The sequence below is a fragment of the Streptomyces sp. NPDC090045 genome (assembly GCF_044747975.1).
Classification (GTDB): domain Bacteria; phylum Actinomycetota; class Actinomycetes; order Streptomycetales; family Streptomycetaceae; genus Streptomyces.
Genome location: NZ_JBIVFA010000004.1, coordinates 166,810 through 389,674, shown reverse-complemented (window position 1 = coordinate 389,674; position 222,865 = coordinate 166,810). Strand labels below are relative to the sequence as shown.

Annotated in this window: 200 protein-coding genes and 5 pseudogenes (1 of these 205 cut by a window edge); 84 read left to right on the top strand and 121 right to left on the bottom strand. The window is 72.9% G+C overall.

Annotation, left to right across the window (positions count from 1 at the left end; translation table 11 throughout):
• Positions 1–899, bottom strand: partial view of a hypothetical protein gene (locus ACIPYQ_RS14030; RefSeq protein WP_401250193.1) — the 5' portion only. The gene continues 262 nt to the left of window position 1, outside the view; the window shows 899 of its 1,161 coding nt (coding positions 1–899); the start codon lies at positions 897–899; its stop codon lies off the left edge, out of view.
• Between the two features lie 275 nt (positions 900–1,174).
• Between ACIPYQ_RS14030 and ligA the strand changes: the two genes are divergently transcribed.
• Positions 1,175–3,253, top strand: coding sequence for an NAD-dependent DNA ligase LigA (ligA, locus tag ACIPYQ_RS14025; protein WP_401250190.1), 2,079 nt, complete (start codon positions 1,175–1,177; stop codon positions 3,251–3,253).
• Positions 3,254–3,306: 53 nt separating this feature from the next.
• On the opposite strand, the gene ACIPYQ_RS14020 is transcribed toward ligA, so the two are convergent.
• A complete protein-coding gene (locus ACIPYQ_RS14020) occupies positions 3,307–3,789 on the bottom strand; it encodes a hypothetical protein (protein ID WP_361769054.1) in 483 nt (160 codons plus the stop codon).
• A gap of 198 nt (positions 3,790–3,987) precedes the next feature.
• Here ACIPYQ_RS14020 and ACIPYQ_RS14015 point away from each other — a divergent pair, with 198 nt between their 5' ends.
• The 3 genes from ACIPYQ_RS14015 to ACIPYQ_RS14005 all read left to right on the top strand — a co-directional run bounded on the left by ACIPYQ_RS14015 (position 3,988) and on the right by ACIPYQ_RS14005 (position 6,309).
• Complete coding sequence (locus ACIPYQ_RS14015; protein WP_401250187.1) at positions 3,988–5,199, top strand: sensor histidine kinase; 1,212 nt, start codon at positions 3,988–3,990, stop codon at positions 5,197–5,199.
• Complete coding sequence (locus ACIPYQ_RS14010; protein WP_401250185.1) at positions 5,196–5,861, top strand: response regulator; 666 nt, start codon at positions 5,196–5,198, stop codon at positions 5,859–5,861. The genes ACIPYQ_RS14015 and ACIPYQ_RS14010 overlap by 4 nt, the downstream gene beginning before the upstream one ends.
• Positions 5,862–6,018: 157 nt before the next feature.
• Positions 6,019–6,309 (top strand): SHOCT domain-containing protein, encoded by a 291-nt coding sequence (locus ACIPYQ_RS14005; RefSeq protein ID WP_401250183.1) that lies wholly within the window; start codon positions 6,019–6,021, stop codon positions 6,307–6,309.
• Between the two features lie 78 nt (positions 6,310–6,387).
• Here ACIPYQ_RS14005 and ACIPYQ_RS14000 read toward each other — a convergent pair whose 3' ends face one another.
• The gene (locus tag ACIPYQ_RS14000) at positions 6,388–7,143 is read right to left on the bottom strand and encodes a hypothetical protein (RefSeq protein WP_401250180.1); all 756 of its coding nucleotides are present in this window, start codon (positions 7,141–7,143) and stop codon (positions 6,388–6,390) included.
• 82 nt (positions 7,144–7,225) lie between these two features.
• Positions 7,226–8,284 carry a helix-turn-helix domain-containing protein gene (locus ACIPYQ_RS13995; protein ID WP_401250178.1) on the bottom strand — a complete coding sequence of 353 codons (1,059 nt, stop codon included), beginning with the start codon at positions 8,282–8,284 and terminating at the stop codon, positions 7,226–7,228.
• Between the two features lie 48 nt (positions 8,285–8,332).
• Between ACIPYQ_RS13995 and ACIPYQ_RS13990 the strand changes: the two genes are divergently transcribed.
• Positions 8,333–9,250: an aldo/keto reductase gene (locus tag ACIPYQ_RS13990; RefSeq protein ID WP_401250176.1), complete on the top strand. Its 918-nt coding sequence runs from the start codon at positions 8,333–8,335 to the stop codon at positions 9,248–9,250.
• Positions 9,251–9,780: 530 nt separating this feature from the next.
• Here the strand turns inward: ACIPYQ_RS13990 and ACIPYQ_RS13985 are convergent.
• Together ACIPYQ_RS13985 and ACIPYQ_RS13980 are read right to left on the bottom strand one after the other, a co-directional pair.
• A complete protein-coding gene (locus tag ACIPYQ_RS13985; RefSeq protein WP_401250173.1) occupies positions 9,781–10,029 on the bottom strand; it encodes a hypothetical protein in 249 nt (82 codons plus the stop codon).
• A 44-nt stretch (positions 10,030–10,073) separates the two neighbouring features.
• Positions 10,074–10,580 (bottom strand): hypothetical protein, encoded by a 507-nt coding sequence (locus ACIPYQ_RS13980; RefSeq protein WP_361769677.1) that lies wholly within the window; start codon positions 10,578–10,580, stop codon positions 10,074–10,076.
• Between the two features lie 231 nt (positions 10,581–10,811).
• Here ACIPYQ_RS13980 and ACIPYQ_RS13975 point away from each other — a divergent pair, with 231 nt between their 5' ends.
• Both ACIPYQ_RS13975 and ACIPYQ_RS13970 read left to right on the top strand, forming a co-directional pair.
• Positions 10,812–11,636, top strand: coding sequence for a trypsin-like peptidase domain-containing protein (locus ACIPYQ_RS13975; RefSeq protein ID WP_401250171.1), 825 nt, complete (start codon positions 10,812–10,814; stop codon positions 11,634–11,636).
• Positions 11,637–11,716: 80 nt separating this feature from the next.
• A complete protein-coding gene (locus tag ACIPYQ_RS13970) occupies positions 11,717–12,091 on the top strand; it encodes a hypothetical protein (RefSeq protein ID WP_030723419.1) in 375 nt (124 codons plus the stop codon).
• Between the two features lie 16 nt (positions 12,092–12,107).
• Here ACIPYQ_RS13970 and ACIPYQ_RS13965 read toward each other — a convergent pair whose 3' ends face one another.
• The 10 genes from ACIPYQ_RS13965 to ACIPYQ_RS13920 form a co-directional block, all read right to left on the bottom strand.
• Entirely contained in the window at positions 12,108–12,494 is a 387-nt protein-coding gene (locus ACIPYQ_RS13965; RefSeq protein ID WP_030723417.1) for a hypothetical protein, read from the bottom strand.
• A gap of 314 nt (positions 12,495–12,808) precedes the next feature.
• Positions 12,809–13,726: a MurR/RpiR family transcriptional regulator gene (locus ACIPYQ_RS13960; RefSeq protein WP_351302892.1), complete on the bottom strand. Its 918-nt coding sequence runs from the start codon at positions 13,724–13,726 to the stop codon at positions 12,809–12,811.
• Between the two features lie 64 nt (positions 13,727–13,790).
• Positions 13,791–14,423: an NADPH-dependent FMN reductase gene (locus tag ACIPYQ_RS13955; protein WP_401250848.1), complete on the bottom strand. Its 633-nt coding sequence runs from the start codon at positions 14,421–14,423 to the stop codon at positions 13,791–13,793.
• A 186-nt stretch (positions 14,424–14,609) separates the two neighbouring features.
• Positions 14,610–14,951 (bottom strand): TcmI family type II polyketide cyclase, encoded by a 342-nt coding sequence (locus ACIPYQ_RS13950; protein WP_319732405.1) that lies wholly within the window; start codon positions 14,949–14,951, stop codon positions 14,610–14,612.
• 20 nt (positions 14,952–14,971) lie between these two features.
• Positions 14,972–15,451: an SRPBCC family protein gene (locus tag ACIPYQ_RS13945; protein WP_361769669.1), complete on the bottom strand. Its 480-nt coding sequence runs from the start codon at positions 15,449–15,451 to the stop codon at positions 14,972–14,974.
• Between the two features lies 1 nt (position 15,452).
• The gene (locus ACIPYQ_RS13940; protein ID WP_361769667.1) at positions 15,453–15,707 is read right to left on the bottom strand and encodes an acyl carrier protein; all 255 of its coding nucleotides are present in this window, start codon (positions 15,705–15,707) and stop codon (positions 15,453–15,455) included.
• Positions 15,708–15,732: 25 nt separating this feature from the next.
• Positions 15,733–16,971, bottom strand: a complete 1,239-nt coding sequence (locus ACIPYQ_RS13935) for a beta-ketoacyl synthase N-terminal-like domain-containing protein (protein WP_401250166.1) — start codon at positions 16,969–16,971, stop codon at positions 15,733–15,735.
• Positions 16,968–18,239, bottom strand: coding sequence for a beta-ketoacyl-[acyl-carrier-protein] synthase family protein (locus ACIPYQ_RS13930; RefSeq protein ID WP_401250163.1), 1,272 nt, complete (start codon positions 18,237–18,239; stop codon positions 16,968–16,970). Before ACIPYQ_RS13930 ends, ACIPYQ_RS13935 begins: the two co-directional genes overlap by 4 nt.
• Positions 18,236–18,679, bottom strand: coding sequence for a cupin domain-containing protein (locus tag ACIPYQ_RS13925; protein ID WP_327412173.1), 444 nt, complete (start codon positions 18,677–18,679; stop codon positions 18,236–18,238). The genes ACIPYQ_RS13930 and ACIPYQ_RS13925 overlap by 4 nt, the downstream gene beginning before the upstream one ends.
• A gap of 112 nt (positions 18,680–18,791) precedes the next feature.
• Entirely contained in the window at positions 18,792–19,889 is a 1,098-nt protein-coding gene (locus tag ACIPYQ_RS13920) for a SchA/CurD-like domain-containing protein (protein ID WP_361769661.1), read from the bottom strand.
• 274 nt (positions 19,890–20,163) lie between these two features.
• Here ACIPYQ_RS13920 and ACIPYQ_RS13915 point away from each other — a divergent pair, with 274 nt between their 5' ends.
• A complete protein-coding gene (locus ACIPYQ_RS13915; RefSeq protein ID WP_401250159.1) occupies positions 20,164–21,801 on the top strand; it encodes an FAD-dependent oxidoreductase in 1,638 nt (545 codons plus the stop codon).
• A 50-nt stretch (positions 21,802–21,851) separates the two neighbouring features.
• Here ACIPYQ_RS13915 and ACIPYQ_RS13910 read toward each other — a convergent pair whose 3' ends face one another.
• Positions 21,852–22,106 (bottom strand): acyl-CoA carboxylase subunit epsilon, encoded by a 255-nt coding sequence (locus tag ACIPYQ_RS13910; protein WP_401250156.1) that lies wholly within the window; start codon positions 22,104–22,106, stop codon positions 21,852–21,854.
• A gap of 272 nt (positions 22,107–22,378) precedes the next feature.
• On the opposite strand from ACIPYQ_RS13910, the gene ACIPYQ_RS13905 reads away from it, so the two are divergent.
• The 3 genes from ACIPYQ_RS13905 to ACIPYQ_RS13895 all read left to right on the top strand — a co-directional run bounded on the left by ACIPYQ_RS13905 (position 22,379) and on the right by ACIPYQ_RS13895 (position 25,727).
• The gene (locus ACIPYQ_RS13905; RefSeq protein WP_361769655.1) at positions 22,379–22,597 is read left to right on the top strand and encodes a hypothetical protein; all 219 of its coding nucleotides are present in this window, start codon (positions 22,379–22,381) and stop codon (positions 22,595–22,597) included.
• 305 nt (positions 22,598–22,902) lie between these two features.
• Complete coding sequence (locus ACIPYQ_RS13900; protein ID WP_401250153.1) at positions 22,903–24,348, top strand: glycoside hydrolase family 16 protein; 1,446 nt, start codon at positions 22,903–22,905, stop codon at positions 24,346–24,348.
• Positions 24,349–24,683: 335 nt separating this feature from the next.
• On the top strand, positions 24,684–25,727 hold the full coding sequence (locus tag ACIPYQ_RS13895; RefSeq protein WP_401250150.1) for a LacI family DNA-binding transcriptional regulator: 1,044 nt from the start codon (positions 24,684–24,686) through the stop codon (positions 25,725–25,727).
• A 136-nt stretch (positions 25,728–25,863) separates the two neighbouring features.
• Here the strand turns inward: ACIPYQ_RS13895 and ACIPYQ_RS13890 are convergent, their stop codons facing one another.
• Positions 25,864–26,517, bottom strand: a complete 654-nt coding sequence (locus ACIPYQ_RS13890) for a DUF4360 domain-containing protein (RefSeq protein ID WP_401250147.1) — start codon at positions 26,515–26,517, stop codon at positions 25,864–25,866.
• Positions 26,518–26,732: 215 nt separating this feature from the next.
• Here ACIPYQ_RS13890 and ACIPYQ_RS13885 point away from each other — a divergent pair, with 215 nt between their 5' ends.
• Complete coding sequence (locus ACIPYQ_RS13885; RefSeq protein ID WP_401250144.1) at positions 26,733–28,544, top strand: galactose oxidase-like domain-containing protein; 1,812 nt, start codon at positions 26,733–26,735, stop codon at positions 28,542–28,544.
• 10 nt (positions 28,545–28,554) lie between these two features.
• On the opposite strand, the gene ACIPYQ_RS13880 is transcribed toward ACIPYQ_RS13885, so the two are convergent.
• On the bottom strand, positions 28,555–29,046 hold the full coding sequence (locus tag ACIPYQ_RS13880; protein WP_401250845.1) for a MarR family winged helix-turn-helix transcriptional regulator: 492 nt from the start codon (positions 29,044–29,046) through the stop codon (positions 28,555–28,557).
• 69 nt (positions 29,047–29,115) lie between these two features.
• On the opposite strand from ACIPYQ_RS13880, the gene ACIPYQ_RS13875 reads away from it, so the two are divergent.
• A complete protein-coding gene (locus tag ACIPYQ_RS13875; protein WP_401250141.1) occupies positions 29,116–30,027 on the top strand; it encodes an EamA family transporter in 912 nt (303 codons plus the stop codon).
• On the opposite strand, the gene ACIPYQ_RS13870 is transcribed toward ACIPYQ_RS13875, so the two are convergent.
• Genes ACIPYQ_RS13870 through ACIPYQ_RS13860 form a run of 3 tightly spaced genes read right to left on the bottom strand, consistent with a single transcriptional unit; the run spans position 30,017 to position 31,457 of the window.
• Positions 30,017–30,643, bottom strand: coding sequence for a HutD family protein (locus tag ACIPYQ_RS13870; RefSeq protein ID WP_401250138.1), 627 nt, complete (start codon positions 30,641–30,643; stop codon positions 30,017–30,019). The genes ACIPYQ_RS13875 and ACIPYQ_RS13870 overlap by 11 nt on opposite strands.
• The gene (locus ACIPYQ_RS13865) at positions 30,640–31,011 is read right to left on the bottom strand and encodes a DUF4180 domain-containing protein (protein ID WP_401250135.1); all 372 of its coding nucleotides are present in this window, start codon (positions 31,009–31,011) and stop codon (positions 30,640–30,642) included. The genes ACIPYQ_RS13870 and ACIPYQ_RS13865 overlap by 4 nt, the downstream gene beginning before the upstream one ends.
• Positions 31,012–31,022: 11 nt before the next feature.
• A complete protein-coding gene (locus ACIPYQ_RS13860; protein WP_361764983.1) occupies positions 31,023–31,457 on the bottom strand; it encodes a MarR family transcriptional regulator in 435 nt (144 codons plus the stop codon).
• A gap of 152 nt (positions 31,458–31,609) precedes the next feature.
• Here ACIPYQ_RS13860 and ACIPYQ_RS13855 point away from each other — a divergent pair, with 152 nt between their 5' ends.
• A complete protein-coding gene (locus ACIPYQ_RS13855; protein WP_401250131.1) occupies positions 31,610–33,124 on the top strand; it encodes an MFS transporter in 1,515 nt (504 codons plus the stop codon).
• A gap of 82 nt (positions 33,125–33,206) precedes the next feature.
• Positions 33,207–33,725, top strand: coding sequence for a DinB family protein (locus ACIPYQ_RS13850; protein WP_401250128.1), 519 nt, complete (start codon positions 33,207–33,209; stop codon positions 33,723–33,725).
• A 95-nt stretch (positions 33,726–33,820) separates the two neighbouring features.
• Here the strand turns inward: ACIPYQ_RS13850 and ACIPYQ_RS13845 are convergent, their stop codons facing one another.
• Complete coding sequence (locus ACIPYQ_RS13845; protein ID WP_401250125.1) at positions 33,821–35,182, bottom strand: FAD-dependent oxidoreductase; 1,362 nt, start codon at positions 35,180–35,182, stop codon at positions 33,821–33,823.
• 206 nt (positions 35,183–35,388) lie between these two features.
• On the opposite strand from ACIPYQ_RS13845, the gene ACIPYQ_RS13840 reads away from it, so the two are divergent.
• The 3 genes from ACIPYQ_RS13840 to ACIPYQ_RS13830 all read left to right on the top strand — a co-directional run bounded on the left by ACIPYQ_RS13840 (position 35,389) and on the right by ACIPYQ_RS13830 (position 37,229).
• On the top strand, positions 35,389–35,580 hold the full coding sequence (locus tag ACIPYQ_RS13840; protein ID WP_327412189.1) for a DUF5302 domain-containing protein: 192 nt from the start codon (positions 35,389–35,391) through the stop codon (positions 35,578–35,580).
• Between the two features lie 175 nt (positions 35,581–35,755).
• Positions 35,756–36,169 carry a rodlin gene (locus tag ACIPYQ_RS13835; protein ID WP_401250122.1) on the top strand — a complete coding sequence of 138 codons (414 nt, stop codon included), beginning with the start codon at positions 35,756–35,758 and terminating at the stop codon, positions 36,167–36,169.
• Between the two features lie 145 nt (positions 36,170–36,314).
• Positions 36,315–37,229 (top strand): glycoside hydrolase family 19 protein, encoded by a 915-nt coding sequence (locus ACIPYQ_RS13830; protein ID WP_401250119.1) that lies wholly within the window; start codon positions 36,315–36,317, stop codon positions 37,227–37,229.
• A gap of 12 nt (positions 37,230–37,241) precedes the next feature.
• On the opposite strand, the gene ACIPYQ_RS13825 is transcribed toward ACIPYQ_RS13830, so the two are convergent.
• The 3 genes from ACIPYQ_RS13825 to ACIPYQ_RS13815 form a co-directional block, all read right to left on the bottom strand.
• Positions 37,242–40,010 carry an AAA family ATPase gene (locus ACIPYQ_RS13825; RefSeq protein ID WP_401250117.1) on the bottom strand — a complete coding sequence of 923 codons (2,769 nt, stop codon included), beginning with the start codon at positions 40,008–40,010 and terminating at the stop codon, positions 37,242–37,244.
• A gap of 233 nt (positions 40,011–40,243) precedes the next feature.
• Complete coding sequence (locus ACIPYQ_RS13820; protein WP_401250115.1) at positions 40,244–42,052, bottom strand: S8 family peptidase; 1,809 nt, start codon at positions 42,050–42,052, stop codon at positions 40,244–40,246.
• A gap of 363 nt (positions 42,053–42,415) precedes the next feature.
• Positions 42,416–43,165, bottom strand: coding sequence for a DUF1838 family protein (locus ACIPYQ_RS13815; RefSeq protein ID WP_401250112.1), 750 nt, complete (start codon positions 43,163–43,165; stop codon positions 42,416–42,418).
• A gap of 180 nt (positions 43,166–43,345) precedes the next feature.
• Here ACIPYQ_RS13815 and ACIPYQ_RS13810 point away from each other — a divergent pair, with 180 nt between their 5' ends.
• From ACIPYQ_RS13810 to ACIPYQ_RS13800, 3 genes are all read left to right on the top strand, one after another.
• A complete protein-coding gene (locus ACIPYQ_RS13810; protein WP_401250109.1) occupies positions 43,346–44,344 on the top strand; it encodes a DUF1996 domain-containing protein in 999 nt (332 codons plus the stop codon).
• Positions 44,345–44,427: 83 nt separating this feature from the next.
• Complete coding sequence (locus tag ACIPYQ_RS13805; protein ID WP_361764954.1) at positions 44,428–45,039, top strand: sigma-70 family RNA polymerase sigma factor; 612 nt, start codon at positions 44,428–44,430, stop codon at positions 45,037–45,039.
• Complete coding sequence (locus tag ACIPYQ_RS13800) at positions 45,036–45,767, top strand: zf-HC2 domain-containing protein (protein ID WP_361764951.1); 732 nt, start codon at positions 45,036–45,038, stop codon at positions 45,765–45,767. Before ACIPYQ_RS13805 ends, ACIPYQ_RS13800 begins: the two co-directional genes overlap by 4 nt.
• Before the next feature lie 395 nt (positions 45,768–46,162).
• On the opposite strand, the gene ACIPYQ_RS13795 is transcribed toward ACIPYQ_RS13800, so the two are convergent.
• Both ACIPYQ_RS13795 and ACIPYQ_RS13790 read right to left on the bottom strand, forming a co-directional pair.
• Positions 46,163–46,894, bottom strand: coding sequence for a hypothetical protein (locus ACIPYQ_RS13795; RefSeq protein WP_361764948.1), 732 nt, complete (start codon positions 46,892–46,894; stop codon positions 46,163–46,165).
• 9 nt (positions 46,895–46,903) lie between these two features.
• The gene (locus ACIPYQ_RS13790) at positions 46,904–48,331 is read right to left on the bottom strand and encodes a hypothetical protein (RefSeq protein WP_401250105.1); all 1,428 of its coding nucleotides are present in this window, start codon (positions 48,329–48,331) and stop codon (positions 46,904–46,906) included.
• Between the two features lie 150 nt (positions 48,332–48,481).
• Between ACIPYQ_RS13790 and ACIPYQ_RS13785 the strand changes: the two genes are divergently transcribed.
• From ACIPYQ_RS13785 to ACIPYQ_RS13765, 5 genes are all read left to right on the top strand, one after another.
• Entirely contained in the window at positions 48,482–49,444 is a 963-nt protein-coding gene (locus tag ACIPYQ_RS13785; RefSeq protein ID WP_401250102.1) for a RimK family alpha-L-glutamate ligase, read from the top strand.
• Complete coding sequence (locus ACIPYQ_RS13780) at positions 49,441–50,256, top strand: RimK family alpha-L-glutamate ligase (protein WP_401250100.1); 816 nt, start codon at positions 49,441–49,443, stop codon at positions 50,254–50,256. The genes ACIPYQ_RS13785 and ACIPYQ_RS13780 overlap by 4 nt, the downstream gene beginning before the upstream one ends.
• Before the next feature lie 109 nt (positions 50,257–50,365).
• Positions 50,366–51,220 carry a DMT family transporter gene (locus ACIPYQ_RS13775; protein WP_401250097.1) on the top strand — a complete coding sequence of 285 codons (855 nt, stop codon included), beginning with the start codon at positions 50,366–50,368 and terminating at the stop codon, positions 51,218–51,220.
• Between the two features lie 42 nt (positions 51,221–51,262).
• Positions 51,263–52,318, top strand: coding sequence for a zinc-dependent alcohol dehydrogenase family protein (locus tag ACIPYQ_RS13770; RefSeq protein ID WP_401250094.1), 1,056 nt, complete (start codon positions 51,263–51,265; stop codon positions 52,316–52,318).
• Positions 52,319–52,348: 30 nt separating this feature from the next.
• Positions 52,349–52,798: a hypothetical protein gene (locus tag ACIPYQ_RS13765; RefSeq protein WP_401250091.1), complete on the top strand. Its 450-nt coding sequence runs from the start codon at positions 52,349–52,351 to the stop codon at positions 52,796–52,798.
• A 9-nt stretch (positions 52,799–52,807) separates the two neighbouring features.
• Here the strand turns inward: ACIPYQ_RS13765 and ACIPYQ_RS13760 are convergent, their stop codons facing one another.
• The 8 genes and pseudogenes from ACIPYQ_RS13760 to ACIPYQ_RS13725 form a co-directional block, all read right to left on the bottom strand.
• The gene (locus ACIPYQ_RS13760; protein ID WP_401250842.1) at positions 52,808–53,533 is read right to left on the bottom strand and encodes an Asp/Glu racemase; all 726 of its coding nucleotides are present in this window, start codon (positions 53,531–53,533) and stop codon (positions 52,808–52,810) included.
• Between the two features lie 64 nt (positions 53,534–53,597).
• The gene (locus ACIPYQ_RS13755; protein WP_401250088.1) at positions 53,598–54,527 is read right to left on the bottom strand and encodes a fumarylacetoacetate hydrolase family protein; all 930 of its coding nucleotides are present in this window, start codon (positions 54,525–54,527) and stop codon (positions 53,598–53,600) included.
• Positions 54,528–54,545: 18 nt separating this feature from the next.
• On the bottom strand, positions 54,546–55,664 hold the full coding sequence (locus ACIPYQ_RS13750; protein ID WP_401250086.1) for a cupin domain-containing protein: 1,119 nt from the start codon (positions 55,662–55,664) through the stop codon (positions 54,546–54,548).
• A complete protein-coding gene (locus tag ACIPYQ_RS13745; RefSeq protein ID WP_401250083.1) occupies positions 55,661–56,680 on the bottom strand; it encodes a carbon-nitrogen hydrolase family protein in 1,020 nt (339 codons plus the stop codon). The genes ACIPYQ_RS13750 and ACIPYQ_RS13745 overlap by 4 nt, the downstream gene beginning before the upstream one ends.
• A gap of 12 nt (positions 56,681–56,692) precedes the next feature.
• Positions 56,693–59,005 (bottom strand): FAD-dependent monooxygenase, encoded by a 2,313-nt coding sequence (locus tag ACIPYQ_RS13740; RefSeq protein WP_401250080.1) that lies wholly within the window; start codon positions 59,003–59,005, stop codon positions 56,693–56,695.
• Positions 58,987–59,364: pseudogene (locus ACIPYQ_RS13735) on the bottom strand (acyl-CoA thioesterase); the annotation flags it as partial. The pseudogene ACIPYQ_RS13735 and the gene ACIPYQ_RS13740, both read right to left, overlap by 19 nt.
• 225 nt (positions 59,365–59,589) lie before the next feature.
• Positions 59,590–61,218, bottom strand: a pseudogene (locus ACIPYQ_RS13730) (AMP-binding protein); the annotation flags it as partial.
• Positions 61,219–61,355: 137 nt separating this feature from the next.
• Positions 61,356–61,796 carry an ATP-binding protein gene (locus ACIPYQ_RS13725; protein WP_401250077.1) on the bottom strand — a complete coding sequence of 147 codons (441 nt, stop codon included), beginning with the start codon at positions 61,794–61,796 and terminating at the stop codon, positions 61,356–61,358.
• A 228-nt stretch (positions 61,797–62,024) separates the two neighbouring features.
• Between ACIPYQ_RS13725 and ACIPYQ_RS13720 the strand changes: the two genes are divergently transcribed.
• A complete protein-coding gene (locus tag ACIPYQ_RS13720; protein ID WP_401250074.1) occupies positions 62,025–62,978 on the top strand; it encodes an alpha/beta hydrolase fold domain-containing protein in 954 nt (317 codons plus the stop codon).
• A 155-nt stretch (positions 62,979–63,133) separates the two neighbouring features.
• Complete coding sequence (locus ACIPYQ_RS13715; RefSeq protein WP_401250072.1) at positions 63,134–63,904, top strand: phosphatase PAP2 family protein; 771 nt, start codon at positions 63,134–63,136, stop codon at positions 63,902–63,904.
• A 108-nt stretch (positions 63,905–64,012) separates the two neighbouring features.
• Here the strand turns inward: ACIPYQ_RS13715 and ACIPYQ_RS13710 are convergent, their stop codons facing one another.
• The 5 genes and pseudogenes from ACIPYQ_RS13710 to ACIPYQ_RS13690 all read right to left on the bottom strand — a co-directional run bounded on the left by ACIPYQ_RS13710 (position 64,013) and on the right by ACIPYQ_RS13690 (position 68,414).
• Positions 64,013–64,396 carry a hypothetical protein gene (locus tag ACIPYQ_RS13710; protein ID WP_401250069.1) on the bottom strand — a complete coding sequence of 128 codons (384 nt, stop codon included), beginning with the start codon at positions 64,394–64,396 and terminating at the stop codon, positions 64,013–64,015.
• Positions 64,397–64,587: 191 nt separating this feature from the next.
• A pseudogene (locus ACIPYQ_RS13705) lies at positions 64,588–65,020 on the bottom strand (transposase family protein); the annotation flags it as partial.
• 20 nt (positions 65,021–65,040) lie between these two features.
• On the bottom strand, positions 65,041–66,051 hold the full coding sequence (locus ACIPYQ_RS13700) for a LacI family DNA-binding transcriptional regulator (protein WP_361764903.1): 1,011 nt from the start codon (positions 66,049–66,051) through the stop codon (positions 65,041–65,043).
• Positions 66,052–66,107: 56 nt separating this feature from the next.
• The gene (locus ACIPYQ_RS13695) at positions 66,108–67,673 is read right to left on the bottom strand and encodes a carboxylesterase/lipase family protein (RefSeq protein WP_401250066.1); all 1,566 of its coding nucleotides are present in this window, start codon (positions 67,671–67,673) and stop codon (positions 66,108–66,110) included.
• 114 nt (positions 67,674–67,787) lie between these two features.
• Positions 67,788–68,414, bottom strand: coding sequence for a phosphatase PAP2 family protein (locus tag ACIPYQ_RS13690; protein WP_401250063.1), 627 nt, complete (start codon positions 68,412–68,414; stop codon positions 67,788–67,790).
• A 2,538-nt stretch (positions 68,415–70,952) separates the two neighbouring features.
• On the opposite strand from ACIPYQ_RS13690, the gene ACIPYQ_RS13685 reads away from it, so the two are divergent.
• From ACIPYQ_RS13685 to ACIPYQ_RS13670, 4 genes are all read left to right on the top strand, one after another.
• Positions 70,953–72,206, top strand: coding sequence for an MFS transporter (locus tag ACIPYQ_RS13685; RefSeq protein ID WP_401250060.1), 1,254 nt, complete (start codon positions 70,953–70,955; stop codon positions 72,204–72,206).
• Positions 72,207–72,440: 234 nt separating this feature from the next.
• On the top strand, positions 72,441–73,370 hold the full coding sequence (surE, locus tag ACIPYQ_RS13680) for a 5'/3'-nucleotidase SurE (protein ID WP_401250057.1): 930 nt from the start codon (positions 72,441–72,443) through the stop codon (positions 73,368–73,370).
• Positions 73,371–73,492: 122 nt separating this feature from the next.
• A complete protein-coding gene (locus tag ACIPYQ_RS13675; RefSeq protein WP_401250055.1) occupies positions 73,493–75,112 on the top strand; it encodes a carboxylesterase/lipase family protein in 1,620 nt (539 codons plus the stop codon).
• Positions 75,113–75,160: 48 nt separating this feature from the next.
• On the top strand, positions 75,161–75,898 hold the full coding sequence (locus tag ACIPYQ_RS13670) for a class I SAM-dependent methyltransferase (protein ID WP_401250052.1): 738 nt from the start codon (positions 75,161–75,163) through the stop codon (positions 75,896–75,898).
• 31 nt (positions 75,899–75,929) lie between these two features.
• On the opposite strand, the gene ACIPYQ_RS13665 is transcribed toward ACIPYQ_RS13670, so the two are convergent.
• Positions 75,930–77,024 carry a DUF2330 domain-containing protein gene (locus tag ACIPYQ_RS13665; protein ID WP_401250050.1) on the bottom strand — a complete coding sequence of 365 codons (1,095 nt, stop codon included), beginning with the start codon at positions 77,022–77,024 and terminating at the stop codon, positions 75,930–75,932.
• An 86-nt stretch (positions 77,025–77,110) separates the two neighbouring features.
• Here ACIPYQ_RS13665 and ACIPYQ_RS13660 point away from each other — a divergent pair, with 86 nt between their 5' ends.
• Together ACIPYQ_RS13660 and ACIPYQ_RS13655 are read left to right on the top strand one after the other, a co-directional pair.
• Positions 77,111–77,623, top strand: a complete 513-nt coding sequence (locus ACIPYQ_RS13660; protein WP_361759805.1) for a hypothetical protein — start codon at positions 77,111–77,113, stop codon at positions 77,621–77,623.
• 102 nt (positions 77,624–77,725) lie between these two features.
• Positions 77,726–78,283, top strand: a complete 558-nt coding sequence (locus tag ACIPYQ_RS13655) for a DUF4232 domain-containing protein (protein ID WP_401250047.1) — start codon at positions 77,726–77,728, stop codon at positions 78,281–78,283.
• Between the two features lie 39 nt (positions 78,284–78,322).
• On the opposite strand, the gene ACIPYQ_RS13650 is transcribed toward ACIPYQ_RS13655, so the two are convergent.
• From ACIPYQ_RS13650 to ACIPYQ_RS13625, 6 genes are all read right to left on the bottom strand, one after another.
• Positions 78,323–79,195, bottom strand: coding sequence for a GNAT family N-acetyltransferase (locus ACIPYQ_RS13650; protein WP_401250044.1), 873 nt, complete (start codon positions 79,193–79,195; stop codon positions 78,323–78,325).
• 89 nt (positions 79,196–79,284) lie between these two features.
• A complete protein-coding gene (locus ACIPYQ_RS13645) occupies positions 79,285–79,944 on the bottom strand; it encodes an HAD family hydrolase (RefSeq protein ID WP_401250041.1) in 660 nt (219 codons plus the stop codon).
• Complete coding sequence (locus ACIPYQ_RS13640) at positions 79,941–81,056, bottom strand: ABC transporter ATP-binding protein (protein WP_401250038.1); 1,116 nt, start codon at positions 81,054–81,056, stop codon at positions 79,941–79,943. Before ACIPYQ_RS13640 ends, ACIPYQ_RS13645 begins: the two co-directional genes overlap by 4 nt.
• Positions 81,057–81,061: 5 nt before the next feature.
• Positions 81,062–82,066 (bottom strand): ABC transporter permease, encoded by a 1,005-nt coding sequence (locus tag ACIPYQ_RS13635; protein ID WP_401250035.1) that lies wholly within the window; start codon positions 82,064–82,066, stop codon positions 81,062–81,064.
• Positions 82,054–82,941: an ABC transporter permease gene (locus ACIPYQ_RS13630; RefSeq protein ID WP_401250032.1), complete on the bottom strand. Its 888-nt coding sequence runs from the start codon at positions 82,939–82,941 to the stop codon at positions 82,054–82,056. Before ACIPYQ_RS13630 ends, ACIPYQ_RS13635 begins: the two co-directional genes overlap by 13 nt.
• Positions 82,941–84,104, bottom strand: a complete 1,164-nt coding sequence (locus ACIPYQ_RS13625) for an extracellular solute-binding protein (protein WP_361759784.1) — start codon at positions 84,102–84,104, stop codon at positions 82,941–82,943. The genes ACIPYQ_RS13630 and ACIPYQ_RS13625 overlap by 1 nt, the downstream gene beginning before the upstream one ends.
• 220 nt (positions 84,105–84,324) lie before the next feature.
• On the opposite strand from ACIPYQ_RS13625, the gene ACIPYQ_RS13620 reads away from it, so the two are divergent.
• Both ACIPYQ_RS13620 and ACIPYQ_RS13615 read left to right on the top strand, forming a co-directional pair.
• Positions 84,325–85,071, top strand: a complete 747-nt coding sequence (locus tag ACIPYQ_RS13620; protein ID WP_401250029.1) for a GntR family transcriptional regulator — start codon at positions 84,325–84,327, stop codon at positions 85,069–85,071.
• A gap of 214 nt (positions 85,072–85,285) precedes the next feature.
• Positions 85,286–86,680, top strand: a complete 1,395-nt coding sequence (locus ACIPYQ_RS13615; RefSeq protein ID WP_401250026.1) for a hypothetical protein — start codon at positions 85,286–85,288, stop codon at positions 86,678–86,680.
• A gap of 19 nt (positions 86,681–86,699) precedes the next feature.
• Here ACIPYQ_RS13615 and ACIPYQ_RS13610 read toward each other — a convergent pair whose 3' ends face one another.
• Complete coding sequence (locus ACIPYQ_RS13610) at positions 86,700–88,148, bottom strand: DUF4157 domain-containing protein (protein ID WP_401250023.1); 1,449 nt, start codon at positions 88,146–88,148, stop codon at positions 86,700–86,702.
• Between the two features lie 409 nt (positions 88,149–88,557).
• Here ACIPYQ_RS13610 and ACIPYQ_RS13605 point away from each other — a divergent pair, with 409 nt between their 5' ends.
• Together ACIPYQ_RS13605 and ACIPYQ_RS13600 are read left to right on the top strand one after the other, a co-directional pair.
• Positions 88,558–90,555 (top strand): calcium-binding protein, encoded by a 1,998-nt coding sequence (locus ACIPYQ_RS13605; RefSeq protein ID WP_401250020.1) that lies wholly within the window; start codon positions 88,558–88,560, stop codon positions 90,553–90,555.
• 46 nt (positions 90,556–90,601) lie between these two features.
• Positions 90,602–90,706: pseudogene (locus tag ACIPYQ_RS13600) on the top strand (transcriptional regulator); the annotation flags it as partial.
• An 83-nt stretch (positions 90,707–90,789) separates the two neighbouring features.
• On the opposite strand, the gene ACIPYQ_RS13595 reads toward ACIPYQ_RS13600, so the two are convergent.
• Entirely contained in the window at positions 90,790–90,936 is a 147-nt protein-coding gene (locus ACIPYQ_RS13595; RefSeq protein WP_401250017.1) for a hypothetical protein, read from the bottom strand.
• 243 nt (positions 90,937–91,179) lie between these two features.
• Positions 91,180–91,536: a DUF4440 domain-containing protein gene (locus tag ACIPYQ_RS13590; protein ID WP_401250839.1), complete on the bottom strand. Its 357-nt coding sequence runs from the start codon at positions 91,534–91,536 to the stop codon at positions 91,180–91,182.
• Between the two features lie 147 nt (positions 91,537–91,683).
• Between ACIPYQ_RS13590 and ACIPYQ_RS13585 the strand changes: the two genes are divergently transcribed.
• Complete coding sequence (locus ACIPYQ_RS13585; RefSeq protein WP_401250014.1) at positions 91,684–93,162, top strand: condensation domain-containing protein; 1,479 nt, start codon at positions 91,684–91,686, stop codon at positions 93,160–93,162.
• A 29-nt stretch (positions 93,163–93,191) separates the two neighbouring features.
• Here ACIPYQ_RS13585 and ACIPYQ_RS13580 read toward each other — a convergent pair whose 3' ends face one another.
• The 5 genes from ACIPYQ_RS13580 to ACIPYQ_RS13560 form a co-directional block, all read right to left on the bottom strand.
• The gene (locus ACIPYQ_RS13580; protein WP_401250011.1) at positions 93,192–93,857 is read right to left on the bottom strand and encodes a hypothetical protein; all 666 of its coding nucleotides are present in this window, start codon (positions 93,855–93,857) and stop codon (positions 93,192–93,194) included.
• On the bottom strand, positions 93,854–94,606 hold the full coding sequence (locus ACIPYQ_RS13575; RefSeq protein ID WP_401250008.1) for a TetR/AcrR family transcriptional regulator: 753 nt from the start codon (positions 94,604–94,606) through the stop codon (positions 93,854–93,856). The genes ACIPYQ_RS13580 and ACIPYQ_RS13575 overlap by 4 nt, the downstream gene beginning before the upstream one ends.
• A gap of 105 nt (positions 94,607–94,711) precedes the next feature.
• Positions 94,712–95,947, bottom strand: a complete 1,236-nt coding sequence (locus tag ACIPYQ_RS13570) for an RNA polymerase sigma factor (RefSeq protein WP_401250005.1) — start codon at positions 95,945–95,947, stop codon at positions 94,712–94,714.
• Positions 95,948–95,999: 52 nt separating this feature from the next.
• A complete protein-coding gene (locus ACIPYQ_RS13565; RefSeq protein ID WP_361759760.1) occupies positions 96,000–96,359 on the bottom strand; it encodes a YciI family protein in 360 nt (119 codons plus the stop codon).
• A 125-nt stretch (positions 96,360–96,484) separates the two neighbouring features.
• The gene (locus tag ACIPYQ_RS13560) at positions 96,485–96,754 is read right to left on the bottom strand and encodes a hypothetical protein (protein WP_319725395.1); all 270 of its coding nucleotides are present in this window, start codon (positions 96,752–96,754) and stop codon (positions 96,485–96,487) included.
• Positions 96,755–96,844: 90 nt separating this feature from the next.
• Between ACIPYQ_RS13560 and ACIPYQ_RS13555 the strand changes: the two genes are divergently transcribed.
• Complete coding sequence (locus tag ACIPYQ_RS13555; RefSeq protein WP_401250001.1) at positions 96,845–97,183, top strand: thioredoxin family protein; 339 nt, start codon at positions 96,845–96,847, stop codon at positions 97,181–97,183.
• A gap of 35 nt (positions 97,184–97,218) precedes the next feature.
• Here the strand turns inward: ACIPYQ_RS13555 and ACIPYQ_RS13550 are convergent, their stop codons facing one another.
• Positions 97,219–98,178 carry a BtrH N-terminal domain-containing protein gene (locus ACIPYQ_RS13550; protein WP_401249997.1) on the bottom strand — a complete coding sequence of 320 codons (960 nt, stop codon included), beginning with the start codon at positions 98,176–98,178 and terminating at the stop codon, positions 97,219–97,221.
• 131 nt (positions 98,179–98,309) lie between these two features.
• On the opposite strand from ACIPYQ_RS13550, the gene ACIPYQ_RS13545 reads away from it, so the two are divergent.
• Positions 98,310–98,663: a DUF1304 domain-containing protein gene (locus tag ACIPYQ_RS13545; RefSeq protein ID WP_327412239.1), complete on the top strand. Its 354-nt coding sequence runs from the start codon at positions 98,310–98,312 to the stop codon at positions 98,661–98,663.
• A complete protein-coding gene (locus tag ACIPYQ_RS13540) occupies positions 98,660–99,253 on the top strand; it encodes a TetR/AcrR family transcriptional regulator (RefSeq protein ID WP_361759748.1) in 594 nt (197 codons plus the stop codon). Before ACIPYQ_RS13545 ends, ACIPYQ_RS13540 begins: the two co-directional genes overlap by 4 nt.
• 82 nt (positions 99,254–99,335) lie before the next feature.
• Here ACIPYQ_RS13540 and ACIPYQ_RS13535 read toward each other — a convergent pair whose 3' ends face one another.
• On the bottom strand, positions 99,336–99,542 hold the full coding sequence (locus ACIPYQ_RS13535; RefSeq protein ID WP_401249993.1) for a cold-shock protein: 207 nt from the start codon (positions 99,540–99,542) through the stop codon (positions 99,336–99,338).
• A 216-nt stretch (positions 99,543–99,758) separates the two neighbouring features.
• A complete protein-coding gene (locus ACIPYQ_RS13530; protein ID WP_401249990.1) occupies positions 99,759–100,127 on the bottom strand; it encodes an HGxxPAAW family protein in 369 nt (122 codons plus the stop codon).
• A gap of 92 nt (positions 100,128–100,219) precedes the next feature.
• Between ACIPYQ_RS13530 and ACIPYQ_RS13525 the strand changes: the two genes are divergently transcribed.
• Positions 100,220–100,714 (top strand): MarR family transcriptional regulator, encoded by a 495-nt coding sequence (locus ACIPYQ_RS13525; protein ID WP_361759739.1) that lies wholly within the window; start codon positions 100,220–100,222, stop codon positions 100,712–100,714.
• Between the two features lie 67 nt (positions 100,715–100,781).
• On the top strand, positions 100,782–102,269 hold the full coding sequence (locus ACIPYQ_RS13520; protein WP_401249987.1) for a DEAD/DEAH box helicase: 1,488 nt from the start codon (positions 100,782–100,784) through the stop codon (positions 102,267–102,269).
• Positions 102,270–102,293: 24 nt separating this feature from the next.
• Here ACIPYQ_RS13520 and ACIPYQ_RS13515 read toward each other — a convergent pair whose 3' ends face one another.
• The 5 genes from ACIPYQ_RS13515 to ACIPYQ_RS13495 all read right to left on the bottom strand — a co-directional run bounded on the left by ACIPYQ_RS13515 (position 102,294) and on the right by ACIPYQ_RS13495 (position 106,788).
• Entirely contained in the window at positions 102,294–102,764 is a 471-nt protein-coding gene (locus ACIPYQ_RS13515; RefSeq protein WP_401249984.1) for a hypothetical protein, read from the bottom strand.
• 121 nt (positions 102,765–102,885) lie between these two features.
• On the bottom strand, positions 102,886–103,536 hold the full coding sequence (locus ACIPYQ_RS13510) for a GNAT family N-acetyltransferase (RefSeq protein ID WP_401249981.1): 651 nt from the start codon (positions 103,534–103,536) through the stop codon (positions 102,886–102,888).
• Between the two features lie 108 nt (positions 103,537–103,644).
• Positions 103,645–104,772: a PP2C family protein-serine/threonine phosphatase gene (locus ACIPYQ_RS13505; RefSeq protein WP_401249978.1), complete on the bottom strand. Its 1,128-nt coding sequence runs from the start codon at positions 104,770–104,772 to the stop codon at positions 103,645–103,647.
• A gap of 259 nt (positions 104,773–105,031) precedes the next feature.
• Complete coding sequence (locus ACIPYQ_RS13500) at positions 105,032–105,565, bottom strand: SRPBCC family protein (RefSeq protein ID WP_401249975.1); 534 nt, start codon at positions 105,563–105,565, stop codon at positions 105,032–105,034.
• Positions 105,566–105,651: 86 nt separating this feature from the next.
• The gene (locus ACIPYQ_RS13495; protein WP_401249972.1) at positions 105,652–106,788 is read right to left on the bottom strand and encodes an NUDIX domain-containing protein; all 1,137 of its coding nucleotides are present in this window, start codon (positions 106,786–106,788) and stop codon (positions 105,652–105,654) included.
• 320 nt (positions 106,789–107,108) lie between these two features.
• Here ACIPYQ_RS13495 and ACIPYQ_RS13490 point away from each other — a divergent pair, with 320 nt between their 5' ends.
• Entirely contained in the window at positions 107,109–108,338 is a 1,230-nt protein-coding gene (locus tag ACIPYQ_RS13490) for a DUF418 domain-containing protein (RefSeq protein WP_401249969.1), read from the top strand.
• A gap of 310 nt (positions 108,339–108,648) precedes the next feature.
• On the top strand, positions 108,649–109,746 hold the full coding sequence (locus ACIPYQ_RS13485; protein ID WP_401249966.1) for an AraC family transcriptional regulator ligand-binding domain-containing protein: 1,098 nt from the start codon (positions 108,649–108,651) through the stop codon (positions 109,744–109,746).
• A gap of 13 nt (positions 109,747–109,759) precedes the next feature.
• Here the strand turns inward: ACIPYQ_RS13485 and ACIPYQ_RS13480 are convergent, their stop codons facing one another.
• The 3 genes from ACIPYQ_RS13480 to ACIPYQ_RS13470 are packed head-to-tail and all read right to left on the bottom strand — an operon-like array spanning position 109,760 to position 113,252.
• The gene (locus tag ACIPYQ_RS13480) at positions 109,760–110,113 is read right to left on the bottom strand and encodes a UBP-type zinc finger domain-containing protein (protein WP_361759715.1); all 354 of its coding nucleotides are present in this window, start codon (positions 110,111–110,113) and stop codon (positions 109,760–109,762) included.
• Positions 110,110–111,564 (bottom strand): ATP-binding protein, encoded by a 1,455-nt coding sequence (locus ACIPYQ_RS13475; RefSeq protein WP_401250835.1) that lies wholly within the window; start codon positions 111,562–111,564, stop codon positions 110,110–110,112. The genes ACIPYQ_RS13480 and ACIPYQ_RS13475 overlap by 4 nt, the downstream gene beginning before the upstream one ends.
• 11 nt (positions 111,565–111,575) lie before the next feature.
• Positions 111,576–113,252 (bottom strand): FAD-dependent oxidoreductase, encoded by a 1,677-nt coding sequence (locus tag ACIPYQ_RS13470; protein ID WP_401249964.1) that lies wholly within the window; start codon positions 113,250–113,252, stop codon positions 111,576–111,578.
• A gap of 208 nt (positions 113,253–113,460) precedes the next feature.
• On the opposite strand from ACIPYQ_RS13470, the gene ACIPYQ_RS13465 reads away from it, so the two are divergent.
• The 4 genes from ACIPYQ_RS13465 (at position 113,461) to ACIPYQ_RS13450 (ending at position 119,574) form a co-directional block, all read left to right on the top strand.
• Positions 113,461–113,961 carry a hypothetical protein gene (locus ACIPYQ_RS13465; protein ID WP_401249961.1) on the top strand — a complete coding sequence of 167 codons (501 nt, stop codon included), beginning with the start codon at positions 113,461–113,463 and terminating at the stop codon, positions 113,959–113,961.
• A gap of 124 nt (positions 113,962–114,085) precedes the next feature.
• Positions 114,086–114,745 (top strand): NAD(P)-dependent oxidoreductase, encoded by a 660-nt coding sequence (locus ACIPYQ_RS13460; protein WP_401249958.1) that lies wholly within the window; start codon positions 114,086–114,088, stop codon positions 114,743–114,745.
• Between the two features lie 102 nt (positions 114,746–114,847).
• Positions 114,848–116,668 (top strand): RNA ligase family protein, encoded by a 1,821-nt coding sequence (locus ACIPYQ_RS13455; RefSeq protein ID WP_401250833.1) that lies wholly within the window; start codon positions 114,848–114,850, stop codon positions 116,666–116,668.
• The gene (locus tag ACIPYQ_RS13450; RefSeq protein WP_401249956.1) at positions 116,668–119,574 is read left to right on the top strand and encodes a poly(A) polymerase; all 2,907 of its coding nucleotides are present in this window, start codon (positions 116,668–116,670) and stop codon (positions 119,572–119,574) included. Before ACIPYQ_RS13455 ends, ACIPYQ_RS13450 begins: the two co-directional genes overlap by 1 nt.
• 47 nt (positions 119,575–119,621) lie before the next feature.
• On the opposite strand, the gene ACIPYQ_RS13445 is transcribed toward ACIPYQ_RS13450, so the two are convergent.
• The 3 genes from ACIPYQ_RS13445 to ACIPYQ_RS13435 form a co-directional block, all read right to left on the bottom strand.
• Complete coding sequence (locus tag ACIPYQ_RS13445) at positions 119,622–120,539, bottom strand: NADP-dependent oxidoreductase (RefSeq protein WP_361759828.1); 918 nt, start codon at positions 120,537–120,539, stop codon at positions 119,622–119,624.
• A gap of 189 nt (positions 120,540–120,728) precedes the next feature.
• Positions 120,729–121,325, bottom strand: a complete 597-nt coding sequence (locus tag ACIPYQ_RS13440) for an HD domain-containing protein (protein ID WP_401249953.1) — start codon at positions 121,323–121,325, stop codon at positions 120,729–120,731.
• A gap of 27 nt (positions 121,326–121,352) precedes the next feature.
• Complete coding sequence (locus tag ACIPYQ_RS13435; protein WP_401249950.1) at positions 121,353–122,429, bottom strand: RNA ligase (ATP); 1,077 nt, start codon at positions 122,427–122,429, stop codon at positions 121,353–121,355.
• Positions 122,430–122,632: 203 nt separating this feature from the next.
• Between ACIPYQ_RS13435 and ACIPYQ_RS13430 the strand changes: the two genes are divergently transcribed.
• Positions 122,633–123,376 carry an SDR family NAD(P)-dependent oxidoreductase gene (locus tag ACIPYQ_RS13430; protein WP_401249947.1) on the top strand — a complete coding sequence of 248 codons (744 nt, stop codon included), beginning with the start codon at positions 122,633–122,635 and terminating at the stop codon, positions 123,374–123,376.
• 15 nt (positions 123,377–123,391) lie between these two features.
• Here the strand turns inward: ACIPYQ_RS13430 and ACIPYQ_RS13425 are convergent, their stop codons facing one another.
• The 3 genes from ACIPYQ_RS13425 to ACIPYQ_RS13415 form a co-directional block, all read right to left on the bottom strand.
• Positions 123,392–124,174, bottom strand: coding sequence for a peptidoglycan-binding protein (locus tag ACIPYQ_RS13425; protein WP_401249944.1), 783 nt, complete (start codon positions 124,172–124,174; stop codon positions 123,392–123,394).
• Between the two features lie 64 nt (positions 124,175–124,238).
• The gene (locus ACIPYQ_RS13420) at positions 124,239–124,364 is read right to left on the bottom strand and encodes a hypothetical protein (RefSeq protein WP_401249942.1); all 126 of its coding nucleotides are present in this window, start codon (positions 124,362–124,364) and stop codon (positions 124,239–124,241) included.
• A gap of 74 nt (positions 124,365–124,438) precedes the next feature.
• Positions 124,439–125,827, bottom strand: coding sequence for an MFS transporter (locus ACIPYQ_RS13415; protein ID WP_401249939.1), 1,389 nt, complete (start codon positions 125,825–125,827; stop codon positions 124,439–124,441).
• Between the two features lie 191 nt (positions 125,828–126,018).
• Here ACIPYQ_RS13415 and ACIPYQ_RS13410 point away from each other — a divergent pair, with 191 nt between their 5' ends.
• Positions 126,019–126,453 (top strand): hypothetical protein, encoded by a 435-nt coding sequence (locus tag ACIPYQ_RS13410; RefSeq protein WP_401249936.1) that lies wholly within the window; start codon positions 126,019–126,021, stop codon positions 126,451–126,453.
• A 65-nt stretch (positions 126,454–126,518) separates the two neighbouring features.
• Entirely contained in the window at positions 126,519–127,355 is an 837-nt protein-coding gene (locus tag ACIPYQ_RS13405; protein ID WP_362233879.1) for a MerR family transcriptional regulator, read from the top strand.
• Between the two features lie 12 nt (positions 127,356–127,367).
• On the opposite strand, the gene ACIPYQ_RS13400 is transcribed toward ACIPYQ_RS13405, so the two are convergent.
• On the bottom strand, positions 127,368–127,664 hold the full coding sequence (locus ACIPYQ_RS13400; RefSeq protein WP_401249934.1) for a hypothetical protein: 297 nt from the start codon (positions 127,662–127,664) through the stop codon (positions 127,368–127,370).
• Positions 127,665–127,780: 116 nt separating this feature from the next.
• On the opposite strand from ACIPYQ_RS13400, the gene ACIPYQ_RS13395 reads away from it, so the two are divergent.
• The 3 genes from ACIPYQ_RS13395 (at position 127,781) to ACIPYQ_RS13385 (ending at position 130,638) form a co-directional block, all read left to right on the top strand.
• Entirely contained in the window at positions 127,781–128,230 is a 450-nt protein-coding gene (locus ACIPYQ_RS13395) for a hypothetical protein (RefSeq protein WP_401249931.1), read from the top strand.
• 60 nt (positions 128,231–128,290) lie between these two features.
• Positions 128,291–129,661: a tetratricopeptide repeat protein gene (locus ACIPYQ_RS13390; RefSeq protein ID WP_401249928.1), complete on the top strand. Its 1,371-nt coding sequence runs from the start codon at positions 128,291–128,293 to the stop codon at positions 129,659–129,661.
• Between the two features lie 110 nt (positions 129,662–129,771).
• Positions 129,772–130,638 carry a GNAT family N-acetyltransferase gene (locus ACIPYQ_RS13385; protein ID WP_401249925.1) on the top strand — a complete coding sequence of 289 codons (867 nt, stop codon included), beginning with the start codon at positions 129,772–129,774 and terminating at the stop codon, positions 130,636–130,638.
• Here the strand turns inward: ACIPYQ_RS13385 and ACIPYQ_RS13380 are convergent.
• On the bottom strand, positions 130,625–131,095 hold the full coding sequence (locus ACIPYQ_RS13380) for a GNAT family N-acetyltransferase (protein WP_401249922.1): 471 nt from the start codon (positions 131,093–131,095) through the stop codon (positions 130,625–130,627). The genes ACIPYQ_RS13385 and ACIPYQ_RS13380 overlap by 14 nt on opposite strands.
• Before the next feature lie 41 nt (positions 131,096–131,136).
• Complete coding sequence (locus tag ACIPYQ_RS13375; RefSeq protein ID WP_401249919.1) at positions 131,137–132,111, bottom strand: helix-turn-helix transcriptional regulator; 975 nt, start codon at positions 132,109–132,111, stop codon at positions 131,137–131,139.
• A 125-nt stretch (positions 132,112–132,236) separates the two neighbouring features.
• Here ACIPYQ_RS13375 and ACIPYQ_RS13370 point away from each other — a divergent pair, with 125 nt between their 5' ends.
• Positions 132,237–132,647 (top strand): DUF3224 domain-containing protein, encoded by a 411-nt coding sequence (locus ACIPYQ_RS13370; RefSeq protein WP_401249916.1) that lies wholly within the window; start codon positions 132,237–132,239, stop codon positions 132,645–132,647.
• A gap of 59 nt (positions 132,648–132,706) precedes the next feature.
• Here ACIPYQ_RS13370 and ACIPYQ_RS13365 read toward each other — a convergent pair whose 3' ends face one another.
• On the bottom strand, positions 132,707–134,314 hold the full coding sequence (locus tag ACIPYQ_RS13365) for a phospholipase (protein WP_401249913.1): 1,608 nt from the start codon (positions 134,312–134,314) through the stop codon (positions 132,707–132,709).
• Between the two features lie 216 nt (positions 134,315–134,530).
• Between ACIPYQ_RS13365 and ACIPYQ_RS13360 the strand changes: the two genes are divergently transcribed.
• Both ACIPYQ_RS13360 and ACIPYQ_RS13355 read left to right on the top strand, forming a co-directional pair.
• Positions 134,531–134,962, top strand: a complete 432-nt coding sequence (locus ACIPYQ_RS13360; RefSeq protein WP_401249910.1) for an SMI1/KNR4 family protein — start codon at positions 134,531–134,533, stop codon at positions 134,960–134,962.
• A gap of 157 nt (positions 134,963–135,119) precedes the next feature.
• Positions 135,120–135,722 (top strand): TIGR03086 family metal-binding protein, encoded by a 603-nt coding sequence (locus tag ACIPYQ_RS13355; protein WP_401249907.1) that lies wholly within the window; start codon positions 135,120–135,122, stop codon positions 135,720–135,722.
• A 25-nt stretch (positions 135,723–135,747) separates the two neighbouring features.
• Here the strand turns inward: ACIPYQ_RS13355 and ACIPYQ_RS13350 are convergent, their stop codons facing one another.
• Positions 135,748–137,586 carry a winged helix DNA-binding domain-containing protein gene (locus ACIPYQ_RS13350; protein WP_401249904.1) on the bottom strand — a complete coding sequence of 613 codons (1,839 nt, stop codon included), beginning with the start codon at positions 137,584–137,586 and terminating at the stop codon, positions 135,748–135,750.
• 186 nt (positions 137,587–137,772) lie between these two features.
• On the opposite strand from ACIPYQ_RS13350, the gene ACIPYQ_RS13345 reads away from it, so the two are divergent.
• Positions 137,773–138,195: an STAS domain-containing protein gene (locus ACIPYQ_RS13345; protein ID WP_401249901.1), complete on the top strand. Its 423-nt coding sequence runs from the start codon at positions 137,773–137,775 to the stop codon at positions 138,193–138,195.
• 239 nt (positions 138,196–138,434) lie between these two features.
• Here the strand turns inward: ACIPYQ_RS13345 and ACIPYQ_RS13340 are convergent, their stop codons facing one another.
• The 3 genes from ACIPYQ_RS13340 to ACIPYQ_RS13330 all read right to left on the bottom strand — a co-directional run bounded on the left by ACIPYQ_RS13340 (position 138,435) and on the right by ACIPYQ_RS13330 (position 140,687).
• On the bottom strand, positions 138,435–138,650 hold the full coding sequence (locus ACIPYQ_RS13340; RefSeq protein WP_361759650.1) for a hypothetical protein: 216 nt from the start codon (positions 138,648–138,650) through the stop codon (positions 138,435–138,437).
• 127 nt (positions 138,651–138,777) lie between these two features.
• Positions 138,778–139,770, bottom strand: coding sequence for an alpha/beta hydrolase family protein (locus tag ACIPYQ_RS13335; protein ID WP_401249898.1), 993 nt, complete (start codon positions 139,768–139,770; stop codon positions 138,778–138,780).
• Entirely contained in the window at positions 139,767–140,687 is a 921-nt protein-coding gene (locus tag ACIPYQ_RS13330; RefSeq protein ID WP_401249895.1) for a zinc-binding dehydrogenase, read from the bottom strand. Before ACIPYQ_RS13330 ends, ACIPYQ_RS13335 begins: the two co-directional genes overlap by 4 nt.
• An 89-nt stretch (positions 140,688–140,776) precedes the next feature.
• Between ACIPYQ_RS13330 and ACIPYQ_RS13325 the strand changes: the two genes are divergently transcribed.
• Positions 140,777–141,736 carry a LysR family transcriptional regulator gene (locus ACIPYQ_RS13325; protein WP_401249892.1) on the top strand — a complete coding sequence of 320 codons (960 nt, stop codon included), beginning with the start codon at positions 140,777–140,779 and terminating at the stop codon, positions 141,734–141,736.
• A 194-nt stretch (positions 141,737–141,930) separates the two neighbouring features.
• On the opposite strand, the gene ACIPYQ_RS13320 is transcribed toward ACIPYQ_RS13325, so the two are convergent.
• The 6 genes and pseudogenes from ACIPYQ_RS13320 to ACIPYQ_RS13295 all read right to left on the bottom strand — a co-directional run bounded on the left by ACIPYQ_RS13320 (position 141,931) and on the right by ACIPYQ_RS13295 (position 149,955).
• Positions 141,931–142,917, bottom strand: a complete 987-nt coding sequence (locus ACIPYQ_RS13320) for an ABC transporter substrate-binding protein (protein WP_401249890.1) — start codon at positions 142,915–142,917, stop codon at positions 141,931–141,933.
• A gap of 1 nt (position 142,918) precedes the next feature.
• Positions 142,919–144,994 carry an ABC transporter permease subunit gene (locus ACIPYQ_RS13315; RefSeq protein WP_401249888.1) on the bottom strand — a complete coding sequence of 692 codons (2,076 nt, stop codon included), beginning with the start codon at positions 144,992–144,994 and terminating at the stop codon, positions 142,919–142,921.
• 52 nt (positions 144,995–145,046) lie between these two features.
• Positions 145,047–146,156 (bottom strand): glycine betaine/L-proline ABC transporter ATP-binding protein, encoded by a 1,110-nt coding sequence (locus tag ACIPYQ_RS13310; RefSeq protein ID WP_401249885.1) that lies wholly within the window; start codon positions 146,154–146,156, stop codon positions 145,047–145,049.
• A complete protein-coding gene (locus tag ACIPYQ_RS13305) occupies positions 146,153–147,715 on the bottom strand; it encodes a GMC family oxidoreductase (RefSeq protein WP_401249882.1) in 1,563 nt (520 codons plus the stop codon). Before ACIPYQ_RS13305 ends, ACIPYQ_RS13310 begins: the two co-directional genes overlap by 4 nt.
• A gap of 15 nt (positions 147,716–147,730) precedes the next feature.
• The gene (locus ACIPYQ_RS13300) at positions 147,731–149,215 is read right to left on the bottom strand and encodes an aldehyde dehydrogenase family protein (protein ID WP_361759626.1); all 1,485 of its coding nucleotides are present in this window, start codon (positions 149,213–149,215) and stop codon (positions 147,731–147,733) included.
• A 162-nt stretch (positions 149,216–149,377) separates the two neighbouring features.
• Positions 149,378–149,955: pseudogene (locus tag ACIPYQ_RS13295) on the bottom strand (trehalase-like domain-containing protein).
• 526 nt (positions 149,956–150,481) lie between these two features.
• On the opposite strand from ACIPYQ_RS13295, the gene ACIPYQ_RS13290 reads away from it, so the two are divergent.
• Together ACIPYQ_RS13290 and ACIPYQ_RS13285 are read left to right on the top strand one after the other, a co-directional pair.
• Positions 150,482–150,970, top strand: a complete 489-nt coding sequence (locus ACIPYQ_RS13290; RefSeq protein WP_362239909.1) for a lamin tail domain-containing protein — start codon at positions 150,482–150,484, stop codon at positions 150,968–150,970.
• A gap of 135 nt (positions 150,971–151,105) precedes the next feature.
• The gene (locus tag ACIPYQ_RS13285) at positions 151,106–151,429 is read left to right on the top strand and encodes a hypothetical protein (protein ID WP_401249878.1); all 324 of its coding nucleotides are present in this window, start codon (positions 151,106–151,108) and stop codon (positions 151,427–151,429) included.
• A 99-nt stretch (positions 151,430–151,528) separates the two neighbouring features.
• Here the strand turns inward: ACIPYQ_RS13285 and ACIPYQ_RS13280 are convergent, their stop codons facing one another.
• Entirely contained in the window at positions 151,529–154,261 is a 2,733-nt protein-coding gene (locus ACIPYQ_RS13280) for a DNRLRE domain-containing protein (RefSeq protein WP_401249875.1), read from the bottom strand.
• Between the two features lie 185 nt (positions 154,262–154,446).
• A complete protein-coding gene (locus ACIPYQ_RS13275; RefSeq protein ID WP_401249872.1) occupies positions 154,447–155,121 on the bottom strand; it encodes a helix-turn-helix domain-containing protein in 675 nt (224 codons plus the stop codon).
• Positions 155,122–155,199: 78 nt separating this feature from the next.
• Between ACIPYQ_RS13275 and ACIPYQ_RS13270 the strand changes: the two genes are divergently transcribed.
• The 5 genes from ACIPYQ_RS13270 (at position 155,200) to ACIPYQ_RS13250 (ending at position 159,561) form a co-directional block, all read left to right on the top strand.
• Positions 155,200–156,639 carry an MFS transporter gene (locus tag ACIPYQ_RS13270; RefSeq protein ID WP_401249870.1) on the top strand — a complete coding sequence of 480 codons (1,440 nt, stop codon included), beginning with the start codon at positions 155,200–155,202 and terminating at the stop codon, positions 156,637–156,639.
• 113 nt (positions 156,640–156,752) lie between these two features.
• Positions 156,753–157,055 carry a hypothetical protein gene (locus ACIPYQ_RS13265; RefSeq protein WP_361770877.1) on the top strand — a complete coding sequence of 101 codons (303 nt, stop codon included), beginning with the start codon at positions 156,753–156,755 and terminating at the stop codon, positions 157,053–157,055.
• Between the two features lie 152 nt (positions 157,056–157,207).
• Positions 157,208–157,669 (top strand): Crp/Fnr family transcriptional regulator, encoded by a 462-nt coding sequence (locus ACIPYQ_RS13260; RefSeq protein WP_401249866.1) that lies wholly within the window; start codon positions 157,208–157,210, stop codon positions 157,667–157,669.
• 108 nt (positions 157,670–157,777) lie between these two features.
• Positions 157,778–158,575 (top strand): hypothetical protein, encoded by a 798-nt coding sequence (locus tag ACIPYQ_RS13255; RefSeq protein WP_401249863.1) that lies wholly within the window; start codon positions 157,778–157,780, stop codon positions 158,573–158,575.
• 203 nt (positions 158,576–158,778) lie between these two features.
• Complete coding sequence (locus ACIPYQ_RS13250) at positions 158,779–159,561, top strand: DUF4190 domain-containing protein (protein WP_401249860.1); 783 nt, start codon at positions 158,779–158,781, stop codon at positions 159,559–159,561.
• A gap of 63 nt (positions 159,562–159,624) precedes the next feature.
• Here ACIPYQ_RS13250 and ACIPYQ_RS13245 read toward each other — a convergent pair whose 3' ends face one another.
• Positions 159,625–162,087 (bottom strand): FtsX-like permease family protein, encoded by a 2,463-nt coding sequence (locus tag ACIPYQ_RS13245; RefSeq protein WP_401249857.1) that lies wholly within the window; start codon positions 162,085–162,087, stop codon positions 159,625–159,627.
• Positions 162,081–162,818: an ABC transporter ATP-binding protein gene (locus ACIPYQ_RS13240; RefSeq protein ID WP_401249855.1), complete on the bottom strand. Its 738-nt coding sequence runs from the start codon at positions 162,816–162,818 to the stop codon at positions 162,081–162,083. The genes ACIPYQ_RS13245 and ACIPYQ_RS13240 overlap by 7 nt, the downstream gene beginning before the upstream one ends.
• 326 nt (positions 162,819–163,144) lie before the next feature.
• Here ACIPYQ_RS13240 and ACIPYQ_RS13235 point away from each other — a divergent pair, with 326 nt between their 5' ends.
• Positions 163,145–163,588: a subtilase-type protease inhibitor gene (locus ACIPYQ_RS13235; RefSeq protein ID WP_401249852.1), complete on the top strand. Its 444-nt coding sequence runs from the start codon at positions 163,145–163,147 to the stop codon at positions 163,586–163,588.
• A gap of 76 nt (positions 163,589–163,664) precedes the next feature.
• Here the strand turns inward: ACIPYQ_RS13235 and ACIPYQ_RS13230 are convergent, their stop codons facing one another.
• From ACIPYQ_RS13230 to ACIPYQ_RS13220, 3 genes are read right to left on the bottom strand one after another with little or no spacing between them, the layout of a single operon-like run.
• Entirely contained in the window at positions 163,665–164,549 is an 885-nt protein-coding gene (locus ACIPYQ_RS13230; protein WP_401249849.1) for a GNAT family N-acetyltransferase, read from the bottom strand.
• Positions 164,546–165,487 carry an ATP-grasp domain-containing protein gene (locus tag ACIPYQ_RS13225; RefSeq protein WP_401249847.1) on the bottom strand — a complete coding sequence of 314 codons (942 nt, stop codon included), beginning with the start codon at positions 165,485–165,487 and terminating at the stop codon, positions 164,546–164,548. The genes ACIPYQ_RS13230 and ACIPYQ_RS13225 overlap by 4 nt, the downstream gene beginning before the upstream one ends.
• 42 nt (positions 165,488–165,529) lie before the next feature.
• Positions 165,530–165,973, bottom strand: coding sequence for a hypothetical protein (locus ACIPYQ_RS13220; protein WP_361756433.1), 444 nt, complete (start codon positions 165,971–165,973; stop codon positions 165,530–165,532).
• Positions 165,974–166,136: 163 nt separating this feature from the next.
• Here ACIPYQ_RS13220 and ACIPYQ_RS13215 point away from each other — a divergent pair, with 163 nt between their 5' ends.
• The 3 genes from ACIPYQ_RS13215 (at position 166,137) to ACIPYQ_RS13205 (ending at position 170,712) form a co-directional block, all read left to right on the top strand.
• Positions 166,137–166,865, top strand: coding sequence for an SIR2 family NAD-dependent protein deacylase (locus ACIPYQ_RS13215; protein ID WP_401249844.1), 729 nt, complete (start codon positions 166,137–166,139; stop codon positions 166,863–166,865).
• Positions 166,866–167,102: 237 nt separating this feature from the next.
• Positions 167,103–169,952 (top strand): AAA family ATPase, encoded by a 2,850-nt coding sequence (locus ACIPYQ_RS13210; RefSeq protein ID WP_401249841.1) that lies wholly within the window; start codon positions 167,103–167,105, stop codon positions 169,950–169,952.
• A 169-nt stretch (positions 169,953–170,121) separates the two neighbouring features.
• Entirely contained in the window at positions 170,122–170,712 is a 591-nt protein-coding gene (locus ACIPYQ_RS13205; RefSeq protein ID WP_401249839.1) for an RICIN domain-containing protein, read from the top strand.
• 99 nt (positions 170,713–170,811) lie between these two features.
• Here ACIPYQ_RS13205 and ACIPYQ_RS13200 read toward each other — a convergent pair whose 3' ends face one another.
• From ACIPYQ_RS13200 to ACIPYQ_RS13160, 9 genes are all read right to left on the bottom strand, one after another.
• Positions 170,812–171,294, bottom strand: coding sequence for a VOC family protein (locus ACIPYQ_RS13200; protein ID WP_361756445.1), 483 nt, complete (start codon positions 171,292–171,294; stop codon positions 170,812–170,814).
• Between the two features lie 125 nt (positions 171,295–171,419).
• On the bottom strand, positions 171,420–174,998 hold the full coding sequence (locus ACIPYQ_RS13195; protein ID WP_401249836.1) for a CDP-glycerol glycerophosphotransferase family protein: 3,579 nt from the start codon (positions 174,996–174,998) through the stop codon (positions 171,420–171,422).
• Positions 174,999–175,167: 169 nt separating this feature from the next.
• Complete coding sequence (locus tag ACIPYQ_RS13190) at positions 175,168–175,542, bottom strand: hypothetical protein (protein WP_361756451.1); 375 nt, start codon at positions 175,540–175,542, stop codon at positions 175,168–175,170.
• Positions 175,543–175,625: 83 nt separating this feature from the next.
• On the bottom strand, positions 175,626–176,072 hold the full coding sequence (locus tag ACIPYQ_RS13185) for a roadblock/LC7 domain-containing protein (protein WP_361756454.1): 447 nt from the start codon (positions 176,070–176,072) through the stop codon (positions 175,626–175,628).
• A 71-nt stretch (positions 176,073–176,143) separates the two neighbouring features.
• Positions 176,144–176,935: a transcriptional regulator gene (locus tag ACIPYQ_RS13180; protein ID WP_361756457.1), complete on the bottom strand. Its 792-nt coding sequence runs from the start codon at positions 176,933–176,935 to the stop codon at positions 176,144–176,146.
• Positions 176,932–177,327 carry a hypothetical protein gene (locus ACIPYQ_RS13175; protein WP_401249831.1) on the bottom strand — a complete coding sequence of 132 codons (396 nt, stop codon included), beginning with the start codon at positions 177,325–177,327 and terminating at the stop codon, positions 176,932–176,934. The genes ACIPYQ_RS13180 and ACIPYQ_RS13175 overlap by 4 nt, the downstream gene beginning before the upstream one ends.
• A 160-nt stretch (positions 177,328–177,487) precedes the next feature.
• Positions 177,488–177,730 carry a helix-turn-helix domain-containing protein gene (locus ACIPYQ_RS13170; protein WP_374772450.1) on the bottom strand — a complete coding sequence of 81 codons (243 nt, stop codon included), beginning with the start codon at positions 177,728–177,730 and terminating at the stop codon, positions 177,488–177,490.
• Positions 177,731–177,852: 122 nt separating this feature from the next.
• Positions 177,853–178,473: a DUF6461 domain-containing protein gene (locus ACIPYQ_RS13165; protein ID WP_401249827.1), complete on the bottom strand. Its 621-nt coding sequence runs from the start codon at positions 178,471–178,473 to the stop codon at positions 177,853–177,855.
• A 66-nt stretch (positions 178,474–178,539) separates the two neighbouring features.
• Entirely contained in the window at positions 178,540–179,103 is a 564-nt protein-coding gene (locus ACIPYQ_RS13160; RefSeq protein WP_361756466.1) for a TetR family transcriptional regulator, read from the bottom strand.
• Between the two features lie 143 nt (positions 179,104–179,246).
• Between ACIPYQ_RS13160 and ACIPYQ_RS13155 the strand changes: the two genes are divergently transcribed.
• On the top strand, positions 179,247–180,572 hold the full coding sequence (locus ACIPYQ_RS13155) for a helix-turn-helix domain-containing protein (RefSeq protein ID WP_401249824.1): 1,326 nt from the start codon (positions 179,247–179,249) through the stop codon (positions 180,570–180,572).
• Here the strand turns inward: ACIPYQ_RS13155 and ACIPYQ_RS13150 are convergent.
• The 4 genes from ACIPYQ_RS13150 to ACIPYQ_RS13135 form a co-directional block, all read right to left on the bottom strand.
• The gene (locus ACIPYQ_RS13150) at positions 180,490–182,430 is read right to left on the bottom strand and encodes an APC family permease (RefSeq protein WP_401249821.1); all 1,941 of its coding nucleotides are present in this window, start codon (positions 182,428–182,430) and stop codon (positions 180,490–180,492) included. The genes ACIPYQ_RS13155 and ACIPYQ_RS13150 overlap by 83 nt on opposite strands.
• 51 nt (positions 182,431–182,481) lie before the next feature.
• Positions 182,482–183,894, bottom strand: coding sequence for a helix-turn-helix domain-containing protein (locus ACIPYQ_RS13145; RefSeq protein ID WP_401249818.1), 1,413 nt, complete (start codon positions 183,892–183,894; stop codon positions 182,482–182,484).
• Between the two features lie 160 nt (positions 183,895–184,054).
• Entirely contained in the window at positions 184,055–184,510 is a 456-nt protein-coding gene (locus ACIPYQ_RS13140; protein WP_361756478.1) for a (2Fe-2S)-binding protein, read from the bottom strand.
• 55 nt (positions 184,511–184,565) lie between these two features.
• Entirely contained in the window at positions 184,566–186,893 is a 2,328-nt protein-coding gene (locus ACIPYQ_RS13135; RefSeq protein ID WP_401249814.1) for a molybdopterin cofactor-binding domain-containing protein, read from the bottom strand.
• 488 nt (positions 186,894–187,381) lie between these two features.
• Here ACIPYQ_RS13135 and ACIPYQ_RS13130 point away from each other — a divergent pair, with 488 nt between their 5' ends.
• Positions 187,382–188,803 (top strand): PP2C family protein-serine/threonine phosphatase, encoded by a 1,422-nt coding sequence (locus tag ACIPYQ_RS13130; RefSeq protein WP_401249811.1) that lies wholly within the window; start codon positions 187,382–187,384, stop codon positions 188,801–188,803.
• Positions 188,804–188,905: 102 nt separating this feature from the next.
• Here ACIPYQ_RS13130 and ACIPYQ_RS13125 read toward each other — a convergent pair whose 3' ends face one another.
• Entirely contained in the window at positions 188,906–190,393 is a 1,488-nt protein-coding gene (locus ACIPYQ_RS13125; RefSeq protein ID WP_401249809.1) for a hypothetical protein, read from the bottom strand.
• 230 nt (positions 190,394–190,623) lie between these two features.
• Here ACIPYQ_RS13125 and ACIPYQ_RS13120 point away from each other — a divergent pair, with 230 nt between their 5' ends.
• The 3 genes from ACIPYQ_RS13120 (at position 190,624) to kstD (ending at position 194,243) form a co-directional block, all read left to right on the top strand.
• Entirely contained in the window at positions 190,624–191,748 is a 1,125-nt protein-coding gene (locus ACIPYQ_RS13120) for an aminoglycoside phosphotransferase family protein (RefSeq protein WP_361756490.1), read from the top strand.
• Positions 191,749–191,930: 182 nt separating this feature from the next.
• Positions 191,931–192,323 (top strand): MmcQ/YjbR family DNA-binding protein, encoded by a 393-nt coding sequence (locus ACIPYQ_RS13115; protein ID WP_401249806.1) that lies wholly within the window; start codon positions 191,931–191,933, stop codon positions 192,321–192,323.
• A gap of 126 nt (positions 192,324–192,449) precedes the next feature.
• Complete coding sequence (gene kstD, locus ACIPYQ_RS13110; protein WP_401249803.1) at positions 192,450–194,243, top strand: 3-oxosteroid 1-dehydrogenase; 1,794 nt, start codon at positions 192,450–192,452, stop codon at positions 194,241–194,243.
• Between the two features lie 35 nt (positions 194,244–194,278).
• On the opposite strand, the gene ACIPYQ_RS13105 is transcribed toward kstD, so the two are convergent.
• Both ACIPYQ_RS13105 and ACIPYQ_RS13100 read right to left on the bottom strand, forming a co-directional pair.
• Positions 194,279–194,779, bottom strand: coding sequence for a hypothetical protein (locus ACIPYQ_RS13105; RefSeq protein ID WP_361756499.1), 501 nt, complete (start codon positions 194,777–194,779; stop codon positions 194,279–194,281).
• A gap of 87 nt (positions 194,780–194,866) precedes the next feature.
• Positions 194,867–195,649, bottom strand: coding sequence for a maleylpyruvate isomerase family mycothiol-dependent enzyme (locus ACIPYQ_RS13100; RefSeq protein WP_401249800.1), 783 nt, complete (start codon positions 195,647–195,649; stop codon positions 194,867–194,869).
• 186 nt (positions 195,650–195,835) lie between these two features.
• Here ACIPYQ_RS13100 and ACIPYQ_RS13095 point away from each other — a divergent pair, with 186 nt between their 5' ends.
• The gene (locus ACIPYQ_RS13095) at positions 195,836–197,488 is read left to right on the top strand and encodes a hypothetical protein (protein WP_401249797.1); all 1,653 of its coding nucleotides are present in this window, start codon (positions 195,836–195,838) and stop codon (positions 197,486–197,488) included.
• Between the two features lie 16 nt (positions 197,489–197,504).
• Here the strand turns inward: ACIPYQ_RS13095 and ACIPYQ_RS13090 are convergent, their stop codons facing one another.
• From ACIPYQ_RS13090 to ACIPYQ_RS13060, 7 genes are all read right to left on the bottom strand, one after another.
• Positions 197,505–200,375, bottom strand: a complete 2,871-nt coding sequence (locus ACIPYQ_RS13090) for an ATP-binding protein (RefSeq protein ID WP_401249794.1) — start codon at positions 200,373–200,375, stop codon at positions 197,505–197,507.
• 114 nt (positions 200,376–200,489) lie between these two features.
• Positions 200,490–200,897 (bottom strand): ACT domain-containing protein, encoded by a 408-nt coding sequence (locus ACIPYQ_RS13085; RefSeq protein ID WP_401249792.1) that lies wholly within the window; start codon positions 200,895–200,897, stop codon positions 200,490–200,492.
• A gap of 336 nt (positions 200,898–201,233) precedes the next feature.
• Positions 201,234–201,461: a DUF397 domain-containing protein gene (locus tag ACIPYQ_RS13080; RefSeq protein WP_374778183.1), complete on the bottom strand. Its 228-nt coding sequence runs from the start codon at positions 201,459–201,461 to the stop codon at positions 201,234–201,236.
• Between the two features lie 144 nt (positions 201,462–201,605).
• Positions 201,606–202,790, bottom strand: a complete 1,185-nt coding sequence (locus tag ACIPYQ_RS13075) for a thiolase domain-containing protein (RefSeq protein ID WP_401249790.1) — start codon at positions 202,788–202,790, stop codon at positions 201,606–201,608.
• Entirely contained in the window at positions 202,787–203,845 is a 1,059-nt protein-coding gene (locus tag ACIPYQ_RS13070) for a thiolase domain-containing protein (RefSeq protein WP_401249787.1), read from the bottom strand. Before ACIPYQ_RS13070 ends, ACIPYQ_RS13075 begins: the two co-directional genes overlap by 4 nt.
• Positions 203,845–204,804, bottom strand: a complete 960-nt coding sequence (locus tag ACIPYQ_RS13065; RefSeq protein ID WP_361756520.1) for an OB-fold domain-containing protein — start codon at positions 204,802–204,804, stop codon at positions 203,845–203,847. The genes ACIPYQ_RS13070 and ACIPYQ_RS13065 overlap by 1 nt, the downstream gene beginning before the upstream one ends.
• Positions 204,805–205,073: 269 nt before the next feature.
• Entirely contained in the window at positions 205,074–205,874 is an 801-nt protein-coding gene (locus tag ACIPYQ_RS13060) for a crotonase/enoyl-CoA hydratase family protein (RefSeq protein ID WP_361756523.1), read from the bottom strand.
• A gap of 197 nt (positions 205,875–206,071) precedes the next feature.
• Here ACIPYQ_RS13060 and ACIPYQ_RS13055 point away from each other — a divergent pair, with 197 nt between their 5' ends.
• Positions 206,072–207,709, top strand: a complete 1,638-nt coding sequence (locus ACIPYQ_RS13055; protein ID WP_401249783.1) for an acyl-CoA synthetase — start codon at positions 206,072–206,074, stop codon at positions 207,707–207,709.
• 106 nt (positions 207,710–207,815) lie between these two features.
• Here the strand turns inward: ACIPYQ_RS13055 and ACIPYQ_RS13050 are convergent, their stop codons facing one another.
• Positions 207,816–209,891 carry a CHAT domain-containing protein gene (locus ACIPYQ_RS13050; protein WP_401249780.1) on the bottom strand — a complete coding sequence of 692 codons (2,076 nt, stop codon included), beginning with the start codon at positions 209,889–209,891 and terminating at the stop codon, positions 207,816–207,818.
• Between the two features lie 438 nt (positions 209,892–210,329).
• Here ACIPYQ_RS13050 and ACIPYQ_RS13045 point away from each other — a divergent pair, with 438 nt between their 5' ends.
• A complete protein-coding gene (locus tag ACIPYQ_RS13045) occupies positions 210,330–211,577 on the top strand; it encodes a hypothetical protein (protein WP_401249777.1) in 1,248 nt (415 codons plus the stop codon).
• Positions 211,574–214,072: a hypothetical protein gene (locus tag ACIPYQ_RS13040; protein ID WP_401249774.1), complete on the top strand. Its 2,499-nt coding sequence runs from the start codon at positions 211,574–211,576 to the stop codon at positions 214,070–214,072. Before ACIPYQ_RS13045 ends, ACIPYQ_RS13040 begins: the two co-directional genes overlap by 4 nt.
• Positions 214,073–214,184: 112 nt before the next feature.
• Here ACIPYQ_RS13040 and ACIPYQ_RS13035 read toward each other — a convergent pair whose 3' ends face one another.
• The gene (locus ACIPYQ_RS13035) at positions 214,185–215,036 is read right to left on the bottom strand and encodes an alpha/beta fold hydrolase (RefSeq protein WP_401249771.1); all 852 of its coding nucleotides are present in this window, start codon (positions 215,034–215,036) and stop codon (positions 214,185–214,187) included.
• A 107-nt stretch (positions 215,037–215,143) separates the two neighbouring features.
• On the opposite strand from ACIPYQ_RS13035, the gene paaK reads away from it, so the two are divergent.
• Both paaK and ACIPYQ_RS13025 read left to right on the top strand, forming a co-directional pair.
• Positions 215,144–216,472: a phenylacetate--CoA ligase PaaK gene (gene paaK / locus ACIPYQ_RS13030; protein WP_401249768.1), complete on the top strand. Its 1,329-nt coding sequence runs from the start codon at positions 215,144–215,146 to the stop codon at positions 216,470–216,472.
• A gap of 71 nt (positions 216,473–216,543) precedes the next feature.
• Positions 216,544–217,416 (top strand): YhjD/YihY/BrkB family envelope integrity protein, encoded by an 873-nt coding sequence (locus ACIPYQ_RS13025; RefSeq protein ID WP_361756538.1) that lies wholly within the window; start codon positions 216,544–216,546, stop codon positions 217,414–217,416.
• A 58-nt stretch (positions 217,417–217,474) separates the two neighbouring features.
• Here the strand turns inward: ACIPYQ_RS13025 and ACIPYQ_RS13020 are convergent, their stop codons facing one another.
• The gene (locus ACIPYQ_RS13020; RefSeq protein ID WP_401249764.1) at positions 217,475–218,980 is read right to left on the bottom strand and encodes a fatty acyl-CoA synthetase; all 1,506 of its coding nucleotides are present in this window, start codon (positions 218,978–218,980) and stop codon (positions 217,475–217,477) included.
• A 313-nt stretch (positions 218,981–219,293) separates the two neighbouring features.
• Here ACIPYQ_RS13020 and ACIPYQ_RS13015 point away from each other — a divergent pair, with 313 nt between their 5' ends.
• A complete protein-coding gene (locus ACIPYQ_RS13015) occupies positions 219,294–221,678 on the top strand; it encodes a penicillin acylase family protein (protein WP_401250828.1) in 2,385 nt (794 codons plus the stop codon).
• Between the two features lie 26 nt (positions 221,679–221,704).
• Here ACIPYQ_RS13015 and ACIPYQ_RS13010 read toward each other — a convergent pair whose 3' ends face one another.
• Positions 221,705–222,826 carry a calcium:proton antiporter gene (locus tag ACIPYQ_RS13010; protein WP_401249761.1) on the bottom strand — a complete coding sequence of 374 codons (1,122 nt, stop codon included), beginning with the start codon at positions 222,824–222,826 and terminating at the stop codon, positions 221,705–221,707.
• Positions 222,827–222,865 lie beyond the last annotated feature (39 nt).

Sequence of the window (222,865 nt, the reverse complement as noted above, 5' to 3'; positions counted from 1 at the left end):
ATGCGCGCACGGACGACGCCCACCGGGCCGGCACCACCCGCCCCGCCCAGCGGCATCAGCGCGCGGGGCGCGCCGGCGGGGACCAGGGGGCGGTAGGCGACGACGCTGCCGTCCGCCGGGTGGCGCCAGAAGTAGGTACCCCTGCCGGGGCCCGTCTCGTAGGCGCTGTACGTCCCTTCGACGACATCGGCCTCCATGCGCCCGAGCCACCTGAAGCCGCTCCCCGGACCGTCCTGGCCCCAGTACGCCGCGCCGCCGCGGAAGGGCGCGAGGAACTCGGCCCGCCCCTGGGCGGTGACGAGGGGCGCGACCGAGCCTCGCACCCATTTGCCTTGATAATCAGCCCAATCATCCCATTTACCGTCGGCATGGCGGGTCCGGCCCCGTACGCCGACCCCGAACCGGGTGGCGACGACGTGGAGCGATCCGGAGCCGTCGGGCACCACCATCGGGTCCCCCGGCGGGGGCTGGGACTCCGCCTCCCCCTCCGGCTCGGGGAAGGGATTGCCCACCGCACGCCAGTCGCTGAGCGGGCGTCCGGTCTGGTACTGGGCGGCGATGACGAACTCGCGGCCGCCCGGCGCCCCGTCCCGGTGACGGGTGCCGGCGAACCAGACGAACCCGCCGGAATCCTGGGCCAGGGTGAACCGGCCCGCCCAGCCCTCCACGGGGAAGAGGTCGGGACCCTGCCAGAGGTCCGAGCCGGGCGCCGACTCGGTCCAGCGCACCAGGCCCTCGGAACAGCTCGCGTAGGCGGTCAGCCGGCCGTCCCGCCCGAGGCGGAGCCACCCCCGGGCCGCGAGTCCGCCGTCGGCCGCCGCGGCTATCTCGGAGCCCGGAACCGCGGGCGTGGCGGAGGTGACGCCCCGGCCCGTTTCCGCACGTTCGCGTCGCGCCATGCCCTGCCCACTCCTGCCCGTTCTCGCCTGTTTTGCCCGACCTGGCCCGGCGGGCCGTGGGACAACTTACGGCAGGGCGCCGACCGATCGCCGCCAGGGGCGGACGTCCGGGACGGCCCCGGCCCGGTGCAATCTAGCCTGCCCGCGCCGTCACCACGGAGGCGGACCCATCGATTCCGCGGCCGGCGCACCGCCCCGGGACCCGATCACCCGCCGCGGGCTGCCACCGTTGCCGGCCCCAGGGCATTGTCAGACCCCCGGGAGAGGATCACCTCATGACGATCCTTCCCGCCGAAGAGGCGCTGTCCAGCATGCCCGGCCTGCCCAGCCTGTCCGGCCACGCCGACTACCGTGCCGCGCTGCAGCAGTTGCGCGAGGCGTCCCACGCCTACTACGGCGGGGAGAACACCTCGCTGGACGACGCCACTTACGACCGGCTGCGCCTTTCCGTGCTCGCCTGGGAGGCGGAGCACCCGGACGAGGTCGCCGAGGACTCCCCGACCGGCCTGGTCGGCGACGGTGCGGCCCCGGTCGGCGACATAGCGCACACCACCCGGCTGCTCAGCCTCGACAACGTCTTCGACCCGGCGGGCCTGGTCGCCTGGGAGGCCTCGCTCCAGCGCCGTCTGGGCCACGCGCCCGCGGGCGGGTTCACGGTCGAGCCGAAGATGGACGGAGCGGCCGTCGCCGCCCGCTACCGCGCCGGGCGGCTGGAGCAGATCATCACCCGCGGCAACGGCACGCACGGCGAGGACGTCAGCCACGTCATCGGCACCATCGAGGGCCTGCCCGGGCACCTGCCCGTGCCGGCCACGTTCGAGGTGCGCGGCGAGGTCCTGTTCACGCAGGCGCAGTTCGAGACCGCGAACGAGGTCCGCACCGCGCACGGCGCGCAGGTCTTCGCGAACCCGCGCAACGGCACGGCCGGCACCCTGCGCGCGAAGGACCGCCCCTACCGCCTCGCGATGACGTTCTGGGCGTACGGGGCGGTCGAACTCGACGGCGTCGGCTTCGTCCCCGCCGGGGCCACGCACGCCGAGGTCCTGGCCGCCGTCGCCGAGGCCGGTGTGCAGACCACGGCCGGCACGCCGGCCGGTCTGCACGTGGTCGCGACCCTCTCCGAGGCGCAGCAGAAGGTCGACGAGATCGCCGCGCTGCGCCCCGGCCTGCCGTTCGGCATCGACGGGGTCGTGATCAAGGCGAACGACGTGGCCGAGCAGGCAGCGGCCGGGTTGGGCAGCAGGTTCCCGTACTGGGCGATCGCCTTCAAACTCCCGGCGGTCGAGCGGCAGACGGTGCTGAAGGACGTGGTCTGGGACGTGGGCCGGACCGGCGTGCTGGCCCCGACGGCCGTCCTCGAACCGGTGGACATCGACGGGTCCACCGTCACCCGGGCCACCCTGCACAACCCCGCGGACATCCGCCGCCGCGACCTCCACATAGGCGACACCGTGACGGTCTACAAGGCGGGCGACATCATCCCGCGTGTGCAGGCCGCCGTCATTGGCCGCCGCCCGGCCGGGGCGCAGGAGGTGCCGCTGCCCACGGCCTGTCCGAACTGCGGCGGGGAGATCAACAAGGAACAGGAGCGGTGGCGCTGCGCGCAGGGCTCCGGGTGCGCGCTGCCCGCGCTGATCGAGTACGCCGCCGGACGCGACATGCTCGACATCGACGGCCTGGGCAGGACGTACGTCAACGCCCTGATCGAGTCCGGTGACGTCACCGACGTCGCCGACCTGTTCACCCTGACCGAGGAGCAGCTCACCGCCGCGTCCGGGAGCGCCAAGCGCGGCGCGAAGCTGGCCGAGCAGATCGCGGCGGCCAAGTCCCGCCCGCTCAGCCGCGTCTTCTGCGCCCTCGGCGTGCTCGGCACCGGGCGCAGCATGTCCCGCCGCATCGCCGCGCACTTCGGCACGATGGACGCCGTCCGGCAGGCCGACGCGGCCGCGATGCAGGAAGTCGAGGGCATCGGGCCGGAGAAGGCCCCGGTCGTCGTCGAGCAGGTCGCCTCGCTGGCCGCGGTCATCGACAAACTGGCCGCGGCCGGGGTCAACATGACGGAGCCGCAGCAGCCGCGGGAGGCCGTGGAGGGCCCGCTGGCGGGCAAGACCGTGGTCGTCACCGGCAAGATGAGCGGACCGCTGGAGAACATGGCGCGCTCGGAGATGAACGCACTGGTCGAGAAGGCCGGTGGCAAGGCGGGCAGCAGCGTCAACTCCAGGACCGCCTACCTGGTCTGCGCGCCGGCCGCGAGCGGCAAGCCGAGCTCCAAGGCCGTCAAGGCGGCGGAGCTGGGCGTCACGGTCCTCACCCCGGAGGAGTTCGCCGAGCTCGTCTCCGACTGCCTGGGCTGAACGGGAGGGCGGCGCCCTCCCGACCGGCGCGGCCGCTGCCGCGCCGGGGCCCGTCAGTACACGAGCTTGTAGCTCACGTCCTTGGGGACCGGGGCCGGGGCGGTGTCCGTGTAGAGCAGCCGGATCGTGGTGAAGCGCCGGAGGTCTGGACGGTCCGGCCAGGGCTCCGGGTTGCTGAGGGTCACCGTCACCGGGTAGGACCGGAAGCGGCCCGCCGCGCAGTAGGGCTTGCAGTCGTTCACCATGTCGGTGCCCGTGGCCGTCGCGGTCTGCGGCCCCCAGGTGTCCCAGCGGAGCCGTACGAGGCGGTTGTTGCCGTCGCCACAGGCCAGCAGGTACTCCTCGGGGCGCACCTGGGCCTTCGAGAAGCAGTCAACGACCACGACCGGATCCGGTGTGGGGGCCGGCAGGGCCCGGGGCTGCGCGGAGGCCGGTACGGTGCCCGCTGCGAGAGCCGCGGCCGCGCAGAGCAGGGTGGCGGTCCGCACCCTGGTCCAGGGGCCACGGACGCGCCGGCCGTCTCCTGATGCGTCCACGACGTCCTCCTCGCCCGTCGGTCCCAGCCTCGGCGCTGAGATCATGCCCAGCTTCCCCCATCCGGACGAGCCTCGCATCCGCAGGACCCGCGGGCGGAAGGGTTCCGGGGCCGTCCTACGCGTACTACCTGGGGAGTACGCGCAAGACGCTACGCCGGGGTGACGCGGGTGACGGCGGGTGCGGTCTAGCGTGGCCGTATGGACGAGCTGCGCGAGCGCCCGGGTCCCCCGTGGCGGAGGTGGGTGGAGCGGACCGGGCGGGGCCCGGCCTGGCGCTCATCGCTGCTCGTGGCCGTCTTCGCTCAGGTCGGTGCCGGGTGGGCGGCGCACGCGCAGAGCGGGCGGGTGGCGCTGGACGGCTTCGCGCGGCTCCTGCTGCTGCTCGGGCCCGCCCTCCTCGTGGCACGGCACCGCCATCCGGTGGCCGTGGTGTACGCGGTCAGCGTGGTCACCCTGGTCTATGTCGGCGCCGGGTACCCCTACGGTCCCGTCTTCCTCAGCCTGGCCGTGGCCTGCTTCGCCGCCGTCGTCGCCGGCCGTCGCCGGGCCGCCTGGGGCGCCGTCGGCCTGCTCTGGGCTGGGCACCTGCTGATCGGCCACTGGCTGTACCGGTGGCTCCCGCCCGCCGGGGACGGGCCGGCGCCCTGGTCGCAGGAGGTGGCCATCACCGCGTGGGTCCTCGCGATCCTGGCCGTGTCCGAGCTGGTCCGCCTGCGCCGGGAGCAGTGGGCCCGCGAGCGGGCCGAGCGCCGGGCGGCCGAGAGACGCCGGGTGGACGAGGAGCGGCTGCGGATCGCCCGTGAACTGCACGACGTCCTCGCCCACAGCATCTCGGTGATCAATGTCCAGGCAGGCGTCGGGCTGGCCCTGCTCGACTCCGACCCCGAGCAGGCCCGTACGGCGCTGACCACCATCAAGGCGGCCAGCAAGGAGGCCCTGGGCGAGGTCCGGCAGGTCCTCGACACCCTGCGCGCCCCTGGCGAGGCGCCGCGCACCCCCGCTCCGGGCCTCGACCGGCTCGACGAGCTCGTCGAGCAGGCTGCGGCGGCCGGGCTCACCGTGGACGTCACGGCCGAGGGAGAGGCCCGGGCGCTGGCGCCCGGCGTGGATCTGGCCGCCTTCCGCATCCTGCAGGAAGCGCTGACCAATGTCGTACGGCACTCCGGTGCGCGCACGGCGCGCATCCGCCTCGTCTGGCGGCCGCGCGCCCTGGAACTGCGCGTGGAGGACGAGGGCCCGGCCGCGGGCGGCGCCTCGGACGGCAGCGGCAACGGTCTCGTCGGGATGCGCGAGCGGGCCTCGGCCCTGGGGGGCGGCATCGAGGCCGGACCGCTTCCGGACGGCGGCTTCCGGGTGGTCGCGAGGCTCCCGCTGACGGCCTCGGCCGGCGGGGAAGGGGAGGGCGCGTGATCCGCGTGCTGCTGGCCGACGACCAGCTCCTCGTCCGGGCCGGGTTCCGGGCACTGCTCGGCGCCCAGCCCGACATCGAGGTGGTGGGCGAGGCCGCCGACGGTGCGGAGGCCGTGCGCCTGGTGCGGGAGCTGCTGCCCGACGTGGTGCTCATGGACATCCGGATGCCGGTGCTGGACGGGCTCGAAGCCACCCGCAGGATCACCGAGGACGAGGGGCCGGCCGCCGTGAAGGTGGTCATGCTCACCACCTTCGAGCTCGACGAGTACGTCTTCGAGGCGATCCGGTCCGGTGCCTCCGGCTTCCTGGTCAAGGACACCGAGCCGGAGGAACTGCTGCGCGCGGTGCGGGCGGTGGTCGCGGGCGACGCCCTGCTGTCCCCCGGGGTCACGCGCCGCCTGATCGCGGAGTTCGCGGCCCGCTCGAAACAGCCGGCCGCGGCGGCGGAGCTGGGCCGGCTCACCGAGCGGGAGCGGGAGGTGATGGCTTTGGTGGGCATGGGCCTGTCCAACGAGGAGATCGCCCGCCGGCTGGTCGTCAGCCCGCTGACCGCGAAGACCCACGTCAGCCGGACCATGGTCAAGCTCGGCGCCCGGGACCGCGCCCAGCTGGTCGTCCTGGCCTACGAGTCCGGGCTGGTCCGGCCCGGCTGGCTCGGCTGACCCGGCTGACCCGGTGCCCGCGGCTGACCCGGCGCCCGCGGCCGTACTCCCGGGGAAGTACCCCCGGTGCAGCCGGCCGTACGACGACCCGGCACCCCTCCCGGAGCCAGTCTCGGAGTGAGACGAAGAGTCCACGATTCCGAGGAGCTGAACCGAGATGAACACCTTCACCACCCTCGCGTACGACGGGCCGGGCCCGTGGGTGCTGTTCTTCCCGCTGATCTGGGCGGCGGTCGTCATCGGCGTCGTCACCGTGCTGCGCCGCACCGTGTGGCGCGGCCGCCGGGCCCCGTGGCAGAACCGGGCGGCGGCGTACGGCGAGCACTCGCCGATCGCGATCGTGGGGCGGCGCTTCGCCTCGGGCGAGATCGACGAGGACGAGTACTGGCGGCGCCTGTCCGTCCTGGACGAGCAGTTCGGCCGCACCCTCAAGGACGGCCCGGCCTGAACGCACGGGGCGGGCGGTGGCGGGATCTCCCCCCGGTGATCCCGCCACCGCCCGGAAGTGCCCGGCCGGCCCCCGGCCTCAGCGGCCGGGCGCCGGCTCGTCGGCCGCGCGGAAGGGTGCGAAGCCCCGGTTGTCCTTGCAGCCGAGGTTCTCGTAGCTGTTGACCTTGGTCACCGGGTCGGTGCCGATCAGGCGGATCTTGCAGGCCTGCTTGATGAACCGTCCCTCGACCCCGCCGGGGAAGTCGATCTCCTTGTTCCAGAGGTAGGGCGATTCGTACTGGTTGGCCCAGGCGGTGGAGTTCACGTCGATGCCGCCCGGGGCCTCGATCTCGTAGACCCATCCCGTCTTGGCCGCGCCGTAGGTGGCGAACTTCTCGGCCACCCACTTCTCGCAACTGGTGCTGAGGTGGGCGCTGGTCTGGCCGCCGCCCTTGACGATGTACTCGGCCAGCGGGGTCAGCTGGTCGCCGCGCGGGGTGAAGCCCGCCCGGAAGAGGTCCTCGACGTTCTCGCGGGTGTCTCCGCGCCAGAGGGTGTTGTCGTCGACGCGCCAGTGCCAGTTCTCGGCCTTCGCCGCGGCCTCGACGGCGTAGGCGATGAACGGGTTGGTGGTGGTGCTGAACCAGTCCCACGAGTCGAACTCGGCCACGGGCCCGCAGGGGCCGGTGTCCGGGGCGGGTGCGGGGAGGCCGGGTGCGGGGAGGCCTGGCGCGGGGAGGGCACGTGCCGGGGCTGAAGGTGCGGGGGCGGAAGGTGCGGCGGTGGCCGGGGAGATGGTGGCGGCGGAGGCGAGCGAGGCGGCGGCGAGGACCTGCAGGGCGGCCTTCAGCATGATGAGTGCCCATCAGTTGATCAACATGACGGCCCCTTTATAGCGACATGTCGCAGCACGGATCGAGGGTGGCGAAAGGTGATCACCCGGACGAGTGGGGCGGGCGGACCGGCGCGGACCGCTCCTCGGAGGATTCGGCGAGGACGGACTCGGCGACCGCGGTGCGGGCGTAGAGCACGGAGCGGCCGGCCCGGTGCGCGCTGACGAATCCCGCGGCGCGCAGCGCGGTGAGGCACTGCGAGACCCCGGCCGCCGAGAGCCCGGTGCGCCGGGCCAGTTCGGTGGTGGACGCCGGGGACTCCAGCTCGGCCAGCAGCAGGGTCCGGGAGCGGCCGAGGACGGCGGCAAGGGCCTCGGTCCGGGCGGCGGGCCTGGGTTCCCAGAGCGCACCCGTACCGCGCGCCGGGTAGGCGAGTTGCGGCGGTTCGGGCGGCGTCACGCGGGTGAACGGGACCGGCCCGGTGAAGACCGAGGGGATCAGCAGCAGGCCCGCGCCCGCCGTCCCGCGGGACAGAGGCCGGTGCCGGCGCGCCAGCCGGAGCGCGTTGTCGTCCCAGCTCACCGACGGGTGCAGATCGTTGAAGAGCCGGCCCGCGCCGTGCTCGGCGACCTGCCGGGCCCGGTGGAAGACGTCGGCGTCGAGAACGGCGCGGATCCGCGCCCAGTAGGGCGCCAGCGCCAGCTCCCAGTAGGTCTCGATCTCCTCGGCGACCCGCGCCAGGCGGGCCTCCGGTTCGGCGTACAGGCTCCGGGCCCGGGGGCCGAGACCGCCCTGCTCGCGCCGGAGGCGGTCGAGGTCCCGGCGCACCTGTGCGGTGGGCGAGGCCCGGATCCCGGCCAGTTCCTCCGCCAGGGCGGGAGCCGGCCCGGCGGGAGCCGGATTGAGGAAATCGGGAACGTACCCCGAGGGCGGGATCAGCTCGGCCAGCCAGCCCCGGTCGAGGCCGGCGGCCGCCAGCCGTGGCCGCACCTGTGCGATCCAGGGCCGGTGTACGGGGGACGCGGCGCCGGAGCGCAGCAGCCGGAAGCTCGGGCCGACCTCCCACATCGGCGAGACGGCGAACCGCATCTGCGCCAGATCGCTCACCGAGAACGTCAGCTCCGCCAGCACCGCCCTGCCCTCCCCCGAGGATTCACACATGTCCTAATCAATGGCCCGGCAGCCTATACGGCGGAGAACATCCTGGGCATGACCTCACCCTCACAGATGATGACCGCGGCCGCCGCGGCAGGTACTTGGACACTCGGCGACCTGGAGATCAACCGGATCGGGTTCGGCGCTATGCGTCTGACGCAGCGCGGCGAGGCGTTCGCGGACGACGCGGTGCCCAGCGACCGGGGCCGGGCGATCCGCGTGCTGCGCCGGGCCGTCGAGCTCGGGGTGAACCACATCGACACCGCCGCCTTCTACTTCTCCCCCCTGCGCTCCGCCAACGAACTGATCGGCCGGGCACTGGCCCCCTACCCGGAGGACCTCGTCATCACCACCAAGGTCGGGCCGGGCCGGGACCCGTCCGGCGCGTGGATCCCCCATGCCACCGCCCGGCAGCTGCGCGGCCAGGTCGAGGAGAACCTGCGCCAGCTGGGCCGCGACCACCTCGACGTGGTGAACCTGCGCGTCGTCGGGTCCGATTCCATCGCCGAGCGCTTCGGGGCGCTCGCCGAGCTGCGCGAGGCGGGGCTCGTCCGTCATCTGGGCATCTCCAATGTCACCCCCGCACACCTCGACGAGGCGCGGGCCATCGCGCCGGTCGTGTGCGTGCAGAACATGTACGGGATCGGGGTGCGGCCCGAGCACGACGCGTTCCTGCGCACCTGCGGCGAACTGGGGGTCGCCTTCGTCCCCTTCTACTCCATCGCCGGCGACGGGCGGCAGGCGGGCGCGAGCGGGGCCGAGCAGGAGGAGGTGCTCGCCGTCGCACGGGCACACGGCGCGAGCCCGGCACAGGTGCGGCTGGCGTGGACCCTGCAGCGGGGGCCGCACGTGCTGGCGATCCCCGGTACCGGCGATCCGGATCACCTGGAGGCGAACGTGGCGGCGGGCGCGGTTCGCCTGACGGCGGAGGACCTGGCCTTGCTGGACGCCCTCCACCGCAGGGGGGCGTGAGCGGCTCGGCTGCGGCTCGGCTGCGCCGCTCGGCCGGGGTGGGTTGGCCCGGGGCGGCGGGCTTCGGCGGTGCGGGTGGGGACGGGCGCGGCGGTGGCCTTGCCGGCCGGGGTGCGATGCGGAGGCCGGTGCATCGGTGCGGCCTGGGCCGGGCCGGTTGGCTGCGCCGCTCGGGCGGGGTCGGAGGGGTGGGGCCGGGTGTGTTCCGGGGCGTCTCCTCGGGCGTCGAACGTGTCGGGGGGTCGGAGGGCCGGGGCACCTTGCGTTCGACGCCCTGCGGGGAGCGCCCCTGCACACACCCGTCCCCTGCCCAACCGGCAAACTTCAGCCCCGCCGCACAATCCAGCCCCTCCGGCGTTTGAGGAGTGGGGGTCCCCCCGGACGGAGTCTGGGGGAGGGTCCGGGGCGGAGCCCCGGTCTTTGAGCCGCGCCAGCCCACCCCGCCAGAGCCGCCCTGGGGGTCGGCGGGCCGGGGCACCTTGCGTTCGGCGTCCTGTGGGGAGCGTCCCGGTGGGAGCGTCGGGGTCAGGTTATGGGAGGTCCTCGGTGGGTGGGTCGGCTTCGTACACGTGGGGGGTGTCCGCGTCCCACTCCACCAGTTCGGTGCCGCCGAGGACCACCTCGTCGGGGTCCGGCATGCCGGCCCGCCGCAGGAACTCGATGACGTCCTCGTCCGAGCGGGCCAGGCCGAGGGCCTGCTCTCCGCTCGCGGTCCGCAGGGTCACCTGCCGGCCTCCCGACGGGAAGATCCGGTGTACGACGACGGGCGCATGACGCATACCCACAGCCTCGCCCCCTCGGCTCGGCCCGGCACCCCGGGGGGTCAGGACGTACGGCCGACCGTGGCGGCACCGTCCGCCGCCGCGGGGATGCGGAACATCGAGGGATCGGGGTAGGTCGCCTTCTCCGCCTGCAGGACCTCTTCTATCTCGGCCCTGAAGACGGGCTCGAAGAAGTCGGCGTCCAGCAGCAGGCGCAGCCCCCGTACGGTCGGTTCGAGCAGCGGCCGGGCCATGCGGGCGCCGCCGCCGGAGATGCCGGTGAATCCGGTCCGGGCGGTCGCCGATCTGCCGCCCACGCGTTCCTCGAAGCCCGCGGTCGCGTAGCCGACGACCAGCGCCAGCTCGGTGAGGAACTTCCGGGTCCCGAGAGCCATCTCCTCGGCTCCCTGCAGTGTCTGGACGGAGCCGCCGGCGACCTTGAAGTCGTCGCTGTTCCGCTTGAGGCCGCGCGCCTCGTACGTGGCGCGCGCCTCCTCGAAGAGCCGTCCCGCCTCGTCGACCGCCTTCATCGCCGCCACCAGCTGGTCGATGTCGATCTCGCGCTTCACGCTGCCTCCCGATCCGGAACCCATGGTGCTCAGACCGTAGGAGGCAAAGCGTCCGCTGCGGAACACCCGTGCGGCGGTCAGATCCGGAGCCCTCCGGAGCCCCCGCGGACCCCTCCTCCGGCGGTGGCTCCAACTCGCCATGCCCTCTTGTGACTTGAGGCCAGTGTCTCAACAATGCACATGACAACCGAAGGATCTTCGGTCGCATTGTCATCAGAGGGGAACCCCCACATGAAAAAGCCTCTCGTCGGTGCCTTACTCTCGCTGCTCCTGATGGGAGCAGCGGCATCCCCGGCCGCCGCCGCACCCCCGGCGACCGCTGTCGCCGTCAACTTCGCCGGGACCGTGGCCCTCAGCAACTGTTCCGGCTCCGTCGTCCGCGCGCCCGCCTCCCAGCCGAACGACCCCGCGCTCGTCCTGTCCAACGGGCACTGCCTGGAGACCGGCTTCCCGGCCGCCGGTGAGGTCGTCAAGGACCGGCCGTCCTCGCGCTCCTTCTCGCTGCTCAACGCGTCGGGTTCGAAGGTCGCGACCCTGCGGGCCAGCAAGATCGCGTACGGGACGATGACCGACACGGACGTCTCGATCTACCAGCTCACCAAGACCTACGCCCAGATCCAGAGCCAGTACGGCATCACCGCGCTGACCCTGAACGACGTGCGCCCGGCGCAGGGCTCGGCGATCAAGGTGGTCTCCGGCTACTGGAAGCGGATCTACAGCTGCAACGTGGACGGCTTCGCCCACCTCCTCAAGGAGGGCGACTGGACCTGGAAGGACTCGGTCCGCTACACCCCGTCCTGCAACACCATCGGCGGCACCTCCGGCTCGCCGGTGATCGACACGACGACCGGCAAGGTCGTCGCCGTCAACAACACGGGCAACGAGGACGGCGGGCGCTGCACGGTGAACAACCCGTGCGAGGTCGACCAGAACGGCACCGTAACGGTCCGCCAGGGCATCAACTACGCCCAGCAGACGTACACCATCGTCCCCTGCATAGGCCCCGGCAACAAGATCGACCTGAACCGCCCGGGCTGCCTGCTGCCGAAGCCGTAGCCGCGGTTCCGGCTCCGCGTACGTCCCCGCCCGACCCGAAAAGCCCCACGGCCGGGCCCCGGGCGGGGATACTCGGACGCGTGGAACTGCACATCGATCACCGCTGGTTGCTGGAGCGGCAGGAGGCGCTGTTCAAGGACGTGGAGGTGGCCGACCACTCCGCCCTGGTCGCCGCCGTCGCCCGGCACCGGGTGAACACGCCCAGCCTGGAAGTGGACGACCCCGACGCCTACTGGCGTGCGGCCGCGCTGCTCGACGCGATCGTCCTGCTCCGGCCGCTCCCCGACTCCAACGAGTACTTCGCCTACGGGGTCGCCGTCGCGTACATCGAGGCCTCCGGTGAAGCGGTGGAGGCCTCCTACGAGCAGTGGCGCGACCTGATCACCGACATCCGCATGCTCCGCGTGAGCGTCTACGACGTGGCCGCGCGGCTCCGCTCCTGGCAGCCCGCGTAACCGCCGGCCCGGGCCCTCAGCGCCTGCGCTGGGCGGGGGTGCCGACCAGGAGCGCGTCCGAGACCAGGCGCGCGCCTCGGGCGAGCCGGCTCAGCTGCTCGAGCTCCAGGGCGTACATCCTGATCGAGTTCTCGATGACCGTCTCGGCTATGCCCATCGTCGGCAGCTCGGCCCGGCTGGTCTGCAGGGCCGCCCGCACCGCGCGCATCTCGTGCTGCAGCTGGAGCTGGACGTGCCGGGCCAGGAGCGCGTGGTGGCGGGTGAGCGTGAGGTAGCCGCCGTAGCGGGCCGGGAGGAGGTCCCTCAGCCAGCGCGTCGCCGTGCGCTCCCAGTCGTGCGTTCCGGGCGCCTTGACCTGCAGGGGCCAGTCCGGGCTGAGCGTAAACGTGGCCGTCTGGGGCATTCTCGTCACTTCCGAATGGTGTCGAAGCTCTGATCGAGACGTTCTTGGGGGCGGCCTCGGCCCAGGGGTTGACCGAGGCCGCCATGGGCGCTCTGCGGGATCCGAAAGCCTGGACTCGACGCGCGGCCGCGACGTGAGGAGGTTCGTCGTGCCGTGCGTACGTTCGAGAGGACGTGGGGTCGCCCTCCTTGGCATCTGGTGGATCCGGAGCGCCGTCGTCAGTAAACATATATACCGTCGAGTAAGCAAGAGTATGAAAAATTTCATGCACATCGAAGGCTGAATATCCCCTGGTGGAGCGGGCCGGATCCGCGCTACAGGAAGAAGCCGTGATGGTGGGCGACCTGCTCGTAGTCCTCCAGGCGCGCCTGCGTCCGCTCGGGGTCCGCGTCCGCCATGGACTGGAGCAGGGCCGCGGAGAGCATCCCGGGCGCCGCGTACGAGTCGAACACCAGCCGGGATCCGGTCCCCGCCGTCAGGGCCACGTCCGCCTCGTCCACCAGCGGCCCCAGGGTGGGGTCCGTGATCAGGACCACGCGCAGCCCCGTACTGCGGGCGGCCCGGATGGCGGCCAGGGTCTCCTTCGCGTGCCGCGGCATGGCGAAGGCGAGGACCCAGGTTCCGCCGGCCGCCCTGGACTGGAGCAGCGCGTCGAAGGCGACGCTCCCGCCCCGGGTCACGAGCCGGACGTCGGGGTGGATGCGCCGGGCCGCGTACGCGAAGTACTCCGCCAGGGAGACCGAGATGCGCAGTCCGAGGATGGTCAGGGGCACCGAGGCCGCCAGTTCCCGGCCGATGTCCAGCACCTGGTTGGTGTCGGCGAGCAGCCGGCGCACGTTCTCCAGGTTCTCGATCTCGGCGTCCACGGCCGCCTGCAGCTCGTTGCGGCGGATCTGCTCGCGGGTGTCCGGGGCCCCGGCGACCGCGCTCAGCGCGATCGGCTGGAGCACGTCGCGCAGGGCGGGGTAGCCGCTGAATCCGAGGGAGGACGCGAAGCGGGTCACGGAGGGCTGGCTGACGCCCACCCGCTCGGCGAGCTCGGTGATCGAGAGGAAGGCGGCCTCGGTGAGGTGGTCGATCAGGTACTGGGCGATGCGGCGCTGGCCCGGCGAGAGGCGCCGGCCGTCGAAAAGGGCGAGGAGCCGGTCGGCCGGGGGGCGGACCTCTTCCGACGACTGGCCGCTCGGCTTGATCGCGGCCGCCTGCGCGCGTGCCTGCTGCCCCGATGACACCGGAGGGCCTCCTTCTCATGTCACTCGCGTTCCAACATAGCTCACGCCCCGTGGTCGTTGATGATCAGTCCTCGGCCCGGGCGGTCACCGGGGCGTCCGTGCGGTCGCCGAGGAATTCGTACCAGCAGTGCCGCAGGTGCAGGTAGCGGGTGTCGGCTTCGGTGAGGGCGAGGAAGGCGCCGATCGTGGAGGTCAGCCGATCGGCGAGGCCCCGGTCGGCGAGGGCGCCGTTCTCGGAGAACGCGTGGTGGGCGTTGGCCAGGCTGAACATGTCGGGGTAGACGCGGGCTCCGAGGTGCTCCAGCGGGACCCGCAGCGCCCACAGTCCGCGGTTGCCGCCGACCATCGACGGCGAGGCCGAGAGCAGCAGGGTCTGCTTGTCCTTGAAGGGCTGGGGGCGGCGGCGCGAGACCCAGTCGACGGCGTTCTTCAGCGCGCCCGGGACGGAGGCGTTGTACTCGGGCGAGGCGATGACCAGCGCCTGCGCGGCCTCGATCCGCTCGCACAGGGCCAGGGCCCCCTTCGGCACCCCCTCGTCGGCCTCCGCGTCGCCGTCGTACAGCGGCATGGGGAAGTCGGCGAGGGTGGCGGCGTCCGCGACGGCGCCGGCCCTGGCCACCTGGGCGGCGGCCAGGGACGCGAGCCGGGCGTTGACCGAGCCGGTGCGCGAGGACCCGGACAGGACGAGCACGCGCAGGGAGGAATGGGAGAACGTGTCCTCGTGCGGGCGGGCCGGGTCCGCCGGGAAGTGGTCGGTGTCGGTCGGGTTCATTCCGTCTCCCTGCTGTGGGCTGTTTCGGACTCCGGATACGGGGATCGTCGGCGGGCCACGCGCGGCGGGACCCGCACACACCGGTGTGCGGGTCCCGTCCGGGCCGCCGGGTCACTTCGCGCCGGGGTTCTCCCAGCGGTAGAACTCGTGGGCCATCGCGTCCTTCGGACTGCGCCAGGTCTCCGGGTTGTGCGGGCTGATGTAGGCCGTCAGCCGGTCGCTGAGGTCCCGGAACTCGGGGTGGTCGGTGACCTTCGCGATCGCCGGGCCGGGCGGCCGGTCCGATTCGATCAGGTGCAGGTAGACGTCGCCGAACTGGAAGAGGCTGCGGCGCGTGACCCCTACGAGGTGCGGCAGTTCGCCCGCGTCCGAGCCCGCGAAGAGCTCGGCGATGTCGGGCGCCGACCCCGGCGCCATGCGGGCGACGATGAGCGCGCGGTGCGGCTGGTTCATCCGGGTGCCTGCCTTTCGTTTCAGAGACGGCTGACGGCCGGGGTGCGGTTCTCGCGCTCGCGCTGCTCGATCTTGTCGCGGATGAGCGCCATCTGGATCGGGGAGTTGCGGTTGATGTTGTCGGTCATCCACGCGTCGTCCACCGGCGCGTCGGGCTTCATCGCGAAGTCCTGGGTCCACTTCATCCGGGTGCCGCCGGGCACCTTGAAGTACTGCCAGTGGATGTCCATGTGGGCGAAGGGGCCCGTTTCCACGCGCCGGGCGCGGACGGTGAGGCTCTTGCGGTCGACGGTCCGCTCGGAGACCCAGCTCCAGACCTTGCCGTTCTCGTCGGGGTGCATGGTCAGGCGGAACCGGGTGGTGTCGCCCTGCTGGTCGATGATCTCCAGCGAGGCGTACTCGCTGAACAGCTGCGGCCAGTTCGGGAGGTCGTTGGTCATCTCCCACACGACGTCCACGGGCGCGTTGACGGTGATCTCGTTCTCGGTGTGTCCTGGCATGTCAGGCTCCGGTCATCAGGCTGTTGTTGACGAGGTCGAGGAATTCCCCGGGGGTCTTGCACCGCTCGGCGTCGGTGGGCAGGGCCCGCCCGCGCCGGTTCTCCAGTTCGCCGACGATCCCGAGCAGGCCCAGCGAATCGAGGCCGTACTCGTCGAAGGCGGAGTCCGGACGGCTCGCCATCTCGCGGGGATCGACGGTGATTCCGGCGGTCTTCATCAGCACCGCCAGTTCCTCCAGGGTCAGTCGGTCGGACATCTGGCTTCTCTCTTCTCCGGGGGCGCTACTTGGTCGCCGGCGAGCCCTTGCGCAGGACGAGCGCGGAGTTCGATCCCATCCGGCCGCGGCTCAGCACGAGCGCGGTGTGCAGCTCCGCGGGGCGGGCGCTGCCGGTCACCACGTCGAGGTCGTGGCACACGTCGTAGACGTTCGGGGTCGGCGGGACGACTCCGTGCTCCAGGGCCAGGACGGCGGCCGCGGTGTCGAGGGCGGGCGCCGCGCAGTACGCCCTGCCGGTACCGGACTTGGGAGCCGTGACCGGCACCTTCCGCCCGTACGCGCCGAGGGCGTCGGCGAGGGCCGCGGCCTCGGCCGCGTCCGCCTCCGGGGTTCCCAGGGCGTCGGCGAAGACCACGTCGATCTCCTCCGGCGCGCAGCCGGCCTCCCGGAGCGCGCCCCGGATGGCGTGGGCCAGTCCCTCGCCGGTCGCGTCCGGCCGCTGGGTGCCGGTGAAGGTCGCGGCGTGGCCGGCCAGGACGGCCCGGACCGTGGCGCCGCGGCGGCGGGCCTCGGCCTCGCCCTCGACGACGAACATCGCGCCGCCCTCGGCGGGGACGAATCCGCAGGCCTTGTCGGTGAACGGCCGGTAGGCGCGCTCGGGGTCGTCCCCGGTGCTGAGCCCCTCGTACTCCAGCTGGCAGACGATGGAGTACGGCGCGAGGGGCGCCTCCGTCGCCCCGGCCAGCATGGCCCGGCTGCCCTGGCGGATCGCCCGGACCGCGTGCGCGAAGGCGTCCAGTCCGCCCGCCTCGTCGCTGCAGACGACCCCGCAGGGGCCCTTCAGCCCGCGGCGGATGGAGATTTGGCCGGTGCTGGCGGCGTAGAACCAGGCGATCGACTGGTACGGGCCCACGAAGCGCGGTCCCTGTTCCCAGAGGTGCTGCAGCTCGCGCTGGCCGAACTCGCCGCCGCCGGAACCCGCGGCGGTGACGACGCCGACGGAGAAGGGATCGCCCTCGTAGTCGGCCCGGCCGAGCCGGGCGTCCTCCAGGGCGAGGTCGGCGGCGGCCAGGGCGTGGTGGGTGAACCGGTCGGTCTGGACGAGGAAGCGGTCCTCGACCATGCCGCCGGGGTCGAAGCCCCGTACCTCGCCGGCGACGCGCAGCGGCAGGTGCTCGCACCCCGCCCGGGTGACGCGGTCCAGCACGCTGACCCCGGACTGGGTCGCCTTCCAGAAGGCGTCGGCGCCCACGCCGTTGGGCGCGATGACCCCGATGCCCGTGATGACCGTACGGCTGGTCACGAGACCTCCTCCTTCGGCCGGGTCATGACGACGGCGGACTGGAAGCCGCCGAAGCCGCTGCCCACGGAGAGCACGTTGCGCAGTTTCCGGCCGCGGGCGACCTTGGGCACGTAGTCCAGGTCGCATTCGGGGTCGGGCGTCTCGTAGTTGGCGGTCGGCGGCACCACCTGGTGGACCATGGCGAGGACGCAGGCCGCGAGTTCTATGGCGCCGATGGCGCCGAGCGAGTGACCCACCATGGATTTGATGGAGGTCATCGGCGTCTTGTAGGCGTGGTCGCCCAGGACCCGCTTGACCGCCGCGGTCTCGTGGCGGTCGTTCTGCTTGGTCCCGGATCCGTGCGCGTTGACGTAGTCGATCTGGTCGGCGCCGACTCCGGCCTCGGCGAGGGCGGTTTCGATGGCCCGGGCCATCTCCAGGCCCTCGGCGGTCAGGCCGGTCATGTGGTGGGCGTTGCCGAAGGTGGCGTAGCCGCCGATCTCGCAGTAGACGGTCGCACCGCGGGCGCGGGCGTGTTCCAGCTCTTCGAGGACGAGGACGGCGCCGCCTTCGCCGAGGACGAACCCGTCCCGGTCGGCGTCGAACGGCCGCGAGGCGTGCGCCGGGTCGTCGTTGTTCGGCGAGGTGGCCTTGATGGCGTCGAAGCAGGCCACGGTGATGGGCGATATGGGTGAGTCGGAGGCGCCCGCGATGCAGACGTCCATCCGGCCCTCCGCGATGGAGTGGACGGCGTACCCGATGGCGTCGAGTCCCGAGGTGCAGCCGGTGGAGACCGTCTGGACCGGGCCCCGCGCACCGACCTCCTCCGCGACGGCGGAGGCGAGGGTGGCGGGCGTGAACGCGCGGTGCAGGTACGGGCCGGCCAGTTTGTGGTCCACGTCCCACCAGGAGCCGGACTGGCTCACGGCGACGTAGTCGTGCTCCAGCCGGGTGGTGCCTCCGACGGCCGTGCCGAGGGAGACGCCGGTCCGCCAGGCCTCGTCCGTGTCGAGGTCGAGTGCCGCGTCGCGGACGGCCTCACGGGCGGCGACCAGGGCGAACTGGATGTACCGGTCCGCCCGGGCCGCTTCGCCCTCGCCGAGGCCGTGCGCGGCGGGGTCGAAGTCGACCTCGGCGGCTATCCGGGAGCGGAAACCCTTCGGGTCGAAAAGGCTGATGCCGCGGGTCGCCGTACGGCCGTTGGAGAGCAGGTCCCAGAAGTCGCGGACGCCGATCCCGCCGGGCGCGACGACGCCGACTCCGGTGACGGCCACCCGTCGGCGGGTCACGAGACCGCTCCCGTTCGGTCCGGAGGCTGCTCCCAGGCGGTGCTCTCCGGGTGCGGGGCCTCCTCGGTGTCGACGTGGCCGAGTTCGGGACGCGGGGCGAGCGGGCCGAGGTGGAAGACCATGCGGGCCTCGGTGTCGCCGACGTTGCGGAAGCGGTGGCGCATGTTGAGGGGGACGAGCAGGCCCTGGTCGGTGCGCAGCGGGTGGGCCTCGCCGTCGAGGTCCACCTCCAGCCGGCCGGCGACCACGTACACGAACTCCTCGGAGTACGGGTGGTAGTGCTCGGCGATGGATTCCCCGGGGGCCATGATCGCCATGCCCATGAAGCCGCTGGTGGAACCCACCGACGTCGGGGTGAGCACGGCCCTCAGATCGCCACCGCGCCGGCGGTTGGGCGGCGTCTCGCTGAGGTCCACGATGCGTGGGCGCTGTCTGGTCATGGCGGGTTCCTCCTGGCGTGTGGGGAGAGCCTGGACGGGCATGGGGGTCGGGGCAGGGGGTGGAGCGAGGGGTGGAGAGGGGTGGTGCTCCGGATGGATTTCCCGGCGGGGATCAGGACTGCGCGGCTGCCCGGCGGTCGGTGATCAGGTTCATGGTGTGGTGCGCGGGGCGAACGCGCCCGCCGGGCGCGGCCGTCAGCCGGGCGAGCACCGCCGCCTTGCGCGGGCCCGAGACGCCGAAGGTGATGTCGGGCTGGGCGTCGAGCGGGCCGCGCACGTCGATGAGGCGGACGACGATGTCGTCACGCTGGAAGATGCTGCTGCTCCGTACGGGGCTCTTCGGGCGGTGCGCGGCCGCCTCGTCCTGCCGGGCGAGGAACTTGGCGAGCGCCACGCCGCAGCCGGGCTTGGCCTCGTAGAACAGCGCGTGCCGCTGCACGTCGGCGGAGTCGGACTCGGGTGCGGTGATGTGGTGGACCGCCGGGAGCGCGGCGCGCATGAAGAACATGCGCGCGGATTCCGGGTCGTTCAGGTTCCGGTCCTGTTCGAGGTAGGGGTTGATCGCCTCCTCCACCGCACGCACCTCGGGCTGCTCGGAGACGTGCCGCAGGGCCGTCACCAGGTCGCCCTGGACCTCCACCGTCCGTACGACCCGGTTGCCGTGCATGAAGAGCGAGGTGCGGCACAGGCGGGTGTGGGCGTCGACGCGGGCGGCCGGGGAGGCGTAGCTGGAGAGGATGGCCGCGACCTGCTTCTCGCTGCCCGGCTTGACGGTGAAGGTGAGGGCGTGGCGCACGATTCCGGCGCCCAGCCGGGGTGTGGCCTGCAGGCGCGCCGTGGTCGGGCGGGCGGCCTGGTCGTAGCCGCGGCCGGTCTCGCGCAGGACGGTGAACTTGAGCGGGCGCATGTTGCGCGCGCACGCGCCGAGCGGCTTCACCTGTTCGGCGTGGTGCTCGCTGTTGACCCATGCGAGGTACTGCGGGGCGCTCTCCCACTCACTGGTGATGAGCCACTGCGAGGGATCCTCGAAGGATTGGCACAGTTGATCGCTGATGTGGCCCGGGACCGACGCGATGTCGTGGCGGAGCTGTTCGTACGCCTCGAAGAACTGCTGCTGGGTCCCCTCGTGGAGATCCATCAGCAGGACGACCCGGAGCATGGAGCCGTCGAAGGCTGACTGCGACACCCGTTCGGACAGGGTGGTTGTCATCTACTCACTCCTTCATGAGGGGGTGGAGATCCATCGCGTACGGACCCCTCGTCCGTCACCGGTGGCGTCCGCCCGGGCCGGCGGCCGCCTCCATGGGAACGGCAGGCCGGCGCGTCTCAGGGGGAGCCGCTGTCGCTCATCGTCATCCGGGTGGCGACGTACCGCTACATGTCCGGATCAAGCGGGTGACAACCGGCGAATCAACTGGGCCTGATCGCGGATCGGGGGCATAAAGACTCCACTCCCCCACACAGAAAACAGGAGCCCGCAGCTGATGGAAGACAACGCCGATGTTCGCGTACCGGTTCTCGTCGTGGGCGGCTCCCTCGTGGGCCTGTCCACCTCGCTTTTCCTGAGCCGCCACGGAGTGAGGCACCTGCTCGTCGAGAAGCACTCCGGTACGTCCCCGCACCCGCGAGGCCGCGGCATCAACGCCCGGACGATGGAGCTGTTCCGCACGGCAGGGGCGGAGCGCGCGATCCGCCAGGCGGCGTCCGTACTGGAGGGCATTCAGGGCATTCTGCAGGCCCGGTCGCTGACCGACCGCAGCGACCACAACTGGCTGATCAAGTCGATCGATCCGTCGGGGGCGATCGCCCGTTTCAGCCCGACCGGCTGGTGCCTGTGCAGTCAGAACAACATCGAGCCGGTGCTGGCCGCTCAGAGCCGCGCGCAGGGCGCGGACGTGCGGTTCTCCACCGAACTGATGAGCTTCGACCAGGACGCCACCGGAGTGAGCGCCGTGGTGAAGGACCGGTTGACGGGCGAGCACAGCACGGTGCGCGCGGACTTCCTGATCGCGGCGGACGGGCCGCGCAGCCCCGTCAGGGAACAGCTGCGGATCCCCCAGACGGGTAACGGCGAGCTGTTCCACAACGTCAGCGTCACCTTCCGCTCGGAGCGGCTCGTCGAGGTGCTGGGCGACCTGCGGTTCATCGTCTGCTACCTGATGCGCCCGGGGGCGGACGGTGCGCTGCTGCCGGTGGACAACAACACGCAGTGGGTCTTCCACGCCCCGTGGCACCCGGACCAGGGCGAGACCCTGGAGGACTTCACCGACGAGCGGTGCGTGGACCAGATCCGCGACGCGATCGGCGTACCCGACCTGGACGTGGAGATCGGCGGCAAGGCGCCGTGGCACGCCGCCGAACGGGTGGCGGAGCGGTACTCGTCCGGTCGGGTGTTCCTCGCCGGGGACGCGGCCCACGAGATGTCCCCCACCGGGGCCTTCGGCTCCAACACGGGCATCCAGGACGCGCACAACCTGGCGTGGAAGATCGCCGCGGTGCTGGACGGATCGGCCGGCATCGAGCTGCTCGAGACCTACGAGGCCGAGCGGCTGCCGGTCGCCCGGGCCACCAGCGAGCGGGCTTCGGCCCGTTCGGCGGAGCACAGCCACCCGGGGTACGCGCCCCCGCCCACCATGGGCGGCGGGCCGGGCAGCGGGGTGCTGACCACGGCCATGGGCTACTCCTACGCGCAGGGCGCCCTCGTCGGCGCCGAACCGGGCCGGCCCGTCATCCCCGAGACGATGCGCATGGTCGGCGACACCGGGACCCGGGCCCCGCACATGTGGCTGACCCGGGCGGGTGAACGGATCTCCACGCTGGACCTGTACGAGCGCTCCTTCGTGCTGCTCAGCGGCGCGGGGTCACCGTGGCAGGCGGCCGCGGAACAGGTCGCGGAGCAGCTGCCGGTGCGGCTGGACGCCTACACCATCGGCTCCGGGCCGGTCGCCGACCTGGTCCAGGACGGCAGCGGATCGGACTGGAGCGAGGTCCACGCGATGAGCGTCGAGGGCGCCGTGCTCGTACGGCCGGACGGGTTCGTGGCCTGGCGCTCGGAGGGCGCGGTCGCCGATCCCCGGGCGACGCTGCACGAGGTCCTCTCGACGGTGCTGCGCCGGGCGTGACCACCTCGGCCCCCCTTCCGCCGGCCGTGCACGCGGCCGGCGGAAGGGGTTCAACGGCAGGCCCAGCAGTTCGCCCAGCAGCCGGCGTCGGGCCGGAAGGCACGGCGGCGGCCGGCTGCGGAGCCGACGCCGCCGCCCGCCGCACCGCCGGCCCGGTCCCGGCCTCCGTGCCGGGCACCGTCGCGTTCGAGGGAGTTCCGGTGCGCGTAACACGCGACGACGACCGCGAGCGCGGCCAGTTCCTCCGGGGCGGCAACGCCCCTCTCCACACGCAGCAGGCTCGCTATCGGGACATCGTTCGACATCGGCACGGCCTCTCTCACGGGGGCTGCGCGTGCGCCCGGCCGCGGCACGAGGGGCGGACCGGCTCTGCGCCGACACGGGCGGCACACGGGTGGCTCGGCGCGCTGACGGGACGTGTTCCGCGTGTGCGAACCGGCCGGTGGACTCCTGTCGATTCACCAGGACTCCTGTCGCGACCGACGCTACAAGCGCGCGGCGGACCCGGCACTCCGGGGACGCGCCCCTCGGGGCGCGGCGGCGCCGGCACGGCCGGGGCGGACCGAGGGGGCCGGCCGTGACCGCCCAGGGGCCCCTGTTGTGCCGGGGCTGCGCCGGCCGGCTGTACGCCGTCTGCATCACGGACCATTCCGGCGGGAACACGGCCGGCCAGTGGGAGGTGGACCACGAGATGCCCGTGGAATGCCCGCTGGCCGGGCTGTTGCCCCTGACCGGGACGGCGTCCGATGTCCACGACCTGCCGGGAGCCGAGGAGGTGCTCGGTCCGCCCTTCTGAGCGCGGCGGGTTGGACCGCACGGGTGATCTCCGTCCGTCGCCGGCACTTTCCTCGGCACTGCCCTGGCACTGCCCCGGCGCTGCCCCGGCGCTGCCGGCGACCCTGCGGCAGGGGTCGGCGCGGGCGTGTGTTCACTCCTTGAACTCCCTCTACCCGTAAGGGCTTTGCCGGTTCCATCTCTTGACGGCAGCGAGGGCGGGGAGCACAGTGTCCAGCGTCCGCCGTCTTGAGAGCGCTCTCAAGACGGCGGACCTCCGGCTCTTCCCCCCGCACCGCGCCTCACCGCGCTTCAGAGAGGGCACCCATGCGTGAGATATCCGGCAGGACACGACCGACGGTCCGGCGGGCCGTCCTGGCCGCGCTCGGCACGATCACCGTGGTCGCGGCAGCCGCCGCGGGCATCGCACTGCCCGCGAGCGCCGCGGCTCCCCCCACCCCGGCCGGCTGGTCCCGCGTGTTCCTGGACGACTTCGACGGAGCCGCCGGATCCGGGGTGAACACCGCCGACTGGCAGTACACCACCGGCACCAGCTACCCCGGCGGACCCGCCAACTTCGGTACCGGCGAGATCGAGACGATGACCGCCGACCCCTCCAACGTCTCCCTCGACGGCGCGGGCAACCTGCGCATCACGCCGCGGCGGGACGCGGCCGGCAACTGGACGTCCGGCCGGATCGAGACCAGGCGGTCCGACTTCGAGCCCCCGGCCGGCGGCGCGCTCCGCACCGAGGCGCGCATCCAGATGCCGAACGTCACGGGCCCGGCGGCCAAGGGCTACTGGCCGGCGTTCTGGATGCTCGGAGCCCCGTACCGCGGCAACTGGTGGAACTGGCCCGGCATCGGTGAGATCGACATCCTGGAGAACGTCCAGGGCATCAACAACGTCTGGGCCACCGTGCACTGCGGCACGAGCCCCGGCGGACCCTGCAACGAGACGTCCGGCATCGGCGGCCAGCACGTCTGCCCGGGCACGAGCTGCCAGGCCGGTTTCCACACCTACGCCGTGGAGTGGGACCGCTCGACCGCGGTCGAGGAGATGCGCTTCTACGTCGACGGCCTCAACTTCCACACCGTACGGGCGAACCAGGTGGACGCGACGACCTGGACCAACGCCACGAACCACGGCTACTTCATCATCCTGAACGTCGCCATGGGCGGCGGTTTCCCCGATGCCTTCGGCGGCGGGCCCGACGCGGGCACCCAGCCCGGCCACGCCATGGTCGTCGACTACGTGTCCGTCCTCCGCTCGACGGGCGGCACCACACCGCCCACCACACCGCCGACCACCCCGCCCACCACTCCGCCGACGACGCCTCCGACCACACCGCCGGCGGGCAACCGTGACGCGTACTCCGCGATCCAGGCCGAGTCGTACGACGGCCAGGCGGGCACGGTCAAGGAGGCCACCACGGACTCCGGCGGCGGCCAGGACCTGGCGGCGATCGGAAACGGCGACTGGGCACTCTTCAGGGGCGTCGATTTCGGCTCCACACCGGCGAAGCAGTTCTACGGACGCGTGGCGAGCGGTGCGGCCGGCGGGGTCAGCGGGCTCGTCGAGGTGCGCCTCGACGACCGGAACTCGGCGCCCGTCGGCAGCTTCTCGATCGCGGGCACCGGCGGGTGGCAGAGCTGGCGGACGGTCCCGGCGAACATCACCGCGGTCACGGGCACCCACGACGTCTACCTGACCTTCACGAGCGGCCAGCCCGCCGACTTCGTGAACGTCAACTGGTTCGACTTCGGCCACTGAGTCCTTCGGGCAGGTGAAGGGGCGGCCCCGGCGCCGGCCGGACCGGCGCCGGGAGCCGTCGCCGTTCCGGCCGACCCGGACGGCAAGGGTTCAGAGGGTCAGGGCTTGTTGGGCGCGAATCGGGAGATGCCCAGGATCGTGCGAGGACGCGGCGGCCAGCGTCGCCGCCACCCGCCTCCGAAGCGGCCCGGTGACGGCCGGCCTCCACCGGCCGTCACCGCGGTGACGGCCGGCACGGTCGCGCGCACCCTCGGCCACCCCGCCGCACCGGTTACCCTGCTGTGTCCGGCGAGGCCACCGCCCGTGGGACCCGACTACAGCATGGAGGAACACCCGTGTCGGAACCGCGTCCCGGGAACCGCCCCACCCTGGAGGCCGTCGCGGCGCTCGCCGGGGTGTCCCGGGCCACCGCCTCCCGTGTGGTCAACGGCGGCGAGGGCGTCCGCCCGCACTTGGCGGAGAAGGTGCGCGAAGCGATCCAGGACCTGGGCTACGTCCCCAACCATGCGGCCCGCACCCTGGTCACCCGGCGCACCGGAGCCGTCGCCGTGATCATCGCCGAGCCGGAGGTCCGGATATTCTCGGACCCGTTCTTCTCCCGTCAGATCCGCGGCATCAGCAAGGAGTTGACGGCGCACGACGCCCAACTCGTGCTGATGCTGGTGGAGGACCGGGGCGACTACGACCGGATCGAGCGCTACCTGGCCGGCGGCCACGTCGACGGGGCGCTCGCGTTCTCCCTGCACACCGACGATCCGCTGCCCGCCATCACCCGCCGCATCGGCATGCCCACGGTCTACGGCGGCCGCCCCGGCTGGACCGCAGGGTCCGGGGAGCAGGAGGGGGTGGCGTACGTCGACGCGGACAACCGCGGCGGCGCGCAGGACGCGGTGCGCCACCTGCTGGCGCTCGGCCGGCGGCGGATCGCGCACATCGCCGGCCCACTCGACCAGACCTCGGCGGCGGACCGCCTCAGCGGCTACCGGGACGTGCTCCCGGACGACGCCCCCGAGCTGTTCGCCGAGGGGGACTTCACCGTGGTGGGAGGGGCCCGGGCGATGGCCGAACTGCTGGACCGGGACCCGGGGATCGACGCCGTCTTCGCCGGGAGCGACCTGATGGCGACCGGCGCGCTGCAGGTGCTGCGGGAGCGCGGCCGGACGGTTCCGGGGGACGTGGCGCTGGTGGGCTTCGACGACGCCGAGCCGGTGGCGGAGAGCGCCGACCCTCCGCTGACGACCGTACGCCAGGACGTCGAGGGCATGGGGCGCATGATGGCGGGGCTGCTGATGCGCACGCTGAACGCGGGTCCGGACGAGCGGACCGCGCCCGGTCCGGTGATCACCGCGACGACCCTGGTCCGGCGCGTGTCGGCCTGACGCGGCCCACGGAAAGCGGCTTTAGGGAAGCGGCCTTCGAACATCGGCCTACGGGAAGCGGCGTACGGAAACGGCTGCCGGGGCCCGCGTGACGGCGGGCCCCGGCAGCCGGTCCGAAGGGGAGGAACGTCCCGGATCAGCGGCGCACGGGGCACTGCTTCCACGAGAAGTGGTAGATGCTGTTGATGCTGCCGTCCGTCGAGTCGAGGGCCATGAAGCTGGTCTGCGACGGGTCGGAGGTGCCCACCTCGGCGCGCAGTTCGGTGTTGATGTTGAAGTTGCGCTGCTCACCGCAGGGGGCGAAGACCAGCGCTTCGATGCCCGTGGTGTCGGTCTTCTGCCAGTTGTCCTCGTAGTAGCCGTTGATCTTGTGGGTGCGCTGGGCGGTCTGGCTCATGCCCTGGAAGTAGTAGCTGGCCTTCTGGGTGCCGATCGCTCCCGGCTGCAGGCTGCCGAAGCCCCGGTAGTCGACCTGGGCCACGGCATAGGTGTAGCCCTGGGGGACGTGCACCTGGAGGGAGAGGAGACAGTTCTTGCGGCCTTCGGTGGCGGGGGCGCCGCCGCCGGCCTGTGCCAGGTACTCGCTGTAGGTGACGGTGAAGGCCGAGTTGTCCGGCGCCACCGCGACGGCGGCGCTGCCTGGGCGGCAGCCCGATCCGTTGATGGAGGCGACGTCCACGGTCACCTTGTCGGTGGGCGCCGAGGGGGAGGCCCCGGCCGTGGGGGTGAGCGTGACGAGGGTTGCGGTCACGGCGGCTGCGGTGAATCCGGTACGGAGCGACTTGATCACACCGTCATGGATAGCCGTCGGCGGCGGCGCCGGCCGTCCGACGGGTACGCGGTCTCACCTCGATGGCCGAAACGATTCACCGCAGAAACGATCAACCAGCCGATACCGGTCCGCCGAACGGCCGCAGGCGGCGCGGTGCGCCGAGTCGCACCGGTCATCGAGTCGCGCTTGTCCTAATATCGGCGAGATCCTTCAGGCCTGCGGTGAGGAGTCCCATGTCCCGCGTACGACGGTCCGCCGCCCTGGCGGTGCTGGCGCTCGCCACCGCCCTGACCGTCGCCGCGCCGGGATCCTCGCCCGCCCTCGCCTCACCGCACCACACCGGCGGCGACGAGGCGGCCGTGCTCGGCGAGGACCACGCCCGCGCGCACGCACGACTGCGCCAGGAGGCCAAGGGCACCCAGGGTTATCCGCAGGCGAAGCGCACGGCGAGCCTGACCTCGCTGCAGGAGTCCCAGCGCAAGGCCAACGCGGGTTTCGACGCGGCGCGGTTCGGCCGCTTCACGCAGTTCTTCCCCTCGCCCGACTTCGGCGTCCACGTGGCCCAGCTGCCCACGGGCAAGGTGCTGCTCTTCTCGTTCGAGCGCGTGGAGGCCGATCCCACCAAGGAGACCGGGCCCACCAACACGGTGGGACGGACGAACGCGGGCCGGGCCTACCTCTGGGACCCCGCCAAGGGCACCGGGGCCCGGGCCTTCAAGAACGTGCCGCCGCCGGTGGTGCTGATGCCCGACGGAACCTACGCCCCGCGCCCGGCGCCCTTCTTCTGCGCGGGGCACTCCTACCTCCCCAACGGGATGGTCGGGGTCTTCGGCGGCAACGTCGGCGGCAAGGGCGGCAGCGGCGCCAAATTGTCCTTCGTCTTCGACCCGTGGACCGAGACCTGGTTCCGCAACCGCGACATGGCCGTCGGCCGCTGGTACCCCTCCGTCGTGACCGGGGCGGACGGCCGGCAGATCATCATGTCCGGCCAGTCCGAGCGCGGTACGGGCACGCCCACCCCGGTGGTGGAGCGCTTCCCCGCGCTCGGACGCCGGGTGCCCTGGCGCCCGTTCGACATCCCGGCGGGCGTCCCCGCGGAGCGGCTCCGCTCCGAGGCCCCCTTCCGCAACGACTATCCGCACCTGTTCTCGCTGCGGGACGGGAAGATCTACGGACTCGGCCGCGACGCCGATCAGCAGTGGCTCTTCGATCCGGTCAAGGACGTGCGCACCGACCTGCCCCGGCGGCCCGCCGACTTCCGGGGCTACGGCTCCGCCGTGCCGCTGCCGGCCGGCTTCCGCGGCCCGGACTCCGTCCTGGTGCTCGGCGGCGACCCGCGCGACCCGCTCACGTACCGGCTGTCCGGCGGCCGCTGGAGCATCGAGGAGCCGAGGGCCTTCGGCCGCACCCAGGACGGCACGCTGATCCTGCCGGACGGCACGCTGCTCACGGTGAACGGCGCCCTGGACACCCGGGACTACGGGAACGGGCCCTTCAACCCGAAGGCGGACCTGAAGTACCGGCAGATCGAGCTGCGCGACGCGCGCGGCCACTGGAAGCTGGGTCCGGCCCAGCGGCTGCCCCGCGGCTACCACTCCAACGCCCTGGTCCTGCCGGACGGGCAGGTGATGGTCACCGGCGACGAGCTCCAGCAGATCGCCAACGACCCCGACATCAAGGACGGGATGGACGGCAGCATCGAGCTGTACGAACCCGCCTACCTGCACCGGGGCGCGCGCCCGGCGCTCGACCGGGCACCCGCGGGCGAGCTCGGCCACGACACGGCCTTCCAGGTCACGAGCTCGACGGCGAAGGACGTCAAGCGCGCCGTGCTGCTCGCACCGACCACCGTCACCCATTCGGTGAACACCAGCCAGCGCCACCTGGACCTCCGGATCACCGGCGTGCACGGCTCGGCGATCGGGCTCCGGACGCCGCCGAGCGCGGCCGACGCCCCGCCCGGGTACTACATGCTCTTCCTGCTCGACGCGAAGGGCGTGCCCAGCACGGCGAAGTGGGTGAAGCTGGGCGTCCGCCCGCGGTAGGGCCGGGCGTTCAGGGTCCGGGCGGCGGCGGTTCGACCTTCGCCAGCCAGGTGGCGAGGAGCTGCTCCAGCTGCGCGGCCTGCGGCGGCGTCAGGCCGTCCAGCAGGCTCCGCTCGTTGCGCATGTGCTCGGCGAAGGCCCGGTCGATCAGGTCCCGTCCCGCCGGCGTGAGCGCGACCACCCGGCCGCGGCCGTCGGCGGCCGAGCGGCGGCGGGTGACCAGTCCGTCGCGTTCGAGCCGGTCGATCCGCTTGGTCATGGCGCCCGTCGTCACCATGGTGTGCGCGGCGAGCTCGCCGGGCGCCCGCTCGAACGGCTCGCCCGCGCGGCGCAGGGTGGCCAGGACGTCGAACTCCCCCTCGCCGAGTCCGTACTTGCGGTAGACGAGGGCGAGGCGGTCGGTCAGGAGCAGGCCGAGCCGGTGCAGCCGCCCGATCACGCCCTGGGGACTGACGTCGACGTCGGGGCGTTCGCGGGCCCACTCGTCCTGGATGCGGGCCACGTGGTCCTTGGGCTGGGGTTTCACGGGATCAGCATAGCGTTAGCTTCCATGGAAGGTATTATATCTTCCATGGAAGACAATCTGCGGTGGTCACTGGTCACGGCGATGGCCCCGGTGGCGTGGGGCACGACCTACTTCGTCACCCGCGAGTTCCTGCCCGCCGGCCACCCGCTCTACGGAGGCGTCATCAGGGCCCTGCCAGCCGGGCTGCTGCTGCTCGCGGCGGGCCGGCGGCTGCCGAGCGGCAGCTGGTGGTGGCGGGCGCCGCTGCTCGGCGTCCTCAACATGGGCGGCTTCTTCGCGCTGGTGTACCTGGCCGCGCAGCGGCTGCCGACCAGCGTGGCGTCGACCGTCATGGCGACGGCGCCGCTGGTGATGATGCTGTTCGCCTGGGCCCTGCTGGCGGAGCGGCCGGGCCTGCGGCACCTGGCCGGTGCGGGCGTCGGGGTCGGCGGCGTCTGCCTGATGCTGCTGACCCCGGGCGCGCCCCTCGACCTCCTCGGCGTGCTCGCCTCGGCCGCCGCCATGGGGATGGCCTCGCTCGGCTACGTACTGGCCAAGCGGTGGGGCGCCGGGGTGGACGTGCTGGCGTCGACGGCCTGGCAGCTGCTCGGCGGCGGGCTGCTCCTGCTGCCACTCGCGGTCGCCCTGGAGGGGGCGCCGCCGCGGCTCGACGGCCCCGCGCTGGCCGGCTTCGGCTACGTGACCGTGGTGGCGACCGCGGTGGCCTTCGCCGCCTGGTTCGCGGGGCTGCGGCACCTGCCCGCCGGGACCGTCGGACTGCTCGGCCTGCTCAACCCCGTGACCGGTGTCCTGCTGGGCACGGCCGTCTCCGGGGAGTCCCTCGGCCCGCTGCAGCTCTGCGGCCTGGCGCTGGCGCTGACCGGGGTGCTGCTGGGGCGCCCGACGGCGGCGCGCCCGCACCCGGGGACTCCGGGGCGGGCGCGGGCGGCGGCCTCGGGCGCGGGGACTACGCCCTGACGGTGTCCGCGGCCGGAGCGGGACCGAAGCGGACCACAGCCGCGCGGCCGGCCGTACGCAGGATCCGGTCGGGTCCGCCCGTCAGCAGGGCGGCGTCGTAGGGGGCCAGCTCCTCGGCACGGCCGGGGCCGGGGCCGGGGTCGCCGGACCGGTGGAGCACCGCCGGCCCGTCCAGGGCCACGACCAGCAGGGTCTCCCCGGGCGGCACGGTGAGCGCGAGTGCGCCCCGTACGACGGCGGTCTCCGCCCGGGTCGCGCTGCGCCGGTACATCACGTTGAAGTTGACCACCGGGCCGTCGAGGAGCCGGCAGTCCGTCGGCTCGTCCCCGGCGAAGTCCCGCGGCGCGAACCGCTCGTCCACGAGGTGGCGGACACCGGCCACCGCGAGGTCCATGCCCGCACCCTCGGCCAGGGTGAGGGTGCGGTCGACTCCGGGGAAGGAGGAGAACGGCCCGTCGGCGGCGACCTCGGCGAGGCTCACCCGCCAGTCGAAGTCCCCGGTTCCGGCACCCTCGGGGCGTGTGGCGATCTCGCGGGTGACTCCCCCGCCGTTCTTCCACGGGGTCGCGCCGCGGTCGGCCGCCCTCAGGAGGCGGAGCCCCTCGCCGCTACTCACGCGGTCGGTCGGGTCAGCCGCGCGGCCAGTTCCCCGGCGTCGGCGAGGAACCACGCCTGGCGCCCGCGGTTGCACTCGCGGACGAAGTCGCGCAGCGCCGAGCTGGACGCCGTGTGGTGGGAGATGTCGCCGAGGACGACGATCCCGACCCGGTACTGGGCGAACTTCTGGATGATCTCCCCGGCGACCCGGGTGCTCAGCCGGAAGAAGCCCTCGTCGAAGCGTTCGGCGGGGATGACGACCCACTGCGCGCCCTGGTAGGAGGCGTCGCCTATGCAGTCGAGGGCCTCGCGTTCGCCCGCGATGACCTCGCCCTCGGCCGCGCACATCAGGACCGGTACGTCATTGATCGTCTGCAGGGTGTTCATGGAGGTCGAGGTTAGCGCTCCGCCGAGGGCCGCAGGCGGCCCAGCAGGGCGTAGAGCGTCGCGCTCTCGGCCTCGTCGAGGGTGTCGAGCGCGCCGTGCATGTCTTGCATCTCCTCGCGGACCCGGCGGATGACCTCGCGGCCCGCGTCCGTGGCCACGACGTTCTTGACGCGGCGGTCGGCGGGGTCCGGCTCCCGGCGCACCAGCTCGCGGGCCTCCAGGCGGTCGACGATGCCGGTCACGTTCGAGGCGTCGCACACCAGCAGGGTGGCGAGGCCGCGCATGGGGACGGGTCCGTCGAGCTGGGCGAGGACCCGGGCCTGGGTCGAGGTGAGGCCGTAGTGGGCGGCGGCGGCCGCGAACTCGCGCCATTGGGCGGTGCCGATGGCCGCGAGCAGTTCCAGCAGCTGGAGCTTGGTGGGGGCGTGCGTGGCGGTGTCGCTCATACCTGGAGCGTACTCAGGATGTTTGACATTATCAATTGTTTACTTGACCACCTTAACTATCGAGGTCTACCGTCAGTCGAGTTACTTGAGGAAGTCAAACATCTGCGTTCCGAAGCTTTCAGCTCCGAAACACGAAGAAGGTCCCCCCAGCCATGAGCACCCCCTCCCCCGCCACCCCGGCCTCCGGGCCCCGGAACGAGACGGTCATCGTCTTCGCCCTGAGCCTCGCCGCCATGGTCGTGTCGATGATGCAGACCCTGCCGGTCCCGATCCTGGGCCTCATCCGCGACGACCTCGGCACCTCGACCGCGAACGTGAGCTGGGTGACCACCGCCACCCTGCTGTCGGCGGCCGTCTTCACCCCGCTGCTGGGCCGGTTCGGCGACCAGCACGGCAAGAAGCCCACCCTGGTGGCCGTGCTCGGCGTCATGGTCATCGGCTCCGTCATCGCGGCGCTGGCATCCTCGCTGCCCCTGCTGATCCTGGGCCGGGTGCTCCAGGGAGCCGCCACCGCGATCTTCCCGCTGGCCCTGTCGGTCCTGCGCGAAGAGGTCCGCCCGCAGAAGCTGCCGGGGGCGATGGCGCTGGTCAGCGGCACGCTCGCGTTCGGCAGCGGCCTCGCGCTCGTCGCGACCGGACTGCTCACCTCCGGGTCCGACGCGGACTACCGCAACGCCTTCTGGATGGCGACCGGCTTCGCGGTCCTCGCCCTGCTCGCGGTCGTCTTCCTGGTGCCCGCGACCCGCCACAAGACGGGCGGGCGCACCGACTTCCTCGGCGCGCTGACCCTCGGCCTCGCGCTGCTGCTGCTCCTGCTGCCGATCTCCCAGGGCCACGAGTGGGGCTGGGGCTCCGCCCGTACGCTGGGCAGCTTCGCCGGCGCCGCCGTCATGACCGCCGTCTGGGTGCTCGTCGAGCGCAAGGTCCGCGAGCCGCTCGTCGACATGAAGATGTTCGTCCACCGCCCGGTCCTCATGGCCAACCTGGCCGGCGTCCTCGTCGGCTTCGGCATGTTCGCGAACTTCCTGGGCGTCTCGTACCTCGTCCAGATGCCCGAGGCGCTCACCGGCTACGGCTTCGACGCGTCGATCCTGCGCGCTTCCGTGCAGTTCCTGCTGCCCGGCGCCATCGTCTCGCTGCTCGCCTCTCCCGTGGGCGGCCAGATCGTGCGCCACCGCGGTCCGCGCACGGCACTGGCCCTGGCCGCCGCGCTCGGCGCCGTCGGCTTCGCCTGGCTGGTCCTGGACCACCAGCACAGCATCTCGGTGATCGGCGCCGGGCTGGTCGTCGGCGCGGCCGTCAGCTTCGGCTACGCGGCCATGCCCGCCGTGATCATGTCCAGCGTCCCGCACCACCAGAGCGGCATCGCCAACGGCATCAACTCGATCTCCCGCTCCACGGGCAGCGCGATCGGCAGCGCCGTGGTGACCACGATCCTGGCCTCGAAGACCATCGAGCACCTGCCGGCCGGCGTGCCCCCGCTGCCCGCCGAGTCCGGGTTCACCCTCACCTTCGGGATCGGGGCCGTGGCCTTCGCCCTGGTCGCGGTGATCAGCTGGATCGGCCTGCGGGGCGGGCACCGCACCGTGGCGGCGTCCGCGCAGACCGGGGCGGCCGAGGAGGCCGGGGCCGCCGAGCAGCCCGAGGCCGCCGGAGCCGCCCGCTGACCGACCCGCCGCCGGCCCGGCGGTCCCCCTTGCCGCGTGTCGTTCGCGGCGGGGGGACCGCCGGGCCTTGCATGGTGGGTGCATGAAGGCTACGGACGTCATCGCCGACGGGTTCGGACGCATCCGGGAGATCGTGCACGAGGTCGTGGACGGGGTCCCGGCGGAGCTGCTCAACGCCCGTGTGGACCCGGCGGCCAACTCGATCACCTGGCTGGTCTGGCACCTGACCCGCATCCAGGACGACCACCTCGCGGACGCGGCCGACACCGGGCAGGTGTGGGACTCCGAGGGGTGGTCGGACCGGTTCGCGCTGCCGCTGCCCGCCGGGGCGACCGGGTACGGGCACACGCCGCGGGACGTCTACACCGTCCGGGTCGACTCGGGCGAGCTGCTGCTGGGGTACTTCGACGCGGTGCACGAGCGGACCGCGCGGTTCGTCCGGGGGCTCGCCGCGGCCGACCTGGACCGGGTGGTCGACGAGCGCTGGGACCCGCCGGTCACCCTCGGGGTACGCCTGGTCAGCGTACTGACGGACGACCTCCAGCACGCCGGGCAGGCGGCCTTCGTCCGGGGCGTGCTGGAGCGGGACCGGGGCGCCTGAGGGAGCCCGTCCCGTTGCCCGGACAGCTCCGCCGCCGAGCGCGCCACAGGTCGTACGGGGGCCGGGACCCCGTCCGGGTCCCGGCCCCCTTCTCGCTACGCCCCGCTCGCGTCGAGCATGTCCTCGCGCTCGACGATCTTCACGCGCTCGCGGCCCTGGGGCTCGCCGAGGGCCTTCTCGGCCGCGTCCAGCCGGTGCCAGCCCTCCCACGTCGTGTAACGGACGCTGCGCTCGACGAGGAAGGCCTCGACGGCCTCCGGCGCGGGCGCGGCCGGCGCGCTCAGGCGGCCTTCCGCGTGGTCGGCGAGCAGGTTCGCGACGGTCTCGTTCGCGTCGCCCTTGGTGTGGCCGATCAGGCCGACCGGCCCGCGCCGGATCCAGCCGGTGACGTACGTGGACTGCAGGTGGGCGCCGGCTTCGATCACACGGCCGCCCTCGTCCGGGACCGTGCCGGACTCGACGTCCCAGGGGAGCTTGGGCAGCTCGTCGGAGAGGTAGCCGACGGCCCGGTAGACGGACTGGACGTCCCAGTCGGTGAAGTTGCCCGTGCCCTTGACGTTGCCCGTGCCGTCGAGCTCGGTGCGCTCGGTGCGCAGCCCGACGACCTTGCCGTCCTCGCCGAGGATCTCGGCGGGCGACTCGAAGAAGTGCAGGAACAGCTTGTGCGGGCGCTCGCCGATGTCGCGGATCGCCCAGTTCTCCAGCGTCTTGGCGACCATGTCGGCCTGCTTGTTGGCGCGCCGGGTGGCTATGGAGCCCTCGTCGTAGTCGATGTCCTCGGGGTTGACGATGACCTCGATGTTGGGCGAGTGGTCCAGCTCACGGAGCTCCATGGGGCTGAACTTGGCCTGGGCCGGACCGCGACGCCCGAAGACGTGCACCTCGAGCGCCTTGTTGGCCTTGAGCCCGTCGTAGACGTTCGCCGGGATCTCGGTCGGCAGCAGCTCGTCGGCCGTCTTGGCGAGGATGCGCGCGACGTCGAGGGCGACGTTGCCGACGCCGAGCACGGCGACCTTCTCGGCCTCCAGCGGCCAGGTGCGCGGGACGTCCGGGTGGCCGTCGTACCAGGAGACGAAGTCGGCGGCGCCGTAGGAGCCGTCGAGCTCGACGCCCGGGATGGTCAGCGCGCGGTCGGCCGTGGCGCCGGTGGAGAAGATCACGGCGTCGTAGAAGGACTGCAGCTCGTCGAGGCTGATGTCGTTCGGGTAGTCGACGTTGCCGAAGAGACGGACCTGCGGCTTGTCGAGGACCTGGTGCAGGGCGGTGATGATGCCCTTGATGCGCGGGTGGTCGGGGGCGACGCCGTACCGGATCAGACCGAAGGGTGCCGGCATCCGCTCGAAGAGGTCGATGGACACACCGGGCTCGACGGCGGCCTCGGACTTCAGCAGCGCGTCGGCAGCATAGATTCCGGCGGGGCCGGCACCGACGATTGCTACCCGCAGAGGGCGAGGCATGGCAGGGGTTCCCTTCGAGCGACGGCAAGGTGATCAAGGAGAACCCTAAGCGAAGGTAAGCCTAACCCGGCACCCAGTATTACTTTATGCCCTCATAATCAAAACTTATGACCCCTCCAAGCTGCCCTTGGGGTCACGGCGAACTCGCTGGTCAGCGGGCACGCCACCTGACAGACTGAAACCGCTTGATCACCCCAGGAGGACTAATGGCTGACGAAACAGACACCCCGCAGGACGAATCCCCGGCCGATGAGGCCAAGCGCAAGTTCCGGGAGGCCCTGGAGCGCAACGCGGCGAACGCCCAGTCCCAGCAGGCGCACCAGAGCCGGGCGAAGGTCCAGGGTGCCAGCAGCGGCCCCGGCGGCAAGAACAAGAAGGTCCGCCGCAAGACCGGCTGACCCCTCGGACCCGAGGAGCTCAGTCTCGCCGCCGCGGCGGCGGGACCGGGCGACTCCACCCGCCATTGGGCCACCCGGGTGAGGGAGGATAACCACTGGCGCCGTCAGCAGTTGATCAGCTCGTCCCGCCGAGGGCAGCTATCTCATGCGACAGTGCGACAGAAGGATCCTCCACATGTTCAAGAAGTTCATGGCCACCGCCGCCGTCACCGCCTCCGTGCTCGGCGCCGGCGCCGCACTCGCCTCCCCGGCCATGGCCATCGGCAACGACGAGGGCGTCACCACCGTCAACGGGAACGGCGCCGCACAGATTTACGGCAACCAGGAGACCCACGGCAAGATGAGCCCGCAGCTCAGCGCGGTCCAGGGCTCCCTCAACAAGCTCTGCATCGGCCTGCCGGCCAAGGTCAACGCCCAGTCCCTGTTCGCGGTCCTCGCCAACATCGGCGTCCAGGACGTCAACGTCGCGTCGAACCCGCAGAACCAGCAGTGCACCGAGAACTCCACCCAGGCGAAGGGTGACGAGACGGCCTCGCACATCCTCAGCAACATCCCGGTCCTCTCCGGCAACCTCTCCGCCGGCAGCTGATCGACCCGGTTCCGCGCCGGTGTCACGCGTAACGCGCGACACCGGCGCGTTTCATTTGGTCTAGACCTTGACAGGTACAGACCACTCTCGCTTCAGTGGGCACTGTTGCCCCCACGGCAATTCCCCCCACTGAAGGAGCAGTTACGTGATACGTGCGTTTCGCCGCCGTGCCCTCTCCCTGGCCGCCGCCGCAGCCGTCACGGTCGGCCTCGCCATCGCCCTCCCCTCCTCCCCCGCCTCCGCGGCTGCCCCCTGCGCCGGAGCCTGGACCTCCTCCGCCGTCTACACCAACGGCATGAGCGCCTCCTACGGCGGACACAACTGGCAGGCGAAGTGGTGGACCCAGGGCGAGACGCCCGGCACCACCGGCCAGTGGGGCGTCTGGTCGGACCAGGGCGTCTGCGGCGGCGGGGGCCAGGACCCGGACCCCGGCAACCCGTCCGGATTCGTGGTCTCCGAGGCCCAGTTCAACCAGATGTTCCCGAACCGGAACCCCTTCTACACCTACAACGGCCTGGTCTCGGCGCTGTCCGCCTACCCCGGCTTCGCCAAGACCGGCGACGACACCGTGAAGCGGCGCGAGGCCGCCGCCTTCCTCGCGAACGTCTCCCACGAGACCGGTGGACTCGTGCACATAGTCGAGCAGAACACCGCGAACTACCCCCACTACTGCGACGCGAGCCAGCCGTACGGCTGTCCGGCGGGACAGGCGGCGTACTACGGCCGCGGGCCCATCCAGCTGAGCTGGAACTTCAACTACAAGGCGGCCGGGGACGCGCTGGGCATCAACCTCCTCGCCAACCCGTACCTCGTGGAGCAGGATCCGGCCGTCGCGATGAAGACGGCGCTCTGGTACTGGAACACCCAGAACGGCCCGGGCACGATGACCGCACACGCCGCGATGGTGAACGGCGCGGGCTTCGGCGAGACCATCCGCTCCATCAACGGGTCGCTGGAGTGCAACGGGGGCAACCCCGCCCAGGTCCAGAGCCGGATCTCGAAGTACCAGAGCTTCACGCAGCTGCTGGGGGTGACCCCGGGGAACAACCTGGGCTGCTGATCCGCGGCGCGGTCAGCGGGTGCGCAGGGCAGTCGCGAGCTGGGCGCGCGAGCGGACGTCGAGCTTCTGGTAGATGCGGGTCAGCCGTGCCTCCACCGTCTTGACGCTGAGGAACAGCTTGGCCGCGGCCTCCTGGTTGCTGGCGCCCTGGCTGACGAGCAGGGCGAGCCGGGTCTCGGCCTCGGTCAGCACCGCGGCCGCCGGCGCCTGCGCTCCGCCGCCCTCGCCGGGAGCCGGTTCCCTGGCGAGCTCCGTCCAGGGAGCCGCCCCGGCCAGGCCGAACACCTCGGCCGCCGCCCGCAGCGCCGCGCGGGCGGGGGCGCGCCGGCGCCGGCGGCGCTCCACCCGGGCGAGGGCGAGCAGCGTACGGCCGCGCTCCAGCGGCAGCTGCAGGGCGTCGAACCGCTGGGCCGTGGCCTCCAGCAGGCGGACGGCCGCGTCGGCCTCGCCCTGGGCGGACAGGCACAGGCCGCGGGCCCGGTCGAGGGCGGCGACGACCCCGGTGCGGCCGAGGCGCAGGGCGACCGCATGGACGCGGTCGAGGAGTTCGGCGGCCTCGCCGGGTGCGTCCGAGGCGATCAGGGCCTCGGCGAGTTCCCCGTGCCAGCGCAGGACCGAGGGGTCCACCACCTGCTGGGCGGCCTCCAGAGCGGCGACGCGGCGCAGGGTGGCGACGGCTTTCGCCGCCTCTCCGGTGGCCAGTTCGACCAGGCCGAGCGCGTGCAGGCTGCGGGAGAGGAAGACCTGGTCCTGCTCCTCCTGCGAGGCCTGGATGCCGCGCCGGGCGTAGCCGGCGGCGCGCGCGAAGCTGCCGCCGGTGGCCTCGGCCATCGCGGCGACGTACCAGGCGGGGCCGGGCGACAGGCCCGCCTCGATCGTCAGCTCCAGGGCCCGGCGGGCGTGGGCGGAGGCGGCCTCGCAGCGGCCGCTGCGCAGTTCCACCTCGGTGAGGCTGCGCAGGACCTCGAAGACGTCCTCGGCGGATCCGGTCCGCTGGACCGCCGGGAGCAGGACCATGAGCTGCCTGCGGGCATCAGTGAGGCGGTCGTCGAAGAGGGCGTGCCGGACGTCGAGGTACTGCGGTGCGTTGCGCATCCCGAGCGGCACCTCGGGCGCGGGCAGGGCGAGCGCCTCGGCGAGGATCTCCTCGGCGTCCGTGTCCCCGAGGATGCGGCCCATGCGGGCCCGTACGGTCAGGGCCATGGCCTCGGCGGTCTGGTCGCCGCCGAGTGCGGCGAGGCGGCCGGCCTCGGCCGCGGCGTCGCGGGAGCGGACCGGGTCGCCGTCGCTGAGGTTGTGCTTCCAGGCGATCCGCAGCTGGACGGCGGCCTGCAGCGAGGGGTCGCCGGCGGCCTCGTCCATGGCGTACGCGAAGGTCTCGTCCAGGGCTCCCAGGGCCTGCCCGGCGGCGTCGATCACGGCCAGCCGGGCCCGTACCCGGTCGGCGGAGGAGGCGTCGCGGGCCAGGACGGCCCGCGTGGCGCGGCGCGCGAGGTCGGCGCGGCCGGCCCAGCCGGCGTCCTCGGCGGCCGCGACGAGCCGGGCCAGTTCCTCGCCGGCCAGCCAGGACGGCGTACGTTCGGCGGCGAGCAGGCCGAGTTCGGCGGCGAGGACCCGCTGGCCGCGGCGCCTGCAGGCCGCGGCGGCCTCGGTGATCTCCGCGGCGAGCCACTGGTCGGGCGTGTCCACGGCGAGCGCGCGGTGGCGTACGGCCTGGACGGGATCGTCGACGGCGGCGGCCAGGGCCGCGTGCCCGGCGGCGCGTTCGGGCCAGCCCGCGTCGGCGGCGAGCGCGGTGGGCAGGGCGCCGGCGGTGAACTCCACGGTGCCGTCCTCCCCCACCCTGACCAGTGCGGCCCGTTCCGCCTCGGCCAGCTCGGCCTCGGCGTCGGGGCGGCCGGCCCGGCGGAGCAGGGAGGTGGTGGGGCGGGAGGCGAGGGCGGCGAGCAGCAGGGTGCGGCGGGCCTGGGCGGGGACCCCGGCGAGGAGCCGGCGGGCGACCTCGCGGGCCTGTCCGGAGACGGGCAGCGGGTCGGCGTGGTGGGCGCTGCTGTCGCGGGCCTCGGCGGCTTCGGCCAGGGAGTGGCCGAGGGCGAGGGCGAGGCGCGGGTTGCCGCCGCTGGCCTGGTGGATGCGGCCGGCGAGGCGGGCGGGGAGGCAGTGGCGGACGAGGAGTTCGGCGACCTCGTCGGCGCCGAGCGGGGGAACCCTGATCGCGGGGACGCCGGGTCCGCAGAGGGGTTCCCCGATGGGGGCTCCGCCCTGGACGCATTCGGCGACCAGGACCCGTACGCGGGGCGGGGTGAGGCGCAGCGCGAAGCGGAGGAGGTCGGTGCTCTCGGCGTCGAGCCACTGGGCGTTGTCGAGGACGAGCAGGACGGGCTGGCGGGCGGCGAGGGTGCGGAGCACTTCGACGACGGCGAGGCGCAGCGCGATGTGGTCGCGGCCCGCGCGGGGGGCGTCGGCCTCGCGGCGCAGCAGGGCGATGGCGGTGCGCTGGGGGCCGGAGAGCTGGTCGAGGGCGGCGGCGGGGACGGAGGCGAGGAGGGCGGCGGCGGACGCCTCGGGTATCCACTGGTCGGCGGCCTCGGGGGCGAGGCGGAGAACGCTCTCACGCCGCGCTTCGGCAGCGGCCGCCACGGCGCGGACGACCTCGGTCTTGCCCGCGCCCGCGGGTCCGGTGAGGAGGGCCCGGCCGTGCGTGGTCAGCGCATGGTCGACCGCCTTGATGAGTTCGCCGTGTCCGACACTCGTGTCAGCGTTCCCCGTCGCCGCCACCACGCACAGCCACCAGCCCTTCGGTCCCCAGCTCCTGTGCCCTTCCTGTGAGAGGCGAGAATACGAGGTCGGACGGCAGGTGGACCCGGATTGTGACGCAGAATTCAGTCACGTGCCGGGAAAACCCGGCGGACCTGCCGATACGCGGGGTATCGGCAGGCCCGGGGATTCACTTGGTCCGTACTATCGGCCCGTCAGGCCGAGTTGGTGCCGGACCCTGATGGAGGGGGAGCCTCTCAGAACGCGAGGTTCCAGGAGTCGATCTTGCCGGTGTCGCCGCCGGCGTTGTCGTTCACACGCAGCTTCCAGGTGCCGTTCGCGACCTCGGAGGAGGCGTTGACGGTGAAGACCTGGTTGATGTTGTCCGTGCTGCCGCCGGCCCGGTTGTGGACCGTGTAGACGCTGCCGTCGGGAGCGATCAGGTCGACCTTGAGGTCACCGATGTAGGTGTGCACGATGTTCACGCCGACCTTGAGGGCGGCCGGGGCGTTGCCGGTCTTCCCGGTGACGGTGATCGGGCTCTCCACGGTGGTGTTGTCACCGATGGCGACGTCCGTGCCGTTCTCGAAGGCCGGGGTGGGCGGGTTCGAGGTGACGGCGGCGACGGTCGCGGCGGCGTCGGCGAGACCGGTGCCGCAGCCGCCGGTGCAGGTGCCGGCCAGCGGGCGGGCGTTCGTCTTGATCGCCGACTCGATCTGCGCCGGGGTCAGCGAGGAGTTCGCCGACTTCAGCAGGGCGGCGAGACCCGCGACGTGCGGGGCGGCCATGCTGGTGCCCTGGTACGGCTTGTAGTTCTCGGCGCCGGGGGTGGTGGTGCCCGCGTTCAGCGTGGAGAGGATGCCGTTCTCGGGGGTGGTGATGGTGCCGGGCGTGTCGGTGGCGCGGCGGGTCTCACCGCCCGGGGCGGCGACGTCGATGATCGCGCCGTAGTTCGAGTAGAACGAGCGGTCGCCCGCGCGGTTGCTCGAGGCGACGTTGATCACGTTGTTGCAGCTGGCGGGCGAGAAGTTGGCCGCGTCCGCGTTGCTGTTGCCGGCCGCGACGACGACGGTCGTACCACGGGCGACGGCGGCGTTGATGGCGTTCTGGTAGCTGGTGCCGCAGGCGCCCGAGCCGCCGAGGCTCATGTTGATGACCTTGGCCGGGGTGGCGTTGGCCGGGACACCGGCCACGGAGCCGCCGGAGGCCCAGGTGATGGCGTCGACGATGTCCGAGGTGGCGCCGCCGCACTTGCCGAGCACGCGAATGGGCTGGATCTTCGCGCCGTAGGCGATGCCGGCGACGCCCTTGGAGTTGTTCGTGGCCGCGGCGATGGTGCCCGCGACGTGGGTGCCGTGCCAGGAGGAGTTGCTGGCCTTGGAGCCGAGGCCGCACTCGCCGTCGGTGGCGTTCCAGTCGCCCTGGTCGGCGGGGTTGTTGTCACGGCCGTTGCCGTCACGGGCGTCGGCGGAGCTGGAGATGAAGTCGTAGCCCGCGACGATGTTCGGGGCGACGTCCGAGTGGGCGACGTAGCCGGTGTCGATCACGGCGACGGTGACGCCGGAGCCGGTGGTCTTGTCCCAGGCGGCGGGAACGTTCATGCCGGCGGTGGGCTCGAAGAGGTCCCACTGCTTGGCGTACTCGGTGTCGTTCGGGGTGACGGCCTGGGCGTAGGCGCGGGAGTCCGGCTCGACGTAGGCGACGTCCGGGTCGGCGCGGAACTGGGCCATCACGTTGGCCGCGTCGGCCGGGGCGGTCGCACCACCCAGGTTGACGAGGGCCGCTCCGGTGCCGAGGCGCCGGTCGAACTTCGCCTTCTTGCCGGCCTTCTTGCCCTTGGCGGCGGCGTCGTCGGCGGCCGCGGTGTTCGAGCTGGCCTCGGTGGCCGAGGACTTGTAGCCGACGATGAGGTTCTGGACCGGCGCGGCGGCGGCGACCGTGGCGGCCGGCGCGGCGCCGGGGGTCTCGACGGCCGCGGCGACCGAGGCGGTGGCGGTGGCGGATCCGGCGAGCAGGGTGACGGAGATGGCCGCCACGGATATGAGCCGACGTCTGGAAGCGTGCACGTGTTCCCCTTCGCGGGCCGTTTCCGGGCAGGCCGGAGCGGCCGGTCGGTGCAGTGTGGGAGGTTCCGGCGGCCGCGGGCCGGGAGCGAGTTGGTCGGTCTCGCCCCGGCGCCGCCGCGCGCCACGCTGTCCCGGCCGCAACGGCGAGGCAGGGGCAACGGCGTCCCGGCGCTCCCCCGGACGGTGGGGCCTACACGCCATGTGGGGTTGGCGTGTGAACCACCCGGCCTGGGGAAGATCGCCGGTGGGCAGACAGTAGGCAACGCGGCGATGAACTCGATACGGGGAAAACCCTTGTCCGGCCCCTGCCGCACCCCCCGGGGGTCCCTCGGCAGGGGTGGCGGGCCGGCGGAAGGGCGGCCGTCAGCTGGGCGGGAAGAGCTTGCGGAAGTAGGTCCAGCTGGTCTCGTTCGGTTCGCTCCACTTCTCCGGGGCGTGCGCGAATTCGGGGTGGTGGTCCGCGATGTACGCCCGGGTGCGCTCGGGCACCTGCGTGTACGCGTCGAGCTTGCGGCCCCGGCAGTGGAAGGTGAGGCCGCCGGGGCGCGCGCCCTGTTCCATCCAGGGCAGCCACGGGGACATACGCGTCCAGGACATCGTCGCGGGGACGCTCACCGCGTCGGTGGCCAGCACCGTCGCGGGTGCGAAGAACTGGAAGAGCTCCAGTGCCCGGTAGGTGTCGTCGGCCGACTGCGCCGGGTACTCGTCGACCGGCAGGGGCGACGGGTAGGCGAGCGGGATCTCCAGGCTGAAGCAGACCTGATCGCCCAGTTCGGTCACGGGCACCGGGAACGGCCGCCACTTCTGGTTGGCCGGGTCGTTCCAGACGTGGACCACCGGCTTGCCCTCCCAGGTCTCCATGATCTCCCGGGTCCGGGGGTCCAGGTAGAACGCGGCCTCCCTGGAGAGCAGCTGGTAGCCGCCGATCTCCTCGTCCGGGACGATGCGGGCGACGTTGATCCCTTCGAAGCCGAAGAGGCGCCGGTAGGGCTCGCCCGGGGCCCAGGAGTGGACGTCACCGGTCCACCAGTAGGTGACCTCGCCGCCGTCCAGCGAGGCACGGGTGCGGGCGAATGCTTGCAGGAGCTCGGCGGGTGTCGCGGCTGATGTCATCCGCCCACTCTGCGCGGTCGCGGCACGGCCGGGCAAGCACGCGCACGGACAACCGGAGCCCCCTCCAAGGGGTTTGAGTGGCTGGTGGGAACGGGTGGGTCCGATGGCCGGAGACCGGGCGGGGACCGCGATGCGGATGCCAGGTTGACGGCGGTCGCGCCACCGGCGACCGTGACCGCCATGGGGAAAGAACGCCGTCTGCTCACGCTCGTCATCTGCCTGGTCCTGGGGGGTGGACTGACCGCTGCGGTGCTGGGTGCCTCGCGCGCGGCCGGTCCGCACGGAGGGACCGCGGCCGGAGGTCCGGCGCCCTCCGACTACGTGGACATACGCGACGTTCCGCGCGTCCCGACTGCCGCTCCCGCCCCGGGTGCCGACGGATCCACCGGCTCGGTGGTGGTCGACTGCGGCCGCAACGAGCAGGGCCACTACAACGAGGACAATCTGGTGGTTTCGCCGGGCCTGCGGGCCGGAGCCCACCACACGCACGCGTACGTGGGGAACCTGTCCACGAACGCGATGTCGACCGACGCCTCCCTGGACGCCGCCGCCACGAGCTGCAAGGGCGGCGACCGGTCCACGTACTACTGGCCCGTCCTGCGGCGCCTCGACCGGCCGGGTACGCGCCCCCACGAGCACTCGGCGGGGCACGGGAACACGGGCGAGATCCTGCCGGAGGTCTCGGTCCTGGTGGAGTTCCGCGGCAGCCCGGTGAGCAAGGTGGTGGCCATGCCGCGCTTCCTGCGGGGCATCACGGGCGACGCCGTCGCGTACACGGCGGGCAGCGACGCCGACGTACGGGCCCGCTGGGGGTGTTCCGGCTCCCCGGACCGGACCACCACCCGCTACCCGCGCTGCCCGGGTGACGAGCGGGTCACCCGCACCCTGGTCTTCCCCAGCTGTTGGAACGGCATCGACACGGCCGGCGCCGGACACCGCTCGCACCTGCGCTTCCCCGGCACGAACGGCGTCTGCCCGCCGGACTTCTTCCCGGTGCCCGAACTGCGCGTCTCCCTCGCCTACGAGGTCCCCGCGGGGGTGCCCGTGGCGCTCGACTCCTTCCCCGAGCAGCGGCACAGCCCGAAGACGGACCACGCGATGTTCGTCAACGCGATGACCGACCGACAGATGGCCGCGGTCGTCGGCTGCCTCAACGAGGGCCGCACCTGCCGGATCTGAGTGACGCAGGTCACGTGAACCGTGCGGGCGCCGGTGGCGTGTTCCGACCGCACCACCTAAGCGAGGAAGACGGAGAGGGTGAGATGGCCGGACCACTGTGGCCCCGCACTCGGCGGGGCTCGACCGATGAGGCACTGATCAAGTCGGTGTACGAGGAGCACGGTCACGCCCTGCTCGCGTACGCCACCCGGCTGACCGGGGACCGGGCCGCCGCCGAGGACGTCGTCCAGGAGACGCTCATCCGGGCCTGGCGGCATTCCGAAGTGCTGGTCAACGGAAAGGGTTCGGTGCGCGGCTGGCTGCTCACCGTGGCCCGCAACATCATCACCGACCGGTACCGGGCCAAGGCCGCACGGCCGCCGGAGGTCTCCGGGGCCTCGGCCACTCCCCCGGTGGAGGCGGACCACGCCGACGCGGTGGTGGACAGCATGACGGTCCTGGGGGCCCTCGACCAGCTGTCGCCGGAACACCGCGACGTCCTCAAGGAGTTGTACTACCGGCAGCTCAGCGTGGCGGAGGCGGCCGACGCCCTCGGCATCCCGGCGGGCACGGTCAAATCGCGTTCGCACTACGCGCTCAAGGCCCTGCGCGACGTCTTCAGGGACCAGCGTGCGAAGGAAAGCAGCTTCAGAGATGGCAAACGACCGGGCGGGCCGCCCCAGCGGCCGGCCGGACTGCGTGAGGTGGTGGCATGAACCGGCAGCGGCACGAGGAGGAACTGCTCGGCCCGTACGTGCTCGGCGTCCTGGACGCCGAGGAGGTCCGCCGGATCGAGGATCACATGAGCGGGTGCGTGCAGTGCCGGGAGGAGGTGGCCGCGTTGCGCGAGATGGAAGCGGCACTGGGCGAGGTGCCCGAGGAGGCGTTCCTCGACGGGCCGCCGCAGGGCGGTGACCTGCTGCTCCAGCGCACCCTGCGGCAGATGCGCGGTGAGCGGGCCGGTGCCGAGCGCCGGCGCGCGGGGCTCGCGGGACTGGCCGTGGCGGCCTCGCTGGCCGCCGTGTTCTGGGCCGGTACGGCGCTGGGCGCCGGCGATCCCGATTCCGTCGCCCTGCCCGCGCCGCCGTCCCCGACGGCTTCGGCGGACCCTTCGCCGCCGCCCGCCGGGACCAAGGTGGCCTCCGCGACCGACAAGGTCACGGGGGCGCGGATGACCGTACAGATGACGCCCGCCACCAAGTGGGTGCGGGTGCGTGCCGCGGTCACCGGAGTGCCGCCGGGCGAACGGTGCCGGCTGGTCGTGGTCTCCAAGAACGGTACGCGCACCACCGCCGGCGGCTGGGTCACGGGCAGCCAGGAGAACGGCGAGGCCAAGGGGGCGGCGCTGGACGGATCGGCGGCCGTGGACCCCGCGGACGTCAAGGCGATCCTCGTCGAGAACGAGGCGGGCAAGGCCTTCGTGTCCGTACCGGTGCCGGCCTGACCGGAACGTGACGGAGCCCGGGAGCATATCCAGCTCCCGGGCTCCTGCGTGCCACCCAATTGCGCACACCGGCACGTTTAAGAGTCGCGGATCATTCTTAGATCGACGTGTTCTGCCTTTGAACTACCGCGCCACGAGAGAGGCGCAGAGGGGACTTGAACCCCCATCCATCGATGATCGTCCACGCTCGGTCGATCCGGTGTTCGGCGGCGAATACTGAGACTGGAGCGATAATCTGAGATTGAAGGGCCGCCTCTACCAGCTTGGGCCACCCCGGCTCGTAATGCCGGGGGAGGGATTCGAACCCCCAACTGACACCCTCGTTCAGCTTCAACATCAGTTTCAGCTTGCGCTCTCGCGCACCCCCTGCAGACATACAGAGGGAGATTTCGGGGCTACCTGAACAGGTAGCCGAACACCGCGTCCCCGACCCGCTGGTCGGTGACCTCGGCGCTGTTGGCCTCCTCGCGGGCGAACTTGACGGCCTGCTGGAGCTTCTCCACGCGGTCGATCAGCTCGTTGACCCGGCGGGCGGGCAGCGCACCGGAGAACTTCACGGTCGTCCAGTACCCGACCGGAACGTCCTCGTAGTACACCTCGACCTGCGCCGGATGCTTCTCGGTGGCCTCGGCCTTCACGTGGTTGCGCGGCACCTTCTTGGTGCGGATCGTGCGCACCGGGTCCGTCTTCCAGGAGTCCGTCGACGGGTCGAGGTTCCAGGACTCGGAGGCGTCCAGCACCGGCAGCTTCCGTACGAAGGTGTGCATGTCCGTCAGCTGCTTCTCGAGGAAGAGCAGGTACGGCACGGGCACCTGCGCCAGCAGGACCGTTCCGTCCACGACGACGTCGGCGGCCGCGGAACGGTTCGCCCAGTCCTTGGTGGCCGTCACGTCGAACAGCCGCGTCAGGGTCCCCGCGGTCGCCCGCAGCACGTCCTCCGCCTTGACCTGCACCCGCGTGGACTCGGGCGGCAGCTGCTCGCCCTCCTCGTCCTTGGGCTGGTAGGTCCGGGAGATGCCGGCCAGCAGGGCGGGCTTCTGGACGTCGTGGTGAGCCTGGGTGAGCTCCTGGAGGGACTTGGACTTGACGCCCTTTTCGACTGCGATGATCTGATTCAGCTTCGGCACGTGATCAACCTAGCAGTCGATTGTCGGATCATTCACCTGGATTTCGGGCACCCCGGCCCGGTCGAGCATGCGGCGCATGTCCTCGGCGGGGAGCGCCGGGTTGCCCGCGGCGGCCCGCGCGGCCTCCGCGGCCTCCGGGTCGGGATCGGCGAGCAGTTCGCGGATCCGGGCCACGGGGAGCCGGGGGTCCCGGGCGGCGTCCGCGCGCGTCTGCGGGTCCCGGCCGAGCCGGTCCAGGAGCTCCGGCTGGAGACCGGGGTCGCGCAGGGCCAGGCGCCGGGCGCTCGGGTCCGGGGAGTCGCCGAGGCGCGCGGCGAGGCCGGCGGCGGGGAAGCCCGGCCGGACGACCAGCATGCCCACGGCGCGGTGGGTGCCGTTCAGGTAGAGGTCGAGGAGCAGCTCGGGCGGCGGCTCCGGGTGGAACTCGGCGAGCAGCAGCCGCACGGCGAAGTCCTCGTCCTGAGCGAGCCGTTCGACGGCGTCGGCCGGCAGGCCCGGGCAGACGGCGGCGCTGCGCCGCAGCCAGGTGTGCGGGGACCGGGCGCACCGCCGCAGGAACGCGGCGTCCTCACGACGTTCCCACACCCAGTCGAGGGTGGGCAGCCGGTCCTCCGCGCCCACCGTGTAGTCGATGGCGGCGCGTTCGGACTCGCTCAGTTCGGGGCGGGCGGAGACCTGGAGCCGGACCCGGGGGTCGGGGTCGACGGCCAGCCGCGCGACCAGGTCGGGCGGGAGCGAGGGGTTGGACGCGATCGCCGCGAGCCGTTCGCCCTCCGCGACCACGCGTTCGGCGAGTTCCCGGGTGAGCCGGCCGCTCGCCAGGACCTCGCCCACCTGCCACCCGTCCCCCAGCCGGCCGACGAGCCAGGTGGTCCGCTCCTCGTCCTCGTGGCAGACCCGCAGGGCGGCGGCCTGCCGCACGTCCGGGTCCTCGTCGTGGAGGAGCCGCTCACGTGTCCCGTCCGCGAGCCGGTCCCAGGCGCGGCAGGCCGCCTGCCGGTACATCGGGTCCTCGTGGTCCGCGAGTCCCGCAAGGACGTGGGCGGGCGGGCGGCCCCACGTGACCAGTTCGCTGCGCACCAGGGCCTTGGGGTGGTCGAGCAGCCGCTCGTACGCCCGGTCGGGCAGCGGGGGCACGCTCCGCCGGTAGGCCGTGGGGCCCTGCGCGAGGGTGAGGTGGAGCGCCGGGTCCGGGTCGTCGAGCAGTCGGGCACGCTGGTCGGGGTCGGCGTTGCCGTTGCCGGCGAAGGCGATCCGGACGCGGCGGTCCGGGTGGACCAGGACGGCCTCGATCACCTCCTGCGGCAGGACCCCGCGCTGCGCAACCGCTCGTCGCACCCACTCGTCTTCGTGGCCGAGCAGCCGCAGCAGCACGTCCGCCGGTGCGGCCCTGTTCCACGCCAGCGCGCCCAGCAGCCCCGTCCACTGATCGCCCATGCCCGATCCCTCCCCCGTTGATCCAAAACGGGCAGCGTAGCAAGGAAGCCCACAGCCGGACCGATCATCACAATGCGGTCCATGACATCCTGTGACGTCACAACTCGCCGGACGGAATCGGCGGACGTCCGGGGAATATGGGGAAGGTCGATGAGGCTCTGCTTCCTGGTGGAGGAGCACTACCGCCACGACGGCATGCCGAACGAGGTGATCGGGCAGCTGACCGCGTGGGGGCACCGGGTCGACGTGGTGCGGCCGGGCGGCTCGCTGCTGCGCATGTCCGAGGCCGTGGACACGGGGGCGCACGACGCCTGGGTGCTCAAGACCGTCTCCGGCGGGCCGGGGCTCACCCTGCTCGAAGGCGCCGCCGCGGCCGGGATGACCACCGTCAACGACGCCCGGTCCATCCGGGGCGTACGGGACAAGGCGCTGGCCGCCGCCATCGGGCGCGGCCGGGGGCTGCCGCTGCCGGCCACGTACGCGGTGGCCTGCCCCGAACTGCTCAGGGAGGTACCGGCGGCGGAGTACCCGCTCGTGGTCAAGCCCGCCGACGGCAGCTCCGGACGGGCCGTGCGCCTGGTGTCCTCGCCGGAGCAGCTGGAGACGGTGCTTCCGCTCCTCGCGGGCGAGGGCATGCTGATCGCCCAGCCGTACGTGCCCAACTCGGGCACCGACATCAAGGTGTACGGGGTCGGCGGCGAGCTCTTCGCGACCGAGCGCTGCTCCCCGCTGCACCCGGACCCCTCGGTGCGGGAACGCCGGGTGCCGCTGTCGGCCGAGGTGGCGGCGATCGCTGCCCGGGTGGGGGCGGTCTACGGGCTGGACCTGTACGGGGTGGACGTGCTGCTGGGCCCGGACGGGCCGGTGGTCGTCGACGTGAACGACTTCCCGAGCTTCCGTCAGGTGCCGGACGCGGCGGCGCGGGTGGCCCGGGCGGTGCTGGATCTGGCGCGGGCGGGCGGTCAGGCGCAGGCGGGCGGTCAGGCGCAGGCGGGCGGTCAGGCGCAGCCTCAGGCGGCCTCACCCCAGCCCACACCGGCGGCGCTGCCGTTCTCGACGCTGCCCCTGTCGATTCCGGTGCAGGTCCCGGCGCCGGCGGGCGAGAGCGTATGAGGATCGGCCTGATCACCCCGGAGCCCGGGCATCCGCTGCTGGCGGGGGCCGCCGCGCTGCTGGCTCCGGAGCACGTCGTCGAGTCCCTCGATCCGACCCCGCCCGGGGAGGCGGCGCCGGTGCCGGTGCCCCGGCGGCCGGCCGACGTCTACCTGCTCAAGTCGGGGACCCCGCACGCCGTGGGGCTCGCACGGGAGCTGGAGCGGCGGGGCGCGGCCGTGGTGAACTCCGCGGCGGCCACCGCACTGTGCCAGGACCGGACGGAGATGGCCGGGCTCGCCCTGCGGGCCGGGCTGCCGTTCGCCGCGACGCGTACGGTCGGCCCCCTCTCGGCATGGGCCTCCGCGGCCCCGTTCACCGCCCCGGTGGTCGTCAAGAGCCGGCACAACCGCAAGCGCGATCTCGTCGCCCGCGCCGACGACGCCGACGCCCTGCGGGAGTTGGCGCGGGCCTGGCCGCGGGAACCGGTGGTGGTGCAGGAGTACGCGCCCAACAACGGCTGGGACCACAAGCTGTGGGCCATCGGGGACCAGGTCTTCGCGGCCCGGCGCCGCTCCGAGCTCTCCCCCGGCGGGCGGGGCCCCAACGTGCCGCTGGCCCTGGACGACCTGCCGTCCGGATGGGCCGGCCTCGTGCACGAGGTGGGCGCGGTGTTCGCGCTGGACGTCTACGGCGTGGACATCATCGACACCGGCGGCGGCACACCGCTGATCGTGGACGTCAACGCCTTTCCCGGTGTCCGCGGCCAGTCCGGGGCCCCGGAGGCCCTCGCCGCCCTGGCCCTGCGCCGGGCCCCGGGCCGCCGCCCGTAGTCCTGCGGCGCCGCACGCGCGCGTCCGGACGGGCGAATGCGCACGGTGGGACGGCCGCGGCCCGGTGTCGTGGCGCGGCCCTGTGGCGGGGGCGGTGAGGATCGGGGGCATGGGCGTCGTCCTGCCGGTCCTCTTCGCGCTGTTCGCGGCGCTCAGCAACGCGCTCGCCACCGTGCTCCAGCGGCGGGCGGCGCTCACCGTGCCGCAGAGCGACGGCTTCCGCTTCGGTCTGGTCCTCGACCTGCTCCGGCGGCCGGTGTGGGTCGGCGGGATCCTGGCGGTGATCGCGGCCGGTGTCGGGCAGGCCCTCGCGCTGGCCACGGGCGCGCTGGCCCTCGTACAGCCGCTGTTCGTGCTGGAGCTGCCGCTGGCCCTGCTGATCGCCTCGCTGGTGACGCGCCAGCGGCTGCCGGGGGCGTTGTGGCTGGCCGTGGCGGGGGTGGTGGCGGGGCTCGGGATCGCTCTGGTGGCCGCCTCGCCGCAGGGCAACCGTACGGACGTGCCGGCCGAGCGGTGGGCGGTGGCCCTGACGGCCTGCGCGGTCGTCGTGGCCCTGCTGGCCGTGGCCGGGCTGCGCCGCCCGCCCGGCCGTTCACGGGCCGGGTGCCTCGGCGCGGCCACCGCCGTCTGCTACGCGCTCACCGCCGCCCTGATGAAGTCCTCGGTGCACGTCCTCGACGACGACGGCATCGGCGCGTTCCTGACCTCCTGGGAGACGTACGCCTTCGGCGCGAGCGGCATCTGCGCCCTGCTGCTTCTCGAACACGCCATGCAGGGCGGGCCGCTGGTCGCCTCGCAGCCCGCCCTCACCCTCGGCGACGCGAGCATCAGCATCGCCCTGGGGGTGGTCCTGTACGAGGAACACCTGCGGTCGGGCTGGTGGTTGCTCCCCCAGCTGCTGGGCATCGCCCTGATCTGCGCGGGGGTGCTGGCTCTCGCGAGGGCCGGGGACGGTGCGCCCTGAGGACGGGTAGCGTGCCGGGCAGTCGAGCGGAGGGCGGAAGCCATGCGAGCGGTGGTCTTCGAGCGGTACGGGGAGCCGGCCGAAGTCAGGGAGGTGCCGGATCCGCGTCCGGCGGCGGGCGGGGTGGTGGTGCGGGTGGAGGCCACCGGGCTGTGCCGCAGCGACTGGCACGGGTGGATGGGGCACGATCCGGACATCGTGCTGCCGCACGTTCCGGGGCACGAACTGGCGGGCGTGGTCGAGGCGGTGGGGGCCGGGGTGTCGAACTGGCGGGTCGGCGACCGGGTCACGGCGCCGTTCGTGTGCGCCTGCGGAACCTGCGCCGACTGCGCGGCGGGCCACCATCAGGTCTGCGCGCGGCAGACGCAGCCCGGGTTCACCCACTGGGGGTCCTTCGCCGAGTACGTGGCCCTGGACCACGCCGACGTGAACCTGGTGGCCGTGCCCCAGGAGCTCTCGTACGCCACGGCGGCCGGGCTCGGCTGCCGCTTCGCGACCGCGTTCCGGGCCGTGGTGGTGCAGGGCAGGGTCGCGGCGGGCGAGTGGGTCGCCGTGTACGGCTGCGGCGGGGTGGGCCTCTCCGCCGTGATGATCGCGGCTGCGGCCGGGGCGCGGGTGGTCGCCGTGGACACGGCGCCGGGGGCGCTGGAGCTGGCGCGGAAGTTCGGCGCCGTGCACGGTGTGGACGCCACGGCCCACCCCGACACCGCTTCCGTCGTACGGGAGTTGACGGGCGGCGGCGCTCACCTCTCGCTCGACGCCCTGGGGTCGCCCGTGACGGCGGCGGCCTCGGTGAGCGGTCTGCGCCGCCGGGGCAGGCACGTGCAGGTGGGGCTGCTTCCGGCGGCGGCCGGCGCGGCGGCCCTTCCGATGGACCTGGTGATCGGCTGGGAGCTGGAGATCCTCGGGAGCCACGGGATGGCGGCGCACGCGTACCCGCCGATGATGGAGCTGGTCCGGGGCGGGGTGCTGCGCCCGGACCTGCTGGTCACCTCCACGATCCCGCTGGACGCGGCCCCGGCCGCGCTCGCCGCGATGGGCTCGGCCACGGGAGCCGGGGTCACCGTCATCCTGCCGGGATCGGGGGCTCGGGGCTGAGCTACGATCCCCGCGCAGGACAGGTGAACGATGCGGGAGTGGTGGGTGGTGGACGTGAGCACCGGTGGCAGAGTGCCGGGGGCCGTGGCCGTGGTGCTGGTGGGCGGCCTTCTGCTGAGCGGCTGTTCGGGCGCCGCGGAGGGCGGAGCCCCGCCGGCGGCGGAGAAGCCGGCGACGCCGACCGCGAGCGCCGGCCCGGCGACGACCCCACCGGCCCCCACCGCTTCGCAGCCGGCGGCCCCGGAGCCCTCCGCCTCGGCCGCGCCCCCGGCGGCGGCCCCGAAGCCCTCGGGCAGCCGCGGCTCGCAGCCGGCGCCGAAGCGGAGCACGGCGGGCTCGTCGAAGGTCCCGCAGAACCCCTACCGGGGTCCCACCCCGCCGCCGGCGCCCTCCCACGTCCCGACGTTGGACTGGAAGCCGACCCCCTTCGACCCGAACGACCCCTCGATCCCGACGTACACCATGCCGCCGCTGCGCTAGGCCCGTCGGCTACCCCGGCAGGGGGGTCCGCGCGTATGCGCCCGACAGGAGGTGGCCCGCTCCGGGGGCCACGGCGTCGAGGTCCAGAGCCCGGAGCATCTGGTGGGCGGTGCAGACCGCCGCGGAGACGACCGGCTTGCCCAGGAGCTGTTCGGCTTCCTCGATGGCGCCCAGGGACGGCATCTGCACGCAGGCCGAGAGCACCACGGCATCGGCGTCCGAGTACTCCAGCGCCCGCGCGAGGCCCGGCAGCCGGGCCGGGTCGTGGGCGGCGACATCGAGGTTGTCCGGGATCTCGAGGGCCTCGTAGTCGAGGACTTCGATGCCCTCGTGCGTGAGGTAGTCCACGACGGTCCGCGTGAGCGGGCGCATGTAGGGGGCCAGCAGCGCGATCTTCTTGGCGCCGATGGTGTGCAGCCCGTGGACGAGGGCTCCGGCGCTGGTGACGACGGGGGCGGGTGCCCCGTTCTCGGCGGTGCGGGCGTGCAGCCGCTGTTCCGAGGTCCGGTGGTAGCCGAGGCCCATGCTCATGATGGCGACCAGGCAGGCGTAGCCGAGTACGTCGACCCGGGCGTCGGACAGTTCCAGGGCGCAGCGGTCGGAGTCCGCGTCCATGGCCCTGAGCTGTTCCGGGGTCACGTGGGTCATGCGCATCCGGCTGGAGTGGAAGGTGAAGCGCTCGTCGGGTGCGATGGCCTGGCGGGCCCGGAGGATGGCCGGGACCTCGGTTTCCATGGTGACGTTGGAGCTCGGCACGATCTGGCCGATGCGGTAGGTGCGGGGTGCCACGGGGTGCTCCTCAGCGGGCGTCGACGACGGGGTTGGTCAGGGTGCCGATCAGCTCGACGGTGGCCTCCACCGTGTCACCGGGGGCCAGGAACTCCGGCGGGACCATGCCGGCGCCGACGCCGGAGGGCGAACCCGTCGCGATGACGTCGCCGGGTTCCAGGGTCATGCCGGAGCTGATGTCGGCGATGAGGCGGGCGATGGGGAAGAGCATGTGGCGCGTGTTCGACTTCTGCTTGGTGACGCCGTTGACGCGCAGCGAGAGGTCGAGTGCCATGGGGTCGCGGATCTCGTCGCGCGTCACGATGACCGGGCCGAAGGGCGCGTAGGAGTCCTGGCCCTTGGAGAAGAACCACTGGCCGGAGCGGCGCTGGTCGCGGGCGCTGATGTCGTTGATGATGCTGAAGCCGAAGATGTGGTCGTACGCCTCCTCCTCGCTCACCCGGCGGGCGGTGCGGCCGATGACGACGGCGAGTTCGCATTCCCAGTCCAGCTGGGTGGTCAGGTCGGCGTTGTGCAGGATCGGCTGGCCCGGTCCGGTGACGGCGGTGGCGGGCTTGCCGAACAGGACCGGGCGCGGCGGCAGGTCCTTGTCGGTGTCGAGGCTGCGGCTGGACTCCTCGACGTGCTCGATGTAGTTGAGGCCGACACCGATGATCTTTCCGGGGCGCAGCGGGGCGCGCAGGGTCACGTCCTCCAGCCGGTGCACGGCGCCGGCGGGCGCTCCGGCGGGGTCGGCGGCGAGCAGCTGCCGGGCCGCTTCCTCCGCGGCCGGGCCGGCCTGGACGAAGGAGAGCAGGTCGTGCGGGAGCCGCACGCCGGCGTGGTCGGCCAGGACCGCCAGGTCGAGGACGAGGCCGTCGGCCTCGACGCCCAGGCGTTCGGTGGCTTCGGTGGTTCCGGTGGCTTCGGTGGCTTCGGTGGTGAAGGTCAGCAAGCGCATGGGGGGGCTCCTCGTGGGTCAGGCGGAGGTGACGGGCTGGTGCCCGCCGTTGTCGGCGTACGCCTCTTCCCGGTGGAAACCGAGCGAGCGCATGACGGGGAAGTCGTTGAAGGAGAAGAGGCAGGCGTCCTCGGTCTGGTCGAGGTTGTGGTGCTCGTGCCAGGCCCAGGAGGGGACGCAGAAGATGTCGCCCTGCTTCCACTCGAAGCGCCGTCCGGCGATCACGGAGAATCCGCGGCCCTTGGCGGCCGTGTAGATCACCGAGCCGGTGTGGCGGTGGGCGAGGGTGGCCTGGCCGGGGCGCAGCAGCTGCATGTGGGCGCCCATGGTGGGCATGACCGGGCCGCCCGTCACCGGGTTGGTGTACTCGGCGATGACCCCGTCGTACGGGGAGCCCTCGCTCGCCTTGGCGAGGCCGCGCAGGGCCTCGTACGTGGGCTCCCAGGGGTAGGCGAGCAGCGGGGAGTGGGGCCGGGTCCACTTCTCCACCCCGTACGGCAAGAGGTTCGCTCCGTAGGTCAGGACCGAGGAGTTGATGACCTTCCCCGGGGTCTGGTACAGGTCGGGGTGGACCTCGTAGAACCCGGCGTCCAGGGCGTTGACCAGCGGGATGTCGAGCCCGTCCTGCCAGATGACGGGGCCGTCCTCGGCGTCGTTGCCGTGCTCGTGCCAGGTGCCGTTCGGGGTGATGGCGAAGTCGCGGGGGCCGACCCTCAGCTTCTGGCCGTCGACGATCGTCCAGGCCCCGGTGCCCTCGTGGACGAAGCGCAGGGCGGCGGCCTGGTGCCGGTGGGCGGTCATGGCCTCGCCGGGACCCATGATCTGCAGGCCGGTGTAGAGGAGCCCGGCCGCGGCGCTGACGTCCTTGCGGCCCGGGTTGACGAGCATGACGACGCGGCGGCCGGCGTCGTCGCCCTTGACGAGGCCGAGGGCCTTGAGGACGTGGGGGCGCAGCTCGTCGTAGCGCCACAGCACGGGCACGGACTTAGGCTGCGGGTACCAGGGCTCGATGTCGTTGGCCACGGTCCACAGGGCGCCCGCGTCGAGCGCGCCGAGCTCCTCGTAGTACGCGGTGAGTTCGGGGGTGTCGGAGACCCGGGCGCGGCCGAGCATGGTGTCGTCCTGCTCGCTGGTCATGCGTCCTCCTCAGGAGCGGCGGTGTCGGTGAAGGGGGCCGGGGGCACGGTGAAGGTCACGGGCAGCCGGGGGCGGTTGTCGACTTCGAGGCGGAAGATGTCGAAGCGGTTGTAGTGGCCGGTGATGTCGTGCATCTGCTTGGGCTGGATGCACCGGGCGAGGTCGATCTCGCCGTAGACGATCCCCTCGTCGTCCACGAGGGGATCGGTGACCGGGCGGCCGTCGGGGCCGAAGATGCCGGACAGCGCGCTGCGGGGACGGGTGAACTGCTTGCGCAGTTCCTCGTCGTCCCCGGCGAGCAGGTCGACGATCTCCGGGGAGACGGTGGAACAGGCGACGACGGAGAAGACCTTGCCCTCGAAGCTGTGGGCGGCGGTGCGGACGGCGATCGCGTCGGCCATGTCGTAGTCGGCGGGGGCGACGGGCAGGGCGATGTAGCAGGAGGCGTGGACGAGTTCGCCCTGTGCGAGGAGGGTGAAGCGGGCCAGGGTGTTGGTGTTCTCCCCGCAGGCGAGCGCGCCGAGGGGGCCGACGGGTGTGTCGTGGACGACGAGCGAACTGCCGTCCCCGCCGGTCCAGGTGAGCTTCTCGGCCCAGGTCGGCACCAGTTTGCGGTGGACGCCGAGGAGGGCGCCGTCGGGTCCGATGGTCAGCAGGGTGTTGTAGAGGACGCCGAGGCTGTGCGGGGCGCGCTCGTTGACCCCGATGACGAGGACGATCCCGTGCCGGCGGGCCGCGGCGCGCAGGGCGTCGACGTGCGGGCCGGGAATGTCGACGGAGGCCCGCTGGAGCCGCTCGAACCAGGGGGAGCCCTGGACCGGGTTCATCGTCCAGTTCCAGTAGGGGTAGCCGGGGACGAACACCTCGGGGAAGACGACGAGTTCGGCGCCGTGGGCCGCGGCCTCGGCGATCAGGTCGACGGCCTTGGCGACGGTGGCGGCGGGGTCGAGGTAGACGGGCGCGGCCTGGACGGCCGCCGCCGTGAAACGGGGCAGGTTCTCCCTGTCCATGGGCATGGGGACCTCCGGCTATCGGGGGACGGGAGCGGGCGCCGCGGCGGCGGCGCGCGGCAGCCAGCGGCGGTGGGCGGACGCGGCGGGCTGCCGCAGGAGTTCGAGGCGGGGCGGGATCCGGTCGGTGCGCGCCGACGGGGGCCGGCCGCTGCCCGCCCGCCAGGCGCGCGCCCAGGGGGCGGCCGGGCCCTGGTAGCCCTGGGCCGCGGCGGCGTGCAGGGTCCACAGCGGGTCGTGGATCTGCGCGCGGCCCACGCCGCACAGGTCCGCCCGGCCGGCCAGGATGATCGAGTTCACGTCGTCGTAGGTGGAGATCGCGCCGACGGCGATGGTGGGGACCCCGGTGGCGTTGCGGATGAGGTCGGCGTAGGGGGTCTGGTAGCTGCGGCCGTAGCGGGGCCGCTCGTGGGAGACGACCTCGCCGGTGGAGACGTCGACCGCGTCGGCGCCCGCCCCGGCGAGCGCGCGGGCGATCGCGACGGCGTCGGCCTCGCTGGTGCCGCCCTCGGCCCAGTCGGCGGCGGAGATCCGCACGAGCAGCGCCTTGCCGGCCGGCCACACCTCCCGTACGGCGCGCAGTACTTCGAGCGGCAGCCGCAGCCGGCCGTCGAGGTCGCCGCCGTACTCGTCGGTGCGCCGGTTGGTCAGCGGGGACAGGAAGCCGGAGAGCAGGTGGCCGTGCCCGTACTGGAGTTCCAGCACGTCGAAGCCGGCCCGGTCGGCGCGCCGGGCCGCGCTCGTGAAGTCCCGTACGAGGGCGTCCATGTCGGCCCGGTCGGCCTCGCGCGGCACCGGGCTCCGCTCGTCCCAGGCCAGCGCGGAGGCGGCGATCGGCTGCCGGTCGTGCGCGGCCGCGCGGCGGCCGGCGTGCGTGAGCTGGATGCCGAGGCAGGTGTCGGACTGGCCGTGGACGAAGTCGGCGATGCGCCGCCAGGCCGCTTCCTGTTCGTCGTTCCACAGGCCGGGGCAGCCGGGGGTGGCCCGGCCGTCGGCGCTGACGGCCGTCATCCCGGCGAGGACCAGGCCGGCGCCGCCGAGGGCCTGCGTGCTGAGGTGGACGAGGTCGAAGTCGCCGGGGACGCCCTCGCGGGCGGTGTGCAGGGCGGTGGGCGGGACGACGACCCGGTTGCGCAGCAGCAGTCCGCCGAGCGGGTAGGGCCGGAACATCGGCGGGACGGTCGAGGAGTGGTTGACCGCGGTGGTGAACTTCTCGTCGCGCACCCGCAGGTTGTCGTAGGTGACGCGGCGGCTGCGGGTCAGGAGGTTGAAGGCGAACTGGTGCGGGTCCTGGCCGGTGTAGCGGTCGATGTGCTCGAACCACTCCAGGCTGGCCTGGGCCGCGCGCTGGGTGGACTCCACCACCGGCCGGCGCTCCTCCTCGTACGCGGCGAGCGCGGTCGGCACGTCCGGGTGCTCGTGCAGGCTGGCGGCGAGGACGAGGGCGTCCTCCATGGCGAGCTTGGTGCCGGAGCCGATGGAGAAGTGCGCGGTGTGGGCGGCGTCCCCGAGGAGGACGACGTTCTCGTGGCGCCAGGTGCGGTTGCGCACCGTGGTGAAGCGGAGCCACTTGGAGTTGTTGGGGAGGAGGCGGTGGCCGTCGAGGTGGTCCGCCAGGAGCTCCTCGCAGCGCCGGATGCTGTCCTCGTCGCTGGTGCCCGGCGGGTGGTCGAGGGCGGCGAACTCCTCGAAGCCGGCGCGCCGCCACGCCTCTTCCTCCATCTCCACGATGAAGGTGGAGCGGGTGGCGTCGTACGGGTACGCGTGCACCTGGAGGGTGCCGAAGTCGTGCTCGTCGACGATGAAGGTGAACGCCTCGAAGACCTTGTCCGTGCCCAGCCACATGTAGCGGCCGGTGCGTTCGTCGAGGTCGGTGCCGAAGGTGTCGGCGTAGGCGGCGCGGGTGGCCGACCGTACGCCGTCGCAGGCCACCACCAGGTCGTACGAGGCGGCGAGTTCGGCGGCGGGCGGGGCCTGGGTGCGGTAGCGGACGTCCACCTCCAGGGCGGCGCAGCGCTCCTGGAGGATCCGCAGCAGGTGCCGGCGGCCGAGGGCGGCGAAGCCGTGCCCGCCCGAGGTGAGGGTGGAGCCCCGGTAGCGGACGTCGACGTCGGCCCAGCGGGCGAACTCGGCGGTCATGGCCGCGTGGATCTCGCGGTCGGCCTGGGCGATGCCGTCGAGCGTCTCGTCGGAGAAGACGACCCCGAAGCCGAAGGTGTCGTCGGGGGCGTTGCGTTCCCAGACGGTGACCTCCCAGTGCGGGGAGAGCTGCTTGGTGAGGGCCGCGAAGTACAGTCCGCCGGGCCCTCCTCCTATGACTGCGACGCGCACGCCGTACCTCCTGGTGATTGCGCGGATTCCGCGCGGGTGAGCAGTTCGGGTTCCTGCGGCCCCGCCGTGTCCAGCCGTTCCCGTACGTCGGCGGGCCAGGGGGTCGACCCGGTGGCGTGGGCGGCCGAGTGGGCGATGACCATGCGGCCGGTGGCCGCCTCCCCGCCCTGTTCGCCGCGCACGGTGAAGGCGTAGTGCAGGGAGGCCGAGCCGACCTTGGTGACCTTCAGCTCGGTGCGCACCGCGTCCCCGAACCAGAGCCGGGCCCGGTAGTCGGCCTCGAAGTGGACCCGGGGCGTGCTGCCGAACAGGTGGGACAGGCCGAGGCGGTGGAGCAGGACGGCCTCGGCCGCCTCGACCCAGCGCACGACGGTGGAGTGGTGGTAGTGGCCGGCGGCGTCGGTGTCGGTCCATTCGACGCGCCGTTCGACGACGACGCTGGGCGGCAGGGGCGACGGCACGGACGACGGCACGGTCGGGGCAGGCGCCGTCGGGGCCGGTGCCGTCTGGGCAGGCGCTGTCAGGGTGGGTGCCGCCGGGGCCGGTGTCGTCTGGGCCGGTGCCGCCGCGTCGGCGAGGGCGCGCTCGCGCAGCGCGCCGCGCCGGAGCTTCCCGGTGCCGGTGCGCGGGAGTTCCGTGACGAATTCGACGGCGCGCGGGTACTTGTACGGGGCGATCGTCTGCTTGACGTGGGCCTGGAGCTCACGGACGGTCCCCTCGGCCGCCGGGACACCGGCGCCCAGGACGACGTAGGCCTTGACGACCATGCCGCGCCGCGTGTCCGGGGCCCCGACGACCGCGCACTCCTCGACGTAGGGGTGGGTGGCGAGGGCCTTCTCCACCTCGGGGCCCGCGATGTTGTAGCCCGAGGAGACGATCATGTCGTCGCTGCGGGCGACGTACCAGAAGTAGCCCTCCGCGTCGCGGATGTAGGTGTCGCCGGTGATGTTCCAGCCGTTCCTGACGTACGAGGCCTGGCGCGGGTCCGCGAGGTAGCGGCAGCCGGTGGGGCCGGTGACCGCCAGCAGGCCGGGCTGCCCGTCGGGGACGGGATCGCCGTGCTCGTCGACGACGGCGGCGCGGTAGCCGGGAACGGGGCGGCCGGTGGAGCCGGGCCGGATGTCCTCGTCGGCCGCGGAGATGAAGACGTGCAGCATCTCGGTGGCGCCGATGCCGTCGATGATGCGCAGCCCGGTGGCGGCGTGGAACTCGTGCCAGACCGCGGCCGGCAGCGCTTCCCCGGCGGACACGCAGCGGCGCAGCCCGGCCAGCCGGTCCACCGCCCCGGCCTCCATGATCGCGCGGTAGGCCGTGGGCGCGGTGAACAGCACGGTCACGCCGTGGGCCGCGACGAGTTCGGCCAGTTGCAGCGGGGGCGCCTGCTCGATCAGCAGGGTGGCCGCCCCGACGGAGAGGGGGAAGACCACCAGCCCGCCGAGCCCGAAGGTGAAGGCGAGCGGCGGCGTGCCGGTGAAGACGTCGTCCGGGCGGGGCCTCAGGACGTGCCGGGAGAAGGTGTCGGCGTTGGCGAGCACGTCCCGGTGGAAGTGCAGGGTCGCCTTGGGGCGGCCGGTCGTACCGGAGGTGAAGGCGATCAGCGCCACGTCGTCCGCGGCGGTGGCCACGGTGTCGAAGCGGCCGTCCTTGGCCGCGCAGCGCGCGGTCAGGTCCGTCGGTCCGGGACCGCCGTAGGTGAGGACGGGCAGGTCCGGCAGGTCCTGTGCGTCCGTCCCGCCGGGGCGGCGGGCCGGGTCGAGCTCGTCGGCGTAGCGGTGGTCGCACACGGCGAGCAGGGGCCGGCTGATGTCGGTGAGCTCGGCGAGCTCGGACGCGCGCAGCATCGGCATGGTGGTGACGGCGACCCCGCCGGCCTTCAGGACCCCGAACCACGTGGCGACGAGCCACGGGTTGTTGGGGCCGCGCAGCAGGACGCGGTTGCCGGGCACGAGGCCGAAGTCCTCGGTGAGGACCTGGGCGACCTGGTTGGCGCGGTGCTGCAGTTCGCCGTAGGTCCAGCGCTCGGTCGGGGTGAGCAGACAGGGGCGGTCGGGGCCCAGCCGCTCGACGGCGTCGTCGAGCAGGCGCCGAGCGCAGTTGAGCCGGTCCGGGTAGTCCAACTCCGGTAGTTCGAAGTGGAGTTCGGGCCAGAGAGCGAAGGGCGGCAGCCGGTCCCGACAGAAGGAATCGGCATGCGCGGAAGGGGAGAGCTCCATGGGGCGGCACCTCAATCAGGGAGCAGCGGGGAGATGGGGAGCAAGATATGTCGAATATTTGGCGTCCGTCAACATCTCGCGATATTCGAGGACTGGGGCAGCGATGCACACCCCCCGCCCCCCTCCCCCACACCCCCTCAGGCCGCGGGAATGCGCACGCGGACCGACTTCCCGAACTCGTGGGCCACGACCGAGAGTTCACCGCCCAGCTCGGCCGTCAGCAGCTGCACGATCAGCAGTCCGCGCCCGTCTTCGGACTCCGGGTCGATCTCGGCGCGCGGAGCGGGCAGCCTCGGCAGGCCGGCGCCCCGGTCGGCGACCTCCAGCCGGAGCCAGCCCCCGCCGACGGCCACGCCGACCCGCATCCGGCCGGCTCCCGCGTGCCGGACGACGTTGCCGACGAGTTCACTCACGGCCAGCAGCAGGACGTCGACCGCTCCACAGGAGACCCGCCAGCCTTCGAGCGCGTCGCGCACACGGGACCTGACCTGCGGAACGCTGGCGGCGACGGGGTCGGCGACCCAGTGGACGAAGCTCCGCTCCGCGGGAGGAGCGGAACTGCCGGTGGTGGTGAGCATGGCGCGCTCCCGGAGGGGGAAGGCGGCGCATCCGCTGGTGTGTCTCGTGCAACTGCTCCAGAAGTCGGACGGCCTCTGGGCTTGTAGTCAGCGGAAATGCGTCGCTAGAGTCGTGATTACACGTGTAACAAGCTACGCCTCCCCCGGTGACTCGCGCAAGCATTTCGGACATACGACGCGAAGCCTGCACGCCGCCCCCGCCGGGACCGCCGCATTGGAAGGGCCGCAATGACGCAATCTCCTCCCACCGAGTTCGATCTCGCCGACATGACCTGGCCACCCCCGCCGTACCAGTCGCCCGTGCAGCCCGTGACGGGCGCGGACGGCGTGCGCCGCTTCGACGGGGTCACGTACGCGACCACCCCCGGCTACCGGCCCCGCCTGCTCGACGTCCAGGTGCCCGCGGGTGAGGGGCCGTTCCCGGCGGTCGTCTGGATCCACGGCGGCGGCTGGCTGGACGGCGACCGCCGTTACCCGCCGCCGACCGTGCCCGCCGCCCTCCTGCACGGGGCCGTACTGGCGGCCGGGCTCGCGCTCGTCTCCATCGACTACCGGCACAGCCTCGAAGCACCCTTCCCGGCGCAGCTGCACGACGTGAAGGCCGCGATCCGCTACGTCCGCACGTTCGCCGGCGCCCTCGGCATCGACCCGGACCGGATCGGCGTCTGGGGCGAGTCCGCGGGCGGCCACCTGGCGGCGCTCGCCGGACTCGTCGGCCCCGGCAACCCGCAGGCCGCGGCACTGGAGGGCACGCACGGCGTCGGCTCCGGCGACACCGGGGTCCTCGCGGTCGTGGACTGGTACGGCGTCTCCGACCTGGTCGCCCTGGCCGCGCACCCCATGCCGGCCATGCCGTCCGGGATCGAGTTCCCCGATCCCTACGAGGCCCTGCTGGGCGCCTCCGTGGCCGCGAACCCGGAAGCCGCCCGCACGGCGAGCCCGGTGACGTACGCCGCGGACTCGACCCCGCCGCCGTTCCTGCTGGTGCACGGGACCCGGGACGGCCTGGTCCCGTACAGCCAGAGCGAGGTCCTCGCCGAAGCCCTGAAGGGCGCCGGGGGCGAGGTCACCCTGCAGCCCGTGGACGGCGCCGACCACATCTTCCTCGGAGCCCCGGACATCACGCCGATCGTCGAGGAGAGCGTGGCCTTCCTGGCCCGGCACCTCGGCGCGGGGGCCTGACGGCCGGACCCGCGGACGCCTTCCGCCGTGGGGGGCACGGCCCGGCCGCGCCCCCCACGTTCCCCGAACACCTCCCCTCCTCCTCCCCCTCCTCCTCCCCTCCCTTCAGAGCACACACGGCCGCGGGCGCTCCCGCGGCCGCGAGAGGCACAGCCATGCCCGGCACTCCGGTCACCACCCCGAACGACAGACCCGACGGCCCCCGCACAGCCGCCCGCCGCGCCGGGCCCGGGGCATCCCCGCGCCGTAGCCGCGGCGTCCTCGTCGCGGCCCTCCTGCTCCTGACGGCCGCCGTCGCACCGGCCCTCGTGGTCCGCTCCGACGTCACGCATCCGCCCTTCCAGGGGCTGGACGAACGCTGGCTGGTCTGGATGGGCGGCCCCCACGAAGGCCCGTACCTGGCCGCCGCCACGGCGCTGGACTGGTTCGGCGGCCCGGTCGGCGCCATCATCCCGCTCACCCTGCTGGCCGTGCTGCTCGTCCGCAGGCGCTGGGCGTCGGCCGGATACCTGCTCGCCGGCTACCTCGGCGGGAACACGCTCGTCGTTCAGGGGCTCAAGCACCTGGTGGACCGGCCGCGACCGGCCGACCCGCTGGTCCGTGTCGACCACGGCTCCTTCCCGTCCGGCCACGCGGCCACGGCGGCGCTCCTCGTCGTCACCGTGGGCGTGCTCCTGGTCCCCGCCGCCCGGCGGCGGGCCTGGTGGCTCGGGGGCGCGGCCTTCACCCTGGCCATGATGTGGAGCCGCACCTGGCTGCACGCGCACTGGCTCACCGACACGGTGGCCGGCGCCGCCGCGGGCGCGGGCGTGGGCCTGCTGGTGTGGTGGCTCTTCCAGCCGGCCCTCGCCCGGGAACGCGTACGTGCCCACGACCGTCGGGGGGCGGCCGCGGGCACGGGCTCGGTGGTGACCGACGGCGGCTGACCGCCCGAGGTCCGCGCCTCGCACCGAGGCGGCGAAGCGCCCCGTGTCCCCACAGCAGGTGCGGGCGCCACGGGGCGTTTTCCGTCGTACGTCGCTCGCTCTCGCTTCTCAAACGGCGAGCGGGAAATCGACGGTCCGCCTCTTGTTGCTGTTGAGACCCTGAATCCCGCGGACGTGGTGGACCACCGCGTAGATCTCCTCGCCGCCGGCCTCGGTCTCGAGCTCGGAACGGGTGCGCAGGATCGAGAACGTTCGCGTCTCCTCGGTCGACTGCGGGAAGAAGAACCTGGGTTGCAGATTGAAGAGGTGATCGTCGTCGCCGCCGAAGACCTCGCCCTTGTCGCTCTCGAAGAGCGCGACGCTGTCGAACCAGCCTTCCGGGAAAAAGAGTTCATTCGGCGCGTAGAACATGGTGTAGGAAACCTGGATCTCATAGACCCCGTTGCCCTTGAGGACGATCCCGATGGTGGGCGTGTCCTTGTAGCCGGCCATGGCGAGTTCCCTTCGTCGAGAAACAGCGGGGTGGTTTCCGGCCGCATGGGCGGCGGGGATGCTGTTTCGAACCGTGATCCCAGTAGGCCCCGGGCCGGGCCGGCGGTCACGTCGCTGGAATTCGTCGCTTGACACCGTGAGCCCTTTTCAACCTCAGGTCGAGGCGTGATGAAGGACGACGACGGCCTACCTCAGTTCGTGCAGTTCAGGTGCCGAGTGAGGACGGCCTGGACGAGCCTGATGATGCGATGGATGCTGCGGCGGAGTTTGCGCAGCAGGCGCCAGGTCTTCAGGGTGGCCACGGCCGGCTCGCCCAGGGCCCGGATGCGCGCGTGGGCGATGTTGACGGCCCGCTGACCTGCGGACAGCCCCTCCCGCCGGCCGCGGAAGGGCACCCGGACGGTAGGACGGGCGGTGGGCGGCGATCCGGTCGATCGCGAGCAGCGTCCCGTTCAGGATCACGAACACCTTGCGGGATGCGGCCTTGACCGCACTCGCCAGGTCCGGGGCGAGCGCGGCCAGAACCTCGACGGCCTCGGCGATGTACCGGCAGGCGGTGGTGGTGCCGACGCCGAAGCCGGCCGCAAGCCGGGCGCAGGTTTGCCCGCACCGCAGGTAGGCCAAGGGAACGCGGGGGCCCTCGCTCAGGAGGTCAGGCGGGGCACCAGTACGGCTTCCACGGCCGGGACCGGCACCGCCGTGCCCGTCTCGATCAGCTCGTGCAGGGCGCCCGCGATCTGCGCCGCCGACGGCATGTCCAGCCGGACCGTGGTGAGCGCGGGCTGCTGGAGCGCGGACAGCACGAGGTCGTCACAGCCGACGAGGGCGACCTCGTCCGGTACGACGATGCCCTCGGCCTGGAGCGCGTGGAGCAGCAGCGCGGCGTACTCGTCGTTGTACGTGAAGACGGCGTCCAGCCCGAGGCTGCGCCAGCGTCGGGCGAGAGCGCTCGCGGACTCCCGCGTGTAGGCCAGTTCCACCGGGGTGACGGTCGCCATGTGGCGGGCCGCGACCGACTCGGCGCCCGCGAGACGCGGCTGCGCGAGGGTGCCGAGGCCCCTCTCCTGGGGCATGACCACGCCGATCCTGGTCCGGCCGCGCTCGATGAGGTGCTCGGCCGCGGTGGCGCCGATGTGGGTGTGGTCGAAGCCGATGGTGTGCACCCCTTTGACGGGGTGGGACGCGAAGGCGAGCAGGCCGCGCACGCCGGCGCGGCCCAGCAGCTCGGCCGCCTGGGGGGTGAAGCGGTCGCCGTCCAGCGCGACGACGGCCGCGGGGCGCAGCTCGGCCCAGGCACGGGCGGCGTCGACGGGGTCGGCGAAGCGGCCCGCGTGCAGCACGGCCGTGTAGCCGAGGCGGTCCAGCTCGCTGTGCAGGTCGTCGACCCAGTCGCTGACGAGACGGCCGATCGCGGAGATCGACGCGGGCATCAGGACGAGGTTGCTGCGGCCGGCGCGCAGGGACCGGGCGGCGGCGTGCGGTACGTAGCCGAGCTGTCGCGCCGCGTCGAGCACCCGGTCCCGGGTGCCCGCGCTGACCCGGTGGCCCTGGGTGTCGTTGAGGACGAAGGAGACCGTGGCGCGCGAGACACCGGCGAGGCGGGCCACGTCGGCGCTGGTGATCGACGCGGGGACGGCGTGTGTGTCTTTGGCCATGACGTCCCTCGATGCTCCTTGTGCGCTGCTTGCTCCTTCCTTTCAGGTTACACGAGTTAAATCAAGGGAGCAGAGGGGTGCGCAGACGTGCGGGCGGGGCCGTGCAGGATCCGGGAGGCTCCCGCGAGGTCGCCGAGCGCGGTGACGACGGAGTCGAAGCGCATCGTGGTGCGCGCGTCACCCTCGTACGGCTGCCAGTGCGGCAGGTCCGGATGGTTCGGGTCGCCGGTGCGGACGAAGGCGATCCAGGCCCGGTGCATGGCGTAGGCGAGGCCGTCGCGGACGCCGGGAGCGAGCCCGGCCAGGAAGGGCGCGTCCGCCCACTGGTCGAAGTTGTCGAAGACGAAGGGCAGTTCGAGGCAGTGGGCGGCGCCGAGCCGGCCCTCGTAGGCGGGGGTGGGCAGGTCGAACTGGTAGGCCCAGACGGGGTGGCCCGATGCGGCCCTGGCCTCGGCCAGCCGGACGGCGGGGACCCTGAACAGCTCGTCGGTGATGAGGTCCATCAGCACGTCGGCCGGACGCGCGCCGGGCCGGGCCCGCTCGTACGCCGCGTACACGTCGGGGGCGGCTTCGGTCCCGAAGGTCTCCGCGATCCGGTCGGTCACCTGCTCCCGGGTGGCGGCGGCGTACCCCTCGTCGAGGGCGAACCCGAAGTTGGCCTCCTCCCTCGTCCAGCCGATCATGACGTCGATGCCGGTCGCCGCGCCGTTCAGCAGCGCCTGCTCCGGGTGGCTGCGGAGGGTGACCCCGTCGATCACGGGCAGGAAGGGCGTGGGCCAGTACCCCCACCTCATCGTCTGCACGAAGAGGCCGGCGGCCGCCCCGATCAGCTCCTGCCAGGGCAGGGCGCGCAGCTCGGCCAGGTCCTTGGCGCCCGCCAGCTCCAGGTAGGCGGCGGTGCGCTCCATGTAGGCGTCCGGGGCGGGGAGGTCCAGGCCGAAGGGCGGGCTCTGCAGGATCACCCGCCGGATCAGCCCCCGGGTCTCCGGATGCCCGGCGAGGGCGGCGGTGGACACGGCTCCGCCCGACTGCCCGGCGACGGTGATGAGGTCCGGGTCGCCGCCGAAGGAGGCGATGTTCTCCTTCACCCAGCGCAGGGCGGCGAGCTGATCGGAGAGCCAGTGGTTGCCGGCTCCACCCTCCTCGTCTTCACCGGTGTAGAGGTAACCCAGCGGCCCGATGCGGTAGTTGATGCTCACGACGACGAGATCGCCGTCGCGCGCGAAGGTCTCGCCGGAGTAGCCGGGCAGCGAGCCGGAGCCGGATACGAAGCCGCCGCCGTGGATCCAGACGAGCACCGGGCGGCGCCCGCCGTCGACGCCGGGCGTCCAGACGTTGAGGGTCAGGCAGTCCTCGTCGAACGGCGGCGACCCGTGCCCGCCGAGGACCGGGTCGCCGCCTTCCCGGTACATCTGCGGTGCGCTCGGGCCGTCGGCGGTGGCGTCCCGCGTGCCGCTCCAGCTGGCGTGCGGCTGCGCGGGCCGCCACCGCAGGTCGCCGACCGGAGGTGCGGCGTAGGGCACGGCCCGGAAGACGGCGACCCCGTGCTCGATCGCGCCGCGCAGGCGCCCCGCGGGGAGGTCGACCACCGTCGTCTGGTCCTGACCTGGGGAGTGGGGCATGAGCCGTTCCTTCCTGAGTGCAGCGCACCGGATGCGCGAGTACAGCGAGACTATGGCGTGAATTTAACGTCCGTCAATGCTGCGCGATATTTCGAAGCCCTTCCGGGTCGCGCCTCACAGCCACAGGCTGTCCGAGGCCATCCGCTCCGCCTCGACCTCCAGCAACGGCTTGAAGACCCGCCACAGCACGAGGCAGGCTCCCGCGCCGAGGAGGACGCCGGCGAAGGTGTCGCTCAGCCACTGGGCGTGCAGCCAGGTACGGCTTCCCATCATGGCGAGGACGTACGAGGCCCCGATCGCCCACCACCAGCGTCGCGCACGCGGCGGGAACACCACCACCGCGACCACGATCACGAGCGTCACCGCGCTGAACACCTGGCCGGAGGGGTACGAACCGTCGTTGACCAGGACCCACGGGTGCGGCGGACGCGGACGGTCGGCCAGCTGCTTGAGCGGCAGGACGAGGAAGACGTTGGTGACGACGGCCGCCGAGAGGACGAACAGCCCCGAGCGCCAGCGCCCGTAGACGCAGAGGCAGCCGATCAGCGCGAGCGGCAGGACCAGGCCGAACGGGCCGCCGAGCCGGTCGAGGAACAGGGCGACCCCGCCGAGCCCGTCCGATCCGCCGGACCCCTCGGCGGAGGAATCGTTCACCGAGGCGGCCCAGCGGTCGTCGAGCTCCTGGAAGAACGGCTGCTGGTCCATCCGGAGCAGCAGCGCGACCAGGAACGCGACGAGCAACAGACCGATCCCGAGGGCGAGCGCGTGGCGCGGCGGGGCGGCGGGGAGGTGGTGCCGGGGAGGGCGGGAGGGTCGGGGCGGGCGTGGCGGCGGCGTGAACGAGGACGAGGGCGAGGGCGAGGGGAACATGGCGGACCTTTCACGGTCATCTCCCCAGGTGGCGGGGGCACGCGGAGAGCAGGCACGGAAACGGGGAGCGGGAGGAGGCAGGAGAAGCCGGGGCGGGTGAACACGGGGGGACGGGAGGCAGGGAAGCTGGGGGACGGGGAGGCCGGGGGGACGGGGGGGACCGCGAGGACGGAGGCCCGGGGAGCGAGAGACGGGAGACGGGAGGACCGGATCCGGGGGACGGGAGACGGGAGACGACGGCAGCCTGGGAGCTGAAGGCGCCGGGAGCCGGGAGCGCCGGGCCGGGGGGCGCGGCCGGGGGGCCGCCGATCGGACCGGATCAGAGCGCGATGCCCCGATCCGACCGGACCAAGGCGCAACGCGCCCACGCCGGCAGGCCCCGAGGCCGACGGAGGAGTCCGTGCAACCGATCGCCTCCCGGCGGTGGTTGAGAAGACCCCGACGGCCCAGGCCCCTACCCGGGTGCGCCAACCGGCGGTAGCCGAAGGACGTTGACAGCCCAGGACCCTGCCGGGGGCACCACCCGGCGGCAGCCGGAGGACGTCCATCGCCCAGGACCGCACCGAGTGGCACCTCCCCGCCACGGCTGGAGGACGCGACGACCGAGACCCCGCACCAGGAGCACCTCCCGGCGATAGCCAGGGGACGCCCAGGCACACCTCCCGGCGATAGCCGGACGACGCCGACGGCCCAGGCCCCTGCCGGGGACACCTCTCGGCGGTAGCCGGGGGACGTCGACGGCCGAGGACCGCGCCGAGTGGCACCACCCCGAGACGGCCGGGGCGACGCGACGACCGAGAACCCGCACCAGGAGCACCTCCCGGCGGCAGCCAGGGGACGCCCAGGCACACCTCCCGGCGGCAGCTGAAGGACGCCGACGGCCCAGCACCCTGCCAGGTGGCGCCTCCCCGAGATGACCGTGCGACGCGACCGCCGAGAACCCGCACGAGGAGCACCTCCCGGCGGTAGCCAGGGGACGTCCAGGTACACCCCCCGGCGTGGCCGGAGGACGCCGACAGCCCAGGACCCTGCCGAGGGGAGCGCCACCCGGCAGTAGCCAAAGGCGCCGACGCCCCAGACCCTGCCGAGGGGACCTCCCGGTGATAGCCGGGGGACGTCAGGCGGCCGAGGACCGCGCCGAGTAGCACCTCCCCGAGACAGCCGGGGCGACGCGACGACCGAGAACCCGCACCCGAAGCACCTCCCGGCGATAGCCAGGGGACGGCCCAGGCGCACCTCCCGGCGGCAGCCGGAAGACGCCGACGGCACAGGCCCCCCGTCGGGGGACACCCCTCAGCGGTAGCCAAAAGGTGTCGACGACCCGCACCCCGCCGAGGGGACCTCCCGGCGGTAGCCAGGGGACGTCCAGGTACACCTCCCGGCGGTAGCCGGAGGCTGTCGAAGGCACAGGCCCCTGCCGGGGACACCTCTCGGCGGGAGCCGAGGGCGTCGACGACCCAGACCCTGCCGGAGAGGACCTCCCGGCGGTAGCCGGGGGCGTCTGGCGGCCGAGGACCGCGCTGCGGGCGCCTCTCGGCGGTAGCCGGGGGACGTTGACGTCGAGGACCGGGCCGGGGCGCCTCCCGGCGGTAGCCGAAAGGCCGTCGACGACCCAGGCCCCTGCCAGGGGCACCTCTCGGCGCCAGCCAAGGGCGTCGACGGCCCAGCCCCCTGCCGGAGGAACTTCCGGCGGACCAGGGCTCTGCCGGGGCGCCTCTCGGCGGTAGCCGGGGGGGCGTTGACGGTCGAGGACCGGGCCGGGGGCGCCTCCCGGCGGTGGCCGGGCGGGACGACCGGGGATCATGTCGGCAGCGCCTCCGGCGGTAGCCGGGGAGGGCGCGAGCCGGGTGTCGCGGGCGCGGCACGGTCGGCGGGGCGCCCCCTGAAGGGCGCCCTGAGGCTCGGGCCGGCCCGCTGTGCCTGGTGGGCGTGCTCGACGCATGTCGCGTCGCGTCGTGCGATCGAGGGCGGGAGAGGGTATGGATGCGGGCTGCGGCGTTGCGCAGGCACCGCCGGCCACGCCCCGCCGTCCGGGCGGGATGCCCTTCGGCGACGGGTAGTCGCGGTGCGGCACGGAGTATTGCCGATGCGTGACGGCCGCCACAAGTGCAAGAGGGTTTTTCGACACATCAGCCCTGCGCAGTGACCGCAACCCGTTGGTTACACGTCTTCTCATCCCGGCCCCACCGTCGGTCACGATCTGCGCAGCGACCGGCCGCAACCTCTGGCGGAGCCCGGAAATGGATGCTACACAGTCTCCAACGCACTTGGTGACACGTGTAACAACATCAAGTAAACCGCGGTCGTCCGCCCCACCCCCGGTGACACCGCCGCCCGGCCTCCGCTCGCGGGGCGCCCCTCTCCCCCCACGCACCGCCACCTCCCCGCTCCGTCCCCCGAGGAGTCGTCATGGCCACGCCCGAAGCCGTCGATACGCCCGTACCCCCGAAGCCGGAACCGGCCCGGCAGCGAGGGCTCATGCCCCTGCTGCTGGTCGCCAACTCCGCTTTGATGGCCGTCTACATGGGTGTCGGCTCCGTCCTGCTGCCCACCCAGATCGCCGCGATAGCCCCTGATGACAAGGTCGCCGTCCTGGGACTGATCGGCGGCATCAGCGCGATCTTCGCCACCACCTTCAACCCGATCGCCGGAGCCCTCTCCGACCGCAGCGGCCGCCGCAATCCCTGGATCCTGGGCGGCGGCCTGGCCTCGCTCGTCTTTCTGGGCCTGCTCGGCAGCGTGAACACCGCGCTGCTCGTCGGCATCGGCTGGTGCCTGATCCAGGCGACCATGAACATCTACCAGGCCGCGGTCACCGCGATCGTCCCGGACCGGATCCCCGCCGCCCGGCGCGGCACCGCCTCCGCGCTGGTGGGGCTCGGTCTCCCCATCGGCGGCACGGTCGGCGTGCTCGTCGCCTCCAACACCGCCGAACGCCTGCTCACCGGCTATCTGATCCTCGGCGCGATCGTCGCCGTCTCCGCCCTGCTGCTCACCGGCTTCTGCCGGGACGTCCCGCGCACCGATTCCGCGGCCAAGGCGCCGGCCGCACCCAAGCGCGCCCAACTGGCCGCCTTCCTCTCGGCCTTGGGCAATCACGACTTCCGCTGGGCCTTCATCGGCCGTGCCCTGATGGTCCTCGGCTACTTCGCCGTCGTCGGGTACCAGCTGTACATCCTCGACGACCACATCACGCTGCCCGCCGGACTCACCCCGCCGGCCGCGATGGCCGTCCTCACCCCGGTGTCGATGGTCGCGATGGCCCTCTCCACCGTGCTGGGCGGGCTGCTGTCCGACCGTCTGGACCGCCGCAAGGTGTTCGTCGGCGTATCGGCCGCGCTCGCCGGGCTGGTGATGGTGGTTCCCGTGGTCAGCCCGACGTGGACCGGCATGCTCGTCTTCAGCGCGCTCAACGGCCTCGCGTTCGGCTGCTTCATGGCCGTGGACACCGCGCTCGTCACCCTGGTGCTCCCGAGGGCCGAAGACGCCGCCCGCGACATGGGCGTCCTCAACATCGCGAACGCGGGACCGCAGATCATCGCCCCCTTCGTCGCCTCGGCCGTCGTCACCGCGCTGGGCGGCTACACCCCGCTCTTCCTCGTCGGCGGAGCCCTCTCCTTGATCGGCGCGCTCGCGATCCTCCCGATCCGCAGCGTGCGCTGACCTCCCTCCTCCGGGCCCGCTCCCCCGGGCCCGCTCCTCCGGGCCCGCTCCTCCGGGCCCGCTCCTCCGGGCCCACTCCCCCGGGCCCACTCCCCCGGGCCCGCTCCGGGCCCCTCCCGCGGGACCGGGCCCGGCCGGAACTCCGGCGGGCGCGCGCCGAGGGTCGCGCGCCCGCCGGGCTGCACCACGCACCACCGCTCACCCTCACCTCCCTCCGCTCTGAAGGAGCACTCTGTGAGACGCAAGCGAGTTCTGCCGCTGGCCGCCCTGATGCTGTGCACGCCGGCCCTGGCCGGCACGGCACCCGCGGTCGCCGCGCCGCAGACCGCGCCCACGGCGGCGCCGGCGGCCGCGCCCGCCGGCCCGTTGCGGATCCTGCTCACCAACGACGACGGCTACAACGCGCCGGGCATCCGCAAGGCCTTCGAGCGGCTGACCGCCGCCGGGCACGACGTCACGATCGTCGCCCCGCTCACCAACCAGAGCGGCACCGGCACCAAGATGATGAGCGCTCCGGCGATCTCGGTGAAGCACCCCGAGCCGAAGGTCTGGGCCGTCGACGGCACGCCGGGCGACTCCGTCGCCTTCGGGCTGGCCGAGGTCTTCGCCGACAAGGCCCCCGACCTGGTCGTCTCCGGCACGAACTTCGGCCCGAACGTCGCCGGGCTCGCCACCCACTCCGGTACGGTCGGCGGCGCCGTCGCCGCGCTGGAGTCCGGTGTGCCGGCCATCGCGCTGAGCACCGGCGGCCTGAGCGCGCCCGACCCGGTCACCACGGTCAACGCCATGGGGCCCACGCTCGATTTCGCGGTGAAGCTGATCGACCGGCTGCGGGTCCGGGCGCGGTCCGGTCCCCTGCTGCCCAAGGGCGTCGGCCTGAACGTCAACCACCCGATCGTCGGCGCGGACGGCAAGGGCACGGCGGCCGGTGTGGCCGCCACCTTCCAGGACCCGCAGAACTTCCTCGAGCCGGACTTCACCGACGCGGGTGACGGCACCTGGAAGGTGAGCGTGAAGGTGGCCCTGAAGCCGGCCGCCAAGGGCGGCGACGTCGAGGCGGTGGCCGCCGGCAGGATCGCCGTCAGCCCGATGAACTCCGACTGGAACACCGGCCCGGCGGACCAGGCCGTGACCTCGGCCCTGATCTCCGGGCTCCGTCCGTAGGACCGCCGACCGGCCGGGGGCGGAGCGCGCACCAGACTCCGCCCCCGGCCGCACACACCCTCACGCGCCCACACGCCCCGCTCGCACCCGCGCACGCACTCCGCACGACTCCAGGAGGACGGATGAAGAGGCCCGGCACCCGGCTGTCTTCGGCACGATCCCTGCTCGGCACGGCCCTCGCACTGGTGACCCTGCTCGCCTCGGCACTTCCGGCGGCGGCAGCGCCGCCTCCGCCCTCCGCATCGGCCGGCGGTTCACCGCGCCCGGTCGTCACCGTGGCGCAGGGCGGCCTGCGCGGCCAATCCCGTGACGGCGCACAGGAGTTCCTCGGCGTCCCCTACGCCGCTCCGCCGGTCGGGGACGCGCGCCTGCGGGCACCTCAGCCACCGCCCCGCTGGAACGGGGTGCGCGAGGCCGTGCAACAGGCCCCGGCCTGCCTGCAGTTCTCGCCGTTCGGCCTGGCCGATCCGCAGGCCGTCAGCGAGGACTGCCTGTACCTGGACGTCTACCGGCCCCGGACCGCCCGCACCGGAGCCCGGCTCCCGGTGGTGCTCTGGATGCACGGGGGTGCGTACAGCCAGGGAACGGGCACGCAGTTCGGCGGGCGGACCATGGCCGATCTCACTCAGAGCGTGGTCGTCAGCATCAACTACCGTCTGGGGCAGCTCGGTTACCTGGCCCTTCCCGAGCTGGGCCGGGAGAACTCCCAACGCTCCGGGTCCTTCGGCCTGATGGACCAGCTCGCGGCGCTGCAGTGGACCCGGCAGAACATCGGCGCGTTCGGCGGGAATCCGGGGAACGTGACGATCTCCGGGCAGTCCGCGGGCAGCGGTTCCGTCTGCGCGCTGCTGGCCGCGCCCCCGGCCGCGGGCCTCTTCCACCGGGCCGTGCTGCAGAGCGGTCCGTGCACCCTGCTGCGTACGCCGGACGCCGCTGCCGCCGAGGGGCAGGCGCGCTCCTTCGCCGCCCGCGCGGGATGCACCGTCGCGGCGGAGGTGGCCGCCTGCCTGCGCGCCGTCTCCGGGGCGGCGCTGGTCGAGGCGGCCCGTACGCTGCCCACCCCGGGTCCGGCGTCCGGTGACGGCCTGCTGCCGCTCCCGCCCGCGCAGGCCATCGGGAACGGCACGTGGAACAAGGTGCCGGTGCTGATCGGGAGCACGCGCGCCGAGGCCCGCTTCTTCGTGGCGCTGACACAGCCGCGGCTGACGGCGGAGCAGTACACCGCGCAGATCCTGGCGGACTACGGGGCCGCGGGTCCCGAGGTGCTGGCCCGCTACCCGGTCGCCGCGCACGGCTCGCCGTACCTGGCGCTGTCGGCCGTCATGACGGACTCGACTTTCGCATGCCACACGGCGTGGACGGCCCAGCTCTTCGCACCCCAAGTACCCACGTACGTCTACGAGTTCGACGACCCGCAGTCACCCACGCTCGCGGGGGCGCAGGTGCCGGGCCTGGACGAGTCGAACGCGCACAGCGCGGAGCTGGCCTATCTCCACGACTTCACCATGGGCGAGCGCCCGCTGACTCCGGTCCAGACCGCGCTCGGCAACCGGATGAAGCGCTACTGGGGCGCGTTCGCACGCGTCGGCGCTCCCGTCGCGGCGGGTCAGACACCGTGGCCGCCGGCCGGCGCCGCCGGTACGGTCCTCACCCTCAATCCGTCGGCGACGCGCACGACCTCGTCCTTCGGCGAGGACCACCAGTGCTCCTTCTGGCGGACCCAGCCTCCCCGGCCCCTCTGATCGACTCCGGGCCTCCGCCATAGGATCTCCTCATCGGGAGGGGGCCGGATGGACCGGAACATACGCACGGTGGACGACGTACTGAGGCTGCTGGACGGCCTCTTCGCTCCGGAGGCCGACCGCTGGACGGCCGGCGGGGCCTCGTGGTGGGACGGCTTCTACGCGGACCGCTCGAAGGCCGTGCCGTTCTTCGTGTCGAAGCCGGACGAGAACCTGGTCTCGTACGTCGAGCGCGGCCTGGTCGCCCCGGGCCGCGCCCTCGACCTGGGCTGCGGTCCGGGCCGCAACTCGCTGTACCTCGCGTCCCTGGGCTTCGAGGTGGACGCCGTCGACCTGTCGCCGGCGGCCATCGCCTGGGCCGGGGAGCGGGCCCGCGAGGCGGGGGCCGCGGTCCGTTTCCACTGCGGCGACGCCTTCGCGCTCGCCGCGACCGGGCTGGAGGGCCCGTACGACCTGATCTACGACTCCGGCTGCTTCCACCACCTGCCGCCGCACCGCCGCATCAGCTACCTCGCCCTCCTCGACCGGGCCCTCGCCCCCGGCGGGCAGCTCGCGCTCACCTGCTTCGCGGCCGGTGCGATGGGCTCCGAACTCCCCGACGAGGCGTTCTACCGCGAGGCCGGACTCCAGGGCGGCCTCGCCTACACCCCGGAGTCCCTGCGCGCGATCTTCGCCGACCTGACGGAGGTCGAGCTGCGCCGCATGAACGACGAGGACGCCGGGTCCCCGCTGTTCGGCGAGGCCTTCCTGTGGACGGCCCTGCTCCGCCGGCCCGTCGAGTCGTAGCCGGCCGGGCGGGCCACCCGTACGGGGGACCTCAGGCGGCCCGGTCCTCGCGGAGCCGGAGCCGGAGCTGGCGGCGGCGGAACAGCGCGAAGAAGGAGCCCGCGAGCGCCGCCAGGGCGGCCGATACCGTCAGGAGCCAGACGGGTATGCCGTCCCCCACGGTGAGCAGCTCGTTGCGGTAGACCACCCTGCGGTACGGGGTGTCCTCGGCGGTGGCGCGCAGTTCGTGGTCGGCGTCGATGCGGCCCGGCTCCGGGAACTCCTGGTCGATCGCGGTGAGGAACACCGGCTTGCCGCCCGCCAGTTCGGCGATCGGGCCGTCCTTCGGGTGCACGGTCCCCGCGAAGGTCACCTTCGGCGCTGAGCCGCCGATCCGGGAGGCGGGTTCCATGCGGTGGTCGGCCAGCACGTACAGGCCGAGCGACTGGGGCGTCTTCGCCATGCGGGAGAGCCGCATCGGGTAGACCAGCCGGTCGCTCTCGAAGCGGATCCTCAGCGGGTCGAGGTCGCCGCGCAGCACCTTTCCCTGCTGGCGTGGGGCGAGCCGGACGGCCACGTACTCCCACCGCTGGTCGACGTACGGCTGGACTTCGGCGGCGAGCCGGTCGGGGAGCTGGAAGCCGTTGGTCTCCAGCCAGGTCTTCAGGGCGGCCGGGTCGGTGGCGGTGAGCCGGGCGACGTCGAAGTCGCCGAGCTGTTCGCGGCCGACGACGCCGACGGACGGGTCCCCGGCGCCCGGGGGTGCGGCGCCGGCGAGGTCGCCGCGGCCGGAGGAGAAGGGCCAGTCCCGGTCGCGCGGCCAGAAGTAGTGGCGGGCCTTGCGCTCGGGCCGGGTCAGGTCCTTCAGTTCGCCGAACATGTCCCCGTCGCCGAGCTCCACGGTGGCCCGCCCGGGCACCGGCATGATCCAGGCGGCCCGGCGGGCGTCCCCGCCGACGGTGAAACGCATGACGATCTGCTCGGTACGGCCGTCCCAGCGCACGACGGACGTCTCCCGGTCGACGCCGATCCGGGACTGGCCGTCGGGCACCATGGCCCCGCATCCGCACGCGTACGCGGGGTTGATCAGGGCGCCGAGCTGTGTCACGAGCAGGGCGAGGAGCAGGGCCGGAACTCTTCGTTTCATCCACACGGGGTCTCAGACGAAGGCCCTGGTGATCCGGTTCCGACCCCCCTCGCAGAGCGGTCGGCCATGGGCTCATACTGTGCCCCATGAGGGGGAGCGAGAAGCGGCAGCATGCTCTGCTGCGCCAGGGCGCCGTGCCGCGCAGTCCGCTGGTTCCGGACGCGGTGGAGGCGGAGATCGCCCGGCACGACTGGGAGTCGACGGAATGCGGCTGCGGCCGTTCGGCGGGCCATCTGGTGGCCGCCGTACGGGATGCCGCCGAGGGTCATCCGGCCGCGTTCCACGCGCTGGAGGGCCACGTCTTCTTCGCGGAGAACCTGAAACCGCCGGCGCCGGCGGTATGCGGCGTGCTGATGGCCGTGTGGGCTGCGCAGCCGCCTCGGCAGGCGACCCGCGAGGCGCTGCTGTGGACGCTGCTGGCCCTGCTGTGCACGGTGGACGACGGCGGCACCCACGAGGCCGGGCTGCACGGGCAGTGCGTCGCGTTCATCCGCACCGGTACCGCCGGCTTCCGCCGCGAAGTCGCAGCGGCCCCCGGCTCGGGACCCGCCGCCTACGCGGAAGGCATCCTGGAGATCCTCGGCCTGCCGACCTCCTAGTCCAGGTCAGAGCGTTACGGGTGCCGTCGGCCGGGGGTGGTGCGAGGCTGGGGGGATGTGGCCCGGCGTGAGCGGGCGTCCTGCGGACGGTGAGGAGACCGCATGAAGGGCACGACGCGTGCAGGCGTGGCCGGGACCACGACCCTCTGGATCGCGACGGGCGCCGTGACCTGCGGCCTGTTGCTGGCCGCGGGTCAGGGCGCCGCGGCGCAGCCGCCGGACGGGCGGCGGGCACCCGCCCCGCCCTGTACGAACACCCGGCTCCTCGCGGACGGCGCGCAGCAGATCCGCGGCAGCCAGGTGCGGATCACGCTGGTCAACGAGGGTCCGCAGGCGTGCGCCCTGAAGGGCTTCCCCGCCGTCGCCCTCGCCGGTCAGGGCTCGCCGGACCGCAACAAGCCGCTGAACGTGGTTCCGCAGGGCCAGGCACGCCCCGTCGAACTGCAGGCCGGCGGCCGGGCCTGGACCCTGCTCACCTTCACCCCGGTGCTCGGTGAGGCCGACGGGTACTGTGCCTCCGGCGCCGAGCCGACCGTCGCGCCCTCGATCGTGCTGGGCGTGGGAGGCGGCGGGCTGCAGGTCGCGCCCGACGACGGCGGGCAGTTCGCGCTCTGCGGCACCACCGTCCGCGCCACGGCCTTCCGCGCCGCCGGTTCCTGAGGGCTTCGCCGGCCCGGATCCCCTGACGGCGGAGGCGGCCTAGACGGCCTGGAGGCCGGTCGAGCGGTACTCGTCCAGCACGGCGAAGCCGGTGCTGTCGTACAGGCTCATCGCGACGTCGTTGCCGCCGAAGACGTTGAGCATCATCGCCTCGTCGCCGCCCTGCCGGGCGGCCCATTCGCCGACGGCCATCGCGGCCCGGCCGTAGCCCTTGCCGCGGTGCTCCTCGTACACCTCCAGCGAGAAGCCGAAGGTGACGCCCGGCAGGAAGCCGTGGTTCACCCAGCCGGTGCCGACCGCCCGGCCGTCGGCCTCCATCACGTAGAAGGCGTGGCCCGGGGTCCGGTATCCCTGCGGGAGGTATCGGGCGAAGTCCTGGTCGGACTTCGCCTTGGCCTGCTCCGGGGTCAGGGTTCCGGAGCGGACGATGTCCCCGATGTACCCGGCCTCCTCGGCGGCGTACCAGGCCGGGTACTCCTCCTCGGTGAGCCGGCGGACGGCCAGGCCCGGCGGCAGCTCGGGCCGTTCGGCCGCGGCGCGCATCCGGATCTGTCCCCGTACGGGGTAGTGGGCGAACTCCCCCGGTCCGCCGCCGGTGAGCCGGACCTCCACCCGCTGCGCCCCGTGCCCTGCGCACCACCGCTCGGCCCACGCGCGCCCCCGCGGCACCGTCAGGTCATGGATCCGGCCCACGGGCGCGCCGGCGTCCTCCGTCACCGAGACCGCGATCCACCCGGTGCCGTCCGTGGCGAGCGTCCAGCCGTCGATGCCCTCGAGCGCCCGTTCCAGCAGGGCCCGGGCCAGCGGCTCCGAGCAGCCCGCAGCCCGGTAGCCGGCCAGCACCCGCTCCTCGAACCCGCCCCGCCACTCGGCCCGGTGTGCCTGATCGGCCACGATCCGTATCCCGTTCATCCGCCCACCCTAGACAGGGCGGCCGCCCACCCGCCCGGCCTTTTCCGTCCCGCCGGACCGGCCGCCCGGCCGGTCCTGCGGGACGGGTGCTAGCGGGTGGCCGGCAGGCAGCTCCGCAGGAGGTCGGGGGTGGCCTCCTCCAGGGAGCGGGCGAAGACCCGCTTCGGTGAGGCGGGGACGGCCAGCAGCGAGGGCACGACCAGGACCCCGCAGCCGGCGGCCTCCGCGGAGGCCGCGCCGTCCGGCGAGTCCTCCACCGCCACGCACGCCTGCGGTACGAGGCCCAGCCGTCCGGCCGCCGCCCGGTACGGGTCCGGGTGCGGCTTGGTGCGGGCCGTGTCGTCGGCGGACAGGGTGAAGGCGAAGGGGACATGGGCCAGCGAGCCCCCGACCACCGAGTCCACGACCACCCGCGGGGACGCGCTGACCAGGGCGAAGGGCACGCCCTGCGCCGTGAGCGCGGTCAGCAGCCGCTGGGCGCCGGGCCGCATCGGCGCCCCGGCCTCCACCCGGCGGAAGAAGCGGTCGGTGAGGGCCGCCCCCACCTCGTACGGGTCTCCCCCTCCCGAGACCCGTACGAGGTGTGCGGCGGTGTCCTCCACCGCGCGGCCGACCACCTCGGGCGCGTCCGCGTCGGTGAGCCGGTGGCCGAGGCCCTCGGCCACCTCCTCGGTGGCCCGCCACCACAGCCCTTCGGTGTCGACCAGGGTGCCGTCCATGTCGAACAGGACCGCGGCGAGGGCGCTCACGCGGACCTGGCCACGACGAGCACCGGCCGCTCGGCCAGTCCCACGGCGGCCCGCGCACCGGGCACCAGGGCTCCGGCGTCCCGCGAGGGCAGGTCCGCCTTGACCGGTACGCCGCCGGGCAGTTCCAGGTGGAGCCGGGTCACGGAGCCGAAGAAGGACGCGGATACCACGGTGGCCGTGCCCTGCGCGTCGGCGGTCGCCGTCACGTTCTCGGGTCGTACGAGGACCTCCACGTCCGGGGTCGACGGCACCGGGCCGTCCACCGGCAGGCGCGCTCCCGCCACCTCCACGAGGCCCGAGCCGGCGAGCCGCCCGGGCAGCCGGTTCATGGTGCCGACGAACTCGGCGACGAAGGGGGTCGCGGGGCGGTCGTACAGCTCGGCCGGGGCCGCGCACTGTTCCAGCCTGCCGGCGTTCAGGACGGCGACCCGGTCGGCCATCGACAGCGCCTCCTCCTGGTCGTGGGTGACGAACACGGTGGTGATGCCGAGGGAGAGCTGGAGCCGGCGGATCTCCTCGCGCAGGTTGGACCGCACCTTGGCGTCCAGCGCGGACAGCGGCTCGTCGAGCAGCAGTACGCGCGGGCGCAGGGCCAGCGCGCGGGCGAGCGCGACGCGCTGCTGCTGGCCGCCCGACATCTGGTGCGGGTAGCGGTCGCCGTGGTCGGGGAGGCCGACCAGGTCGAGCAGTTCGGCGGCCCGTTCGCGGCGCTGGGCCGCCCCGACCTTGCGTACGCGCAGTCCGAAGGCGACGTTGTCGCGGGCGTTGAGGTTGGGGAAGAGGCTGTACGACTGGAAGACCATGCCGGCGTCGCGGCGGTTGGCCGGGACCCGGGTGATGTCCTGGCCGTCGACGAGCACCTCACCGGAGTCGGGCTGCTCGAAGCCGGCGACGACGCGCAGGGCGGTGGTCTTCCCGCAGCCGGACGGGCCGAGCAGGGCCAGGAGTTCGCCGGGCTCGACGGTCAGGTCGAGTCCGTCGAGGGCGATGGTGGAGCCGAACGCCCTGCGCAGACCGCGGAATTCGACGCGTGCGCCGCCCGCCTGCTCGGTGCGGTCCGCGGGCTCGGTGGCGTCCGCCGGCTTCCCGGCCGCGGGGAGGGTGGTGGGCATGGGGGTCAGGACTCCTTGCGGGAGGTGGTGGCGGGGGCGGCCGCGGCGGTGGAGGGGGTGGTCCCCGCCCGTGAGAGGGCGATCAGCAGCAGCCAGGTGATGAGCAGGCTGAGGATGGAGACGGCCACGGACATCCGGGCCTGGGCTCCGGAGATCGAGACGATCCACACGGCGAACGGCTGGAACCCGAGGAGGGAGGCGATCGTGAACTCGCCGAGCACGAGGGCCAGGGTGAGGAAGGCGGCGCCGGCGAGCGAGGCCCGCAGGTTCGGCAGGAGCACGCGCAGGACGACGTACGGCCAGCTCGCGCCGCAGCTGCGGGCGGCCTCGACGAGCGTCGGCACGTCGACGGCGCGCAGGCCCGCGTCGAGCGAGCGGTAGACGAAGGGCAGCGCCAGGACGGTGTAGGCGAGGACCAGGACGACGGGGAACTTCTCGTTCTGGACGGCGATGAAGGTCTGGTAGAGCGGGGTGCGCGACAGGTGTTCCGGTCCCCAGCGCAGCACCGTGGATATTCCGGTGACCAGGGCGATCGGCGGTACCACCAGCGGCAGCATGCACATCACCTCGACGACCGGGCGCAGCCTCGGGGAGCCGATGCGTACGGCCACCAGCGCGGGCACCGCGAGCAGCAGCGACAGCGCGATGGTCGCGGCGGCGAGGCCGAGGGAGAGCAGCAGGCTCTCGGTGAAGCCGTCGGCGGAGAGCAGTTCGCCGTACGCCTCGAAAGTGATGCCCTGGCCGGGCACGTGCACCGTGAAGACGAAGGAGGCGAGGAGCGGGCCGATGAAGTACACGCCGGCCAGGGCGAGGACGGCTCCGCGCCAGACCCCGGGGCGGCGGGGGCCGCGGCCCTGCCGGGCCTGGGTGCCGGGCGGGGCGGCGGGGGCCGGGGCAGAGCCCGGGGCCCGGGTGTCGCCTCGCGCGGGCCCGCTCGTACGGTCGTCCGCCCGGGGCCCGCCCTGCGGGGTGGCCTGGGCCGGCGGGGCGGGGGTGTTCATCGCAGCCATCGGGCGCTCCGTCGCTGGAGGGGCAGGTAGACCGCCATGACCAGGCCGGCGATCAGGATCATGTCGAGGCCCAGGGCGAGCGCCACGTTCTCCTGGCCGGTGAGCACGTTTCCGGACAGCGCGTCCGCGATCTTGAGCGTGACGAGCGGTACGGAACCGCCGACGAGGGCCGCGGCCGTGGCGTGGGCGGCGAAGGCGGTGCCGAAGAGCAGCACGAACCCGCCGAGCAGGGAGGGGGCGAGCACCGGCAGGCCGACGTGGCGCCAGAACTGCCATCCGGTGGCCCCGCTGCTCTGGGCGGCCTCGCGCCATTGGGGGCGCAGTCCGTCCAGCGCCGGGGCGATCACCAGCACCATCAGCGGGATCAGGAAGTACAGGTAGACCACGGTGAGGCCGGTGAAGGAGTACAGGTTCCAGCCGAGGCTGCCGAGATCGGCGAGCTGGGTGACGACTCCGGAGATGCCGACGGTGGCGATGAAGGCGAACGCGAGGGGTACGCCGCCGAAGTTGGCGAGTACGCCCGAGCCGGTCAGTACCGCGCTGCGCAGGCCCTTGGAGCGGGAGGTGACCACGGCCTGGGCGATGACGACGCCGAGTACTCCGCCGACGAGTGCGGTGAGGGCGGAGAGCTGGACGCTGCCGACGAGCGAGCCGAGGTAGGGGCCCTGGAGCGACCGCGCGAGGTGTTCGCCGGTCAGCCGGGTGGCGCCGCTCGCCTGGTCGGTGCGGGTGACCGCGCCGAAGGCCATGGCGCCGAGCGGGATGCCGAAGCAGAGCCCGGTGAAGACGAGGAGCGGGAGGGCCGCGAGCCAGGTGCGCGGGCCGCGCCGCCGGCGGCTGGTGCCGCCGGCGGCGTGTGAGGAGGAGGTGGACATCAGGAGAGTGCCTTGTCCCACTTCTCGGCGAGGGTGGCCTTGGCCCGGTCGAGCTCCGCGGAGGCCGGGAAGGCCGGGGTGCCCTGGACCTGCGGGAGCTTGGCGACGGCGTCCTTGTCGGCGGTGCCGTCCTCGGTCATGACGGGCAGCAGCACCGGACGGGCGTGGCCCTTGAGCCAGAGGTTCTGGCCCTCGGCGCTGTAGAGGAACTCCATCCACAGGCGGGCGGCCGCCGGGTTCGGGGCGTCCACGTTGATGGCCTGCGAGTAGAACTGGGCGAAGACGCCGTCTGCGGGGACGGTGACCTTCCAGTCGACGCCCTTGCCCTTGAACTGCTCGGCGTAGCCGGCGTTCAGGTAGTCCCAGTCGATGGAGATGGGCGTCTCGCCCTTCTCGACGGTGGCCGGGGTGGACTCGACGGGGATGAAGTTGCCGCTCTTCTTCAGCTGTCCGAAGAAGTCGATGCCCGGCTGGATGTCCGCGAAGGAGCCCTTGTTGGCGAGCGAGGCCGCGTAGACGCCGCCGAAGGCCGAACCGGACTTGGTGGGGTTGCCGTTGAGGGCGACCTTGCCCTTGTACTCCGGCTTGAGGAGATCGGCGAAGGTCTTCGGGCAGGTGGTGATGCGGGCCGCGTCGCAGCCGATGGAGACGTAGCCGCCGTAGTCGTTGTACCAGCGGGCGTCGGCGTCCTTCTGGGAGCCGGGGATCTTGTCCCAGGCGGTCACCTTGTACGGGGCGAAGAGCTTCTCGGCGGCGCCGCTGCGGGCGAAGGCGATGCCGAGGTCCAGCACGTCGGGGGCGCGGTCCTGGCCCTTGCGGGACTTGACGGCGGCTATCTCGTCGGCGCTGGAGGCGTCCGGGTTCTCGCTGTTCACCTTGATCTTGTACTTGGCCTCGAAGGCCTTGATGATCTCGCCGTAGTTCGCCCAGTCCGGCGGCAGCGCGATCACATTGAGCTTGCCCTCCTTCTGCGCGGCGGCGACGAGGGCCTCCATCGAGCCGAAGTCGGCCACCGAGGCCGCGGCGCCCGGCTGTACGCCGGTCTTGGTGGCGCCGGCGCCGCCGGACTTCTGGTCGGGTGCCGCACCACACGCGCTGAGCGTGGTGAGTACGGCGGCGCTGAGCAGTACGGCCGCACCGCGACGGGCGGAGGAACTGAGCACGGTCTCTCCCGGAGACGAGGGTGGGTTCACTTGTCTGAACAAGTTGGCACCAGTTCGCCCGGGCCCGCTGTACGGACGGTGAACGGCGGCTGTCCCCGGGTGCACGGCTCGACGAAGAGCTGAGAATGACCGGAATAAGTCGTGACAGGGCATGTTGGAATGATCATGAGTAGGGCATCGACCGGGGTGATCCGTACACACCGACCAGGGGGCGAAGGGCATGGGCACGGTCCGGTATCTGGAGATCGCCGACGCGCTGCGCCGGGCGATCCTCTCCGGCGAGCACCCGGTGGGTTCCCAGCTGCCCTCCGAGAGCGACCTGGCCGCCCGCTGGTCCGCCTCGCGCGGCACGGTCCGCCAGGCGGTGGCCACCCTCGCCGCCGAGGGGCTGATCGGTTCCCGGCAGGGCGCGCGGAGGATCGTTCTGCGCCACGAGCGCCGGCACAGCTTCGGCGAACTGAACAGCTTCGCCCAGTGGGCCGAGGGGGTCGGGCACGAGGCCGCCAGCCGCTTCCTCTCCCGCACCCGCCGGCCCGCGACCGCCGAGGAGGCGGAACGGCTCGCGGTGGCGCCTGGCGCGGAGATCCTCGCGGTGCTGCGGCTGCGCCTGCTCGACGGGGAACCCACCATGGTCGAGCGGACGGCCTATCCGGACTGGGTCGCGGCAGCGGTGGAGGCCATGCCGGAGGACTGCCGCTCCATCATGGACCGGCTGGCGGACTCGTCCGGGGTCGTCGCCCACTACGGCGAGCACCTCATCGACGCCCTCCCGGCCGGCAGCGAGGACGCCCGGCTGCTGGCGATCCGGCGCGGCAGTCCGCTGCTGCGCCAGCGGCACGTCTCCGCCACGGCGACCGGCCGCCCGATCGAGTGGTCCGACGACCGCTACCGGGCCGGCAGCGTCACGTTCAGTGTGAGCAACTCGGCAGTAGCAACACCCCTGGAACGGCGCGCCGGCGACGGCTGATCAATCCGCTTCACTGCCCCGCCCCTGCCGCTGTATCGTCCCGGGCGGGACCGGCCGGCCGCCGAACCGGACCGGACCGGATCCGGCGGGAGATCGACCGCTCACCGCGCAGCGGCCGCACCGGCGCCGCGCACACCTCGCACCTCACACCTCACACCGCGGTGCCGGCCGGGACCGGGACGGCCGCAGCCGCACCACAGACCGGAGCCGGCCAGTGAACGACGTCCTGTGCGGCCTCGCCGCGAACCCCGCGCTGCCGCCCGGGCTGGTCGACCGGCTGATCGCCCGGGCCGTGGCGGAGCCCGGCCCGTCCGAGGGCCTCGTCGACGACGCCGCCCAGGAACTGGTCGACGAGCTGCTCGACGAGCTGGTCCGGGCCCTGACCGGGCGCGGCGATCTCGGCCGCGCCCAGGTGGCGGCCCTGGCCGCGCGCGACGAGGCCACCGCCGTGCTGCTCGCCCGCAGAGGGCACCTGACCACGGCCGACGTCGACCCGGCGGCGCGGCCGTCCGTGGCCCTCGCCCTCCTCGACGAGGGCCGCGGCCTGCCGGAGTGGGCCCGGCTGTTCGCGGCGCACCCCTCCCCCGGCATCCGCTGGAAACTGGCCTCCTGTCCCGGACTGCCCCCGGACGTGGTCGCGGCCCTCGCCGCCGACCCGGACCTGGAGGTCGTCTCCGAACTGGCCCTCTGGACCACCGAACCCGCCGAAGCCGCCCGCCTCACGCGGCACCCGCATCCCGAGGTCCGCCGCGCGGCGGCGGCCAATCCGGCCACCCCGGCTCCCGCCGTGGCCGCCCTCGCCGAGGACCCCGAGCTGGCTCTGACCTGGGTGTTCGCCGAGCGCGCCGATCTGCCGCAGCCCCTGTACGCGCGGACGGCCGCCGATCCGCGGCCCGGGGTCCGGGCCACGCTCGCGCAGAACCCCGGGATCGGGCCGGAGCTGATCCGGGTCCTGGCCACCGACCCGGAGGAGCAGGTACGGCGGAGTCTGGCGCAGCATCCGCGGGTGCCGCTCGACGTGTTGGCGGACCTGGCCACCACGCTCCGGACCTGGCCGTCGCTGCTGCCGCGGATCGCCGCCGCCCCGCCCTCCGAACTCGCGGAACTGGCCGCGTCCCCGCGTGCGTCCGTACGGATCCTCGTGGCGCAGCGGCGCGATCTGCCGGTGGAGTTGCGCGACGCGCTGGCCGGGGACCCGGATGCGGCGGTGGTCAGGGCCGTCGCCCCGCACCCGGGCCTGTCCGAGGACCGGCTGCGCTCGATGGTCTCGCTCCACGGGGTGCAGGTCCTCGCGGCGGTGGCCGCCAACCCGGACGCGTCCGGGGCCCTGCTGGAGCACCTGACCCGGCATCAACCGCCCGTACGGAAGGTGTTCAAGGAGGTCGCCCGGCACCCGAACGCGACGGGGCCGGCCCTGCTCGCCTGCCTGGCGGACCGGACGGCCCGTCCGCTGGCCGCCGCCCATCCGGCCCTCCCGTCGGCGACCGTCACCACACTGCTCTCCGACGAGCACCCCGGGGTGGCGGAGGAGGCCGCCGCCAACCCCGCGCTGCCGCGCACCGTGATGGCGGAACTCGTCGGTGACCCGACGGTTCTGCAACCGTCGTGACGAGCTATCCCCTCACAAGTCACAGGATGTCGGCGAACACGATCACGGCAGCGCTCTTGCCGTACTTCTCCGCCTTCTCCTCCTGGTATTCACCCGTCCGTACGAGAATTTCCTTGACGCGGATCCTGGTGCCGAGGGGGAAGGTCATCTCCTGCTCGGACTGGTTGTTCTTGCCGAGCGATCGTCCCTGGTGCTTGTCCGGCAGACCGAATTCCCACACGATCTCCTTTCCTGCCACATAGCCGTGGGTCAGCGGATCACCGTAGGTGGTCGACAGGATCGCGGGCCACACGATCGTCTTGCCGACCGTGACGTAGCCGCCGTCCGGATGGTCGTCGGGCTTCAGGATTCCGTCGAACGAGTCGTACATGTACTTGCTGTCGCCCCGCACCACCTTCCCGTCCGCGTTCGCGGAAGACTCCGGGAAGTCACTCCAGACGCCGTTGATCCGGGCAAAGATCTGGAAGGTGTTCCGCAGGTGCTCCGCGTCCCACGACTCCGTGGCCGCCTCGTTCGCATAACCCCGTGCGACGGCCAGCCTGCGCCAGGCCGCAAGCACCTCCGCCTCCTTCGACTGGAAGGAGAAGCCGGCGTCCGTGATCTCGTCAGGGGCGTAGCCGACCTCCTCGAAGGCCGCCAGCAGCGGATTGATCCGGCGGTAGTCCGCGCTGAGGTAGTTCTCGCCGAGATCGAGGTCCCCCTGCTTCTGCTTGGCGGCGACCGCCTCCGGATCCATCTCCCGCTCGCGGGCAGCCTCGTAGTTCCTACGGGATTCCTCGCGCCCCTCAACGGTTCCCCATTCCTTGGCGCTGGGGGACACACGGATCTTCTTCGCCTCCGGGTTGTCCTTGTCGGCGATCAGATAGGACCCGAAATTGAATTTGTGGATCTCGTAGCGCACCGGACTGTCCCTGTCGTCCTCGTGCTTGACGACGGCGGTCTGCGGCCCGAGCCCCAACGGCAGGGCCCGCTGGACGGCTGCCGCCTCGCCGCTCTGCCGGTGAGCGGGGGCCGGCTCGGTGGCGTGCTCGCCGTGCGCCGGTGCCTGTGCCGGTGACGGCGCCGGGCCGGACATCGCGCGGACCGCGTTGGCCTCGGCCGCACGTTCGTACGCGTCGGAAGGGTCACTGACCTTGAGACCGTCACCGGTGTCGGTGCCCGTCACGGGGCCGGTGCGTTGCTGGATCACGTGGGTGAGTTCATGGGCGAGCGTGTGCTTGTCGCCACCGTTGCGGCCCACCACGACATGGTTGCCGGAGGTGTAGGCCCTGGCTCCGACCTCGGCCGCGGACTGCCGGGCCGCCTGGTCGGTGTGGACGCGCACGTCGGAGAAGTCCGCGCCCAGCCTGGCCTCCATCTCGCCGCGAAGCGAGGGCTCCAGCGGCTTTCCTTGCGAATCGAGCACCCGGTGCACGGAGGAACGCTGCACCATCCGTGCCACCGCCGCGTTGCCCACGGTGCGTTGCATCGTCGCAAGCACGTCCGGGCCGGGCACGGAGTTCCCCGGCGCCGGGGACGCGTTCTGAGCCTGCGGCCGGGTCCGGGTGCCCCGGGGCACGGGGGCCGGTCGCCCGGCCTGTTCACGTTCACGTTTCATGGTGCTCCAGATGTCGGAGGTCTGCTCTCCCTCTCCTAGCACCTGGGGACCAACTCGCGAGAGGGCCACGGGGGCAACCTCGAGGGCAGACTGCGCCGCCCTACGTCCCGCGGCCCGTCGCCCCTGGCCAGGAGCCGGCGACCCAGCCCCGGGATCACCCGTAACGGTGAAACCGGAAGGTCCAGTGGACGCACACCGGCCCGGCCACGACCCGACCACCGCGGGCGTCCCCGAAAGCTGTGGGGACCCGACGAACCGACAGACGGAGTAGTGGTCGCGGATGTCCCTCAATTCCCCCTGGCGCCGGGCCGGCCGCGGTGGCGCGATGAGCGCGGCGGCCCTGGCCCTCGTACTGACCCTCCCGGGCGTGGCCGCGGCCGCCCCCGGCGATCTGGACCCGGCCTTCGACGGCGACGGCAAGGTCGTCACGGACGTGGGCGGCTTCTCCAGCGTCCAGGGCATGGCCGTCCAGCCCGACGGAAAGATCGTGACGGTCGGCTACGCCTACTCCTCCGAGACCTCGGGCGACTTCACCCTGGTCCGCTACAACCCCGACGGCAGCCTGGACCTCACCTTCGACGGCGACGGCATCGCCTCCACCGACTTCGACCAGGCCAACGAGGAGGCCCGGGCACTGGCCCTGCAGCCCGACGGGAAGATCGTCGTGGTCGGGGGCACCACCGACTGGGGCGGCAACGGCGCCTGGGCGGCGGCCCGCTTCAACCCCGACGGGAGCACGGACACCACCTTCGACGGCGACGGCCGGGCGACCCTGGAGATCAACGTCGACGCGATCGAGAGCGCCATGGCGGTGGCGGTGCAGTCCGACGGGAAGATCGTCCTCGGCGGGGAGAGCTTCGGGGTGTGGTCCCTGGCACGCCTGACCTCCGCCGGCGCCCCGGACCCGGGCTTCAGCGGCGACGGCATCGTCACCACCGACCTCGGGGGCGGTTGCTGCCAGGGGGTCACCGACGTGGTGCTGCAGTCCGACGGCCGGATCGTCGCCGGCGGCTACAGCACCAACGGCTTCGCGCTCGCCCGGTACGACACCGACGGCAGCCTGGACCCGTCCTTCGACGGCGACGGCCGGGTCACCACCGGCTTCGGCTCCGGGATCCTGGGCGTGGCCCTGCAGTCCGACGGCAAGATCGTGACGGCCGGCAAGGACGGCAACGCCTTCGGGCTGGCGCGGTTGACCTCCGCAGGAGCCCTGGACCCGTCCTTCGACGGCGACGGCCGGGTGACCACCTCGTTCGGCCCCGCGGACGGCGCGGCCTACGACGTGGCACTGCAGTCCGACGGCCGGATCGTCGCGGCCGGACAGTACGGCGGTGACTTCGCGCTGGCGCGGTACAACACGGGTGGCGGCCTCGACCCCGGCTTCCACGGCGACGGCCGGGTGACCACCGACATGGGCGGCCCGGACGATCTGGCCCACGTCGTGCGCATCCAGCCCGACGGCAAGATCCTCGCCGGCGGGCTCGCGGGCGAGGCGTACAGCTTCACCTCTCACCTCGGCCTGGCCCGCTACCAGGGCGGCGGGGGCATCGTGCCACCGCCCGGCGCGGACGTGTCGGTGACGAAGACCGGGACGCCGTCCACCGTCAGCATCGGCGACACCGCCACGTACACCGTCGGCGTGGCCAACAACAGCGCCACGACCATGGCGACGAACGTCCAGCTGACCGACACCCTCACCGGAACGGCCACCATCCTGTCGGCCACCACCACCCGCGGCAGCTGCACCGTCACCCCGGGCCGCGTCACGTGCCCCATCGGTACGCTGACCACCTCCGGCACCCCGGGCGCCACCGCCACCGTGACGATCACCGTGGAACCCTCGCAGACCGGCACCCTGACCGACACCGCCACGGTCACCGCCACCGAGAGCGACCCCAGCACCGCCAACAACACCGCGACCGCCACCACCACGGTGAACAACAGCCGCGGCTGCACCATCATCGGCACCAGCGGCAACGACACCCTCAACGGCGGCTACTTCACCGACGTGATCTGCGGGCTCAGCGGCAACGACACGATCCGCGCGGGCTACGGCAACGACACCGCGTACGGCGGCCCCGGCAACGACAACATCGACGGCGGGTTCGGCGACGACACCCTCAACGGCGGCACCGGCGGCGACGTCCTCACCGGCTACTACGGCAACGACCGCCTCACCACCACCGACGGCGTCGCCGGCAACGACACCGCCAACGGCGGCACGGGCACCGACACCTGCACCACCGACGCGGGCGACATCCGCATCAGCTGCCCGTAGCCCACACGCCCCGTACGGTACGGCGGGCCCTCGTCGAAGGCCGGCCGCGGCGAGTCAGCCGGTGCCCGCCGCCCGGTTGGCTCTGCTGCACGACGTCTCGCCGAGCTACCTGGCCAAGCAGATGCAGGCCCTGTCCCGGGCGGGCCTCGTGGCGGCAGCGGGCCCGGGCGGCCGGGCTGCTCGAACCTCGCCGAGCTGATCACACCGCGCCGGGGTTCCGTTCCGGACGAGGGCTCAGATCTTCGCGCTGAGCATCGCCAGGAAGAGCAGCATCGCAACGATGATGCCGACGGGGCAGATCCAACTGCTGCCGAAGAGAACCGCGATGATGAACAGCACCGCACCGAAGACACTGCCGAGGCAGGACCATGCGAAGGCCATTTCCACACGGTTCCCCCGCGGCGGAGCCGGAGGCGCAGGCGTCGCCGGACGGGAGTCTCGCGGCGGTGGCGGGCCGGGCGGTGGGACTGGGATGGACACGAAACCCCCCGTAGGCGCAGGCGCGCACGATGACAGGACGCGCATCGACGCTGTTCAGCCCTGCAGTTGGTCCGTAGCCTGACAGAAGAACTGAACACGTTCAAGCGGGGTGGCCCCCGGAAACCCCCGTTCGGCCACCTTCGCTCAGCCGGTCGGAGTGGCTTGGTGGAAGTACATGCGCCAGCCCGTTTCCGTCATGCGCCACAGGGAGCTTCGCCATGCTCGTCGTCCGCTGTTGTCGGAGAAGTACGTCAGGTGAACGACACCCGGAGCGAGTACGACCCCTGACATCTCGCTGACCTCGACCGGGGACTCCGGATCCACGGAGCCGCCGCTCGTCACGGCGAGGATCGATGACGCGTCCCACCGCCGGCCGGATGCCCCGAACTCGATGAACTCCGGGTCCAGCAGCCCCGAAACAAGAATCGGCGAAGCACGCACCTCAGGATCGAGAAGCCTCAGCTCTGCATCGATGGCCGCTCGAACAACCCGCTCGCTCATGTCTTCCATGGCCGAACCCTAAGACCGCGGCCCCCGACCCCCGCCCTGCGGCCCCGCCCCTCGGCCCGGTGCAAGTGGTTCGTCACTTCCCCGGGCCGGGGGTCGTTAGGGCCTTGGGGTTGATCCGGGGGACGAAGGGATGACGGTATGCGGCAGTTTCCTCTGGAGATGCACCACGTGGCACCCGGCCGGGTGGTCGAGTGGCGGCTCCGGTCCACGGCGGCGGAGGCCGGCGGCGCGGACGATCCGGCGAGCAGGAAGGCGTCCTTCAACCAGGACAAGCACTTCACCGTCGCCGAGGAGAGCCGGGCGGCCGACGACCCGGTCGCGTCGTGGGTCGCGGTCACCTTCGAAGTGACCGGCCCGCTGGACGAGGAGGCCCTGGCGCAGTCCCTGCTGTCCTTCGTCCGGCGGCACGAGGTGCTGCGGTGCGCCTTCCGCCGGCTGGCCGGGGAGCTGGCCTGCGAGCCCTTCGACCCCGCCGGACTCTCCCTCGACCCCTTGGACGTGGGCACCTTCGAGTCCGCCGAGCTGCTGAACGCCTTCCTCGTCGAACGGTTCAAGCGGAGCATCGACACCCTCTCCTGGCCGCTGTTCATCATGGGCGCGGTGCTCCGTGAGGACTCCGCCACGGTCTACCTCGCCTTCGACCACATCGTCTGCGACGGCATGTCCATGCCCATCGTCGTCCGTGAGGTGCTCACCGCCTACGAGGCCCTGAGCCGCGGCGACGAGATCGCGCTGCCGCCCGCCCCGAGCTACCTCGACTTCGCCGACCAGCAGCGCCGCCGCTACCTGTCCATCGACGCCCGCGACGAACGCCTGGACTACTGGAAGGCCTTCATCGACCGGGCCGGCGAGTTCTTCCCCCGCTTCCCGCTCGATCTGGGCGTCGAGGCGGACCGGATGTACCCGATCGTCAACGAGGCCTCGCTGCTGCTGGACGCCGGCGAGACCGAGGTGTTCGAGAAGACCTGCATGACGGCCGGCGGCAAGCCCTTCATGGGGGTGCTCGCCTCCGTCGCCGTGTGCCTGCGCGAAGCGGGCGGGCCGGGCGTCTACCGGGGGCTCATGCCGGTCAGCGAACGCGGCCGGGGAACCTGGACGAACTCGGTGGGCTGGTTCGTCAACACCATGCCCATCGAGTTCGACGCCTCACCCGGCCGGGACTTCGCCCAGGTCATGGCCTCGGTGCGGGCCGGCTTCACCGAGATGATCGGCCATGTCGACGTACCGTTCGTGCGGGCGTGGGAGCTGCTCGCCCCCGAGGAGTTCGCCGCCCGCTCCTGGCCGTACCCGGTGAACTTCTTCTCCTACATCGACATGCGCAAGTGCCCGGGCGCCGAGCGCCACGACGACTGGCGGCCCGCCACCCACGTGTGGTCGGCGCGCGCCAACGGGGCCTGTTCGTGGTTCCAGCGGGACACGGACGGGCTGCACATGAACTCGCTCTACGTCGACACCCCGGCGGCCCGCCGGACCATGGGCGACCTCCAGCAGGCACTGCGCCTGACGGTCCAGGAGATCGCCCGCACCGGCGGGTTCCGCCGGCCCATCGCGCTGACCCCGCCGCGTCGGCCGGTGGGGACTCCACTCGACGTGGCCGCGTACGCCCGGCGCCGCTGACCCGGGGCCCACGGGGGCCTACGGAGGGCCTACGGGGTGGCCGCCCGGGCGGCTCGCGGGGTGCTCCGGAGCAGGGCGATCCCGACGGCGAAGGCCCAGTAGACGAGGAGGGCCGCCGTCAGCGCCGTGTTGCCCCAGCCCACCGCGCTGTAGAAGTCGGCGGCGTCCGTGCCGAAGAACAGCGAGGGGACGAAGCCGAGGTTGACCGCGGCGACGCCGTAGGCGGTGTACCCGGTCCAGCGCGGCAGTACGCCGGCGCGCAGGATGGCGTACCCGGCGGCGGCGAGGAGCACCGCCGTCAGCAGCCTTGCGGCCGAGCCGTGCAGCAGCATGTTGGCGTGGGCGAGCGGGCCGTCGACGGTGGGGTCGAGGCCCCCGCCGGGGTGCTCCAGGACGATGCCCGCCTCGACGGACGCGGCGACCAGGGTGACGGTGACGTAGGCCAGCCCGGCACCGAAGACCAGGGTGGCGGGCCACTCGAAGGCGGGGCCTGCGCCGCGTATGACGTGGCGCAGGCCGGCGAGGAAGGCGAGCAGGGCCGCGCAGGTGAGGAGGTTGAGGAGGATCCGGGCGAGGACGTTGCCGGCGGGCGGCGGGCCGGAGTGGACGAAGTAGAGCGGTACGGCGACGGCCGCGAGTGCGCCCGCCGCGATGCCGCAGATTCCCATGAGCCGTCGTACGTGGTTCTCGTTCATCGGTTTCCTTCCCTCGGTGGTGAGGACTTCTCGATGCCGTCGAGCAGCCGGGCGATGCCGCAGGCGACGATCGGGGCGACGTCGCCGTCCTCGTCCTCGTCGAGCCCCGGCCCGCCCGCGAGGGAACAGAGCGTGGGGAAGGCCCCCGGATCGAGGCGTTCGGCGAGGATCCGTCCGTAGGTGGCGGCGCCGGCCGGGTCGAGTTCAGTGGCCATCCTGGCCAGGTCGCGCACGGCTCCGGAGATGAAGGTGGCGAGCGGGATCAGCTCGCCACGGCCGGCACCCGATCGGGCGAGCGGACTCAACAGGGCTTCGAACCAGGCGAGTTCGTTCGGACCGACCGGCGCACTGACGGTGGGCACCCGCACCATCCACGGATGCCGGGCGTACGTCGACCAGAGCGCGTCGACCCAGGCTTCGACCTCGGCCCGCCACCCCGCCCCGGTGGCCGCGGGCGGCCGGCCGGTGGCCGCGTCGACCATGGCCGCGACGAGCTGCTCGCGGCCGGGCACGTGCCGGTACAGGGCCATGGCCGTGCAGCCCAGCTCTGCGGCGACGCGCTGCATCGACAGCACGTCCAGGCCTTCGGCGTCGACGACGGTGACGGCCGCGTCGACGATCCGGCGCGGGGTGAGGCGCGGGCGGCCCGCGTCCGTCCGCTCGGCCTCGACCCGCCACAGCAGGTCGGCGACGGCGGCGAGATCGGGCGGGGCGGCCGACCCGCCCGGCCCTCGGGGCTCACGGGGCATCTCGGCCCTCCCTGACGGATGTTTATGACATACACAAAGTATATGACGTAAACATCGAGGGCAAGGGGGCGCCTTCTCAAGCGAGTTGGGGTCGCCGCTTCCCGCTCAGAGGCGGGCCGCGCGCCGCAGGAGCAGATTGCGCTCCTGCGCGTTGCGCGTCAGCGAAGCCGCGCGCTCGAACTCCGCCCGGGCCTCCTGCGGCCGGCCGAGCCGCTCCAGTAGGTCGCCCCGTACGGACGGCAGCAAGTGGTAGGTGCGCAGGGCCGGTTCCCGCGCCAGGTCGTCGACCAGCGGCAGGGCCGCCTCCGGCCCCTCGGCCATCGAGACCGCGACGGCCCGGTTGAGCTCCACCACCGGTGAGGGGACCAGCTGGACGAGCCGTGCGTAGAGCGCGGCGATCCGCGGCCAGTCCGTGTCCTCGTAGCGGACGGCCGCGGCGTGGCAGCCGGCGATGGCGGCCTGGACGGAATACGGGCCGTTCCCGGCCTGGCCCAGGGCCCGGGCGCCGCGGGCGATGAGCATGCGGTTCCACCGGGTCCGGTTCTGGTCGGCGAGAAGGACCGGTTCCCCGTCGGGTCCGGTGCGGGTGGCGATGCGCGACGCCTGGAACTCCAGCAGCGCGGCGAGGCCGTGCACCTCGGGTTCCCCGGGCATCAGGCCGGCCAGGACGCGGGCCAGGCGCAGGGCGTCCTCGCAGAGGGCGGGCCGAACCAGGTCGTCACCGGCGGTGGCCGAGTAGCCCTCGTTGAAGATGAGGTAGATGACCTCCAAGACCGAGGAGAGCCGTGCGTCGCGGTCGGCGCCGTACGGGACCTCGAAGGGCACCCCGGCCTTGGCCAGGGTCCGCTTCGCCCGGACGATGCGCTGGGCGACGGCGGGCTCGGAGGCGAGGAAGGCGCGGGCGATCTCCTGGGTCGTCAGCCCGCCCATCAGGCGCAGGGTGAGCGCGATCCGGGCCTCGGTGGCCAGAACGGGGTGGCAGGAGGTGAAGATCAGGCGCAGCAGGTCGTCGTCGATGTCCTCGGGGTCCGCGGGCTCGGCGGGCGGCGGCGCGTCCTCCAGGGTCCGGCCGACCTCGGCGAGCTTGCGCGCGTAGGTCTCCTTGCGGCGGACGAGGTCGATGGCGCGGTGCTTGGCGGTGGCCATGAGCCAGGCGCCCGGCCGCTCCGGGACGCCGGACTCCGGCCACTGTTCGAGCGCGGCGACCAGGGCGTCCTGGGCGATCTCCTCGGCGATGCCGACGTCCCGTACGATCCGGGCCACGCCGGCGATGATCCGCGCGGACTCGATCCTGAACACCGCTTCGACCGCTTGGGCCGCACTCGCTGCCGTCACGGCCACCCATCAGAGCAGCCGTGACGAGGCAGGGCAAACGCGGCGCGGCCGCCCTGGATCACATCTCCTGGATCTCCCGGACCTCGGCGCTCACCTTCCATTCCGCCGGGTGGATCTCCAGGAACCGGCGGGTCCACTCGATGGCCTCCGCCTTGTCCTTGCACTGGGTGAGGGAGTAGCCGCCGATGACCTCCTTGGTCTCGGTGAAGGGGCCGTCGGTGTAGCTGATCTTCCCGCCGGACCAGGTGACGCGGGTCCCTTCGGACGTGGGGAGCAGCCCGGCCGTGTCGAGCATGACCCCGGCCTTGGTGATCTCCTCGTGCAGGGCGCCCATGCGCTGCTCGAAGTCGGCCGGGAACGGGGTCTCGGGGGGAAGTTCCTGCTCGTCGATGCGGATCATCGTCAGGAAGCGCGGCATGGTGACTCCTCGGTCGGGAGGGCGGGGACTTTCCCCGCCTCTCACCCCTGCGTCGAACGGGAGACGCCCGGATCGACAGCCTCCGGGAAATTCTTCGAAGATTTTCCGGGGACGGCCACCGGAGGTCAGCGGCTGTCACCCGTCCAGTCCCAGTGGCGCGGGTCCGCGGCGCGGCGGCGGTAGTGGGCGCGGCCGCCCGCCCCGTACCGCCCTATCTCGGTGGGGAGCCTGGCCTCCTCGGCGAGCTGGGGCGCGCTCCAGCCGGTGATGTCCAGGAGGAGCCCGTCGAGCGGCCCGCCGACCAGTTCGCCGTAGACGTGGCCGGGGCGGGGGCCGGGGTCGGGGTCGTCGTGGTCGGCGCCGTAGACCCGGCGCCGGAGCATCCTGTCGTCCATGCTGATCAGCTTCACAGGCACCACTGACATTGCGGCGATGATGGGGGCGCCCTCCCGATCGCGGGGGCGTACGAGCGAGGAGCGACACGCATGGCACGTCGGGTGCACCAGCCACTGGAGGACCAGGAGTTCGAGTTCATCCTGTCGATGACGACCGGGCCCGTTCTCGCCTACTTCTGCGGCACCTGGCCGAAGGCCGTCGAGGCCTGCCGGGCGATGGACGCGGTCGTCGGCGAGCTGACCGAGGAGTACGGGACGCGGTTCACGGCCGTCCGCACGGACATGACCCGGTGTCCCGGGCCGACGAGGCGCTACGGGGTGACCGGAGCGCCGACCGCCGTGATCGTCAAGGACGGCGAGGCGGTGGCGAGCCAGGCCGGGCCGATGACGCGCGAGGAGTTCCGGGCCTTCCTGGACGCCAACCTCTGAGGTTCAGAGCAGGGCGACGGCCTGCCGTTCCAGCCTCAGGGAGCGGTCCACCAGGGCGGCGCACTCGTCGAACAGGGCGCGCCGCGCCGCCGCGTCCGCGTCCGGGCGGAGCGGGCCAGCCCGGCGAGCCGGGACCAGTGACCGCCCGAGTCGCGGAAGAGGGCGGCCGCCTCCGGCCGCCCGGCGAGGTCGAGGAAGTCCGCGTACAGCGGCCGGGTGGCGCCGGGGGCGGTCCACTCCTCCTCCAGGCAGGCGTACAGCCGGCGGGTCCCCGCGAGGAAGGCCTCGGGGGTGCCGAAGCGGCGCTCCCAGCCGGTCTTGGTGCGGGTGTCGCGCAGCTGGGCGGCGAGCTTCTCCATCCCGGAGAAGCCGAAGTTGACGTCGAACTTGTTGCCCAGCACCGGACCGGTGAGGCGGGCGGCGGTGGCCGCCACGGCCCCCTCGACGTCGGGGGCGCCGGCCGCGGGGCCGGTGGGCACGATCATCCGGTGGCGGCCCTTGCGGTGCCCGGACCAGGCCGCGCCGAACGCGGCCTCCGCGATCGGGTGCGGGGAGCCCGCGCCGTCGTCGACGTACAGGGTCCCGTCCTCGTACCCGGCGAGGACCACGGTGTACGGGTCCGCGCCCGCCATCTCGTCGGCGTCCCCGGCGGCCGCGTGCCAGGGCAGCCCGGACCGGTTCACGGTGCAGAACACCGGCTGTCCCGCGTCGAGGGCGGCGTACACCCGGTCCCAGCGGGGTTTCGCGCTCCGGAACACCTCGTAGGGGGTGCGGAGGCGGTCCAGGGCGGACTCCACCCACGGGTCGGGATGGGCCTGCGCCACGATCGTGAGCAGGGGCGGTCGGCCCGCGTACTCGAAGACGAAGTACATGAAGCCGACACCGCCGGCCAGGCCCGCCACCAGCGCCTCGTCGTGGGTGCTGCCGAGGGCGTGCCGGACGAGGGTGCTCTCGCGGTGGCGTCCGGTGCCGAAGTCCTCGTAGAGAAGGGTCACCCCGCCAGCGTAGGCGCGGGGTACGACAGCGGGCCGGAGAAGACTTCCTGTACAGTTGTCCAGAAAATAGCGCCCCCATTCCCTCCCCCCTTCCCCCCTTCCCCTCCTTCCCCCCAGAAGTGGAGGCGGCCATGCACACGGTCGCTCAGATCCTGATCGGCCTCGTGGCCGCCCTGCACGTGTACTTCCTGGTCCTGGAGATGTTCCTGTGGGAGCGCCCGCCCGGCCGCGCGCTGTCCGGCTTCGACGCCGACACCGCCCGCCTCACCGCGCCGCTCGCCGCCAACCAGGGCCTCTACAACGGCTTCCTGGCCGCCGGTCTGATCTGGTCACTCGTCATCGACTCGCTCGCCACGCAGATCTTCTTCCTCGTCTGCGTGATCGTCGCCGGGGTGTACGGGGCCGCGACCGCCAACCGCCGGATCCTCGTCGCCCAGGCCCTGCCCGGCGCCCTCGCCCTCGGCGCGGCGCTGCTGGCCGCGTGAGCCCGGAGGACCCGGGTACGGGCGACCGGCGCACGGGCGACCCGCGCACGGCCCGGACGAAGGGGCGGTTGCGCGAGAGCCTGCTCGCGGAGTGCGCCACCACACCGCTCGCGGAGGTCAGCGTCTCGGCGGTGGTCCGCCGGGCCGGGGTCGGCCGCGCCACGTTCTACCTGCACTACGAGGACCTCACCGCCCTCGCCGTCGACGCGTGCGCCGACGTGGTGCACGCGGCGGTCGACGCCCTGCACGCCTGGCAGACCGGCCCCGCCGCACTCCCCCCGGCCCGGCCCCCGGCGGCGCTGGCCGCCTTCCTCGCGGGCGCGGCCGACCGGGCGCCGCTCTACCGCACCCTGCTCCTCCCGGGCGGTGGCGGCCCGCTCGGCGACCGCCTCCACCGGGAGCTGCGCGAACGCGCCCGCGCCGAGCGTGCGGCCGCGGGAGCCCCGCACCCGGAACTGGTCGCCTCGGCCGTCGCCGCCGCCTTCACCGGCGTCCTCGCGGACTGGCTGCACGGCGCCGTCCCGGCCGACCCGCCGGCTCTGGCGGACCACCTCTGGCGCCTGCTCCTGGCCCTCCACCGGGCCGGGTAGCCGCCGGTCCGGGCCCCGGACGCGCGAGAGCCCCGCCGGGGACCGGCGGGGCTCTCCTCACGGGTGTGGCTCGTGAAGCGGGCTACCTCTGGGGAACCACGTTCTCAGCCTGGGGGCCCTTGGGGCCCTGGGTGACGGTGTACTCGACCGCCTGGTTCTCCTCCAGCGATTTGAATCCGGTGGTCGCGATCGCGGAGAAGTGCACGAACACATCGGGGCCGCCGTCGTCCTGCTGGATGAACCCGAACCCCTTCTCCGAGTTGAACCACTTCACGATGCCTGTTGCCATCTGGCTGATCCTTCTCAACGTTCCACTGCGGGCCGCATATGCGGCCGTCTCGATCCTGCCCAACGGTCCCCTACAGCACACGCTGAACGCGGCCAACCGTGGCGCGGCGCGCATTCGAACTTCCGATCGACTTGTCCGCGAAACGGGGGAGCAGCTCCTTCCGGAGGCCTTCCGGAGGCCTTCCGGAGGCCTTCCGGGAGCACTTCACCCGCAGGTTCACGCGCTGCCATCCGCAGCAGGCAACGACACGGCGGATCGAGGCCGAGGGGCTGCCGCCGCGGCTCGGCGCGGTCCGCTGACCCGGCAGCCCAGGCAGTCCGCGTGCCCGGCGTGGGCGCCTGCGTCCCGGGTGCGCCAGTCCCAGTCGGCCTCCGGGCGGGGTCCGCTCGGTTTGCCCCAGCCGGCGAGGTGCAGCAGCCAGGTGACGATCCCGGCCGCGGCGACGACGCCGAGGCCCAGCCAGATCCCGGGGGTCCAGGCCGCGCACACGGCGGCGCCCGCTCCGGCGAAGCCCAGCAGGGCCAGGGTGGTACCGGTCCAGCCGGCCACGGTGTGGCCGAGGTCGACATGGCCGTGCGCGCTCATGATTCTCCCTGGTCGAACGGTCGGCAGTAGGCTCGGAGAGAGGATTCGTTTATCTCACGAGCTAAGTAACTTAGATGCTAAGGAGTACCTGCGTGGAGGGCAAGCCCCGCCCCCCGGCCACGGCCGCGGAGGCGATGTCGCGCATGGACCAGTACGTCGCCCTGGGCATCGTCGGCCAGCAGGAGGTGGCACAGCGGCTCGGGCTCAACGTCACCGACCTGACCTGCCTGGGCCACATCCTGGGCGCCGGGGACACCCCGCTGGCCGCCGGTGACCTCGCCGGGCTGGTGGACCTCACCACCGGCGCCGTCACCGGGGTCCTCAACCGCCTCGAACGGGCCGGGTACGCGCGGCGCCGCCCGGACCCCTCCGACCGGCGCCGGGTACGGGTGGTGGCCGAGCCCGAGGCGGCGGCCCGGGTCGTCGCGGTCTACCAGCCGTTCTACGACCGGCTGGGCGCCCTGTTCGCCGACTACACCCCCGACGAGATCGCCGTGATCGCCGACTGGTTCGAGCGCGCCGCGGTCGAGGTCCGCGCCCACTGTGCGCAGGTGCGCTCCGGGGAGCTGGACACCGGGGAGGCTTAGCCCCCGCTGGTACCATGGGCGGTTGACCATCTTCTTCTCTTCTGCTTCTTGCTTCGAAAGGTCCTGCATGAGGAACCCGTCAGTTCACGGACGCTTCGGTGTGAAGGGCGGTGCCAAGGCCGGAGCCAAGTCCGGCGGCAAGACCCCCCGGAGCATCGGGCCGCAGGGCGAGTTCACGATGCACGAGCCGAAGGTGCCGGGGCTGGCGCCGGTCGACTCGTTCTCGGAGCTCGACCTGCCCCTTGAGCTGGTGACGACCATGGCCTCCCTGGAGGTCAAGGAACCGTTCCCCATCCAGGCCGCGACGCTGCCGAACGCGCTGGCCGGCCGCGACGTCCTCGGCCGCGCGCAAACCGGCTCCGGCAAGACCCTGGCCTTCGGCCTGGCGCTGCTGGCGCGTACGGCGGGGCAGCAGGCCGACCCGAAGCGCCCGCTCGCGCTGGTCCTCGTGCCGACGCGCGAGCTGGCGCAGCAGGTGACCGAGGCGCTGGAGCCGTACGCGGAGGCCCTGAAGCTGCGGATGGCCACCGTGGTCGGCGGGCTGTCCATCGGCCGGCAGGTGAGTTCCCTGCGCACCGGCGCCGAGGTCGTGGTGGCCACCCCCGGCCGCCTGAGCGACCTCGTCGGGCGGCGGGACGTCCACCTGGAGCGGGTGAAGATCACCGTGCTCGACGAGGCCGACCAGATGTGCGACATGGGCTTCATGCCGCAGGTCACGGAGATCCTGGACCAGGTGCACCACGCGGGGCAGCGGATGCTGTTCTCGGCGACCCTGGACCGCAACGTCGACCAGCTGGTGCGCGGCTACCTGAAGGACCCGGTCGCGCACTCCGTCGACCCGCAGGCGGGCGCGGTGACCACGATGGACCACCACGTGCTGCACATCCACGCGGCCGACAAGATCTCGGCGGCGACCGAGATCGCGGCCCGGGACAACCGGGTGCTGATGTTCCTCGACACCAAGCACGGGGTCGACCAGTTCGTGAAGCACCTGCGGGCGATGGGCGTACCGGCGGAAGGGCTGCACAGCGGCAAGTCGCAGCCGCAGCGCACGCGGACGCTGGCCCAGTTCAAGACCGGGGCCGTCACCGTCCTGGTCGCCACCAACGTCGCGGCACGCGGCATCCACATCGACGACCTCGACCTCGTGGTCAACGTGGACCCGCCGGCCGACCACAAGGACTATCTGCACCGCGGCGGCCGTACCGCACGCGCCGGCGAGTCCGGCCGGGTCGTCACCCTCGTCACCCCGAACCAGCGCCGGGACATCGTCCGCCTGATGGCCGACGCCCGGATCCGGCCGACGATCACGCAGGTCCGGTCCGGTGAGGCGGCGCTGAGCCGGATCACCGGCGCCAAGGCCGCTCCCGGTGTGCCGCTGGCCGGCTCCGCGCCGACCGACGCCAAGGGCCGGCCCTCGGGCTCGGACCTCGGCTTCCGCGGCATCGGCACCCGCCCGGGCCGGCCGGGGAAGGGCAAGGAGTCCCGCAAGACCCTGGAGGCCCGGCAGCAGGCCGAGGCCCGCCGCGCGGCCCGGGTCCGCCGGGGCGTCTGACGGACCGCGGCGCGGCCGGCCGTGTCAGACCGCGGTCCGCCTGCGCAGACGGACCGCGGCGGCGGTGCGGACGCGGCCGGTGCGGCCGCTGCTCGCCAGCAGGCGCAGGGCCTCGTACGAGGTCAGGGACTGGGCGGCGGTGCGCTGGCACCAGTCGGAGGCCGCGGTGAGCTCCGCGGCGGACCAGGACTCGCCGCGGGTGATGGCCTTGAGCAGGACCCATTCCCGCAGCCGGCGCTCGGGGAAGGCCCGCCCGGCGAGGGCGGCGGCCATCGCCCGAGCCCAGGCGGGGAAGCCCTCGTCGGCGAGCAGCCGCGCCGCCCGGCGGTCGAGGTGGGTGACCACCGCGCTCTCGGCCATCACCGGATCGGGGTCGCGCAGCACGGCGGCCACGGCCTCGGCCTCGGCGCTCCCGCCCGGCGCGACGGCCAGTGCCTCCAGGTGGCGGCCGTACCGCCAGTGCTCCGGGGGCGCGGCGGCATCGGAACGGCTCATCTCCGGCATGCCTATGGCAGGCCGCTGCTGCTTCTTTCCTCTCCCCATGGCCTCCATTCCACACGACCGCCGTGAACGGCCGGTCGTCAGGGTGGCGTCAGGGCGTCAGAACGTCAGGGCGTCATCGGCGCGCGGGGGCCAGCAGCAGGGACTCCGCGCCGACCGGGCGGTATCCGGCGGCCTGGAAGGCGCGGATGCTGCGCGCGTTGCCGGTGGCCTGCTGGGACCAGACCGGCCGGCCGTCGGGGACGAGGTGGCGGGCGGCGCGGGCCAGTTCCCGGCCCAGTCCCCGGTGCCGGACGTCCTCGTCCACTTCGATCGCCGTCTCCCAGCGGCCCGCGACGCCCCGGCCGAGGACGAGGACTCCCCCGTCGGCCGACCAGACCCGTACGTCGTCACGGCGCTTCAGGGCCCGCCGTACCCGGGGGTGGTCCGGGTCGGCCATCTCCCGGAGCTCCAGCGGGGGTTCGCCGGGCAGCGGGTCCGCGACGGTGAGCAGGTCTATCGTGTCGGTGCTGCGTCCGGTGCGGTCGAGCAGGGCGGCCAGGAAGCGGGCGTTCATGGTGGCCGCGAGTGCGTCGCAGTCGAGGGTGCCGAGCGTGGACCGCACCCAGTCGGGATCCTCGTGGGTGAACACCACGGAGTGCGCGGTGAAGGCGATGACGCCCGCGTCGCGCCGGTTCTCCTGCGGGACCACGGTGGTGCCGCCGTCCGGGGGCGGGAAGCGCCCCTCGGCCGCCGCGTCCAGGATCTCCGTCAGTGTGTGTCCCATGCCCGCCAGCCCTGCCGCTCGGGCGCCATGTCCGCGCGCCTGATCCGTTGATCCGTGGTCGCTCCCATGATCTCAGCTCGACGTCTGCCCGGCCGCGGCGGACCCCGGTCAGATCCGGCTGTGCGGGGCGATCGCGAGCATCGCCACGTCGTCGTGGAAGTCGCGGGTGTGTCGGGGGAGATCCGTGTTGAGGAAGTTGACGACGTCGGCGGGTCCGGGTGCGGGGCGGCCTTCGAAGCGGTGGCGGAGCCACTCCACGAGCGGATAGAAGTCGCCGTCGTTATCGCGGGCCTCCACCAGCCCGTCGGTGACCAGCAGCAGCACGTCGCCCCGGGCGAACCGGTGGCTCCGCGCCGCCGGCCGGTCCGCCGCGGCCAGATCGCTCAGCCCGAGCGGCAGCGCCGGCGGGCCGTCCAGCACGTGCACCTCACCGCAGGAGATCAGCACCGGCTCCACGTGCCCGTGATTGGTCACCGTCACCCGGTCCGCCACGCTGTCGTACTCGATGAGCACGGCGGTCGCGAACAGTTCCTCGTCGTGGATCTCCTCGGCCTCCCGGACCAGCCCCCGTTCCAGCCGGGCGGCGACGGCCGGCAGGTCCTCCGCCTCGTACGCGGCCTCGCGGAAGCTGCCGAGGAGCGCCGCGACCGTACGGACCGCCGGGAGCCCTTTGCCCCGTACGTCGCCGATGACGGCGCGCTCCCCGGCCGGGGTGGCGCGGATGTCGAAGAGGTCACCGCCCACCATGGTCCCGGCCTCGCTCGGCCGGTAGAGACTGGCCGCCAGCACGTTTCCGACCTGGTGCGGCACCGGGCGCAACAGGGCCCGCATCAGGGCCTCGGCGACGGAGCTTGCGTGGACGAGGTGGGCTTCCTGGCGGCGACGGTGCGCGGCGAGCGCGGCCGAGAGGATGCCGACGACGGCGGTCGCGATGTCGGCGGTGACGTGGTGGTTCTCCCCCAAGTGGTGGGAGATCGCGGCGAGGGAGCCTTCCAGGAGGATCGAGAAGACGGTGAAGACGGCCACGACGACCGGGCCGAAGGCGTACGCGGCGATGGCGGGCAGGGCGATGAGGAAGAAGCTCACCGCCCACTCCTTCTGCAGGGTGGCCTCCAGGAGCAGGACGAAGGCCACGTAGACGAACGGCAGCCACCGCATCCACGCCGGCGGCGCGACCGGCCGGAAGCCGTCCTCCATGTCCACGGTCCGGGGCCCAGCCGAGCGGGTGTGCCTCACGGCCCGCCCCCGGGCGCCGTCCGAAGGGCCACGCACCCGCGGGACCTGTGCACACGGACCTCCAGAGCTGAGCGTGATCGACTGTCACAGCGTGAGGAGGAAGCCTGGTCGAACCGTCCATTACGCCGAACGCGGCATGTTGCCCTACGCCCTCAGGCCGGCCCGGGGGTTCGCCGCACGGTGGCGCAGGCCCGTTCCGCCGGCGTGGCCGTCGGCTCCGGTGGCTCCGGCCACGCCTGTTCGGACGACGCGTACGGCCTCATCCGCGCTCGTGCGCCTCGTGGCCGCCGGAACCCTGGCCGCCCTCGTGCTCCGGCTCGGGCAGCGGAGCGCCGGTCTCCAGGAGGGTCTTGAGGCTCGACGCGAGCATCGGCCAAGCCCGCCCGCACATGCCGATCAGGGTGCCGCCGGGCTCGAACCCCTCGTGCAGGACGGTCAGCCGCGCGAGGGTGTCGCCGACCGGCTCGATCTCGTACGTCACCTTCGTGCGCCGCTCCTTGGCCAGTTCGGCCCGCAGCTCCTCGGCGATCCCGACCGAGGCCGCCCACTGCGGGCTGAAGGTGTGCCAGGTGTAGGAGAGCACGCGGTCCGGGATGCAGTCGAGGACCACCTGCTCGGGGTCGCTGGTGCGGGCCCCGCGCTCGACCCAGTCCATCGACGAGCCCACCGCCCAGTCGGTCTCGAAGCTCAGGCCCCAGTACCGGCGGGTGAAGGCGGGGTCGGTCAGGGCCTGCCACACCCGGGAGGGATCGGCCTGGATGTACAGCGTGTAGGTGATCGCACTGTCGCTCATGGCCCCATGCTGCGGGACCGGGGACCCCGGACGCCGGATTTCCCGATCATGGCGGGCGGCCGCGGGCGGACGGCCGCCCGCCCGCGTCACCAGCGCACGCCGTCCTCCGGGAGTTCCGTGGGCGGCGTGCGGGTGGGAACGGGGAGGGACAGACGGGCGCGGGCCTCGTGGACCGCAGCGAGTTCGTGCGCGCCGGCCGGGCCCCAGTCGCTCAGCTCGCGGACCTGCTCGGGAGTGGCCAGCAGGCGGGCGTACGCCGGGTCCGCGGCCGACGGGAGGCCGGTGAGGCGGGCCGCGGTGCGGGCGTGGGCGCCCTCCGCGCCCTCGGCACCCTCGGCACCCGCCCCGCCCTCCGCCGCGTGCCGGTAGCCGAGCGGGACGGCCCCGGTGGCCGGTCCGGCCGTCGGAGGCGGCAGATGGGCCGTACCGGTGGCCCTGGCGATCAGGAGCAGGACCCGGCCGTCGGGGCCGAACAGCCAGCCGCAGTGGTCCCGTACGGGCAGCTGCGCCGGCACCGGACCCGGGTGCCAGGTGCCGTGCAGCGGGGTCCGCCGGGTGCGGAGCACGCCGAGCCGGTCGAGGGCGGTCGGCGCGGTGGGACGGCCGTCCTCCAGCAGGGCGGTGCCGGAGCCGTTGATGCGGGCGCGCAGGGCGGACAGGGCGCGGCGGGCGTCGCCCGCGTCCATCAGGGCGGGCAGGTCGGCCGGCTCCGCGAACTGGATGCCGGTGATCTCCTGGGCCGGGAGGCGGACGGCGTCGATCCGCTCGGCGGTCCAGGTGCCCCCGTCATAGACGTGCAGGATCTCGCCGGGGAAGCGCATCTCGGGCGGGAAGCCGGGGGTGTCGGCCGGGATCCAGTCCACGGCCAGGCCGCGCGGGTAGCGGCCGTCGACGCCGAGCTCCTCGCGCAGCTCGCGGGCGGCGGCCGCGGAGGGTGCCTCGCCCGCGTCCACGGCTCCGCCGGGGAGCATCCGGTCGGCGCGGTAGTCGACGCTCTGGACGAGGATCCGGCCGTCGGTGTCGGTGACGAGGACGACGGCCGCGGTCCAGACGGCGGCGCGGGAGGCCCCGTACTCCTCGGGGGTCATCCAGGTCCCCGCCCGCTCGCGGTCGTCGGTCCCGGCCCGGCCGCCGGCCGTGGCCGGGTCGGCCCCCGCCCGGCCGGCCTCCGCCCCGTCGGTCTCCGCCTGGTCGATCGCGCCCTGGTCGGTCAGCTGCGGCATCGGACTCCGTTCACCGTGGGTGGACCCGCCGCCTGTGCAACAGCGGGCGCCGCCCCCGGGTTACGGCGGCCCGCCCGCCCGGGCCCCCGGCCCCCCGCCCTGCCGCCCCGATGCCTGCTTATTACGTGGTTACGCCGCCCTTGGTACCTTCCGCAGGCGGACAGGCGGCATGAAAACCGCCCGTCCGACCACGTCACCGCACCGGCCGGACCCAGGAGAGATCCCCCCATGCGACGCGCTTCCCCCAAGGGCACCCGGCCGGCGACCGGAAGGCGGCGGAGCGCAGCGGGCCCCGGCGGTGCGGCCGCCGGCGCGACAGCGTGACGGGCGGCGCGAGCGGCGGGAGCGGCGGGAGCGGCGGGAGCGGCGGGAGCGGCCGGCTGGCCGGGGTGGACGCCGTGCGCGGTCTCGCCGTCCTCGGCATGTTCGCCGTGCACGTCGGCCCCGGTCCGCGGCCCGAGGGCGCCGGTTGGGCACTCGTCGCGGCCGACGGACGCGCCCCGGCCCTCTTCACGCTCCTCGCCGGTTTCTCCCTGGTCCTCGCCCAGCGCGGCCAGGACCCTGCGCGGCGGCCCGACGGCTGGGCGGGGCGCTGGCGTCCGCTGCTGATCCGGTGCGCCGTCCTGGCCGTACTCGGGCTGTTCCTGGCCTCGTTGTGGCCGGGGATCCTGGTCATCCTGGCCTTCTTCGCCGTGTACTTCCTGGCGGCCGAGCCCTTCACCCGGCTGTCCACGCCGGTGCTCGCCGCCGTGGCGGGCGCATCGGTGGTGGCGGGTCCGCTGCTGTCGTTCCTGCTGGGCCCGGTGTTCGGGTACGGGTCGTCCGGCCGGGGCCTGGTCCCGGAGGCCGCCGACCTGGCGAGCTGGTCCGGGCTGGGCACGGTGGTGTGCGAACTGCTGCTCACCGGGGCGTATCCGCTGGCCACCTACTTCCCGTACGTGCTGGCCGGGATGGCCCTGGCCCGGCTGTGCGACGTGCGGGAGCGGGCCGTGGCCCGGCGGATGGCGGGGTGGGGCACGGCGGCCGCGGTCGCCGGATACGGCTCCGCCTGGCTCGCCGCCCACGCGTTCGGGGGCCGGCAGCGGCTGCTGGAGGCGATAGCCGTCCACCACCCGGAGGCCCTGGCCTCCGCCGACCCCGTGGGCGAGGTGCTGCGCGGGCAGTTCGGCGCCGTGCCCAGCACCTCCTGGGAGTGGCTGCTGGTGGCCGACCCGTACAGCCAGACCCCGCTGGAGACCCTCGGCAACGCGGGCGTGGGGTGCGCCCTGATCGGCCTGTGCGCGCTGGCCGCCCGGCACGCGCTGGGCGGGCGCCTGCTGCGGCCGCTCACGGTGCTCGGGGCGATGGCGCTGAGCGCGTACGTGGTCCACGCGCTGGTGCTGGCCGGTCCGGCGCACGGCGCCGCCTCCTGGTCCGCCTGGCTCGCCTTCAGCGGCACGGCGCTGGCCCTGACATGGGCCTGGCAGCGCGTCTGGGCCGACAGCCCGCTGCGCCGCGGTCCGCTGGAACACGCGCTGCGCCTGGCCACGCGGGCCGGCTCCGCACGCTGATCGGCGGCGCGGAGCGCGGGAGGTGACCCGGCCATCGTGCTCCCGAGCCCCCCACCCCCGTGGGGGGACTCGGCCGCAACCTCCCGTGCTCCGTACCGCAGATGACTCCGTTTCACGGGGTCGCGTGCCGTCCGCACCGTGCGGGAACGATCACTACGCTAGGGAGGGGAAGGGCGCGCGGCCCATGGCAGCAGACGCCAGTTAGGGGACCGGACGCGCCAAGAGGGGACCCCGCACGCCACGTTGGGGACCGCGGCCTCCACTCTCCTGCGATGACCTGGTCATTCGCCCTGGTCTATGCTCGGCCCCCGTGGTCTCGAACACGCACCCGGGGACGACCTCCTCGGCCCTCACCCGCCTGAACGTCAACACCGCACGGCTGCTCGGGACACCCGCGGCCGGGTACGCACACCTGCTGGGTCTGGCACCCGAGCACCTCAACGACGACCTGTGCCGGCCGCCCTCCCTCACCAGCATCCGCATCGCGGAGCTGGCCACCGTGCACGCTCCCTGGACCGAGGTGGGCCGGGTGATGACCCTGCAGTCGGGCATCGGCAGCCTCGGAGTCTGGGACTACCTGTTCACGTCCGCGCCCACGCCGCTCGAAGGGCTGCGGGACGCCTCGGCCTACCTCGCCACCGTCGTCGACACCGCCACGGACACCGTCCGGATATCCGAGGACGACGGCCAGGTCACCATCAGCCACATCAACCAGGCCGATCTGTCCCACGAGGCGGCCTGCGCAGTCCGCGCCGGTGCGCTCGGGCTGTTCCAGCAGCGTCTCACCGAGGCCGCACGGCGGCCCCTCGTTCCCGTCCGCGTCACCCTGGTCGCCGAGGCACCCGCCCGGCACGACCCACTGATCGAGCTCTACGGCACCCGCAGCATCGAGTTCGAGGCCCCGGTCAGCTCGATCACCTTCCGAACCACCGACCTGAACGCCCCCTCCCCGCACGCCCAGCCCGGCCTGTCGGGCGTGCTGCGAAGACACGCCGAGCAGACCCTCGCCACCGCCGTCCCGCTGCGCAACTGGCTGGACCTCTTCCGCGCCGCCCTGACCTCCCTCCACGACGAAGGCGCCCTGACCCTGTCCGCGGCGGCGCAGCGCATGGCCGTCAGCACGCGAACCCTCCAGCGCCGCCTCGACGAACACGACAGCACATGGAGCGACGAGGTCGAGACCGTACGCCGGGAGCACATCACGCGGCTGCTCCACAGCACGGACCTCAGCATCGACGCGATCGCCGCCCGGAGCGACTACGCCGACGCCCGCGCCCTGCGCCGGGCCGTGCAGCGCTGGTACCACACCACACCCGCCGCCCTGCGCCGCACCGGCCGTCCGCACGGCGGCGCGCGGACCGGCCGGGGCGACGTGCCCGCGGAGCCCGGTCCCGGCGCCCGCCGGTGACGGCCGGGCCCCGTCAGCGGTGCAGCAGCCGCATCCAGTCCCCCGGGACCCGGTCGGCCGGACCCGGCGCCGGCTGCTCCGCGGGGTGACCGCCCGGCGGCGTCAGCGCGGGCCCGGACTCGTACATCTCGTCCCGGTCGTAGTCCCAGAACCACTCCTCGCCCGGTTCGAAGCTCTGCACCAGGGGGTGCCCGGTGGACTTCCAGTGGGCGGTGGCGTGCTGGGCGGGGGACGAGTCGCAGCAGCCGATGTGGCCGCACTGGGCGCAGCGCCGCAGGTGGAACCACCAGCCGCCGAGCGCGTCGCAGTCGGCGCAGCCGGTGCCGGCGGGCGGGACGCTCGGGTCGATTCCCTTGATCTCGGTCATGCGGGCTCCTCGGCGGTCTCGGTCTCGGTCCCGGGTTCCGGGGCGGTCAGCGGCAACAGCACCTGGAAGCGGGTGTCGCCGGGCACGGACTCGACCTGGAGGCTGCCGTGGTGCTTGTTGACGACGATCCGCCAGGAGATGTCCAGGCCGAGGCCGGTGCCCTCGCCGACCGGCTTGGTGGTGAAGAAGGGGTCGAAGATGCGGCTGCGGATGTCCGCCGGGATGCCCGGGCCGGTGTCGCGGAACTCCACCAGCAGGCGGTCGCCCTCGCGCGCCGTGCGGACCGTCAGCGTGCCCTCGCCGCCGGTGCTCCCGATGGCGGACACGGCGTTGTCGATGAGGTTGGTCCACACCTGGTTGAGCTCCGCCGGGTAGGCGGGCACGTCCGGTACGGAGCGGTCGTACTCCTTGACCACCCGCACCCTGGAGCCGATCTTGCCGGACAGCATCAGCAGGGTGCTGTCGAGGAGTTCGTGCACGTCGACGACCCGGTACGGGGCGCGGTCGAGCTGCGAGTACTGCTTGGCCGCGTCCACGAGGTGGGAGATGCGGGTGGTGGAGTCGTCGATCTCGTCCATCAGGAGCTCGGTCTCGACCGTGTAGTTGAGCCAGCCGATCGCCGACGGCAGGATCTCCTCGGTCACGGTCGCCGCGACCCGCTCCAGCCAGTCCGTGTCCAGCCCGGCCTGCACGAAGGTCGGCGCGAGCCGCCAGCCCTCCGCGATCCCGTGGTCGTCCAGCCAGTCGGCGAGCTCGTCCTCCCGGTCGGAGGCCTCCAGCGGACTGAGCGCCGTCGCCTTCGCGACGCGTTCGACGGTGCGCTCCTGGATCTCGATGAGGTCGGCGATCGTCTCGCGCGAGTACTGGCCCTGGGAGATGTGGGCCAGCTTGTGCCGCATCTTGCCGACCCGTTCCCGCAGGGTCGCCGTGGCCCGGACGGCCGCCGCCGCCGGGTTGTTGAGCTCGTGGGTGAGGCCGGCGGACAAGGATCCGAGCGCCAGCAGCCGTTCGCGCTGTCCGATGGCCCGCTGGGTGTTCTTGGAGCCGAAGAACAGCCCCTCCAGCAGGTGCGCCGCCATCGGGAACCATTCCCGCATGATGTCCGAGAACGACTGCGCGGGCAGTACGAAGAACCGCGTCGGCTCGGTCACCCGCATCGAGTTGGTGTACGTCTGCGGCACCTGGTCGCCCAGGTACGCCTGCATGGCCCCCGCGTACACGCCGCGCTGCGAGGTGCGGCTCACCTCGACGTCGTCGCCGCCGACCCTGCGGAACAGGACGACGGTGCCCTCGATCATCACGTAGAAGCAGGTGGCCGGCTCGCCCTCGGCATAGACCGGACCGGCTTCGAACCGTTCGACCCGCCCCTCGGCGCACAACCGTCCGAGCTGCTCCGGGGAGAGCTTCTCGAACAGGAACAGGGAGGCGATCTCCTGCGGACTGCAGGGCATCGCCGGCCCGCTCACGACTGCTCCAGGTACCGGTGGACGAGCATCACTGCCATGGCTCCCTCCCCGACGGCGGACGCGACGCGCTTCGCGGACCGGGCCCGCGCGTCGCCCGCCACGAACACGCCGGGAATGTTGGTCTCCAGGTGGTAGGGCGGCCGGTCCAGCGGCCACTCGGCGGGCGGCCGGCCGTCCGGGGTGAGGTCCGGCCCGGCCAGGATGAAGCCGCGTTCGTCGCGCAGCACCGTGCCGTCCAGCCAGTCGGTCAGCGGGGCCGCGCCGATGAAGACGAACATCCACTGCGCGTCCACGCGTTCCGTCGCGCCGCTGTCCACGTCCCGCAGCACCAGCTGTTCCAGGTGCCCCTCGCCCTGCGCCGCCTCGACGACGGTCCGGGTGCGCACCGAGATGTTCGGCGCCTCCTGGATCTGCTGGATCAGGTAGTACGACATCGACGCGGTCAGGGACGCGCCGCGCACCAGCAGCGTCACCGACTTCGCGCCGCGCGCCAGGTACATCGCGGCCTGTCCGGCGGAGTTGGCGCCGCCCACGATGTAGACGTCGTAGCCCTGGCAGGAGGACGCCTCGGTGAGCGAGGAGCCGTAGTACACCCCGCGGCCCGTCAGGTCCTCGCAGCCCGGGGCCTGGAGCTGCCGGTACGACACTCCGGTCGCCAGGATGACGCTGTGCGCGGCGACCGACGAGCCGTCGGAGAAGCGGACGACGCGCGCCGGGCCGTTGAGCTCCAGCCCGGTGACCTCGCGTGCGGTGAGGATCTCGGCGCCGAACCGGCCGGCCTGGCGGCGGGCGCGTTCGGTGAGCTGGGCGCCCGAGACGCCGTCGGGGAAGCCGAGGTAGTTCTCGATGCGGGAGCTCTGCCCGGCCTGTCCGCCGGTCGCCGACCGCTCGACCAGGACGGTCCGCAGCCCCTCGGAGGCTCCGTAGACGGCCGCACCGAGCCCGGCCGGGCCGCCGCCGATCACGACGAGGTCGTAGAACTCGGCGGTCGGCGTCGTCGCGAGCCCCACGTGGGCGGCCAGGTCGGTCGCCTCCGGCTCGATCAGCACGGTGCAGTCCGGCGTGATCACCACGGGGAGCCGCTGTGCGTCGGCCCCGGCCGCCTCCAGCAGCCGCAGTCCCTCGGGCTCGTCGGAGGAGTACCAGCGGTACGGCACCTGGTTGCGGGCCAGGAACTCCCGCACCTGCGAGGAGCGGGCCGACCAGCGGTGCCCGACCACCTTGGTGGCGGGTACCGGCCGGTAGTCGCTGGCGCGCCAGGCGGCGAGCAGGTCGTCCACGACCGGGTAGAGCTTCTCCTCCGGCGGGTCCCAGGGCTTGAGCAGGTAGTGGTCGAGGTCGACTACGTTGATCGCGTCGATCGCCGCGCTGGTGTCGGCGTACGCGGTCAGCAGCACGCGCCGGGCGCCCGGGTACACGTTCAGGGCCTGTTCGAGGAACTCGATGCCGTTCATCTGCGGCATCCGGTAGTCGGCCAGGATCACGGCCACCAGGTCGCCCCGCAGCTTCAGCTCGTGCAGTGCCTCCAGCGCGGATTCGCCGGACTCGGCGCGCACGATCCGGTACCCGGCGCCATAGCGGCGCCGCAGGTCACGGGCGACGGCACGGGATACCCCCGGATCGTCGTCCACGGTCAGGATGACGGTCCGCGCTGGATCGGCGACCTCTGCCATACGTCTCCCACGACGGCCTGGCCGGCGGCGCGGCGAGCCGCCCGCCCCGGTTCCCGCCCATCGTATGTTCGATCGTCCCGGTTCGCCCCGGGACGCCACGGCGTGTGTGCTTCCGGTCCACGCCGAGTCGCCGAGTCGCCGGGTCGCCGGGTCACTCGACCGTGTGATGGGTGCGGCCCGCTCGGCGCCGGTGCGGCAGGGTGGACGGATGCAGCTGTGCCGGGCCCTGCCCCTGACCCTTGCCGCGCTCGTCACGGCCACCGGATGCGTGACGGTGCGTCCCGCCGGCCCGCCGGACGCGCGGCAGCCGGTGCCCGCGGCGGTCCGTTCAGAGCCCCGGCAACCGACGCCCCTCGCCCTGCCGTTGGGGCCGCTGCCGACGGTGTCCGAGGACGCGCCGGAGCCGCCGGAGCCCGAGCGGGTGCCGGAGCTGGTGCCGGAGCCGGAGCCGGAGCTGGTGTCCGTACCGGCCTCGGTGCCGCAGCAGCCGCACCGGGTCAGGCCCGAGCGGCCCGCACGGCCCGCGCGGCCTGCAAAACCGTCGAAGTCCGCGCGTGCCGAGAAGCCCGCGGCCCCGGCCAAACCGCGCAAGCGGCCGCCGGCGGCGGCGAAGCCCCGGCCCGCGCCGCTGCGTACGTACGACATGGCCGCCCTGTGCGAGGCGGCCCGGGGCACGGTCCCGCCGTCCATCGTGGCCCTGTGCCGGTAGGACCGGACCGGATCATCCGACTGGCCCCGGCCCGGCTGCCCCGGGGCGGCGGGCCGGTTCGCTTGGATGGGCCGGAAGGGGCCCGACCCGGGCCCGTACAGCCCTCCACCCCCAGGGAGTCGCCATGGCGAAGATCGCCCTCTTCGGCGCGACCGGCACCATCGGAACCCAGGTGCTGCGCGAAGCGCGACGGCGCGGCCACGAGGTCACCGCGGTCGTACGGGATCCCTCGAAACTCGCGGATCCGGGCGGCGGGACCACGGCCGTGGTGCGCGGCGACGTGCTGGACGCGGCGTCCGTGGCCGGGGCGGTGGCCGGGCACGACGTGGTGATCAGCGCCTTCGGTCCGGGCTCCGGGGATCCCTCCGTCCTCGTGACCGCCGCGAAGTCGCTGATCGGCGGGGTGCGTTCGCTCGGCACGGGCACGCCCCGGCCGCGGGTGGTCGTCGTCGGCGGGGCGGGCTCGCTGCGTACCCCCGGCGGCCCGCTGGTGTGGGACCGGGCGGGCATCCCGGCGTCCGTGCTGGCCCTCATGCACGCCCACGGGGACGCCCTGGACTTCCTGCGGACGGTGCCAGTGGAGGAGGTCCACTGGACCTGCCTGAGCCCGGCCGCGCAGATCGCTCCGGGCGAGCGCACGGGCACGTACCGGCTGGCGATCGACGACCTGGTCGTCGACGACGAGGGCCTCAGCCGGATCTCCACGGAGGACTTCGCCGTCGCCCTGCTCGACGAGATCGAACTCGACGCGCACGCGGGCCGGCGGTTCACGCTCGGCTACTGATCACTCCGAAGGCCCGGGCTCCCTGGCGGGGTTAATGGGTGGATGCGTCTGCTCCGGATACCTACAGTGACGAGGCACCCCATCGTCGAGCAGGAGCGGATCATGCGCACCCACTATCCCCGTACGCCGCACCTGCCCTGGTCCCCCGGGGCCTCGGCGGACGACGTCCGGACCGTCGGGCTGGAGGGGCTGGCCGGGCGCGAGGTGGTGGTGACGGAGAAGCTCGACGGGGAGAACACCACCCTGTACGCGGACGGCCTGCACGCCCGCTCCCTCGATTCGGCGCACCATCCCTCGCGGGCGTGGGTCAAGGGGCTCCAGGGCCGGATCGGCCCGGGGATTCCGGCCGACTGGCGGGTGTGCGGGGAGAACCTGTACGCGCGGCACTCGATCCCGTACGAGGATCTGGACAGCTGGTTCTACGGGTTCTCGGTGTGGGACGGGGAGCACTGCCTGGACTGGGACCGGACCGTACGGTTCCTGCGCGGCCTCGGGGTGCCCACGCCGCGCGTGCTGTGGCGGGGCACCTTCGACGAACGCGCGCTGCGCAAGCTGAAGCTCGACACCGTGCGGGAGGAGGGGTACGTCGTGCGGACGGCGGCCGGTTTCGCGCGCGAGGACTTCGGGCGGTGCGTGGCCAAGTGGGTGCGGGGCGGGCACGTGCAGACCGGTACGCACTGGATGTTCGCCGAGGTCGTGCCCAACGGGCTCGGGTCTGCGGCCCCGTTGTGGGCGGTGCGCTCGGGAGCCGGACCGGACGTGGCGGGGCTGGCCGCTGCCGTCGGGGTGGGCGGGGCCGGTGCCGCCGGCGCGGACGAGTCCGCCCAAGAGGTGGCCGATGCCGTGGCCGACGAGGTGGCCGAGGTCGCCGCCCGGATCGACGGGGCGGGGCGGACGGGCGAGGAGCGGCTGGCCGGCGTGCTGGCCGCCCTGCTGCGGCGCGAGCCGCACGGCGGGATCGCGGCGCGGCTCGCGGCGGGCCCGGCCGGGATGGGGCTCGCCCGCCGGGTCGGCGACCTGGTGGGGCTGTACCCGTACCTACAGCGGCCGTTCCCCGACGCGGACCGGCGGGCCGGGCTGGTCCGGATGGCCTTGGCGGCCGATCTCGGGGTGCTGCACGCGCTCGCCGGTGCCCTGGCCGAGGGACCGGAGGCGCGGGAGTACGCGGAGTGGTCCGCGCTGTGGGCCGAGGAGGCGGGGCTGCTCGGCGGCCCGGATCCGCTGGGGTCCTTGCGCGCCTCGCTGCGGGAGCCCTTCGCCGGACTGGACGCGGACGCGGCCGACCGTTGCTGGGCGGAGGCCCGGCGGGCGTTCGGGCAGGGCCGGATCGGGTCCGCGCGCCCCGGCCGGGGTCCCGGTGCCGGCTGCGTCGCGGTCGAGGAGGCGGTGGCGGCCACCTGGAAGTGGCGTGACGGAACGTTTCCCCGGCTGGTGCAGCTCAGCGGTCCCTCGGGCAGCGGGAAGAGCACCTTCGCCCGCGGCCTGCCCGGCGTGGACGCGTACATCAGTCTCGACGACCTGCGCACCGCCCGGGGTTCCCGTGCGGACCAGCGGGCCAACGCGGACGTGCTGGCCAAGGGCCTGGACCGGCTCGACGCCGCCCTGGCCCGGGGCGGGACGGTGGTGTGGGACGCCACCTCGCTCACCGACCAGCAGCGCGGTCTGGCCGGCTCGGTCGCGCGGCGCCGCGACGCGCTGGTCACCCACGCCGTGGTGCTGGTCGACGAGCCGGAGCTGCGGCGCCGCAACACCGTGCGCCCGCATCCGGTGCCGGAGCAGGTGCTGACCTCCCAGCTGCACCGGTTCAGTCCCCCGTACGCCGGTCAGGCGCACCGGACGTGGTACATCGGTGCGGGCGGGGACGTGGAGGACACGGCGGGCGGCCTCGCGGACGGCCCGGACACCATCGGCGGGGAGATCTGATGCGTACCAGTGAGCAGCTCTACCACCAGGTCCGCTGGGACCCGCGGTTCGATCCGGCGCGGTTCGTGCTCGGCCTGCTCCAGCGCGGGGCGGCGCCGAAGCGGGTGCCGCTGCCCTCCTTCGTGCCCGGCGGCGACATCCCCTGGCACCGGGTGCTGTTCGTCGAGGCGGACGGCGAACTGGTCTGGGACCGGGCCACGGGGGTGGACCGGATCGATGCCACCGCGGCCGGGCGGGTCCGCGATCCGCGCCTGCTGCGGGCCCCCTTCTTCACCGCGCGGACCCCGTACGCGTGGGATCCGGCGGGCGGTGGCGCCTGGCGGCCCGCGCAGGCCCCGCCCCGCGGCACGGCCGGGGGCTCCGCGGCGGTGCGGCTGCTGACCTGGAACACGCTCTGGGACCGGTACGACGCCCCGCGCATCGCCACCGCCCGGCGCAGGCCGTTGCTGCTGGCCGATCTGGCGGAGGCCGACGCCGATGTCATCACGCTGCAGGAGGTCGAGCCCGGACTGCTCTCGATGCTGCTGGCGGCGCCGTGGGTGCGGGCCGGGTACACCCTCGGCACGGATCCCGGGGGCCGGGACGTCCCCGAGTGCGGACTGCTGGTGCTGAGCCGGCTGCCGGTGCGCGAGGCGGGGATGCACCTGCTCGGCCCGCACAAGGCGGTCACCGCCGTAACGGTGGACACCGCGGCCGGCCCGCTGGTCGTCGCCGCCACCCACCTGACCAGCGACCACACCGAGAACGGGCATCTGCGGCGGGACGCCGAACTGGCCCGGCTCGCCGAGGGCCTGGCCGGCGTCGAAGCCCCCGTGGCCCTGCTGGGCGACTTCAACGACGGCCGCCACGGGGCCGAGGGTCCCGCGGCCGCACTCGGCCTGCGGGACGCCTGGAGCGAGGTGCACGGGGCGGCGGACGGTACGCCGACCTTCGACCCCTCGGCCAATCCGCTGGCCGCGGTGGGCTCGCTGTCCGGGCGGGCGTCCCGGCTGGACCGGATCCTGCTGGGGGCCACCGGGGCGCGGGTGACGGGGGCGGCGCTGCGCGGCGACGTGCCCTCCGAGGACGGGCTGTTCATCTCCGACCACTTCGGGGTGGAGGCCACCGTGGAGTTCGGGGTGCCCGGCGGCGGGCCGGCCCGGCTCGACGTACCGGCGACCGCGCGGACGGCGGTGGCGTGGCTGCCGCCGCGGCTGCCGGAGGCCGTGCGGGAGGTGCGCCGGAAGCACGACCCGCAGGCCGCTCGCTGGCCCGCGCACGTGAACCTGCTCTTCGGCTTCGTGCCGGAGTCCTCCTTCGACGAGGCCGTGCCGCTGCTGGCCGAAGTGGCCGCCGGGACGGGCCCCTTCGAGGCGCGGCTGGAGGGCGTGCACAGCTTCGGGCACCGTGAGGACGCCACGCTCTGGCTGGACCCGGCGGCGGCCGGTGACGCGCCGTGGCAGGAACTCCGGCGCGCCCTCGCCGAGCGGTTCCCGGGCTGCCGCGGGCGTGCCGAGGGGTACACCCCGCACTTGACGCTGGGGCGCAGCCAGGACCCGCAGCGGGCGGTCGCGGAGTTCACGGCCCGGCTGGGCGGAGGTGTGTCCTCGCCGGTCGGGGAGCTGGCGGTGCTCTCGCGGCGCGGGAACGGACCGATGCGGGTCCGGGCGACGGTGGCGTTGGGAACGGGCGAGGTGCGCTGGGAGCCGGAGCCGGAGCCCGGGCACGAGCGCGGTCTGGAGCTCGCCGACGGGCATGGCCGTGAGCGCGGTCATGAGCGCGGGTACGAGTCCGGCCCGGTGGCGCCGCACGGCCAGGCCGAGTCGGTCGTCGCCCGCGTACGGGCCGCACTGGGCGGGGCGGAGGTGCACGTGGCCGGATCCCGCCGGATGGGCTGCGCGCTGCCCGGCGCCGACCTGGACCTGGTGGCGGCGCTGCCCGGGGCGGGCGGTGTCACCGGCGTACGGGACCGGCTGGCCGCGGCCCTGCCGGAGGCCGGGCCGCTGCGCGAGGTGACCGGGGCGCGGGTGCCGGGGCTGCGGTTCCGAATCGGGGCGCTGTCCGTGGACCTGGTGGCGGTGGCCACCGGCGACCTGGATCCCGCGCACGCGGTGGCGCGCCGGGCGGAGCTGGGTGAGGCGGCCGCCGTCGCGCTGAGCGCGGTGAGCGACGCCGGTGCCGTACGGGAACGGGTGGGCGCGGAACACGCCGCCTTCGCCCGGCTGGCGCGGGAGGTGAAGGCGTGGGCGCGGGCCCGCGGGCTGGACTCGGCCCCGTTCGGCGGGCTGCCGGGGCTGGCCTGGGCGGTCCTGGCGGCGCGCACGGTCCAGGAGGCCGGGGCCCTGGCGCCGGACGCCCTGCTGCGGGAGTTCTTCGGCCGGTGGGCCGCCTGGGACTGGCGGGAGCCGGTCGGGCTGTCGCCGTCGGCCGCGGCGGCCCCGGGCGGGCCGGATCCGGTCACGGTCCTGACGCCCTCGGAGCCGGTGCGCAGTTGCACCGCCCAGGTGGGACCGGGCCTGCGGGACCTGCTGGTCCGGGAGTTGTACCGGGCCTGGGAGCTGCTGGAGGCCGGACCCGACGGCGCCGGCCGGGCGGTGGTGACCCCTCCGCCGCTGCACCGCCGGCACGCGGCCTGGGCGGTGGTGACCGTACGTACGTCCGGAGGGGAGTTCGAGGAGACCCTGGGCCGGGTGCGGGGGCGGCTGCGGGCGCTGCTCGGCGCCCTGGAGGCGGCCGGTGTCACGGATGCGCACGCCTGGCCGCGCCCCTTCGAGTCCGGCCCGGGCCTCGCCCGTTACGCGATCGGCCTCGGCTCCGCCCCGCCGGACGCGGCGGCGCTGGCCGTGCTGGCCGGCCCGTGGCGGGCCGGCCTGCCGGGGGTCGAGGTCACCCGGGCGGCCTGCGGCGAGGTGCCGGACCTGGCCTGACCCGGCCTGGCCGGGCCAGGCCTGCCCTCGCGTCTCCGCGGGCGTGGTCAGACCTCGATGACGATCTTCCCGGCCGTGTGTCCGCCCTGGCTCAGCTCGAAGGCCGCCGCCAGCTCGGCCAGCGGGAAGGTCTTGGCGACCGGCACCTTCAGCTGTCCGCTGTCGGCGAGCCGGCCCAGCTCGGCGAGGTCGCTGCCGACCGGGCGGACCCAGATCCACTCGCCGCCCGAACCGAGCACGCTGGGGTCGGCGATGGAGGCGTGCCGGCCGTCGTCGTGCAGGACTTCCCGGGTGACGCCGCCGACGCCGCCCACGAAGTCCGCGACGACGGTGGGCCCGTCGGGCACGAGGGCCCGCACCCGGTCGGCGAGGCCGTCCCCGTACTCGACGGGTTCTCCGCCGAGTTCGCGCACCCGGTCGTGGTTGCGCGGGGAGGCGGTGCCGATGACGCGGGCACCGAGCGCGCGGGCGATCTGCACGCCGAGGGAGCCGACCCCGCCCGCGGCGCCGTGGATGAGGACCGTGTCGTCCTTGCCGGTGCCGAGGCGGGTGAGCAGCTGGTAGGCGGTGAGCCCGGCCAGCGGGAGCCCGGCGGCCTCGGCCCAGCTCAGCGAGGAGGGCTTGTGCGCGAGGGCGCGTACGGGCACGGTGACGAACTCGGCGAAGGTGCCGCCGTGCACGTAGTCCTTGCGGGCGTAGGCGATGACCTCGTCGCCCTCGGCGTACTCGGGGACGTCGATGCCGACCCGCTCAACGGTGCCGGCCACGTCCCAGCCGGGGATCACCGGGTAGACGACGTCCATCAGGGCGTCGAGCCCGCCCGACATGATCTTCCAGTCGACGGGGTTGACGCCGGCGTACTTCACCCGGACGAGCACCTCGCCGGGGCCGCACTTGGGCAGCGGCAGACGGATCTCGGCGAGCACCTCCGTCCCGCCGTACGTCTCGTACGCCATCGCCCGCATGGTTTCCTGGCTGCTCCGGCCCGACTGGGACATGTACCCGACCTCTCCGTGTGCTGGTGGACCCGCCCCCGGTCCATCCCACCACGCACGCCGCGCCCACCCCACGATGCGGGGCGAACGCGGCGCGGCGCGTCCCGCTCGGGGCGGCACGGCACGGCCGGTCGGGCGCGGCCGGTCACCCGGGGCGGGTCACGTGTGCACGGGAAAGCCGGCCTGGAAGCCGAGCCGCCCGTCCGCCCCCTCGGCGATCCGCCCGAGCACCTCGTCCAGCTCCAGGTACGCCTCCCAGCGCTCGGCGCCGGTCGCCCCGGCGAGGCGGCCCACCACGAGGTCCTCCAGGTCCTGGACCCGCTTGCCCTTCCACACCTTGTCCGCGAGGCTGACCAGCAACTCCTCGGTGGTCACCCCGTCTTCGCCCCACGCGGCGTGCGTAGCGGCGAAGCGGGCCTGCCGGTCGGTGAACCCGTGCGCCAGCAGCAGTTCCCGCCCCGCCGGCTCGTGCGCGGAGCCCGGCCCGCCGAGTTCGGCCGGGTGCGCGGTCTTGCCGATGTCGTGGGTGGCCGCCCCGAAGAGCACCGCCTCCCGGTCGAAGGCCAGGCCCGGGCAGTGCCCCTCCAGCCAGTCGGCCAGCTCGTGCGCGACGTCGTGCACGAGCCGCAGGTGCGCGGCCAGCCGGGGCGGTGCGGCCAGTGCGCGCAACAGCGCGGACACGGTGGGCGGAAGGGGCCGCAGCGGCGGATCCCCCGGGGTGTCGAGCGCCCTCGACAAGGCATCGGTCCGGGACATCGGACAATCCTAGGAAGAGCCGGACGATCACTCGTACTCGGTGCCGCCCTTGCGGGTCAGGTAGGCCGGGCTGACCGCCTTGGCGATGGCCCGGCCGCCGACGACCGGACTGTAGCGCTCCGTCGACGGGCGGATCACGACGCCCTCGCGCAGGTGCACGGACCGCCCGGACACCGTTTCACGGCCGCTCGCCAGCTCCAGCACCGTGTCGAGGTCGTACGGGCCCTCGTACAGCCGTGGTACCAGCGGCAGTTCCCCGTCCGTCAGCACGGCCGCCGGGTCCAGCCAGCGCACCTGCCCGTCGATCTCGGCGGACACGTCGAAGACGGCGTACCCGGGGGGCGTGTCGGCGGTGCGCACGTCGGTCCCGTAGGCCAGGTCCTGGACGCCCGCGCCGTACACCTCGGCGAAGATCCCGACCCGGGTGGCGCCGAGCCGGGCGGCCAGGGCCGCGGCGACGGCCGGTACGCCGTGGCCGCGTACGGCCCGCCAGTAGAGGTTGCGCTCCTCCTCCTTGAGCGCCAGCCCCTTCGAACCGAAGCCCTTGGAGGAGACGATGGACCGCTCCTCCTCGACCACGTACGTGAACAGGCAGGCGGTACCGTGCAGTTTCTCCGTGAGGACGACCTGCTCGCCCGGCTCGAAGATGTGCGGGTAGCGCTGGAGGTTCTCGATGTCGACCCACGGCATCAGGTCGGCGGCGGCTTCGACGTCACCGTTCATCGTGGTGGGTATGGGCGGGGACCACTTGGTGATGCCGAGCAGCTCCGCGAAGTCCGTGCCCTCCTTGGCCGCCTGCACGAGGTCGACGTCGGCGAGCGCGCGCGGCCGACACACCAGGCCCTGCGAGAGTTCGCCGCGCAGCCGGACCGCCTTGACCCGGTCGGCGGAGCCGCCGGCGAGCCGCCCGGTGAGACCGAGCTCCTCGATCAGCTCGGCGGGCAGCACGGCCTGTTCGGGTATGTAGAGCGCGAACTCGCCGGTGCGGTAGGCACCCTTGGCGATCACGGCACGGTACAGGCCCACCTGGGCGAGCTCCAACGCGTCGGCGTTCGGGTGCTCGTGGACGGTCAGCTCTTCGGCGGTGACTCTCAAGGTCGACATAGGGGACTCCAACGGGTCGTCATGGACGGGACCGACACGCGAAGGTGCGGCCGTCAGGTCGTGCGGCGCATCGGTGACGCCACTTTCCGTCCCGCCATTTTCGCTGGTCCAGCGATTATCACGGTGTTAGCCTTCCGCACCGTGCGACGCGAAGGGTGCCCGCACGCGCCCGCTTCACGATCCGCGTCCCGCAGGAGGCTCACATGTCACGTCGTCCGGTCACCGTCGTCACGGGCGGCAGCAGAGGCATCGGTGCGGCGACCTGTCTGCGGCTGGCCGCCGACGGGCACGACCTGGTCCTGGGCTACGTACGCGACGAGACGTCGGCCGAGGCCGTTGCCGAGCGCGTACGCGCCGCCGGCGCCCGCTGCGTGACCGTACGCGGCGACACTTCCGAGGAGTGCGCCGTCGAGCGGCTCTTCGACATCGCCGGCGCCGAACTCGGCGCGGTGACGGGCCTGGTCAACAACGCCGGGGTGACGGGACCGCTGGGCCGGCTCGCCGACGCCCGCACCGAGGACCTGCGCCGGGTCGTCGAGGTGAACCTCCTCGGCTATCTGCTGTGCTGCCGCCGGGCCGCCCGCGACATGGCGGAGTCCGGAGGCGGGGCGATCGTGAACGTCTCCTCGGCGGCGGCCACCCTGGGCAGTCCCGGGGAGTACGTGCACTACGCGGCGACCAAGGCGGCCACCGACGCCCTGACCGTGGGGCTCGCCAAGGAGCTGGGCCCGGACGGGATCCGGGTCAACGCCGTGGCGCCCGGGACCATCGAGACCGACATGCACGCCGCGATGGGCGACCCCGACCGCCCGGCCCGCATCGGGGCCGGAACACCGCTGCGGCGGCCCGGCCGGCCCGAGGAGATCGCCGGGGCCATCGCCTGGCTGCTGTCCCCGGACGCCTCGTACACGACGGGAACCGTGCTGCGGGTCGCGGGCGGCCGCTGAGGTACGGGACGCCTGCTACCGCATGGCCGCCTGGGTGTTCGGCCCGTAGACGCCCTGCGGGTCTCCCTTGATGGACCGGTCGCGCTGGAGCTGGCCGACACCGCGCTTGGTCTGGCCGTCGTAGACGCCGGTGACGGAGACGTACGTGAACCCCTGCCCGTGGAGCATCTCCTGCAGGGCGCGGACCTCGGGCCCCTCGTCCCCCATCCGCAGGGTCACGTAGGCACCCGACGGTCGCGGCGGCGACGCGCTCGGCGGGGGCGTCGGGTCCGCGTCCTCGCTGGCGGTCGTGGCGGGTTCCGTCGTCGGGGCGGCCGAGGGCGTCCCGGACCGTACGGACGCGGTCGGCCGGGGTGTTCCGGTGACGTCGGCGCCCGGGCTGCGCGCCGGGAGCACCGGCAGCGACAGTTCGGGCGGCGGGCCGGCCCGGGGCGGTTCCGGCTCGGGCCCGCTCAGCAGGAGCACCAGGGCGCCGACCGCGGCGAGTGCGAGCAGGGTGGCGACGGCCGACGGGACCCGGCTGCGGCTTCCGGAGTCCGCGGCATGGCGGACGGCGCCGCGTGCACCGGCCGGGGCAGGGGCGGGGGCGGGAGGTGCGCCGGGTGCGCCGGGTGCGCCGGGTGCGCCGGGTGCGCCGACGTGCGGGCCGCGCGCCGGGCCGGGATAGGCGAGGGGTCCGGTCTGCGGCCAGGCGGGCGTCGCCGTCGACAGGGGCGGCCGGCCCGAGGGGGCGACGTACGGGCGTACGAGCAGGTGGTCGTCGGGGACGAGCCCGCTCTCATCAGGGTGCTGGGACATGGTGGTCTCCCCGGCAGGGACGGGGGCCGGCGCGGCGGTGCGGTGCCGGCCCCCACCCGGCCGGTCAGGCTCTGCGCCGCCGGGCGGCGGGAGCCAGGGGCACACCGGCGGCGGGGACGCCGCGGGTGCCGAGTGCCGGAGAACCGCCGGTCGTGGCCGGTACGAGCGAGGAGCGGACGGACATGGACATCTGGCGTATCTCCGGAGTGCGGCTCGAGCGGTGGTTCTTGATCGGCGCACTCTGTCCCTCCGGCGGGGTCCTGGTCAAGCCGGATGTCCGGAATCCGCCCGTCCATCCCGTCTGTCGGTGCGGCGGACCGCCGTCGCCCAGACGGTACAGGCGGCGGCGAGCATCAGGGCGGCTCCGCCGAGCGGGGCGGCGGGGGCGGAGATGCCGTCGACGGCGAGGCCGCCGAAGAGCGCGCCGGCGGCTATGGCGAGGTTGAACATGGCCACCATCAGTGAGGAAGCCGCCTCGGGCGCGTCCGGGGACGCCTTGATCATCCAGCCCTGCACGCTCACCGAGACCCCGCCGTACGCGAGTCCCCAGGCGAGCAGCAGCGTGGTCCCGGCGACGGGTCCCGGGAGGACGGCGATGAGCGCGAGGATCGCGGTGAGGCAGGCGCTGACCACGAGCAGCGTCCGGTACGCGTCGCGCGCCCCGGCCAGGAAGTTGCCGGCGACACCGGCGAGGCCGTAGCCCAGCAGGAGCGTGCTGACGTACCCGCCGTCGATGCCGGAGACGTCCTGCAGGATCGGCCGGACGAAGGTGTAGGCGGCGAACTGCCCGGTCACCACGAGGAAGGTGACGATCACCCCGGCCCGGACCGCACGGTTCTCGCGGAGCAGGGCGGGCAGTTCCGGGAAGGTGACGTGCCGGGTCGGCGGCAGCGCGGGCAGCAGCAGGAGCAGGGCGGTCAGCGTGACGAGGCCGAGGACGCCGACCGCCGCGAAGGCGGTCCGCCAGCCGCCGAGTTCGCCCAGCAGGGTGCCGGCGGGCACGCCGAGCACGGAGGCGGTGGGGACGCCGCCGAAGACGAGGGCGGTCGCCCGGCCGACGTGACGCTCGGGGACGAGGCGTACGGCGAGTCCCCCGGCGATCGCCCAGAACCCGCCGACGCTGACGCCGACCAGGAGCCGGGCCGCGAGCACGACGGCGAAGTTCGGGGCGAGGGCGGCGGCGAGGTTGGCGGCGGCCATCAGGGCGATGAGCACGCACAGCACGAACCGCCGGTCGAGTCGGCCGGCGCCGACGGTGACGAGCGGAGCGCAGCATCCGGCGACCAGCCCGGGCACGGTGACCATCAGCCCGGCGGTTCCGTCGGAGACGTCCAGGTCGGCGCCGACCGGGGTGAGGAGCCCGACGGGCAGCAGCTCGGAGGTGATGACGCAGAAGATCCCGAGTGCGACGGCGCACACGGCCGCCCAGCCCTTCCAGGGCGCGGGGTCCTTCCCGGGCGCACGGTCCTTCCCGGGCGCACGGTCCTTCCCGGGCGCACGGTCCTTCCCGGGCGCGGGTCCGCTCCCCGGGCCGGACCGGGGAGCGGGCAGAGACGCGGCCGCGGGCAGCGAGGCGGGCCTGGGCGGGGATGCGGGCCGGGCCGTGGGATCCGGGGGCGGCGTGGGGTTGCCGGGCGCGGCGGCTGAGGTCATGGACGGGCACTCCGTACGGGCGTTCGGCGGGCAGGACGCGGCGGAGCGGGGCTCCGGAGGTCGCGCCTCCCCCGTCACCCGCACTGCCGTTCCAATTTCCCACACGCCCCGGCCGCAACCACGGGGGCGGTGTCACCCGGACGCGTGAGGCGGGGAACCGGGCGGGCCGCACCGTACGGCAAGGTGGTCGGATGCAGTTACGCCGGGCCGTGCCCCTCTCCCTCGTCGCCCTCCTCGCGAGCGCCGGCTGTGTGTCCGTCGCACCGCAGGATGCGGCTCCGGTTCCCGTACGCGGTTCCGTACCGCGCGCCGACGCGCCCGAGCTCCCGACACCCCTGGCGCTGCCCCTGGGCAAGCTGCCCACGACCGCCGAGCAGGACCCGGACGCGGGCGCGGAGCCGGGCCCGGAGCCGGAACAGGACCCGGGCCCGGAGCCCGCGCCCTCGCGCGACCGGGCCCGCACCAAGGCGACGCCGCCCCGGCGGGCCCGTGTGCCGGGGCCCGTGACCGCGCATCCGCGCCGGAGGCCGGCCCCGCCGCCCGGCACCGACGAGCTGTGCGCGGCCGCGGACGGGGTCGTACCGCCGTCCATCGTCGACCTGTGTCTGCGGCAGTACGGCCGCTGACCGTCTCCGCGCCGGGTGCGACGCTTGACCCTCTCCCTGTGTCAGACCTTGTAGTGGAGCGCGTCATGTTCACCATCGGAGACTTCGCCAAACACGGCCGGGTGTCGGTCCGCATGCTGCGTCACTACGACGCCCTCGGACTGCTGCGCCCGGCACGTGTCGACCCGTTCACCGGCTACCGCTTCTACGAGGCCGGGCAGCTCGCCCGCCTCAACCGTGTCATCGCGCTCAAGGAACTCGGCTTCAGCCTCGACCAGGTGGGGACGATCCTCGACGAGCGGGTGGGCGCGGAGGAGCTGCGCGGCATGCTGCGGCTGCGGCAGGCGGAACTGGAGACCGCCATGGCCGCCGCGGCGGCCCGGCTGGTCCAGGTCGAGGCGAGGCTCCGGACCATCGAGAACGAGGGAACCATGCCTGCCGACGACATCGTCGTGAAGAGCCTTCCGCCCGTCCGGCTCGCCGAGCTGACCGGGACGGCCGCGAGTTACGAACCGCAGGACATCGGGCCGGTCATCGGGCCGCTCTACGACGAGCTGTGCCACCGCGTCGAGGAGGCCGGGGTCGTCCCGACCGGTCCCGGCACCGCCTACTACGAGGACGCGCCGGGCTCGGAGTCCGGAACGGCGGTCCTCGTCCACGCCGGTCTGCCGGTGGCGGCCTCGGTCCGCGCCGAACAGCTCGGGGGCGGGGTGCGGATCGTCACGCTGCCCGGCGTGGAGCGGGCCGCGACCGTGGTGCACCGGGGCTCGATGGACGGCGTACTGCCGACCGCGCAGGCCCTGGCGCGGTGGATCGACGCGCACGGGCACCGCTCGGCGGGGTACGCGCGGGAGCTGACCCTCTCCTGCCCGCAGGACCCGGACCAGTGGGTCACCGAACTCCAGGAGCCCCTCGCGCCCTGACGCCCGGGAGTCTCAGGGGCGGCGGCCACAGGCGTGGGCGCACCGGCGGGCCGTGTCGCGGCGGACCGTGCGGAACCTGCGCAGGGTGCTGTGGCCGCGCCTCTTCCACTCGCCGCGCGGCAGGGCGGCCCGCTGGCCGCCGCCCGCGATCAGGGCGTTGACCGGGGTCATCGGGTCGGCGGCCATCGCCTTGGCGAACAGGACGCCGACGACGAGCGGGACCAGCGCCACGGCCAAGGCCGAGCCTGCGGTGGTCACGTGCTGCATGCGCGGGCGGGCGGGCGCGCTGCGCGGGGCGTCGGAAGTCATGACCCCATTCGACCAGCGGCGGCCCGGCGGGGAATCGGGGCGGATACTCAGGCCGTTGGGCGCAACATACTCAGACGGGCAGCCGGGCCCGGCGAGCGCCGGGAGGGGGCAGGGCGATGACGGTACCGGGGCAGGGCTTCGAGGCCGCGACCGGCGACGGCCCGGAGGCGCCGCCCGGCCGGCGGGAGGCGGAGCTGCGCACGGCGTACGAGGGGCTGCTGCAGATCCGCCGTCTGGTCAACGGCCCGGCGGGCGCGGCGGTTCCCGCGCCGTGGGAGGTTCGGCAGCCGGCGCGCGCGGTGGCCCTCGTACTGGAGGCGGCGGGGATCACTCCGTCGGCCGTGGACGCGGAGGGGCGGCGTACGCGCACGGGCTACCGCGTGGCCGCCGGGCCGGAGCCCGGGCGGGTGCAGGTGACCTGGCTCGGGCCACCGGGCGGCGGCGCGGCCGAGGAGGAGCAGGAGCGGCTGGCGGCCTGCGCGGCCGTACTGGAACGGCACGGCTGGGTCTGCCTCCTGTACCGCGGCCCGCGCCGGCGCCGCTTCCTGGAGGTGGAGCCCCCGTAGCCGCCCCGGGCCCGGCACCTCGCCGCATCGTCCCGCCCGGCGCGGGCCTAGGCTGCGGCCATGGACTCCGCCGTACTCGACCGCCGGACCCGGATGCACGAGGAGTGCGTGCCGCCGGATCTCGTGGACCGTCTCCTCGCCCTCGGGCACGCCGACCTGGTCCGCGCGCTTGCGCTGGCGGAGGACGGCGACTGGTTCTGCGCCCGCGCCTGGGCGCGTCTGCTCGCGGGCCGGGGCCTTCTGGAGGAGGCCCTCGCGGTACTGGCCCCGTACGTCGGCACCGGCTGGTGGACGGCGGCCGAGGAGGCCGCCCGGCTGCTGGACGCCGAGGGCCGGGGCGGGGAGGCCATCGCCCTCGTCGGCCCCTTCGCCCGGGACGGGGAACGCCTCGCGCTGCGCGACCTGGCGCTCCTCCTGGCCCGGCACGGACGGGGCGAGGAGGCGTACGAGCTGCTCCTCCCCCACATCGCCGACTGGTTCCTGGCCGAGCCCCTGGTCGAGGTGGGCGTCGGACTGGGCCGGGGCGAGGAGGTCGCGGCGCTGCTGGAGGCCCGCCTCTCATCCGGGATTCCGTGCGCGGAGTGCGGCAGCCGGGAATGCGGCGAGCGGTACCGGAAGCCGTTCAACGCGGTGCACCTGCTTGCGTCCGTGCGCGAGCGGCAGGGCCGTACGGACGAGGCGGTCGCGGTGCTGCGCCACCACGGCTCCACTCCGGTCAACAATCGCGACCCCCTGGCCGAACTGTTGGTGCGGCACGGCCGGATCGACGAGCTGCGCGCGTACGCGGCGGGCGAGGACGGGGACCGGGACGGGGACGGGCCCCAAGCCGTCCGGCACCTGGCGGAGTTCCTGGAGGCCCGCGGCGACGTGGCGGGCGCGGTCGAGGCGTACCGGGAGCACGCGGCGCACGACCGCTGGCACGCGCCGTCCCTGCTCGCGGAGCTGCTGGCCCGGCACGGGCGGGGCGCCGAGGCCATCGAGGTGGTGCGCGCGCTGGACAGCGCCGATGACTGCACCCTGAACCTGCTGTGCGGGCTGTTCGCCACCGAGGGCCGCGCCGAGGAGGGCCTCGCCCACCTGGACGCCCTCAAGGCCCGGCGGGGGAAGGAGGAATGGGAGCTGTTCCGGCTGAGGGGCCCGCTCCTGGCGGCCTGCGGGCGGCTGGACGAGGCGGTGCGGGAGGCCCTCGCGCACCCGGAGGGACGGAGCCCGTACGCGGTGGAGAGCCTGGCCGACCTGCTGGCGGGCGCAGGACGTCCGGAGGAGGCCGTCGCCCTCCTGGAGGAGGACCGGCTGGAGCACCAACGGGACCTCGGCGCGCTGCTGGTGGAGCTGGGGCGGGCCGAGGAGGCCGTCGCTCTGCTGCGCACGCCGCGCCCCGCCGTCCCGTTGCCGGAGCCGGTGGGCTACAGCGACTGTCCCCCCTTCTGAGGCCCGTTTCTGCCGTGCATGGCCACCGCCCGGGCGGTGGGGGCAGAGCGGGTCGGGGAGAAATCGGGTGGCCGGGAAGGCCCTCGCGCCGGGAGACTCACCCGATGGGCATGCTCGACACACAGGCGGACCGCATCGGCCGGGGCGAGACCGTGGAGTTCCGGCCGACCGGCGGATCGATGGTGCCGCTGGTCCACAGCCGGCAGCGGGTCCTGGTCGCGCCCGCCGACCCGGCGCTGGTCGAGGTCGGCGACATCGTCCTCGCCCGGGTCTCCGGCACCGTGTACCTGCATCTCGTGTCGGCGGTGGACCTCCCGCGCCGGCGCGTGCAGATCAGCAACAACCACGGCCGCGTCAACGGCTGGACCAGCCACGACCGGGTACTGGGCATCTGCCTGGCCGTGGACGGCGTACCCCGCCCGGGCGCGGCGGCCAAGGTGCGCCGGCCCGCGATCCGGCCCGTCGCCCTCGCCACCCGCCGCCTGGACCTGCTCCCGCTGCTCCCCGCGCACGCCGACGAGATGAGCCTCGTCCTGGCCGACCCCGGCCTGCACGCGTTCACCGGGGGTGCGCCGCTGTCGCGGGACGGGCTCCGCGCCCGCTATGAGCGGCTCACCGCCGGCTCCCCCGACCCCGCGACCGTCTGGGCCAACTGGGTGCTGCGCCTGCGCGGGCAGGGACGGCTGGTGGGCACCGTCCAGGCCACGATCACCCCGGCACGCGGCGTGGCCGAGCTCGCCTGGGTCGTCGGTACCCCCTGGCAGGGCCACGGCTTCGCCTCGGAGTCCGCCCGGGCCGTCGCGGCCTGGCTGACGGCGCTGCCCGTCGACCGGCTGGTCGCGCACGTCCACCCGGACCACGCCGCCTCGGCGGCGGTCGCCGCGGGCTGCGGGCTGCGCCCGACCGGGCGGCTGCGGGACGGAGAGGTCCGGTGGGAGTCCGGCGGCGGCCGGGCCGGGCGCCTCAGCTCAGGGTGAGCAGGACGACGTCCACCTCTTCGCCCCGGGCCCGCGCGAACTCGCGCTCGCGGCCGGTGACGGTGAACCCGCACTTCTCCAGCACGCGGATCGAGCCCGCGTTGTCGGCCACCGCCCCGGCGTGCAGCGGGCGGGTGTCCTCCAGCCGGATCAGCTCGGCCAGCGCCCGGGTGGCGATGCCCCGCCCCCAGTGCTCGCGGCCGATCACGTACGTCACCTCGCGCTCCTCGGGCGGCCCGAAGACGGCGGCGTGCCCGACCACCACCCCGTCGGCCAGCACCGTGCGCAGCGTCACCTCGGGGTCGTGGCGCACCCTCGCCCAGTGCGCGTCGAAGTGGCCCCGGTCGTAGTGGTACTTCCGGGTGATCGCCGCCATGTGCAGGAGCCCGGGGTCCGTCAACTGCAGCCAGAACACACCGAGATCACTGTCCTCGGTCTCGCGCAGCTCGATCTCCACGTCCGCTCCCCCGGCGCCGGCTGTTCGATCACGACGCCACCCTACGTCTTGGGCCGGGCGTAGCGTCCGGCCAGCGTGGCCACCGTTCCGGCGAGGGCGCGGCGCAGTTCGGGCGGGCCGAGCACCTCGGCCTCCGCTCCCAGCCGGAGCAGGTCGCCGACGGCGATCGCCTCCGACTCGACGGGCAGGAGCACCCGGACCCAGCCGTCCGCGTCGGCCGGGCCGGCTTCGGCGAGCGCCCGGTTGCCGGCCGCCCCGAACTGCATGGGCAGCAGCCGCTGTCCGCGCGGGGACAGGCGCAGCTCGGCGGTCTGCTGGTGGAGTACTGCGTCCAGGCGGCTGGTGGACTCCTGCCAGTACGCGGCGAGTTCGAAGCCGGCGGGCCGTTCGAAGCCCTCCGACGCGGTGTCCACGGCGACGAACCGGGCGACCCGGTAGGTCCGTACGGCGTCCTCGGCCCCGGCCACCAGGTACCAGATGCCGCCCTTGAGGACGAGGCCGAGCGGGTGCAGCTCGCGCCGTACCTCGCCGCGCCAGCGGCGGTAGTGGGCGTGCAGGACGCGCTGGTCCCACACGGCCTGGGCGATCTGCGCGAGGTGCGGGACGGGGTCGGCCTCCCGGAACCAGGCGGGCGCGTCGAGGTGGAAGCGGTCCTGGATCCGCCGGGCCCGTCCGGCGAGGGCGGCGGGCAGCGCGGCCTGGAGCTTCAGCTGGGCGGCGGCCAGGTCGGCGCCGAGGCCGAGTTCCTGCGCGGGTCCGGGGGCGCCTGCCAGGAAGAGGGAGCCGGCCTGGGTGTCGGTGAGCCCGGTGAGGCGGGTGCGGTAGCCCTCGGCCAGCCGGTACCCGCCGGCCGGCCCCCGGTCGGCGAGGACGGGGATGCCGGAGGCGCCGAGGGCCTCGACGTCCCGGTAGACCGTACGCAGGGACACCTCCAGCTCGGCGGCGAGCTCGGGCGCGGTCATCCGGCCGCGGTTCTGCAGCAGCAGGAGCAGGGAGAGGAGCCGGTCGGCGCGCATGGATCCATTGTCGCCGTACCTGACAGAAGGTGTCAGGTACGGCTGCCAGCCTGGGGCACAGCCTGATGAACAGCCTGATGAACCGCCGGGCGGAGCAGACCGTCCGGCCGGCCGAGAGGACAGCCATGCCCACGCCCGTAGAGACCGGTGGCCGCTTCACCTTCGCCAACTGGGAGGAGAACCCCGTCGGATCCGCGGAGGCCGTCCCGCGGCTCGCCCACGCCCGTGTCACCAATGCGTTCACCGATGGGATCGAGGCCGCCGAGACGGCCTGCGACTACACGATCGCCTACACCGGGGAGAACGTCGGCAGCTACAGCGGCATGGAACTGCTGACCGGCAGCGTCGACGGCCGCAAGGGCAGTTTCGTCCTGGAGGAGCGCGGCAGCTTCGACGCCGGCGGCACCGTCTGCCACTTCGAGGTGGTCCCCGGCTCCGCCACCGGAGACCTCACCGGGCTGACGGGCTCCGGAGGCTTCACCTACCGCCACGGCGACACCTCCGTCGCCTACTCCTTCACGTACCACCTGGCCTGATGACGCGCGCCTCGCCCGGCGGGCCGGGCGAGGCGGGCGGGGCGGGCGGGGCCGAGCCGTCAGACCTGGCAGAGGCCGCGGGCGTAGTCGTACGTCGCGGTGGCCTGGGAGTACCGCCACTGCGGGTCCAGCAGGTCGCTCTTCAGCTGTCCGGCCGCGGCCGGGCTCTCGACGACGTAGCCGAAGTCCTGCAGCCAGGACGGGTAGAGGTTCTTGGAGCCGATGTAGAAGGCCGATCCGTCGACCGAGACGAGCTTGTGGTGCTGGGCGTACGGCTTGCCGTCCGCCCAGGTCGGCTGGTCGGAAGCACGGAACGTGGCGAGTTGGAGGTTCTCGCACAGAGCCGTCCGCGCCCGGCCGCCGTCACCGGTCAGGGCCGTCACCCGGCCGCGCAGCGCGTCACTCACCTCGGAGAGCGACTTGATCTGTGAGTAGCCGCCGCTGCCGATGGTGCCGCGGTTCGCCGGGTCGCTCACGACGATGCGGACCTTCACGCCGGAGACGAGCTTCGCGGCGAGGGCGTCGTAGAGGCGTACGTCGTAGCGGGGCAGCGGCGGGCAGGTGGCGTGCACGTCCTGCTGGGAGATCTCGATGTGCGAGGTCGCGCTGGAGACGAGGGCGCGCAGGGCGCTCTCCTCCGGGTTGACGGTGTCGTAGTCCCGGTCCGCGTTCGTCCGGTCCGGCAGTCCGATCCCGCACTTGGTGTCGCCGGCCGTGGGCAGGACGGGGCGGAAGGCCGAGGTGGGGTCGTTCTGTCGGATGCCCACGCCGAGGCCGCCGACGGCGAGCGCGGGCACGTTCCCCCCGCCCTCGGGGGAGGCGGGCCGGGGCAGGGAGGGCATGCAGTCCGCGCCGGACGAGGCGGCGAACCAGACCGAGCTCCAACTGCTCTTGTTGCGGCAGGTCCAGTCCCACAGGGAGTCCAGGTAGCGGCCCGCGGAGCCCGCGGCGGGCCCGGACAGCGCGAGGTCGACGTCGCTCACCGGGTGGGAGGTCTCGAGGTAGTCGTCCTTCCAGCTGTTGATGCCGCCGGTGATCACCGAACTGCCGTCCACCACGACCAGCTTGGAGTGGTTCCAGGAGAACGCGGTCTTCGAGGTGGTCATCGAGGCCACGTTGAGGGTGATGTTGCCCGCGGCGGCCGGGCCGAGCTTCGCGAGCAGCTCGTCGCGGTACGTCGACGGGATCACCGTGGAGTGGTAGATGGGCGCGGCGCCCACCATGATGCGCACCTTCAGCCGGTTGCCCTTCGCGGAGGATTCCCTGAGGCCCGCGACGATGGCCTCCTGGTAGCCGCCGTTGGGGAAGGGCGCCAGCGTCGATATGTCCACCGTCTGGCGGGCGCCGGCGATGTCCTGGCGCATCTTCTCCAGGAGGCGGCGCGACCCGGTCCGGTCGGCGCACGTGGCGTCGCCCCAGCAGCCGGGTGTCTGGAGCAGCCAGTCGGCGCCGCCCGGGGTGGAGGAGCCGAGCCGGTTGCCGGAGGTGCGTTCCCAGACCGAGCCCTCCAGTCCCGGCGAGACCTGACGCAGGGTCTGCTCGATCGAGTCCAGGTGCGGTGTGGGTGCGTCGGCGGCGGCCGCGGGGGCGGTGGCGCCGAGGAGGGAGAAGCCGAGTGCGAGGGCCGAGGTCGAGACGAGGGCCGTCGTACGGACGGTGCGTGCCAATGTGGTTCCTTGACTGGGGGGGGTGGCTCTGGCCGGGAGCGTGGTCGGCCACACCTCCGACCTTGATCAACTCCCGCAAGTTACCAGCACGTAGCCCTCTGTTCACCCGCCTCGGATGAGTTCCGGCCACCCCGAGCCGGACGCCCGCCGGGCCGGACGGCAAGCCGGCTGAGACGATCTCCAAGGTGACGGAGACGATGCGGCTGTGGAGGACACGTGTGGCGTGAGCTCGTAGAAAAGTACGATGGTGTCGAGGTGGAGGACCCTGCGTCCGAACAGGATCTGCACGACCTGGAGCGCCGGTTGGGACAGACGCTTCCGGCGCCACTGCGAGAGCTGCTCCTCGAATGCAACGGGGTAGTCGACGAAGACGGAACGGACGTCGTCTGGAGCGCGGCGCACATCGGCCGGAACAATACGGAGTTCCGGACCGCAGAAGACTTCAGGGCGCTGTACATGCCGTTCGATGCACTGATGTTCTTCGGTGACAGCGGCGGCGGCGATCAATTCGCCTTCGTACGCACCCCTGAACGCTCCGACGTCTTCGTCTGGGACCACGAGACCGACAGTCGCACGTGGGTGGCGGCCGACCTGGAGGGGTACCTCCACCGCGCCCTTTCCCAGGCCGGCGAGGATTGGCATCGCTGACCACCAGCGCCGAGCCGTGGCCGTGTCAGGCCGGCTGGCTGGCTGGCTGGCCGGCTGGCCGGCTGGCCGGCTGGCTGAACATTCGGCCCGCGTCGCGATGAGTTCGGGCGTCACTGCCGGTCTACCCTTCAGACCCATCGCCCCGAAGGAGCGGCAGATGACCAGCACGACGACCCTTGACCTCGGACCACAAGCCCGGATCGTGGCCCGTCTCGCGGCAGGCGTCCCGGACGCCCGGCTCGCCGATCCGACGCCCTGCCCCGAGTACACGGTCAGCCACCTGCTGAACCACCTCGCAGGCCTCGCGGTCGCCTTCCGCGACGCCGGCCGCAAGGACCTGGGCCCCACGACCGACACGGCCCCCGACCCCACCGCGTCCTCCCTGCCCGCCGACTGGCGCGAGGAACTGCCCCGCGTCCTAGGCGAGCTCGCCGAGGCCTGGAGGGATCCGGCCGCCTGGACCGGCATGACCCGCGCGGGCGGCGTGGACCTGCCCGGCGACATCGCGGGTGCGGTGGCCGTCGATGAACTGGTCATCCACGGCTGGGACCTGGCCCGGGCCACCGGCCAGGTGTACACGCCCGATCATGCCGCGCTGGACGCCTCGCACGCGTTCCTCCTGGCGGCCTCCGAGGACGAGAGCCGCGGCGGCGGCATCTTCGGCCCCGTCGTACGCGTACCGGACGACGCCGCGCTACTGGACCGGGCGGTCGGCCTGAGCGGACGCGACCCGAGCTGGACACCTCCGCCCGCCCCGTGACCCGGGCCGCAGGGGCCGCGCCCTCTCATCCGGCACGGGCGCGGCTCGCGGGAGCCTGATTTCCCGACTTCACCCAGTCCTCGATCTGCCTTCGCGCCTCGGGATCCCCCACAGTGATCCGCGAGGTTGCCGGACTGTCGGTGACCTGCGCGACGGTGACCGGACCGCGAGCCTGCTCTGGAGCGGCCTCCTCTCCGGAGGAATATTCGATCACCATGGCATTCTCACTGCACCGGAGTAATGCCCAGATTTTCTGACCTCCCCCACCGGAGGTGCTGTTGTAGGGGCCCAGCGGGTGGACGTTGCTCCCGCCGCCTCCTACGGGCCAATTCGAGACCAGATGAATCGGATTCGCCTCGGAGTCATCCTTGGAAGCGGCAAGGACTCCACAGGAATCGCCCTTCACGTAGGCGATGAGGCGATGATGTCCGTATTGAAGCTCGGACAGAATCCTCGTGGGGCCCGCTACGCCGGCCAGCGGATCACCAACCACCGGGATCGGTTCCATTTGCACCAGCGGGGTGATGTGGGTGCCGCTCAAGTGGGATTCACCATCAGGGTCGCCGGCGCTTTCACACCCTGCAAGTAAAAGGACCGAGGCAGCGCCAATGATAAGGGTTCGTCGAGTTTGAGCCATGGAGCCGCACCTCATTCCTGCCACATTTTCAGCGCATTTTCCACTGTGCCCACTGATTGAAGCAGAGTCCCTCCTGGATCGTCGTTCCGTGGTTGCTTCGAGCATGGCGCCCGTGCGTTCCACCTGTTCGTCCAGTGCGCGGCGGTGGGCCGCGCTCAGGCGGCCCAGCGGTTCCACGGTGAGCGCGATGCGGCGGCCCGTACGGCGCTGGTGCCAAACGCCGGCGACCGTACCGTCGATCAGGAGGACGGGGTGGTTGCCGGCCTGGCCGCCGGCCAGGGCTCGGGTGGCCGCGAAGCCGGGGAAGAGCAGTTCGCGGGGGCGGCAGGCGACGACGTACGCGTCGAAGTAGGGCAGCAGTCTCAGGCCCCGTACGGGTTCGTCCGGGAAGGCGGTGTCGCCGGCGGCGAGCCAGGCGCGGCCGGACGCGAAGGGCACCTCCTCGATGCGGCCCCGCTCCGCGAGGGAGGCGAAGAGCGTGGCGGCCCAGCTCTTGGGGGCGGCGAGCCAGGCCGCGAAGTCCTCGGCGGTGGCGGGTCCGTAGGCGCGCAGGTAGCGGTTCACCAGCTCGTGCAGTGACCGGGTGGGAGGGGCCGGGGTGCAGCCGGGGTTGGTGTACGTGACCTTGCGGCCCCGGTCGTGGCCGAACGCCAGCACTCCGTGCCGCGCGGCCGTGTGCGTGACCTGGCGCCAGCGCGGCCACAGCGTCTGGAAGGCGGGCATGACCGGGTCCGCGGCCCAGGCACCGGTCCGTGCCACGATCGCCTCGGTGAGTTCGTCCACCGTCAGTTCGGCGCCGGTCAACGCTTCGCCGATCGCCGCGAGCACCTCGTCCGTCTGGGCGGCCGTCATCCGGGCCTCGGGGCTCAAGGTGCCGGCGCGCGCAGGCAGGGCGGAGAGGGCGCCGGTCCACCAGAGCAGGTCCTCGGCGGGCAGCAGATGGATGGTGCCGCGCGGCCCGAAGGTCTTGACCAGCGTGCCCGGTCGGGGCCCCGGGCCGCTCCCGTACGAGCCGATCAGTGCGTCGCGTACGTCGGTGCGGGTCGCGGAGTCCAGGCGCAGTGCGATGGAGAGTTCCGCCGCGGACATCACCTGGGCGTGTGCGCCGAGCATCCGCCCGGCGATGTCGGCGGGCGAGGTCGCGGCGGTCGCGGCAGGGGCGAGGAGTCCTTGCCGGTGCGTCCGGCGGGCGCTTGCGGCGGTCCAGGACACCGGGGGCGACTGCATGGGGCCACGCTACGTCCGCCGGGCAGACCAGGGCGGGCGTCGCCGCGAAGGCCGGCCGTGTGGCGGCCGTCTGACGCCTCGTCCGGGTGGAAGCCTTCCTCCTGTCGGGGATCACCACTGGTCACATGGGGTGAATGGATCACCCGGCACGTTTCCCGGCACCGGGTGGGAACCGTTGACACGGATGTGAGTACCTCGAGCACCGCCCCGATACTGCCCGCCGCCCTCGCACCCCTGGCCCCTCCCACCGTGCACGACTCGGGCGCTGACACCGCGCCCGGCGGCATAGTCGTCCACTCCTGCACCACCCTCGGCGCCACGCTGGTCGTCGGCCTCCGTGGGGAGATCGACCACTTCAGTGCCGCCCCGCTGCGGGCCCTCCTGGCCTCGGCGGCGGACGACGGCTACACCGGCCTCGTACTGGACGCCTCCCGCGTCACCTTCGCCGACTCCGGCTTCCTGGCCGTCCTCGAATGGTGGCCCCGGCAGGGACGCCGCCTCAGGCTCGTGAACCGCTCCCGGACCGTGAAACGCCTCCTGCACGCGGCCGGTGCGGCGACGCGGCCGCCGGACCGGGCCGTCTCTCGGACGGCGCAGGCGACGTCATGACGTTCATGCTCCTGACCTGTACTCCGATGCTCGCGGCCGTCCTCCTCCTGTACGGGGGGCGCTGTGAGCCGCGGAACCGCCGCCCTGCCCAGCCACCTCCGATCGCACCTCCGATCGCACCTCCCAGAACCCTGATCCACCGCCCCCTGTCGCCCCCGGCTTTCGGCGCGATGGCGTAACACCGGCCAGGGGGCCCGCGATGGCCGCGGGCCCCCTGCGGGCCGGGCAGTGGCCGCCGGTCAGCCGAAGCTTCGCCTGCGGTCCCCGGTCTGCTGCGGTGGGATGTGGCGCAGCCTGCGGGGATGACGCCGGCTCCGACCGGAGCTGCGCGCGTCCTCGTCACGGGACCGGGCTGCGCCTCCGTCGGATTCCGCGGGTGCCACCGCCGGGGCGAGCGCGATCGCAGCGATGACCGCCGTCACCACGGCGAGGATGATTCCGATGCTCACGGACATGAATTCCCGCCTTTCGCCTTGACCCTTACGTCTTGTAGCTACTCAGCGTTTCCCATACGGGGAGCGGTAAACACGTTGAGTGATGTTTGGCTTGAGTACGCGTGGAGGCGTCACGGAAGCGGGCGGTTCATGCCGGTGTCCCCCTCAGGGCATGCGCGATGTGGTCGCTGAGGCGGGGCAGCCAGTCCGGCCGCGCGTTGCCGAGGAGGTGGTCGCCGTGCGGGACGGACAGGTAAGTGCCGTGCGGCGCCAGGCCGGCCAGGGGCTCGCCGTTCGTCACGCCGGGGATGACGTCCTGACCACCGTCCACCACCAGCAGTGGGGCCGCGATGCGGGGTGCCAGGGCGGCGAGGTCCACGTGGCGAGCGAACGCGTGGGCGGCGTCGGCTCCTCCGGCGCGTTGGGCCATGATCTCCCGTACCGGCGGAGGCAGTTCCGCCCAGTCGAGGCGGAAGGGTCCGCTGACGGTGGCGACGGCCGCCACGCGCGGTTCCAGCGCCGCGGTCCGGGCCGCGAAGTAGCCGCCCAGGCTCAGGCCGACGAGCCCGATGCGTGCGGCGCCGAGGGCGTCGACGGCCCGGCCCACGATCCGCTCGTAGTCCGGCACGAAGGTCGTGGTGGCCGCGAGCACGCCTTGTCCGGGGCCGTCCATCGCGAACACCGCGAGCCCTCTGGCCAGCAGCGCGGACACGAGATCGAGGAACTCCTCCTTGGCCGAGTCCAGGCCGGGGACGACGACCACGGTCCCCGGCGCGTCGGAGGGGCCGCGCAGCCAGCCGGTGAACCCCTCGCTGCTCACCCGCCGCGCACCGGGCTCCAGCACGGTGAGAGCTCTGCCCAGGGCGTGATCCGCCTCGCCGGCAGCACGATGTGCGTCCGGGTACGGCGCCAGGGTGGCCAGGTGGAACCACCGGGCCGCCATCAGCAGGTACTCGCCCGCGGAGCGTGATGATCCCGCGTCCTGCGCACGCCGCAGGTAGTCGTGTCCGGTGCGGTGGAAGGCCGGCCCCCAGTCGGCGACGGAGGTGAGGCCATCGGTGACGCGCCGGTACTCGTGCGGGTCCACGCCCGCACCGGTGGCACGGGTCCACTGCGCGGCGGCGAACTCGACGGGGCTCATCGTGCTCCTCCCGTCAGCAGGACGGCCTTGCCGCGGATCCGGCGCTCGCGCAGGTCGACCAGGGTTTCGGCGGTGTGCCCCCAGTCGGCGACGCGGCCGATCTCCGGATGCAACCGGCCCTGTTCGACGAGGCTCACCAGCGCCGACAGATCGGGTCCGTACGGGGCGCCGGCGTAGTGGAAGTGCTGGATCGTCACCCGCTCGGGCCCGCCGAGGAGTTGGAAGAAGTCGAGGGACACCGGGGTGCGGCTCGCCTGGCCGAACCAGACGAGCAGGCCGCCCGGGCGGGCCTTCGACAGGGCAACTGCCAGATCCGGCCCGCCCGTGGACTCCAATACGACATCGAACGGTCCCGCGGCCACCGCGACGTCGTGCACCACCTTCGCGCCCAGTTCCGCGAGCCGCGCGCCGCGCTCCGGCGTGGCCGTCACCGCGGTCAGCTCGGCTCCGGCCCCTACGGCGAGCTCGGTGACGTAGTGGCCGACGCCACCCGAGGCGCCGGTCAGCAGTACCCGCCGGCCGGCCAGGGAACCGGCCGTGCGCAGCAGCCGCAGGGCGGTGATCCCGGCCAGTGGCAGGGCCGCCGCCCGTGCGCTGTCGATGCCGTCCGGGAGCACCGCGAGCGAGTGCGTGGGCACGGCGGCGTACTCGGCCCAGCCGCCCTGCGCCGGGTGCCCGACCACGCGGGTGCCGATGCCGGGGCCGGAGCCGTCGGCCGCCGCCTGTACGACGAGCCCTGCGACGTCCTTGCCGGGCAGCAGGTCGGGCCGGGGTCGTTCGAGGAGGAACGTCTCGCCCCGGTTCGGGGCGAACGCCTCGACTTTGATCAGGGCCTCACCGGGCTCGGGCACGGGCTGGGAGGCGTCGGCGAAGGCGACCGGGCGCGCCGCTTCTCCCGTGGGAATCAGTCTTTGCATGGAGAGGATGCAACCGCCTCGGCCGCCCCGCGATCCAACAACGAACGAGCACAGCCGACAACTTTTGGTTGTCGCCTATGGTGGGAGCCATGGATCTCGACGTGGCGCAGGTACGTGCCTTCGTGCGCACCGCCGAGGAACTGCACTTCGGCCGGGCGGCGGGGACGCTCGCGATCTCCCAGCAAGCACTGTCCAAGAGGATCGCGCGGCTGGAATCCCTGCTCGGCACCGAGCTGTTCCGGCGCGGCGGCAACGGAGTACGCCTCACCGAGGCCGGACTGCGCTTCCTCGGGCCGGCCCGGCAGACCGTGGCCGCCGCCGACGCCGCGGTCGCGGCGGTGTGCGGGCGGGAACATCCGCTGCGCGTGGACGTCTGGGGGCACCTGTACGCGCCGATGCGGACGCTGGCCCAAGTCGCCGGAAGGGCCGGGGAACTGACGCTGGGGCACGGGCGCGACCTGCCGTCGGTGACGAGGGCGCTGCTGCACGGCGACATCGACGCGGCCTTCGGCCGGGTCCACCCCCCGCTGCCCGCCGGGCTGGCCCACCGCCTCGTACGCCTCGAACCGGTGGACGCCGTACTGAGCGCGGACCACCCGCTCGCAGCCGAACCGGCCCTGCGGCCCGACCAGTTGCGGGGCAGTGTGCTGTGGGCACCCGGTGCGCTGGACCGGCTCGACTTCCTCCACCGGTTCGCCGACCGCTTCGGCATCGAGAACAGGGCCACGAGCGTCAACCTGGGGCTCGCCCACTTCCTCGCCGAGGTGGCGGAAGAGCCGCGACGGTTCTCGCTGGTGCCTGCCGATGTGCCACTGCCGCAGGTGCCCGGATTGCGGTCCGTCCCCCTGATCGATCCCACGCCGCTGTACGCCTGGTCCCTGCTGTGGCGCTCCGGGAACGGACACCCGGCGCTGGACGGCCTCGCCGCCGCCTGCGCTGAGGAAGCGGGGCGAAGCCGCTGGCTGGAGTACGACCCGACCCGCGACTGGCTGCCCGAACCGCCCACGAGCGGTCCCGCCCCCGGACGAGAAGGAACCATGGACGCGTAGAGCCGTTGGGAGACGGGTCCTGCGGTCGTCCCCGGCTTCCCCGCACGGGTGAGCGGCGGTCGGCCCCGACGCTCCTGGCGATCCTCACCGTCGCGTACCACCGGCGCCGCCGGGCGAACGACGCCTCGTAGAGGCGACGACCGCGTGCCGTCCCCCTCCCCCGTCAGGCGGGAGGGGGACGGCGCTGAGGGGGGTCACTCCACCCAGGGCTTCCACACGTTCTCGTTGCGCTCCACCCACTTCTTCGCCGCCTGCTCCGGGGACAGTTTCTCCTCGGCGATCATCAGGGAGACCTCGTTCTGCTGCGCCTTGGTCCAGTGCAGCTTCTTCAGGAAGTCGGCCGCCTTTCCGCCCGACTCCGCGAAGCGCGTGTTCAGGTACTTCTGCAGCGGCGTGTGCGGGTAGGCGCAGGCCACCTTCTCCGGATCGTCCGCGCAGCCCTCGGTGTACTCGGGGAGCTTCACCTCGGTCATCGGGACGCGGTCGAAGAGCCACTGCGGCTCGTACCAGTACGTCAGGAAGGGCTTGTGCTCCTTGGCGAACTGCTTGATCTGGGTGATCTGGGCCGCCTCGGAGCCGGCGAAGACCACTTCGAAGTCCAGGCCCAGGTTCTTCACCAGTGCCTTGTCGTTGGTGATGTAGGACGGGGAGCCGTCCAGCAGCTGGCCCTTGCCGCGGCTCTCGGGGGTGCGGAGCTGGTCGGCGTACTTGTCGAGGTTCTTCCAGTCGGTGACGTCGGGGTGGGCCTCGGCGAAGTACGTGGGGACGAACCAGCCGATGTGGCCCGTCACTCCCAGGTCCCCGCCGGGGGTGATGGTCTTCTTTCCCGCTACGTACCGCTTCTCCTGCTCGGGGTGTCCCCAGTCCTCCAGGATGGCGTCGACGCGGCCCTGGCTGAGGGCGTCCCAGGCGGGGACCTCGTCGACCTGGACGGTGTCCACCCGGTAGCCCAGCTCGTGTTCGAGGAGATAGGCGGCGACGGCGGTGTTCGCCTGGGCGCCGACCCACGACTGGACGGAGAGGGTGACGGTCTTCGCGCCCTCGGCGGCGGCGTACGGGGAGGACTGGCGGGTCATGTCGGCGGCCCCGCAGCCGGTGAGGACGGCGAGACCGGTGGCGGCGGCGAGGACGGCCGCGGCGCGCCGTCGGCGGCCGGTGCCGCGGTGGTGTGCGTCGCGCATGTCAGGCCTCCTTCGCGGGCTGGGTGACGCGGTCGAGGAGCAGGCCGAGGCAGACGATCGCGGCGCCGGCCACCAGGCCGGTCGCCAGGTCGCCCTGCGCGAGGCCGAGGACGACGTCGTAGCCGAGCGCGCCGCCGCCGACCAGGCCGCCGATGATGACGACGGCGAGGACCAGGACCACGGCCTGGTTGACGGCCAGCAGCAACGCGGGCCGGGCCAGGGGTAGTTGGACCTGTCGCAGCAGCTGTGAGCGGGTCGCGCCGAGCGAGCGGGCGGATTCCACGACGGTCGGGTCCACCTGGCGCAGGCCCTGGACGGTGATCCGGACGACGGCGGGGAGCGCGTACACCACGGCGGCCGCGGCGGCGGGTGCGCGGCCGACGCCGAACAGCGCGACCACGGGGATGAGGTAGACGAACTGCGGCAGGGTCTGGCAGATGTCGAGGACGGGCCGCAGCAGCCGCTCGGCGCGGGCGCTGCGGGCGGCGCCCACGGCGATCGCGAAGCCGAGGACGAGCGTGACCGCGACGGCGGCGAGGACCTGGGAGAGCGTGTCCAGGGAGGCCTCCCAGACGCCGAGCACTCCGACGGCGCCCAGCGCGAGGACTGCGGTGAGTGCGGTGCGCCAGGTGCCCGCGAGGAGGGCGAGCGCGCAAGCCACGAGCAGGAGCAGCCACCAGGGGGCGGCCTGGAGCCCGCTGCGCAGCGGGTCGAGGATCCAGCCGGTGAAGCGCGCGGCCCAGTCGGCGGTGCCGCCGACGACGGGTACGCCGGAGTAGAGGTGGTCGGTCATCCAGGCGACGGCCGCGTTCACCGGGGCGGCCACGGAGACGGTCCAGGACTCGGGCCACAGGGAGCTGCCGGCGATGCGGCCGGCGACCGCGGCGGCCACGGCCGCGAGGAGGGTGAGCAGGCGGCCGTACCAGCCGGAGAACACCCGGCGCAGCAGGTGCTGTTCGCGGGCGGGTACGGGGTCGGCGCCGAGGCGGCGGCCGGCGGCGTCGGCGGTGCGGTCCAGCACGACGGCGAGCAGCACGATCGGGATGCCGGCGGCCAGGGCCGCGCCGACGTCCACGGAGGCGAGGGCCTGGTAGACGCGGTCGCCGAGGCCGCCCGCGCCGATCACGGAGGCGATGACGGCCATGGACAGGCCCGTCATGATGGCCTGGTTGACGCCGAGCAGGAGCTGTCGGCGGGCGAGCGGGAGGCGGGCGGTCAGCAGCCGCTGGCGGCCGGTGGCGCCGAGCGAGGCGGCGGCTTCCATCACGCCGGCGTCGGCCTCGCGCAGGCCGAGGGCGGTGAGGCGGGCCATGGGCGGGGCTGCGTAGACCACGGTGGCGAGGACGGCGGCGGGCACGCCGATGCCGAAGACCAGCACCATCGGCAGCAGGTACGCGAAGGCCGGCAGGATCTGCATGGTGTCGAGTACGGGGCGCAGCATGCGGTCGGCGCGCGGCGAGAGCCCCGCCGCGAGGCCCAGCAGGGCGCCGAGTACGACGGAGGCGGCGACGGCGACGACCATCAGCGCGAGGGTCTGCATGGTCGGCACCCACATGCCGAGCAGTCCGCAGGCGGCGAAGGCGGCGGCGCAGGTCAGGGCGAGCCGGATGCCGGCGAGGCGCCAGGCGACCAGGGCGGCCAGGGCGGTGACCCCGGTCCATCCGGCGGCGAGGAGGAGCACGTACACGGCGCGGACGGACACCACGACGGCGTTGCTGACGTGGCCGAAGCCGTAGAGGAACAGCCAGTGGCTGTCGCGGTGGTCGATGATCCAGTCGCCGGCGCGGCCGAGCGGGCCGGACAGGTCGACGGCGAGGGACGCGGGCCAGCTGCTGGCGCCCGGGAAGGCCACGGCGAGCGGGATCAGCAGGGCGGCGGCGACGCCCATCGGCACGAGGAGTCCGCGGCGCCCGGCGAAGCCGGGCAGGGCTCTGCGGGGGCGGTCCTGCGCAGCGGGCACGGTACGGGAGGGGCGCGGGCCGGTGGAGCGTCCGGCGGACCGCGGGGCCTGCGCGGGGGCGGCGCCGCGGGGGTCGGGCGGGGTGTGGGTCGGGGTCGGGGTCGGGGTCGCGGTCATGCGCACCACCTCCGGGCATCGGGGACGGGGACCTCGGAACGGACGGGGCCGGTCATGCCGCCGCCCCCCGTCCGGTCGTGGCCGGGAGCCCGGCGACGACGGCGAGCAGCCCCGCGTCGTCCACGACGCCCAGGCAGCGGCCGTGGTCGACCACGCGGGCCGGACCGCCGCCGAGGGCGACGGCCTGGATGGCCTCGGCCACGGTGGTGGCGGGGGCCAGCGCGGGTCCCTGCTCGGCCTCGCCCGCAGTGGCGGGGCGCATCGCGGTGCGGACGGTGAGCACCTGTTCGCGGGGGACGTCGCGGACGAAGTCCCGTACGTAGTCGTCGGCGGGCGAGCCGACGATCTCCTCGGGCGTGCCGAGCTGGACGATGCGGCCGTCGCGCATCAACGCGATCCGGTCGCCCAGACGCAGGGCCTCGGCGAGGTCGTGGGTGATGAAGACCATGGTGCGGCCCTCCGCGTGGTGGAGCCGGGCGACCTCCTCCTGCATCTCGCGCCGGATGAGGGGGTCGAGTGCGCTGAACGGCTCGTCGAACAGCAGTACTTCGGGGTCGGCGGCGAGGGCGCGGGCCAGGCCGACGCGCTGCTGCTGGCCGCCCGAGAGCTGCCCGGGGCGCCGGTCCTCCAGGCCTTCGAGGCCGACCTTGGCGACGAGTTCGGCGGCCTTGTTCCGGCGGTCGCCGCGGCCGACGCCCTGGATCTCCAGTCCGTACGCCACGTTGTCGAGGACGGTGCGGTGCGGGAGCAGGCCGAAGTGCTGGAAGACCATGGCGGCGCGGTGGCGGCGCAGGGCGCGCAGCCGGGTGGCGTCCATGGCGAGGACGTCCTCGCCGTCGATGGCGAGGCTTCCGGCGGTGGGCTCGATGAGCCGGGTGAGGCAGCGTACGAGGGTGGACTTGCCGGAGCCGGAGAGGCCCATCACGACGAAGACCTCACCCTTGCGGACGTCGAAGGTGACGTCGCGGACGGCCGCGGTGCAGCCGGTGCGCTCGCGCAGTTCGCCGGCGGGCAGGTCGGCTTCGGTGGAGCCGGGGACCTTCACGGCGGCCTTGTCGGGGCCGAAGACCTTCCAGAGGCCGTCCACGGAGAAGACGGGGGGCGCGGCCGGACCGGCGGCGGGGCCGGTGGGGGTGGCGGATGCGGCGGCGGTGGTGGTCATCGGGTACCACCGTCCCGGGCGAGCAGTTCGGCAGCCTTCTCGCCGACCATGAGCACTCCGATCATCGGGTTGACCGCGGGCATCGTCGGGAAGACCGAGGCGTCCGCGATGCGGATGCCGTCGAGTCCGCGGATCTTGAGGTCCGGGCCCACGACGGCCCCGGGGTCGTCGGCGGCGCCCATCCGGCAGGTGCCGGCCGGGTGGTAGACGGTGTGCGCGACGGAGCGGGCGTAGGCGCTCAGTTCCTCCTCGCCGGTGATCTCCGGGCCGGGGCACACCTCGCGCCCCAGCCAGCCGGCCAGCGGCTCGGTCGCGGCGATCTCGCGGGCGAGCCTGATGCCGTCCACGAGGGTCCGGCCGTCGTAGTCGTCCTCGTCGGTGAAGTAGCGGAAGTCCAGGGCCGGTTTGGCCTCGGGGTCCGCGCTGGTGAGGTAGAGCCGGCCGCGGCTGCGCGGCTTCGGGATGTTGGGGGTCATCGAGACGCCGTGCGCGGGGCGTTCGTAGCCGATGCGCTCGGGGTTGTCGGTGAAGGGGACCTGGTAGAAGTGGAACATCAGGTCGGGCCCCGCGGATTCGGGGTCGCGCCGGACGAACAGCCCGGCGTCGCTGTCCATCGCGGAGTTCTCCGGTATCGGGCCGTCGGTCTCCCAGACGATCACCGACTCGGGGTGGTCGAGCAGGTTCTCCCCGACCCCGGGCAGGTCGTGCACCGGCGGGATGCCGAGGGCTTCGAGGTCCGCGCGCGGGCCGATGCCCGAGTGCAGCAGCAGCCGCGGGGTGTCCACGGCGCCGGCGCACACCAGCACCTCGCGGCGTGCGGTGACCAGGGACTCCGTGCCGTCCGAGGCCCGTACGCGGACTCCGCGCGCCCGGGTGCCGTCGAGTTCCAGGCGGTAGGCCCAGGTCTCCAGCAGGATCCGGAGGTTGGGGCGTTCGTCCATGACGGGGTGGAGGTAGGCCACCGACGCGGAGGAGCGCTTGTTGTCCTCGGGGTGGTAGGCGAGGTCAAAGAAGCCGGCGCCCTCGTGGAAGGGCTTCCGGTTGAAGCCCTCGACGCGCGGGACGCCGAGGGCGGTCTGCGCCGAGTCGACGAAGTCGCGCGCGATGGCGTTGCGGTCCTTCTCGGCCACCGGGACGATGTTGTTGAGGAGCCTGTCGAAGTACGGGTCCATGGCGGCCGCGTCCCAGCCCTCGGCTCCCGCCTGCTCCCACTCGTCCCAGTCGGACGGGAGCGGTTTGAAGGCGATGAGGGTGTTGTGCGAGGAGCAGCCGCCGAGGACGCGGGCGCGGCTGTGGCGGATGTGCGAGTTGCCGCGGGGCTGCTCGGTGGTGGGGTAGTCGTAGTCGAGCTCGCCGCCGAGCAGGCCCATCCAGCGGCGCAGGGTGAGCACGTCGGGGCGGTCGACGTCGCTGGGCCCGCCCTCGATGACGGCGACGGTCACGTCCGGGTCCTCGGTGAGGCGGGAGGCGATCACCGAGCCGGCGGTGCCGCCGCCGACGACGACGTAGTCGTACTCCTGCTGCTGCTCCTGATCGGCGATATGCATGGGGTTGGTCATGGCTGTGCTCCTCCTTCAGCCCGCGAACCAGCGCACGGGGCGCGGGGCGAGGTTCTGGTACACGTGCTTGGTCTCGCGGTACTCGGCCAGGCCCGACGGGCCCAGTTCCCGCCCGATGCCGGACTTGCCGAAGCCGCCCCATTCGGCCTGCGGGAGGTACGGGTGGAAGTCGTTGATCCAGACGGTGCCGTGGCGCAGCCGGCCCGCCACGCGGCGGCCTCGGCCCGGGTCGGAGGTCCACACCGCGCCGGCGAGGCCGTACTCGGTGTCGTTGGCGAGCGCGACGGCCTCCGCCTCGGTGCGGAAGGTCTCCACGGTCAGGACCGGCCCGAAGACCTCCTCCCGTACGACGCGCATCCCGCGGTGGCAGCGGTCCAGCACGGTCGGCCGGTAGAAGTAGCCGGGCCCGTCGGGCCGCTTGCCGCCGGAACGGAGCACGGCTCCCTCGGCGAGGGCGGAGGCCACGTACTCCTCGGTGCGTTCGCGCTGGGCGGCGGAGACCAGCGGTCCGCACTCCACGCCCGGGTCGGTGCCGCGGCCGAGGCGGATCCGGTCGGCCCGGCGGGCGAGTTCGGAGACGAAGCGCTCGGCGACGCTCTCCTCGACGATGAGCCGGGAACCGGCGGAACAGACCTGGCCGCTGTGCATGAAGGCGGCATTGAGGGCCTGGTCGACGGCGGTGTCGAAGCCTTCCTCGGTGGCACAGGCGTCGGCGAAGACGACGTTGGGGTTCTTGCCGCCGAGTTCGAGGGCGACCTTCTTGACGGAGTCGGCGGCCGCGCGCATCACCTTCGTACCGCTGGTGAGTCCGCCGGTGAAGGAGACGAGGTCGACGTCGGGGTGGGCGGCGAGGCGCGCGCCGACGGGGTCGCCGGGTCCGGTGACCAGGTTCGCGACGCCGGCCGGCAGTCCGGCCTCCACCAGCAGGCCGATGAGGGCCACCGTGGACAGCGGGGTGATCTCGCTGGGCTTGAGCACGAAGGTGTTGCCCGCGGCGAGGGCGGGGGCGATCTTCCAGGAGGCCTGGAGGAGCGGGTAGTTCCACGGGGTGATCAGGGCGCAGACCCCGACGGGCTCGTGGACGACGACGCTGTGGACGTCGGGGGTACCGGCGTCGACCACGCGGCCGGCGCTCTCGCCGGTGACGAGATCGGCGAAGTAGCGGAAGGCGTCCGCGACGCAGTCCACGTCCACGCGCCCCTCTTCCAGGGTCTTGCCGGCGTCACGGCTCTCCAGCAGCCCGAGGCGTTCGCGGTCGCGGTGGAGCAGGTCGGCGGTGCGGCGCAGGAGCGCGGCCCGCTCCAGGACGGGGGTCCGGGGCCACTCGCCGCCGTCGAAGGCGGCGCGGGCGGCGCTGACGGCCGCGTCGGTGTCCGCGGTGCCGCCCTCGGCGACGACGGCGAGGACCGTGGCGTCCGCCGGGTCGAGGACCTCTCGGGTGGCTCCTGAGACCGCGGAACGCCAGGTCCCGGCGATGTGGATGGTCGTCTGCTCGGACACGACGCGCTGTACCTCCGTTTCCGGCACCGCGGCCTACCCGCGGTGGTGGTGGTGCTCGTGCGCGCTTGCCCCGGTCTGCGGAAGCCATGTCCCTTACGTCACTGGAAGTGACGGGAGTCACTCCCAGTCGCCCTAGAGAAATGCGTTACATATGTGGGCATTTCAGGCATCGGGAAGGGTGGGGATTGGAGGAACGGCCCGCCCCTGACAGACACAGAAGGGGCCCGCCCGATCTGCACGATCAGACGGGACCCTTCGTTTGAGGGTGTCGGGGCCGCCGTGATAGAGCAGCCCTCCTTCTACGGGCATCAGGCGGGGTCTGATCAGCCCGTATTCCGGTCGCGGGGCGAACTCCGTCTCGAGTGTGACCTGGCCTTCGGCGCAGTGCGCCACGCGGAGGAGGAGATGGGGTGCGCGCCGGCCCAGGTCGCGTCCCGTTGCGCTGCGTCCGGAGGCGAGGGCGTCGGTGACGGTGACCGTCCCAGTGGGGGTGGTGAACGTCGTCTCGAGGACCATCGTGCGCTCGAGGTAGGCCTGCTCTGCGTGGAGGGGCCGACCTGCCGGATGAGCCAGCGACCGGCCTGAGGGCCGAGGATCCGGCCGAAGAGGGAACGGGAGTCGAAGTGCGGCATGCACAGCCAGTCGACCGAACCGTCACGGCTGACGAGTGCCGCAGCGTGGCAGTCGGAGAGCAGGGCGTAGTCCGCGATGGGTCGGCCGGTCGCGGCGACCGCCCGCATCCCGACCGGGATCCGGGGCAGGGCCACACAATCCCCCCCCCGGAGGACCGCCTTGGACCTCCCGCCATACCGACAGGCCTGAAGAACCCACACCCGGCGGGGCCCGGAGCACCACGCCAAGCCGACGGACCGCCCAGTCGTCACCCGCACTCGTACATCGGAGCGGAGATTCGTATCTGCGTGCGAGGAAACGGCGGAAGCGGCTGTTACAGGACGGTGAATCCATTCGGCGCACAGCGCACCGCATGGCGCGAATGAACTGCTTATGTGGCCGAAACCTCCTTACTTCGGCATCGCAATGGCCTCCGTCGGCGCCGCCCCGTTTTCGTCAACCCGGCCTTGACGTTTGCCTCTTACAAGCGAGGGTTACGGACATGTCCGCATTGAGAAACACACATCACGAGTTGTGGCGGTTGGCGACGGTGCGGGCCAGAGTGTGGCTCCTCGGCAGCACGCCGGGAACCGCACGGAGCCCGCTCGGCTCGCACGATGCCGGGCTGGGCTGACTGTTCAAGGAGTCATCTGCATGTCTGCTTCTCTCGCCACCCGCCGCCTTCTCGCCGCGGTCCTCGCCGCCGGCGCCCTGGTCGGCGCGGCCGCCGTACCGGCAGCCGCCCACGACGACGACCGGCGCGGCCACCACGGCCGGCACTCCTCGATCGTCATCGGCGACGTCCAGCAGGACGGTCGCGGCCGCGGCCGCGACAACCGCGCCCTGAACCGCGAATGGATCGAGGTGAAGAACACCGGCCGCAACTCCGTCAACCTGCGCGGATTCACCCTCACCGACCAGGACGGCAACCGCTACCGCTTCAAGCACCTCCGGCTGGACGGCCACTCCAGCGTCAAGGTCCACACCGGCAACGGGCGCGACACCCACCGCGACGTCTACCAGGACCGCCGCCACCAGATCTGGGACGACCGCGACACCGCCACCCTCCGCGACGACCGCGGGCGCGTCATCGACACCGAGACCTGGGGCCGCCGCGGTCACCACGACAACCACCGCCGCTGACCCGGACCGGCAGCCACACCGTCGGGGACCGTGAGCTGCCGGCCACCCACCCCGCGTGCCGCGGCGACCAGCCGCGGCACGCGCTCCACCCCGGCACCCCTGCCCGCACGACCCGTCAGACACCTGGAGGTTCACGTGGAGTCCTGGCAGTGTCCCCCGTCAGCGGTCACGGTCCCTCAGCTGGCCCTCGACCCCTACCGCTTCCCCGGCGCCGTCGACACCGTGGACTCCATGCCGTGCGATGCGAACGGGCAGCCTCCCTTCGGCGAGCCGGATCCGCAGACGCGCCTCTCCTGGCCCCTGCAGCCCTCGGACCGGCGCCGCTTGGACCTCCACGCCGCGCTGACCACCGCCGGCGTGCCGCCGACCCCCGGTGACCTGGAAGCCATCCACACTCTGTCCGCACTCGACGACACGACCAACGCGGCCCTCGTGCGATGGATCACCGCCGGCCGCTGAGCCCGCTGCCGGACGCCGCCCACGTCGCCCGGGTCTCCTACGCACCGAGGGGCGCGGGCCACAACGGCCCGCGCCCCTCGCCTTCGGTCCGTGTTCAGGTCACGGTGCGCCGAAGGTCAGCGTCAGCTGCGGTGTGCCCTCGTTGGCCTGCGCCTCGGAGGACCACAGCCACAGGGCGTCCGTACCGGTGCTGCTCAGGGCCAGGTCGTAGCCGCCGCCTAGCGCCGCCGCGACGGTCGCGGTGGTGAGTGCGGTGGTGTGCACCGCGCTGCCGTCCGGGATGCCGGCGAAGCTGCCGAGTGCCGGGCCACCCAGGGCGGGGCGGTTGGTGTAGGTGGTCCCGCCCTCGCTCCACGACCCGGTGATGGGGACGACCGAGACGGTGTCCGTCGTACCGGCGCCGCTCATGGTGCTGGTCTTCACGCTGAGGGTGGCCGACTTGAGGACCGTGCCCGCGGGTGCGGCGGGCAGGTCGAAGCGCAGGTAGCTCGCGTAGAAGGAGGTGCCGCGCACCGCGAGCGAGCCAGAGGTGCCGTAGTTGGTCCCGGGCGCGCCCGCGTTGGCGTACGTGTCCTGCGCGGCGGTGACCTGGACGACCGAGTCGGCCGGGGCGCCGGCCAGGGCGTAGTGGTGCTGGACCTGCGCGGCGCTCAGGACGGTCGGGTAGACGGCGGTCTCGTCGAGCGTGCCCGCCCAGTACTCACTGCTCGGGCGGTCGGGCCAGCCGCCGAGGCTGTCGCCGCCGGCGTGCCAGTAGCCCGAGAAGTTCTCGTGCGTGGTGACGTTCAGGGTGCCCTTCTGGGCGCCGTCCACGTAGAGGGTCATTCCGCCGGGGCCCTGGCTCGCGACGACGTGGTGCCACTGGTTGTCGTTGTACGCGGCGCTGGTGGTGACGGTGCGGGTGGCTCCGGTGTAGACGCCGTAGACCAGCCGGCCGTCGTTGGTCATGTAGATGTGCTTGTCGTACTGATTGCTGCCGCGTGCCTGGTTGTTCCCGAAGCCGAGGAGCTTGCCGCCCCGGGTGGTGTTCGTCTTGAACCAGGTTTCGATGGTGTAGGTGCTGCCCACCGTCTGCCGCTTGTCCGCGTACACCTGGGTGTCCGTGCCGTTGAAGCCGATCGCCGTGCTCGCGCCGGAGACGGCGCCCGGCGCCTGCCGCAGGGCCGGGGCGTTCAGGTGCACGCCGCTCTGGTTGCCGGCGGCCGAGGAGTCGGCGACGAAGGGCAGGGCCGACTCGTCGTAGCGCCAGTACTGCTGGGCTCCGTCGGCGCGGACCTGGTTCGGGTAGCCGTCCACCTGGGCGGGAACGGTCACGCTCGCCGTCGCGGACAGCGCGCTGGTGTTGCCGGCCGCGTCGGTGGCCGTCACCCGGTACGTGTACGACTGGCCGGCCACCGCGGTGGTGTCGGTCCAGGAGGCCTGCGGGCGCTTGAAGAACAGCGAGTCGGCGGTGACCGTGGCGATGGGCGTGGCCGCGCCGTTGCGGTAGATCCGGTAGGTCAGCGCGCTGTCGTCCAGGTCGAGGCTGGTGCGCCAGCGCACCTGGACCTCGCCGGGCTTGAAGCTGACCGCGCTCGCGACGGGCACGGTCGGCGCGCCCGTGTCCCCGGTGGAGGCGAAGCGCGTCAGGCTCTGCTGCGCCGCCCCGTTGACGGTGGTGAACTCGCCGCCGACCCACAGGTACTGGACGCCGCCCTTGGAGCCGACCGTCATCACGCGCGGACCGATGCCCTCGCCGATGCCGTCGTTGGTGTCGGGGGTCCAGCCCAGTTTGCCGGTGCCGCTGGTGGGCTGGGCGAGCAGGTGGTGGCGCTGGCCGTCGGGGAACTCGCCGACGCTGGAGCAGTCGTGTGCGTGCGAGGCGCTGTAGAGCACGCTCTGGTACGGCAGCACGGCCTGGGTGGCGCCGAGGCAGGTGTCGCGCCAGCGCTGGCCGAAGTCGCTCAGGTTGAGCGCGATCCGGCCGTCGAAGACGCCGCCGCCCGTGCCCTCGTTGGCGGTGTAGAAGCCGGTCGCGTCGGTGGCGACGTCCTTGACGACGGAGTTGGTCTCGATGAAACCGGCGTACGTCTTGGTGAGCGCGCCGCTCGTCGCGTCGACGACGGCCAGCGCGTGCGTGTTGGTGCCGTTGACGGTGAAGAAGTCGCCGCCGAGGACCACGTTGTTGCCGTCCGGGGTGACCTCGACGGCGCGCCCGGGCTCGTCGGCGTCGGCGGTGAAGGGCTTGAGCGCCCCGTCGGCCGCGCCGACGGCGGCGAAGCGCTCGCGCGGCTGACCGGCGACGCTGAGGAAGTCGCCGCCCGCGTAGACGGTGTCGCCGGTGACGGCGAGGGCGCGGACGGTGGCCGCGAAGGCCGGGCGGAAACCGGTCTTCACCGTGCAGCTCGCCACGTCGATGGCGGCGAGGCTGGACACGGCCGTGCCGTTGACGGCGCCGAAGTAGCCGCCCGCGTACAGGGTCGTCTTGTCCGGGGAGAGGGCGAGCGCGCGGACCGTGGCGGTGCCGGCGGCGATGGTGAAGGAAAGTTTGCAGGAGGTCGGGGCGCCGGTCGCGGCGTCGAGCGCCACGAAGTTCACGGCCGACTGCTCGCTGCCGGCGCCGCCCGTGGGTGGGCGCACGGTGGAGAAGGTGCCGCCGGCGAAGACCTGGCCGCCCGCTTCGGCGAGGGCCCAGACGACACCGTTGGGCTGCCAGGTCGACAGCGGGTCGGCGGTGAAGGCGACGGGCGGGGTGACGGCCGCCGCCTGGGGGACGAGGCCGAGACCCAGCCCTGCGCCGGTTCCGGCCAGGGACAGGGCGAGAGCGGCCGCCAGCCTTCTGGTTCTACGCATGAACCCCCCAGTTCGGTGTGCTGTGCGGCCGTGTGGCGCGGCCGTGTGAGTCATGGCCGGAAACCGCCGAACAGCAGTCCACAACCATGCGTACGGGCGCACCCTAGGGCGATTCCGCGCTCGGTTCATCCCACTTGACACATCGGATGCCAAATCGCGCCGGCAGCTCCGCGCGGGCCCCGCCGTCAGGCGCGCGGCTTGGCGCGGACGTGCATCCGCTCCCCCTGCCGCCCGAAGAGGCTGAGTATCTCCACGGGCCGCCCGTCCGCGCTGGTGAACCAGTGGGGCAGCCGGGTGTCGAACTCGGCGGCCTCGCCGGGGCCGAGGACCAGGTCGTGGTCGGCGAGGACGAGCCGCAATCGGCCGTCGAGCACGTACAGCCACTCGTAGCCCTCGTGCGTCCGGAGATCCGGTTCGGTGCCCCGGTCGGTGATGAGCATCTTGAAGGCCTGGAGGGGGCCCATGTTCCGGGTGAGCGGGATGGCCGTACCGCCGTTCGGCATGGCGCGGGGGGTCATCCGCACCCGGGGGTCCCCCACTTCGGGGGCGCCGACCAGGTCGTCCAGGGGCACGCGGTACGCACTGGCCAGCGGCAGCAGCAGTTCCAGGCTGGGGCGGCGCTGTCCGGATTCCAGCCGGGAGAGGGTGCTCTTCGAGATGCCGGTCGTCTCGGAGAGCGCGGCCAGCGTGAGGCCGCGCTGGGCGCGCAGCCGTCGGAGCCGGGGGGCGACCTCGTCGAGGACCGCCTGGTGGGGCGCGGGCTTGTCCGTGCGGCCGCCGTCGATGCGGCCGCCGTCGATGCGGTCGTCCTCGATGCGGTCGTCCTCGATGCGGTCGTCTTCCGTGCGGTCGTCTTCCATGCGGCCATTCCACTCCCCTGTCCCGGAAACGGCAACAAGGTTTGCCGTTCGATCACCAGGTCGCACACGCTCCCGGGCATGAGCCCACACACTGATTCCAGACCCGGATCCATACCGAGGCGGGCGCCGGCGGTCCGCCCGGTGCTGGCCGGCCTGTCGCTCTCGATGCTGCTGTCCTCGCTCGGCACCAGCATCGCGAACGTCGGCCTGCCGACCCTGGCGCAGGCGTTCTCGGCCTCGTTCCAGCAGGTCCAGTGGATCGTCCTCGCCTATCTGCTCGCCATCACCACCCTGATCGTCGGCGTCGGCCGGCTCGGTGACCTGCTCGGCCGCCGCCGGCTGCTCCTCGGCGGGATCCTGCTGTTCACCGTGGCCTCGGTCGCCTGCGGCGCCGCGCCCACGCTCTGGCTGCTGATCGCCGCGCGGGCGGTGCAGGGCCTCGGCGCGGCCGTCATGATGGCCCTCACGATGGCCTTCGTCGGGGAGGCGGTCCCGAAGGCGCGGACCGGCAGCGCCATGGGGCTGCTCGGCACGATGTCCGCGGTCGGCACCGCTCTGGGTCCATCGCTGGGCGGCGCCCTGATCGCCGGTCCCGGCTGGCGGGCGATCTTCTTCGTCAACGTGCCGCTGGGCGTCCTGACGTTCGTCCTCGCCCACCGCCACCTGCCCGCCGACCGGCAGACGGCGGGGGCCGGCCGGCCCCGCTTCGACCACCTGGGGACCCTGCTGCTCGCGTTCACGCTCGCGGCCTACGCACTGGCCATGACCCTCGGCCACGGCCGGTTCGGCCCGGTCAACCTCGCCCTGCTCCTGACCGCCGCCCTGGGAGTCGCCCTGTTCGTACGCACCGAGGCGCGAGCGGCGTCACCGCTGATCCGGGGGGCGGTGTTCCGTGATCCCGTACTGCGCGCGGGCCTCGCCACGAGCGCGCTCGTCTCGACGGTGGTGATGGCGACGCTGGTGGTCGGGCCGTTCTACCTCTCCCGCACGCTCGGGCTCGACGCGGTCCTCGTCGGACTCGTGCTGTCGACCGGTCCGCTGGTCGCCGCGCTGACCGGGGTGCCGGCCGGCCGCGTCGTGGACCGCTTCGGCGCCCCGCGCACGACCGCCGCCGGACTCACCGCGACGGCGGCCGGCACCCTCGCCCTGTCCTTGACCCCGGAGACCTTCGGCGTACTGGGCTACGTCGTTCCCCTCGCGGTCGTCACCGCCGGGTACGCGGTGTTCCAGACGGCCAACAACACCGCCGTCATGGCGGACGTCCGGCCCGGTCAGCGGGGTGTCGTCTCCGGCATGCTCAACCTCTCGCGCAATCTCGGGCTCGTCACCGGTGCGTCCGTCATGGGCGCCGTGTTCGCGCTCGCCTCGACGACGACCGACGTCACCACCGCGGGCCCGGGCGCCGTCGCCACCGGCATGCGGGTCACGTTCGCGGTCGCGGCGGTACTGGTCCTCCTCGCCCTCGCCGTCGCCCTGGCGGCGCGTCCGAAGGAGGACGGGCTGCCGAACGGGCGCTGAGGGCCCGCCCCGCCGGAGGTCACGCAGGGTCACCCTGGGGAAACGGCCCCGCGCGGGCGCGCGCGGCTCTACCGTGCCCTGAGGTGATGGGCACGGCACCGGAGGTGGGGCGGATGGACGAAGAAGAAGACATGCGGCTGGCGGGGATGACGCCGGAGATCTCCCGCCGCACCCTCGCCATGCTGCGCGGCCTCGCGGGCCTGGAGCCGCCCGAGCAGGTCCCGGAGGACGCCATGGTCGTCGCCGACGCGATCCTGGCCGAGCACGGTACGGACGGACTCCGGGTGCTGGTGATGACGCTGGCGGCCTGGGCGACGGCCCAGATCGAGAACGTCGCCGAACTCAGCGGGCGCAGCCACGAGGCGGTGCTGGACGCCATGGAGCTGGCCTGCCTGGAGGCGAATGCGGAGGACTAGGCCGTCCCTTCCGGTCCCCGGAGGAAGGGGTTCCGCGTACGGCGCGAAAGAAAGGAAGAAAGACGGTCCGGGCCGGCCGGGATCGGGCGGGCGTCGGCGACACTGGGAGAGCAGGAGCGTCGCCGGGGGGTCGTTCGTGATCGGAGGCCGTCGTGAGCACACCTTCCCCCATCCGCATCGCCGCCGTCCTGTCCACCGAGCACCGTGGACGGCTGATGTCCCAGGCCCGCGAGGTGAATTTCCCGGAGAACGCGCGGATCTTCGACGAGGGCAACCGGGCGGAATCCTTCTGGATCGTGCGCTCCGGCACGGTGACCCTGGAGGTTCCCGTGGCCGGCCGCCGGCCCGCGGCCGTGGAGAACCTCGGCCCCGGTGAGCTGGTGGGCTGGTCCTGGCTCTTCCCGCCGTACGTGTGGCAGCTCGGCGCGGAGGCGATGACACCGGTGCGCGCGTACGAGTTCGACGCCGCGGCCGTACGGATGCTGATGGACGCCGATCCCGCCTTCGGGTCCGCGATCGGGCACTGGGTCGGGCGGGTGCTCGCGATGCGGCTCCAGCAGACCCGGACCCGGCTGCTCGATATGTACGCCCCGCGCCTGAGCGCGACCGGCTAGCGGGCCGCGCCGGCCACACCGGAACTCGGCGTGGGCGGCGCCGGTCTCCCGTCCCTGCGGTCCGGTCCCCGAATGGCCGGTCGACCGGTGGCCGCGCACGATGGAAGGGTGCGCACCGAGGCGTACGGCGCGGGCAGCGGACCGGTGTCCCGATTCCTGGAGAACCCGGTCGTCGGGATGGCTCCGTGGATCGTCTTCTCCCTGCTGGTCGGACCGGGACGCTTCGAGATCGCGGTCGGGATCGCCCTGGCGACGGCCGTCACCCTGGTCGTCGTGACCCGTGTGGTCAACCGGGGCAGCTCCTGGAAGCTGCTGGAAGTGGCCGACGTGGTGTTCTTCGCTGCGCTGGCCGTGATCGGCGCCCTGGCGAGCTGGGGCACGTTGCGCTGGCTGGAGACGTACGCGGGCGAGCTCGCGAACATCACGCTCGCGGTGATCGCCTTCGGCTCCATGGCCGTGGGGATGCCGTTCACCCTCCAGTACGCCCGCGAGCAGGTCGATCCGGCACTGTGGCACACCCCCGGCTTCGTCCGGACCAACTACGTGATCACGGCGGTGTGGGGGCTCGCCTTCCTGGTGGCGGCCCTCGCGGGCGCTTACGGGGACCTGGTCCTGCACAACCCGAACAACATCTGGACCGGCTGGATCATCCAGATCCTGGCGATCGTCGCCGCGCTCCGCTTCACCGTCTGGTACCCGGACGTGGTCCGGGCCCGCGCCGCGCGCGAGGCGACCGGCCAGGGGCCCGAACCGCTGCGCCTGGCAGGGCTGCTGCTGCCCCTGGCCGGGCTGCTGGTGCCGATCGGGATCGCCGTCCTCGTCTTCGACGGCACCGTGTGGTGGCTCGGTGTGGCCCTGATCGTGGCCGGCGCACTCCTGACGAAGGCACTCCAGTCGCAGAACTGAGCCTCGCCGCCCGCCGCGACGGGCTTTCAAGACCGACCCCCCACGGCAACTCCCCCCGGCTCAGGGCGGTAGCGTAGGGACGACATAAAACCATGGGCAAGTATGTATCGGTGTGGTCCAATTCATGCCGCCCGTCGCCGGCCGCGATGTCACCGCCTGGCTGTTGGTTGCGTCTCACCCTCTGAGCAAGGAGCTCCGCACGCATGTCCATACCACCGCAGCCTCCGTCGTCCCCCCAGCCGTACCCGCCGTCGGGACCGTACGGGCAGCCGGTGCAACCCGGGCCGTACGGCGGCCCGCAGGGCTGGCCGGGGCAGCCGCCGATGATGTCGCAGAAGACCAACACGCTGGCCGTCGTCGCGTTCGTCATGTCGATCCTCTGCGGGATTCCGCTGGTCCCGCTGATCCTCGGCATCATCGCCCTCTCCCAGATCCGCAACCGGGGCGAGAAGGGCAAGGGCCTGGCCATCGCGGCCATCGCCTTCCACAGCCTCACCCTCACGTTCTACGCGGTCGCGATCGTCCTCGGACTGACCGGGGCACTGAACGAGAGCACGCCGAAGCGCGACACCACCGGCCAGGTCACCGGATCGGGTTCCAGCAAGGTGCAGGACATCCGCAAGGGGGACTGCTTCAACACGGGCGGCGATCTGGCGGAGTACCAGGACGACGACGGCGGCCAGGCCGGCTACTCGGTGGACATCGTGCCCTGCACCCAGGCTCACGAGGGTGAGGCGTACGCCGTCTTCAACCTCGACGACGGCGCGTACCCCGGCACGGAGAAGGTCGTCAAGATCGCCGAGGAGAAGTGCTCCGGCACGGCGCTCACCGACTACGTGGGCAAGAACGCGAAGGTCTCGGACAAGCTGGAGGTCTTCTACTACTACCCCCAGCCCAGCACCTGGACGTTCGGCGACCGCGAGGTCACCTGCTTCGTGGGCGACCCCAGCGGCGCGAGCACCGGTTCGATCCGCTCCGGTTCCTGATCCGCTCCCTCCGGCCCGATCGGCAGGAGCCGTTCCCGTCCTGAGGAGCCGTTCCCGTCCTGTCTAGTCCCGTGCGCCGGCCGACTCGGTCGGCCGGCGCCGCAGGACCAGCGCGGCCGGGGTGAGCGCCGAGACCACCGCGAGGGCCGCGCAGGCGCCGGCCGTCGCACCGAGGACGTGCCACGGGATCACGATGCCGCTCGGGACGTCCAGGAGCCCGAGGGCCCACCCGATTCCGGCCAGGTTCAGGGCGGCGACCAGGGAGCCGGCGACCGCGCCGACGAGGACGACCGTCAGGGACTCCCCCGCCACCAGCCGGAGCACCTGCCACCGGGTGGCGCCGGCCAGGCGCAGCGTCGCGAGCTCTCGGGCCCGGTCGGTGGTCGCCATCACGAGGGTGTTGGCGAGTGCGATGCCGGTGTAGAGCAGGGCGATGCCGAGGACCAGCAGGAAGCCCAGCCGGGTCGTGCGCCTGGTCTCGGGGTGACTGGCCGCCACCCACTGGTCCTTGGTCAGGGCGCGGCCCCCGGCCCGCCGCGCCGCCTCGGCCAGCCCGGACCCCACCGCCTCGGCGTCCGCGCCCGGGGCGAGCCGTACGTCGATCCGGTCCACCGGCGCCCCGGGGGCGTTGGCCGGGGTGACGTAGGCCCCGTTGTCTCCGGTTCCGGTGCTCATCACGGCGGCGATCCGCAGGTTCTTGCGGGTGCCGTCGCCGAGCCACACGTCGACGCGCGATCCGACGGTGTGCCGTTCCCACTCCTCCGTGACGACGACGGAGTCGTCGTCGAGGTCGCTCAGCCGGCCCGCGACGAGGGGCGGCCGGGCCGTCCGGGCAAGGGCCTTCGGGTCGGCGGCGCGGGCCTCGGAACGGATCAGCGCCACGCCCTCCTCCAGCACGTGGACCGTGGTCGCGGCCGTGGCGGAGACCTCGGTCCCGGGCACGGCCCGGATCCGGTCGACGGCCGCCGGGTCGAAGCCGCCCGCCCCGCCGGTGAGGACGAAGTCGGCGCTCGTCTGCTGCCGGATCTCGGCGGCCTTGGCCTCGCCCAGGGTGGCGGTCGTGCCGAGCAGGGATCCGGCGAGGGCGACGGTGACGAGGACGGGGGCGGCGACGGCCGCCGTACGCCGGATGCCGGCGGCCGCGTTCTCCCGGATCAGCATCCCGCCCGCGCCGGGCAGTCGGGCCGGCAGCCAGGCGATCAGCCGGACCAGTGGCCGGACGAGCACCGGGGCCAGCAGCGCGAACGCGACGATGAACAGCATCGGGCGGGTGATGTACGTCTTGCGGTGGAGCAGGTCCGACGGGTCGGTGAGCAGGGCGTGCGCGAGGGTGCCGATGCCGGCCAGCAGCAGTGCGGCGCCGAGGGTCCAGCGCCCCGGGGTCATGGTCCGCGTCTCGACGGCGGCTTCGCGCATGGCCTCGACGGGTCCGACCCGCCCCGCCCGCCAGGAGGCGGCGAGGACTCCGGCGAGGGCGACGAGCAGACCGGTCCAGAAGGCCGCGTGCAGGGGCCAGGTGGCGTCCCCGATGGCGAACCACCGCGGTGCGATGCCGTCTTCCACGAGCCACCGGGCGAGTACGGGTGCCCCGTACGCCCCGAGCAGGCAGCCCGCGGCGGATGCCGGTACGCCGAGGACCAGCGCCTCGGCCAGCACCGTGCGGCGGATCTGGCCCGGGGTCGCGCCGGCCGTGCGCAGCAGGGCGAACTCCTTGCGGCGCTGGGCGACGGCGAAGGCGAAGGTGGAGGCGACGACGAAGACGGAGACGAAGCCGGTGACCCCGCCGGACGTGCCGAGCAGGGCGTTGACGGCGAGCAGTGCCTCGGTGTCGCGCTCCGGGTCGGGGTCGGCGTGGCGGCGGTCCCGGCCGGTCAGGACCCGTACGTCCGGGTCCTGACCCACGGCGGCCCGTACGGCGGCCGGGTCGGCGGCGACGACGAGCTGGTCGACGGCGGGTGACAGCCGGGAGGCGCGGGCGTCGGTCCAGAACACGGCGTCCTCGAAGCCGTGTCCGCCGCCGGGGGCCGTGACGGTGCCGACGACGGTGGCGGGTCCGTGGTCGGTGGTCAGCCGGGTGCCGGGCGCGGCCCAGCCGGTGGTGACGACCTCCTCGTCGGACTGCGGGGCGCGGCCCTCGGCGAGGGCGTACGGGGCGAAGGCGGCGACCGACCAGGGGTGGCCGACGAGTTGCTCCGGTGCGCCGTCGGCGCGGACGGGGAAGGACCGGTCCTCGGTGGTCCGGCCGAGGGCGGCCAGCCGCTGCGCGAGGCCGGGGGCGACGGGCCTGGGGTGGGCGAGCGTGCCGGTGCGCTCCCCGTTCGGGGTCGGAACGCGCAGGACGTCGTTGGCCTTGACGACGACGGGGGCCTGGGCGAACCGTTCGGGCAGGCGCTGCGGGGCGTCCAGGGTGGCGGCGAGCGCGAGGCCCGTGGTGGCGATCAGGCCGACGCCGAGGGCCAGTGCGAGGAAGCTCCCGGCGAAGGTGACCCAGCGGGTGCGCGCGGTGCGCAGGGCGATGCTCAGCACGGCGCGGCCTCCAGCACGGTCATGCGGGCGGCGATGTCCAGGGCGCTCGCGCCGGACAGTTCGCCGTTCGGGCGGCCGTCGGCGAGGAAGACGACACGGTCCGCGTAGGAGGCGGCCACGGGGTCGTGGGTGACCATGACGACCGTCTGGCCGTCGGTGTCGACCATGGCCCGGAGCAGGGTGAGCACCTCGCGGCCGGTCCGCGAGTCCAGGGCGCCGGTGGGCTCGTCGCCGAAGAGCACGTCGGGGCGGGTGATGAGGGCGCGGGCCAGGGCCACGCGCTGCTGCTGGCCGCCGGACAGCTGGGCGGGCCGGTGCCGGGCCCGTTCGCCCAGGCCCACCCGGGCCAGGACCTCGCGGACCTCGGCCTTGGCGGGGCGGCGGCCGGCGAGGCGCAGGGGCAGGGCCACGTTCTGCTCGGCGGTCAGGGCGGGCAGCAGGTTGAAGGCCTGGAAGACGAAGCCGATCCGCTCCCGGCGCAGCAGGGTCAGCCGGGTCTCGCTCAGTCCGCCGAGTTCGGTGCCGCCGATGGTGACGGTGCCGGAGGTGGGCCGGTCGAGTCCGGCGGCGCACTGCAGCAGGGTGGACTTGCCGGAGCCGGAGGGGCCCATGACGGCGGTGAAGGTGCCCCGGGGGAAGTCGAGGGAGACCTGGTCGAGGGCGGTGACCGCCCGGTCGCCGGTCCCGTGGACCCGGCTGACGTCCCTGAGTTGGATCGCGTCGTTTTCCATGCCTCGACCCAACCGTCTCGGGCGGCCCGGCACAGCGGGCCTGGAGGGTGTCCGGGGGGTGGGGCCGGCCCTACCCCCGGAGGGGTTCCAGACTGCGTCCGGGCCCATCACACACGGATATTCAAAGGTTTCGGGGAGATTTCGTGTCGGTGTTCGGCCGATTCCGCGAGCCGCTCCTGCACAGGTCAGCCCTCTCGCACCGCTGCGGTCTGCACTCATCCGCACACAAGGGGTGACGAAAAATGGCGGTGCGAACGGGCGTTCACGGCCCGCGTGGGCAAGACTCTGTCCGCTATCCGAAATGCCAACCCAAGGGAGTGTTCGAAATGCGGTCCATCGCAAGGGGTCTCGGGCTCGGTTCCGCCGCCATGGCGCTCACCGCGCTCACCGCACTGGCCTGGCCGGGTACGGCCGGGGCCGCGCCGGCCGGTACGGAGAGCATGTACGCGCCGTCCGCGCTCGTGCTCGGCGTGACGGCGGGACAGGACGCCGACAGCGGCACGGTGCTGCGTGCGGTGACGCTCGTGTGTGCGCCGACGCCGGGCGGGACGCACCCGAACCCGGTCGCCGCGTGCGCCGAGTTACGCACGAACGGTTCCCGGCTGGACCGGCTCGCGGCCCCGGCCCCCGACGCGGTGTGTACCAGGGAGTGGAACCCGATGACGGTGACGGCCGACGGGGTGTGGCAGGGCCGCCGGCTCAGCTACTCGTACACCTTCGCCAATCCCTGTGGCTTCCGGAACACCACGGGCGTCCTGTTCGACTTCTGATCCCCCGTGACACGACGGGCCGGGCGGCGCCGTGCGACCGCCGTCCGGCTCGTCGGGGCCCCGCCCCCTCGCCCTCTCAGCCCAGTTCGAGGCTGGTCACCCCGAAGAGCTCGGCCAGGGCGAGGTCCGGGGCGGGGCCGGTGTACATCCGGGCGGTCTCGAAGACCGGGACCAGGCCGAGGCCCGCGAGGAGTGCCGCGGCCTGCGGGTTCGCGTCCGGCACGTCCACGGAGACCACGCCCGCGGGTGCGTGCCGGGCGAGCCGCCGCAGCAGGGCGGCCGCCACCGCCGGATCGGCCGCGTACAGCGGTCCGATCCGGTGGGCGGCGCTGCAGGGGCGGATCACGCCGAGGCCTTCGATCCGGCCGTCGCGGACCGCGGCCAGCGCCGTCCGGCCGGGCAGCGCGGTCCAGGCGGACAGGAAGGCGGGGCGCGGTTCGGGGAAGAACCGCCGGTCGTAGGCGGCGAGCAGAGCGAAGGGAAGCGAGGCAGCGTCCACGATCGCGACCCCGGCGCCGGTACCGGTCTCGTTTTCGGCCCTGCCGTTGCCGTCGCCGCCGTCGTACCCCTCGGGGACACCCTCGTAGCGGACGTTGTTCCAGGCCGGAAGGAAGCCGGACTTGCGGTAGTTGCCCTGCTGGGCGACGACCCCGTCCAGGCCCACGAGCCGGCCGTCGAGCCGTTCCATCCCGGCGTGCCACAGCCGGATGCCGTAGCCCTGGCCGCGGAAGGCCGGGCGGGCGATGTAGAGGCCGATGAAGCCGAAGCCGGCCCCGTACCGAACGGCGGAGATGCAGGCCACCGGTTCGCCGTCGAGCCGGCCGACGAGGAAGCCCTCCGGGTCGGCGACCGCGAACGCGAACCGGTCCGAGTCCCCCGGGTTCCAGCCCTCCTCGTCGGCCCAGCCGCGCATCAGTTCCATGTCGGCGGCGCTCGCGCCGGTGATCTCGAATCCCGTCATGCCGGTGTTGTACCAGATGCGGACGGTGTGCGCAGGAGCGCCTGATCGGTCGTCAACAGCTGTACGAACGCGGCGAGATCGGCCTCCCGGTGGAGGTCGCTGACCTGTCCGTCACCCACTTCGACGACCCGCCAGACCCCGTCCGCACGCAGCGCGAGGTCGGTGGTCACGAAGGGGCAGTGCAGCGCTTCGACGGCCGCCCGTACCGGTTCGAGGTCCGGCTCGGGGACCTCGGCGACCGCGCTGTCGGGGTGGGCGGTGACCAGCCGGGGCACCCCGTCCCGCCACCACACGCGCACCTCCGCGGCCGCCGCCCGCGGCGCGACGAAGGCCTCGAAGGCCCTCAGCACCACCCCGCCCGCCAGGAACTCGTCCTGGAGTTCGACGAAGCGGGCGACCACCCGGTGCAGCGCGGCCGGATCGGCGAGGTCGGGCACGTAACAGGCCTCGGCCCACTCGTGCTTGCGGGACTTCACGTAGTCCTTGACCACGGCGGACCCCGGCGGCAGCCCGGCGGCGAGGGCCGCGAGCCGCTGCGGGTCCGGGACCTCCCCCGGCGCCGTGGGCAACCAGCCGCTGACCGGGGTGAGGCCGGCGAAGGTCCCGTACCAGCCCGGGAGTTCGTGCGCCCGCCGGTACGCCTCGGGGGTGACGGCGAGTTCGGCGCCGCGCCGGCGCAGGGCGGCGTCCAGTGCGGCGTACCGCCCCGCGGGGAGCATCCAGCCCCGGTACCAGACGGATCCCGCCCCCTCGGGCACCCGCGCCACCGCCCGCTCGGGGTCCCCGGCGAGCAGCGCGTCGTGGTCGACGAGCAGGACGGTGCCGCCGACGGCGCGCAGCTGCCGCGCCTCCGCCGCGAAGTGGGCGTCGGCCCGGCGCTCGTTCAGCGGATCCCTGCAGTAGAGGACGGTGGTGGTGGTCGCGGTCGTCGTCGGCATGCCCCCACCCTACGGAGGGCCCCTCGTGTCACCGTACGGATTTCAGCCCGCGCAGATCACGTCGTCGAGCCGGATGGGCTTGGAGTCGAGGCGGACGTACGCGGTGAAGGTGTCGGTGACCCCGCCCGCCCAGTGGGTGGTGACGGTGGCCCAGCCGACGCCGGCCGCCTGGGCGACGGTGACCGGGCCGATGCCGATGTTCTGCGGTGCGTTCTGGGAGCAGAGCAGGACGTCGGAGTCGGTGTTCACCTTCTGTCTGTCCTTGAGGACCTGCGAGACGTGCTGCTCGCGGTCGTCCGGGGAGGGGCCGTGGGCACCGTAGAAGGTGGCGAGGAAGCGGCTGATCTGATCGGCGGTGTGCCCCTCCGCGATCGGGACGGGTGCGACGGCCGGCGCCGGCGCGGCGTGGGCGGGGACGGACGACAGGGCCGGCAGCGCGAGCAGGGTCAGCAGCAGGGCACCAAGGCTGTACGGCTTGAGCATCATGTCCGGCTTTGTACCCGGCTGGCCGGTGTACCGGGAGGGAGCCGCGCGGATCTCACTCCTGTGGGGGGCGGGATTCACCGCAGAAACGACCCTCCGGCGCCCTCGCGGCGGCGGCGCGGTAATGGGGTCGCGGGCGCCCGGCGCCGGTACATAGGGTCGGAGCATGGGGAAGCCGCTTGTCGCAGTGTTCAGCGGGGCCGGGATGTCCACCGACTCCGGAATTCCGGACTACCGGGGGCCACAGGGCCTGTGGCGCCGGGAGCCGGACGCCGAGAAGCTCGTGACGTACGAGTACTACATGGCCGATCCGGAGATCCGGCGCCGGTCCTGGCTGATGCGGGCCGAGCTCGCAGCCCTCGGGGCGCGGCCGAACGCCGCGCACCTGGCCGTGGCCGAGCTCGAACGCGGCGGCACCCCCGTCCGGGTCGTCACCCAGAACGTGGACGGGCTGCACCAGCTCGCCGGGATGCCCGCGCGCAAGGTGTTCGAGCTGCACGGCACCGCCCGGTCGGTGGTGTGCACGGCCTGTCACGCCCGGACCGGCATGGACGAGGCGCTGGCCCGGGTCGCCGCCGGGGAACCGGATCCCGCCTGTCTGGTGTGCGGCGGGATCCTGAAGGCGGCGACCGTGATGTTCGGGCAGCGGCTCGACCCCGTGGTGCTGGGGCACGCGATGGCCGTGGCCAAGGGGTGCCAGATCTTCATCGCCGTCGGATCCACCTTGCAGGTGCAGCCCGCCGCGTCACTGGCCGGGATGGCCGCGGAGGCGGGGGCCCGGCTGATCATCGTGAACGCGGAGGAGACCCCGTACGACTCCCTGGCCGACGAGGTCGTCCGCGAGCCGATCGGCACCGCCCTGCCCGCGCTGCTGGCCGGGATCGCGGGGAGTTGATCGACCCGGCCACTGCTCCACCCCGGCCACCCGATCGGCGCCGCCGGCGGATCTGCGCGCCATCGGATCCGGTCAATTCACCGCCCACGTGGCCGAGATGGCCTCAATGGTGCCGTTTCCGGCACATCTGACCGAAGATCATCCCGCTTCTCGCACCCCGTCCCTCCATGATTCCCTACGGGGCCTCCGGGCCCTCACGGACGGCACCCGGCCGTCCGCACAGGGGTGGGGGCGGAAGTGACACACGTACTGGTCGAACGCGACGACGTGCTCCGGGCCGCGGCCGCCGCCGTTGCCCGGGCGCGTTCCGGGCGGGGCAGCTGGCTGATGCTGGCCGCGCCGCCCGGCCGCGGCCGGAGCGCCGTACTCGACACCGTCGTCCGCCGGGCGGGTGCCGACGGCGGCATACGGGTGCTGTCGGCGCGCTGCTCGCCCGAGGAGACGGCTTTCCCCTTCGCCCTGTTGCGCCAGGTGTTCCCCGCCGCCGACGGCATTCCGTTCACCGACCCCGGCGCCGAGCAGGAGCAAGAGGTCTTCCACCGGCTGCTGGACCTGCTGACCCGGACCGCGGCAGCCCGGCCCGTGCTGCTGGCCATCGACGACCTGCACTGCGCGGACCCGGTGTCACGCCGCTGGATCGGCTACCTGGCGCGCCGCATCGCCGGGCTTCCGGTCCTGGTGCTGGCCACCGAATGCCGCGAGCACTCCGACGTCACCTGGCTGCCCCGGACCACGGGCGCGTGCCACCCGCTTCCCCCGCTCGGGCGGGACGCCGTCACACGGCTCGCGCGCGAGCACGGGCTGGCTCCCGAACAGCGCGCGATGTGCCGGGACGCGACCGCGGGCAACCCCGCCCTCGTCCAGGCCCTCCTCGCCGACCTGGCCGGCTCCGCCCACTCCCCCGACCTCGCCGCCCCGGGACCGGGGCGGGTGCAGGGGCCGGAGCCGGAGCCGGGTCCGGGTCCGGGGCACACCCCGCACCGGCCTGGCGGTGCTCCTCCCTCCCGCTACCGCGACGCGCTCGCCCGCTGGATCCGGCACCGCGCCGACGAGGAAACCCGCCACCTCGCCCTGGCCCTCGCCGTCACCGCCCAGTGCACCGACGCGACCGGTTCCGCCCTGCTCCAGAAGGCCGTGACGCTCTGCCCGGCCCGCCGCGCGGCCGCGCCCTGCGCGCCGCGGCTGGCCCGGCTGCTCTCCCACCCGCTCGCCCTCGAAGCCGTGCTGGACGCGGCCGACCCCGCCGAACTGGCGGCCCTGCACACCCGTGCCGCCCGGCTGCTCCACGACCGCGGCGCCCCCGCCCCGGCCGTCGCCTCCCACCTGCTGCACCTGGAGCGCCCGCGCGAGCCGTGGATGGCACGCTGCCTCGAGGAGGCGGCCGACGACGCCGTGCGGGCCGGGCACACCGAACAGGCCGCCGGACTGCTGCGCCACGCCCTGCGGACCCAGCCGCCGCCGGCCCGGGACCGGTACGCCGACCTCACCCTGCGCCTGGGGTCCCTGGAGTTCCCGCACAGCGCCGAGGCGGGCATCCGCAGGCTCCGCGCGGGCCTCGACCTGCACCCCGACCGCCGGGAACGCGCCGCCGCGGCGCCCGCCCTCGGTGCGGCCCTCGCGGCACGCGGCCGCACCGACAGCGCGCTGAGCGTCCTGCACCGGGCGAGCAGCGGCACCGACGACGAGGAGCTGGTGCACGTTCTGCGGACGGTCACCGCCCTCATCTCCTCGCACGACGCGGTCGCCTGGCGCGATGCCATCGCTGGCCTGCGCACGCTCGCTCCCACGGCCCATCCCTCCGTCGAACCGCTGGTCTGCGGTCTGATCACCGAGTACGAGACCGGCGCCGGGCTCCTCTCCGCGGCCGAGGTCCTCGCCCGGATCCGGCCCCGGCTGGCCGGGGCACCGGTCCACCCGCGACTGCGCACCGCGTGGCTCGGCAGCGCCGCCACCCTGCTGCAGTGGGCCGACCGGCTGGAGGACGCCCGGGCCCTCGCCCGGCAGGGGCTGCCCGTGCCGCCGACACCCCCGGACCTGACCGACGCGGGCCTGCAGTGCCTGCTGAGCGCCCGGGCCGAAGCAGCGCTCTGGGCGGGTGACTTCCGACGCGTCATCGCCGAGAACACCCTCCTGGCACACACCTGCACCGGACGCGGCATCCGCGCACCCCACCTGGTCTCCATGGTGGCGCTCGCCCGGTACGAGCTCGGCCTGCGCGACCAGGCCTGGCAGCTGCTCTCCACCCCCGACGAGACCACCGCGGACAGCTCCTGGGAGTGGAACGAACTGCGCTACGCGCGCGCCCTGCTCCACGGCTTCGAGGGCCGGTGGCAGGCCTCGCTCGACGACCACCTCGCCTGCGGCGCCGGCCAGAGCGCCCGCGACTTCGTCAGCCCCGTGGCCACCCCGTGGCGCTCCGGCGCCGCCCTCGCGCTGGCCCGTCTCGGCCGGGCGGGCGAGGCACGGGAGCTGGCCGAGGAGGAACTCGGCCACGCACGCCGCTGGGGCACCCCGCGTACGGTCGGCCGGGCGCTCCGGGCCCACGCGGCGGCCGTCGGCGGCCGGCAGGGCCTGGAGTCGCTCACCGAGGCGGCCGCCCTGCTGGAGGGAGCACCCGCGCCGGTGGAACGCGTCGAGGTCCTGATCGACCTCGGCCTGGCGCACATCGAGGCGGGGCTCGGCCGCAGGGGCCGGGACGAACTGCGCCTCGCCGACGCCGAGGCGGCCCGACTGCTCTCCCCTGCGGGGGAAGCGGACGGCCCGGACGACGACGGCACCGACCCGGCCACCGCGCCGACGGGCCGGCTGCTGCGCGCGACGCACGCCGCGCTGCGCGACGCGAACGCCCGCACCACGACACGGGCCCGGACCGGCCCGGACGCACTGACCGGAGCGGAACGTCGCGTCGCCGACCTCGCCGCCAAGGGGCACACGAACGCGCAGATCGGCGAGGCGCTCCACCTGTCGCGGCGCACGGTGGAAAGCCATCTCACCAGTTCCTACCGGAAGTTGAAGGTGTCGGGCCGCAGCCGGCTCGCGGCCGGCCTGGCCGGAACGGACACCGCCGCGGGTGGGCCGCGGGACTGACCACGAGAACGCGCGGAGCACCGTGTTCGTGGTCTTCCACGATGTGCTCGGACACGGCCGGCGGACAGAGTGGGGAGCGCGCCGGACCGGCCCCCGCGGTCCGGCGCCACCTCCATCCGACCGGTGCCGTCCGCAGCCTCGACGGCGCCGTACACGAAAGGCATTGAGCATGAACTCCACGATGCGCACGTCCGTCCGCTCGGGTCTGGTCGCCCTGATCGCGGTGGCGGGGACGACGGTCCCCCAGGCCGTCGCCGAGGCCGGCCCCGCCACTGTTCCCACCGCACAGACCGCCTCGGACCTGGGGGTCACGCTGGCCCCCAACGAGCTGTGGCAGCTGCGCAAGCGGGGCAGCCGTTTCGAGATCGCCAATGTCCACAGCGGCATGTGCCTGAAGGTGAAGGGCGGCTCGAACGACAGCGGCGCTCCGGTGGTCCAGGCCGAATGCGGGACCGCGAGCGAGCAGTTGTGGAAGTCGGAGGTCACCGACGGCGGCACGTTCATTCAGCTGCGCAACGCCAACTCCGGCAAGTGCCTCGACATCTCGGGAGGTACGGCACGCAAGGGCGCCAAGATCATCCAGTGGGACTGCAACGGCGGCCTGAACCAGAAGTGGTGGGACACGGACAACATCGACGGCAACCCCGGCTGGTGGATCAGCGGCACCACCCCGAGCGGCGCCCCCACCTGGATGTGCCTGGACATGCCCGGCGCCAGCACGTCCTCCGGCACGCAGGCCGCCGTGTGGGAGTGCGTCTAGCCACCCGCCTCCCGGCCCTGCCCGACCGGGGAGGGCGGGGCCGGGGAGAGAGCGGCCGGGGAGGGCGGAGCCCGGGAGGGCACTCCCGGGGCAACACGCCTAGGCCGCGTCGGCCGCCCGGCGCATCTCCGCCACGTCCAGCTTCTTCATCTTCATCATCGCGGCGGTGGCCCGGGCGGCCCGCTCCGGGTCGGGGTCGCTGACCAGCTCGACGGCGCCGGGCGGAATGACCTGCCAGGACACCCCGAACCTGTCCTTGACCCAGCCGCAGGCGGACTCCTGGCCGCCGTCCTTGGTCAGCGTGTCGTAGTAGTAGTCCGCCTCGGGCTCGTCGGCACAGTTGATCATGAAGGAGATCGCCTCGGTGAAGGGGAACTGCGGTCCGCCGTTGAGGCCGACGAACTGCTGCCCGTTGATCTCGAACTCGACGGTCATCACCGAGCCCTCCGACCCGGGGTTCGCCTCCGTGTAGCGCGCGATCCGGCCGATCCTGCCGTCCTTGAACACGGACACGTAGTACTCGGCGGCCGCTTCCGCGTCGCCGTCGAACCACAGGCACGTGGTGAAACCGTTCCCGCTCATCTCTGCCTCCAGGCCGGTGCGTGGACGGTGGATACCGTTCCTCACATACAGACCGGCCCCGGGCCCGAAATTCATCGGTGGCCCGGGGCCGGTCTGTGTTCGGCCGGGTTTTTCGCCCGTACGGCTTACTTCGCGGGCGCCGCGCCCATGGCGAGCATGCGGTCGACGACGCGCTCGGCGGCGTTGCCCTCGTCCAGGTCGCAGAACTCCTCGCGGAACGCCGCCCGCGCCTCGGCGTACTGCGCCCCGACCTCGTCGGCGTTGCGCACGGCCTCGATCAGGCTCGCCGAGTCCGCCAGCAGCGGGCCGGGCGCCTTCGCCTCCAGGTCGAAGTTGAAGCCGCGCAGCGTGCCGCGGTAGTGCGCCAGGTCGTACGTGAAGAGCAGGATCGGCCGGTCGGTGTGCGCGAAGTCGAAGATCGCGGAGGAGTAGTCCGAGATCAGCACGTCGGCGACGAGCAGCAGGTCCGCGGCGTCGGGCCAGCGGGACACGTCGACGACGAAGCCGTCGCGGACGCCCTCGCGGACCTGCTCGGTCACGTGGTGGTGGCCGCGGACCAGCAGGACGTGGTCCTCGCCCAGCTCACGGCGGGCCTGCTCCAGGTCGATCCGCAGGTCGAGCTTGTAGCCGCCCGACCAGCCCTCGCAGTTCTCACGCCACGTCGGCATGTAGAGGACGACCTTCTTGCCCTCGGGCAGGCCGAGCCGCCGCCGGACCTCCGCGATCCGCTCGGCGTCGGGCCGTACGAGCGCGTCCGTACGCGGGCTGCCGGCCTCGATGACCTCGCCGTCGTAGCCGAGGGCGCGCTTGAGGATCGGCGTGGCGTAGGAGCTCGGGGAGGCCAGCAGGGACCACTGGGCACTGTCGTGCTCCAGCCCCTCCAGGATCTCCGGGCTCGTGTAGTAGTCGTGCACGAAGTCGTGCCCGATCTGCTTGATCGGCGTGCCGTGCCAGGTCTGTACGACGACCTGGCCGGCGCGGCGCTGGAAGAGCTGCGGCACGTTGTCGTTGGTCACGTAGTAGCGGGCGCGGGCCAGCACCTCCCACGACTCCACGCTGCCGTACTGCACGGCGCGGGCGGTCGCCGGAACCTCGGCGCGGCCGTCGCGGACCAGCCAGATGTGCTCCAGCTTCTCGCCGCGGCGCAGCAGTTCCTCGTGGATGGCGCGCGGCGAGTCGCCGGCGCCGTTCCCCTGGAAGGTGTCGTAGACGACCATGTCCTTGACCGGCAGGGCGCGCTGCGCCGGGTAGGTCTCGAAACGGGCGACGCGCTGGGCGAAGTGGGAGCGGTCGTGCGGGCTCAGCAGCGGGTCGGCGACGAGCACCATGCGGTCGTGGAAGCGGGTCTCGACCCGCATCCGGCGGCCCTGCGTGCTGAAGGGGTGCGGGCCGGCGAAGAGCAGGCCCGGGCCCATCTGCACGGGAGCGCCGCGGTCGACGCCGAGCAGGCCCGCGGTGGTTCCGGCCTGGGCGACCGGGCGCAGCGTGGGCCACCAGCGGCCCTCGGGGAGCGTGGTCCGGCCGGCGTACGCCTCGGGGAGCACGGGCTGGAAGGTGGTCGAGAAGGCGTCCCCGTCACGGGTGACCGGGTAGCTGAACTCGACGCCGTGGGCGTTGTGCAGGACGAGCTCGTACGGCTCGTCGGTGGGCGCCACGAAGCGGCCCCGCAGGGTCACGGTGCCGTCCTCGGCCTCGACCTCGTCCACCAGCGGCGGGGAGGGCTGCACCGAGAGGGTCAGGTGTCCGGTGTTGCCGCGCTTGGCGAAGAGCGAGCGGCCGGTGTGCTCGCCGGGCAGGGGCAGGACCAGGCCGTTGAAGCCGCCGCGCTCGTCGTGGACCATGCGGTGCTCGGTGCCGTCGGCGCCGATCACGGAGAGGCTCCAGGGCTCGGGGGCCCACTCGCCGGGCTCGACCTCGGCGTCCGGTACGGCGGCCAGCTCGGCCAGCGCGACGCGCGCGGTGAAGGGGACGCGGCCGGAGCGGGCCGCGACGGTCTCCAGCGGGAAGCTGAGGACGGCGCCGGTGGTGACGTGGACGGCACGCAGCGCGGACGCAGCACCGACCTCGGCGGAGAGCTCGCCGCTGATCTCGACGGCGTCGTCACCGGCGGGGTGGACGTCCAGGGCGCGGGCGCGGACGACCTCGACCTGGATGGTGAGGGAACCGGAGACGGCCGGGACGATCCGGACGTCGGGGGCAACCCACTGCGGGGGCGGGTTCTGGCCGGTGTCGTGCTCGCCGCCGCGCAGGCGGGCGCGGTGCAGACCGCCGGCCCCGGTGACGGCGATGGAGGTGGTCCATATTCCGTCGCGCCACTTGCCGCCCGACTGGAAGATCGAGGGGTCGACGACGGCGGTGAAGCCGGCCCAGTCGGCGTGCCGCAGGGCGAGGTGCGGGGACTTCACGGTGGCCATCGGCGAGGCGACGGTACGGGCGCCGACCACGGAGCGGCGGCGCTTGCCGCCCTCGCGGAACACCAGCATCTTGCGCGAGCCGAGGCGGCTCTCCGCGCCGAGGTGGCCGGGGAGGGCGTAGCCGCGCAGCAGCAGCTTGCCGTCGGCCCAGGCCGCCTGCTCCAGGCGGCTGACGACGCGGCGCTCGCGCGGGCCGAGGGTGAGGACCTTGGTGGGGACCGGCGGGCGGCCCTGCAGGAAGGGGTAGTCCGCCTGCGGGCGGGCGAGGCCCTTGACCGGCACGCTGTAGTGGTAGTCGCGCTGGTGGTGCAGGAGGGCGATGAAGTCCTCGACGCGGCCTTCGCCGGCCAGGTACGCCTTGAGCCGGTCGGCGACGGTCAGGTCGGGCCAGGGGCCGGTGCCGATCTCGCGGACCAGGCCGCCGACCTCCTTGACGAAGGCGGCGCGGAAGTCGGCGCCGCCCTCGGCTACGTACTTGTAGATGAGCGGGAGTTCCTCGCTCAGCACGTTGTAGTCGTAGTCGCGCAGGTAGCGGACGTACTTGGCGCCCTGCTTGGCCTTGAGGGACTCGCGGACGAGGCGGACGGACTTCACGCGGTCGATCAGGGAGATCGGGTCGGTGGAGCGCTGGGTGATGGAGCGCTCGCCGGTCTCGCGGACGCGCCAGTGGTAGACGCAGTCGCTGATGATGTCGACGCTGGACGCGAAGTAGTGCGCGGGGATGCTGACCGGTGCGTCCTCGTAGAGGATGCCCTCGGGGTACTGGAAGCCGTGCTCGTCCCAGAAGGTGCGCCGGTAGACCTTGTTCCACGCGGTGCGGTCGGTGACCAGCGCCGGGAACTTGGAGATGTGGGTCTTCAGCTGGGTCTTGGCGAAGGCGGCCCGGTGGCCCCACGACTGGTTCATGCCGACCGAGCGGAAGCGCTTGACGTTGCCGCCGGCGAAGTCGGAGCCCGTCTCGTCGAGGGCGTCGATCATGCGCTGGTAGGCGTAGTCCGGCATGGTGTCGTCGCTGTCGACGAAGGCCAGGTACTCACTGTCCGGGTGGATGTGGCGGGCACCGGCGTTGCGTGCGGCGCCGAGTCCGGCGTTCTCCTGCATCACGACGCGGAAGCGCTTGTCCCGGGCGGCGAAGGCCTTGGCTATGACGGCGCTGGTGTCCGTGGACCCGTCGTCCACGAGGATGGCCTCGAAGTCGCCGAAGGTCTGAGCGGCGATGGATTCCAGGCACTCGTCGAGGTAGAGCTCGACGTTGTAGACGGGGACGACGATGCTCAGGCGCGGGGGCATGGGTGGCGGATTCTCCAGCGTTTTGTGCTTTATCGATGATCAGCTGCTCACAGCATCCTACTAGGTAGCAGAATCATGAACTCCTCCCTTATCGGGCATACCACGGCTGATCGCCGAGGCGGACGGCAAAGATTTAAGCCGCCCGCCACCTCGACGTCGAGGTTCCGGGTCAGACCTCCAGTTCGGCCTCGATCGACTTGAGCTGGTGGCGGGCCATCGCGAGGTTGGCCCGGCCCTTGTCGAGGGCGAGGTAGAGGAAGAAGCCCGAGGTGCCCCGGCCCTTCAGCAGACGGATCAGGTGGTACTGGCTGCCCAGGGTGATGAGGATGTCCTCGATCTCGTCCTTGAGGCCCAGCATCTCCATCGTGCGGACCTTGGCGCGGACCACGTCCGTGTTGCCGGCGGCAGCGACCGTGAGGTCGAGGTCCTTTCCGCCGCCGACGGTCCCGAGGGCCATGCCGCTGCCGTAGTCGACGAGGGCGGCGCCGAGCGCGCCTTCGATGGTGGTGGTGGCTGCCTTGAGTGTGGTTTCGACGGTTGCCATGAGGGGTTCCTCTTTCTTCTTTCGTGGTGTCGTGTGCTGTGGCGGTACGTGGTTCGGGGTCGCTCCGGTGGCGCCGTACGGCGTCAGGCGGGCGGAGCGGGCGGCAGCGGGGGAAGGGGCGGAACGCCGGAGCCGCGCCGCCCGAGGATGTGGTCGATCAGTTCGGCTATCCGGAGGCTGGAGCGCCGGGCCTCCAGGTGGAGGCGCCCGACGTTGACGCGGGGCTCCGCGGTCAGGGTGAGGACGGCCGCCGTGCCCGCCGCGTAGGTGGCCACGTATCCGTCCTCGCCCCGCACCAGCAGCTCGCGGAACGCGCCCTGCCCGGTGCTGTCGCTCAGCCGCTGGGCCACCCCGAGCGCGGCCGCGGTCAGGGCCGCGACGGCTTCGGCCTCGGCGGCGGCGCTGTCCTGGGCGAGGACGAATCCGTCGGCGCTCGCGGCGAGCGCACCGGTGAGCTGGGGTACCCGGGCCCGCAGCCTGCGGAGCTCGGCGAGTATCTCGGCCTCCGCCTCGGGGGGCACCGTACTCATGTCGGGCTTTCTCCTTTCGGGCTGCCTCCGCTCGGAGCGGTCGGCGCGCAGGGCCGGTCGCAGCGGGAGCCTCACAGGCTTGCCTCCAGTGCGTCGCGTAAGCGGCGGAGCAGCGCCACGTCCGGGGATTGGGCCTGGGTCATCCAGTCGGGCAGGGGTGCCACGTCGGGGGGCGGAGCCGGGGTGTGCGGGGTCTCGACCAGTCCGGCCGCCGCGAGGCGCCGTACGTCGAGGAGCGTGTGGAAGGCGGGCCGACCCAGCACCCACGCGAGGTCCGCCGGGGTGCGCACGCCGTCGGCCTCGCGCAGCAGGATCCGCTGCCGGACGCTGACCGTCTGGCCGGGCGAGGCCGCTCGGGGCACCACGGGGGCGGTGTCCAGCAGGGGGTACGGCCAGACCGCGTCGAGCAGTTCACGGCGGCGGCGCGTCTCCCGTTCGACGGCGGCGGCCGGGACGGAGCGGACCGAGCCGATCCAGTGGGTGGCCCCGCGGCGGAACCGGGAGGGCCCGCTGCCCGGGGACAGTGCGAAGAACGCGGCGTCGAAGATGGCGGCGAGGTGGCAGATCTCCAGCTCCCCGCCGGCGAGCCCGCCGCTGTCGACGAGGAAGCGGGCGACCTGGCGGCGGGCGCCGGCCCGGTCCACCGCCTCGCGCCAGCGCTCGGGGGCGAGGCCGCCGCCGGTGGTGAGCAGGACGTCGAGGCCCGGGGTGGCCGGGCTCTCGGCGTGGACTATTCTGCCGTCCTCCAGGAAGAGGGTGCCGCGGTCGCGGAGCAGGGCGCCGGTGGCGCGCTCCGCGGCGAGCCGGGTGAGCAGGGGGGAGACGGCGGCGAAGGCGTTCGCCGCCGTGGCCGGGGTGGTCATCTGAGCACCAGCCCTTCGGCCAGGGCCCTGAGTCTGTGGCGGGCGAGGGCGAGGTTGCCGTCGGCTCGATCGAGCCACAGGTGCAGGAAGACGCTGCTGTCGAAGCTCGTGTCGACGAAGCGCAGGACGTGGTAGCCGGTGCGGGTGGTGACGATCAGGTCCTCGACGGGCGGTCCGGCCGTGTCGTCGCCCGCCGCCGGCGAGGCGAAGGACTCGTACTCGGCGGCCGCCCGGGCCAGCTCGGCGGTCTCGGCGGCCGTGGTCTCATGGTCTCCCACGGGAGACTCCCCGGCGGTGCCGAGGGCCAGTCCGCTGCTCCAGTCGACCAGCGCGGCCCCCCGCGCACCAGGCAGGGCCATGGCTTCGAGCAGGCATTCGTCGATCCCGGGCACGCGGGCTCCCCTCCCGGCCGGATGTGCTGTTTGCACGGTCGTACGGCGCGACAGGAGGGAACTTACTCAACTTCCACAGTGCGAAAGGGCGTTCTGGCATTTTCCGCTGGAACATGCCATGAAGGGCGTGAGAGCTTGGCCGGAACGCGTCGATATTTGATCACGAAGCGAGCGGAAGATCGTCCGCAAGACGGAACGAGCCGCCCTCGCGCTGCACGTACCCCTCGTGGCTGAGGGTGCGCAGCAAGTGGTAGACGGTGGGCAACGGGATCCCGGTGACACGGGCGAGCCGCTTGGCCGTGGCGCCGCCCTCGGCGTACATCGCTTCCACGAGGCGCAGCGCGCGCTGCACGGAACCGATCAGGGTGGGTGCGCTGTCCTTCTGGCTGTGGTCGGTACCCATGGTGAGTCCCCCTGCTCGGTGCGAGGCCTGGCAAACCCATCAAAGTCGCTCACCGGCCGCAAAACCAGCGGACTCGCGTAAACCTGAGCATAAGATCACCGGATACCTGTCGGCCGGTTCCGCTAGCGCGTGCAGGTCACGTACGCCGGGAGCGGGGTGTGCTCGATCAGGTGGCGCGGCAGCGACAGCCCGAAGCGGTGTTCCAGGACGGCGAGGGTGTGGCGGTCGCGGTCCTCGAACGGCTCCTCGTCGGGGCGTGCGCACGCGCCGTCCGGTGTGAGTATCTTGGCCGCGATCAGCTCCGGAAGCAGGAAGTCCGGCTGGTGGCCGCCGCGCCAGCATTCCTCGCCGAGGCCGAAGCAGCACACCAGCTCGCCGCTGCGCGCGTACGCGAACTGCTTGGGCGGGTGATCGGGCTGGGGGTCGAGGTGGACGGCCTCGACGCCGCCCCGGGAGACCTCGGCGAGCCGTTCCGCGCCGGCCGGCAGGCCGTGTTCCACGGCGAAGGACCAGTCGCCCCACCGGCCGACCCGGGCCACGCCGTCCCCGTCGACCGTCTCCGTGACCATGCTCCAGGCGGCCGGCGCGCCCAGCGGCCCGGGCCGGACCCCCGGCACCGCGCCGAGCCGCGCGGCGAGTTCGTCGGGGCCGATGCCCCGGGCGAAGGTCAGGCCGACGAACCATCCGTCCCAGTCGGCCAGCCACTGGATTCCGCCGGCCGCGCCGGCTCCGCCCTCGGCCATGTGCGCCATCCCTGCACTCCCCACGGTCTCCCCCGCGATGCCGGTGCTCCCTCACCGGCACGATAGTCAGTCCGCGGACCGCTGCGGGAGGAGGCGCTCGACCATCGTCTCGATGAGCCCCTCCACCGGGTGGGCCTCCAGCATCGCCGGCGCGGTCAGGTCGTCCACGATCAGGCCCAGCATCGCGAGGTAGAGCAGGACCACGCCCTGCCGGTCCCCGGGCAGGCCCGCCTCCATGTGCCAGGCGATGTTCGCCTCCAGCTCCTCACCCTGGAAACCGGCCAGCTCCGCCTGGAGTTCGGGCCGCCGGGTCCCCTCCAGCCGCAGCTCCAGCATCGCGATGTGCACGCTGCGCTCGCGCCGCATCCGCTCCAGGAGCCGGGTCAGCAGCACCTTGGTGTCCAGCGGGCCGGCCAGGTCCGCCGGCTCCGGCGTCAGCCGCTCCCGGGTGCGGTGCAGGATCTGCACGAGCAGCTGGGCCCGGTTGGCGAAGTAGTTCGAGGCGGTGCCCGTGGGCACGCCCGCCTCGGCGTCCACCGCGCGCAGCGTCAGGCCGCGCGAGCCCTCGCGCGCCAGGACTTCGATGGCGGCGTCGAGCAGCGCGGCGCGGCGCTGCGGATTCTGGCGCATGGGCGGTCCCTGGAGGGTGGGTGCGGCACGTCGCGTGAGGCACATCGAGTGATCACTGCAAGTGCAGTGCTTCGCTCACGGTAGCGGATGCGCCCGCCACGGGCCCTCCCCACCGTCCCCTCCCCCGTGTCAGGCTGCCCGTCATGGAGCGGATCATCGAGGAGATACGCGAGGACCTGTCCCGCCGGATCGCCGTCGCGGCGGACCGGCTCGCCGACCGGACGCTGACGGAGGACCCCGCCTACGCCGCCCTGCTCGGCCGGGCGGAACTGCGCGAGCGGATCCACCACCACCTGCGCCAGGCCGTCGAGGGCCTGGTCCGCAGCTCGCGGGGGCTGCCGGTCGAGCTCGCCGACGCCCGGGCCACGGGCGTCCTGCGGGCCGAGCAGGGGCTGCCGCTCGCCTCCCTGCTGCGCATCCACCGCCGCGGCGGCCGGGTGCTCTGGCAGACCCTCACCGAGGCCGTGGCCGCACACGACCGGGCGGCGCTGCCCCGGCTGCTGCCGGGCGCGACCGCGTTGTGGGACGTACTGGACCAGATGACGGACGCCCTCACCGATGCGTACCGCCGTACCGAGGCCGTGCGCGCCGACCGTGACCGGGAGCGCCGGGCGGCCCTGCTGGACGTCCTGCTGGACGGGGCGTCCGACACCGGCGGACCGACGGCCGCGGAGGCCGCGGCCCGGCTGGGCCTACCGGAGCGGGGCCGGTTCGCGGTGGTCGTGCTGGGGTCCGGCGGCGAGGGTCCGTCCGCCGCCCCGGCCGCGAACCCGGCTGCCGGACAGACCCACGCCGCCGCTCCGCGCGTGCTGTGGCGGGTCCGCGGCGACGGGGAGATCGGCCTGGTGGAACTGGGCCACCATCCGCTGGAGTCCGTACGGGAGCTGCTCGCGCCGCTCGGCCTGCGCGCGGGGGTCAGCCCGGTCGTCGGCGCGGCGGCCGAACTGGCCGGGGCGCACCGGCTGGCGGCCCTGGCCCTGCGCACGGCTCCGGAGTCCGGCGGTCCGCGCACGGCGCTGCTGGACGAGCGGCTGCCGGCGGCGTTGGTGGCCGCCGAGGCCGAACTCGCCGGCCGGCTGCGGCAGGTGGTGCTGGGTCCGGTGCTCGCGCTGCCCGTCGAGGACCGGCGCACCCTGCTGACCACCCTCGGCACCTGGCTCGCCTGCCAGGGCTCGACCACGTACGCCGCGCAGCGCCTGTACTGCCACCGCAACACCGTCTCCAACCGGCTGCGCCGCCTGGAGCAGCTCACCGGCCGTTCCCTCACCGACCCGCGGCACGTGGTGGAACTGGCGCTGGCGCACGCGGCGGTGGTCCAGCACGCCGCGGCCCTGCACGCCGCCGCGGGCCGGCCCGCCCCGGCCCGGCAGGCCGCCGGGGAAGCGTCTACCCCTCCTGCCGCGCGGGCTGCGCGGGTTTCGCCGACTCCAGCAGGTACGGCACGTCGATCACCGCGACGCCCGGCGTGAACAGCAGCCGCGCCTTCAGCCGCAGGGCGTTCTGGTTGTGCAGCGGCTGTTCCCACCAGTGGCCCACGACGTACTCCGGGATCACCACCGACAGCACGTGCGTGGCGGAGTCCGCGGCCAGTTCCTGGACGTGGGCCATGATCGGGCCCACCACCTCACGGTAGGGCGAGTGCAGGATCTTCAGGGGAAGGCCCGGATCGTGCGCCGCCCAGGTCTCCCGCAGCCGGGCCGCCTCCCCCTCGTCGGCGGCGACGGTGACCGCCGTCAGGGTGTCGGGGCGCAGCCCCTGCGCGTAGCCGATGGCCTTGAGCGTCGGGGCCTGCACGGCGGCGACCAGGACCAGGACGTGGTGGCGGGCCGGCTTGCGCGGTCTGGCGTCGGGGGCCACGGTGACCTGCCGGGCGACCTGGTCGTAGTGGCGGCGTACGCCCTTCATGCCGAGGAAGAGCAGCGGCATGGCGATGACGACCAGCCATGCCCCGTGCGTGAACTTGGTGAGCAGGACGATGACCAGGACCAGGGCCGTCAGGCAGGCGCCGACCGCGTTGATGGCGCGCCTGCGGTGGATGTGGACGCGCTCCTCGCGCGGGGTGGCGGGCGAGTCGAGTTCCTTGCGCCAGTGCCGGACCATGCCCGCCTGGGAGAGGGTGAAGGAGACGAAGACGCCGATGATGTAGAGCTGGATGAGGCGGGTCAGCTGGGCGTCGAAGGCGACGATGAGGGCGATCGCGGCGAGCGCGAGGAGGACGACGCCGTTGGAGTAGACGAGCCGGTCGCCGCGGTTGGAGAGCTGGCGGGGCGCGTACCGGTCCCTGGCCAGGATCGAGGCGAGCATCGGGAATCCGTTGAAGGCGGTGTTCGCCGCGAGGATCAGCACGCCGGCGGTGACGGCCTGGAGCAGGTAGAAGAGGAAGTGCCAGCTGCCGAAGGTGGCGCGGCCGATCTGGGCGAGGGCGGTGGAGGTCGCGGTGCCGGGCGGCAGGCCCAGTTCGGTGGGGTCGGCCGCGACGTGCACCTGGTACGACATGGCCAGGGCCGTGATGCCCATGAACATCGTGACCGAGAGCGCGCCCATCGCGGCGAGCGTGGTCGCCGCGTTCCTGGCCTTGGGCTTGCGGAAGGCCGGGACGCCGTTGCTGATCGCCTCGACGCCGGTGAGGGCGGTGCAGCCGGAGGCGAAGGCGCGCATCGCGAGGAAGACCAGGGCGATTCCGGTGTAGGTGCCTTCCGCGATGATGGGCAGGTGGGCGGATTCGGCGCGGATGGTCTCGCCGGTCCCGAGGCGTACGGCGGCGACGGCGAACATCAGGTAGATGACGAGGACGAAGCCGTAGGTGGGGATGGCGAAGACGCGGCCCGACTCCCGTACGCCGCGCAGGTTCATCACGGTGAGCAGCACCACGAAGGCGACCGACAGGGCCACTTCGTGGTCGTTCAGCGAGGGGATGGCGGAGGTGATGGCGGAGACACCGGAGACGACGGAGACCGCGACGGTCATCACGTAGTCGACGAGCAGGGCGCTGGCGGCGGTGAGCGCGGCGCTCTGCCCGAGGTTCTCCGCACTGACGACGTACGCGCCGCCCCCGCCGGGGTACGCGTGGCAGGTCTGCCGGTAGGAGGCGACGACCACCACGAGCAGGAAGACGATGGCGGCGGCCGCGTACCAGGTGAGGTGGAGCAGTGCGACGCCGCCGAGGGCCAGGATCAGCAGGATCTCCTCGGTTGCGTACGCCACCGAGGAGAGCGGGTCGCTGCAGAAGATCGGCAGGGCGAGCCGTTTGGGCAGCAGGGTCTCGCCCAGGCGCGCGGTGTCGAGGGGTTCACCGACGAGCATGCGTTTCGCATTGATTCGCCTCATTGGGGCATGATCGTCGATTCTTTTCGCCGATCATCCCTTTTGCGGCTTGTGTCACCCCGCGAGCTCCTCCGCCCGGTGAGCCAGCCAGAGGTCGTACCGGGCGCTCGGGGACTGCAGCAGGGAGCGCTCCAGCAGCACCTCGATGCGGGTCAGCCGCTTGCGGGCGCCCGGGACGGAGACGCCCAGCGCCGCTGCCGCCGGACCGAGTTGCGCGTCGTGCGCCAGCCAGGCGCGGACCGTGGCGCGCGCGCCCGAAGGGGCGTCCGGTCCGCTCAGCGCGCTCAGCTGGGTACGGGCCCAGGCGCTCACGTGCGGATCGCGCAGCACCGCGTCGAGACCGGGGGCGGCCGCCGCATCCGCGTCGTTCCCCGGCCGCGCGCCCGGGGTGAGCCGCAGCGCCAGCGAGAGCGACGCCTGGTCCCCCAGGCGCGCGAGGTCCAGCCCGAGCAGCTCCTCGACCAGCCGGAGCCTCGCGGCAAGGGTGTTGCGGTGGATCTTCAGCAGCCGTGTGGCGTGCGAGGAGAAGTTCAGCCAGGCGTGGGCGGTGGCGCGCAGTTCCTGTCCGCCGGGGTCCTGGGGGCGCCGCGGCTGGTACGCGTGCAGGGGCGCGAGCAGGGCCTCGGCCCAGCCGGCTCCGGCCCCGTGGGCGGCGAGGGCCAGCTCGGGGCCGGGCCCGAAGCGGGCGTGCCGCTCCTCCCGCTCCCGGGCGACGGCCAGGGCGTGGAAGGCCTGGGTGTAGGCGGCCGGGGCCTCGCGCAGGCACAGCTCCCCGCTGGCCCCGACCGTGCAGCCGGGGGCCACCGCGACCAGCGCGTCCGCGAGGGGGTCGTGGCCCGCCGCCGCCGGGCCGGCTGGGACGAGCACGATGAGGTGGCGTACGTAGACCGGGCAGCGCACGATCCAGGCCCGGCCGTCCGTCAGCTCCTCGCACAGCCGGGCCACTTCGGCGCGCTGACCGGTGCGGCATTCGACGACGTACATCCGCATCGGCTCGGGCAGCGAGGGCCCCAGCGCCTCGGCGATCTGGTGGGCGGTGGAGAGCCGGCCGTTCATCAGCAGGTGCAGCACCGCCTCGCGGGCCCGCGACTCGGCGAGCGCGGCCCGCTCCTCCCGCCGGCCGGCCTCCTCGGCCCGCAGGACGAGGGCCAGCAGGACGGCGGCGTCCGCGAGCAGGGTGGCGGCGTCGGGGTGGTGCGGCTGCTCCAGTACGGCGGCCAGCGCGCGCCCGCCGTTCAGCGCGAACAGCAGCGTGGCGGAGCCGGGGGCGTGCAGGACGGCCGACCGTACCCCGCGGGCGGTCAGTTCGGCGGCGCCCCGCACGGCGGACTCCGGCCCCCCGCCCCGTTCGGCGTCCACCACCCCGGTCCATCCGCCGAGGCGTGCGGAGAGCCACTCCAGCAGGGCGGCCGACCCCCCGGAGTGGGCGAGCCTGTGCAGCTTGAGGACGTCGTCGGACCGGGACACCGGCGCATTCAACCATCCGCCGCTCACTGTGCGCTGTGATACCCGTCTCGGCCGGTCACTGTGCACGGCGAACCCTGCCAACGGCCGCCGGACCGCCTAGGTTTGGCCAGGAGCGGCCGGATCCCGGCATTCACGGGGGAACACCGGGGTCCGCCGCCGCTCACATCTTTGCGGCCGCGCTGCGGATGGCCTCGCGGATGCGGAAGTACGTACCGCAGCGGCAGATGTTGGCGATGGCGTCGATGTCCTCGTCCGTGGGCTCGCTGGTGCGCTGGAGCAGGGCGACGGCGGCCATGATCTGGCCGGGCTGGCAGAAACCGCACTGGGCGACGTCCTGTTCGAGCCAGGCCTCCTGGACCGGGTGCAGGTCGTCCCCGTTCGCCAGCCCCTCGATGGTGGTCACCGACCTGCCCGCGCACGCGGAGACGGGCACCACGCACGGGCGGACGTCGGCGCCGTCGAGGTGGCTGGTGCATGCCTTGCAGACGTCCACCCCACAGCCGTACTTGGGCCCGCGGACGCCCAGCATGTCGCGGAGCACCCACAGCAGGGGCAGGTCGTCGGGCGCGTCCACGGTGACGCTCTGCCCGTTGACGGTGAAGGTGTGCGAGGGCACGGCGTACTCCTGGATCGGACCGGCGAGGGGGGTGTGAGGGCTGGGGGTGTGAGGGCTAGCGGGGGTAAGGGGTGAAGTCGACGTCGAAGTCGAGGGGGAAGCTGCGCGGCTTGGAACCCGTGGCCCGGGCCCAGGCGTTGGCGATCGCCCCGACCGCCGCGGGCACGCCCAGCTCGCCCGCGCCGCCCGGCTCCTCTCCGGTGGCCGGCAGCACGAAGACCCGTACGTCACGCGGGGTGTCCCGCTGCTGCGCCCAGTGGAACTGGCTGTAACTGCCCTCCAGCGGCAGCCCCTTGTCCAGGTGCAGCCCGGCGCGCAGGGTGGTGGAGATGGCGTCGGTGAGACCGCCGATCATCTGCGCCTCCAGCCCGCGCGGGTTGACCGGCAGGCCCACGTCCACGGCGATGACCGCCTTGGTGACGCGGACGTGCTCCGGGTCCCGGGTGTCGATCTCGACGAGGCACGCGGTGCGGGACTTGTACTCCTCGTGGAAGGCGATGCCCTGCGCGCAGCCCGCCTCCATGGACCGGCCCCACTCCCCTTCCGTGGCCACCTTGTCGAGTACGGCGCGCTGGGCGTCGGTCTTCAGGAAGGTGCGGCGGAAGCGGTACGGGTCCCGGCCCGTGCGCGCGGCGAGTTCGTCGACCACGATCTCCTCGGCTCCGCGCGTGTTGGCGGAGTACACCGAGCGCCAGGATCCGGTGGGGATGCCGGTGGGCACCTCGGTGAGCGCCTGGGTGGTGAGCCCGAAGTGGTACGGGGACTTCACCGTGGTCAGGAACAGGGTCTGGGCGAGGGTGGCGTTGCCGATCCCCAGCGGCAGGCTCGCCGCGGTGGCGGTGATGATCTCGCCGAGCCCGTGCCGGAAGTCGGTCTCGGCGGCGGCGACCCGGTGCTCGAAGCTGAGGACCTCGCCCAGCAGGTGGGTGGCGCGGATCTTGTGGTGGGTCGCGGGACGCATCCGGCCGTGCCGGGTGTCGTCGACGCGGGTCCACATCAGCCTGACCGGGCGGCGGCAGGCCTTGGAGATGCGGGCGGCCTCCAGCGCGGCGTCGAAGAAGAGCCGCCGGCCGAAGGAGCCGCCGGCCTGGACCACGTGCACCTGCACCTTGGACAGGGGCAGGCCGAGGTCGGCGGCGATGGTCTCGCGGGCCACGATCGGGGACTTGAGCCCGGACCAGATCTCGGCGCGGTCGTCCCGGACGTCGGCGATGGCGGAGTTGGTCTCCATCGGGGCGTGGCTGACGAAGGCGAAGTCGAACTCGGCGTCCACGTAAGGGGTCAGCAGCGGCGGCACGAGCAGCGGCGGGGTGGCGGCGCGCAGCTTGGCGCGGACCTGTGCGTCGGACAGCTGGTCGGCGGGGCCGGGTCCCCAGGTGACCTGGAGGGCGGACTTGGCGGTGATGGCCTGCCCGAAGGTCTCCGCGACGACGGCTACCCCGGTCGGGACGGTCACCACGTGCAGGACGCCGGGCATGGCCCGGACGGCGGCGAGGTTGGTGACGGCGCGGACGGTGCCGCCGAGGGTGGGCGGGCGGCGCACCACGCAGGGCTTGGCGCCGGGCACGTCGAGGTCGAGGGTGTACTGCTGGGCGCCGGTGACCATGGCGCGGGCGTCGACCCGGCTGGTGGGCCTGCCCACGAGCGTGTGCTTCGCCGCCTTCTTGGGGGTGGCGCCCAGCACGATCAGGCCGGGGTCGGCGGCGGCCGTGGCGAGGGAGCCGTAGCCGGCGGTGCGGCCGTCGGGGGCGCGGACGGCGCCGTTCGCGGTGGTCAGTGACGCCGCGGAGAGGCCCCAGCTGCGGGCGGCGGCCGCGACGAGGCGGGCCCGGGCGGTGGCCGCGCACTGGCGGACCGGCCCGTAGAGGGAGCGGATCGAGTTGGAGGATCCGGTGAGCTGGTTGAAGAGCAGCTCGGGCCGCGCGTCGTCCAGTTCCACGCGTACGTCGGCGAGGGGCGCGTCGAGTTCCTCCGCGACCAGCATGGCCACCGCGGTGGTGAGGCCCTGGCCGACCTCCTCGCGGGGCAGCCGGAAGCGGATGGTGCCGTCCGCCTCCACGGCGAGCGCCAGCAGGGCGGAGGTGGGCGCCCCGGCCAGGATGAACAGGTCGCCGAGGTCGATCACGTCGGCGATGGCGGGCAGGGAGGGCACCACGGCGTGGGCGGGCTGCGGGGCGAGCGCGTCGGCGCCGGCGCGGGTGACGAGGGCGAGGGTCGGCGCGGCCACGAGGTAGGTGAGGAAGGAGCGGCGGCTCTGCCCGGCGGGGCGGCCCTGCCCGGCGGTGGCGTCCCGAAGCCCGGCGCCGTCGCGGACCGCAGCCTCGTCCTGGACTGTCGGAACCGTGTCGTGGTCCCGCCCGGCGGGATGGCTGTGCCGGCTCATGTTCGTTGTGTCCCCACGCTGCGCGGGCCCGCCCGCACGGACCTCCCCCGGTTCATTACCGGCACGTAGGGTAGCGACCGGGTGATGTGGTGGGAAGCCCTGGCTCCGCATCGACTCGCGGCAGGGGGTCCTCCGTTCGGGGGTATCGCGGCGGACCGCGTTGATCCGGGCCCGGTACGAGTGCCCTCGCGGGCCGTCCTCGTACACCTCGGCCGTACGATCGAGCGGCGGCGGGCGGAGGGAAGGTTTCCGGCCGCCGGTGCCACCGTGTTCCGGCTCCGACCGGCTGGTGCCGGTCCCGCCCCGCCAAAGGCAGTTGACCGGATTCGTTCGCACACCGAATGCACTCCGGAAGGCCTACGGCATATGCCAGAAGCAAGAACATAGCGGATGTTGCCAAACGCCTTACACCCCGTCGCGCCCTGTGCAACAGTCGTTACCGGTCCTTCCTTCAGACTTGGCCGTGCCGCGCCTGTATCGGAGTTCTCATGCCGTCCCACCTGTTCGCGGACCGTTCCGCGCAGCCGCCAGAGCCGGGGTCGGTGGACGCGCTGATCTCCCAGACCCGGCGGCTGCGGGGAGAAGTGGACGCGGTCCGCCGCGACACCGTCGTGGACGACGACGACGCCCAGGGCCGCTGGCAGCGCGCACTGTGCGATCTCGCCGTCCACCACCTCGACGACCTCGGCGAACACCTCGGCCAGCTCAAAGAGGGCCTGCCGCCGGTGCCCGAGACCGTCGAGCTCCCGCAGGCGGCCCCCGAGGCCGGGCCCGAGGCCCACACCCGCGTCGGCAGCGCCGAATGGAACCTGCTGACGGACGAAGTCAGCTGGTCCGACGAGCTGTTCCAGATCTTCGGGCGCTCGCCGGAAGCGGGCGCGCTCCCCCTCGACGAACTGGGCTCCACCCTGTTCTCCGAGGACCAGCCGCTGCTCACCGCGTGGGTCACCGCCTGCCTGGTGGACGGCAAACCGATCGACGGCGAGTTCCGCATCGTCCGGGCCGACGGCCGCGTCCGGACGCTGCACATGAGGGGCGAGCCGGTACTCGACTCCGACGGCTGTACGGCCTCGATGTGGGCCGTGCTGCGCGACGTGAGCGAACTGCGCCGGAGCCAGCGTGCGGTGCGCGAGTCCCGTGACTCGCTGCAGCGCCAGCGGGAGATCGCGCAGACCGAGCACCGGCTGGCGGTCGAGCTGCAGGAAGCCGTGCTCCCCCCGTGGCGCGGCTCCCTGCGGTTCCCGCACGGCAACGCGGGCACGCTGGACGTGGCCGCCCACTATCTGCCGTCCGCGACCAGCGCGCTGATCGGCGGCGACTGGTACGACGCGCTCGAACTCCCCGACGGAAGCTCGATGCTGACGGTCGGTGACCTGACCGGGCACGGGGTGACCGCCACCTCCGGCATGGCGATGATGCTGGGCGCCCTGCGCGGGATGGCCATGGCGGGGATCGAGCCGGGCCCGCTGATGGGCTGGCTCAACCAGCTCCTGGAGACCTCCGTGCAGCCGGCGCTCGGCTCGGCCGTGTGCTGCCGCTACGATCCCGCGCGCCGGGTGCTGTCCTGGGCGCAGGCGGGTCACCCGGCCCCGCTGCTGTTCCGCCGCGGGTCGGGCCAGGGCCTCGTACCGCCGGAGGGCGTCCTGCTGGGCGCGACGTCCGGAGCCTCGTACGGGCAGGCCGAGGAACGGCTCGAAGTGGGCGACCTCCTGGTACTGCACACGGACGGACTGACCCCGCGCAGCATCGAGTTCAGCCGGGCCGACGGGACCGAGCGGCTCCTCGCGCTCGCACCGCGGTTCGCGGCGGCGCGGTCGGCGCAGGACTGCGTGCGCATCGTGATCGAGGAATTCGGCGAGAGCGAGCGGGAGGACGACGCCTGCGTGCTCGTGGCCCGGGTGGGCGGGTAGCGGACTTCCCCCCGCGAACCGGCCTCACGGTTTCAGGGCCGCGCCGGAAGGCGCGGCCTTTCTCGTCTCCGTACATGGTGTGCTGCGGGGGCCTGCGTGGGACTACACCCCCGTGGCGCGCGGCGCCGGGCTGTCCGGGAGGGCCAGCTTGATCTCCTGGCGCAGGTCCTCGATGCGCGGGTAGCCCGAGTACTGGGCGGTGAGCCGGTACATCTCGCGCAGCCGGTCCCAAGTCCGGTGCGAGGAGGTCTCGTTCATCGAGACCAGGGCCAAGCGCGCGTACCGGTCGGCCTGTTCGGGCTCGTCGGCGATGAAGCAGGCCGAGGCCATGGAGATGTAGTCGAAGATCTGCGAGCGCTGGTAGCCCTCGCCGCGCAGCCGCAGGGCCTCCCTGGCGTGGCGCGCGGCGATCGGAGCCGCCGCGGCATCGTGGTCGGCGAGGGTGCGGTAGGCGAGGGCCTGCATGCCGTGCAGGTCGGCCTCGTCGAAGTGCTGCATCCAACTGGGCGGCGGTACATCGCCCTTGTCGGAGACGAACAGCTCCTCCGCCTCGCCCAGGGTGCGGCGCATGGCCTGGCCCTTGCCCATGGCGGCCTGCGCCCAGGCCTCGATGGTGTGCAGCATGGCGCGGGTGCGCGGCAGCGTCTGCTCGCCCGAGCCGGACTGGGCGAGCTTCATCAGGTCCAGGGCCTCGTTCGGCTTGCCGAGGTGGACCATCTGGCGCGCGGCGCGGGACAGCGCCTCGCCGGCGCGCGGCCGGTCGCCGCCCTCCCGGGCCGCGTGCGCGGCGATGACGAAGTACTTCTGCGCCGTGGGCTCCAGGCCCACGTCGTGGGACATCCAGCCCGCGAGCACCGCCAGGTTGGCCGCCACCCCCCAGAGCCGCCGCTGCAGGTGGTCGGGGTGGTGGTAGGCGAGCATCCCGCCCACCTCGTTGAGCTGGCCGACGACGGCCTTCCGCTGGAGGCCGCCCCCTCTGGAGGCGTCCCAGGCACGGAACACCTCGACGGAGCGCTCCAGTGCCTCGATCTCCTGGGAACCGATCGGGGCCGCCTCGTAGCGGTCGTATCCCGCGGGATCGGCCTGGAAGGTTTCCCCGAAGTGCCGCGCCTCCTTCGCGAGGGCGGGGTCGGTGTGCAGCCAGTCGTACATGGCGTTGCTGAGGGCGGAGCCGGCGGTGAGCACGGCGCCCGCGCCCATCAGACCGCGACGGTTGAGCATGAGGTCCATTCCCGTGAATTCGGTGAGGACCGCGGCTGTGCGTTCGGGCGCCCACGGCATCCCGTCGGGGTTCTCACGAGCCCCTTCCGGCTGCCGTCTGGAGGTGCGCCGCTGCCGTACGAACCCGAGGTCCTCGATGGTCACGACACGACCGAGCCGCTCGGTGAACAGTGCTGCCAGTACCGTGGGCACCGGTTCGCGCGGGGTCTCCCCCATGTCGATCCAGCGCCGCACCCGCGAGGTGTCGGTGGCCAGTTGGGGGTGGCCCATGGCCGCCGCCTGCCTATTGACCATCCTCGCCAGTTCGCCCTTCGACCAGCCGGCCAGGCCGAACAGGTCGTTCAAGCGGGTGTTTGGACCTTTGCTCACGTCAAGCCCCCAGGTTCTCGGCTGAGTTGACAGTAGCCCCCCGTCAGATGCCCAGCGACTATTCGCCAGGCTTCGCCAGGGCACGCCCGATGGTTCGCCACCTTGCGCCGGGTGTCAGGTAGGAATGCGCCTCCCCGCCCCGGTCACCGGCGGAACTCCCCAGGGCGAAGCAGGGGATCCGGCGGGGTGGCGTACGCAACTCGTCGGCGCACGAAGGGATCCGTATCACCATGTACGCAGCAACGTCCTCCGTGTCCGCACCGGTCCGGCCGCACCGCACGCTCCCGGCGGGCGGCGGCCCCTACCTCGAACCCGGCCGCCCGTCGGCTCCGGTGCAGGGCACCCTCCGGGCGCGGCGCATGCCGGGTACCGGGTCCCAGCCCGTCAGCGGAAGAATCGACCTTTCGGGACCGCAGGGGGCGCAACTGCGCACCGCTCTCGCCTCGGTGCAGCGGATCTGTCCGGAGTTCGCGCCGGTGCAGGTGCTGCGGCGCAGCGGACGCTCCGTCCTCCTGGTCGGGACCACCGGGCGGATGACCGCCGTCGCGAAGGTTTTACTGGACCACTCGCCGGAGTGGCGCGAGCGCTACCGGCACGAAATAGCTGCGTACCGGACGTTCGTCCGGCACCGCCCGCCGGTCCGGGTGCCGCGGCTGATCGCCGCCGACCCCGAGAACTGCACGCTGGTGGTGGAGCGGATGGCGGGACGGGTCGCGGCGCTGCAGCGGCACCCGGTGGAGCCGCCGCCGCGGGTGGACCTGCGGGCGGCCCTGGGCGCGGTGTGCCGGGTCAACCAGTGGCGGCCGCCGGCCGAGTTGTTCGGAACCCCGATGAACTACGCGCGGCGGATCGCCCGCGACTACGAGTTGGGGCTGCTGACCGACCGGGACCTCGGCGACCTGCAGAAGCTGCTGCACGGCGTGAAGCTGTCGGGCACGGCGCTGCAGTTCAACCACGGTGACGCGCTGCTGTCGAACCTGCTGCTGTCCCCGGCCGGTCCGGTGCTGCTCGACTGGGAGCACGCCGGCTGGTACCTGCCGGGCTACGACCTGGCCACGCTGTGGGCGGTGCTGGGTGACGCCCCGGCCGCCCGTGCCCAGATCAGCCGGCTCGCCCAGTCGGCCGGTCCGGCCGCGCGGGACGCCTTCCTGGTCAACCTGATGCTGGTGCTGACCCGGGAGATCCGGATGTCCGAGACGGCGGTGCAGCGCTCGATGCTGGCGACCGCCCCGACCCAGCCGCTGCCGGCGGGCTCCCTGTCCTCCGGGGAGGAACAGCGGCTGCTGCTCCGCCGCCTGCACGACGACGCCGGAATGGCGCGCAGAGCGGTCCGCGCGGCGGTCGGCACGCGCTGACCCCTCCCTCTCCCCCTGTACGCGAAGTCCCGTGGCCCCCACCGCCACGGGACTTCGCTCGTTCGCGGATGCGCAGACGCCCGTGGGCGGCGCGGGCGGCTTCCCGGCCGCGCGGTGCGGTCCTGCCCCGGATGTACGGTCGGGCTCCGTTAGCGTGGGCGGACGATCGACGGGAGGCGCTGATGAAGTCCGGAGTGCGCAAGTGGGAGGCCGTGCGGGAGTTCGCCCTCGGCCTTCCGGAGGCCGTGGAGGAGTTCCCCTGGGGCCCCGAGGACTGCGTGGTGAAGGTGAACAAGAAGATCTTCGTCTTCCTCGGCAACACCGACGGGCCGGGGCAACCCGGCCTGTCCGTCAAGCTGAAGGACGAGGCACTGCACGGGCATGCGATGGCCTCGCCCGGAGCGGAGCCCACCGGATACGGTCTGGGCCGCTCCGGCTGGGTGTCCGTCCCGCTGGCGGAGAAGGGGGCGCCCTCCGCGCAGGTGCTGTGCGAGTGGGTGGAGGAGAGCTACCGGACCGTGGCCCTGAAGCGGCACGTGAGGGAACTGGACGCCCGGGTCCAGGCGGAGGGCTGAGGTCTCGGTCTGGTGCGCGGGCGCCGGATGCCTTGACATCACATGATCCCCCGAAGACGTTTCTGACTCAGCATCAGACGTGCTGGAGCCCGATCCCCGTCCTCCCCACACCGCTGGAGCCTGCCCATGTCCGCAAGCGCTTCACGCACCTCCCCCGGACCCCGCCCGTCGAGACGTACGGTCCTCGCCGGTACGGGCGCCGGGGTGCTCGCCGCCACCGTGCTCCCCTCCGCCGCGGCCCGGGCCGCCGGCGCCCAGGACGGCCCCCCGCTCGGCGAGTTCGACGTCGTCGTGGTCGGGTCCGGGGCCGCCGGGATGACCGCCGCGCTCACCGCCGCCCAGCGCGGGCTGAGCGTGCTGGTCGTCGAGAAGGCCCCCACCTTCGGTGGATCGGCCGCCCGCTCCGGGGCCGGCATCTGGCTGCCGAACAATTCGGTGATCCTGGGTGCGGGGGTGCCGGACACCCCACAGAAGGCGGCGACGTACCTCGCGGCCGTGGTCGGACCGGAGGTGCCGGCCGACCGGCAGGCCGCCTTCCTCGCCAACGGTCCGCGGATGCTGGACTTCGTGATGGCCAACAGCCCGCTCAAGTTCCGTTTCATGGAGGGCTACAGCGACTACTACCCCAACCTGCCGGGCGGGCTGCCGAACGGCCGGTCCATCGAGCCGGACCAGATCGACGGCAACATCCTCGGCGCCGAACTGGCCCGCCTGAACCCGGCGTACATGCCCGTCCCGGCCGGGATGGTGGTCTTCAGCCAGGACTACAAGTGGCTGAACCTCGCGGCGGTGAGCGCCAGGGGGCTCGCGGTGTCCACCGAGTGCCTGGCGCGCGGTACGAAGGCGGCGCTGTGCGGGGAGAAGCCGCTGACGATGGGCCAGGCCCTGGCGGCCGGGCTGCGTGCCGGACTGCAGCGGGCGGGGGTGCCGGTGTGGCTGAACAGCCCGCTCGTCGACCTGGTCCAGGAGGGCGGCGCGGTCACCGGTGTGGTGGTGGAGAAGGAGGGCGTACGGGGTACCGTGCGGGCCCGGCGCGGGGTGGTCGTCGGCTCGGGCGGCTTCGAGCACAACGCGGCGATGCGGGCGCAGTACCAGCAGCAGCCGGTCGGCACCCAGTGGTCGGTGGGCGCGAAGGAGAACACCGGCGACGGGATCCGGGCGGGGCAGCGGGCCGGGGCCGCGCTGGCCCTGATGGACGACGCCTGGTGGGGGCCGTCGATCCCGCTGCCCGGGGAGCCGTACTTCTGTCTCGCCGAACGGACCCTGCCGGGCGGGCTGATCGTGAACGCGAACGGCGCGCGGTTCGTCAACGAGGCCGCGCCGTACAGCGATGTGGTGCACGTGATGTACGAGAAGGACCGCGGCGCCACCGGTTCGCACATCCCGGCGTGGCTGATCGTGGATCAGAACTACCGCAACAAGTACCTGTTCAAGGACATCCTGCCGACGCTCGTCTTCCCCGATGCCTGGTACCAGGCGGGGGCGGCGAAGAAGGCATGGACGTGGGACGCACTGGCGGGCCAGATCGGGGTTCCGGCGGGCGCGCTGCGGGCGACGCTCAACCGGTTCAACGCGCAGGCGTGGAGCGGGACCGACTCCGACTTCCACCGGGGCGACACGGCCTACGACCACTACTACACGGACCCGAACGTGCATCCGAACTCGTGCCTGGCGCCGATCTGGGCCCCGCCGTTCTACGCGTTCAAGATCGTGCCGGGGGACCTCGGGACGAAGGGCGGCATCGTGACGGACGCCCGGGCCCGCGCCCTGCGGGCGGACGGCTCGGTGATCCGGGGCCTGTACGCGGCGGGCAACGCGAGCGCGGCGGTGATGGGCCACAGCTACGCGGGGGCCGGGTCGACGATCGGGCCCGCGATGACGTTCGGCTACGTGGCGGCGAACGACATCGCGGATGCGTGACGGCCCGGAGAAGGGGTTGACGCGGAAGGGACGGTCTAGCCCTGCTGGAAGAGCTCGGCGGGGAGCGGCTTCAGGAGGGCGTAGAGGTCATCGGTGATCGGGCGGTCCCAGCTGGCGATGGTCACCAGCACGTTGTCACTGCGGTCGAACTGGACGCAGGAGATGCGGGACTCCGACAGCTTGATCTTCCGGACGATGAGGAGGTTGTCGCCCTGCATGACGGGGCAGTCCTCGACGCCGGTGACCTCGACTTCCTCGTCGTTCTCCAGGGCGTCGAGGAGCTGGGCCACCTCGAAGGGGACCTCGCCGTCGGAGAGGTCCCGGGCCGGGGAACCCTCGGGGAGGTTACCGATGATCATCGCGGGGCCGCGTCCGCCGAACAGGTCGTAGCGGAGGAAGACACCCTGGCAGCTGCCGTCGGGCGCGGGCAGCAGCCCGGCCCCGAGATTGCCCGGCCAGTCCCCCGGGTCCATGGCCAGGACGTCGAAGTCCGGGCCGGCGGGTGTGGCGGCGCGGTGGCGGCGGAGGAAGGACATGCCGCCATGGTACGTGGCCGCACGAGTTTTCCGGCCCGGGGCCCCGTATCCCGGCGCCGCCCGCGCCGGGCGCGCCGGACCGGCCGGTCAGACCGGGGGAACCAGGGTGAACCAGTGCGGGAGCAGGGCGGCGTCACCCCCCGTGGCCCGCAGGGCGGTGGCGGGCAGCCGTCCCCAGAGGAAGAGGGCGAGGTCCGAGGCCGTCCCGGCGGCCTCGACGTCCGCCGGGGCGGTGGAGCCCGGATCCCGGTCGGGGCCGCGCTCCAGCAGGACCTCGTCCGCCGCGAAGACGACCGTCCAGGTTTCCGGTCCGTCGGTACTCCGGAAGCGGTACCGCTCCCCCGAACCGGCGCGTGCCGCCTTCCACGCACGGCGGGCCGGGGCCATCACCTCGAAGGTCTGGGTGACGGCGTCCGCCGCGACGACCGGGTCCAGGGGGTCCGGGCTGCCCGTCGCGGATTGCGCGTCCCAGCGGTGGACGGCCAGCTCGATCAGCTGCATCCGCAGCCAGAAGCCCGAGGTCTGCTCGGCCGACCAGGTCCACACCGGGGTGTCCGGCCCCAGCTCGCGGAACAGCCGCGCCAGCTCCCGGGCGCCCTGCGCGAACCACTCCGTGAGCGCGTCCGGGGCGGCCGGGACCTGCGGGAGGCCGAGGCCGGCGGGGTCGGGCGGGGCCGCGAGCCGTTCCCGCAGGACGTGCGCCAGGTAGCGGTGCACGCCCCCGAGATGGGCGACGAGGTCGGAGACCGTCCAGCCCGGGCACGAGGGGACGGCCGGCACCGGCCCGCCGCGGTCGAAGGCGCGGCGGACGGCCTTCTCGAATGCCGCCGCCTCGCTCTGGAAGGGGGAGATGCGGTCGATGTGATCCATACGGTCGACCCTGCCCACCTGACGGCGGAGTCTCCCGCCTTGTGCTCCGGGCGAACGCCGGACAGAGCGACACGCCGACGGACGGATACGAGTCAATACGATGAAAATCGGTCGGCCCGGTAATCTGATCATGACCATCTGAACAGGTTCAACAACACTGGGGGGCCGGTGTACCGTCACCGTGTCATGATCTCCGCCGCCGTCGTCGCGGCAGCCGTCGGTCTCGTCGTACCGGGCGCGGCCCATGCGGCCGGGCCGGCCGCGAACCACAAGCAGGACGCGAAGCAGGACGCGGGCAAGAAGCTCGCCGGAGCCGTGGAGGCGGCGGCGAAGACCGCCACCTTCAGCAGCCCGCCCGAGCGGTCCGTCCGCACGGCCCCTGCCACCGCGTCGGCCGCCGAGGGCGCTCCGGCCGCGGCCGCGGACCACTACGTCGGTCTGGTCACCACCGGATCCGGCGCACGCACCATGGACCTCTCCACCTGGGTTTCGAGCGAGAAGACCGAGGTGTTCCGGGTGGTCGTCGACTGGGGTGACGGTCACACGACAGACCCCGAGCACTCCCTCACGGACGGGTTCCTGCGCTTCAAGCACACGTACGCCAAGGTCGGCACCCACAAGATCACGGTCACGGCGACCGATCTGGGGACCAAGGAGGCCGTCACCAACAGCGTCGACGTCGTCGTCGCGGGCTCCGACTTCACCCCGCACGCGCCCACCCGGCTGCTGGACACCCGGGACGGCACGGGTACCTCGTCGGCCCAGCCCGTCGCCCCGTACGGAACGACCCGGGTGAAGGTCGGCGGCAACAGCGGCATCCCGGCCGGGGTGACCGCCGTGGCGCTCAACGTCACCGCGACCGGCGCCGCCGCCGACGGGCACATCGCCGCCTACGCGTCCGGCAGCGAGCAGCCGACCACCTCGAACGTCAACTTCACCGCGGGACGCTCCGTCCCGAACCTGGCGATCGTGCCGGTCGGCGCGGACGGATACGTCGAACTGGTCAACCGCAGCCCGGGCTCGGTGAACCTGATAGCGGACGTCACGGGCTACTTCGCCCGCTCCGCCTCCAGCGGCTACACCCCGCTGGAACCCGTCCGTCTCGTCGACACCCGGGACGGCATGGGCGCGGCCAAGGGCCAGGTCGCCGGACAGGGCTCCTTCGGTGTCCAGATCGCGGGCCAGGGCGGGCTGCCGGCCACGGGCATCACGGCCGTCGCCCTCAACGTCACGATCACCGCCCCCAGGGACTCCGGCCACCTGACCGCCTTCCCGAGCGGGCAGCAGGCTCCGATCACGTCGAACCTGAACTTCACGGCCGGCCAGACGGTCGCCAACTCGGTGATCGTGCCGGTGGGCCCCGACGGCAGGATCAGCATCCGCAACGGCTCCTGGAGCCCGACCGACGTGATCGTGGACGTCACCGGCTACTACAGCGCCGACGGCAAGGCCACCTACCTGCCGCTCGCGCCGGAGCGCCTGTACGACTCGCGGAAGTACTTCTGGCCGGTGCACGGCCAGGACTACTGGTGGGAGTCGCTGTTCGAGCCCGACGTCACGCTCGCGGGCGCGGTGATGAACACCACGGTCACCAACACGCAGGGCAGCGGCCACCTCACGGTCGCCCCGGACCCGAACACCCGAGAGGCGTACGGCCAGAGCAAGGCGATCCGGCCGACCCCGCCGAACTCCTCCAACCTGAACTGGACGAAGGGCGAGACCGTCTCGAACCTGGTCCAGGCGAGCACCGGCAAGAACGACATCGTCGACTTCTGGAACCGGGGCTGGGAGCCCGCCGACCTGATCGTCGACCTGTTCGGCGTGTACGCGAAGAACTGACGTCCGTCCCGCGGGCCTACGGCGCGTACGCCTCCAGGGCGGCCGCCAGGCCCGGGACGTCGGAGCCGAGCTTGCGGCAGGCCGCGGACAGGGCCCAATCCGGGTGCTGTCCGCGGCGGCCGGAGCCGTCCGGGGCCGGCTTGCCCGCCGCCCGCCGCGCCGCCCGGAGCTCCTCCTCCGTGAGCCCGTCCTGCGTGGGCCCCTCTTCCCCGTCCTTCCCGTCCGGGCCGCACGGCGGGGTGCCGCCCAGCCCGAGCAGGGCGTCGGCCGCCCGGGCCACCAGCCAGTCGGCCCCGCACCCGCGGGCCGTCACCACCGCCCGCGCCAGCAGGTCCACGTCCCGCAGCTCATCGCCGAGCGCGCCCAGGGCGCGGGCCAGTTCGTAGCCCGCCGGCGACTCCGCGAGCAGCGCGACCGCCTCCTCCAGCAGCCCGGCCCGTTCCTCCGGCGCCGCGACCTCGGCCGCCACCCGCAGGGCCTGGCCGATGCCCGAAGGGGCGCCGAAGGCACGGGCCCGCCGCACGGCGTCGCCGGCCAGGGCGCGCGCCCGGTGCGGATCGTCCGCCGCGACGGCCCGGGCCAGGTGCAGCTGCCACGGGCACCACGCCGGATTCTGTATGCCGCGCGGGGTCAGCCGCCGGTCGACCTCCTCCAGCTCGGCGACCGCCGCCCGTACCTGGCCGCGGGCCAGGAGCAGTTCGGCGTAGACGGTCTGGGAGTCGGGGAAGACCACGGCCGCGGGGAAGGGCCTGCCGTACTCGTGCTCCCGTCCCAGCTCCCAGGCCTCGTCGACCCGGCCCCGCGCGAGCAGGGTCGTGAGGAGGATCGCTATGGCGTACCAGTGCACGGGGGTGCGCCGGCCCACGCGTTCGGCCAGCGCCAGCCCGGCCCGCGCCAGGTCCTCGGCCGCGGCGAGCCGCCCGCGCCGGTAGAGGATGTAGGCGCGCAGGCTGTACGCGAAGGAGAGGTGCGCCCCGCGCCAGCCCTGCCGTTCGAACTCGGCGGTGCCCGCCTCGAACAGCTCCTCCGCCCGTCCCGGCCGGTCGGCGTACATGTGGGCCATCGCGACCAGGACCGGGACCTCGAAGCCGCGGTCCTCGTAGGCCCAGCTGAAGGGCCGCTCCAGCACCCGTCCCGCGTGGTGCAGCACCACGTCCACCGGCTCTCCCCGCAGGCAGGCGTCCCAGGCGCGCAGCCCGATGACGTAGCGCTCGGTGAGGTCGCGGCCGGTCAGCCGGTCGGCGAGCCGGGCGAGGCGCCGCGAGCGGGCCGGGGAGTCGGTCTCCGCGGCGTTGAAGGCGTCCCACATGAACTGCTCGGACTGCAGCCGCAGCCGGGCGCGGACGTCCTGGGTGTACGGGATCTCCCGTGCGAGGGATTCCGAGGCCTCGGCGAGGCGGTCGCTGTGCGAGAGCACCTGGGCGAGCCGGATGACGATGCCCTGGCGCAGGGCGGGATCGTCGAAGGGCTCGGCGAGGGCGGCCCGCAGGTGGTTGACGGTGTTGGCGGGCTCGGTGAGCAGGGAGGCGCAGCCGAGTTCGTACAGGACGGCCGCGCGTTCGTCGAAGTCCGGTGGCTCGCGCAGCGCCCGGGCGAGCTGGCGGCGGGCCGCCTCGGGGGCGCCGGCGCGGAGGTTCTCGCCGGCGGCCTCGCGCAGGATGCGCACCACCCAGGGGTCGTTCTCGGGGTGGGTCTCCAGCAGGTGGCGGGCGGCGGCGGAGGGGCCGAGTCCGGCGTCGACGACGGCCGCGGCGGCCTTGCCGTGCAGGGCCACGCGGAGCGCGTCGGGGATGGCGCGGTAGATGCCGGTGGCGATGAGCGGGTGGACGAACTCCAGCCCCGCCTCGGGCTCTTCCGTGGCGGCGGACAGGATGCGCGCGTCGCGCAGCCGCCCGGTGGCGTCCACGGCCTCCTCGCTGCCGAGGGCGGCGACCCGGGCCGCGAGGTCCTGTGGGATGGCGGTGCCGAGGACGGCGCAGGCCCAGGCGAAGCGGACGGTGGAGGGGCCGAGCCGTTCCAGGCGGGCGACGAGGCCGCTGCCGCGCTGGGCGGCGGCGAGGTCGCGCAGCAGCGGGGCGTTCGCCTCGACCGGCGGCAGGCCCTTGTCGCGGACCTTGGCGGCGAGTTCGACGGTCTCGAAGGGGTTGCCGGCGGTGACGGCCCAGGCCTCCTGGCAGAAGGCGTCGTCGGCATGGTCTCCGAGCCATGCGCGGACCAGGGCGGCGACGGCGGCCGGGGTGAGCGGCGCGAGGGGCAGCGGGCGCTGTCCCGCCCGGCCCGGCAGCGTACGGAAGGCGTCGGCGTCCGCGGGCAGTTCGTCGGGGCGGTAGGCGACGACGAGGAGCAGCGGGAGGTGTTCGGCGCGCGGAGCGAAGGCGGCGAGCCAGCCGAGGGACTCGGGGTCGGCCCAGTGGGCGTCGTCGAGGACGAGGGTGACGGGGGCTCGTTTGACGACGAGGTGGGTGAGGACCCAGTCGAGTCCGTCGCGCAGACCCTGGGGGTCGGGCGGGGCGCCCTGTTCGGGCGCGCACAGCCCGAGGGCCGGTCCGACGATGGAGTACCAGCCCCCGAGGGCCGCGCGCAGCTCCTGCTCGGAGGTGCCGGCCAGCTGGGGCTGGATCAGCTGGCGGGCGACGTGGAAGGGCTGGCCCTGCTCCTGCTCCCCGCCACGGGCGGCGAGGACGGTGCAGGAGCGGGCATGGGCACGGCGGCGCAGTTCGGCGAGCAGGGTGGTCTTGCCGAGGCCGGCCGGGCCGGAGAAGGCGAGCAGCGCGCCGCCGGCGTCGGGCCCGGGACCGGTGAGCTGGTCCAGGGCCTCGTCGACGGTGGCGAGTTCGGCCTCGCGTTCGACCATCGTGCGCCGCATGCGGGTCCGGCGGTCCGTCATGGCTGGTACCCCCCAGGCCTGTTCGGAGCATCAGCGTACGCCCGCGCACAGGGCGAGGGATCCCACAGTGAGGAAAGAATCCGATCTTCTTTTCCGGCAACCGTCCAGGGGGCCTCAGTCCCGTGCGGAACGTGCCGCGAGGTCCTCCAGGACGGCCACGGCCTCGGCGGCCCGCTCGGCGGCCACGAACAGGTGGTCGTGGTGGTAGCCGGCGATGACGTTGCAGCTCAGGCCGTGCGCTCCGAGTTCGGCGGCGAAGGCCGCGGTGAGGCCGACGGCGTCGAGCGCGGAGTGGATGCGCAGGGTGATCCAGCCGGCGGTGTAGTCGTAGGCGAGCCCGGCGGCGTCGGCGTCCTCCTGCCGCAGGACCAGGGTGAGCCCCTCCCGCTCCAGAACGGTGGCGACGGGCGCGGTCCCGGCGGGCACGGTGCCCCCGGGGACGGTGCAGAAGACGTACCGCTCCTCGTTCAACTCGGGCCGCATACCGCTCAGGAGCTTGCGCAGATCGTTCTCTCCACTCATGCCGCCACCCTACCCATCCTCCCGAAATGACCCGTTCGGGCGGCGGCAGGGTCCGGTGGAGCCCGGCCGGGCAGCCGCGTCCGCCGGGGCCGGGTGTGTGCAGGGGCGCTCCCCGCAGGGCTCCGAACGCCATGTGCCCCGGCCCTCCGACCTCCCGCCACGTTCGGCGCCCGAGGAGACGCCCCGGAGCACGCCCGGCCCCACCCCCGGTCCCCCGAAGGCGGTCATGGGCAGGGGCCCATGCAGCCGGTCCACGGGCGGGAGTTGCCACGCCCGGGCGGGCGGCCACCGGGCCGGCGGTTCCGTGCCCGGTGGTGCCGCGCGTACGGGCTCGGTCTACGTCAGGTCGAACTCCCCACCCCGGGCGTTCAGTACGAACTTGTGCCACTCGTCGGGCGTGAAGATCAGCGAAGGGCTCTCGGGGCGCTCGCTGTTGCGCATCGCGATGAAGCCCTCCACGAAGGCGATCTGGACGTCACCCGCTCCCCGGCTGCTCGACTGCCAGTCCGCCTCGGTGAGATCGAGGTCCGGCTTGCCCCAGCCGGCCAGGGGCTGCGAAGTCATGCTCTCGGCCACGTGCGTGCTCCTCCCGGTACGTCGTCCGGGGGCAAGGTTAACCACCGCAGCGCGTGGCGCACAGGCCACGGTGAGTCACCCTGGCCTGTCCCGTACCCCGGCCGGCCCCTCCGTCGCCGGCCGGGGCCGCCGTCAGGACGCGGGCTCCTCGGCCCCCACCAGCCACATCGCGAAGAACTGCGCGCCGCCGCCGTACGCGTGGCCCAAGGCGCGCCGGGCTCCCGGGACCTGGTGTTCCCCGGCCTGGCCACGGACTTGGAGGGCCGCTTCCGCGAAGCGGATCATCCCGGAGGCGCCGATCGGGTTGGTGGACAGGACCCCGCCGGAGGGATTGACCGGAAGATCCCCGTCGAGTTCCGTGACCCCCGCCTCGGTGAGCTTCCAGCCCTCGCCCTCCGCCGCGAACCCGAGGTTCTCCAGCCACATCGGCTCGTACCAGGAGAACGGCACGTACATCTCCACCGCGTCGATCTCCCGGCGCGGATCGGTGATGCCCGCCTGGCGGTAGACGTCGGCCGCGCAGTCCTTGCCGGCCTGCGGCGAGACGAAGTCCTTGCCCGCGAAGAGGGTGGGTTCGCTGCGCATCGCCCCGCCGTGCACCCAGGCGGGCGGTTTCGGCGCACGGGCGGCGCCCGCCCGGTCGGTGAGGATCATCGCGCAGGCCCCGTCCGAGGAGGGGCAGGTCTCGGAGTACCGGATCGGGTCCCACAGCATCGGCGAGGCCTGGACCTTCTCCAGGGTGAGGTCGTGCTCGTGGAGGTGCGCGTAGGGGTTCTTCAGGGCATTGCGCCGGTCCTTGTAGGCGACCAGCGAGCCCACCGTGTCGGGCGCGCCGGTGCGCCGCATGTACGCGCGCACGTGCGGGGCGAAGAACCCGCCCGCGCCCGCCAGCAGCGGCTGCTGGAAGGGGACGGGGAGGGAGAGCCCCCACATGGCGTTCGACTCGGACTGCTTCTCGAAGGCGAGGGTGAGGACGGTCCGGTGGACGCGCGCCGCGACGAGGTTGGAGGCGACCAGGGCGGTGGACCCGCCGACCGAACCGGCCGTGTGCACGCGCAGCATCGGCTTGCCGACCGCGCCGAGCGCGTCCGCCAGGTACAGCTCCGGCATCATCACCCCCTCGAAGAAGTCGGGGGCCTTGCCGATGACGACGGCGTCGATGTCGGCCCAGGTCAGCTCGGCGTCGGCGAGTGCGCGCGCCGCCGCCTCGCGGACCAGCCCGGCGATGGACACGTCGTGGCGGGCGGCCACGTGCTTGGTCTGGCCGATGCCGACGACGGCGACCGGCTCCTTGCCGGACCTGCCGGTTGCGCTCATGCTCGGTCCCCTTCCAGGACGGCGACCAGGTTCTGCTGGAGGCAGGGGCCGGAGGTGGCGTGGGCGACGGCCCGGTCGGACTCGCCGCGGTGGATGCGGGCGGCCGCCTCGCCGATGCGGATCAGGCCGGCGGCCATCATCGGGTTGGCCGCGAGCGGTCCGCCGGAGGGGTTGACGGTCACGTCGTCCCCGAGGCCGAGCGCCTTGCGGAGCACCACCTCCTGGGAGGAGAACGGCGCGTGCAGTTCCGCCGTGTCCACCGGCGCCGCGAAGACACCCGCGTGTTCGGCGGCGATCCGGGTGGAGGGGGAGTCGGTGAGGTCGCGCAGGCCGAGGCCGTGCGCCTCGATGCGGTGATCGATGCCGGTGATCCAGGCCGGGCGGGCGCACAGCTGCCGGGCCAGGTCGCCGGCCGCCAGGATCACGGCGGCCACGCCGTCTCCGATGGGAGGGCAGTCCCCGGTGCGCAGCGGCCGGACCTGGTAGTCGCCCTGGGGCACCGGACCGCTCAGCTGGGCGTGCGGGTTGGCCTCGGCGGCGGCCCGGCTGCGCGCTCCGATGGCGGCCAGGGCGGGCTCGTCGGTCTCGCCCGCGTCGATGAGGGCCTGGGCCTGGAGGGCGGCGAGGGCCACCGAGTCGGGCCAGAGGGGTGCCACGTAGTACGGGTCCAGCTGGCGGGTCAGCACATCGCGCACCGACCCCGGCGAGGACTTCCCGTACGAGTAGACGAGCGCGGTGTCGGCCTCGCCGGTCTGGATCTTGACCCAGGCCTCGTAGAGGGCCCAGGCGCCGTCCATCTCCACGTGCGACTCGGATATCGGCGGCCAGGCGCCGACGCCGTCGAGGGTCATCGTGAAGGAGAAGGCCCGGCCGGCCAGGTAGTCGCTGGAGCCGGAGCAGGTGAAGCCGATCTCCCCGGCCTTCAGACCCGTCGCGGCCAGCACCTGGTGCAGGACCGGCATGACCATCTCGACTTCGCTGAGCTCGTCGGTACGGCGCAGGTGATCGCTCTGCGCGAAGGCGACCACCGCGACCTCACGGGCGTATCGGGCCATCAGATGAGCTCCTTGTACGCGTCGTAGTCCGCGTCCGGCTCGCCGGTCGGGCGGTAGTGGTCGGGGTAGCGGCCGCCCTCGGTCCACACGGGCTCGACCCGCAGGCCCATGCGCACCTGGTCGTACGGGATGCCGCCGATCCGGCCGTGGAGGGCGAGGCCTGCGCCGTCGAGGGCGATGTGGGCGTAGACGTACGGGACCTCGATGTCGAGGTTCTTGGCCTTGATGTTGACGATGCAGTACGTGGTGACCGTGCCCGCGGGGCCGACCTCCACCTGGTCGGTGGTGGCCACGCCGCAGGTGGGGCAGGCGCCTCGCGGAGGGACGTACACCTTGTGGCAGGAGGGGCAGCGCTCGCCGACCGTCTTGCGCTCGGAGAGGGCGTTGATGTAGGCGGTCTGGGCGCGGCCGGGGCTGTAGACGTAGTCCAGGCGGGCCTGCGCGACGATGCCGGTGACGGCGCCGGCGAAGTCCCCGTCGTGCGGGGCGGCCTCGCCGCCCGCCGGGCCTTCGTACGGTTCGAAGCAGGCGATGTCGGTGATGGCGCCGGTGCGCTCGGCGGCCCAGCGGACGCGCACCCGCATGCCGGTGTGCACGGCCTCGGGGCCGGGCGCGTCGAGGGCGTGCAGGAGGGCGGTGTCCGCGCCGTCGAGCTTGACCAGCACCCAGGCGAAGGGGGTGTCCAGGGGCTGGTGGGGGCGGGGCCGGCCGTTCCACGCCCAGGTGGTGACGGTGCCGGTGGCGGCGACCTCGACGAGCTCGCGGATCTCCTCGGCGGTGACGGGGTCGTACTCGACGGGCGGGACCATCACCTTCCCGCCGGCGGTCTTCACCCCGAGGACGACGCCTTCGCGCAGGCCGGTGAGGAAGGCGCTCTGCACGGGCCCGAGGGACCGGGTGAAGGGAAACTCGACGACGAGGGGCGCGCGGAGCACCTCCGGTGGGGAGGCAGCTGTCATGGTGGCTCTCCGATGGTTGATTCCGAGTGATGGCCTCCAGCCGGGCCAATCCAGCCCCGCCGGCACAAACCCAGCCCCGCCGGCGTTTGAGGCGCTCTTTCAGCCCCGCCGGCGATTGAGGCGCTCTTTCAGCCTCGCCGGCGTTTGAGGCGTGGGGGTCCCCCCGGACGGAGTCTGGGGGAGGGTCCGGGGCGGAGCCCCGATCTTTCAGCCCCGCCGGCGTTTGAGGCGCGGGGCGCGGGGCGGAGCCCCGGCTGCGGAGCGGGCGGCTACTCGCGCCGATACAGCGCGGGCCGCTTCTCCGCGAAGGCCCGCGCCCCCTCCTTCGCATCCGCCGTGTCGAAGATCGGCCACCCCCGCAGCAACTCCGAGGCCAGCCCCTCCTTCTCCGTCATCTCGGCCGTCTCGTAGACCGACGCCTTCACCGCCTCCACCGCCAGCGGCCCGCACGCGTTGATCCGCTCCGCGGTCTCCAGCGCCGCCTCCAGCGCCGTGCCGTCCGGCACCACCCGCCCGACGAGCCCGATCCGCGCCGCCTCCTCCGCGGAGTACGGGCGTCCGGTCAGCAGCATCTCCAGGGCGTGCGTGCGCGGGATCTGGCGCGGCAGCCGCACCGTCGAGCCGCCGATGGGGAACAGCCCCCGCTTGACCTCGAAGAGCCCGAAGGTGGCCCCTTCGCCCGCCACCCGGATGTCCGTGCCCTGCAGGATCTCCGTCCCGCCGGCCACGCAGTAGCCCTCCACCGCCGCGATCACCGGCTTGCGCGGCCGGTGGTGGCGGAGCATCGCCTTCCAGTGCAGGTCGGGATCGGCCTTGAGGCGGTCCCGGTACTGGTCGCCCGCCATCCCCTTCCCGGCCAGCGCCTTGAGGTCCATGCCGGCGCAGAAGTCCCCGCCGGCACCGGTCAGGACCACGGAGCGGATCGTGTCGTCGGCGTCCGCCTCCAGCCAGCCGTCGTACAGCCCCACCAGCAGCGGCAGCGAGAGCGCGTTCTTCGCCTCGGGCCTGTTCATGGTGAGCACCAGCGTGGCGCCGTGCCGTTCCACGGTCAGGTGTTCTGTCCCACCCATTGCCGTCCTCCCGTCTCAAGACCTAGAACAGGTTGCAGTAGGGGAGGGTGCAGTTCAATAGTTTTCTGACACCCAGTCAGATTTCTTGGGCGGTGCCCTTCCCAGTTGCCGGCTCCGGCGCTCTAATGACCGCCGAGCAGGCCGGCCACGGGGCCAGTCGTCGGGAACATCGTGAACATTCGGGGTCAGGAGGAACGGTGGAGTACAACCTTGCCGACCTGTTCGAGTCGGTCGTGGACGTGGTTCCGGACCGTGAGGCCCTCGTCTACGTGGACCACCCCGGGACCGGTGCCGAGCGCCGCCTCACGTACGCGGAGCTGGACGCGGCGGCGAACCGGATCGCGCACCACCTGCTGGACAGCGGCCTGGAGCCCGGTGAGCACCTGGGGCTGCACCTCTACAACGGGATCGAGTACCTGCAGACCGTGCTGGCCTGCCTGAAGGCCCGGCTGGTCCCGGTGAACGTCAACTACCGGTACGTGGAGGAGGAGCTGGTCTACCTCTACAACGACGCCGATCTCGCCGCGCTCGTCTTCGAGGGCGAGTTCACCGAGCGGGTAGCGGCCGCACTGCCGCAGACGACGAGGCTCCGGCACCTGATCCGCGTCGGGGAGGTCCCCGAGGGAGCCCCGGAGCCCTCGCTCGCGCCGGTGGCGTACGCGGACGCCGAGGCGGCCGGCTCGCCCGAGCGGGGTTTCCCGCCGCGCAGCCCCGACGACCTGTTCATCATCTACACCGGCGGCACGACGGGCATGCCCAAGGGCGTCATGTGGCGGGCGGAGGACCTCTTCTTCGCCGGGCTCTTCGGCGGCGAGCCGTCGGGCGAGCCGGTGAAGCGGCCGGAGGAGCTGGCCGAACGGGTCGCGTCGAAGGGCGCCGGGCTCACCTTCTTCCCCGCTCCCCCGCTGATGCACGGTACGTCGACCCTGACCTCGTTCATCGCCTTCAACTACGGCCAGCGGGTGGTCATCCACCGCAAGTACGCGCCCGAAGAGGTGCTCCGCACGATCGAGAAGGAGAAGGTCTCCAGCGTGTCGCTGGTCGGCGACGCGATGCTCAGGCCGCTCATCGACGCCTTGAAGGGCCCGCTCCAGGGCGCGGACCTGTCCTCGCTGTTCAGCGTGTCCTCGTCCGGGGCGATCATGTCGGAGACGGTGCGCGCCGAGTTCCAGCGGCTGGTGCCGAACGTGCTCCTCCTGAACAACTTCGGGTCGTCCGAGTCCGGCTCCAACGGCCGGGCGGCGGACGACTCGGGCCCGGAGAAGGGCTTCCGCCTGGTGGTCAACGACCGTACGCAGGTGGTGGACCCGGTGACGCACGAACCGGTCGCGGTCGGCGTGCCGGGGCGGCTCGCGCAACGCGGGCACGTACCGCTCGGCTACTACAACGACCCGGCCAAGACCGCCGAGACCTTCTTCCAGAAGGGCGCGGAGCGCTGGGTGCTGCTCGGCGACATGGCGACGGTCGACGAGCAGGGCATCGTCACCGTGCTCGGGCGGGGCTCGCAATGCATCAACACGGGCGGCGAGAAGGTGTATCCGGAGGAGGTGGAGCAGGCGCTGAAGTCCCACCCCGACGTGTACGACGCCCTGGTCGCCGGCGTCCCGGACCCGACGTGGGGCAGCCACGTGGCCGCGGTGGTCCAGGTCCGCGCCGGTTCCCCGGTGCCGACCCTGGACGAGATCCAGAGCCACTGCCGCACCCGCCTGGCGGGCTACAAGATCCCGCGCCAACTGGTCGTCGCACCCGCCATCCAACGCTCCCCGAGCGGCAAGGCCGACTACCGCTGGGCAAAGGCGGTGGCAACGGAGGCCGACACGGCTCCCCAGGCGTAGGAGGGACTGCGGAGCGGCGGCCATAGCGAACCGTGAGGCGGGCGACGCCGGATCCGGGCTCTGTCTGCGCATCCCGTGCCTGATCGTGCGTGAGTGCAGGCTCAGGTCAGATCGTCGGTGATACGGCGGAGCCCGCTTCCTCCACCAGCGGATGCTGGGGACCGAAGGCGTTGTGGACCCAGAACTCCGGTCGGGGCCCCTTCCAGAAGAACTCCAGCGAGTCGCCCACCCGGAGGATGAGTTCCAGATTGCCCCCCGGCCTGCCGTCGCGGCCGCCGAAAGTACTCTGGATCAGGCTCACCGAGGTGACCTCCATGTCTGGCGCTATCAGGTAGGGGAGGCTCCACGGCGTACCCGGGACGTCGTTCCTGCGACGGAGGAACATCACCCCACCTCCCTCGGCCGGGCACACCAACAGGAAGTCGCCGGGAACCTTCATCCGGTCCTGGATCAGAACCGGATTGCCCGTCACCCCTGAGGCGATGGGCTCCGCCACCGCCTGCCAGTCGGTGGGCTCCATGGTCTCGTTCCACAGGAACTTCAGCTCGCTCCCTGTCCTGGCGACCACTTCCAGACCTCCCCTGCCGTCGCCCAGATCGCTCTCCACCATCCCCACCGCCGCGACGGCTCCAAGGCCCGGGACGAAGACGTAGGGGGTGCTCCACGGATAGCCCTGCATGTCGTTTCTGCGGCGCAGGAACATCAAGCCGCCGCTCAGGGCGGGGCACACCAGTTGGAAATCACCCGGTTCTCCATGCCTTGTCTGGATGAGGGCCGGAACGCCGACAGCACGACCGGCGACCGCGACCGGCGAGAGATGCCAGTCTGCCGGCTCCCCGCTGTCGTTCCACAGGAACCGCAGCTGGTCACCGGTCCGGGCGACGACTTCGAGACTGCTTCGGCCCTCGCCGAGCCTGCTTTCCACCATGGTCACCGCGTCGACCCTTCCCAGGTCCGGCTCGATGGGGCAAGGGGCACCCCAGGGGAGACCGTGAACGTCGTTCTTGCGGCGCATGTAGACGAGTCCGCTCCGCGGCGCCGGACAGACCAACTCGAAGTCACTGGGAGTGAAATCCCCTGCGCTGACGTCGCCGGAGCCTCCGGGCTTGGTTTGGATCAGCACCGGATTTCCGCTGATGTGAACGCTCTTGGACGCACTGGTCGCTATCAGACGTTCCTCGTCGAGCCACACCTCCTCGTTGGCCCTCTCCTGCTGCGGCTCACGCCGCTCGACATCGAACAGCCTGATGTCATTGTCGTCGCGCACGTAGAGCACGGGTGTCGCCCACTCAAGGCTTTGGTCGTCGCTCAGCAGCATCGCGAGTCGCCCCTGGTGCACCGCCACGTCGATCGGGCGCCCGAGGCCGAGCAGCGCCTGGTAGAAGTAGCGGGAGAACGCGATCGCTGCCTTGTCGGTCACCTTGAACTGCATGGCGACCACGGCCGGAACGAATTGCAGCAGCCTCGTTGCCACGCTGGAGAAGAGGTCCTCTTGGCTCCCCTTCGCCGTTTCGCACCCGTTCAGAACCACCAACTGCGGTTGTGGGTTTGCCTGCTGGATGACCGGACCCATCGAATCCGCGTGGATGGGCAGCCTGTTGCCGCGCTCGTCTCCGAAGATGAGTGCGCCCTGCTCCTCCAGTGGATCGAATTCGCCATGGCCGACGTAGTGCAGCACGTGACACCCGCCCGACTCGGAAGTGAACTCGTCCAGCATTCTGGTCCAGTTCGCCGCATTCACCCAGTGCAGTTGCGCCAGTCCTCCTTTGAGCAGCCGTCTCAGGCTTTTCCTCAGGTCGCGCTGCTCCCTCGCCACGTCAAGAGGAGGCTTCGCGAAAGGCGGCACCGAGGCCAGTCCGGTCACTTGCACGGGGGGCTGTAGCGAAACCGGCCCGAGTGGCAGGGCCAGATTGAGGCAACGCACGACCTCATCCTCAAGGCAGAGATACCCGAAGTCCCGGTTGTGCATCAGCTCCCAGGGCAGCGCGGTCAGTTCCGGGGCGTCCATGTGGAGCATCATCCGCATTTTGTCGCCTCGGGCCGCGGCTTGGCGTCGCCGCTCGGAGTAGAGCCGGCACACATCGCCGGGAAACAGCGCACCGAAGAGCTCCTCGCCGATCTCAAGGGCGGACGGCCCCCGCATGGTGAAGGCGCCGTACGAGGATCGCCCTGGGGTCAGCATCGAGGGGGAGCTCCTCTGGAGCAGTCCGGACCGCTCTTGAATATTTTCAGTATTCAACGAAACGTCATGGACCGTCACCGGTGGCCCGGTTCCCGAAGTCGCACTGATCGAATACCTGCCACCGCTGCCTGATATTTCCACGGCAAATGTGTTACGTTCCACTACTTTTCCCACCTCCCGGCCTCCAGCGCCACAGGCGGGTACCTCGTCAACTTTACTCCGCACACCCATGATTCGACTGATACCGGCACCACCAGAGGAACGGATTCCGTCGCCTTCGGCCGTCCCGCCGCCGATATACGGCGGGCGAGTGGGCAGACATGGACAAAGGGCGCCCGATCGTCGCAAGCTGAGAGAACAACGCCTGTCCGTCGCCGGGCAAGGCTGCAGATTCGGCTTTCGCCGGACGTGGGCGCATCACACCTTCCAGGAGGGACGATGCAGGGCTCTTTGATGTTCGTGCACGGCACAGGTGTCCGCGAAGGGCTTGAACACACACTCCAACAGGTACGCGCGGGCGCATCGAAATGGCTGGACCTTCCTTCGGCATCCGTATCCGGACCGGCCTGGGGCCAGGAAATCGGCCCAGCCGACCTCGACGTGACACCGATACTGCCGCCGGCGGCGCGTACGCGGGCAGCCCTGGAAGAGGAAGCACTCGATGACAGTGAGGTCGATGTGGCCGCGTGGGGACTGCTCATCGACGATCCACTGATCGAACTGCGGATGCTCGCTGCCGCTCCTGCCGGGGCGACGGGGGCCGCAGTCGGCCAGCCTGAGGGAATTGAGGCCGTGATCGGCGGCCAGACAGTGGAAGTCGAGGTGCAGGAACTGCTCAACCAGGTCGAGGTACCGGCGGAGACGTTGCGGGCGGCCGGTGTCACAGATCAGGAGATCACCGCCGCCATCGAGTTCGTGCGTGGTTCCGAAGCACTGCTCGGAGCCGCGCAAACGGTGGGCAACGCCGCCGACGAAGGGCTGCTCGAATCCGTCTCCCGGTCCGTCGTGGCCTGCGTCCTACGCCTTCACCGGACTGCCAGCCCTCCGGTATTGTCCCCGGTCTCGGTCTCAGGGGAGCTTCGCACGCAGCTGGTCGACGCCGTGAACACCGCCCTGTCCGGTACCCCGACCAGGGCGTTCGTCGCCGACACGCTGTGGAAGACCCTTGGCCCCCTGGCACTGCGCATCGGCAATGCGAAAGCGAGGAAGAATCGGGCCGCACTGATGGACCCAATTTCTGATTTCATTCGCGACGTGGCGTTCTACCTTCGCCGTGGCGAAGCGATCCGGCAATACCTCGCCGCCTCCGTTTCCGACCTGCCGTCGGACCGGCCTGTCATCGTTGTGGGCCACAGTCTCGGCGGCATTGCCATGGTGGATCTGATGTCCAGCGATGAAGCACCGCACGTGGATTTGCTGGTAACAGTCGGCTCACAAGCCCCTTACCTGTACCTGCTCGACGCCCTGGAATCCCTCCGGCCCGGCGGGAACGGAAAGCCCTTCACGCCGTGGCTGAACATCTACAGCCAGGCGGATTTCCTGTCGTTCTGCGCGGCCCCCGCCTTCGACGGGATTGATGGAATATCCGACCAGGAAGTCGCCGCCGGCGTACCGTTCCCAGAATCGCACAGCGCGTACTGGTCTCAGGAAAAAACCTACACCTTGATCGCCGAGCACTGGCCATGACAAACACATACGAGGACAGTTGGGCCCTGGTTGTGGGAATAGACGCGTACGACGATCCGAAGATCAAAAATCTGACCGGGGCCGTCAAAGATGCCTGCGCCGCGGTGAACTGGCTTCGGAAGGCGGGAGTTCCGGACGGTCACATACTTCTTCACGCCCAGCCGACGCATGGCAGCCTGCCCGCACTCAAATCGCTGGGGGGCACCGTTCCATGGCTCGATGCGAGCGAGTCCTGCATATGGGAATCCATTGCCCGACTTCGCAGATCCAGCGGAAGTCACCTTTTCGTATTCCTATTGGGGCACGGCTTGTACGAACCCACCGAGAAGCGACTCTTCATCACTCGAGAGGCTTCGGTGGGCACGGTATCGAACCTGGGCATTGAACAGCACATCGAACTGTTCCGATCCATGAAGTTCCCGGAACAGTTGCTCGTCATGGATGGCTGCCAGAACCTTCCGTACAGTGAAAGCGTACGGTCCACCATAGCGGCGGGCATGCATAACGGAGTCAAAGGATTCAATGCCAGGAAAGAGAACACGCTGATTTTCTGCTTCGCCTGCCAACAGGCAGAGAGGGCGGTCGAGATAAAAGGCCGGGGTAATTTCCTGAAGACCCTTCTCGGCGCCATCGATACGGAGCACCCACTCCCTCAGGTCCTTCACCTTGATTTCGACAAAGGCGAGGTCAGCATCGACCTGCGCAAAGCAGTGACCGAGATCGTCGGGCCAGAGGTCAAGGCCACTGCTTGGAATCAGCAGCCTCCCGTTCTTCAGCAGCCCGGCATCGAGGTGTACGGTGCCGGCACTGCACACAGCGTGCCACCCCTTCACTTGCCGCCGAGCCCGGCAGCACGACTGTCCATCGCTGTCCAACCGCCCTCTGCGGTGAAGGCCGTGAAATCCATACTCGTACAGGTGAAGGATGAACCGTTTTGGCGCAGGGCAGCCCCGGTGCCGCCGAGCAAGGCAGTCGTGGTGCCCTTCGAGAACCGACTTCCGCACCATACGAACCTGAGCGTGGTGTGCCAGTTGAAAAACCCCGAGCGCTGGCTCAAACCAGCCGAGCGTCGTGTCCACATTCGCGACAGGGACAGCGAGATCACATTCAGCCTGAGGTCGCGTAAAATTCCCCGTCGAACTGCGGCAGGCGCGAAGGCTTCACCAAGGGGCGGCGGCGGGTCGGCAATCAGGACCCACTACAGATCCGCAGCACCCGCCCATAAGGGTCTAATTTCGTGGATCCTCGTCGGGTCAGTGGATGTCCACGGGAACCCAGCGGCTTCCGTTCGCCTTGGTACCGATCATGCCGAAACTAACCTACCGATTTCACCCAAGAAAATCAGAATGACCGAAACGAGAGGCGGCTTTCACCTTTCCGCGCGATTTGACGACCAGGAACTGCTCGCGTCCTTCGCGTCGACGGTGGCCTCTGCCGTGGCCTCCTCCACGCCGGACGATATGTCTGCTGTGGTCCTCGAGTCGTCGATGCCCGCGGAGACCGCGGTACGGATCGTATTTGCGAAGGGTGGCGCGGAACGGCTGGCCGGCCCCCTGGCGGACGTCCCGAGCGTAACCGTCGGGGCAGGGGCGCAGCGAAGCCTGCGGGAGATGGAATCAGAACCGTTCATCAGCGTGACAGCCGGATACGTCCCGGTGACGGTCGAGCTACCCTGGGGATCCTGGTCTGATGTGGTGGAAGTATTCGACGGCATCACCAAGGACGTGCTGCTTCCGGAGACTCTCAGAGGCGGTGTCGTGCCACTCAGAGCGACCCTGCCTGGTGACACCTGGATACACACGCCAGGATATTCCGTTATCGGCTTCGACCCGCGCCCAAAGAAGGCGATAATTCACGGTGGACAGCAGAGAAAGGCGCCATCGCGCGCAATTCCTCATTCGAGCAACTGGCTGCTCGAAGTGCAGCCTGCGGCGCCCCCGTGGGGCATACACGCCTCACTGCCGGAGACCGGCGTGACGTTCCCGCTCCATCCCTTCCTCCCGCTCGCACTGGACGTGCGAGACGGTGTCGTCCGGGCTGAGCCGCTCTCGACCGCGCCCTCGGCGGAATGGGACGACCTCATGACTTTGGGCCGTCTGCGTGGGCATGATCCCAAGAGCCTCCTGGCCGAGGCCAAGGCGTGGGAAATCGATCCGGTGCTGACGCTGGCCCGCGCCTACGCCTGCTACGCCGCGGGGGCCGACTCCTACACGCGGCGCGTGCTGAAGCTCCTCAAGGAACAGGGCTCCGACATCCCCGACATCGCCGTGCTGGAGGGTGCGACCCGGCTTCGCACCGAGGGCGCCGTGAGCAGGCCGACGCGTTCCGCACTCGGCAACCTCGCCGATGCAGGCGCTGTCCCGATTCTGCGTTGGGGCATCGCCCCAGCCATCCTGCTCGCCCAGAAGTTGGGGCTGGACGACTGGAACGTTCAACTGGAAGCCATCGAAGGATCACTTTCGCCCGTGTCCGTCTGGGCGGTCTGGCGAACGTGAGTCCGCCGAGTGGGCATCGGCGTGCAGAGGTGCGACCCCGCCTGCCTCGGGGAGGCGGGGTCCGGGGTGGCGGCACAGCGCATTGAGGCGCACACGGCCCAGACCCCGCGCGTCATGCCTTCGCGGCCAGGAAGCGCTCCACCCGGGCCGCGAACCAGACGGCGTCGTCCAGCCACGGGAAGTGCCCCGCCCCGGCCTGGACGTCGAGCGATCCCGCAGGGAACAACGCGGCGAGCCGGCCCGCCAGCGCCGGACGCGGGTTGCCGTCCAGCTCTCCGGCCAGCACCAGCACCTCCCCCGTGACCCGCCGCAGGCCCTCCCGGGTGGCAGGCGGGTCGAAGGCGCCGGGGCCCGCATAGGCGTCGGCGGCCTTCTCGTTCTGCTGCCGCCCGTTCGCCGCGCAGTGCGCCCGGGCCGTCTCGTCCCAGCGCCCGTAGAACAGCGGCGCGGCCAGGTCCCAGTCCGCCTCGCCACGGCCGTCGCCCGCGAGGATGCGCTCGTAGGCCCCGATGGCCGTGTCGTACGGCTCGGTTCCCGCGCGCAGCCGGGCCCCCTCCAGCCGCTGCTCCGGGGTGACCGGGAGGTCCACCGCCCACGCGGTCGGGGTGACCAGGACGGTCCGGCGCAGCCGCTGCGGGTGCGCGGCCGCGTAGAGCTGGGCGAGGTTGCCGCCGGCCGAGTGCGCGAGGAGGTCCATGCGCTCCAGCCCGAGGTGGATCCGGAGTGCCTCGACGTCGGCGACCTGGTGGTCGACGCGGTACGTCGACTCGTCCGCCGGTATCGCTGAGTCGCCCGTACCGCGCAGGTCGAGCAGGATGAGACGGCGGCCGGCGGCCAGTCCGCCGAGGTCGCCCAGGTACTCGGAGGCCCGCATGGCGCCGCCCGGGAGGCAGATCAGCGGTTCGCCCTCGCCTTGCAGGTGGTAGGCGAGTTCGGTTCCGTCGTAGGTGGTGAAGGTAGGCATGGGAGCCATCACAACAGACGATCACTCGTTCGAGTCATTGATTTGACGTGCCCAGTCCTGGCAATCTACCGAATGATCGTTCGGTTCACTCAGGATGAGGTGACGACATGGCGGTGCAGGCGGATCTCCACGACGAAGGCGAGCGGCTGAGCCGCGACGAGCTGGCAGCCCTCCAGCTGACGCGGCTGCGCGCGACCCTGCACCGCGCCTACGAGAAGGTGCCGTTCTACCGGCAGGCCTTCGACAAGGCGGGCGTCCATCCGGACGACTGCCGTTCGCTCGCCGATCTGGCCCTGTTCCCCTTCACCGCCAAGGCCGATCTGCGCGACCAGTACCCCTTCGGGATGTTCGCCGTGCCCCGCTCCGAGGTGCGCCGCATCCACGCCTCCAGCGGCACCACCGGGCGCCCCACGGTCGTGGGGTACACCGACGGGGACCTCTCCACCTGGGCCGATGTCGTCGCCAGGTCCATACGTGCGGCGGGCGGCCGGCCCGGCCAGATCGTCCACATCGCCTACGGGTACGGGCTGTTCACCGGCGGCCTCGGCGCGCACTACGGTGCGGAGCGCCTCGGCTGTACGGTCGTGCCCGCCTCGGGCGGGATGACGGACCGCCAGGTCCGGCTGATCGAGGACTTCCGGCCGGAGGTCATCATGGTGACCCCGTCCTACATGCTGACCCTGCTCGACGAGATGGAGCGCCAGGGCATCGATCCCCGCGCCACCTCGCTCCGCACCGGCATCTTCGGCGCGGAGCCGTGGACCGAGGAGATGCGCCGGGAGATCGAGGAGCGGCTCGGCATAGACGCGGTGGACATATACGGCCTGTCCGAGGTCATGGGACCGGGCGTGGCGCAGGAGTTCGCGTCGCACAAGGACGGCCTGCACATCTGGGAGGACCACTTCTACCCGGAGGTGGTCGATCCGCTGACGGGCGCGGTCCTGCCGGAGGGTGAGCAGGGCGAGCTGGTGTTCACCTCGCTCACCAAGGAGGCCATGCCCGTCATCCGCTACCGCACGCGGGATCTCACACGGCTGCTGCCCGGCACGGCCCGGCCGGCGTTCCGCCGGATGGAGAAGATCACGGGCCGCAGCGACGACATGATCATCCTGCGCGGGGTGAACCTCTACCCGACCCAGATCGAGGAGATACTCCTGCGAACGGCCGGCCTGGCTCCGCACTTCCAGCTGCGGCTGACCCGGGAGGGACGGATGGACGCCCTGACGGTACGGGTGGAGGCGCGCCGGGAGACGGACGCGGCGGGGCGGGAGGCCGCGGCCGCCCAGGTGGTCCGGGCCGTCAAGGAGGGGATCGGGGTCTCCGTCCGGGTCGAGGTGGTCGACCCGGAGACCTTGGAGCGTTCGGTGGGGAAGATCAAGCGGCTGGTGGACCTCCGCAGTGCGGGGGAGGTCGCGGACCCGCGTCCGGGCGGCTGAAACCACCCCATCGGGTCCAATTCCGGAGGGCTCCCGGGAGCGGGATCGCCCGCGCGGGTAGTGCATGACCTGTGACCTCGACCTTCCGGCAGCTCCACGACCGGCTCCAGGGCTCCCACATCGGGCTGGCCTGGAGCCGGGGCCGGGAGATGGAGCTGATGCACCGGGCGATGGGCTTCGCGGCCCTCGGGTTCCTCACGCTGGTGCCGCTGCTGGTGGTCGTCGCGGCCGCCGCGCCCGGCAGCGGTTCCGGGTTCGGCCGGTGGCTCGGCCAGGCCCTCGGGGTGGCGCCGTCCTCGCGGGCCCGGGTCGAGATGCTGTTCAGTGCCGCCGACCTGGCGCTGGAGCGGACCACCGCCTTCGGTCTGGCCGCGCTCGCCGTGTTCGGCCTGACTTTCGGTTCGGCCGTGCAGACCGGGTACGAGAAGGTCTGGGACCTGCCGACCGCCCGCTGGCACACCATGTGGCGGCATGTCGTCTGGCTCGCCCTGCTCGTCTGTTACCTCGCCCTGCTCGTCGAGATCCCCGCGCCCTCGAACGACGTCATCGGCACGATCTTCGGCACGGCGGGCGACCTCCTCGGCACCTGCCTGTTCTTCGTCGCCTCCCAGCGTCTGCTGCTCGGCGGCCGGGTCCGCTGGCGGGCCCTGGTGCCGGGAGCGGTGGCGACCAGCCTCGGCCTGCTGGGGCTGCGGATCTTCTCGCAGCTGGTGTTCTCCCCGCTCATCGCGTCCAACGCGGTGACGTACGGCCCGTTCGGCACCCTGCTGGTCGTCCAGTCCTGGCTGGTCGGCGTCGGCTTCGTGGTCTACGGCGGCGCACTCGTCGGCCGCCTCGTCCACGAACACCTCACCCTGCGGCGCCTGCGCCACAGCGGGCTCCTGCCCCCCGAGGCCTTCCCGCCGCACGCCCCGCACCCCCACTGGCCGCGCCCGCCGCACTGACCGCATTGACCGCACTGACCGCGCCGGCCGGGTCCCGGCCTGATCCGCAGGGCGATCCCTAGGAAGCGGAGGTGTCTGCGAAGCGGTCGCGGAGTTCCCGCTTGAGGATTTTGCCGCTGGCGTTGCGCGGGAGGGCGTCCACGAAGAGCACCCGCTTGGGGGCCTTGAAGTGGGCGAGCTTCTCCCGTGCGTACGTCATGAGCTCGGCCTCGGTCACCTCCCCGCGCGGGACCACGACCGCCGTGACCGCCTCGATCCACCGCTCGTCCGGCAGCCCGACGACCGCCGCCTCCGCCACCCCCGGGTGGGTGTAGAGCACGTCCTCCACCTGGCGAGAGGCGACCAGCACCCCGCCCGAGTTGATGACGTCCTTCACCCGGTCCACGACCGTGAAGTACCCCTGCGCATCGCGCACCGCGAGGTCGCCCGAGCGGAACCAGCCGTCCCGGAAGGCCTTCTCCGTGGCCACCGGGTCGTTCCAGTAGCCGAGGCACAGCTGCGGCGAGCGGTAGACCACCTCGCCCGCCGTTCCGTCCGGCACGTCCTTGCCGTCCTCGTCGACGACCTTCGCCTCGACGTGGCGCACCGGACGCCCGCAGGACTCCATCCGCCCCTCGTGTGCGTCCGGCCCGAGCACGGTCGCCAGCGGGCCGATCTCGCTCTGGCCGAAGCAGTTGTAGAAGCCGAGCCCGGGCAGCCGCTCGCGCAGCCGTTCCAGGACCGGAACCGGCATGATCGAGGCCCCGTAGTACGCCTTCCTCAGCGCGCCCAGCTCACGCACCGCGAACTCGGGGTGGTTGGCCAGGCCGATCCACACGGTGGGCGGGGCGAAGAGGCTGTCCGCCTCCCCCGCCTCCACCAGGTCGAAGACCTGCTCCGCGACCGGCGCGTCCAGGATGGTGTTGCGCGCCCCCACCGCGAGGTACGGCAGCAGGAAGACGTGCATCTGCGCCGAGTGGTACAGCGGCAGCGAGTGCACCGGCCGGTCCTCTTCGGCCAGGTCCAGCGCTTCGATCGCGCTCTCGTACTCGTGGGCGAGGGCCCGGTGGGTCATCATCGCGCCCTTGGGCAGGGCGGTGGTCCCCGAGGTGTAGAGCAGCTGCGCCAGCCGCCCCGGGTCCGCGTCCGCGTCGTGGTCAAAGGGCAGCGGCTCGGCCAGTTCCGCGAGGAAGGAGCCGGGGGCGTCGCGCAGCGGACGTACGGAGTGTCCGTCGGGGACCCGCCCGGCCAGGTCCGGGTCGGCGAGGACCAGGGCGCTCGCGGAGTCGTCCAGGATGTAGGCGAGGTCCTCGCCGGTGAGGTTCTGGTTCACCGGGACGTGGGTGAGTCCGGCCCGGGCGCAGGCGAGGAAGGCGATGAGGTAGGCGTCGCAGTTGTGGGCGAAGGTGGCGACGCGGTCGCCCTCGGCCAGCCCGTACCGCTCCCGCAGGACGGCGGCGCCGGTGGTGACGGCCGCGTCGAGTTCCGCGTACGTCCAGCTCCGGTCGCGGTAGCGGACGGCGAGGCGGTCGGGAACCCGTCGGGCGCTGTCGCGCACCAGCCCGTCGACCGTGTTGCGCCGCACGGCCCGTTCCGCCCGCCCATCCCGCACGGCTCGTTCCGCCGACCCCGCCTGCTCCGCACGCCCTGCTCGCGCTGCCGTCATGACGCGATCCTCGTCCTCCGCACCCCCGAGGTCAACAACCGGGATACCAAACGGGATGTTGACAGATCATCGGACCGCCTGCATGAGTGTGGGGGCACGGACGCACCGCCTGTCCCACGGGCAACCACCCCCACCCGCAGGCTACTTGGGAGGCACCTTGCACCTCGGCACCCGTCCGATACTCCGCCGCGTGGCCCTGACCGGCGCCGCGCTGCTCGCCGCGACGGCCGCGATGCCGCCGGCCTCCGCGGCGACCGGTGACCGGATACCGGCCGGCGGCGGTCTGTCCGCCGTCATCCGGTACACCGAGAACGGCATCCCCCACATCCTCGCCCGCGACTACGCCCAGCTCGGTTTCGGCACCGGCTGGGCCCAGGCGGCCGACCAGGTCTGTGTCCTCGCCGACGGGTTCGTGACCGTCGCCGGTGAGCGTTCGCGCTGGTTCGGACCCGACGCCGCACCCGACGGATCCCTCTCCTCCGCGACCCGGAACCTCTCCAGCGACCTGTACTTCAAGGGCGTCCGCGAGTCCGGCACGGTGGAGAAGCTGCTGGCGACCCCCGCCCCCGCCGGTCCCACCAAGGACCTCAAGGAGCTGATGCGCGGCTGGGCCGCCGGGTACAACGCCTGGCTCGCCCAGAACAGGATCACCGACCCCGCCTGCAAGGGCGCCGCCTGGGTCCGCCCGGTCACCACCACCGACGTGGCCGCCCGCGGTTTCGCGGTCTCCGTCCTCGGCGGCCAGGGGCGCGGCATCGACGGCATCACGGCCGCCCAGCCGCCCGCCGCCCAGCCGCCCACGGCCCAGCAGCCGGGCGCACCGGCGACGGCCCGCGGCCCGGCCGCCGGGCCCGATCCGGCGACGGCGGCCGAGGCGGCGCGCGAGTTCTTCGACACCGGCCGCTACGACATGGGCTCCAACGCGGTGGCCTTCGCCGGTTCCACCACGGCGAGCGGCAGCGGGCTGCTGCTCGGCAACCCGCACTATCCGTGGCAGGGCGGGCGCCGCTTCTGGCAGTCGCAGCAGACCATCCCGGGCAGACTGAACGTCTCGGGCGGCTCCCTCCTCGGCACCGCCGTGGTCAACATCGGTTTCAACGAGAAGGTCGCGTGGAGCCACACCGTGGCCACCGGCACCCCCGTCAGCCTGCACCAGCTCGCCCTCGACCCGGCCGACCCGACCGCCTACCTGGTCGACGGCAAGCCGGAGAGGATGACCCGGCGGACCGTCACCGTCCCGGTGTCCGGCGGCGATCCGGTCACCCGTACCCAGTGGTGGACGCGCTACGGACCGGTCGTCTCGAACCTCGGCCCGGGCCTGCAGCTGCCCTGGACGGCCGGCACGGCGTACGCGCTGAACGATCCCAACGCGGCGAACCTGCGCGGCTCCGACACCGCCCTGGCGATGGGCAAGGCCCGCTCGGTCGCCGGCATCCAGGACGCGCTGGCCCGCACGCAGGGTCTGCCCTGGGTCAACACGGTGGCCGCCGACTCCGCGGGCGGCACCCTCTTCACCCAGTCCCAGGTGCTCCCGCGGATCACCGACGAGCTCGCGGCCCGCTGCTCCACGCCGCTGGGTCGGGCCACGTACCCGGCCTCGGGGCTGGCGGTGCTGGACGGCTCGCGCACGGACTGCGCACTGGGCTCGGATCCGGACGCGGTGCAGCCGGGCGTGTTCGGCCCCGCGAAGGCGCCGACGCTGCGCGACGCCCCGTACGCCGAGAACTCCAACGACAGCGCCTGGCTGGCCCATGCGGAGCGCCCGCTGACCGGCTACGAGCGGGTCTGGGGCAATATCGCCACCCCGCGCTCGATGCGCACGCGCGGCGCGGTCGAGGACGTCTCGGCGATGGCCGCGAAGGGCCGGCTGACCGTGTCCGACCTGCAGAAGCAGCAGTTCGCCAACCGGGTCCCGGCCGGTGATCTGGCGGCGGCGGACGCGGCCAAGGCCTGCGCCGCACTGCCCGGCGGCACGGCCACCGGCAGCGACGGGAGCGCGGTGGACGTCTCGGCCGCCTGCCCGGTCCTGGCGGGCTGGGACCGTACGACCGACAGCACCAGCCGCGGCGCGCTCCTCTTCGACCGGTTCTGGCGCAGGCTGACGGCTTCGACCGCGGCCAAGGACCTGTGGCTGGTGCCGTTCTCAGCGGCCGATCCCGTACGCACCCCCCGTACGCTCAACCAGGCGGCGCCCGGCCTCGGGCGGGCGCTCGCGGACGCGGTGGCCGAGCTGAGGGCCGCCGGGATCGCGCTGGACGCCCCGTTGGGCGAGCACCAGTTCGTGGTGCGGGGCGGGCAGAAGCTGCCGGTGGGCGGCGGTACGGAGGCGCTCGGCGTCTGGAACAAGATCGAGGCGCCGTGGAACGCGGCGGCCGGCGGCTACCCGGAGGTCACGCACGGCTCCAGCCACATCCAGGCGGTCGGCTGGGACCGCGGCCCCTGCCCGGTGGCGCGCACCCTGCTGACGTACGGCCAGTCCTCGAACCCCGGCTCGCCGCACTCCGCGGACCAGACCCGGCTGTTCTCCCAGGAGCGATGGGTCACGGCGCGGTTCTGCGAGCGGGACATCCTCTCCTCGCCGCAGCTGAAGGTGGTCTGGGCCCGCGAGCGGCGCTGACCGGGGCCTCCTCCTGGCCGCCGCCCTCAGGGGCTGACGGCCAGGAAGAGGTACGCGGCGAGCAGCACGATGTGCACGCCGCCCTGGAGCAGGGTGGCGCGGCCGGGGGCGATGGTGAGGGCGCTGACCACGACGGTCAGGGCGAGCAGCACCATGTGGACCGGCCCGAGGCCCAGCAGGAGCGGGCCGGAGAGCCAGATCGAGGCCAGGGCGATGGCCGGGATGGTCAGGCCGATGCTGGCGATGGCGGAGCCGTAGGCCAGGTTGAGGCTGGTCTGGACGCGTCCGCGGCGGGCGGCACGGACGGCGGCCAGGGTTTCGGGCAGCAGGACGAGCAGGGCGATGATCACGCCGACGACGGCGTTGGGCAGGCCGGCGTCGGCGACGCCCTTCTCGATGGTCGGGGAGACGGCCTTGGCGTCGCCGACCACCGCGACGAGCGCGACCAGCAGCAGGCCGGTGCTGATCAGGGCGGCGCGGGCGGTGGGCGGGGCGGCGTGGTCTTCGTCGTCGCCGTTGCCTTCGGGCGCGTCGGCCGGCCGCTCGGTTTCCACGGGGAGGAAGTAGTCCCGGTGTCGAACGGTCTGGACGGCGACGAACAGGCCGTACAGGGCGAGCGAGGCGATGGCGGCGAAGGTGAGCTGGGCGGTGGAGAACTCGGGGCCGGGCTTGCTCGTGGTGAAGGTCGGCAGCACCAGGCTGAGGACGGCGAGGGTCGCGACGGTGGCGAGGGCCGCGCCGGAGCCCTCGGGGTTGAAGACCGCGACCCGGTTGCGCAGGGCTCTGACGAAGAGGGACAGGCCGACGATGCCGTTGCAGGTGATCATGACGGCGGCGAAGACCGTGTCCCGGGCGAGCGAGGCGGTCTTGTCCCCGCCGTCGGCCATCAGGGTGACGATGAGGGCCACTTCGATGACGGTGACCGCGACGGCGAGCACGAGGGAGCCGAAGGGTTCCCCGACCCGGTGGGCGACGACCTCGGCGTGGTGGACGGCCGCCAGCACCGCGCCCGCGAGGCAGAGCGCGACCAGCACCACCCCGAGCGCGGGCAGGTCGCGTCCCCAGCTGAGGATGAGCGCGACGAGCGCCACCAGGGGGACCACGAGGGTCCAGTCGGTCAGGGCGGATCTGCGGGTAGCCGTACTCATATATGCGAACTTGCCAGATATGCCCCTCGGATGCGGTGT

Bases quoted from the DNA above. Each gene is read 5' to 3' on its own strand.
- ACIPYQ_RS13620 (WP_401250029.1), top strand. From the start codon at position 84,325: ATGGGCACGGTCCGGTATCTGGAGATCGCCGACGCGCTGCGCCGGGCG.
- ACIPYQ_RS13215 (WP_401249844.1), top strand. From the start codon at position 166,137: ATGGGGAAGCCGCTTGTCGCAGTGTTCAGCGGGGCCGGGATGTCCACC.
- ACIPYQ_RS14005 (WP_401250183.1), top strand. From the start codon at position 6,019: ATGAACACCTTCACCACCCTCGCGTACGACGGGCCGGGCCCGTGGGTG.
- ACIPYQ_RS13665 (WP_401250050.1), bottom strand. From the start codon at position 77,024: ATGAAACGAAGAGTTCCGGCCCTGCTCCTCGCCCTGCTCGTGACACAG.
- ACIPYQ_RS13200 (WP_361756445.1), bottom strand. From the start codon at position 171,294: ATGAGCGGGAACGGTTTCACCACGTGCCTGTGGTTCGACGGCGACGCG.
- ACIPYQ_RS13350 (WP_401249904.1), bottom strand. From the start codon at position 137,586: ATGCAGTCGCCCCCGGTGTCCTGGACCGCCGCAAGCGCCCGCCGGACG.
- ACIPYQ_RS13330 (WP_401249895.1), bottom strand. From the start codon at position 140,687: ATGCAAAGACTGATTCCCACGGGAGAAGCGGCGCGCCCGGTCGCCTTC.
- ACIPYQ_RS13355 (WP_401249907.1), top strand. From the start codon at position 135,120: ATGACCAGCACGACGACCCTTGACCTCGGACCACAAGCCCGGATCGTG.
- ACIPYQ_RS13150 (WP_401249821.1), bottom strand. From the start codon at position 182,430: ATGAGGCGAATCAATGCGAAACGCATGCTCGTCGGTGAACCCCTCGAC.
- ACIPYQ_RS13520 (WP_401249987.1), top strand. From the start codon at position 100,782: ATGAGGAACCCGTCAGTTCACGGACGCTTCGGTGTGAAGGGCGGTGCC.
- ACIPYQ_RS13480 (WP_361759715.1), bottom strand. From the start codon at position 110,113: ATGACCGAGATCAAGGGAATCGACCCGAGCGTCCCGCCCGCCGGCACC.
- ACIPYQ_RS13455 (WP_401250833.1), top strand. From the start codon at position 114,848: ATGCGCACCCACTATCCCCGTACGCCGCACCTGCCCTGGTCCCCCGGG.
- ACIPYQ_RS13675 (WP_401250055.1), top strand. From the start codon at position 73,493: ATGAAGAGGCCCGGCACCCGGCTGTCTTCGGCACGATCCCTGCTCGGC.
- ACIPYQ_RS13900 (WP_401250153.1), top strand. From the start codon at position 22,903: ATGCGTGAGATATCCGGCAGGACACGACCGACGGTCCGGCGGGCCGTC.
- ACIPYQ_RS13445 (WP_361759828.1), bottom strand. From the start codon at position 120,539: ATGCGGGCGATGGCGTACGAGACGTACGGCGGGACGGAGGTGCTCGCC.
- ACIPYQ_RS13435 (WP_401249950.1), bottom strand. From the start codon at position 122,429: ATGTCGACCTTGAGAGTCACCGCCGAAGAGCTGACCGTCCACGAGCAC.
- ACIPYQ_RS13190 (WP_361756451.1), bottom strand. From the start codon at position 175,542: ATGGCAACCGTCGAAACCACACTCAAGGCAGCCACCACCACCATCGAA.
- ACIPYQ_RS14000 (WP_401250180.1), bottom strand. From the start codon at position 7,143: ATGCTGAAGGCCGCCCTGCAGGTCCTCGCCGCCGCCTCGCTCGCCTCC.
- ACIPYQ_RS13910 (WP_401250156.1), bottom strand. From the start codon at position 22,106: ATGTCGAACGATGTCCCGATAGCGAGCCTGCTGCGTGTGGAGAGGGGC.
- ACIPYQ_RS13655 (WP_401250047.1), top strand. From the start codon at position 77,726: ATGAAGGGCACGACGCGTGCAGGCGTGGCCGGGACCACGACCCTCTGG.
- ACIPYQ_RS13420 (WP_401249942.1), bottom strand. From the start codon at position 124,364: ATGTCCATGTCCGTCCGCTCCTCGCTCGTACCGGCCACGACCGGCGGT.
- ACIPYQ_RS13785 (WP_401250102.1), top strand. From the start codon at position 48,482: ATGAGGCTCTGCTTCCTGGTGGAGGAGCACTACCGCCACGACGGCATG.
- ACIPYQ_RS13710 (WP_401250069.1), bottom strand. From the start codon at position 64,396: ATGGCCGGCTACAAGGACACGCCCACCATCGGGATCGTCCTCAAGGGC.
- ACIPYQ_RS13100 (WP_401249800.1), bottom strand. From the start codon at position 195,649: ATGGATCACATCGACCGCATCTCCCCCTTCCAGAGCGAGGCGGCGGCA.
- ACIPYQ_RS13875 (WP_401250141.1), top strand. From the start codon at position 29,116: ATGGAAGACAATCTGCGGTGGTCACTGGTCACGGCGATGGCCCCGGTG.
- ACIPYQ_RS13770 (WP_401250094.1), top strand. From the start codon at position 51,263: ATGCGAGCGGTGGTCTTCGAGCGGTACGGGGAGCCGGCCGAAGTCAGG.
- ACIPYQ_RS13940 (WP_361769667.1), bottom strand. From the start codon at position 15,707: ATGTCCGACCGACTGACCCTGGAGGAACTGGCGGTGCTGATGAAGACC.
- ACIPYQ_RS13635 (WP_401250035.1), bottom strand. From the start codon at position 82,066: ATGGCTGCGATGAACACCCCCGCCCCGCCGGCCCAGGCCACCCCGCAG.
- ACIPYQ_RS13720 (WP_401250074.1), top strand. From the start codon at position 62,025: ATGACGCAATCTCCTCCCACCGAGTTCGATCTCGCCGACATGACCTGG.
- ACIPYQ_RS13945 (WP_361769669.1), bottom strand. From the start codon at position 15,451: ATGCCAGGACACACCGAGAACGAGATCACCGTCAACGCGCCCGTGGAC.
- ACIPYQ_RS13780 (WP_401250100.1), top strand. From the start codon at position 49,441: ATGAGGATCGGCCTGATCACCCCGGAGCCCGGGCATCCGCTGCTGGCG.
- ACIPYQ_RS13865 (WP_401250135.1), bottom strand. From the start codon at position 31,011: ATGAACACCCTGCAGACGATCAATGACGTACCGGTCCTGATGTGCGCG.
- ACIPYQ_RS13585 (WP_401250014.1), top strand. From the start codon at position 91,684: ATGCGGCAGTTTCCTCTGGAGATGCACCACGTGGCACCCGGCCGGGTG.
- ACIPYQ_RS13990 (WP_401250176.1), top strand. From the start codon at position 8,333: ATGACCTCACCCTCACAGATGATGACCGCGGCCGCCGCGGCAGGTACT.
- ACIPYQ_RS13315 (WP_401249888.1), bottom strand. From the start codon at position 144,994: ATGACCGCGACCCCGACCCCGACCCCGACCCACACCCCGCCCGACCCC.
- ACIPYQ_RS13470 (WP_401249964.1), bottom strand. From the start codon at position 113,252: ATGGCAGAGGTCGCCGATCCAGCGCGGACCGTCATCCTGACCGTGGAC.
- ACIPYQ_RS13060 (WP_361756523.1), bottom strand. From the start codon at position 205,874: ATGGGTGGGACAGAACACCTGACCGTGGAACGGCACGGCGCCACGCTG.
- ACIPYQ_RS13230 (WP_401249849.1), bottom strand. From the start codon at position 164,549: ATGACGGGATTCGAGATCACCGGCGCGAGCGCCGCCGACATGGAACTG.
- ACIPYQ_RS13995 (WP_401250178.1), bottom strand. From the start codon at position 8,284: ATGTGTGAATCCTCGGGGGAGGGCAGGGCGGTGCTGGCGGAGCTGACG.
- ACIPYQ_RS13580 (WP_401250011.1), bottom strand. From the start codon at position 93,857: ATGAACGAGAACCACGTACGACGGCTCATGGGAATCTGCGGCATCGCG.
- ACIPYQ_RS13410 (WP_401249936.1), top strand. From the start codon at position 126,019: ATGCAGTTACGCCGGGCCGTGCCCCTCTCCCTCGTCGCCCTCCTCGCG.
- ACIPYQ_RS13045 (WP_401249777.1), top strand. From the start codon at position 210,330: ATGCAGGGCTCTTTGATGTTCGTGCACGGCACAGGTGTCCGCGAAGGG.
- ACIPYQ_RS13035 (WP_401249771.1), bottom strand. From the start codon at position 215,036: ATGCCTACCTTCACCACCTACGACGGAACCGAACTCGCCTACCACCTG.
- paaK (WP_401249768.1), top strand. From the start codon at position 215,144: ATGGCGGTGCAGGCGGATCTCCACGACGAAGGCGAGCGGCTGAGCCGC.
- ACIPYQ_RS13180 (WP_361756457.1), bottom strand. From the start codon at position 176,935: ATGACCACCCCGGCCACGGCGGCGAACGCCTTCGCCGCCGTCTCCCCC.
- ACIPYQ_RS13105 (WP_361756499.1), bottom strand. From the start codon at position 194,779: ATGTCCTTCCTCCGCCGCCACCGCGCCGCCACACCCGCCGGCCCGGAC.
- ACIPYQ_RS13370 (WP_401249916.1), top strand. From the start codon at position 132,237: ATGCCCACGCCCGTAGAGACCGGTGGCCGCTTCACCTTCGCCAACTGG.
- ACIPYQ_RS13630 (WP_401250032.1), bottom strand. From the start codon at position 82,941: ATGTCCACCTCCTCCTCACACGCCGCCGGCGGCACCAGCCGCCGGCGG.
- ACIPYQ_RS13885 (WP_401250144.1), top strand. From the start codon at position 26,733: ATGTCCCGCGTACGACGGTCCGCCGCCCTGGCGGTGCTGGCGCTCGCC.
- ACIPYQ_RS13090 (WP_401249794.1), bottom strand. From the start codon at position 200,375: ATGACGGACCGCCGGACCCGCATGCGGCGCACGATGGTCGAACGCGAG.
- ACIPYQ_RS13080 (WP_374778183.1), bottom strand. From the start codon at position 201,461: ATGACTTCGCAGCCCCTGGCCGGCTGGGGCAAGCCGGACCTCGATCTC.
- ACIPYQ_RS13225 (WP_401249847.1), bottom strand. From the start codon at position 165,487: ATGCCGACGACGACCGCGACCACCACCACCGTCCTCTACTGCAGGGAT.
- kstD (WP_401249803.1), top strand. From the start codon at position 192,450: ATGTCCGCAAGCGCTTCACGCACCTCCCCCGGACCCCGCCCGTCGAGA.
- ACIPYQ_RS13815 (WP_401250112.1), bottom strand. From the start codon at position 43,165: ATGACATCAGCCGCGACACCCGCCGAGCTCCTGCAAGCATTCGCCCGC.
- ACIPYQ_RS13545 (WP_327412239.1), top strand. From the start codon at position 98,310: ATGCACACGGTCGCTCAGATCCTGATCGGCCTCGTGGCCGCCCTGCAC.
- ACIPYQ_RS13590 (WP_401250839.1), bottom strand. From the start codon at position 91,536: ATGAGCGAGCGGGTTGTTCGAGCGGCCATCGATGCAGAGCTGAGGCTT.
- ACIPYQ_RS13325 (WP_401249892.1), top strand. From the start codon at position 140,777: ATGGATCTCGACGTGGCGCAGGTACGTGCCTTCGTGCGCACCGCCGAG.
- ACIPYQ_RS13925 (WP_327412173.1), bottom strand. From the start codon at position 18,679: ATGACCAGACAGCGCCCACGCATCGTGGACCTCAGCGAGACGCCGCCC.
- ACIPYQ_RS13185 (WP_361756454.1), bottom strand. From the start codon at position 176,072: ATGAGTACGGTGCCCCCCGAGGCGGAGGCCGAGATACTCGCCGAGCTC.
- ACIPYQ_RS13790 (WP_401250105.1), bottom strand. From the start codon at position 48,331: ATGGGCGATCAGTGGACGGGGCTGCTGGGCGCGCTGGCGTGGAACAGG.
- ACIPYQ_RS13695 (WP_401250066.1), bottom strand. From the start codon at position 67,673: ATGCCCCACTCCCCAGGTCAGGACCAGACGACGGTGGTCGACCTCCCC.
- ACIPYQ_RS13130 (WP_401249811.1), top strand. From the start codon at position 187,382: ATGCCGTCCCACCTGTTCGCGGACCGTTCCGCGCAGCCGCCAGAGCCG.
- ACIPYQ_RS13120 (WP_361756490.1), top strand. From the start codon at position 190,624: ATGTACGCAGCAACGTCCTCCGTGTCCGCACCGGTCCGGCCGCACCGC.
- ACIPYQ_RS13010 (WP_401249761.1), bottom strand. From the start codon at position 222,826: ATGAGTACGGCTACCCGCAGATCCGCCCTGACCGACTGGACCCTCGTG.
- ACIPYQ_RS13640 (WP_401250038.1), bottom strand. From the start codon at position 81,056: ATGCCCACCACCCTCCCCGCGGCCGGGAAGCCGGCGGACGCCACCGAG.
- ACIPYQ_RS13270 (WP_401249870.1), top strand. From the start codon at position 155,200: ATGAGCCCACACACTGATTCCAGACCCGGATCCATACCGAGGCGGGCG.
- ACIPYQ_RS13050 (WP_401249780.1), bottom strand. From the start codon at position 209,891: ATGCTGACCCCAGGGCGATCCTCGTACGGCGCCTTCACCATGCGGGGG.
- ACIPYQ_RS13650 (WP_401250044.1), bottom strand. From the start codon at position 79,195: ATGAACGGGATACGGATCGTGGCCGATCAGGCACACCGGGCCGAGTGG.
- ACIPYQ_RS13065 (WP_361756520.1), bottom strand. From the start codon at position 204,804: ATGACAGCTGCCTCCCCACCGGAGGTGCTCCGCGCGCCCCTCGTCGTC.
- ACIPYQ_RS13450 (WP_401249956.1), top strand. From the start codon at position 116,668: ATGCGTACCAGTGAGCAGCTCTACCACCAGGTCCGCTGGGACCCGCGG.
- ACIPYQ_RS13400 (WP_401249934.1), bottom strand. From the start codon at position 127,664: ATGACTTCCGACGCCCCGCGCAGCGCGCCCGCCCGCCCGCGCATGCAG.
- ACIPYQ_RS13835 (WP_401250122.1), top strand. From the start codon at position 35,756: ATGTTCAAGAAGTTCATGGCCACCGCCGCCGTCACCGCCTCCGTGCTC.
- ACIPYQ_RS13275 (WP_401249872.1), bottom strand. From the start codon at position 155,121: ATGGAAGACGACCGCACGGAAGACGACCGCATCGAGGACGACCGCATC.
- ACIPYQ_RS13510 (WP_401249981.1), bottom strand. From the start codon at position 103,536: ATGGGACACACACTGACGGAGATCCTGGACGCGGCGGCCGAGGGGCGC.
- ACIPYQ_RS13115 (WP_401249806.1), top strand. From the start codon at position 191,931: ATGAAGTCCGGAGTGCGCAAGTGGGAGGCCGTGCGGGAGTTCGCCCTC.
- ACIPYQ_RS13135 (WP_401249814.1), bottom strand. From the start codon at position 186,893: ATGAGCCGGCACAGCCATCCCGCCGGGCGGGACCACGACACGGTTCCG.
- ACIPYQ_RS13335 (WP_401249898.1), bottom strand. From the start codon at position 139,770: ATGAGCCCCGTCGAGTTCGCCGCCGCGCAGTGGACCCGTGCCACCGGT.
- ACIPYQ_RS13070 (WP_401249787.1), bottom strand. From the start codon at position 203,845: ATGGCCCGATACGCCCGTGAGGTCGCGGTGGTCGCCTTCGCGCAGAGC.
- ACIPYQ_RS13530 (WP_401249990.1), bottom strand. From the start codon at position 100,127: ATGAGCGCGCACGGCCATGTCGACCTCGGCCACACCGTGGCCGGCTGG.
- ACIPYQ_RS13595 (WP_401250017.1), bottom strand. From the start codon at position 90,936: ATGGCCTTCGCATGGTCCTGCCTCGGCAGTGTCTTCGGTGCGGTGCTG.
- ACIPYQ_RS13465 (WP_401249961.1), top strand. From the start codon at position 113,461: ATGCAGCTGTGCCGGGCCCTGCCCCTGACCCTTGCCGCGCTCGTCACG.
- ACIPYQ_RS13845 (WP_401250125.1), bottom strand. From the start codon at position 35,182: ATGCCTCGCCCTCTGCGGGTAGCAATCGTCGGTGCCGGCCCCGCCGGA.
- ACIPYQ_RS13700 (WP_361764903.1), bottom strand. From the start codon at position 66,051: ATGGCCAAAGACACACACGCCGTCCCCGCGTCGATCACCAGCGCCGAC.
- ACIPYQ_RS13440 (WP_401249953.1), bottom strand. From the start codon at position 121,325: ATGTCCCGGACCGATGCCTTGTCGAGGGCGCTCGACACCCCGGGGGAT.
- ACIPYQ_RS13390 (WP_401249928.1), top strand. From the start codon at position 128,291: ATGGACTCCGCCGTACTCGACCGCCGGACCCGGATGCACGAGGAGTGC.
- ACIPYQ_RS13660 (WP_361759805.1), top strand. From the start codon at position 77,111: ATGAGGGGGAGCGAGAAGCGGCAGCATGCTCTGCTGCGCCAGGGCGCC.
- ACIPYQ_RS13195 (WP_401249836.1), bottom strand. From the start codon at position 174,998: ATGCCCCCGCGCCTGAGCATCGTCGTCCCCGTCTACAACGTCGAGCTC.
- ACIPYQ_RS13745 (WP_401250083.1), bottom strand. From the start codon at position 56,680: ATGCCCATGGACAGGGAGAACCTGCCCCGTTTCACGGCGGCGGCCGTC.
- ACIPYQ_RS13850 (WP_401250128.1), top strand. From the start codon at position 33,207: ATGAAGGCTACGGACGTCATCGCCGACGGGTTCGGACGCATCCGGGAG.
- ACIPYQ_RS13320 (WP_401249890.1), bottom strand. From the start codon at position 142,917: ATGCGCGACGCACACCACCGCGGCACCGGCCGCCGACGGCGCGCCGCG.
- ACIPYQ_RS13040 (WP_401249774.1), top strand. From the start codon at position 211,574: ATGACAAACACATACGAGGACAGTTGGGCCCTGGTTGTGGGAATAGAC.
- ACIPYQ_RS13155 (WP_401249824.1), top strand. From the start codon at position 179,247: ATGGAGCGGATCATCGAGGAGATACGCGAGGACCTGTCCCGCCGGATC.
- ACIPYQ_RS13075 (WP_401249790.1), bottom strand. From the start codon at position 202,790: ATGAGCGCAACCGGCAGGTCCGGCAAGGAGCCGGTCGCCGTCGTCGGC.
- ACIPYQ_RS13750 (WP_401250086.1), bottom strand. From the start codon at position 55,664: ATGACCAGCGAGCAGGACGACACCATGCTCGGCCGCGCCCGGGTCTCC.
- ACIPYQ_RS13235 (WP_401249852.1), top strand. From the start codon at position 163,145: ATGCGGTCCATCGCAAGGGGTCTCGGGCTCGGTTCCGCCGCCATGGCG.
- ACIPYQ_RS13240 (WP_401249855.1), bottom strand. From the start codon at position 162,818: ATGGAAAACGACGCGATCCAACTCAGGGACGTCAGCCGGGTCCACGGG.
- ACIPYQ_RS13915 (WP_401250159.1), top strand. From the start codon at position 20,164: ATGGAAGACAACGCCGATGTTCGCGTACCGGTTCTCGTCGTGGGCGGC.
- ACIPYQ_RS13385 (WP_401249925.1), top strand. From the start codon at position 129,772: ATGCTCGACACACAGGCGGACCGCATCGGCCGGGGCGAGACCGTGGAG.
- ACIPYQ_RS13760 (WP_401250842.1), bottom strand. From the start codon at position 53,533: ATGGAAACCGAGGTCCCGGCCATCCTCCGGGCCCGCCAGGCCATCGCA.
- ACIPYQ_RS13265 (WP_361770877.1), top strand. From the start codon at position 156,753: ATGGACGAAGAAGAAGACATGCGGCTGGCGGGGATGACGCCGGAGATC.
- ACIPYQ_RS13610 (WP_401250023.1), bottom strand. From the start codon at position 88,148: ATGCAACGCACCGTGGGCAACGCGGCGGTGGCACGGATGGTGCAGCGT.
- ACIPYQ_RS13205 (WP_401249839.1), top strand. From the start codon at position 170,122: ATGAACTCCACGATGCGCACGTCCGTCCGCTCGGGTCTGGTCGCCCTG.
- ACIPYQ_RS13800 (WP_361764951.1), top strand. From the start codon at position 45,036: ATGAACCGGCAGCGGCACGAGGAGGAACTGCTCGGCCCGTACGTGCTC.
- ACIPYQ_RS13305 (WP_401249882.1), bottom strand. From the start codon at position 147,715: ATGACCAACCCCATGCATATCGCCGATCAGGAGCAGCAGCAGGAGTAC.
- ACIPYQ_RS13495 (WP_401249972.1), bottom strand. From the start codon at position 106,788: ATGCCGCAGCTGACCGACCAGGGCGCGATCGACCAGGCGGAGACCGAC.
- ACIPYQ_RS13515 (WP_401249984.1), bottom strand. From the start codon at position 102,764: ATGAGCCGTTCCGATGCCGCCGCGCCCCCGGAGCACTGGCGGTACGGC.
- ACIPYQ_RS13965 (WP_030723417.1), bottom strand. From the start codon at position 12,494: ATGCCCCAGACGGCCACGTTTACGCTCAGCCCGGACTGGCCCCTGCAG.
- ACIPYQ_RS13560 (WP_319725395.1), bottom strand. From the start codon at position 96,754: ATGGACGACAGGATGCTCCGGCGCCGGGTCTACGGCGCCGACCACGAC.
- ACIPYQ_RS13755 (WP_401250088.1), bottom strand. From the start codon at position 54,527: ATGCGCTTGCTGACCTTCACCACCGAAGCCACCGAAGCCACCGGAACC.
- ACIPYQ_RS13015 (WP_401250828.1), top strand. From the start codon at position 219,294: ATGCCGCCGGCCTCCGCGGCGACCGGTGACCGGATACCGGCCGGCGGC.
- ACIPYQ_RS13220 (WP_361756433.1), bottom strand. From the start codon at position 165,973: ATGATGCTCAAGCCGTACAGCCTTGGTGCCCTGCTGCTGACCCTGCTC.
- ACIPYQ_RS13860 (WP_361764983.1), bottom strand. From the start codon at position 31,457: ATGAGCGACACCGCCACGCACGCCCCCACCAAGCTCCAGCTGCTGGAA.
- ACIPYQ_RS13500 (WP_401249975.1), bottom strand. From the start codon at position 105,565: ATGAGCGACAGTGCGATCACCTACACGCTGTACATCCAGGCCGATCCC.
- ACIPYQ_RS13985 (WP_401250173.1), bottom strand. From the start codon at position 10,029: ATGCGTCATGCGCCCGTCGTCGTACACCGGATCTTCCCGTCGGGAGGC.
- ACIPYQ_RS13605 (WP_401250020.1), top strand. From the start codon at position 88,558: ATGTCCCTCAATTCCCCCTGGCGCCGGGCCGGCCGCGGTGGCGCGATG.
- ACIPYQ_RS13430 (WP_401249947.1), top strand. From the start codon at position 122,633: ATGTCACGTCGTCCGGTCACCGTCGTCACGGGCGGCAGCAGAGGCATC.
- ACIPYQ_RS13725 (WP_401250077.1), bottom strand. From the start codon at position 61,796: ATGCTCACCACCACCGGCAGTTCCGCTCCTCCCGCGGAGCGGAGCTTC.
- ligA (WP_401250190.1), top strand. From the start codon at position 1,175: ATGACGATCCTTCCCGCCGAAGAGGCGCTGTCCAGCATGCCCGGCCTG.
- ACIPYQ_RS13095 (WP_401249797.1), top strand. From the start codon at position 195,836: ATGATCTCCGCCGCCGTCGTCGCGGCAGCCGTCGGTCTCGTCGTACCG.
- ACIPYQ_RS13250 (WP_401249860.1), top strand. From the start codon at position 158,779: ATGTCCATACCACCGCAGCCTCCGTCGTCCCCCCAGCCGTACCCGCCG.
- ACIPYQ_RS13535 (WP_401249993.1), bottom strand. From the start codon at position 99,542: ATGGCAACAGGCATCGTGAAGTGGTTCAACTCGGAGAAGGGGTTCGGG.
- ACIPYQ_RS13475 (WP_401250835.1), bottom strand. From the start codon at position 111,564: ATGCCCTGCAGTCCGCAGGAGATCGCCTCCCTGTTCCTGTTCGAGAAG.
- ACIPYQ_RS13310 (WP_401249885.1), bottom strand. From the start codon at position 146,156: ATGACCACCACCGCCGCCGCATCCGCCACCCCCACCGGCCCCGCCGCC.
- ACIPYQ_RS13085 (WP_401249792.1), bottom strand. From the start codon at position 200,897: ATGAGTGGAGAGAACGATCTGCGCAAGCTCCTGAGCGGTATGCGGCCC.
- ACIPYQ_RS13575 (WP_401250008.1), bottom strand. From the start codon at position 94,606: ATGCCCCGTGAGCCCCGAGGGCCGGGCGGGTCGGCCGCCCCGCCCGAT.
- ACIPYQ_RS13160 (WP_361756466.1), bottom strand. From the start codon at position 179,103: ATGCGCCAGAATCCGCAGCGCCGCGCCGCGCTGCTCGACGCCGCCATC.
- ACIPYQ_RS13395 (WP_401249931.1), top strand. From the start codon at position 127,781: ATGACGGTACCGGGGCAGGGCTTCGAGGCCGCGACCGGCGACGGCCCG.
- ACIPYQ_RS13670 (WP_401250052.1), top strand. From the start codon at position 75,161: ATGGACCGGAACATACGCACGGTGGACGACGTACTGAGGCTGCTGGAC.
- ACIPYQ_RS13840 (WP_327412189.1), top strand. From the start codon at position 35,389: ATGGCTGACGAAACAGACACCCCGCAGGACGAATCCCCGGCCGATGAG.
- ACIPYQ_RS13170 (WP_374772450.1), bottom strand. From the start codon at position 177,730: ATGGGTACCGACCACAGCCAGAAGGACAGCGCACCCACCCTGATCGGT.
- ACIPYQ_RS13165 (WP_401249827.1), bottom strand. From the start codon at position 178,473: ATGGCCGAGGGCGGAGCCGGCGCGGCCGGCGGAATCCAGTGGCTGGCC.
- ACIPYQ_RS13775 (WP_401250097.1), top strand. From the start codon at position 50,366: ATGGGCGTCGTCCTGCCGGTCCTCTTCGCGCTGTTCGCGGCGCTCAGC.
- ACIPYQ_RS13975 (WP_401250171.1), top strand. From the start codon at position 10,812: ATGAAAAAGCCTCTCGTCGGTGCCTTACTCTCGCTGCTCCTGATGGGA.
- ACIPYQ_RS13425 (WP_401249944.1), bottom strand. From the start codon at position 124,174: ATGTCCCAGCACCCTGATGAGAGCGGGCTCGTCCCCGACGACCACCTG.
- ACIPYQ_RS13290 (WP_362239909.1), top strand. From the start codon at position 150,482: ATGTCTGCTTCTCTCGCCACCCGCCGCCTTCTCGCCGCGGTCCTCGCC.
- ACIPYQ_RS13340 (WP_361759650.1), bottom strand. From the start codon at position 138,650: ATGTCCGTGAGCATCGGAATCATCCTCGCCGTGGTGACGGCGGTCATC.
- ACIPYQ_RS13810 (WP_401250109.1), top strand. From the start codon at position 43,346: ATGGGGAAAGAACGCCGTCTGCTCACGCTCGTCATCTGCCTGGTCCTG.
- ACIPYQ_RS13715 (WP_401250072.1), top strand. From the start codon at position 63,134: ATGCCCGGCACTCCGGTCACCACCCCGAACGACAGACCCGACGGCCCC.
- ACIPYQ_RS13460 (WP_401249958.1), top strand. From the start codon at position 114,086: ATGGCGAAGATCGCCCTCTTCGGCGCGACCGGCACCATCGGAACCCAG.
- ACIPYQ_RS13950 (WP_319732405.1), bottom strand. From the start codon at position 14,951: ATGAACCAGCCGCACCGCGCGCTCATCGTCGCCCGCATGGCGCCGGGG.
- ACIPYQ_RS13375 (WP_401249919.1), bottom strand. From the start codon at position 132,111: ATGCGCGCCGACCGGCTCCTCTCCCTGCTCCTGCTGCTGCAGAACCGC.
- ACIPYQ_RS13405 (WP_362233879.1), top strand. From the start codon at position 126,519: ATGTTCACCATCGGAGACTTCGCCAAACACGGCCGGGTGTCGGTCCGC.
- ACIPYQ_RS13805 (WP_361764954.1), top strand. From the start codon at position 44,428: ATGGCCGGACCACTGTGGCCCCGCACTCGGCGGGGCTCGACCGATGAG.
- ACIPYQ_RS13855 (WP_401250131.1), top strand. From the start codon at position 31,610: ATGAGCACCCCCTCCCCCGCCACCCCGGCCTCCGGGCCCCGGAACGAG.
- ACIPYQ_RS13565 (WP_361759760.1), bottom strand. From the start codon at position 96,359: ATGCCGCGCTTCCTGACGATGATCCGCATCGACGAGCAGGAACTTCCC.
- ACIPYQ_RS13920 (WP_361769661.1), bottom strand. From the start codon at position 19,889: ATGACAACCACCCTGTCCGAACGGGTGTCGCAGTCAGCCTTCGACGGC.
- ACIPYQ_RS13415 (WP_401249939.1), bottom strand. From the start codon at position 125,827: ATGACCTCAGCCGCCGCGCCCGGCAACCCCACGCCGCCCCCGGATCCC.
- ACIPYQ_RS14015 (WP_401250187.1), top strand. From the start codon at position 3,988: ATGGACGAGCTGCGCGAGCGCCCGGGTCCCCCGTGGCGGAGGTGGGTG.
- ACIPYQ_RS13685 (WP_401250060.1), top strand. From the start codon at position 70,953: ATGGCCACGCCCGAAGCCGTCGATACGCCCGTACCCCCGAAGCCGGAA.
- ACIPYQ_RS13765 (WP_401250091.1), top strand. From the start codon at position 52,349: ATGCGGGAGTGGTGGGTGGTGGACGTGAGCACCGGTGGCAGAGTGCCG.
- ACIPYQ_RS13280 (WP_401249875.1), bottom strand. From the start codon at position 154,261: ATGCGTAGAACCAGAAGGCTGGCGGCCGCTCTCGCCCTGTCCCTGGCC.
- ACIPYQ_RS13555 (WP_401250001.1), top strand. From the start codon at position 96,845: ATGGCACGTCGGGTGCACCAGCCACTGGAGGACCAGGAGTTCGAGTTC.